We start from the raw sequence: 230,686 nt of genomic DNA, 5'->3' as shown, positions 1-230,686 counted from the left end.
CTTTGATCCTTGCTTCATTTACTTTATTGCGCAAACTATCAGAGACACGATTCAGGCTGTCTGCCATCTGCAACATACGCTGCAAGCTGGCAAGTGAATCCGTAATAACTGGCCGGGGAGATACGGCGCTAGTTTTCCATTTATGGTAAGCAAGGAAGTGGCCGCCTTTTGTCGGCATCTGGTAAGATTTTACTTCTGCAATCCGTTGCTCGGTACCTTTCTCCAGATCAAGGATTAACAGGGAATCCTTAGGCATATCATTCGGCCCTTTCTTAAGAATTCTTGCCTGCCGGGTGTCCTTAAAAAAAGGCTTGATACGCGCAACTAAAAAGCGATTATCAGGGCTAAACATCGCCTGGTAACAACGTGGAAATTGCCAGGATTTATCTCCACTGGTTGACTTGATAGACAAATGCCCATCGCCTTCCTGAACTACTACCGTATAAGCGAGCCATTTGCCATCACTGCTCAGGATCCGTTCCCCAATATTCTGCCATTGGTCATATACACTATGATCCAATAGCTTTTTTTGGGAACTGGCAGGCAGATAGCTAATCAGAAGGAACAGAGCCCAACAAAAATTCCGCATGTGTGTACTGTTTAGTAGCTAAAATTAAGCAATCCGGTTTATCGATGTGCTTTCCAGACGCGAAACAACTGCAGTAAAACGGCAGATACAATAATAAGCAGCCCAATATAGAAATGTAACCCAAGTGCTGCATTTTCCTGGAATAGAAAAAAAGCCAGCAATATGCCGTAAACCGGCTCCAGGTTATAGGTAAGATTTACAGTAAAAGCAGAAATATATTTAAGGGCGTAAGAGGATAAATAAAATGCCCATACCGTACAAATCAGTGATAACACGAGCAACCAACCCCAATCCGTCCAACTTGGGGTAAGCACCGTTGTTGGAAAAAAATAAAAATAAACAGGCATTAAACAACTTAATGTAAGAAACCCTCCTGTGAGCTCATAGGTTACCAAAGTTTCAACCGTAACCTTCTTAAGCAGGATTCTGTTCAACACAGGAAAGATGGCCCCCAGAAAGGCCGATATCACCCCGATAATAATACCGGTTTGGTAGCGGGCATCAAATTGAAAAATGATGAATATGCCAAGAATCACCAATAAGCCCAGTGCCAGCTCCTGCCAGACCGGTTTTTTCCTCAGCAATAAAGGTTCTAGCAGCGCGGTAAAAAATCCGATAGCGGAAAAACAGACCAGCGTAACCGATACATTGGAATATTTTATCGCTCCATAAAATGTTACCCAATGTATGGCGGCAATGAAACCAACTCCAAAGATGGCAGCCAGTTGCGATAATGGAATTTTTTTGATGGTCCTCTGGAATGCTGCAATGAACCAGAGTGCGAGTGCACTTAATAGCAGCCTGTAAAATACGATCAGTGCCTCATTCAGTGTAATCAATCTGCCCAGGACACCTGTAAAACCTGCCAGTACAACGGCGATATGCAACCGAATAAAAGCAGTTTTCATGCGGCAGCTTCTTCTTCATTATTTTTCATCCGGTTATGATAGTCTTTAAACAAACTCTCCCAGCGAAGTTTCAGCACCCCAAGTACACCTTCTTTTACTATTCCTTTGTGCATTTTTGAAACACCATACTGTCGGTCCTCAAAGATGATGGGTACTTCTTTTATCTTAAATCCCAGTTTCCAGGCGGCAAATTTCATTTCTATCTGAAATGCATAACCGAGAAAGCGAATCTCATCCAGATTGATTGCTTCCAGTACTTCCCGTTTGTAACAGACAAATCCTGCGGTTGTGTCTTTTACAGGCATCCAGGTTATAATGCGGGTATACCAGCTGCCCCCTTTTGATAAAAAGATCCGATCCCAGGGCCAGTTTACAGTACCACCGCCTTTTACCCACCTGGACCCTATCGCCAGGTCGGCCCCTCCTTCTGAACAGGCCAGGTAAAGCCGCTGCAGGTCTTTGGGATTGTGGGAGAAATCTGCATCCATTTCAAATATATACTTGTAACCTTTGGCCAGGGACCATTTAAAGCCATGGATATAGGCTGTTCCCAATCCAAGTTTACCGGTACGTTGTTCCAGGAATAACTGCCCTGGAAACTGCTGCTGTAAAGCCTGTACAATCTGTGCAGTACCATCCGGCGACCCATCATCTATTACCAATACGTGAAAATCCTGTTGCAGCCCGAATATAGCCTGCAGGATGGAAGAAATATTTTCCTTCTCGTTATACGTAGGTATGATGACTATCTTTTCCAAAAACGGAGGCGAAATTAATTGAATTAAGGCTTCTTCAGCAGGGTCCTGTTTAAAATTTCAGTCAATTTCTGTTTGGTATGAAGCGGGAAATCGCCCTTCATCATCCAGTCGTAATACTGTGGTTCAGATTTTAATACATCAGCAACAGGGCGGCCTTTATGTTTACCAAAATTGAATACTTCCACTCCATTTACCATAACGAAGCGACGGGCGAAATCAACAATTTGTTCTTCCCCGATGAATTTTATAATGGATTCCACTGAATCGCCCAATTGCGGATACCGGATCAGTTGCGCTTCCAGCACTTCCCAGGTTGCTGTTGCATCCACTTCTGCGCTGTGCGCACCATCCAATGTCTTATTACAATAGAATTTATATGCTGCACTCAGCGTACGCTGTTCCATCAGGTGAAAGATCTTCTGAACATCCAGTAATCTGCGGGAACCTACTTCAAACTCAAGACCTGCGCGTAAAAACTCTTCCACCAGCAGCGGAATATCAAAACGATTGGAATTGTATCCGGCCAGGTCACAGTTCTCCATGAATTGCTTCAATTCATTGGCAACCTGTCGAAAAGTCGGAGCATCTTTAACCATTTCATCTGTGATGCCATGTATGTCTGAAGCACCCACCGGTATCGGCATTTCCGGGTTAATTAATTTCCGTTTATTTGTTCTGCTGTTGTCCTTTCCGATTCTTACGATCGCTATCTCCACAATTCTGTCGGTCCCCAGGTTGGTGCCGGTTGTCTCAAGGTCAATAAATGCTATTGGTCGCTGTAATTGTAATGGCATGGCGCAAATGTACACTTATTGACAGTTTGCCCAATCAGCTCCTGTTAACCATACCATAAATTATTAATAATTTGTATGTATCTACCCTTTTTCACTGGCAGATTGGACTTAGGTATGTAATTTGCAAGGGTGTATCCATAAATCTGGAAATCATGAAAAAATTGTTGATAGTTATTGGATTGGCAAGTTTGCTTGCTGTGGGTTTCAGCTCTTGCACAACTTCAAAAGGTGGTTGTAAGATGTCTTCCGGAATGATAGGTTATTAAATAGCTATTATTATGAATTGGAATACGCTCTCCAGCCTGGAACAAATTGAAATGATCCGGAAGGCCTCTGTCAATAAACCACAGGTTATTTTTAAGCACAGCACACGCTGTTCGATTAGCGCCATGGCAAAAAACAGACTGGAAAAATCAACTCCACCGGAAGGCATTGATTTTCACTATCTGGATCTGATTCAATATCGCCCAATTTCCAACGCTGTAGCTAATACCTTTGGTGTTGAACATGAATCTCCACAGATTCTCCTGATTCGGAATGAATCTATTGTTTATACTGCGAGTCACATGGGGATTTCCATGACTGAACTGGAAGCCGCAGTTAATTCCGTGCATAATAATTGAGTCGGAGTGTCACCGGCAATCCCGCGTTTTCACTTAAGGTATAAAACCCTTTCAGATCAGTTTTGAACGCGATGGCTTCTCCCTGAGGCTCAAGTGCCGGTGGTATCGAAACCGCTTCCCGTTGTAACGCAGCTTCAACAGATTCACCATTGTTTCTTTTCCAGTAAAAGATTCCTGTATAGGTCCTCAGTAACAATTCCTTTCCGTCTCCACCAATAGCTGCGCCGGTTACTGTTTCCAGTTTGGTTGCTCCGGCGAGTACAGCAGAATTCAGTTCATTTGTTTTATAGGGGTAACGCAGTACAAAAATCGTTGCAGGCTTTTCTTTGGTTACCAGTATGATATCTTTTGAAGAAGAGTCAACCAAAATGGCTTCCGTATTGTGTGAAGCTCCATCACCATACACAAACCGGATTTTAACGAGATTCTGTACGGTTGTAACTCCTGCTCCGGGCTCTTCGATCCGGTAAATGGCATATTCCGAATACTGACTCGCATTGTCGCCGGTTTCAGCAATGTATAAATACTTTAGTGCCGGATCGGGTCCCGCACCAATTGCAAGATCTTCCCAATCACGGTTTTCGGAACCTGGCAGAGCAACTGCTTCCTGTAATTCACCGGAATGATTTACCCGGAGCAACTCATTCCCATTTTGGCTGTCCTGAATCATCCAGATAGAACCAGGCTGCGTATAACTGTCTGCTATACCGGAAACTTCCCCGGGAAAATTCCCCGGCAACAGCGCACCTACAGGTTCTTTGAACAAGGGTTGAATAGTACCCGACTCACCCGATTTGGTACAGGAAAGTAAAAACACAACCAGCACCAAGCCAGTGGTTTTAGGGAATAACTGCAGCATATTAGTAAAAATAATTACTTATATGCTGCAGTCAAATTATTGGAACAGTAATTTCTCAATAGTTTCCACCCCGGTTTCCGTATTTCTGACTTTCAGGAAGTAAACACCTGGCTTCATAGATACTTTACGCTCGAGGGTAACGGTTACAGGTCCGCCTACCGCTTTCTGGGTCTGGTACAATACCTGGCCGGCAACATTCATGAGATCCAACTGATACAGTCCCGGTTGATTTGCCTGGAACGCGATATTCACCACATCCTTCACCGGGTTTGGATAGATCCGGATGGGAAGTACCGCTGACGCTTCCGTTTTTAATTTCACCAGGTTGCTATAGCTTACTCTGCCACTCTTATCAATGGCTTTGATCCGGTATTGGTGTAGTGGCCCAGTCAGGCGGTCATCAGTATAACTAAACTGGGTTCCGGCACGATTGCCTGTTACGTTTACTTCACCTATCACCTGGAATTCGTTTGTTACTGGATGCAGGCGCTCTACCTGGTAACGAACAATATCACCGGTTTGTAAATGATTCCAGGTCAACTGGTGTGCTTTCCGGATGGTTTTACCATTCAGTTTAATCTTATCAGATAATACGCCTCCACAATTTCCGGTTACGTTGTAATAGCTGAGTCGGATCAAACATCCGTTGTTTACAGATACTTTTGATACATATTCACCTATTCCATCAGGCTCCAGGTAAGGAATCATATACTCCCGATCTGTACTTACCAGCACACTATCAGTGTCAGATAATTTCTGATACCATTCATAACTGGCATTGGGGAAAACCGGTACAGAAAGGGTAACATCCGTATAATAACAGTCTGATTGTGCAGTTACAACGATATTCTGCAATGGCAGTACGCTGACATCATTTAACGTTGCATTACCACAGTAGTCCACTACTCTCAAACGAACCAGGGAATAGCTGCTTCCATTATTGATATTGAAAACCGGACTTGCCTGAGGTGGTGCAACGATTGATGGTGCTGCCGGAACACTTCCGATTATTTCATACATGAACGGTGGAGCCCCCCCTGTTACATTTGCACCTACACTGAAGGAATTGTTATCACACTGGTAGGAAGCTGATTTATCCAACTGAGGATATTGATATGCACCCACTACTATGGTGTCGTATCCTTTGTTGTTACAACTTCCCGGTAGATTGTATTGAATTACATAGGTGGCCGGTTCCAGATCCATCCATTTATAAACAGCTACGGATCCAGTGTTATATGGCATGTTCACCACATTACCATCTTTTCGAATGATAACCGGACTAATAACCCCAAGATTGGAACTAACGGTTACGGTTAACTCAGAAGAACCATTCTGATTCACACCAGAAGGACATTTGGCTGTTACCTGCAGATCACTATTGAATGTGCTCATCACAGGTGTTACATTACTACTGGTAGCACTACCGCAATTATCGGTTAATTCCACCCGGTACTGCTGACCTCCGGGTAACATATCCAGTTCATTCGCCCACAAGGTGGTACTCCAGCTGGTTACGGTTGCAACAAGTGAATCCGCGGGTGTATAAACTTTGATAGTATAAGGGCCGAATCCATTGGATGCAGTAACCCTGATATTGGTTTTGTTAAACACACAGGATGGTTGCGCAAGTAAGGAGATGCCTGGAGAAGAACGACGCACTTCCAGACAACGGGTAATCGTTGTATCATAGCAGTTATCCCGGATTCCAATGCAATAGGAACCATACGGAAGATTGAAAAATCTGCCGGTAGTGTTAGATGCTACCACATTATTTGCAGAATCACGAAGCGTATAAGTTGGCGAGCTAAAGTTTGACACCCATTGAATTTCTGCATTAAAACCTGTACAGGTTCTATTAAAGGCCCGGGCGCTACCTGCATTCGGAATATTCTGCGTTACCGTCATGCAACGTGTAATCAATGTATCGTAACATGCCGGATCGTTTTGAACTTCCATACAGTAGGTACCATAAGGTACATTGCTGAATACACCATTAGTATTGGTTCCAATTACGGTTCCACTGCTGTTTTTCAAACGGAATAGTGGATTGGAAAGATTAGTCAGTCCATTCAGACTCATCGTAAATCCGGTACAACCCCTGCTTCCAACCTGAAGAGATCCTACAGATGGAATATTGGGGGCAACTGTTATACAACGTCGTATCGTTGTATCATAACAATTTACGTCATTACGGATATCCATACAGTAGGAACCATAGGGCAATCCGGGAAATACACCAGTAGTATTACAACCTATCAGGGTATTTGCAGCATCGTATAAACAGTACTGAGGATTGGTCAGGTTGGTTTGTCCGCCTATACTCAGATCAATTGTAGAACAATTTCTTACCACATCCAGTTGTGAGTTAACAGATGGTGGAATTGGCAACACAGTGAAACAACGTTCAATAGTGGTATCATAACAGGCAGCATCATTCGTAATGCGCATGCAATAATTTCCGTAAGGAATATTTCCAAAGCTTCCGGTAGTATTACATGCAATTTGTACACCTGCCTGGTCGAATAAACAAAACTGTGGATTGGTAAGATTGGTTTGTCCGCTTATACTTACATCCACATTATCACACTGCGGATCACTCACGGTTACACTGGCTGCAACGGAAGGAATCAGGGGTTCTACTGTGAAACACCTGGTGATGGTGGTATCATAACAACCATCCTTCACCTCAATACAATAGGATCCATTAGCAAGATTGGGGAAACTTCCCGTTGTATTACATGCCAATTGTACACCGGCACTGTTGAACAGGCAGAAATTGGGATTGGTAAAATTCACCAATCCGCTTACAGAAGCGGAAACCTGATCACAACTCACTCTGTTTAAACTGACATTCGGGTTCAGGCTCAGCACTGGTTGAGCCAGCAAAAAATTGCGGGTGATAGTTGTGTCAAAACAGTCATCACGTACTGTGATGGAATAGGTTCCTTCCTGAATACCTGGGAATATTCCTGTAGTATTACAGGCAATCTGAACATTAGAGCTGTTGAACAGACAATAGGTTGGATTGGTCAGGTTGGTTTGTCCGGTGATAGTTGCTGTGAAACTATTACAGGACTGGAAAGAAGTAGCCACAACATTGGCAACTGAAGGAATACTAGTATCAGACCAGTTCACACCTCTCACATTACCACAAGCGTCTTTTGCTACCAACCGAACAGATCGACGTGATTCAAGGTCGTATGTAAATTGATAACTGCTGTACCAGCTGGTATCACCAGAGCTATTCACCACTCCATACTGGAAGGTATCGAATACTGATGAACTGGTATTGGAATTACCTCTTGAATCACGCAGCCTCAGTTCAAAATTGGCATCCCGGCAATTCACTCTGGCCCCACTGTGATTTTCAATCCACCAATCGTATGCAAGTACATTGATACGGCGTGTCTGAATACCACCACAGGAGTCCTTCAATTCAATGGCATACTCTCCACCAGGCAAACCTGTAAAAACTCCCGTTGAATTGGAAGTACCCACACCAGCCGGTGAAGGAGCGACAATTGTAAACGTATAGGGAGCCCGTCCACCGGTTTGATTGTTAACCGTGATTGTTCCATTGCTGGCGTTCAAACAGGTTTCGTCTGTTTTAGACAGGTTGAAACGGGGATCCTCATAAGTTCCCGGAATTACAATATTCTGTAGTTCTGCTACACAATTGGTGGTTACATCCTGAACCAGTACGGTGTAGGTGCCTGCAGATAATCCGGAAATAGTAGTCGAAGACGTATAGGGCGTAGAAAGAGGCCCGGTTACGCGATAATTGTAATTACCCGACCCACCTGAAGCAGCAACCGTAATAGATCCGGTAGCTTTGCATCTTGATTCCTGCGGTACTGCTGAATTAATGGTCAGCGTACAGGCCTGAGACCAGCCGACCTGGTAAAATATAAGGTTGAGTAAGAGGGATAGAAATAAGTAGAGTTTTTTCATAGTCGGATTTGGATTCGAGGATATAACGAACGTTAAAATTCTAACTACCGTCGAAGAAATGAAAGCTTTTATCGAAAATTTCGACGAATGGATGCCCAAATTGAGTACTAGTACCTAGCCTTTGTAGAAATATTACGAGGTTCCTGAAAAGTATCCTGATTTTTTTTGTGCTGATACAACGAAAGGTTATGGAATGCTGTCAAAATGGGCACAACCTTTAGAGATGAAAGACATCCTGTTAAAATTCACATTCGTTTTTGCCCTGGTAATTTTTTCCGGCAGCCTCATGATATCCGGTGCCAATGCCGGCATTATCTGCAAACAAAAATCCCCTGTCTGCACAAAAACTGAACAAACAGGGGAAGAAGTTTTACCGGTTGAATTATCCGGAGGCCTTAGCCTGGCATTTTTATAAAGTAGCTTTAGATGTGCTCAGGTTTCCTGAACGAACCCTTTTTTCACTGCATACATTACAAGTCCGGCCATTGATTTAGCACCGGTTTTAGTCTTTAATTTATCACGGATTGCTTCCACGGTCCTGGGACTGATATCCACGATATCCGCAATTTCCTTGGTGGTCTTCTCTTCACACATCAGTTTCAAAATCCGGATTTCTTTTTCCGAAAGTTGGGCATCCATGAGATGTTCAGGCTCATTTTTACGGGTACGCAAACCAGTCAGCAACGCTTTGTTGGTGAGCTCGTTAAAAAAGAATTCCTGTTCATAACAGGTCTTTATTGCCTGGTAGATGGTTTCTGAATCAGAGTTTTTGGTAAGATAGGAGTTGGCACCAATTTCCATTAGTTTGGAGATCATGGAATGATCATTGTGCATTGAAAGGATGATCACTTTTACATGCGGATTAATCTTACGTATCTCAGGAAGGGTGCTAATTCCATCCATGATTGGCATCTGGATATCAAGCAGGATCACATCCGGCTCAATATGTTTCAGAAGGTTCAAAAGCTGCATCCCATTATCCGCCTCAGCTATCAGCTCTACATCTTTTTTCGCTGACAGGGCAGTTTTAACGCCAGCACGAAAGAGAGCATGATCATCGGCAATCGCCACCTTGATAGGATGGTTGGGGTCTGGTTTTTTCATACGGTGAATTTTACTATTGGTGAAACCCTGCTATACGGCAGATTTCGGTTTGCAAGATGTAAAAAATCCGGAATATCCACTATAGTAATTCTACGTAAATATATGAGTGTGGAATCTACCATGCTGGGGATTTTTCATAAAATTAGCCTTTTTCCCATCGTAACTATCCTTTCTTACAGTCGAAATTTTACGAAATAAGCAGTAATTACCGAATCCCCAAAATTCAGCAATTCCGCTCTTGTACCAGGCCTTCAGGCTTACTACATTTGTATCAGAAGTTGATTGACGGGAATCGCAACCTCCAACCATCCAATGTCCAGTAACAACCGTCCAGAACTCTTTCAATATCTTATGAAACCGACGAATCCAATGTCAATCAACTTTCTTTTCTAAGATCCATGAAAATCCACGGCAATTGATCTCTTCCGCCGTTTTCCGACCCCACCACCCCAATACCCTGTAAACTTTTGCCCTCAAGGGGGAAACCAGCTCTTTTAAAATTTTATGCCTGCTTTGAATGCAACCGGTGCGTAGTAGCGAAGGGGGAATTAAAACCATTTGGCCAAATAAACGGAGTGAATGTTTATGTAATCAGCAGCCAACCTTCTAGGTTTACTTATTCCATGGAGCATTTCAAGGCAGGCTTTTTTGTTTCCAGCCATAAAAAAAGGTGCAGTGTTGAACTGCACCTTTTGTATTTGGAATCTTGTCTGTTTTACTGAGCGCCTTCTCCTTCTCCGCCTTCCAGCTTCTTCTTGAGTTCAGCCAGCACACCCAGGTCACCAAGGGTAGCTTTCTCCACCTTGCTCTGGATGTTTTTAACAGCCTTCTTGGTTTTGTCGGCTTCAGCTTTAGCTTCCTTCTTGATTGCTTCTCTTTCTTCAGCTTTGGCAACTTCCCATGTACGGGCATGGCTAACCACGATCCGCTTTTCATTGCGATCGAATTCGATCACCATGAACTGGTTGGTTTCATCTGCATTTACAGAACTACCATCTTCTTTAGAGAGATGACGGTTCGGAGCGAATCCTTCCAGGCCATAAGGCAGCTGTACGATTGCTCCTTTGTCGTCCTTGCGGATAACAGTTCCTTCATGCACGGTACCGATTGCAAAGGTATCTTCCAATGCATTCCATGGATCTTCTTCCAGTTGCTTGTGTCCGAGTTGAAGTTTGCGGTTTTCTTTATCAATGCCCAGGATGATGATCTCGATCTTCTCACCCACTTTGGTATACTCAGAAGGGTGATTAAAACGCTTCAGCCAGCTGAGGTCACTGATATGGATCATACCACCGATTCCAGGCTCAAGTTCAACAAATACGCCGTATGGAGTAATGTTCTTCACCAGTCCACTGTGACGGCTGTCAACCGGGAACTTGTTTTCAATCTCATTCCAGGGATCAGGAGTCATTTGCTTGATAGAAAGGCTCATCTTGCGAGCGTCTTTATCAAGGGTAACGATTTTCGCTTCGTATTCATCACCCAGTTTGAAGAATTCCTTCGCGTTGATTGGAGTATTCGCCCAGGTAATTTCACTAACGTGTACCAGTCCTTCTACGCCCGGCATGATTTCCAGGAACGCACCATAATCTTCGATATTCACTACTTTACCTTTCACAACATTACCTTCTGCAATGTTCTCAGGCAGCACATCCCATGGATGCGGAGTAAGTTGCTTCAGACCAAGGCTGATACGTTTTTTGTCGTCGTCGAAATCCAGTACTACCACATTCAGTTTCTGGTCCAGTTTCAACACCTCTGAAGGGTGGTTGATACGTCCCCAGCTGATATCGGTAATATAGAGCAGACCATCGAGGCCACCCAGGTCCATGAACGCACCGAAATCGGTAATATTCTTGATGGTACCTTCCAGTACCTGACCTTTTTCGAGTTTGCCCATGATTTCTGCACGCTGTGCTTCGATATCGCTTTCGATCAATGCTTTGTGAGATACAACCGCGTTCTTGATGGCTTCGTTTACTTTCACCACTTTGAATTCCATGGTCTTACCAACAAACTGATCGTAATCCGTTACCGGCTTCACATCAATCTGAGAACCTGGCAGGAAGGTTTCCATACCAAATACATCCACGATAAGTCCACCTTTGGTTTTGCTGGTAACAGTTCCGGTAACAATTTCACCGGTCTTGTGAACCTCCACAATTTTTTCCCAGGCACGGGTAATACGTGCCTGTTTACGGCTGAGATGCAGGTGCCCCTGGCGGTCTTCTTTTTCCACCACCATTACTTCCACTTCATCACCGATTTTCAAGCCCTGCAGATCGCGGAATTCGTTCAGGGAAATCAGACCATCACTTTTAAAGCCGATATTCAGTACTACATCGGTTTTAGTTAAACCAACAACAGAACCTTTAATCAGTTCTCCATCTGTAATGGATACGAAAGTAGCTTCGTACACTTTGTCGTACTTCGCTTTTTCTTCTTCCTTATAGGAAGCTACATTGCGCTTGTCGATGCTCCAGTCGAAATCGTCGTGAGCAGTCGCTACCGGCGCCTCAGGTGCAGTTGTTGTCGCTGTAGTTGCTTCTGCCGGGGCAGCAGCAGACTCCTGAGCATCAGCGTTTAATTGTTTAGCAAAAATGTTATGAAACATAGAAATTTCCCGATGGTTTTATTCGGGCCTGCAAAGATAGGCAAAATCCGCTTCCAACGGCCTTTTGAGCCTATTTTTTAATGATGTTCCGGGCAGCCAGCCATCCACTGGTCCAGGCATGCTGAAAATTAAATCCTCCCGTTATTCCATCCACATCCAGCACTTCTCCAGCGAAATACAAACCGGGGCTTAATTTACTTTCCATTGTGGTGGGATTTATCTCTGCAAGACTTATACCTCCCGCTGTTACAAATTCGTCTTTAAAGGTGGTTTTACCTTTGACCTCCAATTCCATAGCTGCCAGCAACTTTACCAGTTTATTTTGCTCCTTTGAGGGTAATTCTCCCCATTTGGTCTCCAGGCCAATACCCGCTTCTGTAAGCAACCATTCCCAGAACCGCTGAGGCAACCCAAATGGATTCCGGTTCTGGGTTTTAAGTGCTCCCTTTTCATTCCGGAATTGGCGAATAAACTCAAGCAAAGATTGTTCGTGATAAGCCGGCACCCAATTGATGAGTAACCTGAATGTCCAATTGGATGCTGCCAGTTGCCTTGCTCCCCAGGCACTTAGTCGCAGGATAGCCGGGCCACTTAGTCCCCAATGTGTGATCAGCACCGGTCCCTTTTCCTGGAGTTTGGATCCCTGTATTTTCACCTGCACCGGATCCACTACCACTCCCATCAGGTCTCGGATCGGATGTCCGGGCAAATTGAACGTAAACAGAGATGGAACTGGTTCCTGAATACTATGCCCGGTCGCCTTCAGCCAGTCGAACTGCTGTGCTTTCGGATAACCTCCTGTTGCTATACAAACCTTATCTGCAATTAGCTCTCCGATATTTGTCTGAACAAGCCATTGAATACCTTTTCTTTCCAGTTTTTTTACTTCTTGGTTCATTCGAATCTCTACTCCTGTTTTGTCGGCTTCTTTCAAAAGACATTCAATGATGGTGGAGGAATCATTGGTTGTTGGAAACATCCTGCCATCGGCTTCCACCTTCAGCAGAACGCCCCTCTTTTCAAACCATTGAATGGTGTCAGATGGACTAAAATATCCAAAGCATTTTTTCACAAACTGTTCCCCCCGGGGATACCGCTTAGATAAAGCAGGCACTTCAAAACAGGCATGTGTCACATTACATCTTCCGCCCCCACTGATTCTGACTTTGGATAAAAGTTTTGATGATTTTTCCAGTATGATAACCCGCAAAGCGGGATCAAGTGCCGCAGCATTGACAGCACAAAAAAAACCAGCCGCTCCCCCTCCTATTACTACCAGGGTTCTTGTTTTCATTACGGCAAAAATAGGTATATACAGTGCTTCAATTGGGTAAAAAGACCGGACTATCCGGATGAAACGTATCATAGAAGAACAGCGCCCTTAATTGTGGCATTCGGATATCATCGATCGGTTCGGGCATCAGGTCCTGGACCAGGAACCGAAGCATTTCCTTCCAGGATAAATGTTCCGGGAATACTACGTCGATGGAATTCAGGTCTAGCACCTGTAACAGTTTTTCCACCTCCAGGGAACAATCCTGCTCAGTTTTAAGATGCTCCAATACTGGTAATAAAGGCTCACCAATGAAATTGTGTACGGTTGTCTTTTTTAGTGGATACTGGCTTTCAATAGTTAAAACCATTTGCAAAAAAGCATGCTCCATTTCCGGACTGGCATCGCTATCAATATGAACTACTGCCCCTGTTTCAGCCAGCAGGCGGATTTTCAGTAGCTCATTTTCGAGTTTTAGTTGTTGGTCCTTTTTCATTTTCCATGTTTTGATGATAAATTCTTACATCAGTGTAAACATGGGAAATAAAAAAAACCTGGTCAGGAGTGAAATCACCCAATCTGACCAGGTTAAAAAACGAGTAAACTATCAGTTTTTCGTAAACAGATTCGGGTTCGCCTTCTCTGCTGCTTCAATATCTTCAAAATTGGAAAGGATATCAGCTTTCCCTCTGCGCACACAAATGGTGTGTTCGAAATGTGCAGCCGGTAAGCCATCTTTTGTTTTAACTGTCCAGCCATCTTCCTCATACCACACTTCCTTCACGCCCATGTTAATCATGGGCTCAATGGCAATTACAAGGCCATCCTTGAGTTTGGCACCGCTACCTCTTTTCCCATAGTTGGGCACCTGGGGTTCTTCATGCAGGTGTCTGCCCAAACCATGACCAACCAATTCCCGAACTACCCCGTATTTGAATTTTTTCTCTGCATATTCCTGGATAGCAAACGAAATATCACCCACTCTGTTTCCCGCCACCGCTTTTTCAATTCCAAGATAAAGAGATGTTTTGGTTACTTCCAGTAACTGACTTACTTCATCTGTAATCGTTCCTAACGCAAACGTATAAGCGCTATCTCCATGAAATCCATTTTTATACGCGCCTACATCAACAGAAACGATATCTCCGTCGCGAAGTGGTCGATCGTTGGGAAATCCATGAACAACTGCGTCGTTCACGCTGATACAACAGGTAAAAGGAAATCCTTTGTAGTTTTTAAAAGAAGGTACTGCCCCATGATCCCGAATAAAGGTTTCTGCGAGCTCATCAATTTGAATAGTAGTCATACCAGGTTTAATTACACTGGCAACATGTGCAAGCGTTTTACTTACCAGCAAACTACTTTCACGGATCAGTTCAACCTCCGCACTGGTTTTATAATATATCATGTTTCAAAAAAAATTCCCGGCAAAGGTAGTCCATTGCCGGGAGTTATATTATTTAGCGTATTTCTTATTAAATGGTGGTGGTACTAACCGCCTGGCGACCCTGGATTCGACCACTTTTCATGAGTCCGTCATATTGACGCATGAGCAGTTGTGTCTCTATCTGTTGTAAAGTATCCAATACTACACCAACCATGATCAGCAATGAAGTACCTCCAAAGAAGGATGCAAATCCCTGCGTAATTCCAAGGCGCTGTGCGAAACCGGGAAGGATACCAACGAGTGCCAGCAAAACCGCACCTGGTAACGTAATCCTGTCCATTACAGCTCCGATGTAGTCAGCAGTTTCCTGGCCGGGTTTAACTCCGGGAATAAAACCGTTATTTCGCTTCAGATCCTCAGCAATCTGCTTGGGATTAAAGATCAAAGCCGTATAGAGGAATGTAAATCCAATTACAATTACTGCATAAATTACCATGTGCCATGCATCCCTTGGATCAGAGAAGATTCTTGCAATACCCTGACCAGATTCAAAGCTGGTGTAAGAGAAAAGCGTTGGCAGGAACATGATAGCCTGGGCGAAGATGATAGGCATAACACCAGCTCCGTTCACCTTCAGCGGGAGGAACTGACGGGCACCGCCGAACTGTTTATTACCAATGATCTGCTTAGCATATTGAACAGGGATCTTACGAACACCCTGTACCAATACAATCAAGCCCATAATAATAGCAATCAATACTGCAATTTCTATTACGAAAACCAACAAACCACCACTACCCCGGTTGCTCTTGGCAGCCCATTCCTGGATAGCAGACTGAGGCAGACGAGCCAGGATACCAACCATGATAATCAGGGAAGTACCATTACCCAAACCTTTGTCTGTTATTTTCTCACCAAGCCACATTACGAAGAGGGTACCTGCTGTTAGAACGACAGTAGTTGACAACCAGAAATAGGGAGCATAGGACGCCAGCATTGCTGCGCCGTTAACCTGATTCAGGTAAGCAACATAAGCGCCAGCCTGTACTGCTGTTACAGCAACAGTTAAGTAGCGTGTCCACTGGTTGATTTTTTTACGGCCGCTCTCTCCTTCTTTCTGTATCTTCTGCATCTTCGGAACCAGGATGGTCATAAGCTGCATGAAAATGGAAGCAGAGATGTAGGGCATGATACCCAATGCAAATATGGAAGCCTGGGAAAAGGCACCACCTGCAAAGGCATCAATCAATCCGAGTGCTCCTGATTTGGCAGTTTCGGTATCAATTTTATTAGGATCCAGACCGGGTAACACGATGTGTGCACCGATCCTGTAAATTAGAATAAGCAGCAGTGTGGTTATGATCTTACTTCTTAACTCTTCAATGCTCCAGATATTCTTCAGCGTCTGAATTAATTTCTTCACGGATTTCTGAAATTTAAGTGAGCCTCCAATAAAAAAAGGACGCATTTTTCCAATGCGTCCGGCAAGATAAAGAAAATTACTTTACAATTTCAATAGTTCCGCCTACCGCTTCAATTGCTGCTTTCGCTTTATCACTGGCAGCGTTTACTTTGAAATTCAGTTTGGTTTTCAACTCACCAGTACCCAGAATTTTTACTGAATCAGTATGAGCGATCAAACCATTAATATATAATGTTTCCAGGCTAAATTCAGTCAGGTTGTATTTTTCTGCAAGCTGATCAATCTGTCCGAGGTTGAACACCTTAAACTCTACACGGTGAATATTGGTGAATCCACGCTTGGGAACACGACGTTGAATTGGCATCTGACCACCTTCGTGAGCACGCTTGGATTTATAACCTGCGCGGCTCTGGCCACCCTTATTACCTTTTGTAGAAGTACCACCCTTACCGGATGCTTCACCTCTACCTAATCTTTTTTCTTTGTGCGTAGCACCTTCTGCTGGTTGTAAATTGTGCAGTTTCATGTTTTTTCTGATTTTAAACTTTCGGGGAATCACCCCTCGCATTAATGTGAAAAGTGAAAAGTGAAAGGTGAAAATGAAAAGCTATTTCACTTTTCACCTTTCACCTTTCACCATTATTACGCTTCTTCCACCTTCAACAGGTGTTCAACCTTACGTACCATTCCCAGGATCTGAGGGGTTGCTTCTACCTCGCGGGAGGAATTCATCTTTCTCAGACCGAGCGCCTTCAGGGTCAGTTTCTGACTTTCAGGACGATCGATGGCACTTTTAACTTGTGTGATCTTAATCTTTTTCATCTCTATTCTGATTGGGAGATTATCCATTAAATACTTTCTTAAGACTAACGGTACGGGTTTTAGCTACCTGTACGGGTTCTTTCAGTGTAGCCAGCGCCTTGAAAGTCGCTTTTACCACGTTGTGCGGATTTGCGGAACCCAGGCTTTTTGCTAATACGTCGGTGATACCAGCACTTTCCAATACCGCACGCATGCTACCTCCGGCAATTACACCAGTACCATGGGCAGCTGGCTTGATCAGTACTTTAGCAGCACCTTCTTTTGCGAGTTGGTCATGAGGAATAGTGCCATGCATTACAGGAACCTTGATCAGGTTCTTTTTGGCATCTTCAATACCCTTGGTAATTGCTTCCTGAACTTCTTTGGCTTTTCCGAGTCCGTGACCAACTACTCCATTTTCATTTCCTACCACAACCAGTGCAGAGAAACTGAAGGAGCGACCACCTTTGGTAGTTTTTACAACCCGGTTGATTGCAACAACTTTCTCCTTGAGCTCAAGGTCACCGGCTTTTACTTTATTTAAAATTACTTGTGCCATTTATTGCAGAAATTAAGTTGAATTTAGATTTTTTGGAACGATGCTTAGAATTGGAGTCCTCCTTCACGAGCACCATCCGCAACCGCTTTGATTCGGCCATGGTACAAACGACCACCACGGTCAAACACTACTGTTTCCAGTCCCAGTGCTTTTGCTTTGGTAGCAATTGCTGCTCCGAGAAGTTTACCCTTTTCAGTTTTTGTAACTTTCTGAGCCTGGATATCCTTATCACGGGTGCTTGCTGCGGCCAGTGTTACTCCATTTTCATCGTCAATCAATTGAGCATAGGTTTCTGCGTTACTGCGGAAAACAGACAGACGAGGCTTCTGAGCAGTACCAGACACTTTCTTGCGAATGCGATACTGGATCTTCTGTCTTCTGATTGATTTTGTTTCCATTTCTGTTTATTTAAAGCTCCGATGCTGCCGGAGCCGTTGAACAATTTAAATTTATTTACCGGCGGCTTTACCTGCTTTCTTACGTACCACTTCACCCACAAAGCGAACACCTTTTCCTTTGTACGGCTCAGGCTTACGAAGACTGCGGATTTTGGCAGCAACCTGACCAAGCAATTGCTTGTCAGAGCTTTCCAGAATTATCTTGGGGTTCTGTCCTTTTTCAGTTACAGTAGCAACTTTCAATTCTTTTGGAATTTCAAAAACGATGTTGTGAGAGTAACCGAGTGCCAGGTCCAGTGTATTACCTGTATTGGCAGCTTTGAAACCCACACCCACTAGTTCCATTTCTGCTTTAAATCCATCTGTTACACCTTTTACGAGGTTTGCCAGCAAAGCGCGGTACAAACCATGCAGTGCACGGTGACGGATCTGGTCAGTTGGGCGTTTGATCAACACTTCATTTCCCACAACTTCGACGTTGATATCGCGATCAATCGCCTGCTTGAGTTCACCCTTAGGACCTTTAACTGTAATCACATTGTCCTTTCCAACAGTGATGGTTACACCTGCAGGAACATTAACGGGTTTTTTACCTATACGAGACATGTTTAAAAAATTGAAAGTTTATGTATGAGTCTGCTGATCGGTCAGACGGGTATAGGACGCCTTAATGTATCAACAGCCAGTTATATGTGAATTGCGCAATGTTGCCATTGCGCAATAAGTATCTTAGTAAATGTAGCAAAGTACTTCGCCACCTACATTCTGCGATTTCGCTTCCTTATCTGTCATAACTCCCTTGGAAGTAGAAAGAATTGCAACACCGAGACCATTTTTAACTCGGGTGAAATCAGCAGGCTTGGCATACTGACGAAGACCAGGACGACTAACCCGCTCCAGGCTCTGAATTGCAGGCTGCTTGGTAGAGGGATCGTATTTTAAGGCAATCTTGATGATTCCCTGTTTGTTATCTTCTTCGAATTTGTACTTAAGGATATATCCCTTATCGTACAAAATTTCAGTTATACGCTTTTTCAGGTTAGAAGCAGGAATTTCCACGATACGATGACCAGCCATTTGTGCATTACGAATGCGGGTCAGGAAGTCTGCTATAGGATCAGTAACCATTGTCTAAAATAAGTTTGATTGATAATTGTTTTACAATGCGATATCCTAGCTGATATCAACAAATTTTCTCCTGCCGGAAATTTCCTTACCAGCTGGCTTTCTTTACTCCAGGAATCTTTCCAGCCAGGGCCATATCACGGAACATAACCCTTGACAATCCGAAATAACGCATGTAACCTTTCGGACGGCCAGTCAACTGGCAGCGATTCTTCAAACGAACGGGAGAAGCATTCTTCGGCAGGCTATCAAGTGCTTGGTAATCTCCGGCAGCTTTCAGAGCAGCACGCTTCTCAGCATACTTGGCTACCATCGCCTCTCTTTTCCTTTGTCTGGCTTCTACTGATTTTTTTGCCATATTATTAGTTAAAAAGTAAGTTAAGCGTTTTCTCCTCTTTTGATATTACGGAACGGCATTCCCAATTCTTTCAGCAATTCATATGCTTCTTCATTGGTTCCTGCTGTAGTAACAAAAGTGATATCCAGACCAGTGATCTTGTTCACTTTATCAATATCGATTTCCGGGAATATGATCTGCTCAGTAACACCCAGGGTATAATTACCACGGCCGTCAAAGCTCTTCTCGCTGATACCTTTGAAGTCACGTACGCGGGGCAGTGAAACAGAGATAAGACGATCCAGGAATTCATACATCTTCTCACCACGTAAAGTTACACGTGCACCAATTGGCATGTTCTTACGCAACTTGAAGTTGGAGATGTCTTTCTTTGACATGGTAGCTACTGCTTTCTGACCAGTAATGGTAGACAGCTCTTCTACTGCAATGTCAACCAGTTTCTTATCCGCCACAGCGCCATTCACGCCACGGTTCAGACAGATCTTGGTAAGTTTGGGGGCCTGCATGATAGTGCCATAGCCAAACTTTTTCATTAAGGCAGGTACAACTTCATTCTTGTACTTGTCTGCCAGTCGCGGAGTATATTTAACGGTACTCATTACTTAATTACCTCCCCTGATTTTTTAGAAACACGAACTAACTTTCCAGCTTCACGGGTACGCTTTACCTTGGTGGCAGCACCGGCTTTAGCATCCCACAACATAATGTTGGAGATATTGATGGCAGCTTCCTTCTTAACGATACCACCTTTGGTATTCTGTGCAGAAGGCTTCGTGTGTTTGGTGATGATATTCACCCCTTCAACGATCACGCGACCTTCGTCCACCATTACTTCCAAAACCTTACGTGGTTTCTTCAGATCTTTGTCGTCTCCGGCAATAACTACCACCGTGTCGCCTTTTTTAATGTTGTATTTAGCTTTGAATCTTGTGCTCATGTAGATTCTGTTTATCTATTTTTCACTTTTGTTTTCTGCCCGTGCTCCCTTAATCGGGGCGCAAAGGTACAATTATAATACTTCCGGAGCAAGAGAAATAATCTTCATATATCCCTTGTCGCGCAATTCTCTTGCTACAGGTCCGAAAATACGTGTACCACGAGGTTCATCGGAGTTGTTCAACAACACAACGGCGTTGTCATCAAACCGGATGTAGGAACCATCTTTACGGCGCAGTTTGTTCTTGGTACGAACGATTACCGCTTTGGTAACGGTACCTTTTTTGATACCACCTGCAGGAATGGCGTCCTTAACAGTTACGACAATTTTGTCGCCGATCTTGGCATAGTCCTGGCCGCTGTTACCCAACACGCGAATAACCAGCACTTCCTTGGCTCCACTGTTATCAGCTACATTCAGTCTGCTTTCTTGCTGAATCATCTTAAATTAATTTATTCAATTAGTAATGTAAAACAGAGGGATTACTTCACTTTCTCTACGATCTCCACCATTCTCCAGCGCTTTGTTTTGCTGAGCGGGCGGGTTTCCATGATTCGTACCAGATCACCAATGCTGCACTCGTTCTTTTCGTCGTGTGCATGGAACTTGGTAGTCTTCTTTACGAACTTACCGTAGATTGGGTGCTTCACCTTTCTTTCAACGGCAACGGTAACGGTTTTCTCCATTTTGTTGCTGGTTACATAACCAATCCTTGTTTTACGCAAATTTCTTTCAGCCATTGTTATCTTTTTTAGCTTATTCGCTTTTTGAATACACCTGGGCTACCTGATCAGGCAGTGGCCAGTTTTTTGGTTAATTCCGTTTTCAGACGGGCAATATCCCGGCGAAGAGAACGGATGCTCATCGGATTCTCCAGCGGAGTGATCGCATGAGCAAACTCGAGCTTCTTCAGACGCAGTTCATCTTCCTGAATGCGAGCCTTCAGATCAGCCAGGCTCATATCTTTCAGGGTGGCTACGAAATCGGTCTTCTTTGACATCGTATGGTCGATTTTGTTGTTATAGCTTAGGATTGCAGTTCACGACGAACTACAAACTTTGTTTTAATCGGTAATTTCTGAGCAGCCAGTTCCATTGCGGTCTTTGCTACCTCTTCAGAAACGCCATCGCACTCGAACAGAATACGACCGGGCTTTACTACAGCAGCCCAATGATCAGGGTTACCTTTACCTTTACCCATCCTTACTTCAGCGGGTTTCTTGGTAACGATTTTATCAGGGAAAATGCGGATCCAGACATTTCCTTCCCGCTTCATGGAACGGGTCATTGCCTGGCGGGCACTTTCAATCTGGCGATCCGTCATCCACACTGTTTCCAGCGCTTTCAGACCGAAGGAACCAAAGGACAGGCTGGTGCCGCGTTTTGCATTGCCTTTCACAGGCATCTTCTGCATCTTCCTGTGTTTTGTTCTTTTTGGCTGTAACATCTTATATTAATTTGTCAATGTTCTTTTTAAAATCAGATTCTGTAAAGTCATCTCACGTCTCACATCTCACGTCTCACTAAGGTATTACCCTCTCCTGCGACCACCGCCTCCACCGCCTCTGCGGTCACGGTCACGATCTCCACCACCACGACGGTCATCACCTCCACGGCTCTCCCGACGATCACCCATCGGACCTGCTTCTTTTCCACCGATGAAATTCGGGTTCAGATCACGCTTGGCTAATACTTCGCCTTTACAGATCCAAACTTTGATACCAATTTTACCGTATACAGTCAATGCAAAGACATTAGCGTAATCGATATCCATACGAAGTGTATGCAATGGAGTTCTACCCTGTTTGATCTCTTCAGAACGGGCAATTTCTGCTCCACCCAAACGACCGCTAACTTTCACCTTGATTCCCTCAGCACCCATACGCAACGCAGAGGCAATAGCCATTTTAATGGCACGCTTGTAGTTGATACGGTTTTCGATTTGCTTGGCGATGGTGTCGGCAACGATGTTGGCATCCAGTTCCGGGCGACGAATCTCCAGAATGTTAATCTGTACATCATCCTTCCCAGTCAGCTTCTTCAATTCTTCCTTGATGCGATCTACCTCGTTACCACCTTTTCCTATGATGATTCCAGGCTTGGACGTATGGATGGTGATAATCAGCTTACCCAGGGTACGCTCGATAACAATTTTAGAAATTCCTCCTTTGTTAATACGCGCCATGAGGTAGGTACGGATCTTATGATCCTCAATCAACTTGGTCGAGTAGTCTTTTTTACTGCCAAACCAGTTGCTTTCCCAACCGCGGATGATTCCCAACCTTGCACCAATAGGATTTGTTTTCTGACCCATTTGTTTGGTATATTAAGTTTATACGATTGAATTATTTAGTATCTACAACTACAGTTACGTGATTGCTACGCTTGCGAACACGGTAACCACGACCCTGGGGAGCCGGACGCATACGCTTCAGCGTTCTTGCGCCGTCTACAAAAATGGTCTTAACAACCAGTTGGGTCTCATCACCACCTTCATTTGCCTGCTTCCAGTTGCTGATGGCACTTACTACCAGTTTGCGCAAAGGAACAGCGGGATGCTTGGCATTGTGCTCCAGCACAGCCAGCGCCTTTTCTACTTCCATGCCACGCACCAGGTCAGCCAATAAACGCATCTTTCTGGGCGATGTGGGGTAATTTCTCAGTTTAGCTACTGCTTCCATTGTTTTATGATTCTTTAACCCACCCTGCCTGAAGCAGGGCGGATCATTTATTTAATTACATTTTCTTGCTAGAGTGTCCTTTGAAGTTGCGGGTAGGTGCAAATTCACCAAGTTTGTGACCTACCATGAACTCCGTTACATAAACCGGGATGAACTTGTTCCCGTTGTGCACTGCGAAGGTATGACCAACGAAATCAGGTGTAATCGTTGAACGACGACTCCAGGTTTTGATAACCCCTTTCTTGGATTTACCTTCGGTCATATTCAACACCTTCTGCTCCAGTTTTACGTCTACGTAAGGACCTTTTTTAATTGAACGAGCCATATCTAAATTTTAGAATGCTGATTGATGATTGTAGATTATTTATTGGCTAACTTCTTACCATTCTTACGCTGGATAATCAGTTTGTCAGAGCCTTTGTGCTTACGGGTCTTCAGACCTTTTGCGTACTTACCGGTTCTGCTTCTCGGATGTCCACCTGATGCACGACCTTCACCACCACCCATTGGGTGATCAACCGGGTTCATCGCAACACCACGGTTACGTGGCTTAATACCTTTCCAACGATTTCTACCAGCCTTACCCATGCTCTGCAGGTTATGATCGCTGTTTGATGCTACCCCTACGGTTGCATAACAGTTGATCAAAACTTTTCTCAACTCCCCGGAAGGCATTTTCAATACAGCGTATTTTTCTTCCTTGTTGCTCAGCTGTGCAGATGTACCGGCACTACGGGCAATCTTTCCACCCTGACCAGGCTGCATCTCAATGTTGTGTACTACAGTACCCAACGGCATGTTTTTCAGCATGAGTGAATTTCCGAGTTCAGGAGCAACTGCGTCACCACTGATTACTTCAGCACCCACCTGTAATCCCGTGGGAGCCAGAATGTAACGCTTCTCTCCATCTGCATAATTCAACAGAGCGATGAAGGCAGAACGGTTCGGATCGTATTCGATAGACGCAACCTTTGCAGGTATGTCTTTCTTATCGCGTTTGAAATCTACCAGACGGTACATTTTTGCATGACCACCACCAATGTAACGCATACTTCTGCGTCCCTGGGCGTTACGTCCACCGGTACCATTCTTTTTCTCCAACAAGCTCTTCTCCGGCTCGTTGGTTGTAATTTCAGCATACGCGTTTCCAATTCTCCAGCGCGTACCTGCTGTCATCGGTTTATACTTTCTTAATGCCATCTTCTTATTTTTTGCTGCGAACTTTTCAGCGTCGCACTACTTTAATTATTCTAATTTCTTTCCAGGTTTTCCGTCTGACGTCTCACGTCTGACGTTTCACCTTTTCTTACACCGCTCCGTACAGGTCAATCGTCTCCCCTTCAGCAACTGTTACCAGCGCCTTTTTGTAAGCCGGCTTACGGCCCTGGATAAAACCAGCTTTTGTAAAACGGGTTTTGTTTTTACCGGGAATTACAGCAGTATTTACATCTACTACGGTTACACCATAAAAGGTTTCAATCGCCTTTTTGATTTCCAGTTTATTTGCCTTTCTCGCTACTTTGAAAGCAAAGCGACGCAGGCTTTCCTGCTGGGCATTTGCCTTTTCAGTAAGGATGGGCTTTATCAGAACTTCAGAAAGTTTCATTTCTTTCTATTTAGAATGTTTGATTATGCGGTTTCTTCTACGTCTGCTTCAGTAAATACATTCGCAGCACTTTCACTCAATACCAGAACCTGTGCGTTCACGATATCATAGGTGTTCATATCACTCAGCAGGCTAGCATTCACAGATGGAATGTTACGCAGGCTCAGGTATACGTTCTCGCCATTTTCAGGCAGAATAAACAATGCCTTCTTATCAGCAATATTCAACGCTTTCAGAACACCTGTAAAGGTTTTGGTTTTAGGAGCTTCCATGGTGATATCTTCCAGGATTACAATTGCACTTTCTTTTGCTTTGTAAGCCAGCGCAGACATCTTGGCCAGATCCTTTACCTTACGGTTCAACTTGAAGCTGTAATCGCGGGGCTTGGGTCCAAAAATGGTACCACCACCTTTATAGAGGGGGTTACGCAGGTTACCCTTACGGGAACCACCTGTACCCTTCTGACGGTGCAGCTTGCGGCTTGCACCTTTCACTTCCATACGGGTTTTTACCTTATGTGTACCCTGACGCTGTGCAGCCAGGTATTGCTTTACAGAGAGGTAGATAACGTGATCATTGGGTTCAATCCCGAAGATCTCTTCCGGTAACTCAACGGTTCTTCCGGTTTTCTGTCCTTGTATATTTAAAACATCTACTTGCATCGTACTTCAGATTAAATGGTTTACTTCTGGATAAAAACAATGGAACCATTGTGGCCAGGAACTGAACCACTCACCAGGATATAATTCTTTTCAGGAAATACTTTCAGAACTTTCAGGCCTTTCATTTTCACACGGTCATTACCCATGCGACCAGCCATACGCATACCCTTCATTACGCGGGATGCATCAGAAGAGTTACCCAGAGAACCTGGAGCACGCTGACGATCGTGCTGACCGTGGGAGGCTTCACCTACCCCGCTGAATCCGTGGCGCTTTACAACACCCTGGAAACCTTTACCCTTGGTATTACCTACCACATCCACTTTATCTCCTTCTGCGAAGATTTCAGCTGTGATGGTTTCACCCAGCGCTTTTTCTATGGAATAATCACGAAATTCTTTTACGAAACGTTTGGCAGCGGTTTGTGCCTTGGAGAAGTGATTGGCTTCGGCTTTGGTAGTATTCTTTTCTTTCTTGTCGCCAAAAGCAAGCTGAACTGCATTGTACCCGTCAGACTCTTTCGTCTTAACCTGGGTAACGACACATGGACCAGCTTCGATAATAGTGCAGGCAGTTTGTTTGCCATCGGGACTGAAGATGCTGGTCATCCCAATTTTTTTTCCAATAATTCCTTTCATTTAAGTTACCATTTGTGCCGCATGGTTAAAAGGACAATCCACCCTAAACAACTGCTATACAGCTGATTTTCCAGACCTGCTGGAATGGTGGTGGATGGACTTCAATCCCCGTTTGCTACTGACCTTTTCTTTTTTTGGCCACCCCGTTAAGAGGCAGTCTTCAGAAGTACCAGTAGTAAACAAACCCTGAACGGCTTGTTCATATTTACTTTTACTAATTAATGAATGAGAAAGGAGTTCCCTTCGGATTTGCCTTTTCATCCAACCCCAGCGCTCTTTTCTCCGCCAAAAGCAGATTGAGAGATAGGGCAGTTATTTATAAGAACTAGTTGTTTACTTTTTTACTGTCTTTAAACAGCAGGCGGTTATGCCTTGATCTCAACCTCAACCCCTGAAGGCAGGTCAAGCTTACTCAGTGCGTCCACAGTACGGGAAGAAGAAGTGTAAATGTCCAGCAAACGCTTATGCGTACAAAGCTGAAACTGCTCACGGGCTTTCTTATTAACGTGGGGAGAACGCAGTACGGTAAAGATTTTCTTTTGCGTCGGCAAAGGAATAGGACCTGTAACTACTGCTCCGGTGCTACGTACTGTTTTAACGATCTTCTCGGCAGATTTATCTACCAGGTTGTGATCGTAAGACTGTAATTTGATTCTAATTCGCTGTGACATACCTATTATCCAAAAATTGAATTGGGAGTGCAAAGGTAACGGTCATTTCATAATCAACAAAAGATTTTTCCAACTATTTTAGGGATGAGTTGCAAAACAGTCCGAAAATGTTAAAATACCCAACTAACGACGAATACGCCCTAATTACCAAAACAAAAATAATTTTATTATATTATATAATTCTTTAAATTATCTGTTTTTAAGTTTCAAAAATGGCCTTTCTATGAATTTATAACTAAAATATCCCATTAGCAGAGTACCAATAATTGCTAGAATAAGAATTAAGTACATTGGTAGAGGCATTTTATATATAAATAACCAGAGCGGATAATGAAACACATACATACCATAAGAGTATTTCCCAAGCCAGCCTAGGCATTGTGACTTTAGTAAATGGCTAATAATGCTGGTTGTCTGAAGCGCAAAGGCAATCAGTGCCGCCCACCCTGCAGCTATTAGTGTAAATCCAATAAATGAAACCCAGTTGCTTGAATAATGACCATTCCAATTTCCTGTCAGAAAAAGGATGAGAAAATATAAATAAATTACTGTAGCTAAAATCCCCCAATACCTGCTATTCATTCCTAACCACTCATCCCTATAAAGAAAAAATAATATTGCACCAATTGTAAATGCATCCATTCGGCATAAGAAGAATACGTACCGGTAAACATCCTCAAAAGTGGGAATCCAGTCCTGAGCATAACTCCGGAAAAAAATAGAAAGCAATACAATTATGCCCAGAAAAATATACCGCTTCCAACTGGATAATCGACTTTGCATCCATATTACCAATGGCCAAATAAGATAAAATTTTGCTTCTACTCCTAAAGACCAGAGTGGCAAAAGAAACACCATAAGCGGGAAACCATCCAATGCATACCATATATCTGTCTGAAATGTCCAAAAATAGAATTGATTCTGGAGTAAAATGCGATAGGCTTCTGAATCAATCCCAATTCCAAGGCTGGGAACTAAAAAGAAAAATATTATCAAACTAACATAACAAGCTGGTACGATTCTCAAAAACCGGTTTTGAAAAAAACGCTTCAGATTTATTGAATTAATAGGATATGCTGTAAGAGATTTAGTGATTAAGAATCCGGATAGAACAAAAAACAAATCGACCCCCATCCAACCCCAGCTGTGGATAATTTCGAAATGGTAGCAAATAACAAGTAAAATTGCAAGCCCCCGGAAACCATCCAGGCATGTTATACTTCCATTCTCGGTAGATGTTTTATTGTTCATCTTGATCCTGGAGGGCAATGGGTATTTAAAAAGCTGGTATACAACTGGCTCAGATGCTCAAACGTTCCGGGGCCTTCCGAAATGCTATGCGTCCGGTTCGGATAACTCATGAACTGAAACGGACGATTGTATTTTACCAGCTCATTGATCAGCATTTCAGCATTGTTATAGTGAACATTATCATCCCCCGTACCATGAATATACAGCAAATTCCCCTGCAGGTTTTTTGCATACGTAAGAGGTGATCCCTTGATGAAATCGTCCCTGTTTTCCTGAGGTAATCCCATGTAGCGTTCCTGGTAGATATTGTCATAAGTCAGTTGATTGGCAACGGCAGCCACAGCAATTCCAGTCTTGTAAATTTGAGGATACTGGAACAGTAGATTCAGGGTTGCAGACCCACCCCCGCTCCATCCCCATACGGCCACACGTTCAGCATCCATATACTTCCATTTGAGAATTTCCTTTGCTGCCATAGCCTGGTCCCTGATATTTACCAAGCCTATCTTTCGATAAACTGATTTTCGCCAGGCTCTTCCCTTGGGAACAGGTGTGCCCCTGTTATCAAGGCTGATGTAGATGTAGCCATCTTGCAGCAGATTGCCCTTGTAAAGATGATTATACCCAGCACCAAATTCATCTTTTACTGTTTGCCCCCATGGCTCTGTATAAACATAAAAAATTACCGGGTATTTTTTAGTCGAATCAAATCCTGCAGGCTTTGCCATCCAACCATCCATCTCTACTCCGTCCATCGTTCGAACAGTAAAAAAATGAACAGGAACGGATGAGGGATCCGCAGTTTTCAATGCTTCCACAACTGCACTTTCTTTATTTAAAGCAGCATGTCCAGGTAACGCTACATATTCTTCAATGGGTGGAATATAATGATTGGAAAACTGGTGGTGCGCATACCTTGCACCAGGTGAAATATCGTAATAATGTGTTCCGGGTTGATTGGTTGGTGTTACCCGTTCTGCTTCTCCTTTTCCATCGAGGCGACTGCGGTATAAATAACGTTGGGTAGCATTATGAGGACTAGCGATATAGTAGAGATAATTTCCCTTCTCATCCACTGCCGCAATATCCATCACATCAAAATTGCCGCGGGTGATCAACTGGCTGGATTTTCCATCTCTGCTGATGGCATATATATGCCTCCATCCGTCTTTTTCTGATGCCCATAAAAACGCGGCCCCCTTCCTAATCCAGTCCCATCCACCATTGGTATAATCCTGGTCCCAGGATGGTAAAATATCAATCCATGCACTGTCTTTTTCAATATAGATTGGACGGGTTTCTCCGGTTATGGAATTGCCCAATAAAATAGTTGATACCTGCTGTTTTCTATCCAGGTGTTGCATGATCAGTTCATCCGAACTGGCAGCCCATTCCATTCTTGGCAGATAAGTTCCCCATATCGGATCATCCGGGATTTGCATCCAGCGGATTGAAGAATTGGCGATATCTACCACACCGATCCGGTACGTTGATGGCTTTTCTCCTGCAACCGGGTATTCGACCGGAATTACCTGGGGATAAATGGAATCCGTTGCATTTAGCATATAGTAATCCCGGGTAACTCCAGCATTGATTTGCCAGAAAGCAATTTTTCTGCTGTCGGGACTCCAGCGAAAGCCATCGCGACAAAAAAATTCTTCTTCGTATGCCCAGTCGAATGTACCGTTGATACGCTTACGTGATCCGTCATTGGTTAATTGAACAATAACGCCCGTCTCAAGATCTTCTACGAATAGATTATACTCAACAACATAGGCCAGTTTTTTACCATCCGGAGAGAGTTTGGCAAATTGTTGGGTAGAGGGAGCTAACCCAATTCCTGTTTTTTTTAATTGCCGGGTTTTACGGTTGTAGAGATAATAATCCCCCCTGGTCTCATATCGCCAAACCTTTTTTGCGTTCGTATAAATTAGAACCTGGTCCTGCGATTCCGATAGAGTCCAGGATTTTATTTTGATTGGCGAAGTTGCTCCGGTTGGGGTTAGTTCTCCCGCTGAAAGGAAGATAGAGTCCTTACCACCCGACAGAGAATAAAAGCGGATATCATTATCCTTTACAGAAAAATATCCCTTTCCATCGGGAGCCCATTGATGGGATTGCTGGGAAACAACCTGACCTGATATAAATAAAGCAATAATGGAAAAAACAATTCGCATGAACTTCAGTATTGGAACCTGAAGTTAGGGAATCAGTCCCGAATAGGTCTTACCTTCGGCGCTTACTTTATAAATCAATACCTCTGCATCACTGGTCTTATCAATAAAAAAAGACAATATTCCTCCCTCTTCTAAACGATCATGATAGAATTTTTTTATCCTGCTTCCTTTTTCTGAATATAATTCAATCAGTACGCGTGAACTTACCAACGCTTCCACTTTCAACCGGATCTCCCCTCCTTCAGTTATCAAATTAGCCCGCGTGGAATAAGACTCTTCTCTGACAGGAACTTCAAGAGCTGGGGTCTTTATTTTCCAACGTAGAATCCAGCTGTTGGAACAGGTAATAAACTGATCACTCCAGCCCAGCAGATACCTACCTGATTCAAAGGCTTCATTTATGATCCGGACTCCCTGCAGTATATCTTCTACCTGCGACTTAGACACAGATCGGTTGCCTGCCAAAACTTCCACTGCAATGTCCTGTAAACCACGTACCGTATTATCCATTCCAAGAATTGACTGCAGTGATGCAGGAAACTTCCAGGAATACACTACCTTCGAATCCATCCCATTCCCACAAGGCATTCCACCAGGGCTTAACTCATTTCCTGAAATTTCCATTTGTTGTGTAACCAGCCAGGAGCCAAATTCAATGCGAAACTCTTCCAGTAGCTCATTTTTCATAAGCATCCGGTTAAGTTGAAGAGCCAGCACCTGGCTTAGTAATTCCCGGTTTAAAGAGGCCTGTGATAGGTTCTCACTATATAGAATCTCCTGCCTGAAAAAAGTAGGATCATACACTTTTCCCATCAGCAGAGATTGCAGACTAATTAGTTGGTCTGGCTGGATAGCAAGCAACTGAACCCCTTTACCAGACCGAAGCTCAAGTCCTTTCCAATCCTTTAATTCTGCACTCAGAATTTCTGTTTGCCGGGCGTATTTTGCAGGAGATAGAGTTTTAAATAAAATGGTAGCACCCTGGCTTACCGCCTTATCATACCTACCGGTTTCCTTTTCATAGCTGGAAAAAGAAAGATGTTCTACTGGAATCCACGAAGCTTTTCTCCCATGGGAATTGTATACAGATAGTTCAACAGCGGTTTGAGCAACCAGGTTATTGCTCAGCAGAAAAAATAATGCTATTGCAAAACAGATTCGCCTGTTCAGGCGGGAAAATAGTTTAAAGGCCATGTCGGTACATTTAATGAAACGTAAATCAATACTCAACTGGCTTTACGAGGGATCTTGGGTACGGAGAGGGACCGGCTGGTCAGTTTTCGATTTAGAAGGCTTTGGAAGGAAGATTGGAATCAGGTGTAAAATTCAACTAAATTAACCCCATTGCAATGTGATTGAATTTAAATATTTCGAACATCCACAACGGTTAACAAAAAAGTGAAATAAAGGGGTCGCCCGAAAGCAACCCCTTTCGTTTGTAGTTAACCGTTATCTCAGTCGTTTAATAAGTTTGCCAGAGAATGTTTTTCCGTTTGTTGTAACCCTATAGATCACCGCTTCGGTTCCTCCCTGCCTTGGAATATAAACGAGGTTCCTTGTTTCACCCTTTTTCATATTTCCATTGTAAAGCAACTCAAGTCTTTGTCCGGCTGTATTGTAAACTTCTACCAAAACCGGTCCATCTGCGTTTGATTTAATCTGGAAATTAACTCTGTCAACAAACGGATTCGGGAATGCCTTCACTTCTGTGGCAGTGATTTCCGGAATTGCTTTTGCTACAGATTCATCCGTATTGATTCCGGAATTCTGGCCACCGCCATACCAATGATAGAAAGCGGCAGTCCATTTGTAATACCAGTAGTTTGCACAGTTTACATTCCGGTCTGACCAACCAATAAAATAGCGACCTTCGTGAAATGCTTCATTTATTGCCTCTACAGCTTCTTCAATATCTCTCAACGAAACTCCCTCCGGAATCGGACGTCCTGTGATGGTAAAGCCTGCAAGACAGAAGAGTCCCCAAACGGTTTTATCTTCTCCAAGAGCATTTACCACATTGGCTGGTATGCGCCAGGAATCAATTGCCTTTTTTGAATTGCCACTCCAGCCACAATCCATCATACGGGGTTTGTTACAGGCTGATCTCGGATCTTTTGCCTGTGTTACCAGCCAGCGACCAGCTTCCAGAGGAAAATCTTCCAGGACTCTGTCAGGAGTAAGGTTCATATTCAACGCAAGTGTGATCGTTTCAGCCAGCAGACTGTTATTGATTTTCCCTTTTTTAATGGGTGTATTCCAATCTACACTGTAAATTCCATCAACCAGGGTATTCGGACCTTTGCCAGGTAAAAGCTTTTGCAATTTGGCAGCTTCGCTTTGATATGCATAGAAATAGCGCTCTGTTTCAAGATAGCCAAAAAACAATGTCTGAAAGTACATATTTCCCATACTCATATCCATGATTTCCAGAGAACTCAGGTTCCGGCCATCAGGCGTGCAGGCTCTTTCCCTTGTGTCGCCATAAAAATCCTGCGTGAAACTGTAAAACAGTTCCGGTTTGCTGGGGTTAAATACATTCCACTTGAACTTGTTCTTTTTCCGATCTTTTTTGTACTTGTGCCATTTTTTGTGGAGTCGGTCATACCCCCATTCATATTCGGTATCCAAACAATTATCATTGTTGGGACCCTGATTATTGTTTTGGGCAATAACAGGTGCAAGCCCGATAAAGAGTGCCAGCAACAGCACAGTCATTTTTTTAAGTTGCTGAAGACGTGTAAAAGTAGTAAGCATATAAGCCAGGTTTAGGTTAAAAACTTGTATTCGACTGGCTTTGGAAGGATGATGGTACGGTAACGAGAATCTATTTTCTGGTGGGGTAATTTCGAAGGAGGGATTTTCTAAAGTTGAACTGAAGTCAGGTGTAAAAGTAGTCTGGAGATTCCCACATTGTCAAGAGGTATAGGGATAATTATTTATGCAACATTGATGCATTTAATAAAAAACATAAAAAAAACCGGCCTAAGCCGGTTTTTACTATTAAGCGTTTACTTTTCCTTTGATCTTGGCTATCACTTCTTCTGCGATGTTATTGGGAGCAGGAGCATAGTGAGAGAATTCCATGGTTGAGGAAGCACGGCCGGATGACAGAGAACGAAGCTGCGTTACATATCCGAACATTTCACTCAGGGGAACTTTTGCCTTGATAACCTGTGCGTTGTTACGGCTATCCATACCTTCCATCATACCACGACGGCGGTTCAAATCACCTGTAACATCACCCATGTATTGATCAGGAGTTACTACTTCGACTTTCATGATTGGCTCCAGCAATACTGGTTTCGCTTTGCGGGCTGCCTCACGGAAGCCTTGCTTGGCACAAAGTTCGAAAGACATTGCATCGGAATCCACGGCGTGGAAGCTACCGTCGAAAATGCGCACTTTCATGTTTACTACCGGGTAGTTCGCGAGTACACCATTTGTCATAGATGCTTCAAATCCCTTTTGGATGGGCTGAATGAATTCCTTTGGAATAGATCCTCCGAAGATATCGTTCACAAACTGGAAGCCTTTTCCAGGATTTGCTTCCAACCAGTCCTGATCTGCAGCACTGAGTTCGAAATAAATATCAGCGAATTTACCACGACCACCGGTTTGCTTTTTCAGTGTTTCACGGTGTTCAACTTTACCGGTAAAGGCTTCTTTATAAGCCACCTGGGGATTACCCTGGTTAACTTCTACTTTAAATTCACGACGCATACGATCAATGATGATCTCCAGGTGCAATTCACCCATTCCACGCAGAATGGTTTGACCAGTTTCTTCATCGGTATTTACACGAAGAGTAGGATCTTCTTCAACCAGCTTCGCGATCGCCATACCCATTTTATCAACGTCTGCCTGCGTTTTAGGCTCAACTGCTACTGCGATTACAGGCTCAGGGATGAACATGTTCTCCAGCGTGATCGGATGGTTTTCATCGCAAAGGGTATCACCGGTTTTGATTTCCTTAAAACCTACTGCTGCACCAATATCACCTGCTTCGATAAAATCGATGGGGTTCTGTTTGTTAGCAAACATTTTCATGATACGGCTAATCCTTTCTTTCTTACCACTGCGCACGTTCAAAACATAAGAACCCGCATCCAGGTGACCGGAATAGGCCCGGAAGAAGGCCAGACGACCAACGAATGGATCAGTCATGATCTTGAATGCCAAAGCTGCAAAAGGCTCTTTTGCATCCGGCTTACGGGAAATGGTTTCACCTGTCTCAGGATGAGTACCTTCAATAGCTTCAATATCAACCGGACTTGGCAGGTAACGACATACCGCATCAAGTGCAGTTTGTACTCCTTTGTTTTTGAAAGAAGAGCCACACATCATGGGAACGATGCTCAGATCGATGGTTGCCTTACGAATGGCTTCATGCATTTCGGCTTCAGTAATGGAATTGGGATCTTCAAAGAATTTTTCCATCAGGGTGTCATCGTATTCAGCTACTGCTTCAACGAGGTTACCTCTCCACTCATTAGCTTCGTCCACCATATCTGCAGGCACATCAATTTCGTCGAAGGTCATGCCTTCCGTTTCAGCGTGCCAGATAATACCTTTCATTTTGATCAGGTCAACCACACCTTTGAAATTATCTTCAGCACCAATTGGCAACTGAAGTGGAACAGCTTTCGCACCCAACATTTCTTTAACCTGCTTTACCACATTCAGGAAGTCAGCACCGGAACGGTCCATTTTGTTAACGAATCCGATACGGGGAACCTTATAACGGTTGGCCTGGCGCCAAACTGTTTCAGACTGAGGTTCAACACCATCAACTGCACTAAACAAGGCAATCAAACCATCCAGTACACGCATAGAACGCTCTACCTCTACAGTAAAGTCCACGTGACCCGGAGTATCAATGATGTTAAAAGAGTATTTTTTAGACTCAGGTGTAACCTGTCCCTTGTTAGTAGGAAAATTCCACTGGCAGCTTACAGCAGCGGAAGTAATGGTAATACCACGCTCCTTCTCCTGCTCCATCCAGTCGGTTGTTGCCGCACCATCGTGCACTTCACCGATTCTATGGATCATACCTGTGTAGCGCAGAATACGCTCTGTTGTAGTGGTCTTACCGGCATCGATATGGGCCGCAATACCAAAGTTTCTTTGAAATCTTAAGTCTGCCATTGTTGTATGTTAAAAATGTTAAGTCGAATGGTTGAAACACCCAAAAAACCTAATTTGGGACGCAAAGGTAAGTATTCTCCCGGAAATACGAAACCTTGTTTACTGCTACCAAAAAATTAAGTTTTGGGGCCGATTACGGTCCGATTCCCCAAAATTTCGCCTTATATAAAAAAATAGTTGCTCAAAAAGCACTGACATATTGGTAGATATGTACAAGGGATGTAAATTTAGAAATCAATCTTGTTAACCCATTATTTCACTAAAAATCACAGTTTAATATGCCCACTAAAAAGAAGGCCGCCAAAAAAGCACCGGCCAAAAAGGCAGTAAAAAAAGCGGTAGCTAAAAAAGCAGCCCCTAAGAAAGCAGCAAAAAAAGCAGCGCCTAAAAAAGCAGTTAAGAAGGCAGCGCCTAAAAAAGCAGCTAAAAAAGCGCTGAAAAAAGCAGTAGCTAAAAAAGCAGCCCCTAAGAAAGCAGCAAAAAAAGCAGCTAAGAAGGCAGCGCCTAAAAAAGCAGCTAAGAAAGCAGCTAAGAAGGCAGCGCCTAAAAAAGTAGCAAAAAAAGCGGCTAAGAAAGCGGCGCCTAAAAAAGCGGCAAAAAAGGCAGCGCCTAAAAAAGCTGGCCGTAAACCCGCAAGGAAAAAAGCTCCTGCTCCTGCACCAGCTGCCCCGGTAATGGAAGCTCCGGCACCAGAAGGTACAACCGCTCCGGTAGAAGGTAGCTCAGAAGCATAATCATTTGTATATCTACGAAAATACCCGTCGGCTAACCGACGGGTATTTTTTTTCACCTTTCACTTTTCACTTTTCACTTCCTTAAGTCGCCCAGGTTTTATCCCCTTTCTGATACGGCATACATCCTTCATATCTTCCGGGCACAGCTTCATAACGCAATGCCTGTGTAGCTCCGATTTCAGATGTGAAATAGCCCTGCAAGGTCAAATCTTTCATCATTTTAAAATAATGATTGGGCTCTTCGGGTTTTTTATTTTTCTGGTACTCACGTTGTTCTTTATCCAACTCAACCAACAATTCTTTTCGTTGAGCAGGCTCCAGTTCCATGAACCCTTTGCCGAACTTTTTATCACTGGCTTCTTTCAAACTGGAAATTCCATCTACAAACACTTTCTGAGCAGCTTCATCGTAACAGTCTGTTACCATGATCTTCATGAATGCACCAATTTGAGCTGCTTTCGCTCCTGGTGTATTTGTCGTGGGTATAATGGTTTCACCAATTTCATCCAGTAACGCAATCTCTTCTGGTGAAAAGTCAGTGCTATTTGCTTTTTTTTCTGTTTGCTTACAACCCGTCAAAAACAACTGTGATCCAACCATAGATCCTCCCAGAATGACGGCCATTGTCGAAACGGCTTGTCTACGTTTCATAAGTAGTTCGTTTTATCAATTAAAGATTTCCTTTTTTCAATTCAGATACAGCATGATCGGCAGCCCGTGCAGTCAGTGCCATATAGGTCAGCGATGGATTCACACAGGCACCGGATGTCATGCAGGCCCCGTCGGTCACAAATACATTCTGCGCATCCCATACCTGGTTCCAACCATTCAATACGGAGGTCTTTGGATCACGACCCATCCTTGCAGTCCCCATTTCATGAATACCTCGTCCCATTGTGCCATCTCCATCCCGCTTACTCACATTTTTAACTCCGGCTGCTTCCAGTATCTCCGCTGCATCGTTCATCATGTCCTCCCGCATCTTCAACTCATTTTCCTTCAGCTCACAATCAATAGCGAGAACATTCAGCCCCCATTTATCAGTCCGTGTTTTATCCAGGGTTACTTTGTTATCATGATAGGGCAGGATCTCTCCAAATCCACCCATACCCATTGTCCAGGTACCCGGCTCGGTTAGTGCCTCCTTCAATTCTGCACCAATATTCAATTCGGCGATATCTCTGCTCCAACCCTGGCGACTGGCTGCACCCTGGTATCCAAAACCACGCACATATCCCCTGCCTTCATCTCCATTGAGGTTGCGGAAACGAGGAATGTAGAAACCATTTGGACGGCGACCAAAATAATATTTGTCTTCGTATCCTTCAACAATACCACCGGCACCCACACCCAAGTGATGGTCCATCAGGTTATGTCCTAATTCTCCACTGCTGCTTCCTAATCCATCCGGCCAGATATCTGTTGCAGAATTCATCAGAATCCAGGTACTGTTTAAAGCTGAAGCATTCAGGAAAATGATCTTGGCATAGTATTCATAGGTCTTGTTGTTTTGAGCATCCAGGATCTCCACCCCTTTTGCTTTTTTAGTATCCTTATCATACAAGATTTTGGTAACAATTGACCAGGGACGAAGCGTTAAATTTCCAGTTGCTTTTGCAGCTGGCAATGTTGCCGACTGTGTACTGAAATAAGCACCAAACGGACAACCAAGCCAACACTTATTGCGATATTGGCAATTGGTCCGGTTGTTATGGGGAGCCGTAAGATTGGCACTTCGGCCAATGATCAGGCGACGTGCATCCTTATAGTGTTTACGAATCCGCTCAGCAGCATCTTTTTCCACACAGTTCAGCTCCATCGCGGGCAGGAATTCTCCATCTGGCAGATGAGGCAACCCTTCTTTCGAACCATTTACACCGGCAAACTTTTCAGCATAACTATACCAGGGAGCTATGTCTTTATAACGGATCGGCCAATCTACACCATGTCCGTCCTTAAGGTTTGCCTCAAAATCCATATCACTGAACCGATAACTCTGCCTCCCCCATGTAAGCGACCGGCCACCCACATGGTAACCACGGAACCAGTCGAATCGTTTCACCTCTGTATACGGGCAATCCTTTTCATTCACCCAGAAATCAAGGTTGGTCTCATTTAATGGATAATCCCTTTTCAATACCGGGTAATCCTTGATCATCTGTTGAGTTCTTCCCCCCCGATGTGGGAATTCCCAGGGATGCTTGTTCGCGTTTACATAGTCTTTTACATGCTCCACGTCACGTCCCCTTTCAAGCATGAGGGTTTTGAGCCCCTTTTCGGTTAGTTCCTTAGCAGCCCAGCCTCCACTGATGCCAGACCCTATGACAATTGCATCGTACGTATTCTCTGCCATAACAGTTGTTTAAAATGTAGCGTTTAGTTTTGGTTTTATATATCACATAAAGTAACTGCATTTCTCAGTGAAGCTATTTTATCAGTAGCCGTTGGAATAAATTCCTGCGCCACATAGCCTTTAAATCCTGTTGCATGAATCGCTCTCATAATTGCAGGATAATTCAATTCCTGGTTCTCGTCCAACTCATGTCTGCCTGGATTACCCGCTGTATGATAATGTCCATAATAAACATGGTTGTTCTGGATGGAGCGAATCACATCGCCTTCATCAATCTGCATATGATAGATATCATACAGCAACTTAAAATTTTCAGATCCCAGTCGTTTGCACAATTCAATTCCCCATACGGAACGATCACACATGTAGTCCTTATGATCAACCCTGCTGTTCAGCAATTCCATTGTCAGGACCACCCCATGCTTTTCAGCCAGTCCCAGTATTTTTTTCAAACCGATTACTGAATTCTGTAAGCCTGTTTCATCATCCATGCCATCCCTGTTGCCACTGAAACAAATCAGATTTTTGTAACCGGCTTTTGCCACCAGGGGTATCATCGCACTATAATTTTCAATCAGTTTCTGATGATACGTAGTGTTGTTGAACCCATGAACCAGGTTTATCTCGGCACCATTACACATGGAAGAATCCAGGTCATGTTTCTTCAACACATCCCATTCCTTCGGCCCTACCAGGTCAATCGCTTTGATTCCGATTTCCTTTGCCGCTACACATAGCTGATCCAGACTTAAATGACCATAGGTCCAGCGGCATACCGAATGATTGATATTTCCCTTCATTGTATTGGATGCCGCTGATTTTTCAGCGGCTAAACCTGCAGTCGGTGCCAGAGCAATTCCTGCTCCTGCTGCTAGCAGCTGTTTTACGGCCGTTCTTCTCGAATTTTGTTTTTTCATAACTGATCAGGCTCCTGCCAATTGAGGTTTCTTTTTATTACGCATGTAAAAAACCAATCCGGCAAATGCAACAGTAAGAATAACCGGAATAATTGCTGTCGCTTTTAATACATCCGGTCCTGCAGTCAATTGTGCTTCTGCATATTTGGTTGCTTCTGCAGTTCCGGCAGCTGCTGTACGATAGGCTTCCATCGACGCACCTTCAGGAAGTTTTTCAGCAATCAGTCGATCGTAAAATCCACCCATAAACAGGGTATAAATGGATACTGCAAACATACCGGCTCCTCCCATCAGGTTCAATCCAAGTGCTCCGGATTTTGGGATGTTTTCGGCAACAAATCCCAGCATGGTTGGCCAGAAATAGCACACCCCGATTCCGAAGATGAGTGCAGCAAAATAAAGCATGGATCCAGAAACCGTACTCATCATATAAATACCGATGGCAGCCAGTATGGCTGATATCAATAATACCCCCTGCGGAGAAAAGCGATGAACGATTGGCTCAGCTAATCCGCGACCTACTACCATTACCCCTGTTGTTATCGTCAGAATCAGGATCGCATTGTCTGTTACATTATTCAATAAAACACCTACCCACTGGCCTGTAAACAATTCAGTGATCGCAGTTCCAAACATGCAGATAAACATGAAAACAAACAAAGGTGTACCTACTGATTTATACATCTCTGCAGTTGAAACACCTGATGCAACCCGTTCTGTAACCGGAAAATCAAGTTTTGAAAAAAGATAGCCGTAAATCAGCGTCGGTATCAGCATGATCGCAACTTGAATCTGCCAGCCAATTCCCATTTTTTCAAACAGGAACACAATTAATGTGCCTATGAATATTCCACCCGGAAACCATAAATGAAAATGGTTGAGCTTGGTGGTTTTGTTATCGGGATACAAAGTTGCAACGAGCGGATTACAGGCCGCTTCAACGGTACCATTGGCAATACCAATTAGTAAGGTTGAAAGAAATAAGGTCCAAAATCCACCCGCAAAAATAGTAAGCACAATTCCTGCCAGATGAAAGAGAAAGGCAATCACCAACAACTTCTTCATTCCGATGGCATCCACCACCATACCACCTATTACAACGGCCAGCGGAAATCCCCAGAATGCCGTAGCCGCAATAGAGGCCAGTTCAGATGCACTGAGATTAAATTGGGTTCCCAGGGTTCCCAGGATACCAGCCCGGATTCCAAATGACAGAGAGGTTACTAAAAGGGAGAGACAACTTGCTACAAATAGTTTGTTTCGGTTAATGTTGGCTTGCATATCATTGAGGTTGTTAAAAATAAAGGCAGTCATAAATTTATGTTTTTCACAGATATTTCAATCAATGAAGAAGAATGTGGTAAAAAAAAAGAAGATAACAGTTGTTAGGTTAAACTAATTTGTTATATAGAAACTGTTTGTTGATAGTGTCCAAAACCATCCGTATTTTCAACTCTCTTTTTATCGATCATTCAAATTTCAAGCAACAAAATGGGTGAATTACAAATTAAAAAGCAGGCTGTTAACTACGATGTAATAATTGTTGGTTCAGGAGCTGGAGGAGGTATGGCTGCCTATACACTGGCTAACGCCGGATTAAAGGTTTGTTTACTGGAAGCGGGCCCCATGTACGACCCCGCAAAAAACGTTACACAGCTTAAAAATCCCTGGGAATCTCCCCGCAGAGGAGCTGCTACGCGTTTTCGCCCATTCGGTGATTTCGACGCCTGTTATTGGGGATGGGATATTGATGGAGAACCTTACACCAAAGCGGCTGGTACGCAGTGGGACTGGTTCCGCGCCCGCATGTTGGGTGGACGTACCAATCACTGGGGAAGAATATCTCTGCGCTTTGGCCCCAAAGATTTCAAACGCAAAAGTATCGACGGGCTGGGTGAAGACTGGCCAATCGGGTATGAAGATATTAAACCCTATTACGATAAAGTTGATCAGCTCATTGGTGTATTTGGTACCAATGAAGGTTTGGAAAACGATCCGGATGGATTTTTCCTTCCTCCTCCCAAACCCCGCCTCCATGAACTCTTTATCAAAAATGCAGCAACAAGAGCCGGTGTTCGTGTGATACCCTCCCGAATGTCCATGCTCACCAAGCCGATCAATGATAAAAGAGGGGCCTGTTTCTACTGCGGACAGTGTAGCCGCGGTTGCCAGGTGTATGCAGATTTCTCTTCTTCTTCCGTATTGGTAAAACCTGCTATGGCTACCGGCAACATTGATGTGATTCCAAATGCTATGGCCCGCGAAGTACTGACCGATAAAGAAGGATTGGCAACCGGAGTTTCCTATGTGAATAAAGATGACTTGATGGAATACCAGGTGAAGGGACGGATTGTGGTGCTGGCTGCCAGTGCCTGTGAAAGCGCCCGCCTCCTGCTGAATTCAAAATCTGCCCGACACCCGAACGGACTTGCCAATTCTTCGGATGTGGTTGGCCGTTACCTGCATGATTCCACCGGTGCAGATATGGGAGGGGTTTTGCCACAACTTTTCGATCGTAAACGCTACAATGAAGATGGCGTTGGGGGCATGCATGTGTACTCTCCCTGGTGGCTGGATAATAAAAAACTCGATTTCCCAAGAGGATATCATATTGAATACTGGGGCGGACAAGGTCAGCCAGCTTATGGATTCGGTATGGGTATCCAGAGTATGAACGGAAAATTCCTGGTGAATGGCAAACAGAAAGAAGCAGGTGGTTATGGCGCATCCCTCAAGGAAGATCAGCGTTTCTTCTATGGAGCTTCCATTGGAATGGCTGGTCGCGGGGAAGCTGTTGCCTTCCGCCACAACAACTGTGAAATAGACCCGAATGTGGTTGACAAATACGGCATTCCTGTTCTTAAATTCAATGTAAAATGGAGTGAACACGAAATCAACCAGGCCAAACACATGAAGGAAACCTTCAAAGAAATTATGCATGCTATGGGTGCTGTGATTACCTGGGGAGGTGACGATGGTCTGGAGAATAATTACGGCCTGCACGCACCTGGAAAAATCATTCACGAAGCAGGTACCGCCAGAATGGGAAATGATCCCAAACAATCTGCGCTCAACAAATGGAACCAGGCACATGATTGCAAAAACCTGTTTGTTGTGGATGGTGCGCCTTTTGTTTCCCAGGCTGATAAAAATATCACCTGGACCATCCTGGCACTTTCCATGCGGGCCAGTGAATATATTGTTGATCAGCTTAAAAAGAATAACCTTTAAATACTCCTTACTATGGATAGAAGAAAATCACTCAAAGCACTTGCGCTGGGAACTCTTTCCACCGGACTCCTGCTGGATGCCTGTAAGGAAACTGATAAAAAAGCAGAAGCTCCCAAAACCGATACAACCGGTACTGGTAAAATCGACCGGATGCCGGAAGAACTAGAACACTACAATAAAATCACGGCTGATAAGTTCTTTACCGAACATGAGATGGCAACCATCACCATACTGGCAGATATCATCATTCCGAAGGATGAGGTGAGTGGCAGTGCATCAGATGCCAAAGTGCCCGATTTCATTGAGTTTATAGTAAAGGATATGCCTGAACACCAGACACCCATGCGCGGTGGATTACGGTGGCTGGACCTGCAATGTTTGCGTCAGTTTGAAAAATCGTTTAAGGATTGCAGTGAGCAACAACGAATCGCCATGGTGGATCAGATTGCCTATCCCAATAAAGCAAAAGCTGAAATGAAACCTGGGGTAAATTTTTTCAACCTAATGCGCGACCTTACCTGTACCGGATTTTACACCTCGGAAATTGGGGTAAAGGATATTGGGTATGCAGGTAATAAACCAAACCAGTGGAATGGCGTACCCGAAGAGGTATTAAAGCAATACAACCTCGCTTACACAGAAAAAGAGAATGCCGAATGTGTGAGTTATAAATAAATACAATTCCACCAAATCACTCATAAATGACGATTGCAAGAAAACTCAGAATGGGCATGGTAGGCGGAAGCCTGGATGCATTTATTGGAGCGGTACACCGTATGGCTGCCTGGCTGGATGGAGAAATAGAACTGGTTTGTGGTGCTTTCAGCAGCAGTGCAGACAAATCAAAACAAACCGGCGCATCACTCAGGCTACCTCCAATTCGCACTTATGCTTCTTACGAGGAAATGATCCTCACAGAGAAAACACTGCCGGAAGACCAACGCATGGATTTCGTATCCATTGTTACTCCCAACCATATGCATTTTGGTCCGGCTAAACTGGCCATGGAAAACGGTTTTCATGTAGTTCTTGATAAGCCCGTAACATTTAGCCTGGCAGAAGCCCTGGAACTAAAACAGGTAATTGAAAAAACGGGCGCACTCTTCTGTCTCACCCATACTTACACCGGTTATCCGATGATCAAGGAAGCCAAACAATTGCTCGCCGCCGGAAAAATCGGTAAGATCCGTAAAGTATATGTGGAATACCCACAGGGATGGTTAACCGAATTTCGGGAAGGCAGTAATTACAAACAGGCTGCCTGGAGAACGGATCCCAAAAGAAGTGGTATTTCCGGTTGTATGGGAGATATCGGCACACATGCATTTAATATGGCTGAGTATGTTACCGGTTTAAAAGTAGAAGCGGTTTGCGCAGATTTACAGATCACCGTACCTGGTCGTTTGCTCGACGATGACGGATCTGTACTGCTTCGTTTTGAAAATGGAGTAAGTGGCAATCTCTTCGCTACCCAGGTAGCAGCTGGTGAAGAAAACAATCTGAAGATCCGGGTTTATGGTGAAAAAGGTGGAATTGAATGGCAACAGGAAGATGCCAATACCCTGATGGTAAAATGGCTGCATGAACCTGCCCAGGTGTACAGAGCCGGCACCCCTTATCTCAGCAGTTATGCACGGTTGGGTACGCGTACGCCTCCCGGCCATCCGGAAGGATACCTGGAAGCATTTGCCAATATCTATCGCAATTTTGCATTCACTCTTCAAGCCCGGATGAATGGTACGGAAGCAAAACCGGAATGGCTTGATTTCCCCGGTATCGAAGAAGGAATCCGGGGTATGCTGTTTGTTGAAAAAGTTGTGGAGAGCAATGCAAGCGAACAAAAATGGACAAAGCTCTAAGTAAATCGATCATTTACCATTGACTAAATACTTGAATACATGACAACATTAAAAGGTCCTGGTATTTTCTTAGCCCAGTTTCTTGGCGATCAGCCTCCCTTCAATACCCTGAAAGCCATCTGCCTTTGGGCGGAATCACTCGGATTTAAGGGTGTTCAGATTCCAACCTGGGATCCGCGATGCATTGATTTGCAAAAAGCAGCGGAAAGCAAAACTTATGCAGATGAGGTTCGGGGTACTGTGGAAGAATGTGGTTTATCCATTACTGAACTTTCCACGCACCTGCAGGGACAACTGGTGGCAGTTCACCCGGCTTACAATGAACTCTTTGACGGATTTGCTCCTGAATCGGTGAGAGGTAATGCAAACGCAAGAACCGAATGGGCAGTACAACAATTGAAATATGCTGCACAGGCATCCCGTAACCTGGGGTTGAACGCCCATGCCACCTTTAGTGGCTCCCTATTATGGCACACTGTTTATCCATGGCCTCAAAGACCAGCTGGACTCGTAGAAACAGGATTTCGTGAACTGGGCAGGCGCTGGAAGCCTATACTGGATGTATTTGAAGAAAACGGTGTGGATCTCTGTTATGAAATTCATCCAGGTGAGGATTTACATGATGGTATTTCATATGAAATGTTCCTCAAGGAGGTTGACAACCATGCCAGAGCCTGTCTCTTATATGATCCATCCCATTTTGTATTACAGTGCCTGGATTACCTGGACTATATAGATATTTATCACGAACGAATCCGAATGTTTCATGTAAAAGATGCTGAGTTCAATCCAACCGGCAGACAGGGAGTATATGGTGGCTATCAAAGCTGGATCAACCGTGCAGGACGTTTCCGTTCGCTGGGTGATGGCCAGGTTGATTTCGGAAGTGTATTCAGCAAATTGGCAGCCTATGATTACAAAGGATGGGCTGTGATGGAATGGGAGTGCTGTCTTAAACATCCTGAAGATGGTGCTAAAGAAGGTGCTATCTTTATACAGGATCATATCATTCGCGTTACTGAAAAAGCATTCGATGATTTTGCAGGAACGGGATCGGATGAAAACTTCAACAAAAAGATTTTAGGTATTCAATAAACAAAAAAACATGAAAAAGTATGTGATTCTGGCAGGCATCAGCGCCCTTGCCTTCGCTTGTGGAAACCAGGCAACTGAAGAGAAAAAAACAGAAGAAACCGCTGCCACTGAACAAACTGCTCCTGCTGCAGGACCTTCCGCAGAAGAAGAAAAGGGTATTGAACTGATCGCCGGAAGTGATTGCCTTACCTGTCATAAAGTAAATGAAAAAGCAATTGGACCTTCTTACCAGGATGTAGCCAATAAATATACTGCGGATGATGCTACAATTGCCGACCTGGCCGGTAAAATTATCAAAGGCGGTAGCGGTGTTTGGGGTGAAGTACCCATGACTCCACACCCTCAAATTTCTGAGGATGATGCAAAGACCATGGTGAAATATATCCTTTCATTGAAAACCAACTAATATGATTAAAAATCTTATGGTTGGACTTGCTCTGATTGGTATGGCCGGTTGTTCCAGCTCAAAAGAATTGGTGGCTGATAACACATTATCCAAAAAAGAAAAGAAAGAAGGATGGGTATTGTTGTTTGATGGAACCACTACCAAGGGCTGGCATACCTATGGAAAAAATGAAGTTGGTGCGGCCTGGAAAGTGGCAAACGGAACAATTTACCTGGATGCTAGCAATAAAGCCGGATGGCAGACATCAGATGGGGGTGATATTGTAACCAATGAGGCATTTGAAAATTATCATTTCAAAGTAGAATGGAAAATCGCCCCGAATGGCAACAGTGGTATCATATTTAATGTGAAAGATGACCGATCCAAATACAAACATGTTTGGTATACCGGTATGGAAATGCAGGTACTGGATAATAACGGTCACCCGGATGCGAAAATCCGCAAACACAGAGCCGGGGATTTGTACGATTTGATCGAATCCTCCCAGGAAACCGTTAAGCCGGTGGGTGAATGGAACCTGGCCGAAATCATTCAGAATAACGGGCAACTCGAACTGAAACTGAATGGTACTACCATTGTGAAAACAACACTTTGGGATGATGCCTGGAAAAAACTGGTTGCCAACAGCAAATTCAAGGATCTTGCTGATTTCGGTGTGTTCCGTTCCGGTCATATTTCCTTACAGGATCATGGCGATAATGTTTGGTACAAAAACATCAAGATTCGTAAACTCTGATATCAAAACTGCTCCTGAGGGGGCAGTTTTTTTTCCTGCAACAATCATTTCAACATGAAAGCAATACTTCTTTGGGCGATGAGCCCTTTACTGCTGCTGACAGCAATCATCGCGCAGTCTGATCAATCCGCCTCTCCTGCGCAAGCAGAAAACACCATCCTCGTTTTTTCTGCGACCCGTGGATTCCGTCATGCTTCTATTCCGGATGGAATAAAAGCGATCGGAGCAATTGCTTCAAAAAACCACTGGAAGATGGTGGCCACCGAAGATAGTTCTGTTTTCAATAACAGTAATCTGAAACAATTCAGTGCAGTTGTTTTATTAAATACAACAGGTAATGTATTCGGTCCCAATGAGGAAGCAGCGCTGCAACAGTATGTCAGGTCGGGTGGTGGAGTTATAGGAATTCATGCTGCGGCTGATTGCGAATATGAATGGCCCTGGTATAACCAACTGATTGGGGGCTATTTTGAATCACATCCTGCGATTCAGTCGGCAACGCTTGTGGTAAAGGAAAAACACCCGGCAACAGCTCATCTTGGATCCAGTTGGATTCACAAAGATGAATGGTATAATTACAAATCTGTATCTCCTGCAATTAAGGTATTACTTGAACTCGATGAAAAATCCTACGAAGGAGGGAAAATGGGATCCAGTCATCCCATCGCCTGGTACCAGGAATTCGATGGAGGCCGTCTGTTTTATACCGGCCTTGGCCACACCAGTGAAGCCTACCAGGATGAGAAATTTATCATGCACGTAACGGAGGGTATTCGTTGGGCGATGAAAAAGAAGTGAAAAGTGAAAGGTGAAAAGTGAAAATGGTGCGATCCGGTTTTTCACTTTTCACCTTTCACCTTTCACCTATATCAGGCTTGTCTTGATATACCCTATACTCCGCTTTACACTTTCCAAATGATCAGGAACATAATTGTTTTCCTGCTCTACGAAGAAATGTTTCATACCGGAGGTTTTGGCGGCTTTGAAGATTCGTTTCCAATCGATAGTACCGTTGCCTATCTCTGTATTCTGCGCCCGGTTTGCCTTGTCCATATCTTTCACATGCCACATAGGAACCCTTCCCTTCAGGTTGCTGAATAGCTGAACCGGATCCAGGCCGGCAAATACTACCCAATACAAATCGAGTTCCCATTTCACAAGGTCTGCATCTGTTGAGCTGGTCATCACATCGAAACCGGTTTGACCTCCATGATTTGCAAATTCAAAATCATGATTATGATAAGCCAGCTGAATTCCTGCTTTTTTACAGGCTTCTCCGGCCACATTTAATTTAGCTGCAATCTTTTTATAGTCATCCAGACTGGAACGTTTGTCGGGTGGTAACCAGGGAATAGTCAGATAACTGCTTTTCATAGTAATGGCTGCCTGGATATGTTCATCCAGCTCCGCTTTACCGGCATCCTCGTCTGAAAACAGGAATTTTACCGGCATATAATGACCGCTGGGTACCGAAAGTCCCAGGCTGTTCATATACGTTGAAAATTCAGCTACAGGAATGCCAAAAAACTTACCTCCTCCGAATCCATACAACTCCACTTCCTTATAACCGGCTGCTGCCACCTGCTGTAAAACCGCACGGGGATCCTTCGCTACAAGTTCTCTTAATGTATACAACTGGATCCCGACAGAACGGTTCTTTTTTTCCGCCATTAAAAAATCGGGCACAAGCATCACTGCCGGCGTGAGCAGGGAGGCTTGTTTTAAAAAAGTTCTCCTGGTAGACATAACCTGAAATTTTGGGTATTATTAGGGCAATGAATGTACGAAATAAGTGTTTCAGATACACCACAAAAAAAACCGGTCCGCTTGTGAGCGAACCGGCCTATGAAAAGGTAAGTTAGAATGTTAAACCCGGAAATGTGAGAATGCCTTGTTGGCTTCAGCCATACGGTGTGTATCTTCCTTTTTCTTGAAAGCACCACCTTCCCCTTTGCTGGCTGCAATGATTTCGTTAGCCAGTTTATCAGCCATGCTGCGACCATTACGTTCGCGGCTGAAACGGATCAACCATTTCATGCTGAGGGAGATTTTTCTGTCGGGACGAACTTCAGAAGGAATCTGGAAGGTTGCACCACCGATACGACGGCTGCGTACTTCAACAGCAGGAGTTACGTTGGCAATCGCTCTTTTCCAGATTTCATAACCATCTTCATTGGTGATTTTGCTCACTTTGTCAACGGCATCATAGAAAATTTCGAAGGCTACGCTCTTTTTCCCTTGCCACATGATATTGTTGACAAAACGGGTAACCAGTTTATCGTTATACCTGGCATCAGGGGCCAGAGGAAGTTTTTTGGCTTGTGCTTTACGCATCGGAGAACTATTTTAAATTATTTTTTACCAGTTTGTTTGTCTCTCTTGGTTCCGTACTTGGAACGGCTCTGCTTTCTGTCTTTCACACCGGCAGTATCCAGGCTACCACGAACGATGTGATAACGTACACCCGGCAAATCCTTCACACGACCACCACGGATCAAAACGATAGAGTGCTCCTGCAGGTTATGACCTTCACCCGGAATATAAGCGATCACTTCCACCTTGTTGGTCAAACGAACCTTCGCTACCTTACGGAGAGCGGAGTTTGGTTTTTTAGGTGTAGTGGTGTACACACGGGTACAAACACCTCTGCGTTGAGGACAGGCATCCAGTGCTCTGGACTTACTCTTTGCCTTGATGATTTCTCTACCTTTTCTTACTAATTGCTGAATTGTAGGCATTCTAACCTTATTTATTTGGGACGGCAAAGGTAGAATCCCTTACCGAAAAAACAAAATTAAATTCTAAACTTTCCACATCCACTGGTGCAGATCCTCGGCCTTTCCTTCCCGGATAGCATTCAGGCGTTCTTTTACGGCTTTTGCAATGGGGCTGTTATCCACATTAAATGTCATCTGAAATTCCTTGTACTTCAACTCTTTAACCATTGCGATTACAGCTGCAGTACCGGTTCCAAAAACTTCCTGTAACTGTCCCTTGCCAAAAGCAGCCAGGAGTTCATCGATATTGATCCTGCGCTCTTCAACGGGCAGTCCCATTTCCTTTAATACCACCATTACACTATCGCGGGTCACTCCATGTAAGATGGTCCCTTCCTCCAGGGAAGGTGTAACCGCTACTCCATTAATGATGAAGAACACATTCATCATTCCCACTTCCTGAAGCCATTTGTGTTCCACTGCATCGGTCCAGAGCACCTGGTCGTAGCCCTGCTTTTGAGCTTCGGTAACAGCCAGCATACTGCCTCCGTAATTTCCGGCATTCTTGGCAAAACCTACCCCACCCGGAGCCGCACGGGTATAGTGCTCCTCTACCAGTATTTTCATAGGTGCTGCGAAATAGGGTCCGGTGGGACTCAAAATGATCAGAAATTTATAGGTAGCGGAAGGACGAACCCCCAGCATGGTATCGGTTGCGAACATAAAAGGACGGATGTACAAAGAATGGTCTTTAATGGCAGGGATCCAGTTCTTGTCGAGCGCAATCAGCTTACGCATGCCTTCCATAAAGATTTCCTCCGGAACTTCCGGCATATTCATCCGGGCAGCAGATGTATTGAATCGTCTGAAATTGTCGAAAGGTCGAAAAATAAAAGCATTGCCCTCTGCATCGCGATAGGCTTTGATACCTTCAAAAATGGCCTGACCATAATGAAGGGCTGCAAGGGAGGGTTCAAGGCTAAGGGCCTGGTATGGCTTGATCTGCACAGACTTCCACTCACCATCTGCATATTCCGCCTCCAGCATATGATCTGTAAAATATCGCCCAAACGGGAGGTTTTCCAAAGGAGTATCACTCAGTCTGCTCCGGTCAACTTTCGTAACCGGTATATCGAATGCTGCAATCATATTTGGTACATTTGCTGCAAAGAAACAATGATTTTGCTGGGTAGCCAAACCATCCGGCCAAAATCACTAACAATTGTTAGTAAAAAATACCACAAGTTTTCATGTCGTTAAACTCGATTCGACTAACCCAGCACCAGGTAGCCGATCTGTATCCGGAAAGCCTGGTACTGACAACTGATATCGCTTCCACAAAAAGCATGGCTGAAGATATACCTGTAATAGAGGAAAAATCCGGCGGATGGGAAAAAGGGCCCATTCAGCCTGAATTGTCCATCCAGTTCCTGGGTAAGAACAACCGGAACCTGGTTATCCTGGTATTTTATCCTGATACTGTTCATATAGCAGAGGCTTCACTGGAATTCCTCAGCTCTGTATTAAAAGCCTGCCAGCTAACCCTTGCTGATGTTGCCATTGTAAATATGGCAAGGCAAAACCCTGGATTGGAGCAGTTGCAAAACGAACTGGCTCCCCTGCAAATGCTCTGCTTTGGGCTGCCTCATCCGGTTTCGGGCTTACCTGCAGGTTTGCCCGTATTGGCTCCACAGTCTATTCAGGATATAAAATTGATGATAGCCCCCTCCCTTGAGGAACTAAACCAGCAAACCGAGGCTGTGAAACCGCTGAAAAGGCTTTTGTGGGAAGGATTGAAAACGATGCTGGGTATATAGCCTAAAAAAAAATAATATGGAATTGATATTCGCTACCAATAACCTCCATAAAATTGCTGAAATCCAACCCTTGTTACCTGCTTCCATCCATCTGAAAACACTTATGCAGGCGGGAATTGAGCAGGAGATTCCGGAGCCGCATGATAGCCTGGAAGCTAATGCAAGTGAAAAAGCCAGGGTGATACATTCAATTACCGGTGCCAACTGTTTCAGTGAAGACACCGGATTGGAAGTAGTTGCGCTCAAAGGAGCCCCTGGCGTTAAAACAGCCCGGTATGCCGGGGAAAACGCGGGGCCAAAAGAAAATATTACCAAATTGCTGGATGCACTCCGGAATGAAAAAGATCGCCGGGCCCGGTTCAGAACGGTCATTTCCTTAATTTTAAATGGGAAGGAAATCCAGTTCGAAGGAATTTGTGAGGGCCGCATCAATGATCAGCCAAGTGGTAAACAGGGCTTCGGATATGATCCGGTATTTATTCCCAACGGATCGGACAGATGTTTCGCCGATATGACGCTGGAAGAGAAACAACAATTCAGTCACAGGCGAAAAGCCACCGACAAACTGGTGGATTTTTTATTAGTGGAGGCAACCAAACTATGAACGATAGCGACTTAATCAAAGGAAGTATTGAAGGTGATCCGAAGATGCAGGAGGCCCTTTACCAAAAGTATGCACCAAAAATGTATGCGGTTTGTCTCCGGTATGCGGGCAATAATGATGATGCTCAGGATCTCTTGCAGGAAGGATTTATAAAAGTTTTCCGGAACCTGGAAAAATACAGGCATGAAGGATCGTTTGAAGGTTGGATGCGGCGCATTTTTGTCAATACTTCCATTGAGCAATACCGTAGGAAAGTTCATCTGAACAGTATTTCAGAACAGGAGGAACGAGGCATTGAAGATGCGTCGGTTTCCGTATTGGATCAACTTGCTGAAAGGGATATTGTACAACTGGTACAGGAACTTTCCCCGGGATATCGGGCAGTCTTTAATCTGTATGTGATTGAAGGATACTCCCACAAGGAAATTGCGGAACTCTTATCCATAAGTGAAGGAACAAGTAAATCGCAACTGGCAAGGGCAAAATCAATTTTGCAAAAGAAAGTTGCTGAATTTTTAGGGGTACAACGTAAACAAGCCAACAGATGAGGGATCCACTCAGCCATAAATTAAATCAATGGGAAACCAGTCCGCCACCAGGCGCCTGGGAAAATATCTCCCGTGAAATGAGCGAATGGAATGCCGAAAAAAAGCTGGCCCTAAAACTCTACAACTGGGATCCCTCTCCTCCCGCAAGCAGTTGGTCAGCAATTTCAGAACAAATTGCTCCTGCTACATCCACTCCACCTCCATTCAGGAGAGGAGATGTGCCCGTACGCACACTTTCTCCCTACTTTATTCGATATGGTGCTGCTGCAGCAGTAATAGGTATTATTGCCTGGGTTCTCTGGGCATCGCCATTCAAAGATGCCAGTGAGATGGCGACTTCCACCATCCCGCTTACCACCGAACAGGCAGTAGCCACCCCTTCCGGAACAGTTCCTACCATTCCCTCAACGGAACCGGCTACTGAGGAGTTTGCATCAGTAACCAATCCCGAAAAGCAAACAAATTATTCGGGTGGTGTTAAAAACCATGATCCGAGAGAACCGGTATATGCCCTGGTAAGGAGAAACCGTATCGCAATTGAGACGATTGGCGGTAACTGGCAAAATGAATTGGTCAGTCAGTTTTTGAATCCGGCCATCAAACAATTACCCGTACAGCAAACAGATAGCCGGTACATTCGGATCGCTTCCAATAATGGCAATTCGGTTCGCCTGTCTGCCAAATATGCTCCTATTTATCACCAACTCACTTATTCCGAAAACGGGAATAGCCGATACTCCATTAATGCGATTGAACAGCAATTACTAAAATCACCCTATATCCCGGATCCGGGAAACCTCTTTGATATTCTTCAATTGAAAGAACTAATAGAGGAACAATAAATTTTCAATCTACATGGGCCGAATTAAACTAACCATGCCAACCGGTTTTTCATTTGAAACCAGGATCCCTGTTCGCATTACCGACCTGAATTATGGAGGTCATGTTGGGAATGATACCATTCTTAGTATCATACATGAAGCAAGGATGCAGTTTTTGAGACACGCCGGATATACTGAATTGAATTTTGGTGGAGCCAGTCTGATAATGAGCGATGTGGCAATCGAATTCAAAAAAGAACTGTTCTATGGAGAAGAGGTTATTGCCAAAGTAATGGCCACTGAATTTAGTCGGGTTGGATTTGATCTTTATTACCAATTACTGAAAACTGTTTCAGGAGAAACCAAAATAATTGCCAATGCCCGAACTGGTATGGTCTGTTTTGATTACATAAATAAAAAAATGACGGCGATTCCTACTGAAGTAAAAGAAAAAATCCAATCCCTCTAAATTAATCTGCATTCCAGATTTTCCATCCTTCTTCTGCCTGGATCAACAGCATATCATGACCGTTTTCTGTTATGGCTCCCTTTTCCTTTCCTTTTTTTAAGAAAAGGGTTTCTGCCGGATTGTACACGAGGTCATATAAATAATGACCGGAACCAAGCTGAGCGTAATCTAAGGGGGGGCAACTATCTACATTTGGATGCATACCGAGGGGGGTGGTATTGATCCATAAACGAGCATTGTACAGCAGTTCTTCATTAAGTTCAGCATAACTGAGAATGCCAGCCGCAGGATCAGCCGTTCTGCTGATTACGGTAAAGGGTATACGAAGTTTATCCAGAACATACTGTACCGCTTTGGAAGCACCTCCGGTACCCAGTACCAGGGCCCGATCATGCGCGGGCTGTAGTGATTTCAGCAGTGACTTTTCAAACCCCAGCACATCGGTATTAAATCCTTCCAGGCGTCCGTTTCGGATTCGTATGCAGTTGCAGGCACCGGTTTTCCGAACCACTTCCGAAACACTGTGCAGATAGGGAAGAATCGCTTCTTTATAGGGAATAGTAACATTAATCCCTTCGAGCAGAGGGTATTTCCGAATTAATTCAGGGAACTCCTCAATCGAAGGGATCGGGTAATTTTCATACTGCGCAGGAATGCCTTCCTGTTCAAACTTTTGGTTAAAGTAGGCTTTGGAAAACGAATGACTTAAGGGGTAGCCAATTAAACCAAAGTAGCGCATCAGGCCATTTCTTTATTCAGAAACAGATGGAAGGTATCGCCCCTGAGGCCCAAACGCATTGCTTCCAGTGAAATCATTTCTGAAGGTGCTATATTACCAAGGTTAACATTACAGCCAATCAGTTCTATGAAATACAACTGCTGGGCTTTTTGAGGGGCTTCCCAGATGATTTTTTCCTCCGGAATCTGGGTCAGAATTTCCTGTACCAGCCCTTCCCGCACTTCACCGCTTCCACGATAAATACCAACGTTTCCGGCTTCTCTTGCTTCCGCGATGACATATGTGGATCCTGCTTCCAGTTCGGCCCTCATCAGTTCAATCCATTTATAGGGAGGAATAATATGTGCAGCATCCTTACTTCCCACTTCACTCAGAACGGTTCCATGTTTAGTGAGTTTTTCAATGTAACCACATTTTTCTGCGTGCGGAATGGTAATAGAGCCATCACTAACTTCCATATAATCCACTTCAAAATCCTTGCAAACAGCAATAAAATCTTCAAACTGATTGCGGATCAGAAAGGCTTCAAAGAGCGTTCCGCCAAAATATACAGGGATACCAAAGGATTTATAAACGGCTATCTTTTCCCGCAGATTGGGGGTAACAAAAGATGTTCCGAATCCAAACTTCACGATATCTACATGCGGGTGTGCTACACTCAGAAAATTTTTAGCCTCTTCAATACTCAGACCCTTATCCATTACCATGGTAATTCCGGACTTACGGGGTTTGGCAACCCGTTCAGGAATTTGCGATAGGTTAAAATTCATTTACACTTTTTTTTGGATAGAAACCGCGCAAAAATAGGAAACAGCAGCCACATTACGCTTTTCCGGTTTTTCGGTGGCGTGCAATCAGGTCAACTACCAGTTGATTCTGGAGTATTGTTGGGTTAAGTGCTACAAATTCTTTTAGTTGCCGAGGCGCTTTCTGCAATCCTCTTTCGAGATAGAGCAACCCTTCTTTAGATTTACCAAGGGCGAATAGTATTGCACTTTTATAATATATAAAGACCGGTTTCCCCTCTGTATGCTGCAATGCCGCCAGGACCTGTTCCAGCGCTTCCTCATAAAATTTATTCAGGTAGAGACATCGAACCAGGGCTTCCCAGCCCTGTACACTTTTTGGCCGGGCCCTAACCACATTGGAAAAATAAAAAATGGCATCTTTTACTTCCCCCAACTGAACTTTACATTCCCCCATGGCCAGGTTGAACTCGGGAACAGATTTATGGACTTGCATGGCAGTTTCCAGTTGCTTAACTGCCTGAGCCCATTGTTCTTCATTTATATAGGTGCAGGCAATCTTATAGTACAATTTGCTGTCATCCGGATTCAGATGCACGGCTTTGCGGTAATAAATCCGGGCCTGCCCATAATTTCTGAGTTTGTCGTAACAATGCCCAATGGCTTCAAAGATCACATCTTCCGGCCTCGACAGTTCCAAAACTTTTTCCAATACTTCGATGGCGTCTTTGAATTTGCGCAGCCGGATATAGGCATCGCCCATATTCCGGTAGGCATAATCGAATTTTTCATCAATGGCGATGGCATACTTGTAAGCATCTATTGCTTTTTCATAGAGTTTCAGGCCCTGATAGGCAGCAGCCAGGTTAAACCAGGCGAGCTCATTGTAAGGATAGTCTTCCAGAATCTGCTGGTGCAATTTGATGCTTTCCTCATTACGCCCGGTAAAATCGGTCCAGAAGCAGATTTTATACAAAGCCTCCTCATTGGTTGGCTCCTGTTCAAGAATAAGTTTCAGGCAATCGAATATCTTTTCAAACTCTTCATAATCATCATATACATCCGCGAGTTCAAACAGCAGTTCAATTTTTTCCTCTCCTTCAAATTCTTCAAGAGCTGTTTCCAGGAGATGAATCGCTTTTTCCTGTTCATCTAAAGCCAGGTAGGCATCTGTACGAAGAATGTACAATTCGATATTGCGGCTGTCGAGTAATTCTGCCAGATCCAGCACCTCCAGGGCTTCCCGGTACTTCCGGGTAGCAATTAAAATGTCGGCTTTTCTGAAAAGTAGTGCTGCAGAGTAGGGAAATTGTTCAACTCCCAGATCACAGGCTTCCTGTGCCTGGGCCAAATCCTCCTTGTCATCAAAATAATTAATGATTTTCTCAAAGGATTCCTCATCGAGAAAGCTGCTGGAACGGCCGGATTTCCTGTCGTTGTACAACCTCAATAATTCCTCCATATCCTCTTTGTCCTGTCGAAAGGGGTATTCTTTCATGAATCGTGGTTACTACAATTTACCTTAAACAAAAAAAAGTTCCAAGTTTATGTAACAAAAATTATCAACATGCGTTACATATATATTAAAATTTGTGATCAACGGTTAGGAATTTTCCAAATCTTTTATCTATTTTTGTACAAATATGTTGTTAAACCTCCATACCAGACTTACTAAACACAGCCTTAAACTGTTGGTAGCGGCTCTTTTGCTGAGTGTTACAGGTTTGGCATTCGCTAGTATGGGAGGTGAGAAAAAAGCGAAAAAGGCTTCCAAAGCAACAGAAGATTTTGTTCCAATCAGGACAACTGCAGGCTTTACTCTGAAAGCTGGTCCCAGTTACAAAGGAAGTCTGGGTTTCAACAGTTCTAAAACAACTAATGGCACTTTATCCATCAATACACTGGTAACCTATCAGAAGGGTAATACAACTTATATTATGCCCTACAACAGCAGGATTTCCGTTGTCAAAACCACTCCCTGCAACAGCAGCACCCAGATGCTGAATCTGAAAGTACGCATCAACAAATAATTGATCTTTTTCAGCTTTCATTTTTTCCTGCCAATACAGCAGCTCATCTGATTTAGAGGATCCATTTTCACTTTTCACGTCTCACCTTTCACCTTTCACCTAGTTCCTCCTCCCCTTCTTACTTTCCTCATAAGTCATTTCTCTATATCCCGCTTTAGGAATATCAAATTTGGACACAGGTACCGGATTCAATGATACTTGTGAAACTACATACTTGATGATCAGTTTACCCTGTTGCAATTCATATTCCAGTGGAAGGCCACGAAGATTGGTAAACTGGGAGTTGTAATAATTGTTTTCCGGAACAAGTTCTTCCGTATAATAAACGGTAAAGGTAGAACCATCCTTCAGTGTGGCTACTGCTTTTTTACAGGTATACCCAGCCAATTGCTTGGTTTCTCCCGTGGTAGTGAATTCAATACCCTCATACCTGCGATTCTTATCTTTCCAGTCAGCCGCTGTCATGCGGATCAGTACTTTTTGTCCTCCTACTTCCTGTAAAACCACTGCAGAACCTGTCCGGCCATCATGAATGGTAGTAAAACTGGCCAATGCACTCTGCATTTCGGAACGACTCAGACCGCCCTTCAGATAAACCGTAGTTGTGGCACCATCGAAGGCGTCCGCCAGCTTGGGTTCAGCAGCACCGGTCGTAATTACCGCATCGTAAACGATGGTGAGGTCGGATACTCTTTTCTGGGCAAAAGTTCCTGTTACCAATAGAAAGCCCAGCAGGGTAAAAAAGGTTGTTTTCATGTTGATCATGCTGATAAGCAGACGGAAAATAACCATTTTTAGTTGGCTATTTGCCTTTTTTCTGCATTTCCTGCACCTTCTTTTGTGTTTCCTGCATTTGCTCCAGTCGCTCCTGCCATTTTGACTTCGACTTGGGTTTTGCCCGGTTAGCAGCTAACTGAGCCACGATTTTGTCGTGATCGATAATATAATTCTGAATTACCCATTGGAGTGCAAGTGTAATCAGGTTCGAGACCGTATAATACCAGGTAAGCGCAGATGGCAGTCTGTTAAAGAAAAACAGGAGCAGTACCGGGAATATATACGGCATGTATTTTAACATCGGATTGTTCTGATCCGGTGTCATATTCATGTTGTAAATGGAAATCAGAAAACTGGTTATTACAGCGGTCAGGGTAAACAGGCTCACGTGATCTCCGTACCAGGGAATATGAAAAGGCAGTTTAGCAATTACATCATACATGGACAGATCGGTTGCCCATAAAAATGATTCGCCCCTTAAAGCCAGGAAAGAGTTAAAGAAGCTATACAAGGCAAAGAAGATAGGAATCTGTAACAGTGCTGGTATACAACCACCGAGAGGATTCACACCCGCCTCACGGAAAAGTTTCATCTGCTCCATTCCAAAAGTCTGCTGATCATCTCCATACTTCGCTTTCAATGCATCAATCTCAGGACGGAGAGCTTTCATTTTGGCGCCACTCAGGTAACTGGAGTAAACCAGCGGTGAAGTAATCAACCGTATGAAAATCGTCAGCAATGCAATCACCAATCCGTAAGAGCTGAAAAACTTTTTAATAAAGTCGAACACCGGCATTACGATATACTGGTTAATTGGACGCACAAACGCATAAGGTCCCTGGCCCAGGTTCACAATTTTATCCATATCCTCAATACCAAGTGAACGAAGCAGCTTGTAATCATTGGGACCGAAATAAAACTGCATAGGAAGCGTAGCCTGTGTACCAGCTGGCAGCTTTTTTTCAAAACTGGCTTTAACGGCCACGATCATACGAGAACTATCATCTGAAGGCGTGGACCATTCAAATTTCGCCTTATCAAATTTTTCCTTATTGATAAGGGTCGAATTGAAAAAACGCTGTTTGATACTTGCCCACTGCACCGTATTATCAAAGCTCTCTGTATCATTGGAGAATAAATTAAAATAATCATATTCACCATTTTCTACAAGGATTAACTGTGATTGCTCCCGCTCATACCGGGCATCCTTTTCCTGTTGCATTGCTGCTACATTCCACTGAAGCTGGAGGTTCTGCTGTGGGATCATAGAAGTTGTACCCTGAAGGCGGAGGTTAAAGTCGATCAGGTAGGAATCCGGATGAATAATATATTCCTGCTGAATGGATTCACCGGTATTTCCAGTTGCCTCATAAACAATAATGTGGTTTCCATTGGCATCCTGCTGGGCTGATTTCAACTGGAAAAACAGATCTGCAGAAGCCGTGCTTTGATTAGGAGCTGTCAACACCGGAAAACTGAACTGGTCGCTACCATCTTCAATTACTGAAACAAGGCTACTGTCTGCACGGTTGTACTTTTTAAGTTCAACCTGCACCGGTTGCCCGCCTTTATTACTAAAACTTACTTTTAAAAGATCCGTTTCAACAGTATGAAGAGTACTGGTTCCTACCAGGTGGCGGGCCCATCCGGTGGCATTCGAATCAAGTGTTGCAGTAACCTGAGTGGCGCTATCCTTGATCATTGCCTGTGCGGCTTGTTGTTTGACCAATTCAATTTTTGCCAGTGAATCTGCCTGCCGAAGCCGCTGCGCCTCTAATTCCCTGCTATTCTTGGAAGAAATAAACAGGTAAACGAAAAGAAGTACGCCTAACAGCACAAAACCAATTATCGTATTACGATCCATGCTTTGCATCCAAACTATTTTTAAGACCTGCGAAGATAGGGAAAACGTGAGATGTCAGACGTGAAACGTGAGAGTCCGCGCCCAGTGTCTCTATTCTATACCTTGTAAAACCTTCACTCCATCCTTTTTTTCTGCAAACTCCTTGGCGGCTTTAACGAAATGAACGAATATAGGCTGCGGGTTTTCTACCGTGCTTTTCAATTCCGGGTGGTATTGAACACCAATAAAGAAGGGATGCGTTGGAATCTCTACGATTTCCACTAAACCTGTTTCTGGATTTTTACCACTTGCAACCAGGCCTGCAGCTTCAAAATCGGAGAGGAATTGGTTATTGAATTCCCACCGATGCCGGTGGCGTTCAGAAATCTCTGTAGTGCCGTAGATCCGATGCGCAAGTGTGCCTTCTTCAATCTTACAGGGATAAGCTCCCAATCGCATGGTACCTCCTTTGGCAGTTACTGTTTTTTGTGCATCCATCAGATCAATAACCGGACGTTGGGTATTCGGATCCATTTCTGTTGAATGTGCATCCGACCAGCCCAGCACATTCCGGGCATATTCAATTACACTCATCTGCATGCCCAGGCAAATACCAAAGAAAGGCAGCTGATTTTCACGTGCATATTTGACAGCAATGATCTTTCCCTCTATTCCACGATGTCCGAAACCGGGGGCTACCAGCAAGCCATCCAGGTGACTTAATTTCTCCACTACGTTTTCTTCAGTGATGAATTCACTGTGAACATTTACAATATTCACTTTGCATTCATTCATTGCTCCAGCATGAACAAAAGCTTCCAGGATGGATTTATAGGCATCCTGCAATTCAATGTATTTGCCGATGAGGCCAATAGTCACTTTACTCTTGGGATACTTTAGTTTGTCAAGGAACTCTTTCCATTTGCTTAACTCCGGCTCTGAATACTGTGTAATATTCATTTTCTTCAGGCAGATCAGGTCCAGCTTTTCCCGCATCATAGCCAACGGCACTTCATAAATGGTAGGCGCATCAGCGGCTTCAATTACTGCTTCTTTTTTCACATTACAGAAGAGTGCAATTTTACGACGGATTTCTGGTCCGAGTGGCTCCTCCGTTCTGCATACAATCACGTCGGGATGAACGCCTTCCTGGCTCAGCATACGAACACTGTGCTGGGTAGGCTTTGTCTTTAATTCTTTGGCCGCTTTCAGGTAGGGAATCAGGGTGAGGTGTACTACCACACAATCTTCTTCGGGCAATTCCCATTGTAACTGACGCACAGCTTCAATAAAAGGCAGACTCTCAATATCACCCACGGTTCCACCAATTTCGGTGATTACTATATCATATCCTCCCTGCCCCAGGAGCAACATGCGTCTTTTGATTTCATCGGTTATATGGGGAACAACCTGAACGGTTTTTCCTAAATAAGCACCTTCTCTTTCTTTGTTGATTACAGTCTGGTAAATCCGGCCGGTAGTTACATTATTTGCCTGGCTGGTGAAAATGCTCAGAAAGCGCTCGTAGTGGCCAAGATCCAAATCGGTTTCAGCACCGTCTTCCGTTACATAACATTCACCATGTTCGTAGGGGTTCAAGGTACCTGGATCCACGTTTATGTAGGGATCAAATTTCTGGATCGTCACTTTCAGCCCCCTTGCTTGTAACAACTTACCCAGGGATGCCGCAATAATTCCTTTACCCAGGGAAGAAGTTACTCCACCTGTGACAAAAATGTACTTGGCCATATCAATTCAGTTTCAATTTTTTATAACAGTGGCGGCGTTCAAAAAAAATAATTGCCCATGACCGATTGGCCAGTTGCAAATTAAAGTACCCATTAAATTATGTTATAGTGAACGCGGCTGATGTGACCTTGCGGAAAATTGCAATATGTTCATCCGGGAGGTCATGCAAAGATAGGATAAAAACACAATAGGCACCCGGAAACCCGGATGCCTATTTTTTCCTTTTGGTGATTATTGCTTATTACTTACTATTAACTTGAGAAATTTCCAAGGGCTGGATAGGTGTTGTCTTAATGAAAGCGGAGTGATTTCTCTTCATAAAAATCTCCTTAATTTTTTCCGCCTGGTCCTTATTCGCATGGATCACAACGATCGCCAATATCTCAACCAACAATATCCAGACACTTAAATTTCGCTTCATACTATTAGATTCTAGGTTATTCACAGGTTAGGAAGGGCGAAGGTATAAAAAAAACCTAATATCTAGGTGAATTCCCTTACCCTCGCTTGCATCTAAAACGAATAAGTTTTTCAAATATTATTTATCCGCCTGGATTTTCACATAACTCGCTGATATCCCTTTAATAAGGGAGGAACTAAACCCCTGGTGCTCCATTTCATTGAGGCCAGCTATCGTACAGCCTTTCGGAGTAGTTACCTTATCGATTTCATATTCGGGATGTGTGCCCTTCTGAAGCAGCAGTTCGGCTGCCCCTTTTACTGTTTGTGCAGCAATCAGGCTGGCGGTTTTCGCATCAAAACCAATCTCAATACCCCCCTGGATATTTGCCCGGATGTAGCGCATAGCGTAAGCCGTACCGCAAGCACCCAATACGGTGGCAGCATCCATCAGTTTTTCATCTATGATCACTACCCTGCCTACCTGGCTAAATAGTTCCAGTACCCAATTTACCTGGTCCTCGGTTGCTTTGGAATGGCTCAGGCAGGTCATACTTTCCCGGATAGCAACTGCTGTATTAGGCATGGCGCGAAAAATGGCCGGAATCTTATCCTCCAGTAATTCAGAGCGCATTTCCTGGGTGCTCACTCCCGTTACTACTGAAATTAATAGTTTTTCAGCTGTAAGGCTGGGAGCAATTTCCCGGATCACTTCCCTGATCTGAAAAGGTTTAACTGCCAGAAGAATTACATCAGCCCCTGCAGCAGCGGCCGCGTTATCATTGGTAATGGCCATGCCCTGCTGCTGGTAAGGCTGGAGCAGGGTGGTATTGCGACGGGTAATGGTGATCTGTCCGGGAGATAAAAATCCGCCTGCGGTCAACCCCTCCACAATGGAAAGGCCAAGATTTCCTCCGCCAATGATGGCTATGGTTTTGCTCATATATTCGTTTGCTTGCTTTAATAATAGTGGCCGTCGGCCAGGTAATTACGTACATATTCCCCTACTCCATCTTCAAGTGAGTAAAAGCTTTCTTTATACCCTGCAGCTTTTAACTTACTCATATTGGCCTCGGTAAAATACTGATACTTATCCCGGATATCTTCCGGCATGTCAATGAAGTGGATCTCCGGCACTTTTCCAAGCCCGGCAAATGTTGCTTTTACCAGGTCTTCAAAACTACGGGCCTTGCCAGTGCCCAGGTTGTACAAACCCGAAGCAGGTTGGTTTTCCATCAACCAATAACAAACTTTGATTACATCCTTCACATAAATAAAATCCCGCAGTTGCTGGCCATCTTTAAAGTCGGGCCGGTGGGACCTGAACAGCTTTACAAATCCCTGGTCGCGAATCTGGTTAAACGAATGCCAGATCACCGATGCCATTCTGCCCTTGTGGTATTCATTCGGACCATACACATTGAAGAATTTCAATCCGGCCCAGAATGGTGGATGCATGGATTCATGCAGTACCCATTTATCAAATTCATTCTTGGAAATGCCGTAGGGATTCAGGGGTTGCAGTTGAAAGGGCAATTCGTGCGAATCATCATATCCAAGTGCTCCGCTTCCATAGGTAGCAGCTGAAGATGCATACACTAGTGGTATGCTGTGAATCACACAGTAATTCCAGATCTTTTGGGAGTATTCCACATTTAATCGCTGGTGAATACTATAATCAAATTCGGTGGTATCTGTTCTTGCACCGAGGTGAAAGATGAATGCAATATTGGGACGATGATTTTGTAACCATTCAAAAAAAACATCCCGCTCTATTTTCTCCAAGTATTTTTTATCCTCCAGGTTCGGGTCCTTAGCAGTTTTTGAAAAATCATCTACCAGCACCAGGTTGGAATATCCTTTCAGATTCAAATATCCAACCATACAACTTCCAATGAAGCCGGCTGCCCCGGTTACTACAATAACTTCTTTATTGTCCATTGGATAAAGGTACTAAGTGAACGCTGAATTCAGACAGTTGCAAGTACCCGAATGCTTACCATACCAGGCTCCTCCTCGTCGATGCTGGTATTTGCATTGATAAAACTGGCACGATCCCGGATCCGGTCCAGTGTATTGGCAAACAACTGACGGTTTATAATTATTTTATAGTAGAGGTGTATGGACAAACAATAACCAGCTGCAGTCTGATCCAGTTCAATTGCAACTTTTTGAATTTCGACATTCAACATGAAAGAAGTGAGTGCTTCCTGGCTGATGCGTAGGAAATCAACCTCCATTCCACCGGTGGGATCTTCTTTCAGGTTGGCTGAAAAGGTGCAGGGAACGCCACTCAGCAGGGAGAATTCCCGGCATTGCCATTCCAGTGTGGCACTTAAGCCAACATGCCCCAGCATGTTAGAACCAATGCTAAAAGTAATCCTTCGAATGGTCGCAATTAATAATTCCGTAATTCCTGCTGCATGTTCCAGGCGGCTGCGACTTCCTTGTGTAAGATTATTTTCCCTGCGATTCACCCACTCAATGTCCATTTTAATTACAGAAGCAAGCTGTGCCATTTCTTCATGTAATTCCGAAGCAAGAAATTTCCGGTCCTCTTCCATACTGGAACGAAAATGGGAAGCCAGGCTCTTGAATTTTTCGTATTCCACCTCTATTTCCTTCTCTACCATCTTTCTTTTGGAAATATCCTTGGCAATGGCAAATACCAGTTCTTTTTCAGGATTGTAAATGGAAGACCACTCCAACCATACCACTCCCCCGTTTTTTGTGAGATACCTGTTTTCGAAATTGAGCAGGGCTTTGCCCTCAATAAGATTAGCCCGCATTTCTGCAGTAGCTTCCCGATCTTCCGGATGAATAAAACTGGCTATAGGTTTTGAGAGCAACTCCTCCTCACTGTAACCTAAAACAGCTACAACTGCCTTGTTAACTTTTTTTAAATAGCCATCTTTCCCTGCTATGCAAACAAGGTCGGGGGTTATATTAAAAAACTGAAACAGGTCACTGGAAACAGCCATTCGGATGCTAAGGATTAAAGTGCACTCAGTGCATGTTCAGATTCATGTCCGGCCAGAAATTTCTCAATGGCAGTATCGTATTGATTTTTCCATTCGCCAACAGATCCCCAGTTCTCACCATCAACCCGGATATCACCATTGGTAACGGTACCCAGTAACCGAAAAGAAGCGGTACCCAGTGCTGCTTCAAATGCTGCTTTTTGTTCGGGCTTAACAGAAACAACCACTCGGCTCTGTCCTTCACCAAACAGATCCGCGTCCTTACGTATAGCACTATCAGTTGTTATATCAAATCCAAGGTCGTTTACAAACCCACTTTCCAGCAGGGTGATAAACAATCCACCTTCACTGATATCATGGGCAGAACGGATTTGCTTTGCACGAATCAGCTGAAGGACTTTAGACTGTAACTGAAATTCTTCTTCAAGTTCAAAATAGGGAGCAGGAGAATATTCAACACCGCCAATTTTTTGCAGGTATTCGGAGCTGTTGATATCATTGGTTGCTTTACCAACCAGGTAAACCAGGTCACCCACTTCTTGGAAACCAAGTGTCATGCGATCCTGATACGAATCCAATAAGCCTACCATACCAATGGTTGGAGTAGGATAAACCGGACCGTCGGGGTTCTGGTTGTAGAAACTAACGTTACCACCGGTAACAGGAGTATTGAAACGACGACAGGCATCCCCCATTCCTTTAATTGCGTGCACGAATTGATAATAGACCTGCGGGTCATAGGGATTACCAAAGTTCAGGCAGTTGGTAACGCCCAGGGGCTCACCACCAGAGCAAACAATATTGCGGGCTGCTTCGGCTACCGCGATCATGGCTCCTTTATAAGGATCGGCAAAAACATACCGGCTATTACAATCTGTTGTTACAGCCAATGCCTTATTGGAAGGTTTAGCCAATACTACCGCAGCATCACTGGGGGCATTGGTAGAAGTATTACCGGTACCCACCATACTGTCGTACTGAACATAGATCCAACGTTTGGAGGCAATATTTGGCAGGTTTACCAATTGCTGGGCTACTTTTTTATAATCCGCCGGCTGAGGAATAGAAGCCGGATCAAACTGATTGATCTTTTCAAAATAGGAAGGCGTTTCATAGCTACGGTCGTACTGAGGAGCACCACCACCCAGTACTAACTCTTCAGCCGGGATGGAAGCTTCCAGTTCCCCATGCATATAAAAGTTCAGGATTCCGTCATCCGTAACTTCTCCTATAACAGAACAAGGCAGGTCCCATTTTTCGAAAATGGCTTCCACCACTGCTTCCTTGCCTTTTTCAACCACCATCAGCATACGTTCCTGGCTTTCGCTAAGCAGGAGTTCCCAGGTTTTCATATTAGCCTGGCGGGTAGGCACCTTATCCAGGTCGATGCGCATCCCAACCTTACCCTTTGCACTCATTTCAGCAGTGGAGCAGATAATTCCGGCGGCACCCATATCCTGCATACCCACTACAGCTCCTGTTTGAATAACTTCGAGGCAGGCTTCCAGCAATTTTTTTTCCTGGAAGGGATCGCCTACCTGAACCGCGGGCAGTTCCTCCGCACTTTCGGCAGTAATATCGGCCGAGGCAAAAGAAGCTCCTCCAATACCATCTTTTCCGGTAGCTGATCCTACAAACATAACTGGGTTGCCAATTCCGGCTGCAGTAGCACTAACTGTTTCTCCTGCCTTTACCACCCCCACGCTCATTGCATTAACAAGGGGGTTGGTATGATAACATTGTTCAAAATAGATTTCTCCTCCAACTGTCGGAACACCGAAACAGTTTCCATAGTGCCCGATACCGTGCACCACCCCACCCAGCAGGTGTTGGGTTTTGGCTTCCTGGAGTTTCCCGAAACGAAGGGAGTTCAGGGCAGCAATGGGACGTGCGCCCATGGTAAAAATATCCCGGTGAATACCACCTACCCCGGTTGCAGCCCCCTGGAAGGGTTCGATAGCCGAAGGGTGGTTATGACTTTCGATCTTGAATACTACCCCGTAACCGTCGCCCATATCCATCAATCCGGCATTTTCCTCTCCGGCTGCTACAAGCATTTTACCACCTTCGCGGGGCAGGGTCTTGAGCCATTTGATGGAGTTTTTATAGGAACAGTGTTCACTCCACATGCCGGAAAAAGCACACAATTCATTGAAATTTGGCGTGCGTCCCAGTTTTTGTTTGATCAGTTCGAACTCTTCTGCGGTAAGTCGCAGTTGCTGGGCGGTTGTTACAGTTACTTCCATGTTTTTTGGCGGATAGTGTAAGAAAGCGCAAAGGTAAGGTACCTGACCGAGCCAGTGAAATCAAGTACTAAAAAACTGTTGAATGCAAAATAAGCTTCCCCTACTTTTGAAATCAAAAGCTGTTTCTTTAACTAACAATGGAAACTCCTCCCGTCATTGGTTTTATTCATTCGGGCAAAGCATTTCTGCCTGAACTGGAATCTTATAAGCGTTTTTTTAACCGGATCGGGGTTAGATCTCTTGAGTTGCACCCTCGGGAAAGAGAAAAATACGTTTTAACTGTTGAATGGCATATGATGGGTACTCATTGGGTTAAATCTTCAAAGAAATCCATAATCATTCATGAATACGCCTCCCCCTCAACTCCTCCATTCGCAGGTTTTAAGAATCAAATCAAGCGATACTGGACCTGTCGACCGGATTACAGGTTGTTCCTAAACGAAGCAACCCGAAAAGAGATGGGGTTTTCTGATACAATACCATATGGCTATAGAGATATGTTCATACCCGTTATACCGGAAAGTTATCTTAAATCGAAGACAGTCCCGCTTTACGATTTTGTTTATGCGGGTTCACTATCTGCCGACAGAAAACCTGAAAGATTACTTGACCTCTTCAGCAAGGGCCGACTTCAGGACTATCGCCTGTTAATACTTTCAAGAAATTATACATGGCTCCAAAACAAGTATCGCGCTTCAACTAATATTACATTCATAGGCCCGGTTCCGCAAACAGAACTGGGACACTATTTTGCTAAGGCTCGTTTTGGAATTGACTATCGGCCTACAATAAAACCTTACGATATCCAGACATCAAGCAAATTGCTGGAATACATTGCTTATGAATTACCTGTAATATGTTCTTCTACCAAGTGGTTAAGATCTTTTCAAGAGCAGTTCGGGGGGCGTTTTTTTATGCTGGATGAAAACCTTGCAAACTTTACCATGGAAGCAGTAGAAGCATTTGAATTCAGAAAACCTGACCTCAGCAACTGGACATTTTCACATCAAATGAAACAATCTGGGATTTTACCATTTCTGTTTGAAAAAACCGGACTAAAGCAATTCAATTTAGATATTGGGGAAACAACCTGGTAAGGAATCAGGAAATCTGGGTAATGATCCGCCGGTATTCATGTATAACTTTATCCATTCCAAATCGACTAACCACTTTTTCCCGTCCTTTTTGTCCCATTTTTTTGAGATCCTGTTCATTTAGTAGCAGCATCTCTTCCATTTTTTTTGCCAGGTCAAAGGGATCCTGTATCTGGCACAGATAGCCGTTTACACCATCCTCCACCACATCCCGGCAACCTGTATTATTAGTTGTGATGATTGGGAGTTCCATACTGGCTGCTTCTAACAGGCTGCGTGGTACACCTTCATTATAGTAGGAAGGAAAGACAAATACATCTGCAAAGGCCAGGAAAGGACGAACATCTTCCTTAAAGCCAAGGAAGTTGATTAGTCCCTGCGACTGCCATTGCTGCACTTTCAAAGGTGCGATTGAATCGGGATGATTTTCTTCGAAGAACCCCAACACAACGGATTCAAATACATAATCTTTCAATTTTAATAATCTGCTGGCCTCCACAAAAAGTTCAACACCTTTACTTTTCAGCATCCGGCAGGACATCAGGAATTGAAAGGTTGGATTCTTTTGACGAACCGCTGGTGGATGAAAATAGGAAGTATTAATCCCTTCCCCGGGCAACACATTTATTTTATGAAGGGGTACGATGCGCTCCCGTACAAACAAAAGTGCATCTTCATTATTCAGGAAAAGCACTTCCTTAGCTCCACTCAGAGAAAAACGATAAAGTTGCTTGATTATGAAATAGAGCAGGTTCTTTCTGGAAAATGCAAAACCCAGTCCGGTAATAACTGCCACCGAAGGAATTCCATTTTTGTGTGCTGCAATCGTTCCATAAATATTTGGCTTAGCTACATAGTGAAATATCAGGTCGGGGTTGATTTTTTTATAAAGCCGCTTCAGGTTCATCAGAAATTTCAAATCCGTAAATGGATTAATTACTTTATTATCGAAATCAATCGAAACATGTGAACAGCCAAGTGCTACGATTTTTTCAACAATAGCATGGTCAGGTGTAATAATTAAAATCTCATGCCCGTCAGCGATCAGCATTTTAATGATATCAACTCTGAAATTATAGATGGACCAGGCGTTATTGGATACAAAAGCAATCTTCAAATTCTTTCTATCGCTCACTAAATCAAATATTAATCTTTCAAATGTATAGATTTGGAAACAATTCAGGGAAACGATAATGAATTATATTCTCTTCTTTATTGCCTTTGCGACATTCTATTTCTTGCTTTACCGTTTGATGAGGAAAACGAACCACGGATTGAATCCGGGGGAACTTGCGTTTGTTTTTACAGGCAAAGTGCTTGCAGCCTGCCTATACGGTTGGTTGCTATTACATTACTACGGCGGCGACGACACCTGGGTTATACATGAGGATACCCTGATGGAATGGCGTCAGATGAAAAGTAACCCATTGCGCTTCTTCGTATATGAAATTGATCTACGTCAATACATAACCGACATGGGATGGAAAGAAGGCCTTCCCTATTTCAGGATGAAATTGGAAAAAGCCATCATCAATAAACCATTGGGAGTCTTTAATTTTTTTTCACAGGGGAATTTTTACGTTAATATGGTAGCCTTTAGCTTTATGAGCTTTTGGGGATCCTTTTGGTTATACCAGGTGCTGGTTCACTTGTTGCCTGCCTACAAAAAATGGACTTTTGGGGTGTTATTCTTTTATCCACCCGCCTTATTCTGGCTAAGCGGGCTGCGAAGTGATGCGATGCTATTTTTCTTTTTCAGCCTTTTTGTTTCAAGGTTGTACAGGCAATGGTATATCCAGGCTACAGCGAAAAATATCTGGATTGTCGTACTAGCCTGGATTGGTATGATTGTTATTAAAGCAAGTTTTGCCCTTTTATTGCTGGTGCCCATATTCAGTTGGTGGCTCTGTGCAAGGAAAAAATGGAATTGGAGGAACGTCTTTTTTGGCACTACGGTGATTGCACTGGGGGCATTCTTTCTAAGTTCGGTTTTCCCGGCCCCTTTTAACCTGCCACAGGCAGTTACCAATGTTCAGCAAGAGTTTTTTGCGCTGGAGGGCAAAACCAGGGTTAATTTACCAGCACTTGATTCCAACCCTATAACCTACCTGAAAAATCTACCGGCAGCCGTTGATAATATATTATTACGTCCCTATCCCTGGGATGCGAAGGGAATTTTGCAATATGCAATGGCTGCTCAAAATATTTTTATAATATGTCTGATAGGCTTCGTATTTATCCGGAGATTTCCTGGCATGATAGATTTGGTTCCACATGCTTTACTCTGGATGCTGTTCTTCTTTAGTATAAGTTTCTATCTGTCAATCGGTTATACTGTTCCATTCCCAGGTGCAACCATCCGCTATCGGGTGATTCCGGAGACAATGCTGGTTTGGCTTTTATCCATTGGAGCTATGGGATCAACAATTACACATTATAATATTTTCAATGTTTATAAAAAGCAAAAAAACATTTGAAATTCATCGCTCAATTACTGAATTGTTATCATTTTTTTAAGCAACTTAGCGGAAATTTATTCTTAACCGGAAAAATTAACAGCTAAAAATTATTTCTCATGTCATTACGTGTTAGTGCTATCAACAACATCAGCCAGGGAAAGGATCTGAAGGGGCCTGCGTCTGCCAAAATCACTGCTTTGTTTGGTGAAAACGTATTCACCCTTCAGAAAGCCAGGGCATTCCTAAGCGATGAGGCTTATAAAAGCCTGTTGTCTTCTATCAAAGGATCCAAAAAAATTGACCGCACTGTAGCCAACCAGATTGCAGCAGGCATGCGTCAATGGGCCGAGACAAAAGGAGTTACGCACTACACACACTGGTTCCAGCCTTTGACAGGAACTACCGCAGAAAAGCATGATTCCTTCTTCACCTTAAAGGGTGATGGAACTGCCATTGAGGAGTTTGACGGAGCTGCCCTGATTCAGCAGGAGCCGGATGCTTCTTCTTTCCCAAGTGGTGGTATCCGTGCAACTTTTGAAGCACGTGGTTATACAGCCTGGGATCCCTCCTCTCCTGCTTTTATTATGGAGATTGGAAATGGAAAAACGCTTTGCATTCCAACCATTTTTGTTTCATATACAGGTGAAACGCTTGATTATAAAGCGCCTCTTCTGAAATCATTGGAATCACTGAACAAGAGCGCTGTTGAGGTAGCCAATTATTTTGATAAAAATGTGAGCCGTGTTTCTGCTACCCTGGGTTGGGAGCAGGAGTATTTTGTGATCGACGAAGGCATGTTCAATGCACGTCCCGACCTGGTATTGAGTGGTCGCACCGTATTTGGGCATGCACCAGCTAAAGGCCAGCAATTGGAGGATCATTATTTTGGTTCAATTCCAGAGCGGGTATATGCCTTCATGCGTGATTTCGAAAATGAATCGTACAAACTGGGTATTCCACTGAGAACGCGTCATAATGAAGTAGCACCTGCACAGTTCGAGTGTGCTCCGATATTTGAAGAAGTAAGCGTGGCAGTTGATCACAATACCTTATTAATGGATGTGATGAACCGGGTGGCTCGCAGACATGGATTGCGTGTATTACTGCATGAAAAGCCATTCGCGGGTATCAATGGTAGCGGTAAGCACAACAACTGGAGCATGTCAACAGATACAGGGGTAAACCTGCTGGCTCCGGGTAAAACACCGAAGACCAACCTGATGTTCCTTACTTTCTTTGTGAATACGATTAAAGCAGTACATGATTATTCAGACCTGCTGCGTGCAAGTATCGCATCTGCGAGTAACGATTACCGTTTGGGCGCGAATGAAGCACCTCCTGCGATCATTTCTGTATTCATTGGGCAGTACCTGACTAAAGTATTGGAAGAAATCAAAGAGCGTGTAGGTGATAAGTTTGACGAGCAGGATGAAGCTATCCTCAAGTTGGATCTGCACAGAAGCATTCCAGAGTTGTTGCTGGATAATACAGACCGGAACCGTACTTCTCCATTCGCTTTCACCGGTAACAAGTTTGAGTTCCGTGCAGTAGGATCTTCCGCCAACTGTGCCAACGCAATGACCACCCTTAATACCATCATGGCCGATACGCTGAAGAAATTCAAGCAGGATGTGGATGTATTGATTGAGAAAGGGGAGAAAAAAGAGATTGCGATCATGCATGTGATCCGTGAATATATTGTAGCGAGCGATAAAGTATTGTTTGAAGGAGATGGTTACAGTGAAGAGTGGGAAAAAGAAGCAGCTAAACGCGGATTACCAAATCTGAAAACTACTCCGCTGGCACTGGATGCCATGGTAACCGACAAAGCCAAGCACCTGTTTGAAAGCAATGAGGTATTATCTCATGTTGAGTTGGAAGCCCGTCATGAAATCGAGCTCGAAAAATATATCAAGAATGTACAGATCGAAGCCCGTATCATGGGAGAACTTTGCACCAGTCACGTTTTACCTGCGGCTGTTAAGTACCAGAATATCCTGATCAATAATATTAAAGGATTGAAGGAAATCGGGCTGAAGGAAAGCAGTTATGCGAACCAGTTGCAGATCCTAGAGAAGATCAGCGAGCATATCAATATCTTGTCTGACCTCGTAGAAAAAATGATTGAAGCACGGAAGGTTTGCAATGCCATGACCGACACCCGCACCAAGGCAATCGCATACGAAAGCCAGGTTAAAGCACCTTTCTTTGATGCGATCCGGTACCGCGTAGACAAACTGGAATTGCTGGTAGACGATGCCAACTGGCCGCTGCCCAAGTACAGAGAGATGCTGTTTATTCGTTAAGCGAATATTCTAAAGTATAGCAAAACCCGCCGATTGGCGGGTTTTGTGTTTAGGGGATGTGAGGGCTCAGAACATGAGCCGATTAATAGCAAATGAGCCGATTAATACCCCAAATGAGCCGATATTTTGTAACACCTAAAAATGCATGATATTGATTATCAAACTTTTACAAAATAGTTCAAACCATTTCCTACGCACATCCTACGTACATCCTACAGTTTTGAACTGCTAATGATCCGATAATCAACTACTTATGAATTAACAGAATTGAATCAATTGAATCATGGGACGAATATCTTCTAATACCCCTCCTTCGTCTTGCGCTTTTCAATTTGTCTTTCCAGTGCTTCTATGGCTTGCGATGTTGCTTTCTCAAAGGAAGAAGCCCGGGAACTTGCCAGCAAATCATTTCCGGGTATTACCAGGCGGATATCTGCTGTTTTATTATCATTCTTTTCAGACTTGTCAATACGCAGTGTGATTTCATAACTGATGATCGTATCCAGGTAACGACCTAGTCTTGCTACTTTCTCTTTTACAAATTCATTTAACTCTTCCTTTGCGGTGAAATCAAGCGTTTGAATATTGATATTCATGATGTTTTCATTTCTTACAAAGAAAGGGATTCCGGGGTATCTTCAACCTGACAGAAGTCAGTTTTGTGTTTGTTTTATATTAGCTGATAAAAGACGATTGTCGACTGGCTCTTCAAAAATATCAGATGGATATTTGATAAATACCGAACTGCCTCCGAATCATAAAATACCATTTAGTCTAATATACTGCAATAGCATAATCGTTTTTGCATCTTTAATTGCGCCGGTTTCGATCATTTGCAAAGTCTCAGTAAAAGGCAATTCCAATACTTCAATATTTTCTTCTTCGTGCTGCGCACCACCACCATCTGAAAGTTTCATTTCTTTGGTGTAGGTAGCTATGAAAAAATGCAGGATTTCAGTAACTGAACCGGGCGACATATACGCTTCAAATATCTTTTGAACGGCAGAAATTTTGTAGCCGGTTTCTTCTTCCGTTTCGCGTCGGATGCAATCTTCCGGATTGTCGTCATCCAATAAACCCGCACAAGCTTCAATCAACATACCGGATTCATTACCATTAACAAAGGAAGGCAGTCTGAATTGACGTGTTAATACTACTGTTTGCTGTTCCTTGTTATATAAAAGAATGGTTGCCCCATTTCCCCTATCGTACACTTCTCTGCTTTGGCTATGCCGGGAACCATCGGACTTGGTATAGTCGTAGGTGATCTTTTTAAGGATATACCAGTTGTCAGATAAAAGTTTGGTGTCGGTAATTTTTATATCTGATATCATACGTTGTAAAAAAAGAATAAGCTATACTATAAATATATCAAACAATATCGTTAAACCGGCAAGCAGAAGAACAGCAAATTTTTCCAACGGATTCGGTAATAATTCATCAGGGAAAAAGTGATCTACTAATGATTTCAGAAATACCTCATAACTCCCAAATATCAATTTGATTAGGAAAACAAGTACTATGAACTCGATAAGAATAAAGTAATAAATCGGTTTTATCTTATTACGCTTTTATTCATTCAGAGAATTAATACCCTGTGCTTTCAATTTAGCCAATCCCTCTTTCATGGCTTTTATTTGCTCTGGATCATGTCCCTGCCAAAGCGTTACTTCACCAACGACTCTAAAAGCATGCGTTGAACGATACGATTTAGTAGGATTACCGGGAAACTTTTTATCTGTTAAATCCGGATCATCTTCAATTGGACCGGTTGGCTCAACCAAATAGATTCTCTCATTACCTTCACCTGCTGCCAATTCAGCCGCCCAGATGGCGGCATCCAATGTAGCAGTAAGGAAAATATATTTCGCATTTTTATTGCTGCCATAATTGGAAGCAAACCCTGGTTCAATCAGATCGCCCAATTTTAAATCAGCTTTGGTTCCATGGAAGTAGGTCTGTTGAAAACCGGTCGGTGATGTACTCATAATGGCCTTTATTCAAAGAGGTTGGTAATATACTACAATTGCTCCCGAATCCAATGTTTTGGTCTTTATCAGTCGAAAGCTTTGCCGCCAATCCTGTTGTTCAAATAAGAATGCTCCTCTACCCGCAACCACCGGATGAATGCAAAGCTGAAATTCATCCACGAGATTAAACTTCATCAACTGAATTAGTAAACTCCGGCTTCCAATTAAAACGGTGCTCGCCTGCTGCATTTTGAGCCTTGAAACTACTTTTTCTGGTGTTTCATCTGCTATTGTTGCAGTATCCCAATTGGAAGAATTAAGGGTTCGCGAAAAAACAATTTTTTCTATTTTATCCATGCTGACAGCAAAAGCATCTGTTGCTTTGTTCCCGGTAGGATGCGCCACCACCGTTTTCCAATATTCCATGAGCTGATAGGTAATCCTGCCATATAAAATGACATCCGCCGGATCAATTAATTCAAAATAATGCTGATGCAACGCTTCACTTGCCTGAACTGCGGTGTGATCAAATACTCCATCAAGGGTCATGTTGATGGCAGCAATCACTTTATTCATACGATCTCACCTTTATAATTGGGATCAAAATCAACCATCCATTCAATACCATATTTATCTCTGAACATGCCGAAGTAGGAACCCCAGGGACTATCACCAATTGGAAATTCAATAGTACCACCAGCTGAAAGGCCATTAAACAATTTATCGGCTTCTTCCTTTGAGGTTGTGCTAATAGAAATCTTGGAGCGGTTTTCATTTTCATTTACCCGCCCCATACTTTCAGGAACATCATTACCCATTAAAATATTCTTTCCAATTGGCAATGCGATGTGCATTATTTTATCAGCTTCCTTTTCAGCAAATGAAGCACCCGGAACTGCCAGATCTTTATAACGCATGACTCTGAGAAACTCTCCACCAAAAACTGATTTGTAAAAGTTGAATGCTTCTTCAGCATTTCCATTAAAATTGATGTAAGGATTGATAAGTGCCATCGTTTTATTTTTAGTTAAACCTACACATATAACGATTGATTAACAAGGGGTCGATGCGTCAATTAGAGGGCTTGTTGCGCCATTGTCTTACCAAATGAAAAGCTCTTTCTATAAGTAATCCATATAGTACACAGTTTATAAACAAGCCAAGGAGAAACATAGGACCGTTCATAATGTCAAAAAATAAAGTATGGGTTGGAAACCGAAATACATAAAACAAGTCCGCCAAAAAAGAACCAACTTTTCCTTCACTTCCAGTACCTTCATCTCGTGCAGCTACAGCCCATAATGTCAAAAATGTTACAAAGGCTATTATTAATGAAGCAGTTGAAAATATTCTGAAATTAAATCCTGACATTACAATCTTATTGTCATCTAATTTAACCTCATTTCCTGATACTTACTCATCAATACCCCAAATTGATTCGCCTCCAGCTGATACAACATCTCCATACAACTAAGTTGCATATCTATTTTTTTTTGCTGCAGGAACTGAATCGCGGCCCAGGTATCATGCCAGGCGCCTACCTCATTCTGCAAATCATGCAAAAGATCAACTGGCAAATCCAGCTTGTTTTTTATCTTATTAGGTAACATCGAGTACACAAACAGCAGGTTTTTAATTTTCATTCGAAAAGAATGCATGCCGCTCCTGGTATGAGCATCAAAATTTCTATCGGCTTTTCTTTTTTTCTTTGCCAGGTACTTTTCAATTTTATTAAATGCAGGCAGGGGAAATGAAAAATCAGTTTCCTTTCTAAATTTCTTCACCCCTTTACTATAACCAGGAATACCCTTTACCAATTTCTCCTGTAACGAATACTGATCAAATTCCAATTCCTCTATCAGTGATTCCGGCTGGCAATGATGCTTCTTTAACAGCAGCACATTTAACTGCAGTTCCCGAATCTTACCGGCTTTATTGAATAGTTTTTGCAACCTCTTTGTATCATAATTGACATCGTAATTCACTTCCAGTATGTCCAGGATTGCTTTCACCTTTTTTATAGCTACGCGTAAGAGGTGAAGGTGCTCAGGATCTCCATCCGCCTTAAAATCTGCAAGCTGTTGCTCCACTGATTTCAAATGCGTTGAAATAAATGCAGCTGGTTTATCCTGCGTCTTTTTCACTTTTTTCGCTTTGGTTTTGCAAGGCTTTGTTGCAATTGTTCAATCAAATCACTGGCTGGTTTTTCTACCCTGGCCTTGGGTGCCGGTAATTTTTTACCGGTTGCTTTGGTTCTGATCAGTTTTTTCAACTTCGTAGTATAACTATCCTTAAAGTCGGCTATATTGAATTTGCCACTCATGCTTTTTATCAGGCTACCCGCCATCGTTAACTCATTCCGCTTGGGCGTAACCTTTTTAACTACAAAATCCGATGGATCACGGATCTCATTTAAGTACCGAAGGGTATGCAGAATGAGTAAGCCTTTTGCAGACCTCAATAACACCGGCTTCTCTTTATTTCGTAAAACAAAACTACCCACACCTGCTTTTCCAGCTTTCTGCAGGGCAGTTTCCAGCAAACTAAAAGCCCGCTCCCCTCCTTTTGCAGGCGCCAGGTAATAGGCATTATCAAAGAGAATCATATCCACTTCCGCCGGATTCACAAAGGCTTCCATGTTGATGGTTTTGGTTTTCTCAGGACTTGCGGCATCAAAATCCTCGTCTGTTAGCACCACGTATTTACCATCCAGGTCATAACCTTTTACAATGTTCTCCCACAACACTTCCTTGCCGGTTTTTTCATTTACGCGTTTGAATTTAATCGGACTGTGATCTTTTTTATCCAGCATATCAAAATCCAGTGCGCGTTCATTTACTGCAGAAAACAATTTCACCGGAATGTTTACCAGTCCGAATGCAATACTGCCTGTCCAGATTGATCTCATAACATTTCGCTTTTATGAATAAATTTATAGTTGTTGCAGCCGTTTCAATGCTGCCATCATATCAATTCCTTTTCCCAGTACAGGTTTGAAAAGATCACCCCGCTCGTTCAGTAAAGAAGGTACATTCCGCAGGTTGAAATCCTGCATCTTCAATCCCTGTTTTACTTCTTCCCAATGCAGCGGCATGGATACGGTTGCTCCTTGTTTAGGTCGAACTGAATAAGGGGCTGCCAGCGTAGCCTGCGAACGATTCTGTAAAAAATCAAGATAGAGCTTTCCCTGTCTGTTGCTAACTGTTCGCTCCAGGGAAGTATACCTGCTTGTTTCCTGCTGTACCATTGTAACCAATACCCTCGCAAACTCCCGCGATTGCTCATAGGTATATTTCTTACCTAAGGGAATATATACATGTATACCGGTTGATCCGGATGTTTTTGCATAAGCAGGTATATCAACACTTTCCAGCAAGTCATGAATCACATTGGCAACATCAATCACCTGGGAGAAATCCGTTTTGCTACCAGGATCTAAATCCAGCAAACACCAATCCGGATGGTCTGGCTTTTTAATCGTACTGCTCCAGGGATTGATTTCAATACAGCCAAAATTCACCAGGAACAAGAGACTTGCTTCATCCTTCACCACCAGGTAATTTTTGTCTTTCCGATCACCTTCTGTACGATAAGGAAAAGTGGCTGCCCAATCCGGCACTTTACCGGTTACATTTTTCTGGTAAAAACGTTTGCCCTTGTAACCATCGGGGAAACGGTATAAAGACTGCGGACGATCCTTTATATAAGGCAAAATATAGGATGCGATCTGATCATAATAATTGAGCAAATCGCGTTTGGTAAGCTTGTCTTCCGGCCAGAATAATTTATCGAGGTTGGTAAACTTTACTTCTTTATTATTGACTTTTTTAATCACTGTTTTGAGGCTGCGATCGGGCAGTAACAAATCCGGCTCTTTTTCCAGCACCACTTCTGGAGCGGCTTTATCATCACGTATACCCTTAAACGAAGGATGCCGGAATACACCCTGCTCCGTTAGTTCAGTATAACTGATCTCACATAATAGAACCGGTTTCAACCAGGTGATTGGATCCCGTAAATCAGGCTTCATAATTGATGCCTGCTTTACAACCAATGGCTTGAATTGTTTCATCAATTCCTGCTGTTGTTTATCTGTAAAACCGGTGCCAACTTTCCCAGCATACTGCAAGTGTCCATTTTTATATAAACCTAATAACAGTGCACTGAACAGTTTGGGTGATTCTCCCTTTTTCGTATACCCAACAATGATTGCTTCCTGCCGGTTTTGTGTTTTAATCTTTAACCAGTCGGCAGATCGTTTGCCCGACTGATAGGTACTACTCAAGCGTTTGCCGATGATACCTTCCAATCCCATTTCACGCGCACTGTCCAGCAAGTCGGTACCACGCCCTTTAATAGTGAATCCCATCCGGATGGTTGGATGATCGGAAGGAAGTATCTCCTTTAGTAACTGCATGCGTTCAGATAATGGCAATCCTCTCAAATCCTTTCCGTTGTACCAGAGCAGATCAAATACATAATAGATCAGTTCCCCATCCGCCTCTGTTTTCCAATGCTGCAATTGTTGAAAGCGCGCGATTCCTTTATCGTCTGTTACTACTAACTCTCCATCCAGTATTGCATTGCATTCCAATTCCAGTAAAGCTTCAGCAATGGGATGATATTTATTTGTGTAGGAACGACCATTTCTTGAAATCAAATCAACCTTGTGTTCATTCATATAAGCCAGTACCCGATACCCATCCCATTTGATCTCAAATTGCCAATCCTTGTCATTGAAAGGAGCAGTGTGAAAGGTTGCCAGCATAGGAGAAATAGGCCCTGGAAGTTTTGGAACAGTGGCTGCGTCATCTTTATGTTTAATCAGCAACCAGGAATTATCCTCCATGCCCTTTGTTTTCACCAGGGCAAATTCGCCTTTCAATTTTTTACCCTTGAGCTGAATTTTAAGTGACCCCTCTTTGAGTTGTTTCAACAGTAGTCTTTCCTGGGCAGCTTTCCCTTTAATCGTATCAATAGGTGTATAGGTACCACTATCCCAGATTTTTACTTTGCCTGCACCATAATTTCCCTTTGGAATGATGCCTTCAAAATCCTTATAATCAAAAGGATGATCTTCCGTCATGATGGCCAGCCTCTTATCAGCCGGATTCATAGAGGGACCCTTCGGCACTGCCCAGCTTTTGAGCACGCCCTCCATTTCCAGCCGAAAATCAAAATGGTGCCGGGACGCATGATGCTCCTGCACCACAAAAACTAATTGTTTGGGGTTGGTTTTACCCGATTGAGGTTCGGGACTTTTTCTAAAATCGCGCTTTTTTAGGTAGGTTGTTAATCCCATTGCGCAAGGTTTTAGCTATCGGTTGAGATCCTCCAGATGGTATCGCTGGTATCGTCCGTTAACAGCAGTGAGCCATCCTGCAGCAGAATAATCCCGGTAGGCCTGCCCCTTACTTCATCCTTTTCAGGATCAACAATAAAACCTGAGAGAAAGGACTCTGGCTGGCCGGAAGGCTTTCCATTTCTAAAAGGTACGAATACTACTGCATACCCGGAAAGTTCAGACCGGTTCCAGGAGCCGTGCTGCGCAATAAAAGCCCCGCCGCGGTATTTTTCCGGGAACTTATCCTGCGTATAAAATGCGAGGCCAAGAGAGGCTGTATGCGGACCAAGAGAAATATCCGGCACAATGGCTTTTTCTACCAGCGCGCTATCCATATCCTCTTTTTTGATTCGTGGTTCCGGATGCTGACCAAAATAACTATAGGGCCAGCCATAAAATCCGCCTTCCTTAACTGAAGTAAAATAATCGGGCACCAGGTTATCTCCCAGGCCATCGCGCTCATTAACGGTAACCCATAGGGTCTGCGACTGAGGCTCCCAATCCATACCCACTGGGTTGCGCAATCCGGATGCATAGACCTTAAGCCCAGTTCCATCGGGATTAATTTCCCATATACGGGCTTTGTCTTTTTCTTCTTCAAGGCCCTTTTCACCAACATTGGATCCTGAGCCTATGGCGATATAGATTTTGGTTCCTTCTTTATTGGTGATGATATTCCGGGTCCAGTGCCGGTTGTGTTTACCTGCGGGTAATTCAAGTATCTTTTTGCCGGGCTCGGTAATCATCAACTGTCCATCTGTGTAGGGATACATCCACAATCCATCTGTATTCGCAACATAGAAATTTCCCTTTAGCAGCAGCATACCAAAAGGCAAATGGAGGTTTTCCAAAAATATAGCACGCTGATCAGGAATACCATCCTGATTGGTATCCCGCAATAGGGTAATCCTGTCAGCACTTTTGCGCATATCATTGGATTTATTGGCACCAACAATAGCTGCACCAATTTTTTCCAGGAAACCATGGGGGGTATTGGATTCGGCCACCAATACATCTCCATTAGGAAGCTGATACAGCCAGCGCGGATTCTGAAAATCATCCTCATACCGGCTTACCTTAAAACCAGCTGGCGCGATGGGTGTTTTGTTATCCTGCCACCCGATTACATTACTGAAATTCATTGCCGATCGGGTGGCATAAGGAGGAGGAAGGGTATCCTGCGCAACTGCGGCTTGAAAGAGCAAGACGCTAAAAAGCAATACTAACTTAGGGGCATACACTGGCATACCCGGATTAATAAAAAATCATGCCCGATCAGAGCCCGATTTTCTTCAGGTGCCTTACCTGGTCAGAAGGCAATGTTTCAAAGTTAGCTGTTTGGGACAACTGCCCATTGTTGTTATAGCGAATGGAATGAGCAACTTGTAATCTTTCCTTGTTTAAACGTAAGGGGATAGATTTTTCGATCGTTAATGCTTGCTCCTCAACAGGAAAATCCAAAATTGGCCTGGTTATCACTGTATCCCATTTTTGCGTAAACGTACCAGTCTCCATATTGATTACACCGGCGGTGAGGGTCAGTGAAGTTTCCACCTGACGGAATGTGGGCGCTGAATAATCCCCGGCAGCATATACGGAAAATACCACCTGCCTGTTAACTGGTATTTCTACCGGTTCTACAAGATCTGAATCTTTCGAACATCCTATTGCTGACAGAGCCAGTACTAACACAAAAGCTATAATTTTAAGCATTATCCAGGTTTTGACGCAAGTTGATTAGCAACTACAAAAACTAAAACAGAAATTGGATTGCTGGTTGTTACTGCGGATATATGGTAGCCAAAAAAAATACAAATACATGATAAAAGGTTTAATAGCGCTAATCGCATTGCTGACGGGCATGGTGGTACATGCTCAGGATATCGAGGGGAAATGGGCTGGTACTTTAGAAGTGGGTGCTAGCAAATTAAGAGTGGTGTTTAATATCAGTAAATCGGCAACCGGCTATACAAGCACCATGGATAGTCCGGATCAGGGTGTCAATGGCATACCGGTTACAAAAACCATTTTTGAAAACTCCACACTTACACTTTCTATAACCAATGCCGGTATAGAATATAGCGGAGAATTGAAAGGCAAAGAAATAACAGGCGAGTTTAAGCAGGCCGTAAGAACTTTCCCTTTAACACTTAACCAGGACAGTGAAGAACCTAAACGAAATACACGCCCGCAGGAACCAATCCCTCCCTACCCCTATCATACCGAAGAGGTAGTATTTGAAAACAAAAAAGCAGGCATACGACTAACGGGAACACTTAGCCTTCCCAATAAAGAAGGAAATTTTCCGGCAGTAATACTGATCAGTGGAAGCGGTCCGCAAAACCGGGATGAAGAGATACTTGGACATAAGCCCTTCCTCGTATTGGCGGATTATCTTACTAAAAAAGGAATTGCTGTTTTGAGATACGACGATCGAGGTGTTGGAGCCTCCACAGGCGATTTTAAAACTGCTACCACCTTTGATTTTGCGGATGATGCAGCAGCTGCCCTTGCTTATCTGCAAACCAGGAAGGAAATCAATCAAAAAAAACTGGGACTACTGGGACATAGTGAAGGTGGAATTATTGCTCCCTTATTGGCATCGCGCTCCAAAGACGTGGACTTTGTGATTATGCTGGCCGGTACCGCCTTACGCGGAGATCGCCTCCTGTTGCTGCAACAGGAATTAATTGCTAAGGCAATGGGAGTTCCTGAAACAGAAATTGCAACATCAAAAGAAGTGAACAGCAGCCTGTTTGCCATCCTGTTAAACAATGAAAAAGAGGAATTGGCAAAAGAAAAAGCAAGAACGTATTTAAAGGATTTCATGAGCAAGAACGCTTCTTTACAAAAACCGGCAGGAATGAGTGATGAGGCTTTTATCAATACACAATTGGCACAGCTCTTTAATCCCTGGATGCTGAATTTTTTGAAATACGATCCTGCTCCAGCTTTAAAGAAGGTAAAATGTCCGGTACTGGCGCTCAATGGTGATAAAGATTTACAGGTACCTGCTGATGCCAATCTAGCTGTGATAGAGCAACAATTGAAGGCTGCAGGAAACAAAAAAGGAAGCATTAAAAAGTATCCGGGATTAAATCACCTGTTCCAGGAAGCAACAACCGGTTCCCCTTCAGAATATGGAAGCATTGAACAAACCATTGCACCGGTGGTTTTGCAGGATATAGCGGAATGGATACTTAGCCGATCGTTCTAATGATTCTGCAGGGATTACCGGCAGCGATGGTATCAGATGGAATATCTTTTGTTACCACGCTGCCTGCTCCAATAATGCTTCGGTCGCCAATACTAACACCCGGACAAATCACCACGCTCCCACCTATCCATACATCATCTCCAATGGTAATGGGTTTGCCATATTCCAGTCCTGAGCTTCTTTCTATGTGGTTCAGCGGATGCGTGGCAGCATAGAGTTGAACATTGGGTCCAAACATAGTTCTGTTTCCAATGCGTACAGGAGCCACATCCAGAACTACACAATTGAAGTTGAAAAAGACCCGTTCACCGATCTGGATATTGTAGCCATAATCGCAATAAAAGGGGGGCTGTAACCAGAGATTATTCAATGAATCAGGCAGCAGCTTTTGTAAAATGCGAGTTCTTTCATCCGGATCATCTTCACGACTTTCATTCAGCGCTTTCAGAAGCAGGCGTGTTTGAATACGATCTTCTACCAATTGTGGATCAAGCGGATCATAAAGCTCACCGGCGATCATTTTTTCTTTTTCGGATTTCATAGCAATTTATTGATCCAGCCATTCCCTAAAGGAGGCGGTAGTAGCCTGGCTGGTTTTATAATAATCGGGATATCCTTTTAGTTTAACTGCCAGAATGTTTTTGGAGAAGCGCTCCACTTTTTCAATAAAGTTTTTACTAATTAATTCACTCCGGTTTAAGCGAAAAAAATCAGCCGGATTCAATTGAGCTTCCGCCTCCCGCAGGGTTGGATAATTCAGGATATGTTTTTTACCATCCTTGTCGTGTGCCAGCACAAGGCCATCCATTGCCTCCAATAAAACGACCGTATCTACTTCCAGCAAATAGATGCGCTGACCATTTTGTACAGCGAAACGTTTTTTAAACTTCTTTTCCGATAGATTTTCTTCTATTAATTTGTAGAGATTCGTAAGTTGTACATCCTTCAACTTTTCTGATTTGCGGAGTAGTAAAAACTTATTCCAGGCTTTCAGAAATCTGTCTTTTGAAAAGGGTTTAAGGAGATAATCAATTCCATTGGTTTCAAATGCATTCATCCAGTACTGATCATAAGCTGTAGTAAAAATGATAGGGCACCCAACCGGTACCTGCTGATAGATATCAAAGGCAGCTCCATCATGCAGCTGGATATCCGAAATCAGCAAATCGACCGTGGTTGATTGAAGGAACTCAATTGCTTCAGCAATGCTGCCCATCTCCCCCACTACCTCTGTGGGTTCCTCCAATTCTGCAATGAAACGTTTCAATTTCTGGATAGCAGGGAGTTCATCCTCTATGATGGCAATTCTGATCATTGGGCGTTATAAATTTTGGGTACCCGTACAAGAAATTCTAATTCCGTCTCCTCAATTTCAATTACTTGTTTCGTTAGCAGTTGGTATTGTTCTTTCAAGTTGTTCAATGCTTTTCCGGATATATTATTTTCTATTCGTTTGGGTTTACGATTATTAGACACTATAATATCTTCACCTATACTAATATTGATACGAACCGGATCCGCTGAAGTACCCAGATTATGTTTTACAGCATTCTCTATTAGAAGTTGCAGGGTTAGCGGAATAATATAACCTTCCCGATCACGCCTATCAATTTTTAACTGGTAAGATTTTCCGTACTTATGTTCTATCAGGTTATAGTATTGCTCAGCAAATCGCAGCTCCTCTGCTATCGGGACGATCTTTTGATTATCTGCCTGCAGCACATAGCGGTAAATATCAGCAAATTCATTCAGAAATTCAGAGGCCCTTTCTTTGTCTTCGTAAATAAGCTGGTCCAGCACATTTAGATTATTGAATAAAAAATGTGGGTTTAACTGAGCCTTGAGCTGAGTCATCCTGCTATCGTACAAGGCCTTGTTGTAATCGGCCAGTTGTGCGGATTGCTTTTTGTTTTTTTTGTAATAGGTATAGGCCAGGAAAAAACTCCCATAAATAAAACCATCAAGCAGGTAGGTGAAGCTAGCCAGGATAAAGGTTTCCTGGTTAAAGTTTCTTTCAACATTGCCAAACAGGATAGCTATCAATAAACTGATAAGGTGCAGAATCGCGAGGTAAGTAATCAGGGATACTGCTGCCAATTTCACCCAATCAATCATCCTGACAACATCTGCTTTCAAATAGAGAATGGTAAAATACCGCATTACAGCAAAAAGGATCAGGGCATTGAAGAGGGTTGAAACAGCACCATCCGGGGTGAAAATATACCAACTCAACTCATTCCTGACGAGTATCCTTGTGTAAATTGATTGCGCATAAGCAAACAGCACAATAAACAGCAGGAAGAAGCGGTTGGTATAGATTCGTAGGAACATTATTTCTTTTCAGGGAATGAAGCAATAATATTCCCTTTTTCGTCAAAAAAGTCAAGTTTGGCGTTGTTTTGTTTGTCCACGTAGAACATTGCCCTTGGCATACCCTTGTTATCAAAGAGGAAGAGGCCATTGCTTTCGCTGCCTGATTTTCCCAGCATCATGCGGGGAACATCACCCACTAATCCGGCTTCCCTATATTGATTGTATTTTTCCTGGCTGGCTTTGGGATCTTTTTTGCGAAGCTCCTCCAGTTCCTTCATGATTTCAGCTGATTTGAGCTGGCTTTCCTTGGAGGGGCGGTCACTAAACCGTAAACTGCTACCCACATAACGGCGGTCGCCCTCTTTATAGTCTTCTGTTATAAGCTGGAACACCTGGTCTCCATCATATTGGTCGTAGGTCAGGGAAAGGCCGGCACTATGCCCATTGGCTGTTTTCTTGCCATCATAGATAAAGCCACCGCATTCAATGCCTTCTTCATTAAAAAACAACATACCAGAGCGTTTTTTACGGTCTTCATTGGTTGGACGACCATTAATTTTGGTAGTACCATTCGGAAAGCGATCGACATTGGTAATGATCATTTTTACTGTACCATCCTTTTCAACAATATTGATTCGTTCCACATCAATCTCACCGAATTTCTGGTTACCAAATTTTTTAAAGGCGGTAGTGCTAATGAAAAACAACCCTACTACGGTTGCCACTGCAAATGCGCGAAGAAAAATCAATTCCCGGTTCATAGTTAACTCTTTAGTTGTAAAAAATAAGGAGTTAAAACTAGGATGCTGTACATGGAGGGCCATGGCAAAAACAATGAACAAGGGAATAAACCCGATTAATCAGGGAATTTGAGGAATAAACGAGTCATGCAATGGTTATTAAAAACTCCTTTATTTGAGCCGGTTTGCTCTCGCTTTGAGTTTCCACGGCGCATCTATTTGCCAATTCCCCGCCATGATACAACCATAGGGCATGATTTCATCCAGAACCTCTCCGAGTCCAAACTCTTTCATCTGCTGTTTTACCATTTCTGCATTTTTATACGCACTGGGTAATTCGGAAATATCAATTTGATTAGAAAAAAAACGGACATCCAATCCCTTAGTCTCTTCGTAAAATATCTGTTCAATTGTTTTGTGTGAATTATTTCTAATATGCCGCCCGCGACTAATATTTCTACCCGCACCATGTGGTGCAAATCCCAAATTATTTTCAGTAGTGGTACCTTTTACGATTAGAACAGGCTCACTCATATTCAAAGGAATCAGCCGCAACCCATCTTTACTATCCGGTACAAATTTGTCGTCGAGTGGTGTTGCCCCTTTGGCATGATAAAACAAATCCTGTTCTTTAAAGACAAAATTATGTTCATTCCAAAACCTATCAAGTGGCTCAGTATGCAGCTTCTGTGATGTGGCATCGTGAATAGTTGCATGGTTCAATTTCGTCCATTCACGAACCAATTGCAGTGCTTCCCAATATAGTTTTCCTTCCTCGGTGTCGAAAGGAATCCATGCATTCTTTTCTGATGTTAAGGGAGAAATCTCACGTCTGAAATACGCTGCTATTTTCATTCCCTGGGTATAGAGATTGGCTCCAAAACCCCGACTACCATGATGGGTTACCATCATCGTTTCTCCGGTTTTTTTTGAAACCCCGACAAATAGAAAATGATTTCCATCTCCCTGAGTAGCCAGGTGGGATTTTGCAAAACTCAGACTGCGTTCTGAATTCAAATACCTGTTCAGTTTAATTTTTTCTTCCAGCTCCTTAGGTAAGGCAGAAAAAGAATCCCGACCGCCTCCGCCAAAATGTGTGACAGAATGTGCCATATCCAAAACTAGTTTTGGCGACAGCTGGCCATAATTTGTCATCATCACAGAACAACAAATATCAGCACTATGCATGGAAGGATGAATGGCATTACGGGCAATCACCACACCACCTACAGGTATTTGACCTGCTCCGGTTGGACATGCGTCAGGCATTACTGCACCACCAATCAAAGTAGGTGTGGTCATCATACTATGCATTGCATCCATTACCATTTCTACATTCTGTGTTTCCTCTTCATTTTCTGCCCTGATATTCTTGTAAAACGGAACAGGTGCTGAATGAGGTTCCATATGCTTAGGGCGCACAGATTCCACATATTGTTTCAAACTATCACCACAAAGCTGGTGTTGATTGGCATATGCGATAACCTCTTTAAACCATTTGCCCTGTTTAAAACCCAGGTCAATTAAATCTTTACCTGTTATCATTTTTTAGTATTTATCCTGAATACCTGCCTCTATACGTTTCCTTTTAATTTCTTCCTTATTTTCCCGAAGGTAGATAATCGATGCATCGAGTTCCTCTTCTTTTGATTTTTTACAACTATCAAGGTTTGCATCCGGAAGAAATTGTACGTTCTTGTAGACCCGATTGCAGGTGGCGATATCCTGTACTTCTGCCCGAACTTTTTGTACGATAGGAATCAATTTATCCACATCATTAAAAGCATAGCCATTCAGGTAAATACCAACGATTTGGTTGAAAGCGGAAAAAAGGTGCATGAGTTCAAATGCCTCACTGCCCATACCACCCATCTGTTCCTTATCCACCATTCCCATAAAAATTCTGGCCCGGTTTTGCGCGGTATAAAACCAGTAAACAGCTTGGTCTTTTTTTCCCAGATCATACAGGCGAATCGATAATACATACAGGGCTTCAATCGGCACTTCATCAATTTCAGCCTTAATGCGATCGGCCAGAGCAAGCAATCTGGCAGGATGCTCTTCCCGTAACTGCCCACTGAACTTACCAACCTGAATGGTCAACGGATCATAATTATAAACCGGAACCGCATAAAAAGGTATCCGGGAATTTTTTAATTGCAGGGAAAGATCCGCCACTGCACCTACTGCCTCTTTAAAACGACTTTCCCAGGATCCGGTCAGCTCAGTAAATGAAATACCGTAAGACTGCAATACTGTCCGGTGTGATTCATCCAGTTTATTACGCTGCTCTTCCCCTAACCGTGTACCATCCTGAACAAATGGCACATCCCTGGTACAATACAGATAGAGGTCTGCTTTATTTCGATGAAAAACCGAATCAGGAAGGTTCAGGGTGCTGCCAAAAAGAAAGCGGGCATAGGAGAGCGTGATATGAATATCCGTATCAATTATGAGTAACGGATGTGGACCTTTTGTGGCCTCTTCGATCCGCCTGGCATGTTCAATAGCAACGCTTTCCAATTGATCAAATTCTACTGAATCAGAATGAGCAATCAAATCGCGGCCGGCCTCCTGCACAACTGTACACTGGAAATAATCAGCCAATTGGTTGGCAAGGGTTGTTTTCCCCGTACTTTCAGTACCCAGAATTACGACCTTTAAAGCGAAATCAGGTTTGACACTGTCTGGCAGAAACTCCCAATATTTCGTCCGATCGGATCGGATAGCAGATGCTGAAACCGGATACAGATTCCTTGGGATATCAAAAGCAATATGTTGGATTCCCATAAACCCGGCCACATAGTCACCATATTCTTCTGAGGTAATAACCAGTTCATAATCAGGTAAAATCTCTTTAAACTTCTTTGACCAAATGAAAGAGACTTGCTCTGAAGCTACGGAAGTATTGGGGAGGTCTTCTTCCAGGTAATGAAGTACACGAATTTCCAGATCAGGCTCCATTGGGAAAGCATCCTGAATCCATTGGACTCTCTTTTCTGGAGGAGTTTCTTCATAATTACTGCAACAGATTAGTACGGTAAGAAAATCTGCTTTCGACAAGGCAAAGCGGATCAATGCTTCATGTCCTTTGTGAAACGGTAAAAACTTTCCAAAAACAAATGCTTTTTTCATTTATCAGATCTAACGGTGAAGCCTACTTAAAAATATACTGTATGGAGGCATAAAAATGGAAAGGAGCCTGGACAAAATATTTCGCGGTTCCGTCAAAATCAATATACCCCTGGTTGAAATACGAAGTATTTAGCAGATTATTCAGAAAAAGTGAAACCTGCAATTTTGAAAACTGATAGGATGCTCGGCTGTTCATAAGAAAATAGCTCCGCAGCTTTACAGAGTTGGCATAATCAATATATGCACCCTGCTGGTATCGGCCGGAAAGGGATAGCGTAAGCTTTTCTCTGTTGTAAAGGAATTCCTGATTAAGCAAAACAGGAGGTGTTAGAATAGGAGAAAACCGGATTGATTTTTCTTTTATCCTGCTATAGTTTACAGAAGCGTTATTGACTAATTGCAGGCACCTGGAAACCCGATAGCTGAAACTCCATTCCAATCCCGTCCTAAAGCTATTTTCTACATTATTGGTTAGGGCCAGGCCATTTGGACCGAATTTTCCATCCAGTACAATTTCATTTTTAAACCGCATGAAATAAAGATTTATATCCAGCTTCCAATTCTTTTTCGCGACTCTCATTCCAAGTTCCTGATCGAATACATATTCCGGATCAGTGTTAAACAAAAGAGCTTTTCCGGTACTATCGGCCAAAAGGTCATCATTTCCACCAAACATATCATTCCGGGTAGGCTCCCTTCCTGAATATCCCATACTATAATACCATGTAGTGCTTGAATTCCTGATCCAGCTCATTCCAAGTTTTGGGTTTAAAAACTGCCATTTCAATGCTTGCATAGGAACTGCACCGGTATAGTTAAACTGAACAAAGCGGTATTGCATATCCGTAAAAAACCGGAAGCTGGAATGTGTAAGTTCCCCCTTGAAAAATCCACTTAGTTCATTTTTATTACCGGTATTCTGGTATAGTTGTCCCAGTAGCTTTTCACTGCCGGTATGTTGTCTGCTATAGCTATTTCCATGAATACCAAGCGTAAGTTTAGCCCTGTTTTTTGAATAGGAGAAATTGCTGAAGAATCCTACCAGATTGGACTGAACCGCATATCGGTACAACTCCGGAGTGGAAGGAAGTCCCAAAAAATTATTCAGGTCAAAATCATAACTGCCGGTTAAAAAACTGTAATACAGACTGGAACGCAGGGCAGCATATTTATTGAATTGAACGCCATTCTGTACCTGTGTCAGGAGCTGGAAGAAGCGATCCTTTTCCTGCCGGGAATTGGCATTTGTTTTTCGATCGCGGCTAATCAATGAGTCTGAAACGCCGATCCAGGCTAATCCGTTTCGTTGATTCCCTGCAACCAGGTTGAGTTTCCATAAAGAGTTGTCTTTAAAAAGACCAGTGCTTAGAAAAACGGATTGTGAATTATTATCCGAATGGTATTTATATCCATCACTTTGAATATGAGAGGCCCTCAGGTAAACTGCCTTTTTGTTTTTCAGTCCGGATTTGTATTCACCAAATACACGCATACTGTTAAAGGACCCCCACCCTATTCCACCAACAAAACCGGAAGAGTCGGTAAGATCAGGTGAAAACAATTGAATGCTACCAGCATAACTGGCCATACCATTTTTAGAGGTACTCACCCCCCGCTGTACTTGAATCTGGCTAACCGAGTTGAATAAATCAGGTAAATTGGAAAAATAGGCGCCCTGGTCTTCGGGTTCATTCAGAGGCACTCCATCGAGAGTCATGTTGATCCTGGTTTGATCTATCCCCCGCATTCTGAAATAAGAATAGCCCTGCGAGCTGCCTGCATCAGAATAATTTGTAATGGAGGGCGTTTCCGCCAGCAGGAATGAAGGCTCCTGTCCGGTTAGTCTTACCTTTACCTCTTTTCCCCGGATATTTTGAAAGGTGACCGGCGTATGCTTATCTGCCTGGTAGGTAACAATTACCTCCTTTAAGTTTTGTAAACTATCAGAAGGGCTATTCTCTTGTGCATTCAGCAGTACACTATAGAAAAAAGAGCAAAGTAAGACAGCGGTTAGTTTCATGTAATATCAGTGCATTCAGCAAGTGTTGAATTTACATAATTAATGCACGACACCAAATCTATGGAAACAAAAAAAGTACCGGCTAAGCCAGTACTTTTACAACATTCAATTTTATGGTTTAAAGGGCAATGCTGATTTATGCACAATGATGCGCAGTTTGCCATCTTTCCCTTTTTTAAAGACCCAGGTTTTATCGACCATAACTTCTTTTCCATCTTTACCTGTCACCCAAACATTGCCCATTGTAATAGCAACGGAACCATAAATCTGAATGCCTTCGTTGTTTTCACCTGCATTATCATAACGGGCCTTCACCCAGGGGGCTAGTGCAAAACCTTTGTCATTTGGATAGTCGGGATCGCCTCCGACAAAGTAGGCCAATGCGCCCTTTTTGTTGTTTCGGAATGTTTGATCGCCATAAGCGAGTGTCGGCTTAAAAAACACCTTCCCATAATCATAGTTATAGGCTTCCGATAGTACCTGTTTCGCGAAGGCTTTATAATCACCTCCTTCTTCCTTTAGCTGGCCAATTTTAACCAGTGCATCGCACCATGCCTGCTGGGCTGCATTCACTTCTTCATAAGTAATGATATCCTGTGCACCTTCTTCTACATAAACCAAACCCAGTTCATCAATTACCCGCTGAACTTTTTCATTCGTTTTAGTTTGCGTCTGCTGGGGTTCAGTTTTCGCCTGCTGGGTTCCATCATTACAACCGTAACTCAGTACCGCAACTACAAATGTCAGGAGTGTTAGCTTCTTCATGAATATTTTTTTGGTGGTAAATAATTCATGCGAAACTACCTCAACAGAGTGCAGTCCTATTGCACTCTGATAAAGGAAATGTTAAAAGACCCATCTTCCTTATAACAGTAGGAATTTTTGATTTTACAAAAGTAAACCGGAGCCCCCATTTCTTTCATGACGGTAATAAATTCAATAGCGGTGCGTCTGGAAACACCCAATTTTTCACCCAGCTGTGAACTGGTACCCGTGGCTTTGGTTTTTATCAAGCGATCAATCGTCTGGAACCTTTTTATAAATGTTCTGGGCATAGCATTGATTTACAGCACAAGGTTTATTTCTTTTTGAGCATTGAGAAGGTAAATCCTCCAAGCAGTACAATGATAATCCCCATCACAATCCATAACCACCATTTGTTATCGAAAAACGACTCTCCTACTTTGGGTTCCTGTATCCCGCTGTTCAGTTCTTCTCCCATATCCACCAACTGAGCTTCTAACGGAACTTTGTCTGCAAAATGGTTCAAATCGTAAACGGGCCTGGAGGCATTCTTATTTCCATAATACAACGCATAGGTTCCTGGCATGGAGAAACGAGCCAGTAATTCATGTACATATCCTTGAAGCATAACCTCACCAACTGACAGGGCTTGATTATCCTGGTTGTCAATAATTATCCTGAGTTTCTGAACCAGCCTGCTCTCCCACTCCCACTGCTGTTTTTCAAAAGAGTTTAGTGTACCCGATAGCAAGGTTTGATAATTATACATCCAGCCTTGCTCTGTTTTAACACTATCGGTTAAATATTGAATGGTGATTGGGCGATAATAATCAACCGTATCATTGATTTTGATTTCAAGGGAGCTAACTGGTACAGGGTGTTCCAGCAGCAGCTCTACAATCGTTTGTTTAGTCTCTTTTTTCTCAATAGTTGTAAATTTCTTCACCGGGTAAGTCAGATGTTTCCCGGGTTTTAATTGTTCATTAATAATACTGGCAGTAAGTAATTCCGGCTGAACAGGACTGTTAATAGAAATCCTATAGTAACGAAACTTAGCATCTGAAAACTTCAGTGTTGTAAACTTAAAACTAGTTAACTCATTTTTAATCGAAAGAATTCGATAATCGTTTAAAACAGTAAACCAGTCCTGCTGATTCTGACTACCTTCCAGTTTAATCTTCCAGTCAAAATTCAGTTGTTTAAAATCAAGCTGAATCTGATTGACAGCTTCAGCAGTAGGAATTTCAAAACTGAAGTAATATCCGTTTGCATTGCTGGCACGATTGATCGTTTTGAATTCAACTGTTCGTTTACTGATTTTATTTGTTGCTATTCGTAACAAATAAGGCGCTTCTACAGTGTCCTGTGCTGGAGTCAGACCATAGATTCGGATATCAGAAAAGTCTTCATTCAGGTGACGATAGATATCATCGGGAAGTTGAATGGTATGCCATTGAGAGGAAATATCTTTTAACTCTCTTTTGTAACGATAGTCCTTTATTTGGGTAAAGGCGTGGAGGTTACAGAACAGCAACACAGTTCCCAGCAGCTTAATTCTCCAATTCATCCGTAATAATATGTTTGTACTTATTGTATAAAAATGATATTACCAGTAGCAATACTCCTAAGGACACAAATACAATCGTTTTAGCAATGGTATCCAGATGAGCGATATCGTAGGTAAAAAGTTTGATCAGTGTGATACCAAATAAGGCGATGGCACCAATTCGCAGCGGCTTGTTTTTCTTCCAAATACCCAGGGCAATCAGGAATAGGGAATACAATCCCCACAAAATACTTAAACCCAGTTTGTAGGACTGAGTTGACTGGGCAATGTCCATCCAGTGGATCAATTCACTACTGGCAATCCAAAGGATTGTAGTATGCAGCAGAAAATCAAATGCAGGTTTCATAGTAAGTTTCATGAAATCCTGTTTGATATATTTATAGCAGGTGAATAGAGCGATCGCAATAAAAACAAATGAGATATATCGAATGGTGATATTGAAACTTCCCCTTTTGTAATATTCTGATAAGGTTTGACTTAAGTACGATTCACGAAGCTCACTCAGATCGTACAATCCCTGGGTCAGATAAACACCAATAGTAAGCAGTATTATCACCAGGTTAACATACCCGAAATTCCGGTTTCTGAAATACCGGAAGTTGACAAAACCGAGTACGGAAACGAAAGCAAGTGAGTATATAATTATCCAAAGATTTCTGAACTTAACCAGGTCGTGGTTCCAATAACTGTTTGGATAGGTTCCATCACCTGTTTTAATTTCAAGTGCAGAATCAAAAAAACGATCATTCCAATAGTTGGTTATTTCAACCCGAATACCCAGGTACATAATAAGCACCAGCATAAAAGGTAGAAAATAAGAAATAATGGATGCGATTTCTTTTTTTGATTCAAAAGCAGGTTTGAATTCTTTTTTGTGATGGATAAAATTGATAAATCCAAATGCACCCAGAAATAGTAAATAGGTCAGAAACTGGATGTTGAAAATGGGTCGCGACTGGTTAGTGTTTACCATCCAGTCCTGAAGAATACTGAAAAATGCCAGCAACATCAGTGCATAGGAAATTTTTTCATATACGGGTGCCTGTTTGGTTCGGCCAATCCAGAACAATAAGGCAGCTTCTCCAGCCCAAATCAGGGTAACCCAATTGCCATCCAGTTGTACGGGAATGGCGATGGTGATAAAAACCAACACGAGTCCGGATACCAGGTAAAATATGGTCCGGTCTGCCAGTTGTTTTCGGTAAATGACAGCGCTAACTACAAAATGAATGATTGCGTTACCTAGCGTGAAAAGCCCTAACAGGTGTTTACCGGTCGGGTGATCGGCCAGTATGGCATAACCAAGTCCATAAAACAGGAAAGAGTTCAATACCAGCATCAGCACATCGCTAACCACAAACTGCTGGTTTTGCAGGAGTTTATAAGCCAGGAAAGTCAGATAAAAAAGTATAAAATTGATCGTTAAAAAAAGAAGTGATAAAGTAAAATGTTGTTCCTGCACATAAAAAAATGAAAACCAACTTGCATAGATTATCCAGGTAAATCCAAAAGCAGCATAATAAAGAGGTTTCCAGTATTTTTTTACTGCAATGGAGAGAATTCCCAGGTTAATAATAGCCATATAGGAAAAAAGAATCCCCACTTTGCCAGAACCATCGCTGAGTAAAAAGGGTACTGCGTAAGCGCCGACTAGTCCGACAAGTGCAATCACCTGCCGGTTGTAATGGAGAGCAGCCACAACCGTAAAGACAGTAAAGAGTAACATCAGGAGAAAGGCAAACCATTGGGGAAATAATGCATACAAACTATATGCTGTGTAGGTAATGAAATACATCACCGCCATTGCTCCGCTTAATAAAACAGCACTGAAACTTTCGTATTTCGCTTTCAGTTTTATTGAAAAACCAAGAAGGCCCAACCCCACCAGGTAACCAAGAATAATACGGGTAAGCGGGCTAATGAGTTCTTTATCGATAGCATATTTGGCGCCTATTGCAACACCTATTACAGTGATCACAATACCAATTTTATTGATCAGGTTTTCACCTATAAATTTCTCCCAGTCCGATTTTTCTTTTGGCTTGATGATCGTTGGTGCGGGGGGCCGGTAAGGTTCGATTACCTGTTGCACCGGTTTCACCGGATTGGCAGGTTCGCTGGATTCTTTAATTTCCCGAAGCACTGATTTTTCCGCGCCAATAAATGGCTTTTCCTCCTTTAGTTGTTGTATCTGATATCGAAGATTGTAAATCTCCTTTGCAAATTCTTCATGCCTTTTTAAAAGCAGTTCTAATTTACCAAGGAGTTGATTTATTTGCTCGCTGTTATCGCTCATATTATAATTGGCTGGAATTAATATTAATTCCAGCCAATATATGTATTATTCGGTTGAAGTACAAAGAAGACCGAATAAGGAGCCAGGAAAAACCAACTTCACTAGCGATTTGAATTAATGTAGGCTACCAGGTAAGTATTGAAATTATCCAGCGCGTCAAGTACTGCCTTTTTATAAAGGGCAGGATCAGCTTTTACCGTGTAGGTGAACTCACCTGTAGCGCGACCATTACCTACCAGTCCACCACTGAAAATGGCTGCCATATCACCCGCCACATTAGACTTGAAGCGTTTCATCGTTTCCGGCATGCCTTTACTAGCCTGTGTTTCCAGTGCATAACCCAGATCCGAATGGAGTGCCTTATCATTTGGCATGATGGCATTGGTATACCCCCAATTGCGGCCTGTAAACAAGGCATAACTTCCATCGCCGCGCATCTTGGCCCCCTGGGATACACCTTCAATCCGGATCCGAGGAATCAGGGTGGATTTTGATTTGGTCGTGGTAATCCCCTGGATATCGCGGGCTGACTGACTAATCTTCAATACAAATTCAGCGAAGTCGATGGTGATGAAAACCTGCCCAACCGGCTTCTTCAAATCATTACCTAAAGAAGAATGGGGCCCCATCATACCCACGGGATATTCAATATAGGGGGCTTCATTGGCCGTAAGGATGCGACTCACACCCCAGTTTTTCTTAAAGACTTCCCGGTTGCGGTCTGAATTTTTCTCTACTAATTTTTTGTAGGAATCGGATTCACGATACTCCTCAGATAATCCAATACCATTTTCTTTCAGCTTTGCAGCCAGTCGCACGTAATATTCATTCGCAATCTCCTGCATCAATTGTTCATCGATGCCCTCCAGGAAGGCCCAGGAAATAATATTGCCGGCCCCCCGCTTCTCAATGTATTCACGTGAGGCAAGTTTGAATTGCAGATTCACACTAGTTAAACAGGCTTCGGTTTCACCTTTGAAAGGGGATCGGTGATTGCCTTTGGGAGCAAAAAACTTACTGGCTTCCTTTTCTGTAACCTGGCTAAATGCGGATTCGGTTACTAATAAACTGGCTGGTAATAACAGGAATAGGATTTTTTTCATGGAGAAATACATTTTTCAGTAAAAATCCAGACAATCCGGTCCATCCGCAATACGCAATTCTTCGTATTACTGCGTATACACTTCTCCGTTTGTGTGAATTGTTTAAATTCACCTAAGAACCCAAACACCGTATGTACATAGTTTTTAAACCAGCAGCACTGCTATTGGCCTTTGTGCTGAATGCATTGCTGCTGACAGCTCAAAACAATTCTGAAACTGATTCCCTGAAAGTTGTTTTCAACAAAACATCCAATGCAGCTGAACAGGCTAAGCTGCTCAGTGATCTCTGCTGGGCCTATCTACCTGTTTCCATAGATTCGGCTATTCATTACGGTCAGCAGGCTGTAGTAGTGGCATCCAGGATCTCCAATCCAGGCCTCGAAGCGCAGGCCCGAAATGACTATGGCACAGCCCTGCTGCTCAAAGGAAATCTGGATGCCGCTATTGCAGAACTGTCCACAGGCATGACTATCCGAAAATCATTAAAAGATTCCAGCGGCACGGCATCCATTCAGCTCAAATTAGGTAATTGCTATTATAAGGCCGGCAAGTTAGACAGTGCCATGTTGCATTTCACATCCGCCCTGGCTTATTTTGAAAAAGAGAACAAGGTATTTGAATCTGCCCAGGTGCAGGGCAATATCGGAGCTTTGTATTTCACGATGGGAAACTATTCGAAAGCCATCGACTATCAAACCAAAAGTGCCGGATTGCTGGAATCCCTTAACCGTACTTACGAACTATCAAATACGCTGGTTAATATCGGTAATACCTACCTGAAAACAAAGGACACTTCAAACGGATTGATTTATTACCGCAAAGCACAGGATATTGCCGGCAGCTCTAAGAACATCTATGCACAGTCAGCAGCCCTGAATAACCTGAGTAATATATCTATTGGGAAAAAAGATTTTGATGAAGCTATTCGCCTGGCGGAACAGAGTATCGAACTGCGTAAATCCATGGGACTCGATGGAGAACTGGCCAGCGCAAGAGCGACGCTCGCAATTGCTTATAATGCTACTGGATCATTCAAACCTGCCCTGGAACAATTGAAACTCGCCCTGCCCGTTGCAGCAGCAGGCGGATTATCAGAACAGCTCATCAGCATTTACTTGCAAACGGCTATTGCCTATGGAGGGCTTCAGCAGGCAGACAGTATGCAATATTATCTGGGACTACATGAAGCAGAAAAAAATCGTTTTACAGAAAATGAGATGCTCAAAGCTTCCGCCGAATTGGAAACCAGGTATCAGTCGGCACAAAAAGACGCAGCCCTGGAAAAAAGCAAAGCCAGTTTACGATTCCGAAACCTGGCATTAGGTGGAGTGAGTGTACTACTCTTATTGGCAATTATAATTGCTCTGCTCTACTTTAAGCAACAAAAACTGAAGGCAGGTGCGCAGGAGATGGCGCGACTTAATGATCAGCGCATGCAGATTTCCAGAGAGCTGCATGATAATATTGGTTCTTATCTCACTTTCATCAAGGCCTCAGTTGAGCAGGCGAATGAAGGATCTACTCCATCCGTTCCCTTGCAGGATATTCGACAGCTTACAGATGAAACAATTGCCGAATTGCGAAAAACCGTATGGTTGATGAACAATCCGGATGTAAGCCTGTCTGCCTTTAATTCCAAACTCATTGATTATTATAAAAAAATCACACAGGTAAAAGTGCTGCCTGTTACCGGTAATCCTGACCTGGTGTTGGGCAATCAAATCGCAACGCATTTATTTCGTATGATCCAGGAAGGAGTAACCAATGCACTCAAACATGCCAGCGCCAGCCTGGTGACTGTTCAGTTAGTAGCGGAAAATGGTTTATTGAAAGCCAGCATCAGTGATTCAGGAACAGGAATGGATACCAGCAATGATAGCATGGGAGCAGGCCTTCGGAACCTGCGGGAACGCGTGAAGGAGCTCAATGGAACCCTGGAGATTCATAGTGAAAAAGGAAACGGGACCAGGCTGACAATTGAGCTCCCTTTGATACGCAGTTTTGCGTAGGACGATTGCTTTTTTGAATCTATAGATTTGTACTATGTCTATTAAAATTGCGATAGCAGAAGACAATGCCCGGACAAGAATTGCCATTGTTCAAAAACTGGCACAGGATCCATCAGTCCAGGTTTGTATTGAAGCGGGCAACGGGGCCGAGCTACTGGAAAAAATGGAAAGTCAGACCATTGACCTGGTATTAATGGATATTGAAATGCCGGAGCTTAATGGTATTGAGACTACTGCGCATATAGCAGAACGTTATCCCTATTGTAAAGTCATCATGCTTACTACATTTGATGACGATGAAAAAATCTTTCAATCAATTTTAGCCGGCGCCAGTGGATACCTTTTAAAAGATGAAACCGGCACAGAACTGATCTCCTACATTCAGCAAACCATCGCCGGAGGGGCTGCCATGTCGGCCAGTATTGCACTGAAAGCACTGAACTATATTCGTGCTGCAGAAGCTTCTAAACCAAAGCAAGCTGGTCAGCAACCTGACTGCCACCTAACTCCAAGAGAAATCGAATTACTTGAATTATTAAAAGATGGATTGGGTTACAAGCAGATCGGGGCCAGTTTGGAGATCAGCGAAGGAACAGTTCGTAAGCACCTGGAAAACATTTACCGAAAGTTGCAGGTGAACAATAAAGTAAGTGCCATCAATGCCGCTATGCGCAACAACTGGATTTCTTAAAGCGATCGCTGTACAACTGCCAGTTGCCGGTTACTAAGCAGCAGGCAGTAGAGCTTACCATTCACTTCTTCCACATCGAGCAGGCGGGAACAGGGATCCAGTTCAGCGGGCAGAGAATAGGTATATTCTTTAAAATTGGTCCCATCAAATACACCCAGTATTTTACAATCCGCATCCCCTTTACCAATCAGCATGTATAGCTTACCGTTAGCAGATTTAATGTTGGAAACCTGGAAATGCAATCCATCTGAAAGCTCTTTTATGGTTTGATCTGTATCCAGATTGCGCAATTGATTGGCGCGGATCCCATACAATGCATTACCCATACCTGCATAAAACAGATAGGTACTGTTAAAACTGCCGTCAAGGGTTTCCTGAAACACATGCTCTTTGCCAGTTTGCAAAGACTGACCATTGTAGAAATAATTCCGAACAATATCCAGGCGGTCAAACGCTCCGTTGATCTGGCGATAGGAAGTGAAATTGATACCAGCTGCAGATGGAATCACGACCTGATTAAGCCCGGAGTTACCAATTTCCTGTTTCTGATCAAAACGTTCCAGCGTGAGGTTCCATAGAAAACTGGTTCCATTACTTTGTTGCGCTACAAGTTGCAGTGTGCCCTGGTTTTTATACCAGCGCAGATTCTGCAAAGGCGCTTGAACCAATCCGTTATGATCGGTGAAATCTAGTCGGGCTATGTTTTCAAACGCTGAATTGATCCACTTGTAGAGAAAATAGGAATACCGGAAAGTGGAAACCTGTCCCGCCTGGTAAGGTTCCCGAAATTCCATGATTCCATAAAACATATTATTAAAAGAGGTAAGCAGTACAAATTCCTGGTTGGGTTGTTCATATTTGCGCCAGCCATCCTGCAAAGGGAAGAGAAAGATACTGTTGCGGTTACCGAATTCCGAGCTGGTAGCACTTATGAAGGGTTGGTTATTGTGTATGACCAGGTCGGCCTGTTCATACAAGCGTGAGTCCCCAGGCAGTTGTTCGATTAGTTCAAAAGCAGCATTGATTGTGGATTCATCTTCTTTGCTTTTGCTACAGGAAACAAATAAGCCGGTGCAAATGACCAACCAAATTGGAATGCATTTCATATACTGGATTTTAAAAGTGGAATAAAAATCTCGCTAATTCCAGACTGCTGCAATACGCAAAAATTCGTAGGAGTTTTTGAATTGGAGACGCTGCAAGCTTATCAAGTTCCTCATTCTTAACTTTCCCTTTTCCCGTTTTTTGCTGTATTTGCGCTCAACTTTAAAAACCTATGAATAAAATAGCTATACTACTAGTTGGACTACTAGCAACTTCAATTTCCATATCCGCGCAGAAGTCTCTTCAGTTCTCTCAATTGCAGAAAAAGGGAAAACTGGTTGTGGTCAACCGGACCATCACAGTTGAAAGTGATGAACGGTCTGATTATATCAAAGTATCGGAGTCGGAAGGGGAAGGAATTATCTGGTTACCGGTTGGGAACATTTCAACCGGTATCTTTACACTGGAATTAAGAGGCAAAGATGAGTTTCAGAAAAGTTTTGTTGGAATTGTTTTCAACGGACAAAATGATTCTACCTATGAAGCAGTTTATTGCCGGCCTTTTAATTTCCTTGCAACAGATTCCGTTCGAAGAATTCATGCCATCCAGTATATTGCCCATCCGGAATATACCTGGAAGAGATTGAGAGACGAACGGAATGCCGAGTTTGAAAATGCTATACAATTTCCTCCGGAGCCCAATAATTGGTTTAGTATGACCATCCACGTTACTGATACCGAAGTTATTGCAATGATTAATGGAAATGCAAGTCCGGCTTTGAAAGTAAACCGCTTACGCACAGCCAAATCTGGTAAAATCGGAATCTTCCTGGGTGCCGGCAGTGGAGGAGATTTCAGAAAACTTGTTTATACCGGTAAATAGGTTAAATTTAGTTGAATACGAGAACCTTAAAACTATTCAACATGGGAATACCAGAATTTCCAAACGGTTTTGATTCCTGGCAAAAAACACATTTTGAGGTAGTAGAAGTATTGTGTTATATCCGTAGCCTGGAAGAAGGAAAACAACCCAAGAGTTTTTCTGAAATGGTCGACCAGTCTGCCACTGATGAAATGTACCAGTTGGCACTCAATCTCACCAACAAATTCGAAGAAGAAACAAAAGGTAGAAAAAGGGAACGCTTTTTATTTGATGAAATCGAAGATTTTGTGTGGAATGAAGTGCGTAATATGCAGCACAAATAAAATCATGGCGTACAAATTGGTACTGCTGTCAATATTTGCAGGACTCAAGGTTGCTGGTCAGCAACCAGGCATCACCGTTATGAGTTATAATATTCATCATGGTGCAGATAAAGAAGAGCGAAATACCCTGGACTCTATTGGTACATTTATTCTGAGCACAAAGGCTCAGCTGGTTGGTTTACAGGAAGTGGACAGTGTGTGCACCCGATCCGGGCAAATCGACCAGATGCAACGACTGGCTGAGATTACCGGGATGCATTTTGCTTTTGTGCGGCATTTTGCTTATCAGGGAGGGGCATATGGACAAGGAATCCTTTCGCGTTATCCAATAAAAAAAGTGGAGAATATCAGGCTTAGTTTATTAAAACCGGATAGCCTGAGGCAATCGCTGGCTTTAATTGTAGTTGAAGTAGCTATTCCGGGTGTAGGCAGGGCGCTTTTTGCCAATGCACATTTTTCATTGGATGCACCTACCCGCTTGAAGCAGGCTGAGGAAGTGTTGCAGTACCTGAAAAAAAGGAAACTGCCAGCCGTTTTTGTGGGAGATCTGAACGCAACCCCTGAACAACCCGAAATTCAATTGCTCTTATCACAATTGACTGCTGCCTCTGGCCTGGATCAACCGAGTTTTCCAACAGAAGCGCCTGTTAAAACGATTGATTATATTTTCTTCAATTCGAGGTTGAAAGGGAAGCCTGTTCAATCGGAAGTTCCTGCGGTGCTGCACTCAGATCATTTACCTGTATTGACGACCATTCAATTCTGAACACCCACAAATATGTTCACTTCTGCATTGGTCATATCAGCTGCTTTCTCATCGTAGACTTCAAAATCCGCGATATAGGTTCTATTTAATGGGCGCTGCCAGATATCCATCCAGGCTTCAAATACAATTCCATTCATTAAATTCCCGGTAACTGATACCTGTTCGTAAATACCTTTTGGAATCTCTATACCGGTCATGCCATGTGGAATAGTATCCAGTTCAGTTACCTGGCATCCTAACAGTGTTGTATAGGGTTTAGTGTGATCGCCCTCGTAATATGTATATACGCAGTAAATTGTATCGTTAATCCGGTTCGGGATTTTTAATAGTATTGCTTCCGACAAAAAACGATTCCAAAGTTCCGGTATATCCGTTCCGGATGCACCTGCAGCATTTGAGGTTCTAACAGTAATACCAATAACTTTCATAGAGGATATGTTGATCTGGCTCATTGTTGAAGTAAATTTTCACAAAACAGGTTGCAAAATTACTTTGCCTAGTGCCACCTGAGATTTAGCTTTCTTTTTTCTTCTGCCTCTCCATAACAGAAATCCAGTTACAGGGAGTGATGCTGCAATCAGACTGCCAAAGAAAGCGAGGAATTTACCAGGTAAACCTAAGATCGCTCCAACATGGATATCATAATTCATACGTACCAGTTTATCAGCCAAACCAGCTTCATCAAAGCCCCCGGCATAAGAACCCGTAGCAGGTAATTCTTCACCACTGTATCGGTCGTAGTGATAATAATCTATTTTGTAGTAAGTGCCAGGCCGGTGATTGACACCCATTTCCAACGGATCAGTTTCTGTAACCGGATAAAACACCGTGATACTTTCTTTTTCACTCATATTGGCTAAATGCGCCGCCCATAACTCGTCAGCCACCTGGTCTGTATTCCCCGGAATTTTTGGATTGGAAACCGGATGCTCATGGGGTGGTCTTTTTTTACCACCAGAGGTCGTATAGTAAGTTGCATCTGCAAACCAATCAAAGGCCCAAACAAGTCCGGTTATTGCGAGGAAAATCCCAATCCAGCTCATGTAAAAACCCAATACATTGTGCAGATCGTAATTCACTCTTCTCCATTTCGCATTCCACTTGATGGAAAAGCGTTGTTTGATAGCAGCCTTGTTTTTTGGCCACCATAATACGATGCCGCTGATCAACATGATTAAAAACACCAATGTCGCTGAACCGACAATAGGCCTGCCGATTGCTGGGGGTAACCACAGATAAAAATGTCCTTTCAATACAATGCGAAAGAAATCTTTTGTCATGTCTTTCACCTTCAGCACTTCCCCGGTATACGGATTCATTGCAACTATGGTATAGGCCACGGTATCATAATAAGCAGCAAAAGCTGCTTTACCCGGACTCCCATATTCCAATCCCACAACAGGACGTCCATCCAGGTGCTTTAGTGCAATAGCTTTTAATTGTGAAGGAGGCAAGTAAGGTTTATCCTGTTTTTCAACAAACTGATAAGACTCCGTAAGGTTTCTGATTTCCTTTTCAAAAGCAAGCAAACAGCCTGTGATACCAAGAAAAACAACCAAAACACCGGATATCAATCCCAGCCAAAGATGCAGTTTACCTATAATTTTTTTGAAGGTCATGACAACTGGATTTCGCATTAAAATTTATACCCAACCGAGAATCGCACATTGGTTCCCGGCTCTGCCTGCCAATAGAAGAAATTGGCATACGGAGCACCGGAATACAGGTATTTGTTCAAAATATTATTTACGACCAGATTAAATCCAATATTCTTGCGCTGGTAAGAAAGGCTTCCATCCATTCTGAAATAATCCGGCAAACTGTTTTCCGTACCATCAAACACAAACCAGGGGGATCTTTTTGCCTGGTATTGATACCCCAGCGACACACCAAATCCGGCTAATTTTCCACGATCCAGGCGGTAGTTCAGCCAGGCGTTTTGAATATGGCGACTTGAACCAGCTACCTGCGTGCCGATGGCTGCTTTATTTGGATGATCTACCACTTTTGCTTCCGTGAAAGCATAGTTGATAATCACATCCAGTCCCTTCAGTAGTTGACCTTTGATATCCACCTCCACCCCTTTTGTTTCCTGCCTCGTTTCTGTATTGAAAAATCCTCCTGCAGGATTAGGTTTGTTTGGATCGGCCGCCAGTACATTATCGCGTTTGATTTGATACACTGTAACTGCAGAGTTCCATTTCCCATTCATCCAGTCTCTCTTAATACCGAGTTCCATATTGGTTCCAGTCACCGGATCAAAAACACGACCGGTTTCATCTACTCCATAGTTTTCCATGAAGGATTGGTCAACTAGTGCATAAGCAGCTGTATTGGCATCGATAGAATAACTCAACCCTACTCTCGGTGTAAACTTGCTGCGTTTAAAATCACCGGAATAAACATCTCCGGTTTTTAATTGTGTGATTCTACCGGCCAGGGTCAACCGCAGTTTATCTTCGAGGAAACCCATTTCATCCTGAACATAAAATCCGGTATACCCATTATAATAACGAACTCCTCTTTCACGGATATCTTTACTGCGATCTACCTGCAGAATGGCGCCCTGTCCGTATACTGGTTTATACACGTTAAACGTAGGAAGTCCCAGCATCGCATATTGATTCCAGTCGTGGAAATACTCTTTATTACTCATATCCAGTCCTACCAGGAACTTATGACTGATTGCACCGGTCTGCTCTTCCCCATTCAGGAATAACTGCCCCATTTTGCTGGTACCCAAAACATCCCAGCTACTCATAGAACGTTGCAATAAGCTATCGTTATTGGGGTCAAATCCAGCCGCCCATAGAGAAGCGCCTTCCTGGTTATAATTGAAATATGCAGCCTGTGCGGTTAATTTCCAGTTCTCATTCAATTTGTGATCAAAGATGGCAAGCAGACTTCTATCCAGCATTCTGGTTGCAGGCATCCTGGATTCCGCCAAGGTCATGGTTCTGGGCTGATCTGCATAACCTCTTTTGGAAAAGAGGTAATTGGAACCAATCAGATTTACTTCCGAGAACTGGTGAGTATATTCCAATGTTACAGAAGTGCGATCATCAATCAGATACTTCAGCACTGGAACGATGCTATAGCGATTATTAAAATCGAACTGGCGATGAGAGCCTTTGAGTTGTCCCATAACATTAATACGATATAACAGTTTGCCATTCTCCGTCAATTTTCCATCTATATCAGCAGTTGCACGATACAGGTCAAAACTTCCCAGGCTCATGGTTACTTCACCTTTGTTACGACCGCTTGGTTTTTTGGTAACTACATTATAGAAACCTGCAGGATCTCCGTTTGATAACATGAAACCAGCCGGACCTTTTACAAATTCAATACGTTCCACCATGCTGATATCTTCAGTTAAGGGCCCCCAGGTAGTGGATACATTCATTCCATTTCTGAAAGCTCCAACATTACTACCGCGCATGGTTATACGCGCATAGTTGTCCCAGTGCTCCACTCTTGAGGCCCCACTCACATTACGTGTAACGCCTTCGAGCATATCAAAGATCTGCTGGTCGTTGATGAGTTTGGAAGTAACTACCTGGATATTCTGCGGCGTTTCCAGCAGACTGCTGCCCAGCCTCAGGGAATTGGAAACCCGGTTGGTTTTAAAACTGTTTTTATTCCCAATAACCACCACTTCATTCAATTCGCGGTTGGAAAGATTGAGTTGGATGTCTTCTGTTTTGGTTTCCCCGGCAGCTAGCTCAATTGTGCGGGTAATATCTTCATAGCTAACAAGGCTTACCAGAAGGGTATATTCTCCAGCCTCGAGACCTGAAAAGTTATAATTTCCTCCGTTGTCCGCAAGCACTGTACGGTTGATGGGTTGTAAAACCACCGTCACACCTTCGCCGGGCTTTTTATCTGCTGTGGTGATTTTCCCTTTTAAAATTGCCGTGCCGTTTTGGGCGATTGAACCCAAAACACTGAAAGTCAATACTATTACCAATACTATTTGCCTCATCTTCGTCCTTATATTTTATAAGGCGCAAATTTATCCTGCAGAATACGCGCTTGTTTACGCGATGAGGAAATGCATTTACGAGATCGGGAAAAGTTGCAGGAAGCCAGGAAATCAGGCAGGCAGGCGTTCCTTTACCCAGTTGAGTGCGATGGCTAATTGCTCCGGCATGGTTAGTTTGGAATTATCCAGCACCAGGGCATCTTCAGCCTGGCGAAGCGGACTGACTTCGCGATTGCTATCAATATAATCACGCATCTCCAGGTTGTTTTTTACTTCCTCTATGGTAACATTCGGATTCTTCTCATACAACTCTTTAAACCGGCGTTCTACCCGAACCGCATTGTCGGCCGTCATGAAGATTTTTAATTCGGCATTTGGAAATACCACCGTTCCAATATCCCTGCCATCCATTACAATGCCTTTCTTCTTACCCATTGACTGCTGCTGTTTCACAGCAAACTCACGTACCTCGCGGATAGCAGCAATCTCACTAACTTTTTCAGCTACTACAAGATCCCGGATTACATATTCCACATTTTCATCATTCAGAAAAATCTCTGATTGCTGACTATGGTCATTGTACCGAAAATCGAGCTGGATGTTAGTTAGTGCTTCCTTTACTTCTTCTGTGTTTGGCCAGTCGATATGGTTACGTAAAAAATATAAGGTGATAGCACGGTACATGGCACCGCTATCAATATAAACATAGTTTAGTTCTTTCGCCAGTTGTTTGGCAACGGTACTCTTGCCACAACTGCTCCATCCGTCAATGGTGATGATGATTTTCTTTTTGACAGCCATGGAGCGAAGATAAGGTGAAAGGTGAAAGGTGAGAAGTGAGAGGGTGAAAAGTGAAAGGTGAAAGATCAGGGTTTCCTTTTTTTATCGAGGGCCATTTCGACGAAGGGGTAGATGACGAGGATGCCGGCGAGGATAAAGACCCAATAAAAATGGCTGGGGGATTGACCGGTTTTAGCGGACTGAATGAGCAACGTTTCAATTACCAAAAATAATATAGCCGTAAGGAATGCAATCACTTTTAATAAGCGCGCTTCGGTCATGGGTTGCAATGGAACAGAATATACCGTTGTAGATAGGTTATTAAACTTAGATTTCAAAGGTCCCACCATTAACAGAATCAACAAGGAAAAAGTAGCAACTGCAGGCAATAGGAATAAAGTTGCACGGGAACTGTATCCATCAACTTCTCCCCTGGCATTGAAATGAGAAGGAATGGTAGCCGGCAGAGAAGGATACGTAACAATGGCAAGTATCCAGTTGGCCAGCAGCAGCAGGAGACAACCCACAGTTAATACTTTGAAATAAAATGGCTTTTCTTCTTTTTTCAGGTGCTTGGTCATGTTCCTTAAAATACAAAAAAAGGCTACCATTTCGGGTAGCCTTGTATTAGAATTTACTTAGAATCTTAGGATGCTGATTTCTCTTTTTTAGGAGCAGATTCGCTCAGGGTAAAGAAGATTTTATTATTCTCCTTATCCAGGTCAGCGATCAACACATCACCCTGTTTGATAGTCATATTGAGTATCTCCTCTGCCAATGGATCTTCCAGGTATTTCTGTAATGCCCGGTGGAGAGGTCTCGCACCAAACTGAATATCATATCCTTTTATAGCGATGAAGTTTTTTGCTTCTTCTGTCAACTCGAGTGTGAAGCCGAGGTTGTTCAGTCGCTTGAGCACACCTTTCAACAGGATATCAATGATTTGGAAAATATGTTCTTTTTCAAGTGAATTAAAAATGATCACATCATCAATACGGTTTAAAAACTCAGGTGAAAAGGTCCGCTTCAGCGCTTTCTCAATCACTGCCTTGTTGTTTTCCTCCGAACTGGCAGATCGGGCGGCTGTTGCAAACCCAACTCCATCACCAAAATCTTTCAACTGGCGAACACCAATATTGGAGGTCATAATGATCATACAGTTTTTGAAATCTACCTTTCGGCCGAGTCCGTCTGTCAGCTGGCCATCATCCAGCACCTGCAGCAGGATATTGTAAATATCCGGGTGTGCTTTTTCAATTTCATCCAGCAGGATTACGGAATACGGCTTACGACGTACTTTTTCTGTTAGCTGTCCGCCTTCTTCATAACCTACATAACCCGGAGGTGCTCCAATCAGACGGCTAATGGTGAATTTTTCCATGTATTCACTCATATCAATACGGATCAGCGCATCTTCACTGTCAAACATGTAGCGGGCAAGAGAACGTGCGAGTTCTGTTTTACCAACACCGGTTGGTCCCAGGAAGATAAAAGTACCCACTGGTTTCTTGGGATCTTTCAATCCTACCCGGTTCCGCTGGATGGCTTTCACTACTTTCTGAATGGCTTCATCCTGACCGATAACCATACCCCGCATATCATCCGACATTTTCTTCAGCTTCTCACTTTCTGCCTGCACCATACGCTTCACGGGAATGCCGGTCATCATGCTCACCACTTCAGCAATATCTTCTTCGCTAATGGGATAACGTTTGTGTTTGCTTTCTTCTTCCCACTGCGCCTTGGCTCTTTCGAGTTCTTCCTGCAAGCGTTTTTCGGTATCCCGAAGGGAAGCAGCTTCTTCAAACTTCTGGCTTTTTACGACCCGGTTCTTTTCATTCTTCACATCTTCAATCTTCCGTTCCAGTTCCAGGATCTCTTCCGGCACATTGATATTTTTCAAGTGTACTCTTGCTCCTACTTCATCCAATACGTCGATGGCTTTGTCTGGCAGCAGGCGATCTGTCATATACCGATCACTCAGCTTCACACAGGCATCAATCGCATCATCCGAATAATTCACATTGTGATATTCTTCGTATTTGGATTTGATATTGTTAAGGATCATGATGGTTTCATCCACACTTGGAGGATCAACCATTACTTTCTGGAATCGACGATCAAGTGCACCATCTTTTTCGATATACATTCTGTATTCATCCAGCGTAGATGCACCAATGCACTGCAATTCACCACGTGCGAGGGCTGGCTTGAAGATGTTGGAAGCATCCAGTGAGCCACTTGCTCCACCCGCACCAACGATGGTATGAATCTCATCGATAAAGAGAATCACATCGCGGTTTTTCTCCAGCTCATTCATGATGGCTTTCATGCGCTCTTCAAACTGTCCGCGGTACTTGGTACCTGCAACCAGTGCAGCAAGATCGAGCGAAATCACGCGTTTATCAAACAGCACACGAGATACTTTTCGCTGTACAATGCGCAATGCAAGTCCTTCCACGATAGCGGTTTTACCAACACCTGGTTCACCGATGAGGATGGGGTTGTTCTTTTTACGGCGACTCAGAATCTGAGATACTCTTTCGATTTCTTCTTCGCGACCAACGATAGGATCTAAAGAACCGGATTCAGCCAGTCGGGTGATATCGCGACCGAAATTATCCAATACCGGCGTTTTGCTTTTGGTGGCGCCTGCCTGTTTGGATTTTTGCTGGCTGTATTTTTTCTCTTCATCAAAATCATCTTCATTCTCATCCGGATATTCACTTCTCACATCGTTGCTCTTAACAACGCCGAGTTCATTTCGGAATAAATCGTAGTCCACGTCAAACTGATTTAAGATTTGGGTAGCGATATTTTCTTTGTTCTTGAGAATAGAAAGCATGAGGTGTTCTGTTTCAACAGTCGGGCTCTTCAATGCTTTTGCTTCCAAAACAGTAACCCGAATCACTTTCTCTGCCTGCTTGGTGAGAGGCAAACTATTGATATTGGCTATATTCTTTCCTGTTTTATCCTTCACTGCCAGTTCCACTTCCTTTCGCAGTTCATACAGATCCACATTAAAACTCTTCAGAATACGGACAGCGGTGTTGTCACCTTCTCTTATCAGCCCAAGCAGCAAGTGCTCCGTACCGATAAAATCATTACCCAACCTCAACGCCTCCTCCCTGCTGAACGAGATGATCTCCTTTACCTGGGCTGAAAAATTGTTGTCCATTTTATAAGTAGTTGTGTGTTATACAATAATAACGAATATTTTTGAGTTTAGGTTTGCTTCACCGCTATCGAAATAACGTTAAAATCAACACTAAATTTCAGACTATATGCAGGTCAAAATTGATACCAAGGAGAAATTTCATGCCATTACCGTCCTGGAACCAAAATTGACTGCTAATATGACAGCAGAACTGGAGGTAAGTTTGGTTGGATACCTGCAAAATGACGTTAAAAACCTGGTATTGAATCTTAATCCTGTTGAGGCGATAGAACTTCCTATTGCTGAAATTCTGGTCAAGATACAACAAGCCTATTATGAAAACAATGCTTCTTTTGTGATCTGCGAATTACAACCACAGGTGGAAAACTATCTTGATGAGCAGCAATTGCTGGAGATTTTGAGTCCTACTCCTACGGAATCGGAAGCCTGGGATATTGTGCAGATGGAAGAAATTGAACGGGAATTACTGGATGACGGAGAACCTTTATTCAACAACGATTAACCTATGATGGCTGTTACCATTTTGGGCAATAACTCTGCCCTTCCTGCATTTGACCGGCATCCCACAGCGCAGATTGTGACTCTGGATGAACACCTGTTCCTGGTTGATTGTGGGGAAGGGACCCAGATGCAAATGGCCAAATACAAAATCCGCCGCAGCAAGATTCAGCACATTTTCATTTCACACCTGCATGGGGATCATTATTTCGGGCTGATTGGCCTTCTCACCAGCATGGGGTTATTGGGTAGAGAACTGGATTTGCATTTATATGCGCCGGCTGATTTATTGACGATAATCAACCTTCAATTGAAAGTAGCCGATACCTTGTTACCCTATCCGCTGCATTTTCATCCATTGGAATCAGGGGTGTTAGTGGAGAATGATAAATTTCGGGTGACAGCCTTTTCAACCAGCCATCGCATTCCCTGTTGGGGATTTCGGTTCGACCAGGTGAAAGCGCCGCGAAAGGTAAATCCCGAGAAAGCAATCCAGCATGAAGTGCCAGCCATCTTTTATGACCGCCTGAAATGGGGGGAGGATTATCGCACCAAAACAGGAGCAATTGTATTAAATGAATGGGTTACGGACCCTGCTCCTGCTCCTCGTTCCTATGCGTATTCAGCAGATACCTGCTACAATGAAAGTTTGATTGATGCAGTAAAAGGGGTAGATCTGCTTTACCATGAAACAACTTACCTGAAAGACCTGGCCGAGAGAGCTGCAAAGCGATTTCATTGCACCACGCATGAAGCTGCTACTATCGCCAGCAAAGCCAGGGTCGGTCGCCTGTTAATAGGACATTTCAGTTCCAAATACGAAAAGCTCCAGCAATTCGAAGACGAAGCCAGGGAGGTGTTTGAGAATACGCAGCTGGCATTGGAAGGAACGACTTACAGAATTATGAAGTATGAATTGTGAATTAGGAATTGGGGTATGTAGGTCAAGCATTAATGGAGAACATTAGATCACTAGTATTCGCTACTTACAGAAAGACAATTCATAATTCATAATTCTCACTTCCTAATTCATTTTCTTAGGTTAAACCTAAGAAAATGAGGCAGTTCGCTTCTCCAGGCAGCTTCATTATGTTCGCCGATGGGAGAAACGCGCTTAGTGATTTGAGAAGAAGGAACAGCTTTCTGCAGAATGCTGATCATCGCTTCCATATCAGATACCATGGTTTTGGATTCTTTTGCCCCGGCATAGAAATAATAGAATTGATGTTTGTGCCTGCGGGGATGAATGCTTTCTGCAGTGAGTTGTTGCAGATTGGGAGCAATCCAGAAGGAAGGTGACAATACCCCGATTTTTCCAAAGCTTTTGGGATACCAGATGCCTGCATAATAGGATATCAATCCACCCATTGAAGATCCAGCGATGCCGGTATACTTTGCCTGTTTTTTGGTTCGATACCGACGATCAATATAAGGTTTGAGTTCTTTCACCAGGAATTCCAGGTAGGCCCTTCCCTCCCCTTTTCCAAAACGCTCATGATTTTCGGGATTGTATTCATTCATGCGTTTCATCCCGCCATTATCAATGCCAACTACAATCATCGGGAACTTCATCCGGTCCAGTTCTTCATCTACCCCCCACTCACCAGCAAAGGATGTAGCTGCATCAAATAGATTTTGGGCATCGTGCATGTACAGCACCGGGTAATATTTGCCGGAGCTCGCATAGTCGGAGGGCAAATAGATCCAGATCCGGCGTTCCCGACCAAGGGACTTGATCGGGAAGCTCGAATCCATTATCTGAACCTGCGAACTAGCAGTAGAAAACTGGGCATCCGCAACTGAAAAGTACAGGAGTAGCACTAGTGCCAGTCCGGCTCTAAGCATCAGGACAATTGTTTTAAATAAGCTGCCACTTTTTGCTGCAAATCAGCGCTGAGTGGAACAAGTGGCAACCGCAGGGTATTAGTGATCAATCCCTGCTCCGCCAAAAAGGCTTTCACGCCAGCAGGATTGTTTTCCGCAAACAGCAGGTAGTAGGCTTCCAGCAACTGGTCGTTGATGCTTTTTGCTTTGCTAAAATCAAAGGCCAATCCTGCATTCACCATCTCAGTAAACTTTTTTGGAAGAGTGTTTGCGATCACACTGATCACACCATCCATTCCAAGGGAAAGTTGAGGCATTACGAGATCGTCATCTCCACTGCAAACCAGGAAATGATCCGGACGATTTTTCAAGATATGCATGCACTGTGGCAGGTTGTTCGCGGCTTCTTTGATACCTGCAATATTGGGAACTTCATGCGCCAGGCGAAGCGTGGTGGAGGCTTCCATATTGCGACCCGTTCTTCCAGGAACATTGTACAGGATCACCGGCTTGGGAGATGCTGCCGCCAGCACTTTATAGTGTTGGAAAATTCCTTCCTGGGAAGGTTTGTTGTAATAAGGGCAGGCACTCAGAACGGCAGCTGCTTTTTCAAGCGGTAAGCTGGCGAGGTCTTTCACGAGTTCCTGTGTGTTGTTACCACCTACTCCTACTACTATAGGAGCGCGACCGGCAACTTTCTCATACGTGAAGAGGATGATTTCCTTTTTTTCTTCCTTGCTGAGCGTGGGCGTTTCCCCGGTAGTGCCCAGGGTTACAATATAATTCACACCATTACCTAACTGATAATTGATCAGGTTTTCAAGTGCTGTATAGTCGACTTCACCGGTAGCTGTAAAAGGAGTTACGATAGCTACACCGGTACCACGGAGAGATTGTCTAAGATTCATTTTTAAAAAGTAAAAAGTTGATTGATGAGGAATAATTAAACCGGCAATTCATCCCAGAAGCCCATTTTACTGTACTTCTCGATGCGCAAACGCACCCGCTCTTCTGCGGGCACCTGTTTAATATCCTTCAAGGTTTCAATCAGCACTTTTTTAAGATTGGCCGCGGCCTCATTATAATCCCAGTGAGCACCGCCTATAGGTTCTGGTACGATGCCATCTACCAGGCCAAAGCTGACCATATGATCTGGAGTAAGTTTCAGTTCCTCTGCTGCTTTTTCCTTTTGCGCCCAGCTTCTCCAAAGAATGGAGGAACAGTTTTCCGGAGAGATAACAGTGTACCAGGAGTTCTGCAACATGAACACTCGATCACCTACTCCTATTCCGAGGGCTCCACCTGATGCACCTTCACCAATAACTACGCAGATCACAGGAACTTTGAGACGCATCATTTCATAGATATTACGTGCGATGGCTTCTCCCTGTCCGCGTTCTTCAGCTTCCAGTCCGGGATACGCACCTGGGGTATCTATGAGTGTAACAATTGGTTTATTGAATTTTTCGGCGAGGCGCATGAGTCTAAGTGCTTTGCGATAGCCCTCAGGGTTGGCCATACCGAAATTCCGGAGCTGGCGCATTTTGGTATTGATCCCTTTTTGTTGACCTATAAACATTACGGTTTCACCATCCAGTTGGGCAAATCCGCCAACCATGGCTTTGTCATCCTTTACATTTCGATCACCATGAAGCTCCACGAAATTGGTGGTCATCTTCTGGATATACTTCAGGGTATACGGACGGTCAGGGTGCCTGCTGAGCTGAACCTTTTGCCAGCTGGTCAGGTTTTCAGTGATCTGCCGGCGGGTTTCCAGCACCTGATCTTCCAGTTTCTTTATGTAATCGGAATTATCAATTTTCGTTTTTTCGGATGAAATCTTTTGCTTCTCGATTTCATCAAAAAGGTCTTTAATAGGTTTTTCAAAATCTAAAAACTGTCGGTTTTTATTCTCTGGCATACTATCAGTTGTGGTGTAAAATTAAGGGTTGAAAAATTTTTAGGAAAAGTTTTGTTTTGAATTGGGAAATCCCTTTATCTTTGCCATCCCAATTTGAAACAACGGGATCTAAATCGCAGAGTTTCAGGTTGTTGGAAGGATCGGTAGTTCAGTTGGTTAGAATGCCGCCCTGTCACGGCGGAGGTCGCGGGTTCGAGTCCCGTCCGGTCCGCAAAAAGCACCTCAAATGAGGTGCTTTTTCGTTTTGAGTTGATGGGTCGGCTGATAGTGGTAAGTTTGACTCATGGATCAAATGCCAATACCGGACAAGGACGAAAGCTTCCTGGAAGAAATAAAATCGGGCATCCGGAAATTGTTAAATAAGGCCGTAACCTGGATGAAGCCTGATAAAGAACAACCCATCCTGGTTCAGATACTGGTATTTATAATCAAGCTGCCTGTTCTGCTGCTTATGTTATTGCTTTCACCGGTGGTTCTGGTAATCTTATTCTTTGTTTTTATAGCTGCTTTTTGAAATGCAAAAAGAGTCTGTTCTATTCGGCAGCTGTCTGTTCATTTTTATCCTGCACCAGATATTGGAAAATTGTTTCCATGTACCGGTTAAAATGGTGGATAATTATGCAGATCCCCTGGTATGTATGCCCATCATCCTGCAACTGGTTGTATGGGAGCGCAGGTTGCTACTTAAGGATGCTTACTACCGTTTACCACTACTTCATATTATCGGATATTTTATACTGACTTCCTTGATAGCGGAATTACTTTTTCCGAAACTAAGCAACCGTTTCACAGCTGATAGCCTGGATGTTGTTTGTTATGCTATCGGCAGTTTTGTGTTTATTGCAATAAATTCCTATAAAAGGAGCCATTAAAAACTCCACTTCGCCCGTAGAAAACCAATATGCGAGAGGGCCTCAAAGCCACTGGAGGATGCAAAAAAAGATTGCCAGACAAAATCCAGATCGAGGTTGGTTTGCACATTGTACCGAAGCGTGGGAAACAGAATCAGCAGATTGGTACCGGGCGCATACACCACACTCATACTTCCACTTAAAATTGGCGTAATTTCTTTCGAGGTATTGACCAGGAAATTCCATTTGGTGGGCATCAGGTTGCGGGGAGATACCTGAAATACCAATGTGTTCAGGCTATCAAGGGGGCTATCCCAGCCTTTATCGTTGAATAAAAAAGTGGTTGATACATACCAGCCATTTTTAAACATATAATCTCCTTCCAGCACTACCAGTAAATTGGAAAGTCCGTCTTTCTTACTGCCATGAAACTGTGCCTCTCCTTTAAAACCGGCTTCTTTGATATTACCCGCCCATCCAAGTCCGGCTGTAAAATTTCCCTGGTAAAATCCGGAATTGGCCTGCAAATCGTATTGCCGGTAGTTGGTAAAATAATTGGCGGCTATTATGGGTTTATTTCGGGTACCCGCTACCGCGAGTTCAAGGTGGGACAACTCATTGAGGAGGTATTGTGTTTTAATAGCATCGCTACCCGGACGTTCTTCGTAATCAAAATCAAGGAAGTTGTAACTGTTAAAAATATCATTGGGCGACCAGGTATTGGTTATGCCCCAATTGATGCGTTGCCTGCCAGCCCTTACATTCCATTTTGGCTTTTTAAATTCGATCCAACATCGCTCCAGGTTGGAATGTAGGATAGCAGACCGGGTATCGAGCCAGTTTACAGAAAGATTTACTGCCTCACTCTGGTTGCGTAGCTGCTCTTTAAAGCCTGGTTGTTCCCGAACATCCCCACCCCAGTACAAGCGGTTTCTGATTTCGAGTCGCCCTGCCCATTGTTCTGCTTTATTCCATTTCAGGTTGATTCGGTTGTGAACAAGATTGGTAGCAACAGGTTTGGAAAAATCTTTATTCAAGCGGATCCATTGCAAATCTTTGAGATATCCATTAAACGCCCAGACTGATTTATGAGAGGCAGTATCCTGTGCCAACAGCATAGACGGCAATACTAAACATGTTATGAGCAATTGATGTTTCATATCCTATCCATGAGGAAACTCAGTTGAAACAGCAGCGGTATCGGAGGCAATCCTTCCATCTACGAGCGTGATCACCCTTCGGGCTCTGTCAATAACCCGCTGGTCGTGTGTAGAAAAAAGAAAAGTCATATACTCTTCGCGATTTAGTTTTTCCATCAGGTCAAGCAGTTTGGAAGCAGCAACAGAATCCAGGTTGGCGGTGGGTTCATCCGCCAAAATGAAACGAGGCCTGGTAGCAAGTGCTCTTGCAACTGCAACCCGTTGTTGCTGGCCGCCTGATAGCTGCGCAGGTCTGACATCCATTTTATCTTCCAGGCCAATTTCTTTAAACAACTGCTGCAATCGGGCTTCGCGTTCTTTCTTTTTGACTCCCTGTAACAACATGATAAACTCCGCATTTTCTTTGGCCTTCAAAACCGGAATAAGATTGAAGGACTGAAAAACAAAACCGATATTATGCAACCTGAAATTAATCAGCTCTGATTGGGAAAGCTTTGTAATATCCACCTCGTTGATGTAAATATTTCCTTCCGTAGGTTTATCCAGGCCGCCAATCATATTCAGGACAGTTGTTTTACCAGATCCAGACGGACCAACAAGCGCGGTAAATTCACCTTCTTCCAAATGGAGATGTACATTGTTGACAGCGTATACCGGAATCGTGTCGGGGTTATACACTTTGCTGATAGTATGCGCATCAATAACGGTTTTAGGCATAGTGGTTCATTTATCGTTTTAATGCTTCCACCGGGTTCAGCCGAAGCGCTTTTATTACAGGTAACAGGCAGGAGAAAACAGCCGTACCAATAACCATCATCAGAATCGGGAAGAGTTTTTCACCAGGGAAAGAAGGATAAATCATGGTGCCGAATCCAAAGCTGGCCAGCATCTCTTCCCCCATACCAGAAAGATCGAGGCCATGTTTTTGGAAATAAAGAATAACCAGCCAGGACAGCATCAAACCAATCGGCGTACCTGCAATAGTGAGGAAAATTGTTTCGGTAAAAACAAGTAAGAAAATCTTGCTTTTGGAAGTACCCAGTGCTACCATCATTCCGATTTCCCTGGTACGTTCCAGCACTGACATCAGCATAGTATTCAGGATACCAAAAGCAAGTGCAATCAATATGATCAACATAATGATATAGGAATATTGATCAACCGTATTAACCATGAGATCGGTTTCCGGCGACAATTCTTTCCAGGATTCAACCAGCAGAGAGGGATTCAGTTGCTGCAATTGCGCACCTGCCTTGGTGAGCATCTCATCGTTTTTTAACAGGATAGAAATCTGATGGAAGGAATCACCGGTAAGCAATAATTCATTCAGGGCTTGCATGGTTAGATATACATTGAATTCATCCAGCGGGGCATTGCCAGACTGATAAATCCCGGCCACCCGGAAGGCCGCAGATACCAGGTTGTCTGTTGTGTCAGAAAATGTCAAAACCAGTTTTGAACCTGGTTTCAATTTCATTTTATCGGCCAGTTTTTTACCAATGAGGATTTCATTTTTCTTTTCAGGATGAAACCCCTCTCCCGTTTGAATCTTTTGCTTTAACTGCGAAGTGGCATATTCCAGTTCAGGCACTACCCCATTGATCTGAACACCCGCGCTGCTGGTGGTAGTCACCAACATACCCTGCACAATGGATCTGGGGGCAGCTATTTTTACTTCGGGAAGGGACCGAACCCTGGTTAGCAGAAGATTGCCATCAGGAAGCACATAAGAAGGGTGGTAATCATTTTTAAATTCCGGATGTTGAATCTGTAGATGGCCCACTTCTGAATCAATTACGGTTCTGATCCTGCTTTTCATCATGCCTTTATACAAGGCAAGAACTCCCATACCGGCAAAAATACCGATGGCAACGGAAAGCATGATTACAATGCTCCTTGCTTTGTTACGCCAGCTATTTCTCCATGCCAGTAAGAAGATCATAGGTAGTTATTTTTTCATGGCAGTTACCGGGTTAAGCCGGATGACTTTATAAACAGGATAAAGTGATAACACAAGTCCGATGATCAAAACAGCCAGTGCCTGGCTCAGAAAAATGGAGGAACTGGTAGAAGTTGGAAAGATGGCTTCGAAACCAAATCGCTCATAAGCTTTAGCTGTTTCACCACCTATTTTGATGGGGTATTTTTTCAGGTAATACACCAGCGGGATGCTGGCAATTAAACCTGCTATACATCCAATTAAAACAGTCAAAACAGACTCCGTTAAAAAGAGTTGAACCAATTTTGATTTTTTCATACCGATGGCAACCAGCATGCCCATTTCAAACTTTCTTTCCAGCATCATCATGAGCAGTGTACTGAAAATGCCAAAAAAGATGAGCAAATACAATACGCCCTGTACCACTTTCATGTTGTTGGAATCGGTCTGGATATGTTGTTTGATATCGGGCAGTAATTCTTCCCAGGTCATCACTTCATATTGATCACCGATTTGTTTGCTAACCTGCATTGCTGTTTGGTTGAGCTCTTTATCTGTATGAAGTGAAACTACATAAGAGGTAATGAGCTGTTGGGCACTAAAAAAATCCTGTGCAACTGGCAGGGGCATGTAGAGTAATTTGTCGTTCAGTTGGGGAGATCCAAACCTGAGTAAACCTTTAACCGGGTATTTTCCTGCTGCAGTTGCTCCATGGTATCCCTGACCAATTAAAACAACGGTATCCTGCAGCGAAATTTTAAGTCGTTTTGCCAATCCCTCCGAAAGCATAACACCGGTATCCCTGTTGTTAAGGAATACGCCAGTAACAAGGCGGGCTCTTAAACCAGTAATCTCATTTTCAAATGCCGGGTCAACTCCAATAATGAGACAACCTTTAGTAAGAGCCTCTGAAGAGGCAAGTGCGAAGCCTTCCAGTCGGGGGGCGATTACCCGGATATTAGTTGCTGATTGTATGGCATCTTTTACCCTGCTATCCTCTTCAAAACTATTATCGAGTAGTTGTTCCTGTTGGTATCCCATTTTATGTACCTGGATATAACCTGTGTAAAAACTCACTACGTTTTTAACCAGGTTTTCAAATACTCCTTGTTTCAAACTTTCTGCGATAGTGGAAAGTAGAACAGCAAAAAAAACAGCAGCCACCGAGATCAGGGTTCTGCTTCGGTTGCGCCACAAATTTTTCCATGCCAGTTTGATAATCCACATCGTTTACTGTGTAAGCTTTTTCATTTTTTCAGTTGTAAAAAAAGCGTCGTCTATCTTGCGGTCATACTGGATTACTTTATAGATCATTATTGTTTTTTGACCGGGTTTATCCATTGGCAGCATTTCAAACCGGGTTGGAATGAGCCGACCATCCATTAGTTTGATGTCGGATGCATTCATGGCATTAACCAGGCTTCCGTCTTCGTCATAAAAACGGGTATGCAATTCCAGGTAATCGGTTTTATCAATACAAACCAATAATTTACCCCAAACAACAGCAGCTTCCGGTTTCGGTATCATTTGAATGAGGTAACAACTGTGTTTATCAATGACCGTATCTCCCACTATACTGTGGTTGTAATCCTCCACTATGGAAGATTCCTTAACCAGGTCGTCGTTGGTAAAATCGGTACCCATCCACGACTGGCTCATCATGGAAGGGGGCAGTTTGATGATTTTTTCAAGGGCAGGCAGCCAGTTCCAGACTTCTTTTTTTCTTTTTAGGAAAACAATGCCTTTGTCTTTAACAGGTGACAGAACCAGGATCATAGCTAAATCCCTGCCCTTCACCCAGGTTGAAACGGTCATTTCGCGCGACCAGCTGGGCCGGATGGTTTGAATGGTGATCTGAGCCTGGGAAGTAGTACCCCGCATCTTAGCATCTGCTGCCTGAACTATCTCCTTAGCAGTTTGACCGTAAAAACTAAGATGGCTCAAACAGCCTAGTAGCAACAAAAATAACTTCATAACCAATCCATCTTTCTGGAAAACTACTTTCTATATTACTATTTGGCTATGATGCCGGTCAGCCTGGCCTATGATTATTGGGTGTTTTTTTAATAAGCTCCAGTATTTGTTGCAGTGCTTTTTTCGATTCGGGGAAATTCAGAAACATCCAGGCATGTGGCATTTCTTCGTATTCAAAGAAGTTGTATTCAATTCCCAGGGAATCTAATTGAGTCTTCAGTTTTCTGGCATCTGCCAGGAGAATATCATTGGTGCCTATAAATACTGAAATGGTTGCCAATCCCTCAAAAGATCCATAAACCGGACTAAGCAGGTAATGATCCGGAGGTGTATCTCCGGCATATTGCTTTCCGACGGTCCTAAGCCCTTCAATACCTAAAAAAGGTTCAACACCCTTATATTCATTGAGTTGCGGATTGCTTAGCGTTATATCTAACCAGGGTGAAAGCAAAATGATCTGATCAGGTTGGGGAATGCGGTCTATTTGAAGTTTTTGTGCAATTGCCAGCGCAAACCCGCCACCTGCAGAATCACCCATTAATATCAAGTCATTTGGGGTATGCGTATGGAGCAGTTTATTGTAAATCCATTCTGCCATTGCAAAGGATTCCTTGTAGGTATATGCCGGAGCCAATGGATAATCGGGAGCTGTGATGGTACAGCCTGTTTTTTCTACCAGCCGTGCCAGAAATTTCCAATGAAAAGAAAGGAAACCGCTGATATAGGCACCACCATGAAAATAAAGAATATGTCTGCCAGAGGCTTTTGCGTACTTTGGACTTAATTCAAATACATTTCGATTGTTAACCTGGTATTGCCGGATACTGCAAATTTCCAGCAATGACTCCGGCGGGTGAGACCGGTTGAATAACTGAAACCTGCCAGAAGCGAATCGTTGACTGAGAAACTTTTTCCTGCCAACCATTCTTAGCATAAAATTGAATAATTTACTTTCGGTACTTGCCACCTGATTTGTTTGATTGTTATCCTAATTGCTCCGTAAGGTACCTACTATAATCAGGTATCTGTCCCGATGAACTGTTAATCAACTGCCCTCACAAATAATAAGAAATGCAGGACTTTACCGATTTTTGGTTAAGGCTTGACAATGCAGCCAAAATATATCCGGCAGTAAAAAGCCAGGAATTAACCGCTGTTTTCAGGATATCTGTTGATCTGAAGGAGAGGGTGAAAGCAAAACAATTCATTGAAGCCATTCAAAGCCTGGAGAATCGGTTTCCGTATTATAAAGTTACCCTTAAAGCGGGATTTTTCTGGTATTACCTGGAACCTGCTGATCTTCCTTTTACAGTAATTCCTGATAGTGATACACCCTGTCGCGCATTTGAAAAACAGGAGCTCTTATTCAGAATATTGGTAAAGGCTAATCGGATTAGCGTAGAATTCTCGCATATTCTTACGGATGGAACTGGCGCATTGGAGTTTCTAAAAACCTTGTTATTTCTCTACCTCGAAAAGACGGGGGTTCAGCTTCCGCAGGAATTGCCCTTTCACCAACCGAAGGATCTTCCGAAGGAAGAGGAGTATGAAGATGCCTATAATCGTTATTTCAAAAAAATTGATAGTATAAATCAAAGGCAGCCAAATGCATTTCATCTTCCCTTCAGGTTAAATGATCGGCCCCGACTTAAAATATTGACAGCAGAGCTATCTGTAAAAAGTATTGCTGCAAATGCAAAAAAGTATGAAGTAAGTATAACAGACTACCTGGTAGCCGTTTATCTACATTCTATGCAAGAACTATTTGAAGAACAATCTGCGTTAAAAAAACATCGCTCAAATAAGATAATTCGTATTGAAGTTCCGGTAAATCTGCGCAGGATTTTCCCATCCCGTACCATGAGAAACTTTTCACTCTATGTGATGCCAGGCATAGATCTGCACCTTGGGCATTATAGTTTTGAAGAAATAGTGAAAATTGTTTTTCACCAGGTTCGATTAGAAACGGATAGGAAACTAATCAGTAAAATGATATCGAGAAATGTAAGCGGAGAAAAAAATCCCATTGTAAGAACCCTTCCCTTATTTATTAAATCACTTTTTCTATCCATTTTGTATTCCCGGGGAACGAAGCAATATAGTGGTGTGGTTACCAATATGGGGAATATTGATTTAGGCACAGAAATAAATTCCCTGATACAACAATTTATATTTATTCCACCACCTCCAAATGATATCCTAAAAGTGAATTGTGCTGCAGCAGGTTTTAATGGTAAATTGCATTTGACATTTTGCAACATAACGGTATCAAAAGAACTGGAGCGAAAATTTCTTTCATTTTTAACCAATCAGGGAATAGCGGTAAAACTAACCAGGTATACCTAAACTAAAATGACATGAACATTTGCCGTAACTGCGGGGTTGAATTGGAAGAGACGATGACTGTTTGTCCATTATGCAGACAAGCAGTAGATAATTCAGGTATTGTGTCGGTTCCAGATACAGTTGGGAAACAGTTTATTGTTTATGGAAAAAAAATGAGTCCCCCGGAAAAGAAGTTTACCTGGGAGATCATCTCACTTATACTGCTTTCTTCCATTGTAGCAGCTATTGTAATTGATTGTATTCTTAATAGCAATATTACGTGGTCGGAATATCCGGCAGCAATCTGCCTTACCGTATTTTCTTACATTTCGATGTTTACCTTCTGGCAGCAGCGAACAACACTTCAACTTGCAGGTGGTCTTACGCTATCAATCATTTTACTTTTTCTGTTTGATTTAATAACAGATGGTATTAACTGGTCGATTAAAGTTGGAATACCGCTGATTTTTGCAGCCACTTTTCTAGCTGCTATTTTAATTAAAATCATCCGCCATTCTAAATATAAAGGTATCAATCTGATAGCGTATGTATTTCTTGGAGCAGCCATTCTTTGTATTTTAATTGATGGGATATTATATTATTACCTGAGAGGAATCTTTCATATTGATTGGAGTTTACTTGTAGCAGCCTGTACGATTCCTGTTGTTATTGTGTTATTTTTTGTGCATTTCAGAATGAAAAAAGGAAGGAGTCTAAAAAAAACTTTTCATATCTGATATTCACTGAATTAACTCTCCTCAATAAAAATTGTTACGGTACATTCTATAAGAACGTCTTTTCTTTCGCATGATCCAAAGATCAATTATTCCAAAACTTCTTTTACCCTCTTTACCATGTGAAGGGATTTCATCAGAAGATAAATCAAATAAAGGCTCATTTATCATATTGTGCTCATAAACAATTGTTCCTGCACTTAGGAAAGGGGGTTGCATATTATTTATTTTTAGGATCACTTCGCTTCACCCTGGCTGCTTCCAGAGCTGCTTTATTTTTACTGATCAGTTCACCTTTCAATCTGATTTCCTGATCCAATTCTCTAAGTCTGTTTTCGACAGATAACTTTTGTTTTTGAAGGTCTTTTTGCTCCTCCATTAATTTCTCAAGTTCTTTTTCCTCCTTTCCTAAATCTTTGATCTGAGCGGAAATATCAACATCATCAGAGAAGGAATTGGTATACATAACCAATGATTCAAGATACGCTTTGACATTTTGATTGATCAGAGTATCATCTGTACTATTAGCAAAATTATTGTACCCTGTTGATACAGCCATATAAACTACACTGCTATTATTTTGCCCCTTTTCAATTTTAGTATAGATATCAATTTTTTCCGGACTGATTTCAGAAAGCACTACTTCCTTATACCGAACTACTCCCCTTCTCATTTTCTTCTTTAATCCAGACCTTTCGAGTCTCAATTGCAGGGCATCGCTGGCCATTTCCTCTGTCTGGTTTAACGTAATCATTACTGCATGCTGATTCACCTTATCAATCATGAAAGATGCATCAGTGGCTTGTCCATTCATCACTGCTGCTGAAGTTAGAGCAAGAATGGAAAGTACTAGTTGTTTTATATTTTTCATTTCACAAAGCTGACACAAATAAACGGACAAACTGTTACACAACTTCAGAAATATGTTATATAATTCACACTTTACAGAAGGAGTCAAATGAATCTGGGTATAAAAGGTTATATTTAGATAGACCATGTTTATATTAATCTTCTCTTCCAATGAAACTCTATATTAAAAATATGGTTTGCACCAGGTGTAAAATGGTCGTAAAACAGGAGCTAATCAAATTAGGTATTCATTTTAGTATGGTGGAACTAGGCGAGGTTGAAATCATTGAAAATATTTCCTGTGAACAGCAAAATCAATTAAGGGTAGCACTATTGAAAGCTGGGCTGGAATTGATGGATGACAGCAAAAGTGTTTTAATTGAGCAGATAAAGAATGTTATTATAGATCTGGTTCACAACTCTGAAGAACCTTTGGCAATAAAGTTTTCTGAATATCTGCATCAAAAGTTAAATCATGATTATACCTATCTGGCGAATCTATTTTCAGAAGTGCAGGGTACAACTATAGAGCAGTTTCTGATCACGCATAAAATTGAACGGGTAAAAGAATTACTTGTTTATGATCAGATTAATTTAACAGAAATAGCCTATCAGATGCATTACAGCAGTGTAGCCCATCTTTCCACGCAGTTCAAAAAGGTAACAGGATTAACGCCATCTCACTTTAAGCAACTTAAAAATAAGAAGCGAGTGATGCTGGATGCAGTTTGAAGAAAGCAAACCTACTGATTATTTTTACTCCTCAACCGGAATAGCTGTATTCAATAATCCTGACAGGGATTTGGAAGTGCGATTTTCGGAGCTGTTCAGGTAAACAACTTTGCCATTTTTCAACAACCAGTTATCGCAGACAAGCATGGAATCTTTTTTACCGTCTTTGGTTTGCCATTTATTCCAAACCCAGGCAATCACCCAGTCCTGGTTGCGGTCTTTATTGTGCAGTGAAATCAAAGAAAAAGGAGTATTGGTGGTAGATGAATACGTGTTGCGCCATTTGTGCAATTCTGCTTCTACTGTTTCCTTATTGGTGCTCACCCGTACGCCATTGGGCCAATCAAAAACAGTACTGTCAGCCAGGTAGGAGGCCATGTCAGTAGGGATATCGGAATCCCAGGCCTGGTACAAATTGGCAATGGTACCAGCCAGCTGAGGATCACCGGCCTCCCAGTTTTTGAGCACTACTGTGGCGGGTAATTCAGACATTATAACCAGCTCAGCAGAATCAGCTGCCGGAGTTACCTGCTCAACAGGAGCATTACTTGAACAAGCGATAAGTATTACGCAAAAGCAGATTAACAGTAGTTTTTGAATCATAGCATTCAGGTTGATAACATTAAAACAAACCTGAATATAATTAAAAATGGCCATCACAGGGATGGCCATTTTAAACGGGTAACCGGTTTGATTATAATTTATCAATCCATTCCTTTACCTCTTCTTTGGTTTTACCAGAGGCTTTTTGAATGCGACCGAGCAACTCATCTTCTTTACCTTCTACGTAGGTGAGGTCGTTGTCAGTCATGTCTCCATACTGCTGTTTGATCTTACCTTTAATAATATTCCAGTTGCCTGCTATTTTTTCTTTCCACGCTTCCATAATGATGAAGTTTAATTGTTAACAAATCGCTTTTTCAAGCATTTGTATTACATCGTAAAAGAACCATGCCGGCCTGAATATGCGGTGGGGTGTAGAAACAATACCCCAAATCATACCGACCTATCCCATTAGTTCCCTGTTTTTAAAGAAAGAATATAGGTAGCCATCAGTTTGGCATCATCTTCTGTCAGCGTCGGATGTGGTGTCATAACCGGATGGCCCCAGGCACCTGAACCACCCTGGATGATTTTCAGGGCCAGGAGGCTGATATACCCCTTGCTCGCGGGATATCGTGCAGCGATAGACTCGAAAGCAGGGCCTTTGGATCTTTTATCCTTTTGGTGACAGGTGTAACAATCGGAATAAGCAATCAGCACCTCTCCTTTTTGTATTGCTTCGGGGGATAGCGGCTCATCCACGCCTTCAATCTTTTTGATATAATCTTTTTTAACGGGCTCCTGTTCCGGAGAAGGATCAACACAGGAGAGCAAGCCTAAACCAAAGGCATAAACGAAGATCAGGCAGGCGAGTAGCTTAATTGGTTGCACGCTGTTGAAATATTGCTCAATTGCAGCAAAGCTATGGAATCTGCTGTCATCCGCTTATACAATCGAAGTAAGTTCAGAGTAAGTGAAATCCGTCCAATGTGAAACCAGATGGTTTATACCACATCGCTGTGCAAGCAGGGTAAGTATTTGGGACGGAGTAGAGCTACTTTTTATAAGTGTATGCAAACTTTCGGCGCCTTCCGATTTGGAGAGTTTATAGCCAGCCTTATCTGTAAGCAAGGGATGATGAAAGTGAACAGCAGTTGCATAAGTGTTGTTGTCCAATGAATGACTCAATGCTACCTGTGCTATACTGCTTTCCAGCAGATCAACACCCCGCACTACCAGGTTTACGCCAAACCGCGTATCATCTACTACTGAACACAACTGATAGGCAGGTGTTCCATCTCTTTTGCGCACGATAAAATCTTTCATGGAAACGGGGAAATCATAGGCGATTGTTTCTCCGGTGAACAGTTGCAGGAATTGCGACTGCTCCGGGGTTCGATAACGCCAATTCAATCCCGGATCATCCAGCCGTAATTTTGTACTGCAATCTCTGGCACAGCCTGAAAGTAGGCCGGCTTTTTGCAAATCCGTTCGGGTACAGGCACAGGGGTATAACAATCCCTTTTGCCTCAATTCATCCAATGCTTTTGTATAATTATCCAATCGGTGTTGCTGCGACCAGTACTTCAAAAAATCAACTTCATCTTTTGGTCCCTCCTGGTAAGGCAACTCAAAAAAACGCAATGTTTTAAAAATATTTTGAAGGTATTCTTGCCGAAACCGATCCCGATCCATATCATCTATTCGCAGGAGTATCGAAGCGCTGGTATTTCGGGCGATAGTTGCCGTTAGTATAAAGGAATACAGGTTGCCCAGGTGCAGGTAGCCACTGGGTGTTGGTGCGTAGCGGGTTTTATGAACTTTTTCAGCTGGCAAGGATGTCTTCAATACGTTGCAATTCATCTGCAGTAAATTGCAGGTGTTTCAGACAGCCTACTGCATCTTCCACCTGTTCAGGTTGACTGGCGCCCACAATCACAGAAGTAATTCTTGGATCCTTGAGTACCCAGGCATAAGCCATCTGGGCCAGGCTCTGACCGCGCTCTTTCGCCAGTTCATCCAGTTGTTTCACTTTCGCAATGTTTTCCGGAGTGATCTGCTCTGCTTCAATGGCTCCATTGCCCAGTGGTCTGGCAGCCCTTGATCCCTCCGGTATGCCTTTCAGGTATTTGTTGGTTAAGAGCCCCTGCGCCAATGAAGAAAAAGTAATGCATCCCATACCTGTATACTCAACTGCATCCAGTAATCCATTTTCCACCCACCGATCCAGCATGGAATATTTGGGCTGATGAATCAGACAGGGCGTTCCCAACTCCTTCAACAACTTTGCAGCCTTTCGGGTTTCTTCCGCACTGTAACTTGATATCCCTACATACAAAGCTTTCCCCTGTCGCACCAGCAGGTCCAATGCCGCCATGGTTTCTTCCATCGGCGTATCAGGATCCGGCCGGTGATGATAAAAGATATCGACATAGTCTAATCCCATGCGTTTCAAACTCTGATCCAGGCTGGCAACCAGGTATTTTTTTGATCCCAGATCGCCATAGGGGCCCGGCCACATGGGCCAGCCTGCTTTGGTGGAGATGATCAGTTCATCGCGATAGCGTCCCAACTCTTCTTTAAGGATCTTGCCAAAATTGGTTTCAGCAGCTCCAGGAGGCGGACCATAATTATTCGCCAGATCAAAATGAGTTATGCCCAGATCAAATGCCTTGAATACAATGGATTTTGATTTGGCATAAGGATCCAACTCACCGAAATTATGCCAGAGCCCAAAAGAGAGAGCAGGCAGTTTTAACCCACTTTTACCAGCGCGACGGTACTGCATTCCGTTATAACGATCAGGATTAGCCGAATACATAGTTGTTTATTTCTTGTTGATGAGTTTCATCTGAACAGGATCCCAGTGCAGGATCCGCTGCTGAAAATAACTGTCATTGCAGGCAATACAGGGAGCAGCTGCACGGAATCCAAAGCTAATATCCTCAATCACCGGTTTACCCGTACGCATGGCTTCAAAAAAATTCATGAAATGATCAAGGTGCTCATCATACCCGGGTGGATTGACAAATCGGATCGGCTCCTTTTGAGGGCGCTGGTGATCAGCCTGTGAATACCGACTATTGTACTGTTTGCGCAATTCCTCCTGCATGGCTGCAGGATAGGTTTCCAACGCATCCCAGCCACCAATGCCCGGCGCTTTCGGCATGATGCTGTGCGTGAGTTCCAGATCGCGGCCACCAATTTTCATTACACCTTCATCCCCTATCAACCGAATCGAACTGGTATCTCCTCCTCCACTGATAAAATTGACCCTTAGCGTTAGTTGAAATGCAGGGTGCTGGGCAGTAGCAGGATAATCCATAATGGCAGTCATGATATCCGGTACATCGCGCCCATCCTTCCAATGAGCGAGCTGACCAGTTGCATAAATTTTAGTGGGACCAAGAGAACCTGTTATTAAATGCACCCCTGATAACAGATGCACAAAAAGGTCACCTGCTACTCCTGTTCCAAAAGCCCGGTAATTTCGCCACCAGAAAAACTGCTTCGCATCAAAGGGAGGTTTTTTCGATGCACGGATAAATCCATCCCAGTCCACAGTTGCCGGAGATGCATCCAGGGGCATGGTATATTGCCAGGCACCCATAGCGCTTTGCCGATCATAAGTAGCTTCTACGAGATTCAGTTTGCCAATCGCGCCAGCGTTATATAATTCCTTTGCCTTTGCATAGTGCAGGCTACTAACACGTTGGCTACCCACCTGCATGATGGCACCTGACTGTTGCTGTACTGAAATAAGAGGTAGTCCTTCCGAAATTTTATGAACCACGGGCTTCTCCCCATAAACTGCTTTCTTTTTTTGCAGGGCATATGTAGCAATAGGTGCATGCCAGTGATCACTGGTTGCTACAATAACCGCATCGATATCAGGTCTGTCAACAAGCGCCTTATAATCCATCGTTGTGAAAAGGTCAGCACCATAAATTTCCTTCGCGCGAATTAGTCGGCCCTGGTAAAGATCGCATACGCCAGCAAGTTCAACACCCGGCACTTTTAATGCTGTTCTCAGGTTGCGGTGTCCCATAATTCCCATCCCTATAACGCCAACCCGTATGCGATCATTGGCATTGATTCGCTTAGTCGTTGGAGTGAGTATAACTTCCTTTTCGCTGCCAGCTGCCTCACTCAAGGATGGCAGGGTTATCGCCAATGCAGCAGAGCCGAGTCCTTTTATAAAATGACGGCGACCGGCTGCTTTTCGGTTAGACATGTTTGTTGATTTATACAGATAATCGTCTCCTCACCCGGCTCAGGGTTTCCAGGGTAACACCCAGAAAAGACGCAATGTATTTAATGGGTACCCGGTTGATCAGGTGCGGGTAATGCTCTACAAAATACTGGTATTTATGATCAGTACCCGGGATGCGTGCAACAAAAGCCCTGCCTTCCGCATCCTGGTAATAGCGTTGCAGCAACTTTCTTCCAACAATATTGAACTCAAGGTAATTCCGGTACAGGGTTTCGAGGTCGGCATGACTGATCACCAACAATTCCGAATTTTCAATTGCCTGGATATTTTCTCTGGAAGGTGCCTGGTCATTCAAACCGGAGATGGAGGTCACAATTTCATTGTCTATCGAGATCCAGGTAGTAATATCCTTGTCTTCCTCTTTTATGAATCCCCTGATTGCTCCTTTGGAGATAAAATACAGGTGGTGACAAATTTCACCACTCCGCAGGAGCATTTTGCCTTTCCGAACCGTTTTGGTTGTAGCCTTTTGAGTAAGAAAGTCAATAATCTCCGGGGTAAGCGGATGCAAACTGCCCAACAATTGAAATAAGCGGGAACTGTCCGGAGTGCTTTGAATAACCATGGTTTACAAATATCGTATGAGGCCTTTACTCAGGGCTTTGATTTATATCAAACGAAATTTTTAAGAAAAAAGGTTGACAATTATCAAACAAATCTGCCTTTAAAGTATAAAATAGTGGCCTATCTGACACTAATTTTACAGGTTTTCACTTATGAAAAAGCCAAAAACCTGTATTTTTTACAAACTATTTCCAAAATTTTACCCATTCACCACAGGTTAGAAAACACAACATTTGATAGAAGTTTGAGTTTCTAATAGTGTGACCATCAATGCATATGAGTAGTAGTAAGCATCATTTGACCGAATTTCTGAATGCACTTTACCCGCTGAGCATGAAAACCGAAGAGCTGATCAGCCAGCACTCCTTTTCCATCACGTTAAAGAAAGGGGCGTTTTTGTTTAAACCAGGAATGGATCACCGCACGCTTTATTTCCTGGTCAAGGGCGTTGTGAGAGGATATCGGAAATACAAGAGCGAAGAAATCACCACCTGGTTAAATGAAGAGGGAGAAATGATCACAAGCATCAGTAATATCGGGCTTGAACAGGAATGTGAGGAGTATATTCAGGCCCTAACCGAATGTGAGTTTGTTGCCCTTAGTGCTGAGGCAGTTGAATTCCTGTTTGCAAACTGTCCGGAGATTCCTTTCATCACAAAGTTATTATTGGAAGACAATTACCGGGGAGCTGAAGAAAGAGCATTCATCAGCAGAATTCCTTCCGCGGAAGACAAGTTCTTTCGTTTCGTTGAAAAACATCCCGGACTCATTAACCGTATTCCGCTAAAGTATTCCGCCTCCTACCTGGGAATGCGGCTAGAAACACTTTGCCGGATCAGAAGTAAGCGAATTTTAACCACCTAACTCCAACCGACCCCAGTTATGATCACGGTTCTTGCTCATACCAACCAAACCATTCCACCCGGACACAGTTCGCAGTCTATGCCAGTGGAAATGGTCAGCGACGAAGATTTGCATTTACCCGTTGAATTGGCTGCCCATATCAGCGATTGCCAGGTTGCCGCGATTAGCTTTTTAGGTGTTACAAAATACTTTGTGAGAAAAGGCCTGGCTGAATGGTTAGGATTTCCAGATGTTCAAGAACATCAGTATAAAGTTCCGGCACAATGTGATTCTATTCTGATAGTCGCTGATATGGATCAGCTAACTACCACATACGCACCTTACCAGATTCAATTGCCCACACAAATCCAGTTTTTAGCATCTATACCAATCAGACTGGATGCAGGTTTCAAATCTGGCTGTCTCACCGTAATGGGGGTTGAAAAAAGAGATGGACTGAGTGAAACCCAGATTATTGCAATGGAAAAAATTGCACAGCAAATTGGACGGCTGGTTGTTTCCAAATTGCAGAACAAGCAACTCCTCGAACATAAAAACGACCTCTTACTGGCGGCCTCTAAAAAAACGGAGTTGAAAACAGAAGAATTCAGGCAGGAACTGAAATATATAGCTTACAAGATGCACGAGGATTTTGCCCAGACCCTTGCAGCCACCAAACTTTATCTGGAATTTGCGGAAGACGATCAGCATACCAATAAGCACTTTTTGCAGATTTCAAAAGACACCATTGAGCAGGTGATCCAAAAAATGCGCACCCTTTGCCGTACGATTGCTCCTCATCCCATAGAAAGTGTATAAAAAAAGAGACGTATCACTACATCTCTTGTCGCCACTGCGGTAGATAATTCGGTTGTCAGAGGCCAGATTAATTGCTTTCAGAGGCATGGACTGAAAAAACGGGCCTTACACTGTTCTTCAGGAATTGGATTTTATGTTGGATTCGTCCATAGTAAACAAACTTGAGGCCAATTTCCCCTTGCAGCACCCCAGATTATTCACGTGTTATTCACTACATATTGAAATATTTTCAATTCTTCGTAATTCTCCTATAGCGTTTTTACGGCTTAAACTCTGCCCGAAAAAGCTAAAATTCGCTAACTTGAATATGGTTCGGGAATTTTTGCACGTTAGGTAAGGCAACTCTTTTCTGGCACTGATCGTCTATTCGATGACTTTGCCATCTGATCTGGTTAAAAAAAGGACTATTAGTATGCAGTATAAATCAGCAGGCTTATTATTCACTATCCTAGTGATTGCCACATTATCCATAAGTGCCTACCCTGGCAATAAAACAATCCCATCCGGTTACAAAAACAGCTATTCAGACAGCAGCATCGCTGAAGCTCCGGCTATTGGTGTATGGATTTCAGTATACCACGGATTAGGGCTGGATTCCCTGGGGCTCTCTGCAGATGCATTTGAGCAGGCCATTCGCGGCTGGGAGAAACTGAAAAAAAAGGGAGAACTATCCAATTCATCCATTCTCAGTATTGCGGATTTCAGTCAGCCCAGCACTTCTAAAAGATTATATATCATTGATTTAGAAAAAAATCAGTTGCTCTTTCATACCTATGTTGCGCATGGCCGGAATTCCGGAAAGGACCAGGCCGTTGCCTATTCCAACCGGGCCAAATCTCATATGAGCAGTCCAGGTTTCTATCGCACAGAATCGACTTACTATGGCAGTAATGGGTATTCTTTAAAATTATCCGGACTTGAAAAAGGCATTAATGATAACGCACTTCGCCGGGCGATTGTGGTACATGGAGCAAATTATGTTTCCGAATCACTTATTGAAAGCCAGGGCTACCTGGGCAGAAGTTATGGTTGTCCGGCTATTCCAACTTACCTGGCACGCCCCATTATCAATACCATAAAAGATGGTTCCTGCCTCTTTATTCATGCGCCGATTCAACAATATGCTCAAAACAGCCGACTAGTTAACTAGTAAGTTATCGCAACCGGTTTTTTAGCAGTATCCAGGAGTTTTTCAAACCAGAAGCCTGGCCTGACCCGGACTCATTTAGTCCAAAAGATGCCTGACCAAGTACGATATCCAGGTCGCCATCCCCATCCATATCAGCCCGGTCCATGGTTAGCCAGTTTCCATTTTTTGCTTCCGGAAAACTGGAGGGCTCAAAAACACCCTGGCCCAAGCCCTTCCAGAAAACAAAAGCTTCATCCGGACTATTCACCCTATCCGGGAAAAAAGAGATAGCTGCAATATCCAGTTGACCATCCTGGTTAAAATCAGCAGCCATAGCCTTACCTACCCCGTTCATTGGAAGAAAGAGCACCTGTTCAAACTTATTGTTCCCCAGGTTCTGAAAGATCCGGATACCATGGTAGGGTTTCATAACCGGTGGATAATCGCCATTGTCCCCATTTGTTACCAGCAGATCTGGCAATCCATCCTGGTTATAATCCAGCATTTCCAAATAATTGCTTCCATGTACTGCCGGAAATCTCAGCAAGACTTTTTCTTTGAATTGACCAGTCCCGGTGTTTTCATATAAAAACACACCCTCATCCCCCTGAGCCATTAAAACCACTATATCAGGATGGCCATCCTTATTCCAGTCGGTTTTGATAATTCGTATTGCACCTGGTTGTGCCCGAAGTATGTGTTTCAGAAAAGTATTTTGCGGTGTTTGCTCATGCCAGGATAATTGCCCCGATTGATTTCCAAACTCTGCAACAACAATATCTTTCCTGCCATCCTGATTCAGATCTTCCAGTACAAAATGAACCGGTCGCTGTAGGCTGTCCAACATTGTTTGTCCGGTTCCTGTTAAGGCATCAAATTTCACCAATGTACCCAGCCGGCTGTCCGATGGTTGCAACACCCCCATCGTCAAAACATAGAGGGAGGAATCAGCAATAATATGCGAGATTCCAACACCGGTTGAAAGAGTAGCTGGCTTTGATGTTCCGGTGGGATCTGTTACAAACAGGGCAGGCTTCATGCCATCACCAACCAGTAACTGACCTGTTGTTTCCTGGTATCCAATATAAGTTGTAAGGGGCTGCTCTGTTAATTGTGAACCACGCAGTACTTCAAATCCATCCAAACCTGTTTTGATTGATTTTCGGTTACTGGTATCAGCTAGTTGATCGGGCGCTTCCGTAATAAAGTAATGCCGGATTTTATCCCATTCTTCCGCAGAAACTATTGGCTTAGCTGTTTTAGTGATATACCGGTTCATTCCCATAGAATGATAGCCCAGATACAAACCCATTTTCGGTAGCACATAATTTGCCCAGGTAGCTTTATCCAGGTCGTTGGCCTGAGGTACAAGGTGACAGGATTGGCAATATTGCTGAGCCAATTCAAATCCCTGTGCTGAATTTGTGTCTGTAAACTTTCTTTTTTCTGGCCCGAGGCAATTTGAAAAAAATAGCCACAAAAAACAAACTAAAAAAACAACCGGCCTCATTCTGCTGCATTGATTTTCTTCATGAGCTCAGCCCCCAACCAGCTTCCCAGTTTTGTTCCTTCTTCTACCGCCGGCCGGAAATGAATGCCTCCATATACCCTACTGATAGAAGCTTCGGCGGCTGCTTCCTGGAACGATTTGAAATCACGCTCCAGTCCTATGTATTCTTTATCACTATCGTCATGAAAAGCAAAATTTTCTCCCAGTTCAATCGTCAGCACCGTAGCTGCTGCAGCAGTTATTACACTATGCCCACTTGGGTATTCCGGAAAAGGAGGAGTTTGTAAATAAGGTAACCAGTTTTTATCAAGTTGTTCATTGATCACAGTAATGGGTCGAACGAGTTCATACTTGTATTTGGCATCCCAGCAAAGGATGAAGCCATCCATCAGGCTCATGGCGGTAAGTGCCAGCACCCTGGCTGTTTTTACAGGATCTGTTCCTGCTTTTTTACAGGCAATAGAAGCAATTCCCATCCAGTGGCCACCAGGCGTAATCTTCTTATTTGCAAACATCAGGTGTCCCTCATGTTCAGTTACAAACGGATTATCATCCCAGTAGGTGGCGATTAGTTTTTGTTCTTCGGTGAGATTTTTTCCAATGGTATAAACTTCCATTACCTGCTGATAAAAAGGATCAGATTCCTTCATGGAATAAGCAGGTGCAGGAGGTAACGGATAGGCAGCAACACTATCGTTGTAAAAGGGAAGCATATCACCCCAACAGGGTTCCACCGCGTCACTGTAATCCGGAGCAGTTGGTTTCCATTTGCCGGGTAAGCGACTTCCAATATAACGTGGTTTACCGCGGGTTTGCGGATAGTTATCAATTGCTGCTCTTTCCATTATTTTTTTTGCGATGGCTTCACCAAATGCGATAGACCTTTCGTACACTTTCGGTTCGAGTCCGGCTTTGAAAGTTGCAAGCACGCCTTTTTCATATTGTAACAGGGTATCAACTGAAAATGTGAGATTGTTTGCCACACTCAGAAAAGCCCTTGTTGCGGAGAGTACGAAATTATATTCTTTCCCTTTTTCCGGCTCAGGCATAGCTTTGAAGCCAGGCAGCTTAGCTGTAAGAGATGCTTGATCCGATTGCAGGTGCCGGATCGCTTCATAGGAAGCCAGTGAAGTATAACTATAAATTCTTGCCGCAACAGGAGGAGAAAAAACATCATAAATAATCAGGTCAGTAAGTTTTTTCTGATTGGCGTGCAAGATTTCTACCGCAGGCAGGATTACTGCTTTGGATTTTTTATCCGTGCAGGCAACCCATGTACTGATCACTATCAGGAAGGCGAGATATAGGAGTACTTTAGTGTGCTTCATTGTTGTCTTCACTTCGATCCGGTTTTTGATCCAGAAAAATATTCAATTTGCTTTACCTGTTGGTTGGTTAAGAGCAGGAAAGGCGATTGGGAAAGAAATCCGGATCCCCAATAGCGCTCCTGTTTTCTTTGCTTACCATTAGTAAGAGAGATAATAGCATATGTATCGTCACTTGCTGGCTGCACTTGCGCGAGTGCCCCTTTCCAGTTAAACCATTGCAGTGCTCCCCTGTTTTGAGAAACTGCCAGCCGAATGCTTTGATCTGGCCCTACCATACATACCACTGATTTTCCATTTCCCGGCACATAAAATCCGGAGGAGGCAATTGACAAGGATGAAAAGTTTCCACTGCCATCACCCAGCAATACCAATCCATTCAGGGCATCATACCTGCCAACTGATACTTCAGTACCATAGTCGTTGGTGGCACTTATCAAATCCAGGTTTCCATCTCCATTAAGGTCCTCGACAAACATGCCATTTAACATAGAAACCTGTGCCAGCATCGGTAATTCCTTCATGGAAAATTTACCATTTCCTTTGTTTTCAATATATACTGAAGCCAATTGATTCACTTCTCCCTTCCAGGCTGTTTGAATCAACGAGTCGTTCAGTATCTCACGGATACCTGCAGTCGAAAACAATTTATAATTCTGGAATTTTCTGCGCAGACTAATCATCTGTTTGATAAGATCATCCCTGGTTTGGGCAGGAAACTCCTTGCGTTGCCCTTCTGCATTCGGAAGGTAAAGGGTTGGAATTGCATCCAGTGATTTGTTATTATCAAAATCACCTGCGTAAATGTGTACCGGTTCTTTATCCGATGCCCGATAAAATGAATTTAAGCCCAGGTTGGAAACCACATAGTCAATATCCCCATCATTGTCATAATCTCCGGGCGCAATGCTGTTCCACCAGCCGGATTTTTTTTCAAGTCCCGTTTCGTTTATACGTTTCAGTTTGCCTTTTTCATTTTTAAAAATAGTAACCGGCATCCACTCTCCTGCCAACAAGAGATCGGGCCAGTTATCATTATCGATATCTGTCCAGATGGCATCACAAACCATCCCTAATTCCTGCAGATCAGGCGCCAGTTCTTTGGTTGCATCCCTAAACTGAACCTTCCCATTTCCGGATTCATTCAACAACAAGGTACTGGATACCGGTAATGGATAGTTCCAGGGTTTTACTCTTCCTGCCAGCAGTAAATCCAGATCACCATCTCCATCCATATCAGTAGCCCTGACACAGGACTTACTTATCGTGTTTACAGGAATAGCCATGCTGTCTTCTGTAAAATTTCCTTTGCTATCATTCAGATAGAAATGATCACGATAGTTGTTTGACCCGGCTTCCAATTCATAACCACCGCTGGTGATATACAAATCCAGGTCGCCATCCTTTTCTGCATCGAATAAAAGGATACCCATATCTTCCCAGGGTTTGTTCTGTGCATCAGCAGCCGGAATCAGTTCTGTTCTTTGAAATGAACCATCTTTTTGCTGAAGCAGTATGGATGCACTATAACCAAAGGATCCGCCAATAACAAGATCTGTAAGACCATTGCCATCGAGATCTTCTGCCGCCATAGCCGGACCGAATTCAGATAACTTATGCGGCAGCAATTTCTGTACATTGAAATCACTGTAATCGTATTCCTGATGCAGGTAGGAGGGCTGTATGGATTCAGTTATATTCGTGAACAAATGAGTTAAAGGTTCCTGTTTTTCCAACACAGTAGTCACCGCATCTTTGTAATGTAGAACGAGTCGTTGATTAGCGGGAAGATTTTCCAATTGCTGAACTTTCCCATCCGGCCAGGTAACCAGTAATTTATCAATTTGCTTATGTTTTCCCAATCCAAAATGGATGATGTCCTGCATGGTGGATAGATAACCCCGGTATGGACTGAACTCTGTTACCTGCAAGCTGTCTCCCTGGCGGATTTCTATTCTTGTACCGAAACCGTCCAGATTGTTTGCAGGTCCTTCCAACTGCACCTGCAGGTATTGGTTATCAGATAATTTCTCAATTGCCTTGTTTTTATAAACCATCGCCACCTGGTTGGTATTATTGATCACCAGGTCCATATCTCCATCGTTATCCAGATCGCCGTAGGCGGTACCACTGGAAAAACTGGGACTATCGAAATTCCAGTCGCTAGTTTGATCTGTGAACCTGGTACCATCCGAATTTTTGAAAATAAAATTGGAGAGCTTTACTTCCGGAATCTGATCGAGGATCATTTCCTTAGGAGCAATTTTATTTGCGGATGCGCGATAGGTCATAAAATCCCGATCTGTAATATCCTTCGGATAACCATTCGTGATCATCAGGTCGCGCCAGCCATCATTATCAAAATCAACGAACAGCGGAGCCCAGCTCCAGTCTGTTTCAGCCACACCGGCAAAGAAAGCAATATCTCCAAAAACAGGGTGTGAGGTTCCGGCAGAATCTTTCCAGGCCGGACCCAGGTTCAATTGCAACGTATTACGTACATATTGGTACTGATACCCGAACTCTTCATTGTTCAGATAGTTCTGGTAACTGTTGGCAGCCATCATCATTTTTTTTCGATCATTGGATGCAGGCAACATATCCACTGCGATCAGATCTGGCAAGCCATCGTTATTGATGTCCGCTACATCATTACCCATAGCGGAGTAAGATGTGTGTTTGAAATATTGTTCTACCCGATTCGTAAAACTGCCATCCCTATTATTAATCCACAAAATATCATTTGTAAGAAAATCATTAGTCACATAAATATCTTTCCAGCCATCTCCATTTATATCGGCGATGGCTACCCCAAGTCCGTACCCCTCCTGTAATATGCCAGCTTCTTTAGATACATTGGTAAAAACAGGATGTCCTTTGCTGCTGTCAAAATCATTTCGATACAGCCGGTCTGTATTTTCGGCTGTGCCATCCAGTTGTTTTTGTTTGTATTGATTGGGATATCGATCGGCACCTACTTTATTGGTAAGAACATAACAATCCAGGTCGCCGTCATTGTCATAATCAAAGAATACCGCATGTGTGGTATGTCCGGTATCTGCCAGGTTGTAAGCAAGGGCCTGGTCTTCGAATAAAGGTTTTCCATCTTTACCAGCACCTTTATTTATAAAGAGCATGTTGGCTCTTTTCAACGGATCTTTTGAGATGGATGCACCTACATAAATATCTTTAAGTCCGTCGTTGTTGATATCCACCACTGCCACACCAGTTGACCATTTGTCATTACCACTGATTCCGGCAGTTGCACTGATGTCTTCAAAGTTGAGATCTCCTTTGTTGAGATACAAATGATTGCCGACCCTGTTTCCGGTGAAGAAAATATCAGGCAGTCCGTCCTGGTTAAAATCTTCGATTGCCACCCCTCCCCCGTTGTATGTGTATTCCAGGTCGAGAATATTGATGGAATCATTTTCTGCTATGGTATTGGCAAACTGAATACCGGATTTTTCAGCGGGTATCAGTTCAAAGCCCATTCTGGAAGCGTTTTTACAGGAACTAAGCAGGGCCAGCGAAATTAAAAAACAGATGCAGTAGCGAAACATGTGCAATTCATTTCAGGGAGATAGTGAAAAGGGTAGAGAAACTCTACCCTTTTCATTATAAATCTACAAAATGTTACCGGTTTGATTAGTTATAACCAGGATTTTGTTGAAGTGTGGATGAACCTCCGGAAGTATGAAGATCAATCTGATCCTGAGGAATCGGGAAGTATTCATTCTTACCTTTTGTGAAGGTAGCTGAACCATATCCAGCACTCAGTTTGGGTTTTTCATAATTCAGGAAGGCATTTAATTCTACATCTGCAACACCCCATCGTACGAGGTCAAAGAAACGATGACCTTCCATACCGAGTTCCAGTTTTCTTTCAAAACGAACCGCCTGTCTTGCAACATTGGCATCGGTCCAGGCTGTGTTATAAAGACCAATTACATAATTGGCGGCATTATTACCATCCTCGTCAACTACGAAGGTTTCTGGTTTTGCTGCACGGGCACGTACCTGGTTAACATAACCTCTGGCAGTTTCCAGTGATCCGCCACCATCAATTTCTGCCTCCGCAGCCATTAACAATACATCCGCAAAACGAATGATCTTATAGTTGGTAGAAGTCAGACCACTGGTCCAGTTGGTACCATCGGTAAGTCTGCCTTGCTGGCTGCGATAATAAGACATTTTCTTGGGGGCATAAGGACCACCATTACCCTGATCACGGATCCAGGCTTTACCCGGATGAGGACCCCAATCAAGGAAAGGCAGACCTCTGCGGCCTACTGTCCAGTCGAGACGTGGATCCAAATTACCAGCATCAGGTGTGAAAGCAGCTGAAGATTCCAATCCCATGTCATTTTTAACCTGGTTGGCGCCAACATTATAAGATCCATCCAGTAAAGGAAGACCATTCGCATTGGTGCGGAAGGAATTCACAAACTCAAAAGAAGGCTGGAAAAATCCGCAACAACCACCAGGACCACCATTATAGGGGAAGTTCAGGATATGGTCGTAGTTGGCATTAAATCCGCCGGAACCATCATTGATAGATGCTTCATAAGCGAAAACTGATTCTGCGCGAACGGCAGCATCATTTTCCCGGTCAGGATTGAAGTTGTCATGGAAAGAAGGAGCCAGATCATAAGGGATATCATTGGATGTTCTACCATTATTAATGATATCAGTAAAAATCGGACGAGCTTCCGCATATTTTCCCTGGAACAATAACGCTTTAGCATACATAGCATCTGCTCCCCACTTATTGATCCGACCAACAGCATTCGGAACTGCTGCCAGGTTGGTTCTTGCAAAACTCAGATCTTCCATAATTTTTGGCCATGTATCTTCTGTATTGCCAACTTTTGCGCTGGATACATTGATGGTTTCATCCACAAATGGAATGTTATTCCACATCTTTTTTGCCTCAAAATGATAGTAACCTCTCAGGAAGCGGGCTTCGGCAATCATCTGTTGTTTGGCAGCAGGAGAAATATCCGATTCTGAAAGGTTATTCAAAATACGGATGGTTGCATTGGTTCTGGCGATGCCTTCATACAATGCCTGCCATTTGATGTTGAAATAACTGTTAGTTGGCAATGGTGCGTATTGCTGGATCGGCACAATATTCGCCTGATCACCCGCATCAGAACCTTTGTTGGCTTCACCACCAACTATACTTCCATATACCCAGTTGGATCCACCACCTTCCCAGCCAATACCTTTCAGTGCAGCATAGGATCCGACTAAAAATTGTTGAGCCCCTTTCAGGCTTTGGGCCTGTTGTTCTGTCAACAATCCCGTTGTTTCCTGATCCAGGAATTTTTTATCACAGGCAACCAACAGCACCGCAGCACTGAGCAGGAAACCCGAAATGTATACGATTCTCTTCTTTAACATGTTAAAACAATTTAAGCATTCACAAATTCAAGAATTAAAAGCCAAGACTTAATCCAAACAGGAACTGCCGGTTGGTAGGATAGTTACCTACGTCCACACCAAAGTTGGTATCCACACCACTTACAGCCGGATCATTACCGGTGTACTTAGTAATGGTAAACAGATTGGTTCCCTGTAGGAAGAAACGCAGCTTATCAATTCCGTATTTCTTTAATGATGCAGAAGGTACAACATAACCCAGTTTCAAACTTCTTAAGCGGAAGTAACTACCCTTCTCAACGTAGTAAGAGTTCAACACACCGTTGGTTGAGAAGTTGGAAACGTTTTCAAAAATGGGAACTTTGGTGTCTTTATTGTCTGGAGTCCAGGCATCCAGCACGCGGTCAGATTTTCCGATTCCCGCGAAAGAAGGATAGAAATCAGTAAACCAGCGGGTAAAGTTCAATACTTCACCACCATAGACACCATAGAACAGGGCTTCCACATCAAAATCGCCGAAGATCAGGCGGGCGTTGAAACCATAAGAGAAGTCTGGGTTAGGGTTGCCCAGGAAGGTACGATCCTGGTCATTAATACGTCCGTCACCATTCACATCTTCATATTTGAAACGGCCGGGAGCTGCGCCATCCTGATCGGGAGATTTGTCCACATCTGCGGCATCTGCAAAGAGTCCGATTACATTGTAACCAAAGAAGGAAGAAACCGGCTGGCCTACAGCATTACGTACAATACCTCCACCAATACGACCGCTGAAGGATTCATCAAAGAAGGATCTGGCATCAGATACTTTGGTGATCTCATTGGTGTACTTGGTAAAGATGAAGTCCATTTCATAACGGAACTTGCTGCTTATCCTGTCTTTATAGGTAACCATCAGGTCAATACCGCTGTTCTTCATAGAACCGATATTGATGAAAGGAGGGGTAGCATTACCTACAGTTGCAGGCAGACGGTCCCGATACAAAAGGTCTTTGGTTCTACGGGTATACCAGTCAAATATTACATCTATTTTGTTGTTGAAGAAGGTACCATCAAAACCTACGTTAATGGTGGTATTTTCTTCCCACTTAGCTGCAGGGTTTCCGATACCGGTTAAGGCCAGACCAGGACTTGTGCTGGTGTTAGCGCCTGCAAGGTCATATCCGAAAAGTGCCTGCGCTCCTGCAGTATTGAACAGGTTGTTCGGACTGATTCTTGAGTTACCCATTTTACCCCAGCCACCACGGATCTTCAGTTCATTGATCCACTTGGTATCACGCATGAAGTTTTCCTGTGTAATTCTCCAACCGGCTGAGAAGGCTGGGAATACACCGTAGCGATTGTCTTCTCCAAATACAGATGCACCATCTCTGCGCAGTGTACCGGTAAAGAGGTAGCGATCGTCATAAGAATAATCCACTTTACCAAATTGAGAGAACAGTTTGATAAACGGACTACCATTACTGTTTACCTGGCGACCGTTAGGGTCGGTGTTGGTGATAGTAACATAGTTTGGATCGATTGAGAATGGATTTAATCCTTGTCCGCTCAGACCACGGAAATAACCATAACTGATTGCTTCAATACCTCCAATGAAGTTCACATTGTGTTTACCAATTTCCTGACCATAGCGGATGGTGTTGGTAAAGGTCCAGTCGCCACCATTACCTGCGCCTTCCCCGAATGTATAGTTACCTACGTTTTCAGAGTTCTCATAAGTTCTATAGTTGAGGAAACGGTTCTGGAAGTAGAAGAAACTTCCACCAAAGCTTGTACGGAATGTAAAATGTTTAGCGAAGTCAACTTCTCCGAAAATATTACCAAACGCACCACCGCTGAATCCTTTATTATCTCTAGAACGGATACGACGGGCCACCGGGTTGGTTGAGTTGTTGAATCCACGTGCAGTAGTTCCAGCAAACCCACCTCCTTCATCATATAAAGGAATGAGAGGGTTAATGGTAAGCGCGAACATGATGTCATTCTCCCCCTGCGGACCACCAATATTGGGGTTTTCGCGATAGGTAAACTGGAAGTTCTGTCCGAGCCGAATATGAGAACCGATTTTGTACTCACTGTTCAAACGAAGTGTATACCTCTTCAGGAAGGTATTTAACACTGTACCTTTTTCATCATAGATACTGAAACCGGCATAATAACGGGCATTTTCATTTCCACCACTCAATCCAAGTGTATGGTTCTGAATCCTGCCGGTTTCTGTTAATGCACCATACCAGTCTGTACCTGCTTTGTTGGCACGGATTACCTGGTAAATAGCACCCGCATCAAAGTTGGTGTTGAAACGGGCAGGATCCAGTCTTGGATCACTTGGCGATAAATTACTTAATCCAAACTCATCACCAACTTTCAGATAATCAGGCAACACCGGATTAGCACCACTACCATATTGGGGGTGGGTCAGGGGCTGGCCTGCATTGCGCAACGCAACCCAGGTCATATCTGCCTGTTGCTGGGGAGTAAGGAGTTGTAAACCTTTTCCAGGAACAGTAGCTCCGTAAGACATGTCATACGTAACGCGAATGCCCTGGCTGGATTTTCCTTTTTTGGTAGTAACCAGGATCACACCTGCAGAAGCACGGGCACCGTAAATAGATGCAGAAGCCGCATCTTTTAGTACAGTAGTGGACTCAATATCATTACCATTCAGGAAGTCAATATTATAGGTAGGAACTCCATCCACCACATACAGCGGATCGTTTCCACCAGGAGTAAAGGAACCAAATCCACGAATCCTTACCTGGCTTACTGTACCCGGCTGTCCGGAGGTAATTACAGTCAAACCAGGTACGCGACCCTGAAATTGCTGCTCTACGTTACCTGTCTGAACCGCTGCCAGCTGCTCCCCTTTTACAGTGGAAACAGCACCAACGATGTTCTTTCGCTGCTGGCTGCTATAACCAGTAACTACCACTTCACTCAAACCAGAAATATCTTCGTCGAGTGTAATATTCAGGTTCGTATCGTCTCCAACAACTACTTCTTTAGTAGTGAACCCTACGTTCGAAATAACCAGTGTATTCCGTCCGGCAGGTAAGGTAATACGGAAATTTCCCTGTTCATCAGTAGCTGTACCTACAGTGGTGCCTTTTACCGTAATGGTGGCACCGGGCAATGGCTGGTTGGTTTTAGAAACCAGTTTGCCCGAAATGGCCTTCTGTGCCTGTGCACTGAGAGAAGCCATGAGCAATAAAAACGTTAGAAATTTGCCCAATAAGGGCAGGGTGATTTTTTTTGGCATGAGCAATCAGTTAATTTGGTTTTACTAATAAGTCTTAGAGTAAGACACCATGAATTTAACATTTTGATAAGAAGCGCCAAAAAAAATGTTAATAAAGTATCAATTTTGGTTAATTTGTATAAACAGGGGAATTCAAGATTCAGAATTCATTGTTTTATAAAGACTTAGAATAGGTTAACAGGCTTGATTATATTTGCTGTTTAATTATTGCTTATGTTGAAGATTGGTGTTTTTGGTACCGGGCATCTTGGAAAATTTCACCTTAACAACTGGAAAGAAATTGCCGGCGTTGACCTGGTCGGCTTTTTTGACCCCAATGACCAAACGGCAGAAGAAGTCAGTAAACAATATGGAATTCCACGCTTTGCGGATCCTGTAGCCCTGCTCCAGGCCATTGACGCCGCAGATATCGTGGCCCCAACCAATTTTCATTTTGAACTCTGCCAGCTGGCTATACGCAATGGGAAACATGTTTTCGTGGAAAAGCCACTTGCCCATACCATGGATGAAGCCAGGGAACTGGTTAAGCTGGTGAAAGAGTCCAATGTTAAAATGCAAGTGGGACATGTAGAGCGATTCAACCCCGCCTACCTGGCAACCAAAAACTTAAAGCTGAACCCGATGTTCATTGAGGTACATCGCCTGGCCCAGTTTAATCCAAGAGGTACCGAAGTGAGCGTAATCCTCGACCTCATGATTCATGATATTGACATCATCCTGCACATGGTTAAAAGTGAAGTAAAGAATATTTCTTCCAGTGGAGTGGCTGTTATGACTGATACCCCGGATATCGCCAACGTACGAATAGAGTTTAACAATGGATGTGTTGCCAATCTCACTTCCAGTCGTATTTCCATGAAAAAAATGCGTAAGATGCGATTGTTCCAGAAGGACGCTTATGTTGGCATCGACTTCCTGAACAAGAAAACAGAAGTAATCCGCCTGAAGGCAGACGCGGATGAAAATGTGTTTGAATTTGATATTGATACGCCAAAAGGGAAAAAGACCATCGCTGTAGCCAATCCATCAGTACCGGAGGTAAACGCTATCAAAAAAGAACTGGAAGAATTCAGGGATGCTATCCTCCACAACACACCTACAGTTGTTTCAGAAGTGGATGGCTTCAGGGCAATGGAAGTTGCGCACCAGATTTTAACCAAGATTCGCCATAACACTATCAATAGTTGAGTCGGAAATCTTCCCAACCTGTTATTTCACCAGCCTGGTATGCATTGAGCGATTACCTGGCAGCCCTGCTTGTCTGGTTTATTTTTTATCTCTATCGCAATCAGCTCCTGGGTTTTCCAAATATTCAGGATGGAAGATTGTTTTTGAATCCGGGCTTTCTTCAGGGTTGGTTGATCCTGCCTTTTTGCTGGGTACTCTTTTATGCAATTATTGGATCCTATCAGTCGCTGTATAAAAAATCCAGACTGGGGGAGTTCACCACTACTGTTGTGGCCAGCCTGATCGGATGCATTGCCATCTTTTTTGTGATCCTCCTAAATGATGAGGATAAAAGTCTTGCTTACTACTATAAAACCTTTGCATTTTTCGTACTCAGCCAGATTGGTGTTAGTTTCCTTGGAAGATGGATGCTTTTAGAACGGGTAAAAAAACAATTGAGAAAGGGTACTATCAAATTTCCATCCCTTCTTGTTGCTGATTCCGGTCTTGCTGCTACTGTCTACAAAGCCAATGCAAGGCAGCTGAGAAAAGAGGGATACCATTTCCAGGGTTATATTGCTCCTGCTCCCAACAGTCTGAGCAAATCACTTGCTTACCTGGGCACCGCCGATCAGTTGGAGATTATCATTGATCAATGCCAGATACAACTTGTGGTGCTGGCACTTGAATCCAATATAGAGGCAGACACAGCAAACTATTTGAAACGATTGAGCGATTTAGATGTAGAAATCAAAATGGTCCCCTCCACCATTTCCATTTTGTCTGGTGCAGTTCGCACCGAAAATGTTTTCAGTCCCTTTTTAAACGATATCCACACCGGATTGATTCCAGCCTGGCAACAGAATATCAAACGCATAACAGATGTTTTCGTTTCATTGACAGGCATGCTGCTTTTATCGCCTGTTTTCCTGTATGTCGCCATCCGGGTTAAACTTTCTTCACCCGGACCCATTCTTTACCGACAGGAACGGATCGGTTATAAAGGCAAACCTTTCACCATGCTTAAGTTCAGATCCATGTTTGAGGATGCTGAGCAAAACGGTCCGGCTCTTTCTTCTACCACCGACCCCCGCATTACTCCCTGGGGCCGCCACATGCGCAAATGGAGGCTGGATGAGTTTCCTCAACTCTGGAACATCCTTCGTGGTGATATGAGCCTGGTTGGGCCAAGAGCTGAAAGACAGTTCTATATTGATCAGATCATGCAACGCAATCCTTATTTCAAATATTTGCTGCATGTAAAACCCGGACTCACTTCCTGGGGCATGGTACAATTTGGTTATGCAGAAAATGTAGATGAAATGCTGGAACGAATGAAATACGACCTGCTCTATATTGAAAATATTTCTCTGGCACTTGATCTCAAAATCATGCTGTACACCATCCGGATCATTTTTGCAGGAAAAGGAAAATAACTACTCATGTACCAGCTGAAAAAAATATTCCTTTTACCTTTTTTAATGGCTTGCCAGTTGCCTGGTTTTTCACAGGATTACTGGCAACAACGCGTGGATCATACCATTGAAGCTGAGTTAAACCCTAGCACCCACACCATATCTGCCCGGCAGGTGATTCATTATTTCAATAACAGTCCGGATACACTGCACTATATCTACCTGCATATCTGGCCCAATGCCTATAAAAACGATCATACAGCATTCAGTGAACAACTCCTTCAAAATAACCGCCTTGATTTTTATTTCAGCAAGGAAGAAGACCGCGGTTATATCAACCGCCTGCAGTTTGCTGTGAATAACGAGTTGCTGGAATGGCAGGAAGATTCCCTCCACCAGGATTTTGGTAAACTCCTGTTGTTGAATCCCCTGGCTCCTGGTGAAGTGGTGAAAATTGTAAATAGCTTCCAGGTCAAACTTCCGCTGCTGTTTTCAAGATCGGGACATAAGAATGGTTTTTATGCCATTACCCAATGGTATCCCAAACCAGCTGTGTACGATGCCCAGGGATGGCATCCCATGCCCTATCTGGATCAGGGTGAATACTACAATGAATTCGGTAACTACCGGGTTCGCCTAACCGTTCCGCAGGGCTATAAAATAGCAGCTACTGGTGAGCGTGAGTCAGGTTTAACTTCCAGTAATGAAGTAGTTGAATTCAGCCAGGTGAACTGTACTGATTTTGCCTGGTTTGTTTCGAAAGACTTTTTACTGCAACAGGACACGGTACAACTCGCATCTGGAAAAATTATTAAACTGCAATCTGCGGTATTGAAACAAAATGAATCCTATTGGGAGAATAGTCTGACTTATCTGAAGCGGGCTATTAGTACCCGGTCCGCCTGGCTGGGTGATTATCCCTATTCGACCATGACCATTGTAGATGGATACCAGGGTGCCGGAGCAGGAGGTATGGAATATCCAACGATCACAGTATTGAACCAGCTCCGCGATCAACAGGAACTGGATATTACCATCGCACATGAAACCGGTCATAACTGGTTCGCATTGTCCATTGCAAATAATGAAAGAAATAGTCCCTGGCTGGATGAAGGACTTAACAGCTTTTATGATAACCGATACAAAAAGCAATTCTATCCTGGTGACGCTCCTGACGGTTTCCCGGCAAACAGATTCCCGGATAATATTTCATTGCCACTGATACAGGGGTTGGAAAGCATTCATGCAGATCAATCACCTGCGCTGCCATCAGAAGAATTGACTTCCATTAATTATGGATTGATGGTGTATGAGAAAACAGCCCTTCAACTGGAACAATTGGAAAAAAAGCTGGGCGCTGAACGATTTGATGAGATGATGCGTACTTACGTAAAGAAGCACCTGTACAGGCACGCAGACAGCAGCGATTTTGCAACCAGTTTCGCAGGTTCAACTCCTATTCCAACCAATGATCCGTTATTGAATGTATCCGGACGAAAAATCAAACCTGTTTTTTTATTCAGCAGCCGGCAAACGGATAAATTTCAATACCTGGGAATTGGTCCGGCTATTGGATATAATCACTATGATGGTTTACAGGTGGGTGCTTTTTTTCATAACTATCAGCTTCCGCTCAGCCGGTTTCGATTCTTTCTTGCACCTACTTATGGAACCAGTAGTAAGGAACTGGGAGGTATCGGGCATATCAGCAAGCATTGGTTCAGTAAGGGTGAAAAAAATACTGCTTTAGCAATACAGGAGTGGGTGTTGGGTGCCTCGATGATGAAGGTTACCATGGATGCATTTCAGGCCGGTACTACCGATCTTCAATTCAGCGTTCTGAAACTGGCTCCCTATCTGCGAATCAATTTTGCCCAACCTTCGGCAGTTTCTAAAAAAGAAAGCTTCCTTCAGTTTACCTCTTATTTTTTCCGGGAGGAGTTTCTGAAAACCCGACAGGTTATTGATGGTACGGATACTTCCTTCATAGATGAAATCAATCCGGTAAACAGGAACCTGCAACAACTGCGTATCTTCCATGCCAATCATCGGATATTGTATCCATACAGCCTGGATGGGCGCATTGAGGTGGGGAATACATTTTCGCGACTTTCATTCACAGCTCAATATTTCCTGAATTATCCCAAACCGGAAGGTGGTGGCCTGCAGGTCAGGTTCTTTGCCGGCAAGTTTATTCCTCATGGAGCAAACACTGTGGAGAAGCAATTGACCAACAGCCGGTATTACCTGAACATGACTGGTGCCAATGGTTTTGAAGATTATACCTACAGCAACTATTTTGCCGGCAGAAATGAATTCACCGGATGGAAAAGCCAGCAGATCATGATGCGGGATGGCGGGTTCAAAGTACGAACCGATTTGTTAAGCAGTAAAGTAGGAAGGTCTGACAATTGGTTAACTGCGCTGAATCTTACTGCAGATATTCCGGCCAACTTAAATCCCTTAAGTAAACTGCCGGTAAAAATTCCAATGAAATTATTCATGGATATCGGCACCTATGCTGGTGCCTGGGAAGAGGATCAGGAAGATGGGCGATTTTTAATGGATGCAGGGTTGCAGTTTTCCTTATTCCGAAACCTGGTTAACCTGTACATTCCCATTGTGAATTCCAAAGTATTCCGCAACTACCATCAATCTACATTGGGAGAAAAAAGATTCTGGAAAACAATTTCATTCAGCATAGATATTCAAAACCTGTCGGCAAAGAAATGGCTGATGACACAATAACCATACAATACGTTGATGCTGCTGAATTTTCTTATGAAAAATGGCAGCGTTTAACCGGGACAACCAGCCTCTATGCGGATCCTGCCTTTCTTAGTGCCATGGCAGACAACTGGGGTGCCTTTATTTATAAAGCTTACGAAGCGGTATTGCCAGTTTTTCCGCGTACCAAATGGGGAATAGCATATCTGTATCAACCAGCATTTATTCAAAAAACAGCAATCCATTCGTTGGCGCCAGTTGACAGCACCCTCATCCATCTTTTCCTTTCTGCCTGCAGGCAGCGATTCCGGTTTGCGGAGTTTAATCTTGCCAACAATCCAGCTGACAACAATTACTACACGAAAGAAAGAAATAATTACCTGGTGAACCTGCAACCGGCTTATGCGGGTATCGAATCGCAGTACAAAACCGATCTTCAGAAAAACAGGAGAATTGCATCGCAGTATGCATTTGAATACCGGCCTGCTGATCATCCGAATAGTGTGCTTTCCTTGTATCAACAGACTTATGGAAAATCGTTGAGCTATTCCAACCAGGATTACCGTCGTCTCTTACAATATTGTACTTCAGAAATAGGACAACGGCAACTGGTGATACGGGAAGTGCGGTTAGCGAATGAAGTTCAGGCAGCCTGTCTTTGTTTGAAAGACAGTGAGCGGCTTTATTTACTCGCCAATATAACGGTACCCCATGCCCGAAAAAAAGCAGCCAATCATTATTTACTGGATCAGTTAATCCGGGAATTTGCAGGGCAGCTGAGTTGGCTGGATATGGAAGGATCCGATCTCCCTGGTATTGCACACTTTTATCAAAACTTTGGAGCAGTCAATGAGCCCTATTATTTTATTGCCTGGAATGATTTGCCATTTCCATTGCGATGGCTTAAGCCCCGTTATTAAAGGCCCATCTCTCTTTCTTCCAATACTTTTTCAGCTATTAACAGGTCCAGCGGCCGGGTAATTTTGATATTGGTTATCTCACCTTCGATCAGGTTGATTTTAACACCCAGTTTTTCTACTACACTGGCTTCATCTGTAAAGGACTCATGAAAATCCTGTTCAAAAGCAGATTTAATAATGTCTGAATAAAATGTCTGGGGAGTTTGTATCAGACGGATTCTATCCCGATCAATGGAAACCGCACCATTAACTGTTTCCATCCGGATGGAATCAACTGCTGTGGTTGCTGGAATTGCGTTACCCTTATCCACTGCACCACTATAACAACGACGGATCAGATCAGGGGTCAGCAGACAACGCACACCATCATGCACAAAAACAATGGAATGTCGCTGAATATGCTGCAGCCCATTTCTTACAGAATGGAATCTGGTTTCGCCACCGGTTGTCATCCAGATTCTATCGGGGTCATAAGTCGAGCGCAAAATAGTTTTACCTGTTTCCATATGGTGTTCCGGCAATACGAGTATGATCTGCATATCTGGAAAAGAATCCAGGAAAGCCGTAAGTGTATACCAGAGTACTGGTTGATACCGCAGCATCAAAAATTGCTTAGGAACTGCTGTTCCCATCCGAAGTCCGGACCCGCCCGCAACAACCACTGCATATTTTTCCATATGATCAAATTACGAAAGACGTAATTTGCAAATATGAGCAAATTTGTGCAGTATCTGAACGGACTTTTACTTCTCCTGCTGGCAGGCTGCAGCTCATCCATCCCAAAGGAGGATAAGGTATTGGCGATAAAAGAAATGGGGGCTTTGGCTACCACTGAATATACGGTTACCAAAATTGTAAAGGCCAGCGATAACCAGACCTGGTATAAAATCGGGGATCGGAAAATTCTGCTAAGTGTGGAAGCCAGTCTCAAAGCAGGAATAGATCTGACCCAGTTAAGTAAGGATGATATAACAAGTACTGGAAAATCCATCCGGATTAAATTGCCACCTCCCAAGCTACTATCTGTTCAACTACCTCCGGAAAAAATACGACTGGAATATGAAGAAGTGGGGCTGCTTCGTTCTGAATTCAGCCAGGAGGAAAAAACAGCCTTATTAGCACAGGCGGAGAAGCAGATTGAAGCTGCTATACCCGAAACCGGCATACTTGAAACAGCGCGTACCCATACCCGTGACTGGATCACACGGTTTTGCCAGCAACTGGGATATGAAGAAATCAATATTGAATTTACGGATCAACCCACCAGCATACTACGATGAGAGGAATAGTGAAAATAGTGGCAGCTTTAGTAATTGTTGTACTGCTGTACAGCTTGTTGGTGAAATTAAACTGGCTACCATCTGTCAGCAGCTGGTTTAAGGCGAGTACTGTTCTGATTGAAGAAACACCCCTGCTCATCACGGAAATCAAACAAATCGCGACTCTTCTTACTATTGAATCATCCGATGAAGTAGTAGTGAGCCAGGTTCGTCCGGTTCCTTCAGGCTCTCCGAAAAAAATACTGGATTATATAAGTCCGGTTCCCCTGGTACAGGCAGAGCGACTGGTATTGGTAGTGAAAGGGAAAGTGATAGCCGGTACAGATTTGAGCAGGCTGGAATCGAATGCAGTTTTTATCAGTGATGATTCAGTATCGGTAACGATCCCTGCTGCCCGCATTCAGGATATCATTGTGAATCCTTCCGGCACGGATATTTTTATTGAAGATGGGAATTGGTCGCAGGCCGAAACCAATAAACTGGTATCACAGGCCAGTGAAAAGTTACGACAACGGGCAACCGAAAAAGGTATACTCGAGAAAGCGGATGAACAGGCATTAAAAGTACTGCGGAATTTCCTGGAACTGCAGGGATTTCAAAAAATACGGGTAGCTACTAACTAAGTAACTGCTTGCATTCCTGAAGAAAACGTTTTTTATCAATCGCTGCAGTACCCACTTCCTCGCAAACCAATCCACCCGCAATATTGGCCATTGCTGCAAAGAGGCGAATATCTTTGGTCACTGCATAAACAATTGATGCAACCGCAATAACCGTATCGCCAGCGCCGGAGACATCTGCAATGTTGCGCATATGGGAAGGTAGCTGAAAAGCTTTTTCTTCCTGTTGGACAAAAACGCCTTTCTCTGAAAGGGTGATAAAAGAAACAGCGTGACCGAGTTCCTGCGATAATCTGCTGTGTACTTCACAAAGGGAAGCCTGATCCACTTTTTCCAGGGAGAGATTCAATCCTTCTCTTACTTCTTTCAGATTCGGTTTGAATATATCCACACCTTTATAGGCGAAGAAGTTTTTCTTTTTCGGATCTACGGTAGTGAGCACTCCTTGCTGTTTGCAAAGGGATATAATCTTTGTTATCAGGGATTCTGTGAGTACCCCTTTGTTATAGTCTTCAAAAATCAGCACCTGGGGTTGTTCCTTCTGAATATATTCTGAAATCCTGTCGAAAATTGCTTCCTCTTCTGTAGCACTCAGGTCTTTTATGGTTTCCGAATCCAGTCGCATCATTTGCTGGTTTCGGCTAATCACGCGGATTTTGTTGGTTGTTTTTCTTTCGTGACTGAAAAGAATATAAGAAGTATCAATATTGCTGTCGGTCAGTAATTGATCCAGTTGTTTACCGTCCTGGTCCTCTCCCATCACGGAGAAAATATGCACCTGTGCTCCGAGGGCTACCAGGTTGAGTGCTACGTTACCGGCACCACCGATTCTTAATTCACTGCTATCCAAAGCCACTACAGGAACTGGTGCTTCCGGAGAAATGCGATCCACATGGCCCCACCAATAAGTGTCCAGCATAACATCTCCCACCACCGCAACTTTCACCTTGCTAAAGTCATCAAACAGCTGATCAAAATTCATGGATTAGTTTTTTTGCGTCTCACTTCTCACGTCTCACATCTCACGTCTCACTTTTCCTAGCCACCGCCAGGTAATAAATCGGAATACCAACCAGTACAATCAGTAATCCGAAGGATGCAAATTTAGGTTTTGTGTACAAGAGGGCAAAACACATGGCAGTTGCCAGCAGGATATACAAAGCTGGAAGGATGGGATAACCGAACGCTTTGTAAGGTCTTGGTGCATCCGGATTACTGCGGCGCAGTTTAAAGATGCCGAGGATGGTCAGAACATAAAAGATCAGCACCACAAATACTACATAGTCGAGCAGATCCCCATACTTTCCACTAAGGCAAAGCAGGCTGGCCCAGGCACATTGGATCCAGAGGGCTTTGGCAGGCACTCCATTTTTATTCAGGCGACCAACAGAGGAAAAGAACAAACCATCTTTTGCCATTGTGTAATATACCCTGGCACCTGATAAGATCAGGCCGTTATTGCAACCAAAAGTTGAAACCATGATCATAAGTGCGATAACAATTGTACCAACACTTCCAAATATATTCTGCGATGCTGCAACTGCCACACGATCATCCTGTGCAAACGCAATTTCATTGAGGGGCAGCACTGCTGTGTACATCAGATTGGCAGAAACATAAATGATGGTCACAATCAAGGTTCCCAGAAATAAACTAAGACCGATATTTTTCTCCGGCCGCTTAATCTCTCCTGCAATAAAAGTTACATTATTCCAGGCATCACTGCTGAACACTGAACCTACCATCGCGGCGGATAAGGCCCCAATAATTGCAGGCCAGTTTTCATAAAAAGTTTTTTTGACTGTTTCTCCTACATACACAACTTCATCACCGGCTTCCGTTTTAGCCAGCTTGCCAAAACTCCAGGCATCAGCCCAGTTGGCATCCCAGATACCGGCTTTTGCACCGATCAGGAAACCAAATACGATCAATCCGAATAAAGCCAGCAGTTTGGCCAGCGTAAAGGTGGTCTGGATCAGTTTGCCTTCCTTGACACCCCTTGTATTTATGAAAGAGAGAATTACCACTACCAGGATAGCTACCAGTTGTGCAGAGGATATTTGAATATAACCTGCATCAATCAGGATATTTTTTTCGCTGAGCGAGGGAAAGATATAGGCTGCAAATTTGGAAAATGCTACCCCTACTGCAGCAATGGTACCGGTTTGAATAACCGCAAAAAAACTCCAGCCATATAGGAACCCAATAAGCGGGTTATAGGCCTCTTTGAGGTAAACATATTGTCCGCCTGCTTTGGGATACATAGCACTTAATTCGCCATAACTCAGGGCAGCGGTTAATGTCATAAAGCCGGTCAGTAACCAGACAAAAATCAACCAGCCGGCACTGCCAACATTGCGTGCAATATCTGATGAAACAATAAAGATGCCTGAGCCGATCATGGATCCTGCTACAATCATCGTGGCATCCAATAATCCGAGTGTGGGTTTAAACGAAGCGCCTTCCTGGGCCATAAGCAGTTAGTTAAGCATGGAAGATAGGAATAAAGGTGGAATGGAAGAATGGAAGATGGAGGAAAGGAAGAGGAAACAAAGGAGACAAGGAAGACGGGAGACCAGTGAGGCCGGGAACAAAAAACCCGCAGACGAATCCGCGGGTCCAGTATTTTTTCACTTTTCACCTTTCACCTTTCACCTTTTTCACTTCTCACGTCTCACGTCTCACTTCTTCTCCTCCGTCTTCTTATACTCTGCATTCAACCCCTGGATGATCTGCTCGGTTATGTTGTAAACGGTATCACGGTAGAACATCAATTCAGGCTCGTAAGAAATGATATAAGCATATCCTTTATCCTTATTGAACTCACGCAGGTAATCTTCAATTTTAGTCTTAATGTTTTTCTTGTAATCCATTTTCAGGTTCTCTAACTGCTGCTCCAGGGTAAGGCGACGTTGCTGGTAATTCTGTTGCATCTGGCCATATTCACGCTGCACTGCTTCTGCCTGCGACTGGCTCATGCTGGCACCTTGTTGCTGCCATTCATTGATCTTTTTCTGATAAGAACGCTCCAGACCGGAAAGCTCTTTATTCATATTTTCTTCCTTGGCTTTTAACTGGGCCAGGGCATCTTTAAAATACTCGTATTTGTTCTGTAAGGAATCGATATCGAAGTAAGCGATTTTAAATTCAGCAGCAGCTCCGGCAGCGGCCTCCGTACTTGTGCCAGAATTACTGGTACCGGATTTTTTACTTGTATGCTGAACCAATAAATAACCACTAATCAGGGTAGCAACAGCACTTAAAACCAGAGAAAGATACTTCATGAAATAGTATTTGATAACGGCAAATTAAGGGATTTGGCAGAACCTTTTACTGACCTTTTAATTTCAGCCTAATTTTAACGCTTTGTGTGAACATCACAAAAAAATCTTCTGTCTGTAAAAGAAAAAGTGCCTGATACAAGGCTGTATCAGGCACTTAAAATTAGTATGAGGATTATTCTTCGTCGTCGAAATTCATGGCTTCGCGGGTAGTCTGGAGCAATTCATATTCCTCCTTGCTTCCTACGATCATGTTTTCAAAATCACGCAATCCGGTACCGGCAGGAATCTGGTGACCAGTGATCACATTTTCCTTCAATCCCATCATGTCATCAGTTTTACCATTTATCGCTGCAGTACTCAGCACTTTTGTAGTTTCCTGGAAGGAAGCTGCAGAAATCCAGCTTTGTACACCCAGAGACGCTTTGGTAATACCCAGTAACAACGGATGAGATGTTGCAGATTGTGCATCGCGATATTCCACCAGCTTCTTGTCAGAACGACGCAGGATGGAATTCTCTTCACGCAGCTCACGCAGGTTCACAATCTGTCCGGCACGCATTCTGCTGCTTTCTCCCGGATCAGTTACTACCTTTTTATCATAGATCCAGTCATTCTCCTCGATGAAGTCGAACTTATCAACTGTATCGTCTTCCAGGAACTTGGTATCTCCCGGATCAACAATGGATACTTTCTTCATCATCTGGCGAACGATCACTTCAATGTGTTTATCATTGATACGCACACCCTGTAAGCGATATACTTCCTGGATCTCATTCACTACGTACTCCTGTACTGCAAATGGTCCTTTAATGGAGAGGATATCACTTGGAGCGATCTGACCATCAGACAGTGCCACACCCGCTTTTACGAAGTCGCCATCCTGAGCCAGGATCTGGCGAGTCAGCGGTACCAGGTACTTCTTGGTTACACCATCTCTGGCTTCTACAATGATCTCACGGTTACCACGCTTGATAGCACCAAATGCTACAACACCGTCGATTTCAGAAACGATCGCAGGGTTACCCGGGTTACGTGCTTCAAACAATTCTGTTACACGTGGCAGACCACCTGTGATATCGCGCAGTTTTCCAAGAACACGCGGGATCTTCACCAATACCTGTCCGGCTTTCACTTCATCGCCTTCATCCATGATGATATGAGAACCAACCGGGAGGTTATAAGATTTGATTTCTTTTCCTTCGAGGAGGATAGAAGGAATCTTGGTTTTATCCTTGGTTTCGATTACCACTTTCTCACGGTGACCGGTTTGTTCATCCGACTCTTCGCGATAGGTGATACCTTCAATTACGTGCTCGAATTTCACAACACCAGGAATTTCCGCAATCACAACGTTGTTATAGGGGTCCCAGGTGCAGATCACATCTCCTTTCTTCACTTTCTGACCATTCTTCACCTGGAGCGTTGCACCATAAGGAATGTTCACCACATTCAGCAGGCGATCATTCTCCACATCCATGTTACGGATTTCACCGGTACGACCTATTACGATCTCTACCTTCTCTCCTTCCTGGTTCTCTGTTGTTACAGTACGCAGACCGTCGAACAGCATGGTGCCATCAAATTTGGCAAGCAGGCTGGATTCAACAGAAGCAGATCCTGCAACACCACCCACGTGGAAGGTACGCAGGGTAAGCTGTGTACCAGGTTCACCGATAGACTGGGCAGCGATGATACCTACTGCATCACCTTTCTGCGCCGTGTAACCGGTTGCCAGGTTCTTACCATAACATTTCACACACACACCACGCTTGCTTTCACAAGTGAGTACGGAGCGGATTTCAACTGTTTCGATTCCTGAATCATCAATGCGCTGGGCAGTGAAGGCAGAGATCTCTTCACCTGCAGATACCAGCAGTTCTTCAGAGATCGGATCGAAAATATCATGCAGACTGTAACGTCCTTCAATTCTGTCTTTCAGTGGTTCGATAATGTCTTCATTATCTTTCAACGCAGTTGTTGCAATACCACGCAGGGTACCACAATCTTCTTCAGTGATCACCACATCCTGGGCAACATCCACCAGACGACGGGTGAGGTAACCGGCATCCGCTGTTTTAAGAGCCGTATCCGCCAGACCTTTACGCGCACCGTGGGTAGATATGAAGTAATCCAATACGTTCAATCCTCCTTTAAAGTTGGAGAGAATCGGGTTTTCGATGATCTCTGAACCTGTAGATCCACTCTTACGCGGCTTGGCCATCAGACCCCTGATACCTGCCAGCTGCTTAACCTGCTGCTTGGAACCACGGGCACCGGAATCCAGCATCATGTAAACAGAGTTAAAGCCCTGTTTGTCATTCTGCATTTCGCGGATAAGGGTCTCCGTGATACGGGTATCCACCCTTGACCAGATGTCTACGATCTGGTTATAACGTTCGTTATTGGTGATCAGACCCATGTTATAGTTATCCCATACTTCATCCACTTCAGCTTTGGCATTCTCCAGCAACTGACCTTTCACATCCGGAATGATCAGATCCTGCGGGTTGAACGACAAGCCACCACGGAAGGCCATACGGAATCCTAGTTGCTTGATTTCATCCAGGAACTTCGCAGTCTTAGGAACGTTGGTAATATTGATGATATCACCAATGATATCTCTCAGCGACTTCTTGGTCAACAGGGCATTCACATAGCCTACTTCAGCAGGTACGAACTGGTTGAACAGTATGCGACCTACAGTAGTTTCGATCAGTTTCTTCTCCAGTTTACCTTTAGCATCCCGCACATTCACTTTCACTTTGATCGGCGCATGCAGATCAATGCGATCTTCATTATAAGCGATAATCACTTCTTCAGGAGAATAGAAGCTCATGCCCTCACCACGAACCTTCTCCGTTTCGGTAGACTTCTTTCCTTTGGTAATGTAATACAGTCCGAGTACCATGTCCTGCGAAGGCAGGGTAATTGGTGTACCATTCTGCGGGTTCAGAATGTTGTGAGCAGAGAGCATCAGCAACTGTGCTTCCAGGATCGCTGCGTTACTCAATGGCACGTGTACCGCCATCTGGTCACCATCAAAGTCGGCGTTGAAGGCAGTAGTTACCAATGGGTGCAACTGGATTGCTTTACCTTCAATCAGTTTAGGCTGGAAGGCCTGGATAGAAAGACGGTGCAGCGTTGGGGCACGGTTCAACATTACCGGGTGCCCCTTCAGAATATTTTCAAGAATGTCCCAAATCACCGGCTCTTTTTTGTCAACCAGTTTACGGGCACTCTTTACAGTTTTTACAATACCGCGCTCTATGAGTTTGCGGATGATAAATGGCTTGAACAATTCAGCCGCCATATCTTTCGGCAGACCACATTCGTGCATTTTCAATTCTGGTCCTACTACAATTACAGAACGACCGGAATAGTCAACACGTTTACCGAGGAGGTTCTGACGGAAACGTCCCTGCTTACCTTTCAGTACATCAGAAAGAGATTTCAGTGCACGTCCGCCTTCTGCTTTCACCGCATTGGATTTACGGCTGTTATCAAACAGGGAGTCAATTGCTTCCTGCAGCATCCTTTTTTCGTTACGAAGGATTACTTCAGGTGCTTTGATTTCCAGCAAACGCTTCAGACGGTTGTTCCGGATAATTACCCGGCGATACAGATCGTTCAGGTCAGAAGACGCGAAACGACCGCCATCCAGGGGAACCAAGGGACGCAGTTCTGGTGGAATGACAGGAATATATTGCATAACCATCCACTCAGGGCGGTTGGTGATTCTGCTATTCGCATCACGGAAGGCTTCAACAACACTCAGACGCTTCAGGGCATCTGCCTTACGCTGCTGAGAAGTTTCCGTAGCTGCTGCATTCCGCAGGTCATAACTCAACTGATCCAGATCGATACGGGCCAGCAAATCATGAACCGCTTCAGCACCCATTTTGGCGATGAACTTGTTGGGATCTTCATCCGGCAGGTACTGGTTGTCTTTTGGAAGGGTTTCCAGCAGATCCAGGTATTCTTCTTCAGTGAGGAGATCTCCTACGTTTTGTCCTTTATCCGCACGGATACCCGGCTGGATAACCACAAATCTTTCGTAATAAATAATGCTTTCCAGTTTCTTGGAGCTCATACCAAGGAGGTAACCGATTTTGTTCGGCAGACTCTTGAAATACCAGATATGCACTACTGGAACTACCAGCTTGATATGTCCCATGCGCTCGCGACGAACCTTCTTCTCCGTAACCTCCACACCGCAACGGTCGCAGACAATACCCTTATAACGGATCCGCTTATACTTTCCGCAGGCACATTCGTAATCCTTAACCGGACCAAAGATGCGCTCGCAGAACAGACCGTCTCTTTCAGGCTTGTACGTACGATAGTTGATGGTTTCAGGCTTCAACACTTCACCGTAACTTTTTTCCAGAATGGAATCGGGTGAAGCCAGTCCAATGGTGATTTTGGAGAAACTGGACCTGGGACGATTTTCTTTTTTGATAGCCATATATATACTACAGATTGTGTTTTATGGATACTACCCGGTTGGTACTGACGGTATTACATACAAGATTCCGTTCGTTCAGAGCCCTTTTCCGGCCAAACGAAACAGAATGATTTTCAACACGTTATATGAAATGCACCGATTTTTCCCAACTTAAATAGTGGGCAAAGGTAAGGAATGTATCCAATAAAGACAATTTATAAAATTAATCGATGAATGGACCGGGGCCAGGATACCAAGCCGGATTTTTGAACGTTCAAATGGCATAATATCCAAACCTATGTCTGAAGCCCTGAAAATTGCCAGTTCCCATCCCGCCTCAATGATTTACCCTGCTCCTGTTTCCTCTCCTGCCCAGCCGGTTGATTTAAAAGTGTTGGTCCAGGAACTGTTTGAGCAGGACAAGCTGGCTGGGTCCTTAGACAAGGATATTAAGAATGTAAAAGCCCGCTATCATCAACTGATATTGCGAAAATCCGACAAAACCTATACCGATTCCGAAATCCTGGCCATCAAGCAGGTACATGATGAGTTAACAGCCCTGCAGGATCGGAAAGCTGCCTTTCAGGTGCGCAAATCGGAAATCAAATCTTTCCTGAAGGAATTGATAGCTCCTCTTGGCGGTGGCCGCTGGATCCATGAAACCGATGATTTCATGAACCCGCACTGGGAGTTCTGGCTGGAGGATGAGGAACTGAAGTACGCGCGATTGAAAACTGAGGTCTAGTTTTGAGCCGATTATTTGAAGTTTGAGCCGATTTTTTTACTATTTGAGCCGATCGTTTACTACTTGTTATAGTAGTTTTTGTTATAATTTATATTAATATTACCACAATACCCTCAAATAATATTTAAATTATACTGTTCATTAACTCATCCTACAGCGTTCCTTCGAGCTTCCTACGAGCATCCTACACTAATGAACCTATTATCAACCGCTTAGGAACCCATTAATCGGCTCAATCGGCTCACGTAAAACTGGAACTTTTTAGTAAGAATTGATTACTGCGACCAGTTTCTCTCAAAAAAAGGAAGCACTTCTGTAAAGAATCGTCCCTGGAATCCGCCAATCTTATTGCCATGATCTCCGATGTATTCCTCGGCCTCATGTTCAATACCATAGGCTTCCAGCTTCTTACTGAAAGCCAGTGCAGTAACCGGAATATGAGAAAAATCTTCATTACGGCCCCAATCCAGTTTGATGGCTTTCAGCTTTTTTAGTTGAACAAGATGATTGTCAATCATGAAATAGGGAAAATTATCCTCCCATTTTTGAATCCGATCCGGATGATAGACCGCACTGTCGCCAATATAGGTTACCGGCAATGCAACCGGAAATGCTTTTCTAGACGGATCAGGTGTGTAAGCGATTCCCATTGCTGCATATACGCCCGAATAAAAAGACTGCCAATTGTCTTCTTTATAAATACTATCCACCGCATTTTTCAAGTTTGGATCTGCCTGCAATTTGTATAACCGTTTAAAGGTTGGATTATTCAAATTGAAGTCGCCATGCCAGTTTAATACTGCAGGACTTAGTGCATATACCATTGAAAACACATCCGGATTTTGCATAGCTAATTTCAGGCTGCCATTACCGCCCATTGAATGCCCTGTTAAAACCCTGTTGGAAGCGGATGCCAGTGTACGGTATTGCTGATCCACCCAGTTTACCAGATCCTTTGTAATAAAATCGGCCCAATTTCCCATTGACGAGTTCGTATAAAAACTACCTCTGTATTTGGTATCACTGTTTGGAAATACTACTATAACCGGACGAATATGGCCTGCGGCAATCGCACTGTCCATCAGGGTCTGGATTTGAAACCAGTCGGTCATGTCTTTATCAGTAGTTGAAAATCCGTGTAAAAAATAAATCACCGGATAACGTTGGCTGGTTTTATCGTATCCTGGTGGTAAATACACCGAAACCATCCGGTTGGAAGATTCACCAGCAGGGTTGTTCACTAAGGATCCTGATTTGAACTCCTTCCTTTCCAATTTGCCCTGCCCCTGTCCATGTAAAGAAAAGATGAATAAACTGAATAGCAGAAGTGCTGCTGACCTTTTCATTTCAGATTGATTTAATTATTGAAGGTAGAATTACTTATCCTAGCTTTGCCAAAATAAGGTACGGTGTTTAACCTGTACAATGCCATAGTAAACCATCCCCAGCAATACCGGCAATTAAAATGCGGTGAAAACTTAATTACACTCTACAACTGTCCGCTTGAAAACAAAGTGGAAGATACCTGGAGTCATCACAACTACATTGTTTATGTAATTGAAGGTCGGAAAATATGGCATACGGCACATGGTTCGTATGATCTTCAAAAAGGAAGTTGTGTATTTGTTCGAAAAGGAGGTTGTCTTGTAGAACAGTTTTTTGATACCCCTTTTTGTCTCATGGTATTTTTTATTCCAGATGATTTTATACGCGATGTCCTCAAAACAAAAACCTACCCTTTAAGCAAACCGGCAATCAAATTTGAACCTATCATTTCCATAACCAATAATCCGGGTGTTCATTCTTTTTTTCATTCCATGATTCCCTATTTTGAAAGTGAACGGCAGCCCGATCCTTCCCTGCTGGAATTGAAATTCAGAGAACTGATTCTAACCATAGCAGATAATCCCAACAACTACGAACTGTTATCCTATTTCTGTTCCTTACTCAAAGAACCCGTTGCTGTTTCCTTGCAACGAGTGATGGAGGATAATTACTGCTACAATTTAAAACTGGAAGAATTTGCGAAGCTTTCCAACAGAAGCCTTTCCGCCTTTAAACGTGATTTTCAAAAACAGTTTGGAACTACACCGGGTAAATGGCTGATGGATAAAAGACTGCATCATTCCATGCACCTGCTCACACATACAGACAAAACCATTGGTGAAGTGGCATTTGAAAGTGGATTTGAAAATCCTACCCATTTTAGTCGTGCATTTAAACTGCAATTCGGCATTACTCCCACCTCCAGGAAGAAGCAGGTTTCCAACTGAACTTTTTAGACAGCAATCTGGACTTTAAAGCAATCCTCTCCATGATCAGAGCAGTTAGCTTTGTTTCTGTCATTTATCATTAATCATTAAACCTTTTCATCATGAGCACAAAAACAGTGCAGGGAAAATTGTGGAGTATCTCACCCCAAAATTGGTCCACCCATTTCGAACTTTATTTTTTACCGCTTTACAAAAAAGCTTTACAGGAGTTGGAGATCAGTCCGGATACCATGTTGCTGGATGCCGGTTGTGGATCCGGTATGTTCAGTAGTATGGCAATTGATGCCGGCGCCCAGGTAATCGGCATAGATGCTGCTCCGGGCTTACTGGAACTTGCCAGGCAACGGAATCCTCAAAACAATTTCATGGAAGAGGACCTGGAAGCAATGCCCTTTGCCAGTAACAGCTTTCATGTGGTAACCGGATTTAATTCCTTCCAGTATGCAGGAAATTTCCGGCAGGCACTTTCGGAAGCTCACAGAGTGCTGAAACCAGGAGGAACACTGGTGCTGGCAATATGGGATAAACCAGCAAACAGTGACGGCACGGACGTATTAAAAGCGATCAGCACCCTGCTTCCTCCTCCCCTTCCTGGAACACCCGGTCCCTTTTCCTTATCAGAAGATGGTAAGATGGAAGAGTATCTGAAGGAAACCGGATTTAATCTGATCAACAGCATTCAAATCAGTTGTCCCTTTATTTATCAAAGTCTGGGCAATGGCATCAGAAGCTTTATGGGTACTGGTCCGGCTGCAGCAGTCTTGAACTATGCAGACAAAAAACAAGTGGAAGAAACGATAGCTGCTGCTTTACAGCCGTATCGCATTGTGGATGATATCTACTTCCAGCAAAACAGTTTTTTGCTCTTCATTGCAAAAAAATAATCACAGATTCATTCAAACAAATATCAATCTTATCATGAAAAATATATTCACAGGTTTACTCCTATTAATCAGTCTATTGACAGCCTGTCAAAAAACAAAACATCCGCAGTATCCTCAGCCGGATCCTTTAAAATTTCATAATTCCGAGTTGTTGGAAGACTGGATTTCACTTCAGCTTTTACTCGTTAAAAGAAATACGGGTGTAACTCATATTGCTTACTCGAGGCATTTTGCTTATACCGGTATTGCATTATACGAATCATTTGCAGCAGGAGATTCACCATTCAAAAGTTTGGCAGGCAAGCTAAACGGCCAATTTGATTTGCCATCCCATCCAGCAGGAAAGCCGCTATTCAGACCAGTTGCTGCCAATGCAGCTATTGCGGAAACCCTGCGTTTTTTTTATGCAGATAAAGCACCGTTGGTTTTCAGCATTGATTCACTTGAACAACTCTATTTCAATAAATACAAAAACCAGGTGAAGCAATTGAACCTGCTCAATCAGTCCCAGGCTTATGGAAAACAAGTAGCCCTTGCTGTTACAGCGTGGAGTAAATCCGATGGTGCCGACCATATCAATCTTCTCTATGAAACGAAGGGAGAAGGCTATTGGGAGCCAACCCCCGCGGCCTATGCGGCGGCGAATGTGCCAGGCTGGGTAAATGTGCGAGCATTCATTCCTGGAAGTACCAGTACGATGCCACCTGCCCCGGTTCCATTTTCCAAAGAAACCGGAACAGCATTTTATACTATGGTAAGGGAAGTGTACGATGTGTCGCAATCATTAACAGATGAGCAAAAAGCCATTGCCAATTTCTGGGATGATGCTCCAAATGGAAAATATGTGAGCGTGTTTGGGCATTGGTTCAGTATTTTCAGACAACTACTCAGAAGTGAAAGGCCACCCCTGGGAAAAGCAGTTGAAGCTTATTTACGTTTGGGTATCACAATGCATGATGCAGGTATTGCAACCTGGAAAGCAAAGTATACTTTTCACCTGATACGCCCCATCACTTATATCCGGAAACATATGGGTATTGAGAATTGGAATTCCTTTATTGGTACTCCACCTCATCCGGAATATGTTGCGGCCCACGCAACCCTTTCCGGTTCGGCCGCATATGCCCTGGAAAAATCCTTCGGCGACCAGTATTCGTTTACAGATCATACCTATGATCATCTCAGCATGGCACCCAGAAAATTCAATAGCATTTCGGATGCTGCAAAAGAGGCCGGCTTATCCCGTTTGTTCGGGGGAATACATTACCGGCGCTCTATTGAGCAAGGTTTAGAGCTGGGAAGAAATACGGCGGCAATTGTAGACAACCATTTGAAAAAGCAAAACTATTTCCCGGAATAAGCAACAACCACATTCCAGGTAAAGAGGTCTTCAATCATGAAGGCCTCTTTAATTTTATACAATCATTCAAAGTATTTCATAACTTTTAATAGCAATTCCTAAATCAATTCCTGTTACTCAATAAACCGGCATTATGATTACCTACCACACTATTCATATATACCGTATCCTGAAAACAACTGTCCGGGAGTTTTTTGAAGAAAATAAAACCACCCGATATGCCAACAGAAAGTACTGGATCAAAATTGCTCTAATGGGAACGTTGATGATTGGCGGCTATACGGCCCTGTTAGTTTGGGGATCCCTGTCAATCGGACTGGCTTTCCTGTTTTATTTCCTTTTCATTTTGGGTACGACGCTGCTGGTAGTTAACCTCGGACATGACGCTTCCCACAAGGCGATCTCCCCCAATGCAACAATCAATAAACTGCTCAGCTATTCCTGGAATTTGCTGGGCATCAGTAAAACTATCTGGGAAATCAAACATCACCACTCCCATCATATATATACCAATATTCCTCACCAGGATGCTGATATTGCAGAAAGTCCCTTGTTAAGATTACATGCCGATTATCCGCAACGAAAGCATTACCGGTTTCAGCATTTGTATGCACCCATCCTGTATGGATTGTTTGGTATTTACATCGTGTATATAAAAGATTTCGTACTGTATGTACAATTGCGAAAGCAGGTTGGTATCAGTGCAAAAACATCCCACATTTATCTGCCGCGACTTATCTACATTAAACTGCAATTTCTGATTATCAGTTATCTGATTCCTTTGGTTATTCTTCCTTACAAATGGTGGATCGTATTGTTACTTTGTGTCACGTGCATGGCCATTTGCGGAGCCCTGATGCTGCTTGTATTGATTGTTCCTCATATCAATGAAACAGCATCTGTTGCAGGAACTCCTACTCCTTTAAAAAATCAGGACGATTGGGCATTGTGGCAAATCTATTCTACAGTTGATGCATCCACCAACAGCGCAGTATTAAACTACCTCAGTGGTGGATTGAACACGCACCTGGTGCATCACTTGTTTCCCAATATTTGCCATATACACTACCGGGAATTAACGAAACGCTTAAAAGATACACTCCGGTTAGAGGGAGTTCCTTACCAGGAAACTGATTTTGCTACGGCATTGAAAGATCATTTCGGTCTGCTGAAAAAACTTGGACAGCAATAGCCTCATTTCTTACGCTTACTTGCCAGGTATTTTCTTCTGATTACTTCCTGCACCGGTACCCCTTCAATTTTACTTTCCAGCCAGGAGATCACATCCAGGTAGGAGAAGGTTCTTGTTTCGCGGGGATCATTTTCGTAAGGCTTGATACGATCCAGCAAGTGTTGAAATGCAGGCCGTTCATCGCCCGCGGCAAACTGGAAAGATTTCCGGATGAAGCTAAACATCTCTTCTTCCACAATACTCAGGCTGCCCATCTTTGCCATGAAACGATACACAGATTTCACAAGGTATTCCAGCAAGTCGAAATTACCCAGTTCATAATGTGCGATCAAATGCAGGAGACGCGCATAACATTGTAAATCGGTGCGCAGGTCCAGTTTCCAGTTGATGATTTTCTGCAGGTAATCAATAGCTTTTTCATTATCGCCACTACCAAAATACAGACAGGCAATTTTATAGTAAAAAACAAGGATTCGGTGCCGGTCCAGCTGCAACTGGTATTCCTGCAGTTTTTCTTCCAGGTTTGGCACTATAGATAACCCTTCAGTAAACCTGCCCGTCATGAAGTACTGGTTGATCTTGCCCTGTTGCAGGTACACGAATGCCTGAATCCGGTTATTATCATTATGCTGTACCCATTCACTCTGTTCCAGTTCCTCAAATAACTTCAGTGTTTTGGTAAACCCTTCTTCATTTTTTAAATCAAAATGGGCACTCAGCAGGTTGTGCAATCCTTTGATGTATTGCAGGGTTTCCACCTTGATCATATCCGGATGCCGCTGGAACAATTCTACCCACTTGGAAGTATACCGGTAATACTGTAAGAAATCCTGCCGGATGAAAGCATACCAGCAATAACTCTGGTTCACATAGAGCTCTTCATAAAATCCCTTGAACTGACGAACCCTCTCGGGCATATGCTGCTCAAAGAAGGCATTCAGTTCTTCCGTGTCCTGCTGGTTCCGGGCATGCCCATGCCGGATATACCAGTCGTACAACAGCAGGGAGAGATTCGAACTGTCGTTGATGGCCTTGATCCGGCTTACCACTTCCTCCGATTCCTTAACCAGGCTTTGTGCCCGGTACTCACTGCTTCGGGTAATATGAAGGGCCTCGATCTTTTTCTCGAAAAACAGGGCCTGAACCAGGAAACTTACCTGGTGATGTTGCCGGGCCAGGTCCTTCATTTTATCCAGGATCTTCAGGCTCTGGTGATACAATCCCTTATTGTAGAGCACCCGGGCATAACCCATCTGCTCATGTAATTGAATATCAATGTTTTGATCGTCTTTTATCAGCCTTAAACTGGATAAAACCGACTTGTATAAATGGGCTTTCAGGTTGCTTAACTGCTGTTTTTTGATACCTGGCGTTTTTTTCAGCAGTTGCGCTTCATCGTATTCTGACAGCTTGTCCAGTGCATCGAATAATTCAATGATTTTCAGGTTGTCTGAGGAGGTATTCCGGGTCACATAGAGCTTAAAATTCCGTTTTTCAGACTTTTCCAACGTTTTGATCAGTTGAAACAGCGGATCTATGGATCTGTTGGGCATCGTAATTAATCTAAATTAAAATCCTTATCTGGCGTGGGTTTCAGCCGTTTTATGGGGCATTAAGCGCTGTAATATACGAGGCATTTTGATTTCTTTTCGCATGCCCCTATCGGTACTTTCGGGAAGCAGGTGGCCGTAATGCTGTTTTATAGCAAGCAAAACCCGCTTACGGTGCCTGCCTTTTTACCTAAAACACACGCGATTTATGGATCAAAAAATCTTCATTTTCGACACCACCCTTCGAGATGGCGAACAAGTTCCCGGATGCAAACTCAATAAAGCTGAAAAAATTGAGCTGGCCCTCCAACTTGAAGCAATGGGCGTGGACATACTTGAAGCAGGTTTCCCTATCTCCTCTCCCGGAGATTTTGAGGCGGTTCATGAAATCGCCCGCCTGCTGAAGAAGACAGTGGTATGCGGTTTGAGTCGCGCTGTGCAGAAAGATATTGAAGTAGCTGCTGAAGCCTTGAAACCAGCCGCCCGCAAAAGAATTCATACCGGGATCGGCACATCTGATTTCCATATCAAATCCAAATTCAATAGCAACCGGGAAGATATCCTGCAGCGTGCCATCCAGTGTGTAAAATGGGCCCGCAACTTTACAGATGATGTTGAGTTTTATGCAGAAGATGCAGGCAGAACAGATAATGAATACCTGGCTCGCGTAGTAGAAGCTGTTATTGCTGCAGGAGCTACTACCGTCAACATTCCTGATACAACGGGTTATTGCCTCCCTCACCAATACGGAGAGAAGATCGCTTACCTGATTAATAATGTTCCCAATGTGGACAAAGCAGTGTTGAGCTGCCATTGTCATAATGACCTGGGCCTAGCCACTGCCAATTCCATTGCAGGTATAATTGCCGGAGCTCGTCAGATCGAATGTACAATTAATGGTCTTGGTGAAAGAGCAGGTAATACCTCTCTGGAAGAAGTGGTGATGATCATCAAACAACACAGCAGTCTGGGATTCTATACCGATATCAATGCTACCCAACTCAACCCGATGAGCCGCAAAGTAGCAGATACCATGCGCATGCCGGTTCAGCCTAATAAAGCCATTGTTGGAGCAAATGCGTTCTCACACTCTTCCGGTATCCACCAGGACGGGTTCCTGAAAGACACCACTACCTATGAAATTATTGCACCGGAAGAAGTAGGCGCAGATAGTTCCAAGATTGTATTGACTGCCCGCAGCGGTCGCAGTGCCCTGGCCTATCGCTTTCAGAAACTCGGTCACCAGTTCAACCGCAACGATATTGATGAACTCTATGCCCGTTTCCTTGAAATCGCCGATACGAAAAAAGAAGTAAGCGATGAGGACCTGAATACGTTGGCAAAAGCTCATACACTGGCAGTTTCATAAGCAGCAACAATAAATGGAGAAGAGAATAGCCGTTATAACAGGAGATGGAATCGGTCCGGAAGTAACCCGGCAGGCCATTCATGTATTGAATGCCGTAGCATCCCAGTTCCATCATCATTTTCATTATGAATATGGATTGATGGGGGCAGATGCAATCGATAAAACCGGCAATCCTCTCCCAGATGCCACCATCGAATTATGCCTGAATAGTGATGCTATTTTATTTGGAGCCATTGGCCACCCCAAATATGATAATGATCCTGATGCCAAAGTACGTCCGGAACAGGGCTTACTGAAGCTGCGCAAATCCTTACAACTTTTCGCTAATATGCGTCCGGTTACCACCTATGCTGCACTCCAGCATCTGACACCTGTCAAAGCAAAGATTCTGGAGGGAGTAGATTTTATTATCTATCGTGAATTAACCGGCGGTATCTATTTTGGAAACAAGACATTGTCAGCCGATGGCAATATGGCCTCTGATGATTGCGCCTATACGAAGAATGAAATCGAACGGATCGCCCATCTCGCATTTCAGGCAGCCCGCCAGCGTAAAAAGAAATTAACCCTGGTAGATAAGGCCAATGTCCTGGAAACCTCAAGACTCTGGAGAAAGCTGGTGCGTGAAATGCAAGCGCAGTACCCGGATGTATCCGTCGATTTTCTTTTTGTTGACAATGCTGCCATGCAGCTTATTCTGAACCCGGCGCAATTTGATGTGATCCTGACAGAGAACATGTTTGGTGATATCCTGAGTGATGAAGCCAGTGTATTAACCGGCTCATTGGGACTATTGCCTTCTGCTTCCATTGGAAATGGAGGAGCTTTGTTTGAACCCATTCATGGTTCTTATCCGGCAGCAGCAGGAAAAGACATTGCCAATCCATTGGGTTCCATCTTATCCGCAGCCATGATGCTGGAACATTTTGGATTGAAGGAAGAAGCAACAAAAGTGAGGTTAGCCGTACAGTGGACACTAGACAATGGTTTTGTAACCAAGGACATTGACCCGATGAATTTTTATTTCACTTCCACGATTGGTGAACTGGTAGCGGATTTGGTTCAGGACAAGATCCCAACTGAGCTGCATCCTGAGAACATTGAATTGCGGAAGTCAACGATTATTTAAAAAAATAATCAACAGTTCTTTTTTTAGTTTGGATGTAGTTAGTACATTCGTTTATCATTGAACCGATGAACAACGTTACTATCACATCTATTATTCGCCTTTTCACTGCAGTCATTATTGTGGTGGTGGTGATTATTCCTGTCATATCAGGAGGTGGTAACAGTATGTAATCTGGTTTCATAAAAGAATTGCAAACGATCCGCCTCCAAAAGGCGGGTCGTTTTTTTTTGCCCTGAAACAACCAACATATTTAAAAACAGATTTGCACATGTCGCACGTGTTAAACAAGTTCTCCAGAACAATTACACAGGACCCAACACAACCTGCTGCACAGGCAATGTTGTACGGAATCGGACTAACAGATGAAGATCTCGCGAAAGCACAGGTGGGTGTTGCCAGTATGGGTTACGATGGCAATACCTGTAACATGCACCTGAATGATCTGTCGAAAATTATCAAGGAAAGTATTTGGCAGGAAAACCTGGTCGGACTCATTTTCAATACGATTGGCGTAAGTGATGGCATGAGCAATGGAACAGATGGCATGCGCTATTCATTGGTTAGCCGGGATATCATTGCAGACTCCATTGAAGCGGTATGTGGTGCACAGTATTATGATGGCCTGATTACCGTTCCGGGTTGTGATAAAAACATGCCGGGTTCCATCATTGCGATGGGACGTTTAAATCGCCCGTCTATTATGGTGTATGGTGGTACCATCGCACCTGGACATTATAAAGGACAGGATCTGAATATTGTATCTGCATTTGAGGCACTGGGACAAAAAATCGCAGGGCAGTTATCGGAAGCGGATTTCAAAGGAATTGTGCAGCATGCTTGTCCGGGTGCCGGTGCCTGCGGAGGCATGTATACAGCCAACACCATGGCATCTGCGATTGAGGCACTCGGTATGAGTCTGCCCTACTCTTCTTCTAACCCTGCATTAAGCCAGGAAAAACAGGATGAGTGCAAGGCTGCGGGAAAAGCTATCCGCTTATTGTTGGAAAAAGATATTAAACCCAGTGATATCATGACGCGCAAAGCATTTGAAAATGCAATTACGGTGATCATGGTATTGGGTGGATCAACCAATGCGGTGCTGCATTTGATTGCAATGGCTAAAAGTGTGGATGTACCGCTTACACAAGATGATATCCAGGCCATCAGTGACAAAACACCGGTACTGGCAGATTTCAAACCAAGTGGAAAATACCTGATGCAGGATCTGCACCAATATGGCGGTGTACCTGCAGTAATGAAATATTTATTGAGCAAAGGTTTATTACATGGTGATTGTTTGACAGTAACTGGTAAAACAATTGCAGAAAACCTGGCGGAAGTTCCGGATCTGGATTTTGAAACACAGAAGATCATCTATCCGTTGGAAGCGCCATTGAAATCAACCGGACATCTTCAGATCCTTTATGGCAATCTCGCTGAAGGAGGAAGTGTAGCCAAGATCAGTGGTAAGGAAGGAGAAAAATTTGTTGGACCGGCAAGAGTATTTGATGGTGAATTTGAATTAATCAATGGCATTAGCAGTGGTCGCGTGAAAGCAGGAGATGTTGTGGTGATCAGAAATGTAGGGCCTAAAGGTGCACCTGGTATGCCGGAAATGTTGAAACCCACATCTGCCATTATTGGTGCGGGTTTAGGCAAATCAGTTGCACTGATTACAGATGGTCGTTTCAGTGGTGGAACACATGGATTCGTCGTCGGTCACATCACGCCTGAAGCTTATGATGGCGGATTAATCGGACTGGTTCAGGATGATGATATCATTGAACTGGATGCAACGAATAATACCATCAATCTGAAAGTAGACAAGGGCGTGATTGATCAGCGAAAAGCGAACTGGAAAAAACCCTCATTAAAAGTAACTAAAGGAATTCTTTACAAATATGCAAAGCACGTTAAGTCAGCCGCAGAAGGCTGCGTTACCGACGAAGACTGAGACCATCAGTGGATCGAAAGCAGTACTGGAAGCATTGATTGCGGAAGGAGTGAAAACCATTTTTGGTTATCCCGGTGGTGCCATCATGCCCATTTACGATGCGCTATATGATTATAGTGAACAACTAGAACATATCCTGGTTCGTCACGAGCAGGGAGGTATACATGCTGCCCAGGGATATGCACGTACATCCGGTGATGTAGGTGTGGTATTTGCAACCAGCGGTCCGGGTGCAACGAATCTCGTAACCGGATTGGCAGATGCTATGATTGATTCTACACCTGTGGTAGCAATAACCGGACAGGTATTTGCACACTTGCTGGGAACGGATGCTTTCCAGGAAACAGATGTAATCAATATTACTACACCGGTAACCAAATGGAATTACCAGGTAACGGATGCTGCGGAGATACCTGCAGTAATGGCCAAAGCATTTTACATCGCGAGAACAGGTCGTCCTGGTCCGGTTTTGATTGATATCACCAAGAATGCACAATTACAGCTCTTCGAATATGAAGGCTACAAAAAATGTGATCATATCCGTAGCTATCGTCCGAAACCCAATGTGCGGAAAGAATATGTTGAGCAGGCTGCAGCTTTGATCAATGAAGCAAAGCAGCCCTTTGTGATCTTTGGACAGGGAGTGATACTTGGTAAAGCGGAGAAAGAATTTATTTCTTTTATTGAAAAAGCGGGAATACCATCTGCCTGGACCATCATGGGTATGAGTGCTATTCCAACAGATCATCCGCTGGGAGTTGGCATGCTGGGAATGCATGGAAATTATGGTCCGAATGTACTGACCAATGAGTGCGATGTATTGATAGCCGTGGGTATGCGCTTTGATGATCGGGTAACGGGCCGATTGGATAAATATGCCAAGCAGGCAAAAGTGATTCACCTGGATATTGATCCGGCGGAGATAGATAAAAACGTGAAGACAACTGTTCCGGTGTGGGGAGATTGCAAAGAGACACTACCCATGCTTACGGAGTTGATTGAACCCAAAGTATATCCTCAATGGTTACAGCGTTTCCGTGACTATGCGCAACAGGAGCAGGAACAGTGTATCGAGCCTGAATTGCATCCAACCGGAGAGGTATTAACAATGGGTGAGGTGATCAATACCCTGAATGAATTAACGGGTGGTGATGCTATCATTGTAACAGATGTTGGTCAGCACCAGATGGTAGCCTGCAGATATGCCAACTATAATCAAACCAAGAGCAATGTAACCTCGGGTGGATTGGGAACGATGGGCTTTGCATTGCCCGCTGCCATTGGAGCAAAATATGGTGATCCTAAACGAACCGTAGTGGCAGTGATCGGTGATGGCGGTTTCCAGATGACGCTGCAGGAATTGGGAACCATCATGCAGTTTGATGTGGATGTAAAAATCCTGATCCTGAACAATGAGTTCCTGGGAATGGTGCGCCAGTGGCAACAGCTTTTCCATGATCGCCGGTATTCCTTTGTGAATATTACGAGTCCGGATTTTGTACAGGTAGCCAAAGGATATCACATTGATGGAAATAGTGTTCGTGAAAGAAAAGACCTCCGCGAAGCATTGTCAACCATGCTGAATCATAAAGGAGCATACCTGCTGGAAGTAATGGTAGGTAAGGAAAATAATGTGTTCCCGATGGTACCGCAGGGATGTAGTGTGGCGGAGATAAGGTTGAAGTGAGCATGGAAGAATGGAGGAAAGGAAGATGGGAAAAGGAAGAGAGATAAATGGATTATTAAAACATTTAAACATGAACAAGCAGGAATATACTATAACGGTTTATACGGAGAATCAGATCGGGTTGCTGAACCGGATCGCGATAATGTTCTCCAGGAGAAAAATCAATGTAGAGAGCCTGAATACTTCGCCATCTGAAGTGGAGGGAATTCATCGCTTTACGATTGTCATTCATGAAACGGAAGATGTGGTGAAAAAACTGGTGCGCCAGATTGAAAAGCAGGTGGAAGTATTGAAGGCTTACTACAATACGAATGAAGAACTGATCTGGCAGGAACTGGCACTGTATAAAGTGTCAACAGATGAGATTGCTGAAAAGGTAAAAGTGGAAAGACTCCTAAGAGAATATGGCGCACGTGCAGTAGTAATCCGGAAAGACTATACTGTATTTGAAACTACTGGTCACCGTGAAGAAACGGACAAACTTATCAACGTGCTGGAACCATATGGCTTAATAGAGTTTGTGAGAAGTGCGCGTGTAGCGATTATAAAAGCAAGCAGTGGGTTCCATGAAAAGCTGAGAGAATTTGAAGCCCAGGAACCAAGTGAGGAAGTGGTGGAGAATGAGTATCTGGATAAGCAGGATGAGGTGTTTACAATGTGAGACGTCAGACGTGAAACGTGAGAAAAACAACTAACATATAACAAGCAACCGTAAAATTTCTTAATCAATTTAAATCATGGCAAAATTAAATTTCGGAGGTGTTGAGGAGAATGTAGTAACGAGGGAAGAGTTTCCCCTGTCAAAAGCACAGGAAGTATTGAAAAATGAAACCGTAGCAGTAATTGGATACGGTGTACAGGGTCCTGGTCAGGCATTGAACCAGCGCGACAATGGCATCAATGTGATTGTTGGTCAGCGTAAGAACTCCAAGACCTGGGATAAGGCAATCGCCGATGGATTTGTTCCTGGTGAAACCTTATTTGAAATTGAAGAAGCGCTGGAGCGTGGCACCATCATCTGTTACCTGCTGAGTGATGCAGCACAGATTGCTTTGTGGCCGACGGTAAAAAAACACCTGACTCCAGGCAAAGCCCTTTACTTCTCTCACGGCTTCGGAATTACATTTAATGAGCAGACCGGAATTATTCCTCCTGCTGATGTAGACGTTTTCCTGGTGGCTCCGAAAGGAAGTGGCACATCACTGCGTCGTATGTTCCTGCAGGGTCGTGGTTTGAACAGCTCTTATGCTATCTACCAGGATGCAACCGGTAAAGCAAAAGACCGTGTAATAGCACTGGGTATTGCTGTAGGAAGCGGTTACCTGTTTGAAACAGATTTCAAAAAAGAAGTGTACTCTGATCTGACTGGTGAAAGAGGAACCCTAATGGGAGCCATCCAGGGAATCTTTGCAGCACAGTACCAGGTATTACGTGATAAAGGTCATACTCCTTCTGAAGCATTCAATGAAACAGTAGAAGAGTTGACACAATCACTGATGCCGCTGGTTGCAGAAAATGGAATGGACTGGATGTATGCCAACTGTTCTACTACTGCACAACGTGGTGCACTCGATTGGTGGAAAAAATTCAGAGATGCAACAGCACCTGTATTCAAAGAACTGTACGAGAGCGTGGCTACCGGAAAAGAATCACAGCGTTCTATTGATTCCAACAGTCAGCCCGACTATCGCGAGAAACTGGAAGAAGAACTGAAAGAACTTCGCGAAAGTGAAATGTGGCAGGCTGGTAAGACTGTAAGGAGTCTGCGTCCTGAAAACCAAGCGAAGTAACATACGTGGGACATCAGACGTGAGACGTGAGACAATTTTCTCACTTCTCACTTCTCACGTCTCACATCTCACATCTCACCTTAAAACTCAAAGTCATTCAAGTTAACTCCATACTCGACTTTCACAAAGCAGCGCATCGCCTGAAGAAGGTGATAAAAAAAACACCGCTGACCTATAACGCCAATTTATCGAGGCGGTATAACTGTCATGTCTACCTGAAAAGGGAGGACCTGCAGGTAGTGAGAAGTTATAAGTTGAGAGGAGCTTTCAACATGATGAGCAGCCTGCCGCAGGAACAACTTCGCAAAGGAGTGGTTTGTGCCAGTGCCGGCAACCATGCCCAGGGATTTGCATTCAGTTGCAAACAGCTAAAAGTAAAGGGTGTGGTTTTCATGCCCATCATAACCCCCAATCAGAAAGTCAGCCAGACAAAAATGTTTGGGGAAGACTGGATCGAAGTACGCTTGACCGGAGATACCTTCGACGACTGTGCAGCAGCGGCCAAAGCCTATACCGAGGCCAATGAAATGGTATTTATTCCACCCTTTGATGATGAGCGCATCATAGAGGGACAGGGAACAGTAGGCGTTGAAATCCTCGAAGAGCTAAACGATCCTGATTATGTTTTTATCCCCGTTGGTGGTGGCGGTCTTTCTGCCGGAGTAGGCAAGTATCTCCAAATTTATGCCCCCGCTACCCAAATTATCGGGGTAGAGCCGGAAGGAGCTCCCTCCATGTACCAGGCACTTAAAGCAGGCGAACCTGTAACTCTGGACAATATTGAACGATTTGTAGATGGTGCAGCGGTTAAACGGGTAGGTGAAAAGACCTTCCCTATCTGCCGGGAAGTATTATCAGATATGCTGCTGGTGCCGGAAGGAAGGGTTTGCGCGGAAATCCTGAAACTTTATAACGAGGATGCCATCGTGGTAGAACCTGCCGGGGCCCTTTCCATTGCTGCGCTGGACCAATATACCGACCAGATACAGGGAAAAAAAGTAGTGTGCATTGTATCCGGCAGCAACAACGATATTGACAGAATGCAGGAAATTAAGGAGAGAGCCCTTCAATACGAGGGACTCAAACATTATTTCCTCATCCGTTTTGCACAGCGCCCCGGCGCATTGAAAGAATTTGTAAATTTTATCCTGGGACCATCAGACGATATCACCCGGTTCGAATACATCCAGAAACACAACAAGGAAACCGGACCCGCATTGGTAGGAATAGAACTCAAAAGCCCGACAGATTACCATATCCTGCTGAAAAATATGCAGCAGTACCATATCAATTACACAGAATTGAATAAAGACGATAATCTTTTTGGATACCTCGTCTGAATATTCATAATTTGTTGTATATTCATAGCCTTGCTTGCTGCATATAATTAATTCTGTCTAACAGAAGGTATTTTTTATTGAAAATTTTCTAAACTGCATTATCAACGATGGCAAGCAACCAGGGTTTATACCATCCCTCTTTTGAGCGCGACGCATGTGGGATCGGTTTTGTGGCAAACATCAAGAGCAACAAATCTCATCAAATCATTTCGGATGCATTGACCGTATTGGAAAATATGGAGCATCGGGGAGCCTGCGGCTGTGAAGCCAATACCGGCGATGGTGCTGGTATCATGATCCAGGTACCACATGAATTCTATTTTGATGAGTGTGTGAAACTGGGATTTCATCTCCCCTCCTTCGGCCGCTATGGTGTAGGTGTTTTATTCTTCCCAAGAGAAATCCGACTGCGTGAAGAATGCAGAGATATCTTCAACCGGGCAGCTGAGAAACTCGGACTAGAAGTTATTGGATATCGCAAGGTGCCTGTGAATACGGAAGGAATTGGTGCTACTGCCCTGAGTGTGGAGCCTGAAATGGAGCATGTATTCATTGCCTGTCCGGATCATATCAACAACCCTGATGAGTTCGAACGCAAACTCTTTATCCTGCGTAATTATGCCAGTCATACCATCAACAATACGGTAAAGAAAGATGCTATCGGATTTTACATTGCATCGCTTTCCTATAAAACGGTAGTTTATAAAGGACAGCTTACCAGTAACCAGGTACGTGGTTATTTCCCCGACCTGAATGACAAAAGACTGGTGAGTGCTTTCGGGCTGGTACACTCCCGTTTTGCCACCAACACCTTCCCCTCCTGGAAGCTGGCACAGCCTTTCCGCTTTATCGCGCACAATGGTGAAATCAATACGGTACAGGGCAACCTGAACTGGCTTCGCACCAATGAAAAAGGATTTACCTCTCCCTATTTTACCAAGGAGGAAATGGATCTGCTGCTCCCCATCGTAACAGATGGACAATCAGATTCTGCCTGCCTGGATAACATGATTGAATTGTTGACTTTATCGGGACGTTCTTTACCACATGTAATGATGATGCTGATTCCTGAAGCATGGGATGGTAATGAGAGTATGGATCCAGTTAAAAAAGCATTTTATGAATTCCATGCCTCCTTTATGGAACCCTGGGATGGTCCCGCTTCTATCTCTTTCACTGATGGAAAAATTATTGGTGCTACGCTCGACCGGAATGGTCTTCGCCCCTCCCGCTACTGTGTTACCAATGATGATCGCGTGATCATGGCATCTGAAACAGGAGCATTGCCAGTTGATCCTTCCATCGTAATAGAAAAGGGTCGCCTGCAGCCAGGAAAGATGTTCGTGGTAGATATGGAACAGGGCCGAATCATCAGTGATACCGAATTAAAAGAACAAATCTGCTCTCAGAAACCTTATGGAGAGTGGTTGAATAAATATAAAATTCGCCTGGAAGAATTACCGGAGCCAAGAGTATTGTTCACCCACCTGGAACATGACCAGGTATTCAAATACCAGAAAGCTTTTGGTTATTCCACGGAAGATCTTGAAACCATCATTGCGCCGATGTCAATAGATGGCAAAGAGCCGGTAGGTTCAATGGGCACAGATACTCCACTTGCAATTTTAAGTGATCAGCCACAACACCTTAGCAGTTATTTCAAACAATTGTTTGCACAGGTAACCAATCCGCCAATTGATCCAATTCGTGAGCGGCTGGTTATGTCACTTGCCACTTTTGTTGGCAACAATGGAAACCTGCTCACAGAAGAACCACTGGCAGCGCACAGTGTTGCATTGAAACATCCGGTTCTCAACAATCATGAACTGGAGAAAATCAGAAGTATTGATACGGGAATTTTCCAGGCCAAAACATTGCAGTGTTATTTCCGCGCCGATGGCAAACCCGGATCACTTCAGAAGGCATTGGATCGTATCTGCCGCTATGCAGTAGATGCTGCACAGGATGGGTTTGAAGTATTGATACTTTCTGACCGTGCGATTGATTCGGATCACGCACCCATTCCTTCTTTGCTTGCCACTGCAGCTATTCATCATCATCTTATAAGAAAAGGGCTACGCGGACAAGTAGGGTTGGTAGTAGAAGCAGGCGATGTATGGGAAGTACATCACTTCGCCTGTCTGATTGGATTTGGTGCTACTGCAATTAACCCCTACCTGGCATTATCAACCATTCGTGATCTGCGACTGAATGGCAAACTTGAAACGAGTTTGGATCCGGATCAGCTCAAGAAAAATTATATCAAAGCAGTTAATGAAGGACTGCTAAAAGTATTCTCTAAGATGGGAATCTCTACCCTGCAATCTTACCAGGGTGCACAGATTTTTGAGATCATTGGTTTGAATAAAACAGTAGTTGATAAATACTTCACGGGTGCTACCTCCCGCATTGAAGGAATGGGGCTGGATGAGATCGCAAGAGAAGCATTGGCCAAACATTTCCTTGCATTCAGTAAAAAAGAAATTCCGGTGGATCGCCTGCCGGTTGGAGGTGTTTATCAATGGAAGCGTAAAGGCGAATTCCATTTATTCAATCCGCAAACCATTCACTTGTTGCAGTATTCTACCAAGATGAATGATTATGCGACTTACAAAAAATATGCGAAGCTGGTAAATGATCAAAGCGTTAAAGCCGCCACACTCAGAAGCCAGTTGCAGTTTAAAACCAATCGTCCGTCTATTTCAATTGATGAAGTAGAACCTGCTGAAAGCATCATGAAACGATTTGCTACTGGGGCAATGAGTTTCGGATCGATATCACACGAAGCACATTCCACCCTGGCGATTGCGATGAACCGTATTGGCGCAAAATCCAATACCGGTGAAGGTGGTGAAGATGTATTGCGTTATGAGCCCATGGCAAATGGAGACTCCATGCGCAGTGCGATCAAACAGGTAGCATCGGGTCGCTTTGGTGTGACCAGTTATTATCTGACCATGGCGGATGAGTTACAAATTAAAATGGCACAGGGTGCCAAGCCGGGAGAAGGTGGTCAGTTACCCGGACATAAAGTAGATGAATGGATCGGTAAGGTTCGGCATTCTACTCCGGGTGTAGGATTGATTTCCCCACCACCGCATCACGATATTTACAGTATTGAAGATCTGGCGCAGTTGATATATGATTTGAAAAATTCCAACCGTACTGCGCGCATCAGTGTAAAGCTGGTAAGTAAAGCAGGAGTAGGAACCATTGCTGCCGGAGTAGCGAAAGCAAAAGCAGATGTAATTCTGATTGCTGGTCATGATGGCGGAACCGGTGCCTCTCCTATCAGTTCCATCAAACACGCAGGATTACCCTGGGAACTGGGATTGGCTGAATCGCACCAGACCCTGCTGAAAAATAAACTCAGGAGTCGGGTGGTGTTGCAGGCAGACGGACAGATGCGTACAGGTCGCGACATCGCGATAGCAACCTTATTAGGTGCAGAAGAATGGGGCATTGCAACTGCAGCACTGGTTGTGGAAGGTTGTATCATGATGCGTAAGTGTCATTTGAATACTTGTCCGGTTGGTGTGGCCACACAAGACCCGGAGCTTAGAAAACGCTTTACCGGAAACGCGGATCATGTGGTGAATTTCTTCCGCTTTATCACGGAAGATCTGAGAGAGATCATGGCAGAGTTGGGATTCAGAACCATCAATGAAATGGTGGGACAAGTAGATTTCCTGGAAGCAAAAACGGATGTAACACATTGGAAATACAAAGGACTTGATCTTTCTCCTGTATTGTATAAGGAACCAGCTTCACGTTACACAGGTTTGTACAAAATGGAAGAGCAGGATCACGGATTGAGTAATGTGCTCGACTGGAAATTACTGGAAGCTGCTAAACCAGCATTGGAAAATCAGCAGAAAGTATTTGCCGCATTTGATGTGAAGAATACGGATCGTACCATTGGCACCATTCTTTCCAATGAGATTTCGAAGAAGTACAAGGAAGAAGGATTGCCGGATGATACCATTCATTTCAAGTTTACAGGCACAGCCGGCCAAAGTTTTGGTGCTTTCAATACAAAAGGAGTAACACTTGAACTGGAAGGAGATGCCAATGATTATTTTGGAAAGGGATTAAGCGGTGCGAAACTGGTGGTTTATCCATCTCTGCATGCAAGTTTTGTTCCGGAGGAAAACATCATCATTGGTAACGTAGCGTTCTATGGAGCAACATCTGGTATTTCATTCATTCGCGGTAAAGCTGGTGAGCGATTTGCAGTAAGAAATTCAGGCGCAACAGCAGTAGTGGAAGGTGTTGGTGACCATGGTTGTGAATACATGACCGGAGGTACAGTTGTGATATTGGGAGACACTGGAAGAAACTTTGCAGCAGGTATGAGTGGAGGAATTGCTTTCATCTACGATGTAAAAGGAAATTTCCCGGATCTCTGTAATAAGGAAATGGTGGACCTTGATCCGGTTGAGGAGGAAGATATCGCACAACTAAAAGATTTATTGCAACAGCATTATACCTATACCGGAAGTACAGTAGCGCAATTCATCTTAACTGATTTTGAGAATCAGCTGAAGAATTTTGTGAAAGTATTCCCGAGTGATTATAAGAAGGTGTTGCAGAAGCGCAGGAGCATAGAGGTGAAAAGTGAGAAGTGAGGAATGGAAGAGGAGACAAAGGAGAATGGAGACAAGGGAGAAGGGAAGAAAGGAGGAAAGGAGGAAAAACATTAATAACAAAATTTAACTGAGAAAGAAATATGGGTAAGCCAACCGGATTTATGGAATTCACACGGGAGTTGCCAGGCAAGCGACCTGTAGAAGAACGTGTGAAAGATTACAACGAATTCATCAACCGGTATTCGGATGAGCAGCTTAATAAACAGTCTGCAAGATGTATGAACTGTGGCATTCCTTTCTGTCATAATGGATGTCCTTTAGGAAATGTAATACCCGAATTCAATGATGCCGTGTATCGCAAGAATTGGGAAGAAGCTTATGACATTCTGAAGTCCACCAATAATTTCCCGGAGTTTACGGGAAGAATTTGTCCGGCTCCTTGTGAAACCGCCTGCGTACTGGGAATTAACCAGCCGGCCATCACGATTGAAGAAATCGAAAAGCATATTATTGAAATCGCATTTGAAAAGGGACTGGTAAAACCTCAGAAGCCGACACTGCGGACCGGTAAAAAAGTTGCAGTGATTGGATCTGGTCCGGCCGGACTGGCAGCTGCGGCTCAATTGAATTATGCTGGTCACCAGGTAACTGTATACGAGCGGGATGAAAAGCCAGGAGGCCTCTTACGGTATGGCATACCCGATTTTAAACTGGAGAAATGGGTTGTGGAACGTCGGGTGGCATTACTGGAGGAAGAAGGAGTGGTTTTTAAATGTCATTCCAATGTTGGCGTGAATGTTCGCGTGAATGATTTGTTGAGAGAGTACCATGCAATTGTACTGGCAGGAGGATCAACTGTGCCTCGTGATTTGGCGATTCCTGGCAGGGATTTAAAAGGCGTTCATTTTGCGATGGACTTTCTGAAGCAGCAGAATAAACGTAATTATCAGTCGGACCCACTTGCATTCAAAGAAATTGAGAGTAACGTCGTTGGAGAAAATATCCTGACCACCGGAAAAAATGTAGTTGTAATTGGTGGTGGAGATACAGGTAGTGACTGTGTAGGTACATCCAATCGCCAGGGTGCTGTTTCAGTAACACAATTTGAACTGTTACCAAAACCTCCAGCTCAAAGAACGGATTTTATGCCCTGGCCAAGTTATCCGATGGTGTTGAAAACCTCTACCTCCCATGAAGAGGGTTGTGAGCGCCACTGGGCGATTGCCACCAAAGCCTTTATTGGTGATGAACAGGGAAACCTGAAAGCCTTGCAGATAGTTGACCTGGAATGGAGCTCAGGAGCCGATGGTCGCCCCTCACAGTTTAAGGAAGTAGCAGGAAGTGTTCGGGAAATACCTTGTGAAAGAGCATTCCTCGCAATGGGATTCCTGCACCCGCAGCACAAAGGATTACTGGAAGAGTTGGGTGTTGACCTGGATGAAAGAGGCAATGTTAGGGCTGGGGAAAAATCCTTCCAAACCAATATTCCCAAAGTTTTCACGGCGGGTGATATGCGCAGGGGACAAAGCCTGGTGGTTTGGGCGATCAGTGAAGGAAGGGAATGTGCCCGCAAAGTGGATGAATACCTGATGGGGCAATCTGTACTGGAAACAAAGGATGCAATGTTATCCATGGCACTCTAACATATTATTTTTTTATACATATTTAATAAAAAGCGGCTTTAGGCCGCTTTTTTTATTTTCTTCCCTGAATAAATCAAAATTTAACCCAAAAGATAAAATTCTATCAACCCGGATCCAGAAGATTTTAAGGAAAACTTTTTACACCGTATAAATAATTGATATTCAACAGAATTATTCCTAACGAAGGCTGTTCTTTCATTCTTTATGCTGAAGCTTATTATACAAGGAACAGATATAACATTATATTTTTCTATATGTGTATATATTAGAGCATTTCTAATAAATTTTATCAGTACTTTAGAAAAATAATTTATAGTTACTATTTTTTTAATGCAATTAAAACCAACTGAAATGAGTAAACTGACGATCAAACAGGTAGCCCCCTTTCTGATTTTGGCTGCTGTTTCTGTAGCGGCGCTCTTTGCCCCAACCGTTGCAGATTTTGCTGACCCCGATAAGGTTTATAATGGGGCCGATATTGCCTGGATCCTGGTAGCCTCAGCCCTGGTATTTCTTATGACACCCGGACTTGCCTTTTTTTATGGAGGAATGGTGCACAGGAAGAATGTAATCTCCACCATGATTAAAAGTGTGGTAGCAGCCGGTGTGGTGAGTGTTTTGTGGGTGTTTTTTGGATACAGCCTTTGTTTTGGAGAATCAATCGGAGGTTTTATTGGTAATCCATTCACCCATCTGTTCTGGAAAGGCGTTAATAGTGGTGAACCGGTTGGTGGTATCCCAAAATCCCTCTTTGCGGTATTCCAACTGATGTTTGCTATCATCACGCCGGGACTCGTAGTAGGCGCAGTAGCTGAAAGAATCCGCTTCACTTCCTATATTTTATTCATTGTATTATTTGCCGTTTTAGTATACGCGCCCCTGGCTCACATGAGCTGGCATGCAGATGGGTTCCTCCTGAAAATGGGAGCACTTGACTTTGCAGGTGGTACCGTTGTACATATTTCTGCAGGTTGCGCAGCATTGGCAGGCGCACTGGTATTAAAGCGTCGCCAGGTACATATGGAACATAAAGAAATTCCCCCGGCAAACATCCCTTATGTATTAATCGGAACCGGTTTGCTGTGGTTCGGCTGGTTTGGTTTCAATGCAGGTTCTGCACTGGGCGCCAATGCGCTGGCAGTTTCTGCTTTCATTACAACAAATGTTGCAGCAGGCGCAGCCGGTTGTAGCTGGATGTTCTTTGATGTAATGCGCGGCAAAAAACCATCTGTTATCGGTTTCTGTATTGGTGCAGTGGTTGGTCTGGTTGCTATTACGCCCGCTGCCGGATTTGTAGCTATTCCACAAAGCATTTTCATTGGTGTGGTAGCAGCCCTCATTTCAAATCTGGCTGTTTATTACAAGCAAAAATCATCCCTGGATGATACACTGGATGTATTCCCTTGTCACGGTATTGGCGGTATGGTAGGTATGCTGATGACAGGTATTTTCGCTACCACAGCAGTTAATGGCGCAGGCCAGGATGGTCTATTCTACGGAAATGCAACCTTCTTCCTGACTCAGTTGAAAGCCATGCTGATCGCAGTTGGGTACAGCTTTGTAGTTTCTTATGCGATATTCAAATTCATCAATTTCCTGTTGCCATTGCGGGTTAGTTCAGAAGAAGAAGAACTCGGACTGGATGAAACCCAGCACAATGAAAAATACCTCCAGGGAACTTTGCTGGTACACAATAATGGCAAATTGAAAGAAGAAGAACTCTCTGAAATTTAATAAACAACCAAAACTAACTGCACTCTCCACTTTTGGGCCAGGCAGTAAACGAGAAAAAGGTACAGCATATTGACAAACTTCTGATACAAGTTTATCGCCGTACCCTTTCCCTTAACACTTAAAATGTTACACAATGTTACAAAAATTATTGGCAACAGGCATTGCGCTATCCTGTATAACAATTAGCCATGCCCAGACTGCTGAATCAACCCCAACAACCAGCACCGCGGAAGCGGCTGCCACTCCACCCGAAGAAAAAAAACCATTGATCAGCTTTTCCGGTTCCGCGGATGTTTACTACCGCTACGACTTTGGAAAACAGGCTGGAAACAATCGGACCAGTTTTACCAACACACATAACAGTTTCGCACTTGGAATGGCCAGCCTGAAAGCTGAACACCAGGGCGACAAAATTGGTGTTGTGCTGGATCTTGGCTTTGGTCCGCGTGCCAAGGAATTCACCTATGCAGACGAAGGTATTACCCAGGCCATAAAACAGCTCTATGTTAGCTATGCTCCCACTGACTGGTTAAAGTTTACTGCAGGTACCTGGGCAACCCATGTCGGATATGAACTCGTTGACCCACAATTGAACCGGAACTACAGCATGTCTTATATGTTTTCCAACGGACCTTTCTCTCATACCGGTTTGAAAGCAGAAGTATCAAAAGGTAAAAGCGGATTCATGCTTGGTATCTCCAATGCAACAGATTATCGCATTCCTCCAACTGACCAAATCAACCGGAAATTCATCCTTGCCCAGTATAGTTTCGCTGCAAGTGATAACCTGAAATTTTACTTAAACTATGTAGGTGGTAAAAACCCGGACACCTCAAAAACCAGCCAATTCGACCTTGTGATGACAGCCAGTATTTCGGACGCCTTCAGCATCGGTTACAATGGTACGGTTAATACTACCAAAACCTGGGATGGCGCTAAAAATGAATCCGGCAAATCCTGGTGGGGATCCGCCCTCTATTTAAACCTCGACCCTAAACCCTGGTTTGGCCTGACGTTGAGAGGTGAATATTTCAGTGATAAAAATCAGTTCAAGATTCCAACTGCAGGTCCGGATGGTGCAAGTTTATTTGCCACTACCCTATCAGCCAATTTCAAAGTAGGCGGACTGACATTCATTCCAGAATTCCGGGTTGAAAACGCTTCAGAAGAAATTTATGCAGACGCGAATGGTACCGGTAAAAAATCAGCAGGCAGTTTTCTGCTGGCCGCTATCTATAGTTTCTAACAACTGTTTCACATATGGCAAGCAATCGTTGATCGTCCCCCGTTTCTACGGGGGACTCTTTTTTTGCATCTAGTTGAGAAACATTTCATCTACCAATAAAAGATACCGGTTCTTTCCTTTTTGATAAGGCCGGGCAATAATCTTAAGGTAAGAAACCTGCTTCATTGGCAGTTCTTTTTGTATCAATTTCAAAGACGGCTTTTCTCCTTTGCGTGGTAAAGGAGCTGTAAGTTTCCCCAACAGTTGTGGAGATTCGGAACCCGCAGCGCCCCATACTTCTACAACTACCGGAGGGAAAATTCCGGTTGCTTCTTCCACCATATAATGTAATCCAACCGAAGTCAATGGTATGCTTTTATCAAACCTGGCTTCCAGCACCATATCATTGTTTCGTACACCCGCCCAGTAATTTGCCCAGGCAGGATTATTTGCACCAATCGCTCCCAGTTTACGGTTAAAAAAAGTTGCTGCACCCTCTGCCTGGTGAACATCATTCAGTTTAGTAAGTAAACGAACACTATCCGGTATAAATGAATTCTTCAAAAAATCAAAGGTTACCACCTCACTGGAATACCATCCGGGCTTGAATGCTTTTGCTTTTATCGTTGTATGTTGTTCGAGCATTGTATTTCCATCAAATACAGGAGAGTGGATACTGTCGGGCTCTGAGCCATCCTGGGTATAACGAATTGTTACTCCTTTTACCGGATGATACAACTCTAACGGTAATGCATTAGGGAAAACCATCTCCTGATTCCTGACCTGGGGCGGATTTAACTTTAACGTATCCGCACCTGTATCAATAAACCCTTCTACTATGTTGATTGTTGGAAAGTTTTTCTTCAGACTGATCACCTCTTCCGGATTTACTGCTGTATTCCAGATAGCAATAGATTGCAATGCTTTGAATCCAGGAAGATAATTGGTAAGCGCTGTATGGCTGATCTTTGTTCCGGATATTGCTAATGAACGCAACTGTGGCAATGCAACCAGTGTTGCCAATCCCGCATCTGTTATATCTGTAAAATTCAAATCCAGCTTGCGAAGATTTTGAAACTGTTGTAAGGAAGACAGATCGGCATCTTTTACCGGAAGTTTATTGAGACTGATGGAAATTACCTGCTTGCGAATAGTGGATAATTCCTCCAGGTGTTTTACTGTATACTTGTTCCGATTGTACAAGGCAACTTCCAAAGCAGGAGATTCCCGATCAACTGGTTTTATTGAGCGGTCAAAATTATTAAGTTGCCTGATGGTGTTCTCATCCGCAGCTGCAAAATCAAATTCTTCTGCTAATTGACCGGATGGCTGTAAAATTGACTGAGCCAATATGCGTAATGAATCAGTCTCCGGAAGTTCCATCAGTCTGCTATGAAAACTGGCATCGCCATCAATCCACCTGCTTAACAACTCAACTTCTACTGCTGTCAATTGCGGCTTGCCCTGAGGTGGCATGTGTTTTTTTTCTTCCAGTGGAAGATGAACCCGCTCCAATAATAAACTAAGTGCTGAATTGCCAGGAATAAAAAGCCGGCCCGACTTTCCACCTTTCAGCATAGCCAGGGTATCAGTGAGATTCAACGCACCCTTCATCTTTTGCAGACTATGGCAACTTGCACATTTTTGTTGCAGAATAGGCTGAATGACATGCGCATAAACAATAGCCTCTTCTAATTTAACGGGAGCCGCTTTCTTTTGTGCAAGTATCGGTTCCAGAATAAAATTTTCACCATGCGAGAGGTTAGCACCATAATGCCCGGTTATCCAAAGAGCCGGCACTATAATTATAGAACCAAGCCATTTTGTAACAAGTGGTTTTTGCTGCCTTGTACTCAACCAGTACAAAGCGGCACCACTGTAAAACAATATAGCACCACTCCATTTATGCCAGTTGATGGCTTCTCCTTCATACCCTTCTTCTTTTGATAAAAACAATCCCATGATCACGGTTATACCGGAAAGCAGGCTGCCCCATAATAAGAACCACTGGGCCATATCAAGACTACGGGACATCCAAAATAGCAGCAATGCAACCACCAGTAGCACGATTGGAAAATGTAAAAGCATGGGATGCATCCTGCCAAGCGGCTGCAACCAATATGGAATCACCAGGTATTGTTCAAACAACAACAGAAAGCTGACAAGAAGTAGAATCGCCAGCAAACATTGTTCGGTTACCAGCCTGATTTTTGAGTACCACTGCATAAGGAGGATTAACTGATGATGTTTCGAACTACTTCTCCGGAAATATCGGTTAAGCGGTACCGGCGACCAAGATGTTTAAAGATGAGTTTTTTATGATCGAGGCCCATCTGGTTCAGCACGGTTGCCTGAAAATCATGGACGTGAACCGGATCTTTAATGATGTTGTAACCAAGTTCATCTGTTTCACCATAAACAATACCTGGTTTAATACCACCCCCTGCCATCCAGACAGTGAAGCAACGAGGATGGTGATCACGGCCATAATTATCCTTTGTCAGTTCTCCCTGGGTATAACTGGTTCGACCAAATTCGCCACCCCAAATCACCAGGGTCTCATCCAGCAATCCCCTTTGTTTTAAATCCATCACCAGCGCAGCAGATGCCTGATCTACATCTTTGGCCTGTTGTGCAATTTCGTAGGGAAGATTGCCATGCTGATCCCATCCCTGGTGATACAGCTGAACAAAGCGAACTCCATTCTCTGAAAGTTTGCGCGCCAGAAGGCAATTCGCAGCAAAGGTTCCGGGTACCAGGCAATCAGGGCCATAAAGCTTAACAATACTCTCCGGCTCTTTTGAGATATCCATCACTTCAGGAATAGCCGTTTGCATCCGGTAAGCCATTTCATATTGCTGAATGCGACTGGCGATTTCAGGATCACCAAATTCCAGGTAGGATTTTTCATTCAATGCTGCTATCTGATCCAGCATGATACGCCTGGATTCCCTGCTCATACCATCCTGGTCGCGCAGATACAATACCGGATCCTCCCCTTTGCTGAATTGCACTCCCTGGTGCACAGAATCGAGAAATCCATTGGACCACAATTTGGAATACACACCCTGACCATTGCCCACGCCACGGGATAGCAATACAGTAAAAGCAGGCAGGTTGTTGTTTTCATTCCCCAATCCATAACTTAACCAGGCCCCCATACTAGGACGATTCCCCTGCTGCGCACCAGTTTGCAAAAAGGTTAGCGCAGGATCGTGATTGATGGCTTCGGTATACATCGATTTGATGATACACAACTCGGCTGCAATCTTTGCAGTATAGGGCATCAGGTCACTAATCCAGGCACCTGATTGACCATATTGTTTAAAGTCTACAAAGGAACCAACCAACGGAAAAGATGACTGGTTGGCTGTCATACCGGTCAGGCGCTGTTTACCCCTTACAGAAGGAGGAATCTCCTGTCCATGCATTTCACGCAGCTTAGGCTTGTAGTCGAACAGTTCCTGCTGCGAGGGTGCTCCATTCTGAAACAAATAGATAATCCGTTTTGCTTTTGGAGCAAAATGCGGAACCCCTGGTGCCCATCCTTCCTCCATACCAGTTCCTGAGAACAAATCAGGCATGAGCAGCGAGCCCAGTGCCATACTACCAACACCAATACTCATGGCAGATAAAAACCGCCGCCTGTTCCAACTGAACCCATGTTCTATGATTTCTTTATCCATTTCGCAATTTTGATTCTCTTCAAATCAGGATTTTGTTATGGTTTCTTCCAGGTTATAGATAGCTGTTATAACCCGCATCAGGGAAGCGATCTCGAGCATATCGGCTTGCTGCGGAAGGGGACTTTCTCCCACCCGGATCATTTTCTGAGCAGTTGATTTGTCCATTGTTGTTCGCTCCTGCTGATAATAATTCGAGAGCACCTCAATTTCTTTTGCATCCGGATTCCGGCATACAATTCTTCTGAAAGCCTGCCTGATTTTTTCCTCGGGTGCTCCGGATCCCTGTTGCAGTTTAGTTGCAAGCACCCTGGCAGCCTCCAATACGGTTGGGTCATTCAACATGACCAATGCCTGCAGCGGAGTGTTGGTGCGAAGCCTTTTTACCTCGCAGATATCCCGGTTGCTCGCATCAAAAATAGACAAGGCAGGAGGAGGTACTGTACGTTTGATCAGTGTATACATCCCTCTCCTGTAGAGTGCCGCACCATGATCCTGTGTGTAAATGGAAAGCAAACCACGACCGGATGTAGCCCCTTCCCACAATCCTGCAGGCTGATAAGGTTTCACACTTGGTCCGCCTATTTCAGGATTCAGCAACCCACTGCTCGACAATACCAGGTCGCGGATGAATTCAGCATGTATTCTGTACCTGGGCCCACGGGAGAGATAGATATTCTCCGGGTCTGTAGCCAGCTTCTCTTTAGACACTGTTGCAGATTGACAATACGTGGCAGATGTTACCATCAGCTTCACCAGTCTTTTAATATCCCAGTTATGTTCCCTGAAATCCACCGCCAGCCAATCCAGCAATGCAGGATGAGAAGGCAACTCTCCCTGCATTCCAAAATCACCGGAGGTTTTGACAATTCCTCTTCCAAAAAACTCCTGCCACAAGAGGTTAACATAGACTCTTGCCGTAAGCGGATGCTTTGGATCAAATAGCCACTTAGCTAGGCCCAGTCTGTTTTTGGGGTAGCTGTTATCAAATGGAAGAATGGATACCGGAGTTGCAGGCGCTACTTTTTCACCAGGAGCATCATACTCTCCGCGATGCAATACAAAAGTTGGGCGTATGGTATCCAGTTCGCCCATCACAGAAACGATCATTTTACCCGTATCTGTTTTGTTGATGAACCGGAGCATGTTGGCAACATCCGCATTGGTGATTTGCATCATGGGTTTCTTGGCATAGGTTTCTGGTCCACCTATCACCGACTCAATTCCTTCTTCCCGGATATTGTTGAAAAAGGAATAGAGCTGAAAGTATTCCTTTTGGGAAAAGGGGTCGTATTTATGATCATGGCAGCGGGCACATTCCATAGTTACACCAAGAATGCCTTTACCAATTAAATCAGTACGATCGCTAACATACATCACCCTGTATTCTTCCGGGATTACACCCCCTTCTTCGGTAATCTTATGATTGCGATTGAATGCAGTAGCAAGCAGTTGTTCCATGCTGGCATCGGGCAGCAGATCTCCGGCCAGTTGCCAGGTGACAAATTCATTATAGGGTTTGTTTTCATTGAACGCATGGATCACCCAATCGCGCCAGGGCCATTGGGTTCGATACCCATCATCCTGGTATCCATGTGAATCAGCATACCGTGCAAGGTCGAGCCAGTGCAGGGCCATTTTTTCACCATAAGCAGGAAGCGCCAGTAACTGATCTACCATCCGCTCATAGGCATCCGGTCTGCTGTCTGCGAGAAATGCATCCATCTGTTCAATGCTGGGTGGAAGACCGGTGAGATCCAGGCAAAGCCTTTTAAGCAGTCTTTCTTTGTCGGCCGGATCGTTTGGGGTAAGTCCCTTTGCCTCCATTGCGGCCAGAGTGAAAAAATCAATTTCATTAATCGGCCAGGCGGACTTTTTAATGGCAGGCGGGGCCTGCTTGCGCGGAGCAACAAAGGCCCAGTGATCTTCATAGCGGGCGCCTTGCTGAATCCATTTTTTTATGATAGCAATTTCCTGGCTGGTCAAACTCAGGTTGGAATACAAGGGAGGCATTAACAGGGAAGTATCCTGCGTGGATATTCTCAAAAAAGCATCGGATTCCTCCGGTTTTCCTGGCACCCAGGCATGTGCAGTTGGATTGTCCTGGAGTGCCTTAAACGCACTGTCAGCAATATCCAGTCGTAATCCGGCTTCTCTTTTATTGGCATCCGGGCCGTGACAACTAAAGCATTTATCAGACAGTATAGGTCTCACATCGAAATTATAGCTAACGGAATCCGGAACTACGGAAGCGGTTTGCATGCCAGTGTTATCACAGGAATACAGCAACCCTCCAACCAGCAAAAACAACAGGACCGGAATGAAAACATTTCTTCTCAGGAGCATTTGGCAGCAACGGTTTTATCAGATTATCGTGTGAGAAATTACTGCTTTCCTGCGGGCAAGCCATCCCGTTCTGTCCTGATTGTATGGAAGGGGAGAAAAGGATTAACTATTCTAGCATCTCTCTGCAAATAGTGTAACGAACAAATGGAGCACAAGACCCCAGTTTTGGGGTGGTTGGCTCCATTTTAAACTTTTTTCCCCTCTCCCTTCTCCTTTGTCGCCTTCGTTTCACGTCTCAGGTCTGACATCTCACTTTTTTGCCTTTCGGGCACTTTTCTCCATCCATTCGGCTGCTTTCATCTAACCAGTCAGTCAATTACGACCGCTCCCGCACTATTGTTTCACTGTTTTTGATACGTCCGTGAACCGTCGGTGAATTGTTCCGCAATCGTTCAAACATACTTCCCAGGAATCTATGTCAGTCCATTCCCTGCTCCATTCTCCATTCCTCCATCTTCCCTTCTCCCTTGTCTCCTCTTCCCTTCCTCCCCTTCCATGTTTTCACTTTTCACCTTTCACATTTTTCACTTCTCACCTTTCACCTTTCACCTTCTCACGCCGAATTTCTTCCCGCATTAATAATTCCAAAGGAACAACGCATCACCAGCTTTTCATAGGTTGTTTTCATGCCTGCAGCAGGATCATGCGGACTGCCGGCTTCCAACTCACGCACACGAGTAATCGCATATTGCTGGATGGTAGTAAGTGGTAAAACAATTCGTTCCCGCATGGAAACCGATAATTGTTCCACCGGATAATCAGCCATCAGTTCCGTATTGCCTGATAGAAGCAGCACATATTTTCGGGTGAGTTCGTATTCGCTGTAGATCATATGCCAGATCTCTCCGAACACTTTATGATCAGCAAGGTGACTGGTTAGCGGGAAATAACATTTCAACATAGCCATCTCACAGTTATCAATAAGCGTTTTGAAGAACAGGGAGTGCTGGTACATCTCTTTCACCTTCTTCCATTCGCCGCGTTCTTCAGCCAGCTTCAGGGCAGTACCGACTCCGTAATATCCTGTTACATTTTGTTTCAGCTGACTCCAGGCACCTACAAAAGGAATGGCACGCAGATCACTTAAATTCAGCCGGGTTGCAGAACCCCGTTTGGCAGGCCTGGATCCTATATTGGTAGCAGCATAAAAGCGCAAGGCACTCGCATGTGAAAGATATTCCAGGAATGTCGGATGATTCTTCAAAGCCGAATATGCATTAAATCCATCATTGGCAAGCTGCAATAACAATGTTTCCTGTCCCTGGTCCAGGGTTGCCCGGGTGGAATGTTTGGCGGCAGCCGATAGTCCGGCATTCAGTAATTGCTCCATATTAAACTGGGCCGCATCAATGGTACCGAAATTGGAACTGATGGTTTGTCCCTGTATAGTCAACTGAATTTCCTTACTGGAAACATCCTTGCCCATCGAAGCATAGAACTTATGCGTTTTGCCACCACCCCGCGCAGGCGGACCACCTCTGCCATCAAAGAACAACACATCCAATCCGTATTGTGCAGATAAAGCAGTCAGTTCTTTTTTCGCCTGTAGTATGCTGAAGTTGGCCATCAGGTATCCGCCATCTTTGGTGCCATCCGAAAAACCAAGCATGATGGTTTGTTTATCTCCCCTCCTTTTCAGGTGTTCGCGATAAACCGGAAGCTGGTATAAAGTATCCATGATGGCTCCTGCCTGCCTCAAATCTTCAATGGTTTCAAAGAGCGGAACAATATCCACTGTCAATTCTTCTTTTTTCCAACCACCAAGTAAAAACAATCCGAATACTTCCATCACATTGGCAGCGCTGGTACAATGACTGATGATATAACGATGGCAACCTATTTCACCATTCTCCTGCTGAATGCGGGCTATCGCTTTTACAGAAGCAAGCGTATCGGCATGTACAGCTTCCTTAAAGGTTGGATCAGTTGCCAATGCGGGCAGTTTGCTGAGTTGATCCAGGCGTTGCTCAGGACTGAGACTACTATACAAGCCAGAGAAGATGTTGCCGGATTGGGAAATCACTTCAAAAAAGGATTCATGTACAGAGCTATCCTGACGAACATCTAGTGATGCATAGAATAAACCAAAGGCCCGGATCTTCTGAATGAGGTTATCAATCCGGTCGGCGAACAAACCATTGTGTTGTAACACGATGGTATCCCTCACTTGTTGTAATTGACGGATCATCGAATCTGCACTCAGACTACGCGTAGGTTGTTCACCAAAAACCTCGTTGTATAATTGCTTTTCCAGATCCGCGATCAACTGATCGGTTTCTTTAAAGGTGAGTCTTCGTTTCAGTCGCCTTACATCCAGGTAATATTGTTTGATGATACTCGAACGAAGGGCGGCAGCTACCTGGATGGTAGTATCTGCCGTAACAAATGGGTTCCCATCACGATCTCCACCTGGCCAGAAACCCATTTGAAGCAAGGGCTGCTTATTATTCACCTTGCCAGCCAATTCACTATCGGCATAAGAAAGAATTTTTCCGACAGCCGGATAAAACACATTATCCAGGTACCAGACCAGGCTCATCGCCTCATCAAACGGAGTGGGTTTCTGCTTTTTAAAGAAGGGGGTTTTCCCCAATTGCTGCAGGTAACTATTTACGAGAGAGGTATTATTTTCCTGTAAGGCTTTCGAGAGATCATGGATAATTCCAAGAACAGAACCCGGATAAAACTGTGTTGGATGGGCGGTTAATACCATGCGCACACAGAACGGATTTTTTTCCAGCTGACTGGTATCCAGATCCGGCTGTTGTAAAAAAGAAGCGAGTTGTTTCAGTGTACCCGGACCGGAAAAATCATTGATCTTACTGAATGCGGCATCTTCCAGCGCATCAAAAAGCACCACCTGTCTTTCCACATACTGCACAAAGCGAAACAGTAAATCCGCTTTTTCCTGTTCGGTTCTGAAACTGGTGTGACTGGCAAAAAAATCATCCAGAATCTGCAACGGCGTTTTCTTCTTTTTGTACCCTTCTTCGCAAACATTCAGCAACACCGAAAGCAGGATGCCGGTCTTTTCAATCCGGTGAAACGGCAATGAAGTAAAGAGACTGTTGTACAATTGAAACTTCAGCGCAACTTCACTTTTAAATTGTTGAAGGGCTGCCGGGTCAATTTTGGCCATATGGGGTAATTTAGTCGTTGTTAAGGGCAGCAATCGGGCCATGAATATACCAAAACAGTTGCACTTTGACCGCTGGTAAAACAGATCAAAAAAAAATTAAAACTAACGCTTGTTATAAAAAAGGGCTGTGGTAATTTCATGCCCGATTCATGGCATTCGTTTCTACATACACAACTACTACCACTACTATTACAACCCGCTAAGGGTTGTACATTACCATATTATGCCATGGGCCTTCGGGCTGTTTTCACCAGGAATTATTCGTTCAATTATTCAGATTCTTTATCATCATTATCCATTTTATGCAGGTATTAAAATTCGGCGGCACTTCTGTTGGCAGTCCGGAAGCAATTCAGAATGTTATCTCCATCGTCTCAGAAAAAATCAAAAAGAATAAAGTAATCACGGTTGTATCTGCTTTTGGTGGAACCACAGACCTGCTCCTGCAATGCGGGCAACTGGCAGCAAGCGGGGATGAGGCTTACAAGGAACTGATCCAGAAAATCACCTCCCGGCATCTGGATGCGGTGAAACAACTCATACCGGTTCAGCAACAAAGCAGTTACCTGAGTGCTGTAAAAAAGAGCTGCAATGAAGTAGAAGATCTTTGTAATGGAATTTTTCTATTGGAAGAAACCACTGCCCGCACCAAAGACAAACTGGTCAGTTATGGTGAACTCATCTCTTCCCAAATTATCACGGCAGCATTCCAGGCAGCAGGAATAGCAACCACCTGGTGGGATAGCCGAAAACTGATTCGTACCAATGCACAATATGGAAATGCGATTGTTGATTTCAAAACAACAGAAGCACAATTGAAAACTGCAGCAGAAGCAGTAAGCGGCAATCATATCGTGATGCCAGGATTTATCGCCTCCAGTGCAGAAGGGGTAACCACTACCCTGGGCAGAGGAGGATCGGATTATACAGCTGCTATTGCAGCAGCCTGCCTGGATGCGGAATCACTTGAAATCTGGACAGATGTAAGTGGCATGATGACAGCTGATCCGCGCTGGGTACCCAATGCGCGGGTGATACCAACCATCTCTTACCAGGAAGCCATGGAATTATCTCATTTCGGCGCGAAGGTGATTTATCCGCCTACTATCCAGCCGGTAATGAACAAACAGATCCCGATCTGGATTAAAAATACGTTTGCAGCAGCTGATACAGGAACCCTGATACAACAGGAAGGCTACCGCAATGGCTCACCTGTAAGAGGCATATCAAGCATCAGCAAATTAGCCTTATTAAGCCTGGAAGGAAGCGGCATGGTGGGTGTACCTGGCTTTTCCCGCAGGTTGTTTGAAGCTTTGTCGGCACATCAAATCAATGTGATTCTGATAACGCAAGGCTCCTCTGAACATTCCATTTGCGTGGGAGTAGATGAAGCCGCTGCAGAACTGGCAAAAGAAGCTGTGGATGCGGCCTTTGCGCCGGAAATCAGTTTGCAGAAAGTGGATCCGCTTGAAATTGAAAAAGGATTATCCATCGTTGCACTGGTGGGTGAACAAATGAAGAGTCATCCTGGTATCAGTGGCAAACTATTTGGCGCACTAGGTCGCAATGGAGTGAATGTTAGAGCCATTGCACAGGGTTCTTCCGAACGCAATATATCGGCGGTGATTGCAACATCCGATGTGAAGAAAGCCATCAACCTCTTACATGAAGAATTCTTTGAAACCAGTCTAAAGCAGGTGAATCTCTTCATCAGTGGGGTTGGAAATGTGGGCAGTCGATTGCTGCAACAATTACAACAGCAACAACAATATCTGCTGCATCATAACCGGCTGCAATTAAGAGTAGTTGGGTTGGCCAATAGTAAAAAAATCGCGTTTAGCGAAGAGGCGATTGACTTATCCAACTGGAAAGAATTTTTGGATAATGGCAAAGAAGCAAGTATCCATGAATTTGTAGATGGTATATTGGAACGTAACCTGAGAAATACTGTATTTGTAGATATCACTGCCAGCCAGGAAGTGGCGGGCGTTTATTCCAGGCTGTTAGAAAAGAGCTGTGCGGTAGTAGCCTGCAACAAAATAGCCTGCTCCTCTCCGTATGTATATTACCGTGAGTTGAAGGAAAAAGCAAGAGTAAACAATACCGGATTTCTTTTTGAAACCAATGTGGGCGCAGGTTTACCGGTAATTGGTACACTGAACGACCTGGTGAGAAGCGGTGATAAAATCAAACGGATTGAGGCAGTGCTGAGTGGTACGTTGAATTATGTTTTCAATCATTATGACGGATCGAGACCTTTTGCAGAAGTAGTTCGTCAGGCACAACATGAAGGTTATACTGAACCTGATCCGCGTCTTGACTTAAGTGGAACCGATGTGATGCGTAAGATCATGATCCTTGCAAGAGAAGCAGGTGAACAACTGGAAATGGATGCGATTACCAATCATCGTTTCCTGCCGGCTTCATGTATGGAAGGTTCTGTTGAAGATTTTTATGCCAGTATGTTAAAGGAAGAAGATCATTTCCGTGACATTTATGAGGAAGCGAATCGAAATGGCAACAAACTCAAGTTTGTAGCTGCCTTTCACAATGGCAAAGCGGAAGTGGGTTTGCAGCAGATAAGTCCGGGTCATGATTTATACCACCTCTATGGCAAGGATAACATCGTATTATTCTATACCGAAAGATACCCGGAGCAACCGATGGTGATTAAAGGCGCGGGAGCAGGTGCAGATGTAACTGCCTCCGGTGTATTTGCTGATATTTTAAGAGCTACCCTAACCTGAGAAATCAATTCTGATGCAAACTAACCTCAACATACAACCGCTTTTTGATACGGAAATTGAAGTGCTTTGTCCGGCTACTGTAGCTAACCTGGTATGTGGATTTGATATCCTTGGTATGGCCTTACAAGATCCTTCGGACCGCATCAGGATGAAGCTCAGCAAGGAACCGGGTATCCGGATTCAGCACACCGATGAATACAAGTTGCCAACTGAACCGGCACAGAATGTAGCCGGTGCTGCGTTGCTTGATTTGTTACAGGCCCTTCCGGAACCTGTTGGAATTGAGATCAGGATCACCAAAGAAATTAAACCCGGCAGTGGGCTGGGTTCCAGTGCTGCCAGTGCTGCCGGAGCAGTGGTAGGCGCGAACTATCTGCTGGGTAAACCATTCTCAGATGAAGACCTGGTACGTTTTGCCATGGCGGGTGAAAAGGTAGCCAGTGGTGTGAAACATGCCGACAATATCACGCCCTGTATCCTGGGAGGGGTGACCCTGATTCGTTCCATTTTCCCATTAGATATTATTCGTCTATCAGCTCCGCCCCTGCAGGTTACTGTGGTGCATCCCCAGATAGAAGTGCGTACCTCCGATGCCAGGCAAATTCTTAGAAAAGAGGTCTTACTGAAAGATGCTATCCGGCAGTGGGGCAACATAGCAGGACTGGTAGCAGGCTTTTTAAAAGAAGATTATGAGTTGATTGGAAGATCGCTGGAAGATGTGATCATTGAACCGGTTCGCAGCATCCTGATACCTGGCTTTGACGAGGTAAAACAACGCTCTAAGGCTGCCGGTGCATTGGGAGGCGGAATTAGTGGTTCGGGTCCTTCTATTTTCATGCTAAGCAAAGAAGAAGCTACTGCCCGCAGTATTGCAGAGATCATGAAGCAGATATATACTCAGTTAGGAATTGAATCCAAAGTATATGTTACCTCAATTAATTCAATGGGCTGTGAGGTACGTAAGAGGGAGTAATGGAAGAAAGGAGGAATGGAAGAGGGGACCTGAGACAATTCATAATTCATAATTCTAAATTCATAATTCTTGCAATACTATAGTTTACAGCATAAAGCGCCGAAGGTTGATTTCAGGTCGGCTACTATACAGGGACAGGCACCGGATGGGGGCTTGTATTTTCCGGAAAGCATTCCGCAATTGCCGGCAACCATCCTGAACAACTTAGCCGGATTATCGAGAGAAGCGCTTGCCTATGAAGTGATTCGTCCTTTTGTTGGTGATACGATTCCGCAGGATGAATTACGCAGGATAGTAGCTGAAACCATTGATTTTCCTATACCGCTCAAACAGGTGTATGATGGGGTGTATTCCCTGGAATTATTTCACGGTCCCACACTAGCTTTTAAAGATATCGGAGCCAGATTTATGAGTCGCTGCCTGGGCTATTTTGCCCGCGATGAAAAACAGCCGATTACTGTATTGGTAGCTACTTCCGGTGATACCGGGGGAGCTGTTGCAAGTGGTTTTCATAAGGTGGAAGGAGTACGTGTGGTGATCCTCTATCCTTCCGGGAAAGTAAGTTCGGTTCAGGAAAAACAGTTAACCACTTTTGGTGATAATATTCATGCGCTTGAGGTAGACGGCAATTTTGATGATTGCCAGCAACTGGTTAAAAGAGCATTTAAAGATACCGAACTGACCAGCCAACTCTTTCTTACCTCGGCCAATTCCATCAATGTTGCCCGCTGGTTGCCCCAGCAGTTTTACTATTTCTTTGCGCTGCAACAATGGAAAGAAAAGCAGCCACCGGTATTTAGCGTACCAAGTGGCAATTTTGGAAATATCTGTGCCGGGATGATGGCCTGGAAAGCTGGGTTGCCGGTAGCTCATTTTATAGCAGCCTGCAATGCCAATGATGTAGTACCAAGGTTCCTGGAAACAGGAGACTATGAACCCCGAAAAGCAATCCCGACTATTTCAAATGCCATGGATGTGGGAGATCCCAGCAATTTTGTACGCATCCTGGAACTGTTTGGAAAAGAACGGGAACAACTAAAGACCATGCTGTCAAGTTATCGCACCAGCGATCAACGCACCAGGGAGCTCATCCGGTCTATGTACCAACAGCATGCTTACCTGCCCGACCCGCATGGAGCAGTAGGGTTTGATGCCCTGGCCGACTGGATCCAGCAACATCCCGGTCAAAAAGGGATCGTACTGGAAACTGCCCACCCGATTAAATTCCTGGATGTGGTAGAGCCCGTAATTGGCCAACCTGTACCGGTACCAGCAAGCATTGAAGAAACGTTAACGAAAACTAAAAATGCTACACAGATTGAGGCGGACTATAGCAAATTGAAGGACTATTTAGTAAATTCTAATCCTTTCTAATCCGGTTTTAAACTTTCTAAGTGCAGAACCGTTTAGTTTCGCTAAAGGGACAAATCCCCGTTTTAAAACACATTTATGCTCAGTGTATTGCTGGTTGAGGACGAGATTTCAGTAGGCAACCTGATTAATAAGGGATTGTCTGAAAGAGGATATAAAATCAGTATTGCCCCGGATGGTGACATTGGCTATGAAATGGCCACCAAAAATGAATTTGATATTATGATCCTGGACATCATGTTGCCAGGTATGAACGGACTGGAATTATGCAAGCGGCTAAGAAACAATAAAATTGATACACCCATTCTGATGTTAACTGCATTAAGCAGTACCGAGAATATTGTAACCGGGCTCGATAGTGGAGCTGATGATTATATAACCAAGCCATTCAAGTTTGCAGAACTGGAAGCCCGCATCCGTTCCCTTGCAAGGCGCAAAAACCCCATGCAAACAGAGGAAACCAATGTATTGCGGGTAGCGGATCTGGAAATGAACCCGGATAGTAAAACCGTAACACGAAATGGAAAAAGAATCAGTCTTACTTCCACTGAATTCAGACTGCTGGAATTCCTGATGAAAAACAAAGGTAAGGTGCTATCCAGGATGACCATTCTTGAAAATGTGTGGGGAATCGATTTTAACATCAGCACGAATGTGGTAGATGTTTATATCAACTATGTACGTAAGAAAATTGAGAGTTCATTCGACCGGAAGCTGTTACACACAGTAGTAGGAATGGGATATGTAATAAAGGATTCCTGATATGAAAGTCCAGACCAAAACCGGAATTCTTTTCACTGTCATAACAGCTACCATCATCCTGATCATCAGCTGGACATCCTATTTCATTACGCAGAGTTTTGTTAGCCGGGATTTTTTCAAGCGGCTTGAAATCAGGGTGATCGTTGCCACGAAAGTATTATTTGAACAGGATCATATTGCCACTTCCACCTATGAAGACCTTCGAAAAAAATACCTGGAAACGCTGACACAGGAAAAAGAGTATGTTTTCAAAGTGGATACCCTGGATCGGCTGAAAGAGAGAAAAAGTTTTATTCCCTACTCCTATCTGCAAAATATAGTTGCACTCAAAGGCACACCTGTTTATTTCAACAAAGGGAATATTGACTTTGCAGGGTTGTATTACCCCGATGAAACTGGCGAATATATTGTTATAAAATCTGCCGTAAATGAGTATGGTATAACCACGTTACAGAACCTGCGCAATATTAAAATTGCCACTTTCATCCTGGCAGTAATTATCGTTTATACAACCAGTATTTTCTTCTCCCGCAAGACCTTTCAACCAGTGCGGGATATCATCGAGAAAACAAAAAACATCAGTGCGTATAATCTTGGATTGCGATTGGAAGATAAAGGAGGAGGAGATGAAATCGCGGAGCTCTCAAAAACATTCAATAACATGCTGGACCGGCTCCAGACATCCTTTGAAACGCAGAACAATTTCATCAGCAATGCCTCGCATGAATTACGTACTCCACTAACCAATATTATTGGGGAAGCCGATTGGGCATTAACCCGTCCGAGAACAGTGGAAGAGTATCAGCAGTCGATCAGTTCCATTCAACAACATGCGGATCAGCTAAACAAAATAACTTCTGAACTGCTGACCATGTCGCAGATCAGTTTCAATGGGCAGCAACAGGAATGGGAAGAAATCGGGGTATATGAACTGGTTGAAGAATCTGCATTTTCTGTAAAAAACCTGATCAAAGGAACCCAGCTCAACCTTTCCATTGACGAAGAAATCCTCTCCAATGAAAAGCTGACAATTAATGGAATTAGAACCTTATTAAAACTGGCACTTGGTAATATCATCGCCAATGGCGCCAAATATTCCAGCCAGAAAACAGTGAATATCCAGGTAAAAAAACTGGGAACAACAATTTCTATCACCATTACAGACAAAGGAATTGGAATCCCTGCAAACGAGGTCTCACGCGTATTTGAGCCTTTTTTCCGGGGAAGTAATACTCGCTCTTTCGAGGGCTATGGAGTTGGGCTACCACTGGCCCAAAATATCATCCGGATCCACAATGGAAACATTGAAGTAAACTCTGTTGAGTCGAAAGGAACAAGTGTAATAATAACACTGCCAATATACAGTGGAGCTTAAACAATTTTAAACGCTATCTAATATTCTTATAATTTTCTTATGATCATCTAAAGAAAGTTTTATGTGAGGCTTACCCGTTTCTAAGAGGCAATCAAGAGCTTTACATAAAATGATGATAATGAAAAACATTTTATTCCCAACTGATTTTACCACGCAATCTCTCAGTGTTTTGGAGCTGTATATAAAAAACAATTCCACCTATAAAAACACCATCGTATTGTTCGCTGCATTTGAAATGCCCGACTCAGAACAGGACGTGATTGGGTCAGACAATAAACCTCACCTCCAGGTTATGAATGAAGAATTCAGGAAAGGATGCAAACGCCTGAAGGAAAAATATGCTGAAAAAATCGGCAACATGTACTACAAATACATGTATGGAAATACACAGAAATTATTCAAAAACCACCTGGAATTCAATGATATTGATGAGATATTCTTTCCGGAAGCATATACATTGATTCAACCTCATCAACGTTTCATTAATCCCGGTTCTTTTATCAATGCCGCACCGGTGAAAGTGATCAGAGAAGTTCCTGTTGCTCCCGCCCAAAAATCCAAACAGGTTGTTACACAGAAGAGAGAACTAACTGCGGCTTATTAACTTGTCTCAACCCGATCACATGCTATTAAAAAACCACATCCCGTTTGCCTATATTTTCGGGAAAATAAAAACCGAGTTACTGCTCATCACGCTGTATGCTATTGTGATCGCGGTTTTATATGAAAACTATCATATTACCCGGATTTCCATACCTATTGCAGTACCCACGATTCTTGGAACGATTATTTCACTTTTACTTGGTTTCAGAAGCAACCAGGCATATGACAGGTGGTGGGAAGCCCGTCATATCTGGGGAGCTATTGTGAATGATTCCAGAACCCTTGCTAGGCAGGTGATCAGTTTTACCAGCAACTTGTATGAAGATGAGAATATTATCCGCTTCAGGCAACGACTCATTAACCGCCAGATAGCCTGGAATTATGCCCTCGGACAATCTCTCAGAAAAAAGTCAGCCTTAAAAGGACTGGAAAAAAGACTTTCCAAAAAGGACTTTGAATATGTGGAAGCTTTTGACAATGTTCCAACCGCATTGTTGGACCTACATGCAAGAGATATTAAACTTGCCCTCGACAAGGGCTGGATCAATACCTATCAGCATGTAGAGCTGGATCGTACCTTGAGTCGTTTGTGCGACAGCATGGGAAAATGTGAGCGAATAAAAAACACGGTATTCCCTGTTACCTATAGTTTGTATATCCACTTTGCTTTATTGCTATTTATCGCTCTCCTGCCCTTTGGTGTAATTCAGTATTTCGGGATGTTTGAAGTGCCCCTGGTGGTTGCTATTTCCGCATCTTTTTTACTGATTGAAAAGATGGCGATTCATTTGCAGGATCCATTTGAAAACAAGCCTACAGATACTCCAATGACCAGCATAGCTTCAGGAATTGAGAAAAACCTGAAGCAGATGCTGGCCGAGGAAACACCGGAACAGGAACTGGTACCTGAAAAGGCTTATTATATGATGTGATTATTTGAGGTATTTATTATACCAGGCAATATGACGTTTCAGCCGGTCGACCTGGTAACTGGGAACTGAAATACCATGGTATTGCTTTGGATAAATGACCAGTTCTGTTGGTATACCCACCGACTTAAATGCCTGGTACATTTGTTCAGCTCCGGCTACCGGAACATTAAAATCGCTCTCGCTTGCCATAAACAGCGTGGGCGTTTTTATTTTGTCTACTTTGAAAAACGGATAGGAAAGCGCCAGCCATTTGTCGCGGTTTTTCCAGGGCACCCCTAATTCATATTCATATTGTGCGATATATTGATCACTGCCATAAAGACTTAACTGAAGTGAACTACCAGCACCACTCACAGCTGCTTTAAATCGGGTATCGGTTGCAATGGTATAGTTGGTAGTGATACCACCATAACTCCAGCCTCCCAGGCCCATACGAGCGGGATCTGCAACACCTGCAGCAACCAGGTGATTGGCTACTCCAACCACGTCCATAACTTCTTTATTACCCCAATCGCCATAGATAGACCGGATATAAGCAACTCCCCTTCCACTGCTGCCCCTGTAATTCACGGCAGCTACTGCATACCCTGCAGCCGCATATACCATTCGTGTCATATCAAAATCAAACTCATCCTGCGCAACCGGTCCACCGTGAATGAAAATAACCAAGGGCAGTTTTTGGCCAGCCTGGTAGGTATGTGGCTTATAAAGAATTCCGGATACTTTGGTGCCATCTTTACTGGTTGATTGAAAGCCTTCCACCAGGGGCAATTGAAGCGGAGCAAGGAAACTATCCTGGTGATGTGTCATCTGACGCAATTGCCCGGATTCAAATGCAAACAGTTCTGCTGGCAGCGTAGGTGTACTTCTTAATCCGACCCATGATTTCTTTGCCGTATTAAGCTCCATTCCATAAAAACTATGATCTCCGCTGGTAATAGTTTCATGAGCCCCTGTTCCGGCATTTACCCGGATCACCTGTACCCTGCGATCGTCTTCCATTAATGCGAGCAAACCCTGCCCATCTGCTTCCCAACGAATATTCTGAACCGGACGATCCAGTTGAGAACTAAGCAAACGGGACTTTTTATCGGCTATTGAAATAACCCCCAATATGGAGTGCCCGTACATGGTAAAATCATCCTGGCTAGAGCTTTGCAGATAGGCAAGCTGTTTGCCATCGGGACTAAAAACGGGTCTGCTATCACTTCCTTTCCAACTGGTAACTGGCTGGGGAACTGCTCCTTTTTTAAGTTCCATCAGGAAGATATCTGAATTATCATTTTTATCGGGAACCGCAGTTCGGTTACTCACAAAAGCCAATAGATTGCCATCCGGTGAAATGGCAGGCTGTGTTTCTGAATATACCCCGGAAGTTAGTGTGTCCAGTTTGCCGGAGGGAATATCAAACAAATAGAGATGCGTTCCTGTGCTGTCCAGGTATCCTTCCCGGTCTTGCTTGAATTGATACCGATTGATTACATAAGGCTTCCTGATCTTGCTGGCAGCCGTATCTGAATAGTCAGGATCAGAAATACTAAGTACCAGTTTTTTTCCATCAGGTGCCCACAGGTATTCATTGATGGAACCTTTAATATTGGTTATTCTTTTCGGCTCTCCTCCTTTGGTTGGAAGCGCATAAACCTGGCTGTTTTTATCACCAGTTCGGGTTGATAAAAACGAAATAAACTTTCCATCCGGGCTCCATTTAGGAGCAGATTCACCGGCTGCATCATACGTTAATTGCCAGTTTTCTTTGCCATCCCAGCTCATCATCCACAAATCAGAGCTGGACTTGTCTTTAGCACTATCAATTGAACGAACCTGGTAAACGACCCAGTTCCCGTCAGGTGATACCTGGGGAGAAGAAACCGTTTTCATTCGGTAAATATCTTCTGGCTGAAGCGCTCTTTTTGATTGCGCTTCTACATTTGTGAGGGAGCCTATCCCAATAAGCAGAGTTATAACCTGTTTCATATGTAATTTGGAAAACAGGAATTTACGAATTGCCTATGGAATAATGGTAACAAATAAATAAACAAAAAATAAAAGCACCAGTATAATGCCCTGCAGGATGTTGGTTTTTCCGGTTCTTAAAGACATCATCACTACCAGCAGTGAAATCAATAAGAGTACTGAAGACTTGGAATCAATTCCCAATAACAGATCAAATCCCATCAGAATACTTACTCCGGCTACAACGGGTATGGTTAAGCCAATACTTGCCAGTGCAGATCCAAGTGCCAGGTTTAAACTGTTTTGCAGCCGGTTATTTTTTGCGGCCCGATAAGCCGCCAATCCTTCCGGCAACAAGACCACCATCGCAATGATAATACCCACGAGGGTTTTGGGTGCACCAATGCTCTCAATTCCTAATTCTATCACCGGTGAAAGCGACTTACCTAATAATACAACAGCAACCAATGCCAGTACCAGCAATACCAGGGACATCACAAAGACTTTGGTAGTTGGAGGAGCAGCATGTACTTCACTATTCTCCTCTCCTACTTCGGGTAAGAAATAATCGCGATGCCGGATGGTCTGAATAAATACAAAACTGAGATAGATGACCAGCGTTACAATGCCAACGAATAACAATTGTGAATTGGAATAAGAAGGCCCAACCTGGGTGGTCGTAAAATTAGGCAGTACCATGGTTAAAAACGCGATAGCCAGCAGCGCCACCAGTGCTGCACTGATCCCATCCAGACCAAATGTCTGTTCCCGGTGACGTAACCCTCCAACCAACAAACAAATGCCTGTAATAGCGTTTAAAATGATCATTATAGCTGCAAATATGGTATCCCGTGCGAGGGTTTCAGTTCCGGGTCCCCCTGCTAACATAAGGGAAACAATCAATGCCACTTCAATGGTAGTAACTGCTATTGCCAGCACAAGAGTACCATAAGGTTCTCCAACTTTATGTGCTACCACTTCTGCATGATGCACAGCTACCAGCACGGCGCTGATCAGACCACCAATCAGAACTACATTGTACCAGCCCGGACTATCGGTTGGTTTCAAAAAATAAAGTAACAAGGATAAAAAAGGTACTATCTCTGTCCATCTTCTGACAACTTTAGTTATTACGCTCATACCTGTGTACTTTGTTGTAAGATAAAAAAAAGAGGGTACCGACTGGCACCCTCTTACTACTTATAAAAAGATTTGATTAATCAAATTTCAAATCAAGTCCCAGACCTCTTAATTCATGAATCAATACATTGAATGATTCCGGTACACCTGCTCTTGGAATGTTGTCACCTTTAACGATGGCCTCATAGGTCTTAGCGCGACCAATGATATCATCTGACTTAATGGTTAACAATTCCTGCAGGATGTTAGATGCGCCATAGGCTTCCAGTGCCCATACTTCCATCTCACCGAAACGCTGACCACCGAACTGGGCTTTACCACCCAGAGGCTGCTGTGTAATGAGAGAGTATGGTCCGATAGAACGGGCGTGCATCTTATCATCCACCATGTGGTGAAGTTTGATCATGTAGATTATACCTACGGTTGCTTTCTGGTGGAAGCGATCACCGGTTTCACCATCATACAGGTAGGTGTGACCCATCATCGGAATGTTTGCATCCTGGCAGTACTGCTCGATTTCATCAGTGCTTGCACCATCGAAGATCGGAGTAGCGAAACGAACATTCAACTGCTCACCGCACCAGCCAAGTACCGTTTCATAAATCTGTCCAAGGTTCATACGGGAAGGTACACCCAGCGGGTTCAGTACAATATCCACCGGCTCGCCATTTTCGAGGAATGGCATATCTTCTGCACGTACGATTTTAGCAACGATACCTTTGTTACCGTGGCGACCGGCCATTTTATCACCCACTTTCAGCTTACGCTTAACAGCGAGGTACACTTTCGCGAGTTTCAATACACCTGCAGGTAATTCATCACCGATGCTGATGTTGAACTTCTCACGCTTATAACGACCCAGCTCTTCGTTGTACTTGATGCTGTAGTTGTGCAACAGAATGTTGATCTGGCTATCGATTTTTTCATCGCCAGTCCAGCCAAGCGGATTGATGTTCAGGAAGTCAAGTCCCGCCAGGTTCTTGGCAGTAAACTTCGCACCCTTACCAATCTGTACTTCACCGAAGTTGTTGCTAACACCTGCAGAAGGCTTTTCTTTCAACAGGGTCTGCAATTTGCTCAGCAATACTTCCTGGAGATCTGCTGTATTCTTCTCGTGAACTTTTTCTACTTTTTCCAAAGCAGCCTTCTCACGAACTTTTGCATTCTTATCTTTCTTCGCGCGCTGGAACAGTTTCTTGTCGATTACCACACCTTCCACACCATTTGGTGCTTTCAGGGAAGCATCTTTCGCGTCACCAGCTTTATCACCGAAGATCGCACGGAGCAGTTTTTCTTCCGGTGTAGGATCAGATTCTCCTTTCGGAGTGATCTTACCGATCAGGATATCACCTTCCTTCACCTGGGCACCGACACGAATGATACCATTCTCATCGAGGTCTTTGGTTGCTTCTTCAGAAACGTTTGGAATATCCGGAGTCAGTTCTTCTTCACCGAGTTTGGTATCACGCACTTCCAGTTCATATTCAGAAATGTGAATGGAAGTAAACAGGTCTTCACGAACTACTTTTTCATTGATTACAATCGCATCCTCAAAGTTGTATCCTTTCCATGGCATGAAAGCCACTTTCAGGTTACGTCCCAGTGCGATTTCACCACCCTGTACAGCGTATCCTTCTGTAAGGAAATCACCTTCTTTTACCTGCTGTCCTTTTTTCACAGCCGGCTTCAGTGTGATCGAAGTTTCCTGGTTAGTCTTCTGGTATTTGGTTAAGCGGTATACAATCAGGTCTTCCTCAAAGCTAACGAGACGCTGCTCATCATTGCGATCGTAACGAATATGAATTTCATTACCGTCAACATACTCAACCACACCATTACCTTCAGCAAGAATCTGAACACGTGCATCACGGGCAGCTTTTGCTTCCAGACCGGTACCTACGATAGGAACCTGAGGTTTGATCAGCGGTACAGCCTGACGTTGCATGTTTGATCCCATCAGGGCACGGTTGGCATCATCATGCTCAAGGAAAGGAATCAGAGAGGCGGACAGACCCACAATCTGGTTGGGGGCTACGTCCATGAACTCTACATCCGTTTTATCAAGGATGGGGAAATCACCGGTTTCGCGACTGGTAATTTTCTCATCAACAAATTCACCATTTTCAGCCAGAGGTGTATTCGCCTGGGCGATCTTGGCAGTATCTTCTTCTTCAGCACTCAGGAAGGTCAGTTCCTTCATGTTCACTTTACCATTCTCTACTTTGCGGTAAGGCGTTTCAATAAAGCCCATCTCGTTGATCTTCGCGTGAACGCAAAGAGTAGAGATCAGACCAATGTTTGGTCCTTCCGGAGTTTCAATAGTACAAAGACGACCATAGTGAGAATAGTGTACGTCACGAACCTCAAAGCCCGCACGCTCCCGGCTTAAACCACCTGGTCCGAGTGCAGAGATACGACGCTTGTGCGTGATCTCAGACAGCGGGTTGGTCTGGTCAAGGAACTGAGACAGCTGGCTGGTTCCGAAGAAGGAGTTGATAACTGAAGAAAGGGTACGCGCATTGATCAGATCAACAGGCGTAAATACTTCATTATCGCGAACATTCATACGCTCCCGGATGGTACGGGCCATACGAGCCAGACCTACACCGAACTGCGCATACAATTGTTCACCCACAGTACGAACACGACGGTTACTCAGGTGATCGATATCATCGATTTCTGCTTTACCGTTAGTGAGGCGTACCAGGTATTTGATGATCTCAATGATATCTTCCTTGGTCAATACTTTATGATCAAGTGGATAATTGAGATTCAGTTTGCGGTTGATTTTATAACGACCTACTTCTCCCAGGTCATAACGCTTGTCTGAGAAGAAGAGTTTGTCGATGATACCGCGTGCAGTTTCATCATCCGGAGCGTCCGCACCACGCAACTGGCGGTAGATATGCTGAACCGCTTCCAGTTCACTGTTGGAAGTGTCCTTATTAAGGGTGTTGTAGATGATGGCATAATCACCACCAACATCTTCCCTCTGCAGGAATACACTCTTCACATCCATGTCAACAATCACGTCGATTGCTTCTTCATCCAGGATGGTATCACGCTCCATTACAACTTCATTTCTTTCGATGGAAACTACCTCACCGGTATCTTCATCAACGAAATCTTCAACCCAGGTACGCAGTACGCGGGCAGCGAGTTTTTTACCCAGGTATTTTTCCAGGGCTTTCTTCTCTCCTTTCACTTCATCGGCCATACCGAAGAGTTCCAGGATATCTTTATCTGTTTCGAAGCCGATAGAACGCAGAAGAGTAGTTACAGGGAACTTCTTCTTACGATCGATATAGGCATACATCACATTGTTGATGTCGGTAGCAAATTCCATCCAGGCTCCTTTGAAAGGAATAACCCGTGCAGAATAGATCTTGGTACCATTCGGGTGAATGGACTGCCCGAAGAATACACCTGGGGAACGATGCAGCTGGGATACAACTACACGCTCAGCACCATTGATCACAAAGGTACCGCGGGGGGTCATGTAAGGAATGTTTCCGAGGAATACATCCTGTACGATGGTCTGGAAGTCCACGTGCTCTTCGTCATTACAACTTAGACGCAACTTGGCTTTCAGGGGAACAGCGTAGGTAAGTCCGCGTTCCATACACTCTTCAATAGTGTAACGGGGAGGATCAATGAAATAATCCAGAAACTCCAGCACGAAAATATTCCTGGTGTCGGTGATCGGGAAGTTCTCCTTGAACACCTTAAACAGGCCTTCGTTGTTACGTTTGTCGGGAGTGGTTTCTAATTGAAAGAAGTCTTTAAACGATTGAATCTGCACTTCCAGCAGGTCAGGAGCTTCAGCGAGGTGTTTGATCTTACCAAAGTTGATCCTGGTGTTCTGTTTAGTTGAAGACATATGTATTTTAAACCGGTTTTAAAGTCTTATGCACTGATAATTAGGAATTTACAACTTAATGGCCATATTGTAGAATTCCCAGATAGCTATCCGAATATAGTAAAACGGACGGCAAAGGTAGCTTATTTAATTCAAAAGCCAAAAGGTCCGAGTTTTTTTACCACCTGTTGCCCCACCTTTCTTCCCTGCTCCAGGCCATTTTCAATAGCTGGCCGGTAATGGATGCCTCCATACAACCGGGAAATGGCTGCTTCTTCACTTGCTTTGTGAAAGGAGGGAAAGGTTCTGTCAGGCAATCCATAAGGTCGTTCGGTATCATCCACAAATGAAAAATTATCACCATATAATTTTGTCAGAACCGTGGCTGCAGCTCCTGATACTACACTATGCCCGCTAGGGTATTCGGGGAAGGGAGGAGTCTGAAGCATAGGACGCCAGCTTTCATCAATATGACTATTAATATAGGTTTCGGGGCGGATTAGCTGGCTATTGTATTTTTCTTCCCAGCAACTGATAAAGGCATCAAAGATGGCGATGGCGGTAAGTGCGTAGGCTTGGGAAGCTTCATTGATAGATTCGGATTTCATCCGGCTGACCAGGCCGGCAATTTGCATCCAGTGGCCACCCGGACTAATCTTCTTGGTAGCAAAATTCAGGTGCCCCTGCATGGTAATGTGGAAGGGGTTGCAGTCCCAGAAGGCAGCAATCGCTTTTTGTTCATCGGTTAAAGAAGTGCAGACGGTGTAAACCTCCAGGGCTTCTTTGTGAAAGGGGGTTCCGGGCTCAACAGAGAATTCAGTGGCTGCTTTTGGACGAAAAACAGCTGCGCTGTCGAGGGTCAGGCAACGGATCTGCTTCCAGTGGGGTTCAATGGCTGCGATATAACCGGGTGGTGTGGGGAGCCAGGAACCGGGCGTTTTCTTCAACTGGTAACGGCGGATGGCCCGGGTTTCTTTATACCTGTCTTTTGATGCCCAGACCAGGATACTGTCAGCTACCTGTTTGCCGGCCTGAAGAGAGGCATTCAGGAGCTTATCTGCTTTCCGTACTTTAAGCTGAGCCTGTATCAACACCTGCATGGAATCTGAAAAACGTTCTTCCGAAAACAGAAACTGCCGGCCGGTAATCCGAAAGGCTTCCAGGCTGGCAATAATAGGATCTATGGTTCCTTTGATTTTTGAGATGGCAGGAAAAGCCGGTAGCCTACCAAAAAAGGAAGCCCCTTTGTTGGTGCCTGTTGCAACCAGTGTTTCATAGACAGCAAGATGCGGATAGAGATAGATCCGGCTTGCAACAGGAGGAGAAAAAATATCGTGAACAATTACTTCTGTAAGATAATCCTGTGCTTTATGCAAAGCTGCTGCATCACCGGTTTTGTTGCTTTGCGTAAAGCTGGCAAATCCGGTGAAGAGGATGAATAACAGTAAAACTAAAGGCTTCCTCATGGTGCATTGATTTTTACAAGCTGAACGGAACCATTATTGGAAGCAGTCACCAGGATTGGATTTGCGGCTCCTGCATTCAATACTTTCATTTGCCTCAGTTCTCCTTTTAGAAACACCCCTGTTTCCATTGGTGAAATGGCTTTAAAACTTCTGTTACCAGCATTTTCCAGCAGCTGACCAAAACTGGCATCTGACTGACCAAATTGTACGCGGTAGCCTTCAAAATTTCCTCCGAGGTAGATATCCGGGCGACCATCTTTATTCCAGTCGAGTACGATGGCTGCCTGAAGGGATGAAATCTGTGCCAGTTCCGGAAGGGCTGTGAACTGCCAGGGTTGCGATCCTTCATTCCATAGAATGCCGGATGAAAAATTGTTGACTTCCAGGCGATGCAATTTTTTCTTTTGGGAAGCAGGTACGATACCATCCAGTTTTACATCAGCATAGTCTTTGTAGTACACGAATTTTTTGCGCATAGGCACTACCTGTTCCAGTAATTCATCTCTTGATGCGATGGGATAAGACTGCCCATTTATGTAATGAGTGAGAATGGGATCAAGGGTACCATTCTGATCCAGGTCGGTAGTGAACAACTCGACCGGTTCGGTTTTACTGGCACGGATTTGCAGATTGGTTCCGGCATTGCCCAGGATAAAGTCCATATCTCCGTCGCCATCCAGATCTGCAGGAGTAATCGAACGCCACCAGCCGGAAAGATGATCCGGCAGTTGAATTTTAGCCGGGGTCAGTTTCCCATTTTGATTGGCGATTAACTGAACCTGCATCCAGTCGCCAGCCAGGAGCAATTCAGGATATCCATCACTGTTAGTATCTGTCCATTGGGCGGCAGTTACAGCACCGGGTTGCAAAAGAAAAGCAAATTCAGGTGTGATATCTGTGAATTTCACTGCACCATTCTTAGTGTCATTTCTGAGCAGGTAGGATCGATCTGCCATAGGGAAAAATCCCGGCTGGTACATCCCTCCTACCCAGATATCAGGGTCGCCATCTTTGTCAAAATCCGCAATGGCCAGCGCTTGTTTGGGGCTTAGCATAGTTGGTAAAGCTGTAGCCGGTTTGGTGAATCCTCCTTTACCATCGTTGATGTATAACCGATCCTGGTATTCCGGAGACTCCGGGGCGTATTCATTACCACCACTCACTACATAGAGATCAAGGTCGCCATCGCCATCTGCATCCAGGAAGGCAGCCTGTACATCTTCTGATTCCTTATCAGCGATCCAGGGACCAGGGACCAATTCAAATATGTAATTAGCCTTCTGAACAAATAGGGCAGCAACCTGACCTATGGGTGTTCCAATGAAAATATCATCCAGCCCGTCTCCGTTGACATCTCCGGAAGCCAGTGCTGGCCCCATACGCGATAACATATAAGGCAGAAGGGTTTCATCTTTAAAGTCGATGAAATCATTTTCCTGGTGTTGGAATTTAATACGCGATAGTTCTGTGATATCCTGTAACCATGTTTTTTTAGGAAGCGGTATAGTTGCTGCGGAGTTATTCTTAGAGCTGGGCTGGTTAAACTGAAGCAGTTGATTTACTTGCAGATTGGTGTGAATGCTAACTGAACGATCGGGCCAACGAATGGTAAGAGTATCTATTTTGGTAGTGGCCGGCATACCAAAATGGATACGGTAAGATTGTGAAGACTGATAACCGCGAACCGGGAAAAGTTCCTGGATCTGTTTACTGCCATCCGAAGTTATCAATTCCAGTTTAGTTCCAATAGCATAGGGATTAGATGCATTGCCTTTTAACTCAATAGCCAGGTAATTACCAGATGGTTGCAAATTTCTTGTAGTATTTTCAAAGAGTTGAACAGGATCGTTATTGTTAACCACCACCAGATCCAGATCGCCATCATTATCCAGATCCGCATAAACGGCAGCGTTAGAAATTCTTTCTGAGTCCATGCCCCAGGTTTGCGATGTATTCGTAAAACTGATACCGCCATTGTTTCGGAACAGGTAGTTCTTCAGTTTGTTGGAAGGCATTTTTTTAACGAGTGAGTGTGTTTGAAATACCTGGTGACCTTCTTTAGCTGCTTCTATCCTTGCTTCAGCCACTGTATATTTCATAAAATCCATATCCGTATAATCACGCAGGTAGCCATTGGTGACAAAAGCATCTTTCCATCCATCGAGGTCAAAATCTGCGAGCAAACCTGACCAGCTCCAATCGGTATTGGAGAGTCCGGCTAGCTGGCCTATTTCTGAAAACCGAAGTTGGCCATCCTGATCTACACCCCGATTTAGTTGCAGCATGTTACGCATCTGTTGTTTGAAATAACCGCTGTCGCGCAACAGGTTATACTGATCGTATTCATCCGGTCCTTTCAGCATTTTCTGCCGGTGGTTATCTTCTGGCAGCATATCGAGGGTAAAAATATCTGCCCAGCCATCATTGTTTATATCTGCAATATCTGCGCCCATGGAATACTTGGAAATATGCCCCATGGATTTCTCCACCTGCTCGGAGAAAGTTCCGTTGCGGTTGTTGATATAGAGGCAATCCTTTTCAGTGTAATCACTGGTAGTATAAAGATCCGGCCAGCCATCGTTATTCAGGTCACTGACGGTAACACTCAGGCCAAAATTCAGCGCGTGATTAATGATACCTGCTTTTAGGGTAACATCTTCAAACTTATTATTACCAGTATTGCGGAATAAGCGGTTTCCAAAAGCCATGTTGGGGGTGGCCCTTGTTTTACGTGTATTCAGAAAGGGGTTGTAGGTATGATTGGAGTGATTGAGCAGGAACATATCCAGATCGCCATCAAGGTCGTAGTCAAAGAATACAGCATGTGTAGATTGGGTTCCTGCTGCATCCAGTCCATATTCCACTGCTCTTTCCTTAAAAACAGGTTTACCCTGCTGAACTCCTTCATTGATAAAAAGTTCGTTGCGCAGTTGAAGGGAGTCGCTGTACTTTCCCGAATGGCAGACATAAATATCCAACTTGCCATCACCATTAACATCTGCGATAGTTACTCCGGTTGACCAGGTGCTGTTTCCAGAAACGCCTGCGGATAATGTAATATCTTCAAACTGAAGCCCACCTTTATTAAGAAATAGTTTGTTAGGAACCTGGTTACCGGAGAAGAACAGGTCTTCGAGTCCGTCGTTGTTGAAATCTCCCACTCCCACCCCGGAACCATTGTACAGGTATTCATAACGGAATACATGCAGGCTGTCTGTTTCGGTGACCTGGTTGGTAAACTGCAATCCGGATTGTTTCGGATCCTTCTCTTTGAAGAGAGAGCCGTGCTGCTGCGCAACGGATCGGTTGAAAAGCAGCATACTAACGAAAAGTAACAAACGAAAATAGCAGTTCACGATTCAGCAGTTAATCAAGTTTTAGTTTTTCATCACCGGGTTTATAGGGGGCGAAGATCATCATCAGGGTCATCATTTCGTCGGTGGTTTTCATATCGCCCATAGAGAAAATATTCTTCGGGGGGCTATTCGGATTGAAAGGGTTATCAGCTGTATTGTCATATTCGCATTCAAGTCGAACGATTGAACCCTTTGGAATTTTTACCGGTGATTTAAACTGGTAGATTTCCTGCCAGCGAAAATCCCAGTCCGGAATATGAACAAGGCGAATGGTATCTCCTCCTGGCGCGATGGCATAGGCTTTAAAGGATTTACCAATCAGGTGCATATGGGGCCAAACGTGAAGGATAGACTGATCTTCGCTGGGGTTGGTAACTTCCAGTGTAAATTTTTGTTTCTCGTTGGCTTTAATGTAAAAGATGGGTTCAATCTGACGTTCGCCAATACCACCTGAGCCAAAGCTCACTACTTTTACCGGGCGTTTAACGGGAGTCTTTTTGAAGAAGAGGTTAACGCCTCCTTTGAAAACTTCATCCACTCCAATGGGACTGAAGTGTACTGTCATTAAAATAACACCGCGTTTTGGGAGAACCCAACCGAAATCACCAGGATAAGCTTCATACCTTGCACCAGGAATCCAACCGCCGTAGTAAGTAATTGATTTACGATAAGGCTGATATTGATCAAATTTTCTACGATCATCAAACGTCAGATTGATCATTTTATCAGTACGCTGAATATCTATTCTTTCATCTGGAACAGCATGAATTGCATAATTGACATGATGCACCAGTTTCTTGTTATTCGCTACAAATTCAATGGCTTCAATATTAAAAGAATCTGACAATTCAAATGGAAGCTTGAAAATTACAAATTGCTCAATATTCCCACCAATAACCGTAAAGTTTTCTTCCATTTTTAATGTGAGGTCGGGCTTGCGATGGTAAACTGTTCCCAGTATTAAAGCCTCTTTGGATTTTTCAGCTGCTTTAGAAGGGTTTCCCTGAGGTGCTCCATTATCAATCCATGAAATGATTTTGTTCTTATCTGTCTCAGATAAGGAACGGTCGTTGGCAAAATGAACATATTCGTTATCTGCTTTCCAGGGTGGCATGTAACCACTCTGAACAACTTCTTTTATAAATTTGGCACGTTTTGCCACATCCTGATAAGAGGTTAAGGTAAAAGGACCGGCTTCACCAGGTTTGTGGCAGGGTGTGCAGTTTTGCGTAATGATAGGTTCAATATCTGTGGTATAGGTATATTGTTGAGCAATCAGATAATTACCAGTGGTCGAAAGCAGCAATAAAGTAAAAAGTATACGGAATCTCATAATGTACGACAGCATTTAAAAATCGTTAATCAGGCATCCAACGGGTTCTTTCATAACAATTTGAACCGGTAGGCCACTTCTCACTTGCAAAAGGGCATTTCTCAGGTATTCATTGGATGCTTTACTTTTCTTTTTTCCTAGCTCTACCGCCCAGTCATCAATTGCACCCCTGTAGACAAGCTTTCCTCCCTTATCCAGTAAAACAACTTCTGGCGTTGTAGTTGCATGAACCGTTTTTACGGTAGTCATTGACTTATCCGAATAGAGGGGAAACAAAATTTTATATTTGTTTGCAAAATGCCGTATTTCTTTTTTGGTTACAGTTGAACCTGGAACAATTCCATACACCTGAATAACATCTTCAAATTCATTGGAGAGTTGCTGTAGTACTACCGAATAATTCTGACTCAGGGGGCATTCAGGAGAGAGAAACACTAGGAGTTGGTAGGTAGCATCATCGGTTCCCTTTAACTTCTTTTTTATGTTGATGGGAGTTTGTTTATCAAAAAAAGAATGCAGCATGGTATTGTCAAATGGATCTTTAACCATTTGTGCTGCCAGCTTTTCAGAGCAACACCCAATCAGGAAAATAATGAGTAACCTCCACATGGCGTCAAATTACAAACTTTATATCATACAGGTCATAAATGGATAAAACCCCGGCAAAAACTGCCGGGGTTTTATTATGGGAAGAATACTTATTGTTTATCCCACCAGATGCGTCCAAAGATATCACCAGGTCCCGCTCCAAATTCAGGATCAGATGCCATTTGGTCAATGGCTGCTTTTGCATTTGCAAAGTTTCTGTCTGAAGTTAATGGCAGGTTGATCAGTGGTCTTCTCGGCATATTTTGAGCAACACCATTAGCAAGAATTTGCTCAAATGCCAGAACAGTATTCGTATTTGGCATACCAGTTCTCTTGTACAAAGCCCATCCTTCATTTGCCTGTTTGAAGAAATGGATATACGATTGGGAAGCGATCTGATCCAATGCTTTAGAAGCATCAAATTTTACAAGCGGGTGCTCATAAGCTGCATCTACTTCTTCGTCGGTGAGTGGTGTATAATCGAAAACCTGTGCGCGATTACCCATCACATCATAGTATCTCATAGATGCTTTAACAGCTGCTTCATATAATTGAGCTGCATTTTCACCAGTAATTCCTTTTGCGGCTAGTTCAGCTCTAAAGAATAATTGCTCTGAATATGTCAACATTGGGAATGTAATCAAACCAGTACCTGGTGAAGGGTTGGCTACCACAGGGTTGGCTATACCCGGGCAGAATAACCTGTATTGAATCCGAGATAATGTATCCAAAGGCTGATTGGTACCATTGATGTTTCTGAATATCCGGTTGTTATTATAGTACTTAGCATTCGCCGGATCAACTGCAGCATCTGGAGAAGCGAAGCCACCAATATACCTTTTTGAACTGGCTACAGCAGTGGCAGGTAAAATACCCTGATCTTTTGCCAAATCTACATTCTCCTGTGAGAATGCGTTCTTCTGAAAGAAGATACGAATTCTAGGATCATTGGTTGTATACATAAAATCTACCAATGATTTGCTTCCTTTAAAAAGAGCACCACTGGGATCCCAGTTGCCACCTGCACCTGCATGGGAAGAAGATGAAACAAACTCCAGGTTATCTGAATTACTGGTTAGTAAATCTCCAGCCAGTACTTCATTTACGATTTCCTGTTGTTTTGCAGCATTTCTTTTTCCCCAGCGCATTGCCAAACGAAGACGCAAAGCATTAGCAGCTTTAGCCCATTTAGCTGGATCACCATTGTAGTAAAGATCTGCACTACCAAAACTGATCTGTTCAGAGCCTCCTGCTTTTAAAGTTGCGATAGCAGCTTTTAAGTCAGCATCAAATATATTGAACAGTTCTTCCTGGGTATCATACTTTGGAGTTACTGTTCCACCATAACGAGCTCTGAATGCTTCAGTATATGGAATGCTACCATTTGTTTCAGTTGTGTACAGTGCATAGTATGTCATCAGGATTTTAGTAATCGCAACCTGATGCTGCCTGTTAGCCTGCTCTGATTCAGGTAATTTTTTGATTATCTCCAATACATCAGTCAGTACATTTCCTACTCTTGAATAAAAATAACCTCTGCGCTGGTTGAAATTACCTATATCCGTCATAAACGTAACAGAATTCCCGTTCTGAGGAGTAAAGTACTGCATCCATGGCATCATTATTCTGTAGTAGTCATAGTAATACTCAAAGTCAGCATCAAATAGTGCAATAGCACCATTTGTGAATTGTTCCTCCGGACTTATATTATAAATAACCTCGGGATTCGTGTTGTAGTCAATATATGTCTGCTTATTACATGCTCCTATTCCAATCAGTGAAACAGCTGCGACATACAAAAACTTTCTAGTATGTTTCATTATTGATTTTTTTGAAGGTAAACGAATTAGAAACCGGCATCTACTTTAAATCCTACACTACGGATATAGGGTACACCACCGTATTCAGCAAATGCACCTGCACGGTTACTGATAAGACCACCTTCAGGATGTATACCATCTTTGGTGGTTGTATGTAAATAACCAAGGTTTCTTCCGATCAGGCTAACACGTAATGAATTTAACTTCAGTGAGGATGCTAATTTAGCAGGCATGGTATATCCAACAGATACTTCACGAACTGCTACCCAATCATTCTGAAAGGTTGAATATTCCCGAATACCTGTCGACCACTGCGTTAATCTTGCATAGTACAGACGAGCGCTAACAGGTTCTACGATATTCTGATCAACTGCCTCCTGGTAAGTCATACCACTAACATCATAAGTCTGACCATTTGGTGCACGAATAGAGATACCATTCGCAAATACACCTTCAGGAATAATACCATCATTAAATGTACCAGTTACGTTTCCATTAGCATCGTAAGTATTTCTTTGAAGTCCGCCGAAATCCTCTGAACGCCCAAACAAGGTGCTTTTCAAAGAACCGTTTGTTGAACCGTACTGATGTGTAGCGGAAGCCATCAGACCACCGAATTTGCTATCAATCTGGAAAGACAGGAAGATATTTTTGAATCTGAAATTCTGTGAAGTATTCATCAGGAAGTTTTCCATCATACTTCCCAGTTCTTTAGTAGGTTGACCCAATTCAGAACTTCTATAATAGCTACCATTTGCCTTTAACACTTTCAGGCCATTTCTGGGATCAGAAATATTGTTGCCAGAACCGTCTTTAGCCTGATAAGATGCATAACCATAGTTGGTAATGATTGTACCGTATTCTTTACCCGGACGAGCAACAGAAGCCATATCAGCACCAAAAGCAAGTTCAAGATCAAAAGAAGTAACCCCAGGAGCCAATTCTATGATCTTGTTTCTGTTACGGGTAAAGTTCACCGTCATATCCCAGTTGAAATTTTTGGTTTTCACCGGATTGGCAGTTAACAAAATTTCAATACCCTGGTTTTGGATATTACCAGCATTAACCAATTGAGAACCAACACCACTTTCTGATGGGAGTGCCAATGGCAATAACTGGTTGTACGAATTCTTTTTGTACCATGCAACATCCAGGCCCAATCTGTTATTCAAGAAGCGCAGGTCCGCACCGATTTCGAATTCTTTGGTCAGCTCATTCTTGATATTGAGGTTACCAAGAGTACCTCCTGCAAAGCCATATCGTGGGATGAGACCATTAGGTCCATTGTAATTTCCAAGAAACTGATAATATCCTGTACTGGTAACCCATGGGTTTACTCCCGCACCTGTATGTGCATAAGCAAGACGAAGCTTACCAAACGAAAGAAAATCAAGTGCAGATGAATTCTTAAAGGTTTCAGTAAAAATCCACGCCAGACCTGCTCCAGGATAGAAATAATTGGAAATTCCATGACCATCGTTTGGATACAGAAGAGATGAAGTCCAGTCATTACGTGCACTGAAATTCAAAGTCAGCATATTTCTCCAGGTAACATCACCAAATAAATACGCCGCATCAATTCTCTTGGCATATCCGCTCTCATTAGAGATACCGCCTCTGGTTGTTGCCGGATTAACAGAGTTACCAATAAAGAATCCACCTGGTGTTTTCAAACCACCATTAGTTGACGATTCTGAGTAACGAACCGGCTCATAAGCCTGACTTTCACCACCGAGTGATGCACTTATAGTAAAATCATCATTCAGGTCCTTTGAAGCAGTAAGTAAAGCTTGCAAACGGGTATTTCTTCTGGTAGAATTATACATTCTGTATGTTCCGCCCGCAAAACCTACACCGGAACCCCAGTTTTTAGTTTCACGATCTATATCAGCATTGTTAATATTTCCTCTTAAAAGAAGTGTAAGCCATGGAGTGATATTGGCGGTCAGATCCAGGTTTGCCAACAAGGTGTTTTCAAACTGAATTGTATTGTTATAATGCAAGCCAAAGAATAATCCGGATAAGCCATATGGATCATTCCTGTTTACACCACCTTCAGGATCCAGATAATTATTCATCCAGTATTTGGTATCATAGTTCCTTGGGTTGAAATATGCCAACGCAAACAAGGGGCTATTATTACCTCCCTGAGCAACAGGGTTCTTAGCCTGCGACATAGAATAGTTTACGCTTCCGTCGATAGTTAGGAAGTTAGAAAGCTTTTGTGTAATGCGAAGCGCAAACGCATCTCTTTTCAAATTTGTATTAGGAGTAACATATGTATTGTACAAATTGGAATAAGAAGCTCTAAAAGTAGTTTTATCCGTTCCACCTTGTACCGCAACGTTTGTGTTAATGAACTTTCCGGTTTGGAACGCATCCAGAATATTATTAGGCTTTGCAGACCAGGTTATCATCCGATCGTCAATATCCCTTACCTGCTGGCCATTAAAGCGAGGACCATAGCTCCAGAAATAATTGGATCCATCCACTTCTGGAACACCATCTGTTCCAAGTGCAAATGTGGGGTTTATACCTGCTCCGAATTCATTCTGCATTTCAGTTGCCTTAAATGCTTTATCAAAAAGCTGACTGTGAGAAACTGTAACTCCCAGCCCTTTTTGCTGACGACCTTTTTTGGTAGTAATGATCAAAACACCATTTTGCGCCTGGGAACCGTATAATGCACTTGCAGCAGAACCTTTCAAAACTGAAATACTTTCGTAATCATCCGGGTTCAGGTTTTTCATCTGGTTACCAAAATCCTGTGCACTACCCCAGCTATCACCACCGGTTGTTCCTGGCTCCAGAATCACACCGTCAATTACTACCAGTGGTTGTGTATTACCTCTTAGGGAAGTATTACCTCTGATACGAATACGGGAAGAAGACATTGGTCCACCATTTCCCTGGTTGATGAATACCCCAGCAACTTTACCCTGCAGCGCATTCACAACGTTGGGAGAACTGGCACGAACGATTTCGTCTCCTTTTATCTCGGTAACAGCATAAGCCAGTTTCCGGGTTTCCTTTTTTACACCGAAACCTGTTACGATAACTTCATCCATGCTTTTGTCGTCCTTCTGAAGAACAACTCGCAATTCAGTTACGCCGGCAGTTGGAACTTCTTTTGAAAGAAAACCAACAGCACTGAATACCAGTGGTGCATCACTGGTTAAACTAATAGTAAAAGTTCCCTGCACATCAGTAGCACCACCTGCGCGGGATCCTTTAACGACAAAAGTAGCCCCTGAAATGGGAGCCCCTTGTTCATCAAGAACGGTACCTGTCACCGTCCTTTTTTGCTGAGCGATGGCATAAGCCGAGAATACACTCAGAAACAATAGCAAAAGCATTCGAACCGTTGTTCTTTTCATTGCAGTTGAGTTTATGTTTAATTATAAATTCCGGTTGTAATAGGGTTTAGCAGTCCAACAGTTCTGTTCTTTTTCTTAGTCTCCCGGTCAAAATGTTCCATTACCAGGGCTGCCGCGCCATAGAGTTCATCTTTATTTCCCACAGTGGATACTTCTACAGATGTGTGTTCAGCAAGGCGGGGAATAGAGTTTTCATTGATCGCCTGCTGGATAGGAGCAAACCATAACTTTCCTGCAGCTGCCCCCCTGCCACTTAGAATAATCAGTTCCGGGTTGAGGATATGTATCAGGATAGCTATTCCTCTTCCTATGTTATAACCTATCTCGTATAATAATTCAATACAAAATTTATCGCCCTTCAATGCCATTTGGATGATAGCCGTACAGGCTTCTTCCGGCTGATCGAGAGATATACGTGGCAAATTGGTGATCTTGCCTTCCTGGATACCTCTTACAGCTTTTTCAACTAATACCAACAAAGAGGCTTCGGTTTCCAGGCAGCCCGTTTTTCCGCAACTGCAGAGTTTATTGCTGCTGAAAATGGGAATATGGCTGAACTCTCCCGCAAAACCATTGTGACCGCGAAATAATTCTCCATTTAGCACCATTCCCAAACCAACCCCCCAGCTGATGTTTACCACCATCACATTTTTCTTGTTGCGCGCTGCTCCAAACCGGTATTCAGCCAAGGCTACTAGGCTGGAATCATTATCCAGGTAAACAGGTAACTGCAACTGGTCTTCTAATTTCTGGCGTATGCTTCCTGTTTCGCTACGGAAAAATGAATAGTTGATTCCTTTTTCCAGGTCAATAAATCCAGGCATTCCAATACCAACTCCAAGAATCCGGTCCCGATCAATGCCGGATAATTGAATATGTTGATCCACTAGGCTGATCAGCTTTGTTAATGCCTCCGGCTCGGTTTCCAGGTTAAGGGCATGGCGCTCAACCGGAGTAACAAATGAATGCTCCATATTCAGGATACCGATTCGGGTAAATAACTGATCCATGGCAATCGATACGATGTATCCATACTGCTTATTCAGTGAATACATCATGGGCCTTCTGCCCCCGGTTGAAGGCGCATAGCCCAATTCTATCACATCTCCTGCCAGCTTCAGTTCATTCAATAACTTATTGGTTACCGGTAAGCTCCTTTGAATGCGCTCCGACAAATCGGTACCCGAAAGGGTCTTTCCGAAATAAAGTTGTTTAATGATCCTCTTTTTGATCGAATTCATGTTGGGTTAATCGAAAAAAATCAGAGCCTTGACCAATTTTTTAACAAAATAGGAATACTTCTTTAAAAATTAACAAAAGAATACAGATAATTTAATAATTCTTGTCTAGTTCACGTAGACCGTTAAAAAATGAGAAGGAAGAGATAATAATTTCGCAATCAGCGACGGCGGCGGGATTCCGTAATACCGGCAATCAGAAAGAAGAGGAGTGCAAAAACAAGGAGTATTATCAGTTGTTTCCAGACAGTCAGGATGGACCCGGAACGTAGAAACAACTCATTGATGGCATCCAATGCCCAATGCAAGGGAGATAGTTTAGCCAATTGCTGTAAACCTGCCGGTAAAATTTCAACTGGCACCCAGATTCCACCAATAGCAGAAAGAATTACAATGGAGATGGCGCCAAATGGAAGTGCCTGATTAGGGGTCTGAAAGACAGATCCGATCAACACCCCGTAGGCTGTTGCAGTGGCCGCTACCACCAACACTGTCAGGAACAGAGATCCAATAGCATTGCCAATTTGTAAAGAATCCAGCCCCAATAAAGGCATTAATAACGCACCTGCTGCCAGCATGATAAAAAACTGCAGCATACCCAATACAATATAGAAGCCCAGTTTCCCAAGCAGAATAGTAAAATAGGATCCGGGAATCATCTTGATACGCATTAGGCTTCCATCTTCCCGTTCCCGTATGAAATTGCCTGCAATTGGGATAATGATAAAAAACAAGCCGAACAAAGCCCAGGCTGGAACATTGTGCTGAACAGAATTGGTAGTTAATTGGGTAGTCTTATTTTGGCCGCTGGATATTTCCCGAAGTTGAACGGCCTGTAATTTTTCCTGTAACCGGAGGCCGGGACCCGAACTATCTGCGGCCTGCTCATCCAGGCGGTTTTCTAATCTTGCCAGTATAATCTCCGCCTGAATTCTGGTAACCTGCTTTTCCAACGCATTCAGGAGGGAGAGTTTCATCGCCTGTTTGATCACCGGATCAAAATAGATTTCCAGGGCCACCTTACGGCTTTCTCTTTGAGGTAGTTTTCCGGGGGCTCCCAGTTTGGCTCCCAGCTCGTTGGCCACCTGGTTGGCACTGTTCGCAACTTCTGCAGATACTCCCTGTGGTACAATTACCGCCAGTTTATAGCTGCCCTTATGCACCAGTTCCTGGGCCTTGTCAGCAGTTAGTAATTGATCATTCAATGTTCTAATTAAGACAAACTGAGGGATAGCCTCTAGCTCCGCGCCCAATTGCCTGGCCATTTTCCCACCATCCTCATCCACCCAAAGAATTTCAAAGCGGATATCCTGGTATTCCCGAAAGGGAGCATCCTGGATCAGGGCCATCAATACTGTAAGCGCCAGTGGCATCAGAAATAACAGGGCCATGCCTGCCAAGTCTTTGGCAAACAATCTGCTCTCATTTATGAAAGTGGCCAGGATCTTTCTCATATCAGTCGCGAAGGCTGCTGCCCGTTAATTGTAAAAATACCTGCTCCAGGCTTTGCGCCTGCTGTTTCTGCATCAATACCAGCGGCTTGCCCTGTACAACCAGCCGCCCATGATCAATTATGGCGATTTCATCACATAGCTGCTGAGCCTCCTCCAGCAGGTGTGAGGTATATATAATACCATGTCCCAGTTTATTGTAGGAAGCCAGGAATTGGAGAATCATATTGCGCGACTGCACATCAACTCCTGCAGTAGGTTCATCCAGGATCAGCAATTCCGGCTCATGCAATAAAGATGCAATGATATTAGCCCTTCTTTTCATGCCGCCGGAATAATAACGGATCGCCTTATGCGCACTTTTTTCCAACCCGAACAACTGGAGGTACTGATTGATTCGTTCTTTAAGTATGGTACTGCCCAACCCGTATAACCTGCCAATATATTGTAGGTTTTCCATCGCGGTTAATGTGGGATAAAGTGCAATGGATTGTGGCACCACTCCTATTCTTCTTTTGATCGCTTCTCTTTCCTTTTCCACATCCATTCCAAGCAGAAAAGCCTTTCCGGCGTCTGCCTTAACCAATCCGCATAAGATGGAAATGGTGGTCGTTTTGCCGGCACCGTTAGGTCCCAGTAATCCTGCTATACTTTTGTCGGAAAATTGTAATGACAATCCCTGCAGAGAAGGTTCTGCTGCATTTTTATAGGTCTTCTCCAACTGCTGAATCTGAAGCATGCTGATCAGACCAGTGTTTTTAGGTGAGTAAAAAAATCTTTCTCCCGATTCCCTAACTGGATCAGCATATCGCCCAGTTCATCATAGGATGTAAGATTGCCTGATCGGTCTTTCATCACCCTTGCAGCTGCAAAGGCAAAATTTCTCCAGGCATCTCCAATACGGGTCATCTCATTGGATGCTTCCAGCAATGCGGGATTATTCAGGTGCTGGGCAGCTTCCTGTAAAAAAGCCGCATACAAAAACCGGAAGCCACCTCCTCCGGTGCCAATCTCTTCCTGCATCCGGATTATGTTTCCCACAAATAAGGCTGCCCTTCTGGGTTCCAGTTTCTGAGGGTATTTTTTGATTTTACGTCCCAGGAACCGGATGCCATGAACTCCAAAAAAAGGTGGCGGAGAACTTAACATAAACCAGCAGGTTTTTTTAATACCGCGCCGGATGGCATTAGGGAGATCAAAATCAGGTTTGGTCAGTACCGGATAATACATCCGTCCATTGGGAGCCGGGAATCCTTTTGCAAATCTTGCTTTTTCAAGATCTGTTCCAGACAACCGGGTTACGGTTTCCATCACAGGATCACTGATCAGGTAGTCGTTTCCTTCTTTTCCGTAAGCAATCAGGTTATGCCCATTGAAATGAAACCGATAGGCAGGAGGAAAATAACTCAGGTAAAAAACACTGGTTTGCATACCAACCGGCCGGCCAGCTTTCAATGCAGCATCAAGCGCCCGCATACCCTTCTCTTTACCCGAAAAGGATTCCACTTTCATCTTTACACCAAGTTCTTTACAAACCCGTTTAAAAATATAGCCTGGCCAGATTCTGAAAGTAGTTCCCGGTACACCACTGACTTTTACAAAAGGAAGATGACCGAAAAAATAACCGGCGCCAATCCCGAAGATCAGGGGCTCGGATAATTTTATTCCATAATGCTGCAGGAGTCCAAGGGTTACACCGCTCTCACAATGCGCAGACTGCTTATGTTGAAAGTTTTCGATTTTCATGTGTTGAGGGGCAACATATTCACCCTTTGAAATGAGTTAGTTCTTCAACAGGGATATTGAAGATGTCTGCATATTTTTTTAGTTTGGAAGCATTGAGTTTTTTAAACCCTGAGGGAGTCAGGTGTTTTTTGACAAAAAACTTCCAGCTCCCCACATAACTGGCTAGCGTAGGCAAATCCATCAGGTTTTTTTCCATGAAATAGGCAATCGGACTTACTTCTCCCCGGATTACTTTTTCCCGGGTTTGAGCAATTCGTTCGTCAATATCATCCCAAGCCTGGCTCATTGCAAGATTCTCGGCTTCCCAACCTTCATATTGGGTAGTTTCATACTTGCCCTGCTGATCGGTTACGTACAACACTTTTACCAGGGAATTATCTTCCCCATGTATGATTTTTTTATCGTGTGGTACTTCTTCCTTCTTCATATCAAACTACAGTAAAATGCGCATAGATATAGGTAAAGCGGGCACTCTCCGGAATCATCACCAGGATTTTCTGCCCTTTTTTCAACTGCCCGGTATTGAATAATTCTTCCAGCATCAGGTAAGGCGACACACTTCCCACATTACCCACCCGGGTAAGATTGGTAAACCATTTCTCCTGGGGGAATAGCAGTCCGATTTTTTCCTGCTCTTCTGCAATACGCTCCCTGAAATATTCAGAGGAAAGATGCGGCAGGTACCAATCGATTCCTTCAATGGTGAGGTTATGTTTTTCAAATACTTCTTTCATAAACTGACCACCCATGGGTACAATTTTGACTCCCAGTAAGCGGGTATCCTGCTTGAAGGAAAAAATACTTTGATTGCCCCACTCTTCTGGTCTGAATTCAGGCCAACCGGTGAGGTTTCCATTTGGACTTCGAACCGCGCCAGAATACATACAGGTCGGCAATTCGTTGGCATAGGATTTTATATCGATGAAATCTACCCGGAGGGAGATTCCATTGTCATTTGGTTTATTTTCCAATAGAGCAGCAGCCGCACCATCACTTAACATCCAGCGCATGAAGTCCTTTTCAAAGGCAATCATCGGGTTGGCTTCCAGTTCTTTCAGGCGATCTGTTTCCATATCAAATTTTTCACCTCTCAGCCAGGTGGAAACTTTTTCGGAAGCACCGGAAACGGCACGTTTGATATCGCCGTTTTTCACAGATAAGTAAGCATATTTCATGGCCTGAAATCCAGATGCACAGGAACTGCTGACAGATACGATTTCTGCAGGAGGACATCCCAGTTCACCATGAATCATGGCAGTATGACTAGGCAATAACTGCTCCGGAGACATGGTTCCGAAAGTCAGTAATTCAATATCGTTTTTAGTGAATTGCTCATCCAGTAACCCTTCTACTGCCTTTGCCGCCAATTGCGCATTGCTATGTGTGCTTTTGCCCTCTTTATCGATGGCATAATAGCGTGATTTGATCTTATTATTGCTAAGAATCTTTGTTTTCGCTCTGGAGGGTTTATCATCCACCAGTCCCAGGTACAGTTCAATATCATCGTTGCTTACAGGGTCGTTCGGTAAAAATTTCGCCAGCCTTGTAACAAACACATCTCCCATAAAA

199 protein-coding genes and 1 tRNA gene (1 of these 200 running past the window's edge) are annotated in these 230,686 nt (G+C 43.7%); 65 read left to right on the top strand and 135 right to left on the bottom strand.

Annotation, left to right across the window (positions count from 1 at the left end):
- The 4 genes in view from MD536_RS01585 to MD536_RS01570 are tightly spaced (at most 38 nt apart) and all read right to left on the bottom strand, a layout consistent with a single transcriptional unit that may run on beyond the window.
- Positions 1-589: the start of an alpha/beta hydrolase family protein gene (locus MD536_RS01585; protein ID WP_239595044.1), read on the bottom strand. 2,351 nt of this gene lie to the left of the window's left edge; the window shows 589 of its 2,940 coding nt (coding positions 1-589); its start codon is at positions 587-589; its stop codon lies beyond the left edge, outside the window.
- A 38-nt stretch (positions 590-627) separates the two neighbouring features.
- Entirely contained in the window at positions 628-1,497 is an 870-nt protein-coding gene (locus MD536_RS01580) for a DMT family transporter (protein WP_239595042.1), read from the bottom strand.
- Positions 1,494-2,255: a polyprenol monophosphomannose synthase gene (locus MD536_RS01575; protein WP_239595040.1), complete on the bottom strand. Its 762-nt coding sequence runs from the start codon at positions 2,253-2,255 to the stop codon at positions 1,494-1,496. The genes MD536_RS01580 and MD536_RS01575 overlap by 4 nt, the downstream gene beginning before the upstream one ends.
- A 23-nt stretch (positions 2,256-2,278) precedes the next feature.
- The gene (locus MD536_RS01570) at positions 2,279-3,049 is read right to left on the bottom strand and encodes a 3'-5' exonuclease (RefSeq protein ID WP_239595038.1); all 771 of its coding nucleotides are present in this window, start codon (positions 3,047-3,049) and stop codon (positions 2,279-2,281) included.
- Between the two features lie 278 nt (positions 3,050-3,327).
- On the opposite strand from MD536_RS01570, the gene ytxJ reads away from it, so the two are divergent.
- The gene (gene ytxJ / locus MD536_RS01565; RefSeq protein WP_239595037.1) at positions 3,328-3,672 is read left to right on the top strand and encodes a bacillithiol system redox-active protein YtxJ; all 345 of its coding nucleotides are present in this window, start codon (positions 3,328-3,330) and stop codon (positions 3,670-3,672) included.
- Here the strand turns inward: ytxJ and MD536_RS01560 are convergent.
- Together MD536_RS01560 and MD536_RS01555 are read right to left on the bottom strand one after the other, a co-directional pair.
- Positions 3,650-4,531 carry a hypothetical protein gene (locus tag MD536_RS01560; protein ID WP_239595035.1) on the bottom strand — a complete coding sequence of 294 codons (882 nt, stop codon included), beginning with the start codon at positions 4,529-4,531 and terminating at the stop codon, positions 3,650-3,652. The genes ytxJ and MD536_RS01560 overlap by 23 nt on opposite strands.
- A 36-nt stretch (positions 4,532-4,567) precedes the next feature.
- On the bottom strand, positions 4,568-8,485 hold the full coding sequence (locus MD536_RS01555; RefSeq protein ID WP_239595033.1) for a T9SS type A sorting domain-containing protein: 3,918 nt from the start codon (positions 8,483-8,485) through the stop codon (positions 4,568-4,570).
- A 223-nt stretch (positions 8,486-8,708) separates the two neighbouring features.
- Here MD536_RS01555 and MD536_RS01550 point away from each other — a divergent pair, with 223 nt between their 5' ends.
- Positions 8,709-8,900 carry a hypothetical protein gene (locus tag MD536_RS01550; RefSeq protein ID WP_239595030.1) on the top strand — a complete coding sequence of 64 codons (192 nt, stop codon included), beginning with the start codon at positions 8,709-8,711 and terminating at the stop codon, positions 8,898-8,900.
- Positions 8,901-8,917: 17 nt separating this feature from the next.
- On the opposite strand, the gene MD536_RS01545 is transcribed toward MD536_RS01550, so the two are convergent.
- From MD536_RS01545 to fusA, 32 genes are all read right to left on the bottom strand, one after another.
- Positions 8,918-9,589: a response regulator transcription factor gene (locus tag MD536_RS01545; RefSeq protein ID WP_234865684.1), complete on the bottom strand. Its 672-nt coding sequence runs from the start codon at positions 9,587-9,589 to the stop codon at positions 8,918-8,920.
- A gap of 715 nt (positions 9,590-10,304) precedes the next feature.
- Positions 10,305-12,203: a 30S ribosomal protein S1 gene (gene rpsA, locus MD536_RS01540; protein ID WP_234865683.1), complete on the bottom strand. Its 1,899-nt coding sequence runs from the start codon at positions 12,201-12,203 to the stop codon at positions 10,305-10,307.
- 70 nt (positions 12,204-12,273) lie between these two features.
- Complete coding sequence (locus MD536_RS01535) at positions 12,274-13,497, bottom strand: BaiN/RdsA family NAD(P)/FAD-dependent oxidoreductase (RefSeq protein WP_239595029.1); 1,224 nt, start codon at positions 13,495-13,497, stop codon at positions 12,274-12,276.
- Positions 13,498-13,525: 28 nt separating this feature from the next.
- Complete coding sequence (locus MD536_RS01530) at positions 13,526-13,972, bottom strand: hypothetical protein (protein WP_239595027.1); 447 nt, start codon at positions 13,970-13,972, stop codon at positions 13,526-13,528.
- 111 nt (positions 13,973-14,083) lie between these two features.
- Entirely contained in the window at positions 14,084-14,884 is an 801-nt protein-coding gene (gene map / locus MD536_RS01525; RefSeq protein ID WP_239595025.1) for a type I methionyl aminopeptidase, read from the bottom strand.
- A gap of 67 nt (positions 14,885-14,951) precedes the next feature.
- Complete coding sequence (secY, locus tag MD536_RS01520) at positions 14,952-16,286, bottom strand: preprotein translocase subunit SecY (RefSeq protein ID WP_234865679.1); 1,335 nt, start codon at positions 16,284-16,286, stop codon at positions 14,952-14,954.
- Positions 16,287-16,362: 76 nt separating this feature from the next.
- Positions 16,363-16,812 carry a 50S ribosomal protein L15 gene (rplO, locus tag MD536_RS01515; RefSeq protein WP_239595024.1) on the bottom strand — a complete coding sequence of 150 codons (450 nt, stop codon included), beginning with the start codon at positions 16,810-16,812 and terminating at the stop codon, positions 16,363-16,365.
- Between the two features lie 116 nt (positions 16,813-16,928).
- Complete coding sequence (rpmD, locus tag MD536_RS01510) at positions 16,929-17,108, bottom strand: 50S ribosomal protein L30 (RefSeq protein WP_234865677.1); 180 nt, start codon at positions 17,106-17,108, stop codon at positions 16,929-16,931.
- 19 nt (positions 17,109-17,127) lie between these two features.
- The gene (gene rpsE, locus MD536_RS01505; protein WP_234865676.1) at positions 17,128-17,646 is read right to left on the bottom strand and encodes a 30S ribosomal protein S5; all 519 of its coding nucleotides are present in this window, start codon (positions 17,644-17,646) and stop codon (positions 17,128-17,130) included.
- 44 nt (positions 17,647-17,690) lie between these two features.
- Positions 17,691-18,044, bottom strand: coding sequence for a 50S ribosomal protein L18 (gene rplR, locus MD536_RS01500; RefSeq protein ID WP_239595023.1), 354 nt, complete (start codon positions 18,042-18,044; stop codon positions 17,691-17,693).
- Positions 18,045-18,095: 51 nt separating this feature from the next.
- A complete protein-coding gene (gene rplF, locus MD536_RS01495; RefSeq protein WP_239595022.1) occupies positions 18,096-18,650 on the bottom strand; it encodes a 50S ribosomal protein L6 in 555 nt (184 codons plus the stop codon).
- A 123-nt stretch (positions 18,651-18,773) separates the two neighbouring features.
- Complete coding sequence (rpsH, locus tag MD536_RS01490) at positions 18,774-19,172, bottom strand: 30S ribosomal protein S8 (protein ID WP_239595021.1); 399 nt, start codon at positions 19,170-19,172, stop codon at positions 18,774-18,776.
- Positions 19,173-19,257: 85 nt separating this feature from the next.
- Positions 19,258-19,527: a 30S ribosomal protein S14 gene (rpsN, locus tag MD536_RS01485; protein WP_234865672.1), complete on the bottom strand. Its 270-nt coding sequence runs from the start codon at positions 19,525-19,527 to the stop codon at positions 19,258-19,260.
- Positions 19,528-19,547: 20 nt separating this feature from the next.
- Positions 19,548-20,126, bottom strand: a complete 579-nt coding sequence (gene rplE, locus MD536_RS01480; protein WP_239595020.1) for a 50S ribosomal protein L5 — start codon at positions 20,124-20,126, stop codon at positions 19,548-19,550.
- The gene (gene rplX / locus MD536_RS01475) at positions 20,126-20,464 is read right to left on the bottom strand and encodes a 50S ribosomal protein L24 (protein ID WP_234865670.1); all 339 of its coding nucleotides are present in this window, start codon (positions 20,462-20,464) and stop codon (positions 20,126-20,128) included. Before rplX ends, rplE begins: the two co-directional genes overlap by 1 nt.
- 72 nt (positions 20,465-20,536) lie before the next feature.
- Complete coding sequence (gene rplN, locus MD536_RS01470) at positions 20,537-20,905, bottom strand: 50S ribosomal protein L14 (RefSeq protein WP_039142952.1); 369 nt, start codon at positions 20,903-20,905, stop codon at positions 20,537-20,539.
- A 41-nt stretch (positions 20,906-20,946) separates the two neighbouring features.
- A complete protein-coding gene (gene rpsQ / locus MD536_RS01465; protein ID WP_150846737.1) occupies positions 20,947-21,204 on the bottom strand; it encodes a 30S ribosomal protein S17 in 258 nt (85 codons plus the stop codon).
- A 50-nt stretch (positions 21,205-21,254) separates the two neighbouring features.
- Positions 21,255-21,464: a 50S ribosomal protein L29 gene (rpmC, locus tag MD536_RS01460; protein WP_234865668.1), complete on the bottom strand. Its 210-nt coding sequence runs from the start codon at positions 21,462-21,464 to the stop codon at positions 21,255-21,257.
- A 26-nt stretch (positions 21,465-21,490) separates the two neighbouring features.
- Positions 21,491-21,910: a 50S ribosomal protein L16 gene (gene rplP, locus MD536_RS01455; RefSeq protein WP_234865666.1), complete on the bottom strand. Its 420-nt coding sequence runs from the start codon at positions 21,908-21,910 to the stop codon at positions 21,491-21,493.
- An 84-nt stretch (positions 21,911-21,994) separates the two neighbouring features.
- On the bottom strand, positions 21,995-22,777 hold the full coding sequence (rpsC, locus tag MD536_RS01450; RefSeq protein ID WP_239595019.1) for a 30S ribosomal protein S3: 783 nt from the start codon (positions 22,775-22,777) through the stop codon (positions 21,995-21,997).
- A 31-nt stretch (positions 22,778-22,808) separates the two neighbouring features.
- Positions 22,809-23,144, bottom strand: a complete 336-nt coding sequence (gene rplV / locus MD536_RS01445; RefSeq protein ID WP_187255360.1) for a 50S ribosomal protein L22 — start codon at positions 23,142-23,144, stop codon at positions 22,809-22,811.
- Between the two features lie 55 nt (positions 23,145-23,199).
- Positions 23,200-23,469 (bottom strand): 30S ribosomal protein S19, encoded by a 270-nt coding sequence (gene rpsS, locus MD536_RS01440; protein WP_234865662.1) that lies wholly within the window; start codon positions 23,467-23,469, stop codon positions 23,200-23,202.
- A 35-nt stretch (positions 23,470-23,504) separates the two neighbouring features.
- Entirely contained in the window at positions 23,505-24,344 is an 840-nt protein-coding gene (gene rplB, locus MD536_RS01435) for a 50S ribosomal protein L2 (protein WP_239595017.1), read from the bottom strand.
- 106 nt (positions 24,345-24,450) lie between these two features.
- On the bottom strand, positions 24,451-24,750 hold the full coding sequence (gene rplW / locus MD536_RS01430; protein WP_150846730.1) for a 50S ribosomal protein L23: 300 nt from the start codon (positions 24,748-24,750) through the stop codon (positions 24,451-24,453).
- A gap of 23 nt (positions 24,751-24,773) precedes the next feature.
- Positions 24,774-25,412, bottom strand: a complete 639-nt coding sequence (gene rplD, locus MD536_RS01425; protein WP_239595015.1) for a 50S ribosomal protein L4 — start codon at positions 25,410-25,412, stop codon at positions 24,774-24,776.
- 20 nt (positions 25,413-25,432) lie between these two features.
- Positions 25,433-26,050, bottom strand: a complete 618-nt coding sequence (gene rplC / locus MD536_RS01420) for a 50S ribosomal protein L3 (RefSeq protein WP_239595013.1) — start codon at positions 26,048-26,050, stop codon at positions 25,433-25,435.
- A gap of 365 nt (positions 26,051-26,415) precedes the next feature.
- Complete coding sequence (gene rpsJ / locus MD536_RS01415) at positions 26,416-26,721, bottom strand: 30S ribosomal protein S10 (RefSeq protein WP_039142986.1); 306 nt, start codon at positions 26,719-26,721, stop codon at positions 26,416-26,418.
- A gap of 189 nt (positions 26,722-26,910) precedes the next feature.
- Positions 26,911-27,972, bottom strand: a complete 1,062-nt coding sequence (locus MD536_RS01410; RefSeq protein ID WP_239595012.1) for an acyltransferase family protein — start codon at positions 27,970-27,972, stop codon at positions 26,911-26,913.
- Positions 27,969-30,149 (bottom strand): S9 family peptidase, encoded by a 2,181-nt coding sequence (locus tag MD536_RS01405; protein ID WP_239595010.1) that lies wholly within the window; start codon positions 30,147-30,149, stop codon positions 27,969-27,971. The genes MD536_RS01410 and MD536_RS01405 overlap by 4 nt, the downstream gene beginning before the upstream one ends.
- 24 nt (positions 30,150-30,173) lie before the next feature.
- On the bottom strand, positions 30,174-31,343 hold the full coding sequence (locus tag MD536_RS01400) for a hypothetical protein (protein WP_239595008.1): 1,170 nt from the start codon (positions 31,341-31,343) through the stop codon (positions 30,174-30,176).
- Positions 31,344-31,598: 255 nt separating this feature from the next.
- Entirely contained in the window at positions 31,599-32,903 is a 1,305-nt protein-coding gene (locus MD536_RS01395) for a T9SS type A sorting domain-containing protein (protein WP_239595006.1), read from the bottom strand.
- A gap of 246 nt (positions 32,904-33,149) precedes the next feature.
- The gene (gene fusA / locus MD536_RS01390) at positions 33,150-35,294 is read right to left on the bottom strand and encodes an elongation factor G (protein WP_239595004.1); all 2,145 of its coding nucleotides are present in this window, start codon (positions 35,292-35,294) and stop codon (positions 33,150-33,152) included.
- A 278-nt stretch (positions 35,295-35,572) separates the two neighbouring features.
- Here fusA and MD536_RS01385 point away from each other — a divergent pair, with 278 nt between their 5' ends.
- Positions 35,573-36,028, top strand: coding sequence for a hypothetical protein (locus MD536_RS01385; protein WP_239595002.1), 456 nt, complete (start codon positions 35,573-35,575; stop codon positions 36,026-36,028).
- Positions 36,029-36,109: 81 nt separating this feature from the next.
- Here the strand turns inward: MD536_RS01385 and MD536_RS01380 are convergent, their stop codons facing one another.
- From MD536_RS01380 to MD536_RS01365, 4 genes are read right to left on the bottom strand one after another with little or no spacing between them, the layout of a single operon-like run.
- A complete protein-coding gene (locus MD536_RS01380) occupies positions 36,110-36,679 on the bottom strand; it encodes a gluconate 2-dehydrogenase subunit 3 family protein (RefSeq protein ID WP_239595001.1) in 570 nt (189 codons plus the stop codon).
- Between the two features lie 19 nt (positions 36,680-36,698).
- Positions 36,699-38,381, bottom strand: a complete 1,683-nt coding sequence (locus MD536_RS01375; RefSeq protein ID WP_239594999.1) for a GMC oxidoreductase — start codon at positions 38,379-38,381, stop codon at positions 36,699-36,701.
- 35 nt (positions 38,382-38,416) lie between these two features.
- Positions 38,417-39,298, bottom strand: a complete 882-nt coding sequence (locus tag MD536_RS01370; RefSeq protein ID WP_239594997.1) for a hydroxypyruvate isomerase family protein — start codon at positions 39,296-39,298, stop codon at positions 38,417-38,419.
- Between the two features lie 6 nt (positions 39,299-39,304).
- Positions 39,305-40,612, bottom strand: a complete 1,308-nt coding sequence (locus tag MD536_RS01365) for an MFS transporter (protein ID WP_239594995.1) — start codon at positions 40,610-40,612, stop codon at positions 39,305-39,307.
- Between the two features lie 177 nt (positions 40,613-40,789).
- On the opposite strand from MD536_RS01365, the gene MD536_RS01360 reads away from it, so the two are divergent.
- The 7 genes from MD536_RS01360 to MD536_RS01330 are packed head-to-tail and all read left to right on the top strand — an operon-like array spanning position 40,790 to position 47,423.
- Positions 40,790-42,529: a GMC family oxidoreductase gene (locus tag MD536_RS01360; protein ID WP_239594993.1), complete on the top strand. Its 1,740-nt coding sequence runs from the start codon at positions 40,790-40,792 to the stop codon at positions 42,527-42,529.
- A 12-nt stretch (positions 42,530-42,541) separates the two neighbouring features.
- Positions 42,542-43,204, top strand: a complete 663-nt coding sequence (locus MD536_RS01355) for a gluconate 2-dehydrogenase subunit 3 family protein (protein ID WP_239594991.1) — start codon at positions 42,542-42,544, stop codon at positions 43,202-43,204.
- Between the two features lie 26 nt (positions 43,205-43,230).
- Positions 43,231-44,388 (top strand): Gfo/Idh/MocA family protein, encoded by a 1,158-nt coding sequence (locus MD536_RS01350; RefSeq protein WP_239594988.1) that lies wholly within the window; start codon positions 43,231-43,233, stop codon positions 44,386-44,388.
- Positions 44,389-44,427: 39 nt separating this feature from the next.
- Entirely contained in the window at positions 44,428-45,483 is a 1,056-nt protein-coding gene (locus tag MD536_RS01345) for a sugar phosphate isomerase/epimerase family protein (protein WP_239594985.1), read from the top strand.
- A gap of 10 nt (positions 45,484-45,493) precedes the next feature.
- Complete coding sequence (locus tag MD536_RS01340; RefSeq protein WP_239594983.1) at positions 45,494-45,889, top strand: c-type cytochrome; 396 nt, start codon at positions 45,494-45,496, stop codon at positions 45,887-45,889.
- Position 45,890: 1 nt separating this feature from the next.
- Positions 45,891-46,625 (top strand): 3-keto-disaccharide hydrolase, encoded by a 735-nt coding sequence (locus MD536_RS01335; protein ID WP_239594981.1) that lies wholly within the window; start codon positions 45,891-45,893, stop codon positions 46,623-46,625.
- Between the two features lie 54 nt (positions 46,626-46,679).
- Positions 46,680-47,423, top strand: coding sequence for a ThuA domain-containing protein (locus MD536_RS01330; RefSeq protein WP_239594979.1), 744 nt, complete (start codon positions 46,680-46,682; stop codon positions 47,421-47,423).
- 66 nt (positions 47,424-47,489) lie between these two features.
- On the opposite strand, the gene MD536_RS01325 is transcribed toward MD536_RS01330, so the two are convergent.
- The 4 genes from MD536_RS01325 to MD536_RS01310 all read right to left on the bottom strand — a co-directional run bounded on the left by MD536_RS01325 (position 47,490) and on the right by MD536_RS01310 (position 50,491).
- Entirely contained in the window at positions 47,490-48,371 is an 882-nt protein-coding gene (locus MD536_RS01325; RefSeq protein ID WP_239594977.1) for a sugar phosphate isomerase/epimerase family protein, read from the bottom strand.
- A gap of 120 nt (positions 48,372-48,491) precedes the next feature.
- A complete protein-coding gene (gene rpsG / locus MD536_RS01320) occupies positions 48,492-48,959 on the bottom strand; it encodes a 30S ribosomal protein S7 (protein WP_239594975.1) in 468 nt (155 codons plus the stop codon).
- Positions 48,960-48,976: 17 nt separating this feature from the next.
- Positions 48,977-49,363 carry a 30S ribosomal protein S12 gene (gene rpsL / locus MD536_RS01315; RefSeq protein WP_150846709.1) on the bottom strand — a complete coding sequence of 129 codons (387 nt, stop codon included), beginning with the start codon at positions 49,361-49,363 and terminating at the stop codon, positions 48,977-48,979.
- Positions 49,364-49,426: 63 nt separating this feature from the next.
- The gene (locus MD536_RS01310) at positions 49,427-50,491 is read right to left on the bottom strand and encodes a branched-chain amino acid aminotransferase (protein WP_239594974.1); all 1,065 of its coding nucleotides are present in this window, start codon (positions 50,489-50,491) and stop codon (positions 49,427-49,429) included.
- Positions 50,492-50,592: 101 nt separating this feature from the next.
- Here MD536_RS01310 and MD536_RS01305 point away from each other — a divergent pair, with 101 nt between their 5' ends.
- From MD536_RS01305 to MD536_RS01285, 5 genes are read left to right on the top strand one after another with little or no spacing between them, the layout of a single operon-like run.
- Positions 50,593-51,159 (top strand): hypothetical protein, encoded by a 567-nt coding sequence (locus tag MD536_RS01305; protein WP_239594972.1) that lies wholly within the window; start codon positions 50,593-50,595, stop codon positions 51,157-51,159.
- 16 nt (positions 51,160-51,175) lie between these two features.
- Positions 51,176-51,763 carry an RdgB/HAM1 family non-canonical purine NTP pyrophosphatase gene (gene rdgB, locus MD536_RS01300; protein ID WP_239594971.1) on the top strand — a complete coding sequence of 196 codons (588 nt, stop codon included), beginning with the start codon at positions 51,176-51,178 and terminating at the stop codon, positions 51,761-51,763.
- Entirely contained in the window at positions 51,760-52,311 is a 552-nt protein-coding gene (locus tag MD536_RS01295; protein WP_234865600.1) for an RNA polymerase sigma factor, read from the top strand. Before rdgB ends, MD536_RS01295 begins: the two co-directional genes overlap by 4 nt.
- Entirely contained in the window at positions 52,308-53,153 is an 846-nt protein-coding gene (locus MD536_RS01290) for a hypothetical protein (protein WP_239594968.1), read from the top strand. Before MD536_RS01295 ends, MD536_RS01290 begins: the two co-directional genes overlap by 4 nt.
- 13 nt (positions 53,154-53,166) lie before the next feature.
- A complete protein-coding gene (locus tag MD536_RS01285) occupies positions 53,167-53,601 on the top strand; it encodes an acyl-CoA thioesterase (protein WP_239594966.1) in 435 nt (144 codons plus the stop codon).
- 1 nt (position 53,602) lies between these two features.
- Here MD536_RS01285 and MD536_RS01280 read toward each other — a convergent pair whose 3' ends face one another.
- The 3 genes from MD536_RS01280 to MD536_RS01270 are packed head-to-tail and all read right to left on the bottom strand — an operon-like array spanning position 53,603 to position 56,584.
- Positions 53,603-54,340 carry a shikimate dehydrogenase family protein gene (locus MD536_RS01280; RefSeq protein WP_239594964.1) on the bottom strand — a complete coding sequence of 246 codons (738 nt, stop codon included), beginning with the start codon at positions 54,338-54,340 and terminating at the stop codon, positions 53,603-53,605.
- Positions 54,340-55,110: a phosphosulfolactate synthase gene (locus MD536_RS01275; protein WP_234865589.1), complete on the bottom strand. Its 771-nt coding sequence runs from the start codon at positions 55,108-55,110 to the stop codon at positions 54,340-54,342. The genes MD536_RS01280 and MD536_RS01275 overlap by 1 nt, the downstream gene beginning before the upstream one ends.
- Positions 55,111-55,162: 52 nt before the next feature.
- Complete coding sequence (locus MD536_RS01270) at positions 55,163-56,584, bottom strand: tetratricopeptide repeat protein (protein WP_239594962.1); 1,422 nt, start codon at positions 56,582-56,584, stop codon at positions 55,163-55,165.
- 145 nt (positions 56,585-56,729) lie between these two features.
- Between MD536_RS01270 and MD536_RS01265 the strand changes: the two genes are divergently transcribed.
- Entirely contained in the window at positions 56,730-57,116 is a 387-nt protein-coding gene (locus tag MD536_RS01265; RefSeq protein ID WP_239594960.1) for a hypothetical protein, read from the top strand.
- A gap of 99 nt (positions 57,117-57,215) precedes the next feature.
- On the opposite strand, the gene MD536_RS01260 is transcribed toward MD536_RS01265, so the two are convergent.
- The 7 genes from MD536_RS01260 to purL all read right to left on the bottom strand — a co-directional run bounded on the left by MD536_RS01260 (position 57,216) and on the right by purL (position 67,111).
- Positions 57,216-57,872: a hypothetical protein gene (locus MD536_RS01260; RefSeq protein ID WP_239594958.1), complete on the bottom strand. Its 657-nt coding sequence runs from the start codon at positions 57,870-57,872 to the stop codon at positions 57,216-57,218.
- 46 nt (positions 57,873-57,918) lie between these two features.
- Positions 57,919-59,766, bottom strand: coding sequence for a membrane protein insertase YidC (gene yidC / locus MD536_RS01255; RefSeq protein WP_239594957.1), 1,848 nt, complete (start codon positions 59,764-59,766; stop codon positions 57,919-57,921).
- A gap of 81 nt (positions 59,767-59,847) precedes the next feature.
- Entirely contained in the window at positions 59,848-61,485 is a 1,638-nt protein-coding gene (gene pyrG, locus MD536_RS01250) for a CTP synthase (protein WP_239594955.1), read from the bottom strand.
- Positions 61,486-62,023: 538 nt separating this feature from the next.
- Positions 62,024-62,827, bottom strand: coding sequence for a pyrroline-5-carboxylate reductase (gene proC, locus MD536_RS01245; RefSeq protein ID WP_239594953.1), 804 nt, complete (start codon positions 62,825-62,827; stop codon positions 62,024-62,026).
- A gap of 17 nt (positions 62,828-62,844) precedes the next feature.
- Positions 62,845-63,825, bottom strand: coding sequence for an ADP-glyceromanno-heptose 6-epimerase (gene rfaD / locus MD536_RS01240; RefSeq protein WP_239594951.1), 981 nt, complete (start codon positions 63,823-63,825; stop codon positions 62,845-62,847).
- A 29-nt stretch (positions 63,826-63,854) separates the two neighbouring features.
- A complete protein-coding gene (locus MD536_RS01235; RefSeq protein WP_239594949.1) occupies positions 63,855-64,865 on the bottom strand; it encodes a sensor histidine kinase in 1,011 nt (336 codons plus the stop codon).
- Positions 64,866-64,879: 14 nt separating this feature from the next.
- Positions 64,880-67,111, bottom strand: a complete 2,232-nt coding sequence (gene purL / locus MD536_RS01230; protein ID WP_239594947.1) for a phosphoribosylformylglycinamidine synthase subunit PurL — start codon at positions 67,109-67,111, stop codon at positions 64,880-64,882.
- A 137-nt stretch (positions 67,112-67,248) separates the two neighbouring features.
- Here purL and MD536_RS01225 point away from each other — a divergent pair, with 137 nt between their 5' ends.
- Positions 67,249-68,208: a glycosyltransferase family protein gene (locus MD536_RS01225; protein WP_239594944.1), complete on the top strand. Its 960-nt coding sequence runs from the start codon at positions 67,249-67,251 to the stop codon at positions 68,206-68,208.
- Positions 68,209-68,212: 4 nt separating this feature from the next.
- Here the strand turns inward: MD536_RS01225 and MD536_RS01220 are convergent, their stop codons facing one another.
- A complete protein-coding gene (locus MD536_RS01220; protein ID WP_239594942.1) occupies positions 68,213-69,340 on the bottom strand; it encodes a glycosyltransferase family 4 protein in 1,128 nt (375 codons plus the stop codon).
- 118 nt (positions 69,341-69,458) lie between these two features.
- On the opposite strand from MD536_RS01220, the gene MD536_RS01215 reads away from it, so the two are divergent.
- Both MD536_RS01215 and MD536_RS01210 read left to right on the top strand, forming a co-directional pair.
- Positions 69,459-70,682, top strand: coding sequence for a hypothetical protein (locus tag MD536_RS01215; RefSeq protein WP_239594940.1), 1,224 nt, complete (start codon positions 69,459-69,461; stop codon positions 70,680-70,682).
- A gap of 98 nt (positions 70,683-70,780) precedes the next feature.
- Positions 70,781-72,970 (top strand): glutamine synthetase III family protein, encoded by a 2,190-nt coding sequence (locus MD536_RS01210; RefSeq protein WP_239594938.1) that lies wholly within the window; start codon positions 70,781-70,783, stop codon positions 72,968-72,970.
- Between the two features lie 299 nt (positions 72,971-73,269).
- Here the strand turns inward: MD536_RS01210 and hpf are convergent, their stop codons facing one another.
- The 10 genes from hpf to MD536_RS01160 form a co-directional block, all read right to left on the bottom strand.
- Positions 73,270-73,566 carry a ribosome hibernation-promoting factor, HPF/YfiA family gene (gene hpf, locus MD536_RS01205; RefSeq protein WP_239594936.1) on the bottom strand — a complete coding sequence of 99 codons (297 nt, stop codon included), beginning with the start codon at positions 73,564-73,566 and terminating at the stop codon, positions 73,270-73,272.
- Between the two features lie 159 nt (positions 73,567-73,725).
- Entirely contained in the window at positions 73,726-74,304 is a 579-nt protein-coding gene (gene nudK, locus MD536_RS01200) for a GDP-mannose pyrophosphatase NudK (RefSeq protein ID WP_239594934.1), read from the bottom strand.
- 237 nt (positions 74,305-74,541) lie between these two features.
- Entirely contained in the window at positions 74,542-74,958 is a 417-nt protein-coding gene (gene arr, locus MD536_RS01195) for an NAD(+)--rifampin ADP-ribosyltransferase (protein WP_239594932.1), read from the bottom strand.
- A 12-nt stretch (positions 74,959-74,970) separates the two neighbouring features.
- Complete coding sequence (locus MD536_RS01190; protein ID WP_239594930.1) at positions 74,971-75,516, bottom strand: dihydrofolate reductase family protein; 546 nt, start codon at positions 75,514-75,516, stop codon at positions 74,971-74,973.
- Positions 75,513-75,953, bottom strand: coding sequence for a VOC family protein (locus MD536_RS01185; protein WP_239594929.1), 441 nt, complete (start codon positions 75,951-75,953; stop codon positions 75,513-75,515). The genes MD536_RS01190 and MD536_RS01185 overlap by 4 nt, the downstream gene beginning before the upstream one ends.
- A 375-nt stretch (positions 75,954-76,328) precedes the next feature.
- Positions 76,329-77,084 (bottom strand): CHAD domain-containing protein, encoded by a 756-nt coding sequence (locus MD536_RS01180; protein WP_239594927.1) that lies wholly within the window; start codon positions 77,082-77,084, stop codon positions 76,329-76,331.
- Entirely contained in the window at positions 77,081-77,848 is a 768-nt protein-coding gene (ku, locus tag MD536_RS01175) for a non-homologous end joining protein Ku (protein WP_239594925.1), read from the bottom strand. The genes MD536_RS01180 and ku overlap by 4 nt, the downstream gene beginning before the upstream one ends.
- 24 nt (positions 77,849-77,872) lie before the next feature.
- Complete coding sequence (ligD, locus tag MD536_RS01170) at positions 77,873-80,242, bottom strand: DNA ligase D (RefSeq protein WP_239594923.1); 2,370 nt, start codon at positions 80,240-80,242, stop codon at positions 77,873-77,875.
- Between the two features lie 11 nt (positions 80,243-80,253).
- Positions 80,254-81,531, bottom strand: coding sequence for a PQQ-dependent sugar dehydrogenase (locus MD536_RS01165; protein WP_239594921.1), 1,278 nt, complete (start codon positions 81,529-81,531; stop codon positions 80,254-80,256).
- A 28-nt stretch (positions 81,532-81,559) separates the two neighbouring features.
- Positions 81,560-81,997 (bottom strand): hypothetical protein, encoded by a 438-nt coding sequence (locus tag MD536_RS01160; protein WP_239594919.1) that lies wholly within the window; start codon positions 81,995-81,997, stop codon positions 81,560-81,562.
- 106 nt (positions 81,998-82,103) lie between these two features.
- Here MD536_RS01160 and MD536_RS01155 point away from each other — a divergent pair, with 106 nt between their 5' ends.
- Positions 82,104-83,501 (top strand): alpha/beta hydrolase family protein, encoded by a 1,398-nt coding sequence (locus tag MD536_RS01155; RefSeq protein ID WP_239594917.1) that lies wholly within the window; start codon positions 82,104-82,106, stop codon positions 83,499-83,501.
- On the opposite strand, the gene MD536_RS01150 is transcribed toward MD536_RS01155, so the two are convergent.
- From MD536_RS01150 to MD536_RS01095, 12 genes are all read right to left on the bottom strand, one after another.
- Positions 83,485-84,042 carry a sugar O-acetyltransferase gene (locus MD536_RS01150; RefSeq protein ID WP_239594916.1) on the bottom strand — a complete coding sequence of 186 codons (558 nt, stop codon included), beginning with the start codon at positions 84,040-84,042 and terminating at the stop codon, positions 83,485-83,487. The two genes, MD536_RS01155 and MD536_RS01150, sit on opposite strands and share 17 nt — an antisense overlap.
- A 6-nt stretch (positions 84,043-84,048) precedes the next feature.
- The gene (locus tag MD536_RS01145) at positions 84,049-84,816 is read right to left on the bottom strand and encodes a LytR/AlgR family response regulator transcription factor (protein WP_239594914.1); all 768 of its coding nucleotides are present in this window, start codon (positions 84,814-84,816) and stop codon (positions 84,049-84,051) included.
- The gene (locus MD536_RS01140; RefSeq protein ID WP_239594912.1) at positions 84,813-85,832 is read right to left on the bottom strand and encodes a sensor histidine kinase; all 1,020 of its coding nucleotides are present in this window, start codon (positions 85,830-85,832) and stop codon (positions 84,813-84,815) included. Before MD536_RS01140 ends, MD536_RS01145 begins: the two co-directional genes overlap by 4 nt.
- Entirely contained in the window at positions 85,832-86,575 is a 744-nt protein-coding gene (locus tag MD536_RS01135) for a hypothetical protein (RefSeq protein WP_239594910.1), read from the bottom strand. Before MD536_RS01135 ends, MD536_RS01140 begins: the two co-directional genes overlap by 1 nt.
- A gap of 150 nt (positions 86,576-86,725) precedes the next feature.
- Positions 86,726-88,099 carry an RtcB family protein gene (locus MD536_RS01130; protein ID WP_239594908.1) on the bottom strand — a complete coding sequence of 458 codons (1,374 nt, stop codon included), beginning with the start codon at positions 88,097-88,099 and terminating at the stop codon, positions 86,726-86,728.
- A gap of 3 nt (positions 88,100-88,102) precedes the next feature.
- The gene (locus MD536_RS01125) at positions 88,103-89,689 is read right to left on the bottom strand and encodes an AAA family ATPase (RefSeq protein WP_239594906.1); all 1,587 of its coding nucleotides are present in this window, start codon (positions 89,687-89,689) and stop codon (positions 88,103-88,105) included.
- A 22-nt stretch (positions 89,690-89,711) separates the two neighbouring features.
- The gene (locus MD536_RS01120) at positions 89,712-91,709 is read right to left on the bottom strand and encodes a TonB-dependent receptor (RefSeq protein WP_239594903.1); all 1,998 of its coding nucleotides are present in this window, start codon (positions 91,707-91,709) and stop codon (positions 89,712-89,714) included.
- A gap of 111 nt (positions 91,710-91,820) precedes the next feature.
- The gene (locus tag MD536_RS01115) at positions 91,821-92,474 is read right to left on the bottom strand and encodes a metal-independent carbonic anhydrase family protein (protein WP_239594901.1); all 654 of its coding nucleotides are present in this window, start codon (positions 92,472-92,474) and stop codon (positions 91,821-91,823) included.
- 56 nt (positions 92,475-92,530) lie between these two features.
- Positions 92,531-92,764, bottom strand: coding sequence for an HTH domain-containing protein (locus tag MD536_RS01110; RefSeq protein WP_239594899.1), 234 nt, complete (start codon positions 92,762-92,764; stop codon positions 92,531-92,533).
- Between the two features lie 23 nt (positions 92,765-92,787).
- Entirely contained in the window at positions 92,788-94,020 is a 1,233-nt protein-coding gene (locus MD536_RS01105) for a DUF3999 family protein (protein WP_239594897.1), read from the bottom strand.
- On the bottom strand, positions 94,004-96,316 hold the full coding sequence (locus MD536_RS01100) for a DUF2339 domain-containing protein (RefSeq protein ID WP_239594895.1): 2,313 nt from the start codon (positions 96,314-96,316) through the stop codon (positions 94,004-94,006). The genes MD536_RS01105 and MD536_RS01100 overlap by 17 nt, the downstream gene beginning before the upstream one ends.
- A 101-nt stretch (positions 96,317-96,417) precedes the next feature.
- On the bottom strand, positions 96,418-97,419 hold the full coding sequence (locus tag MD536_RS01095; protein WP_239594892.1) for a hypothetical protein: 1,002 nt from the start codon (positions 97,417-97,419) through the stop codon (positions 96,418-96,420).
- A 131-nt stretch (positions 97,420-97,550) separates the two neighbouring features.
- On the opposite strand from MD536_RS01095, the gene MD536_RS01090 reads away from it, so the two are divergent.
- On the top strand, positions 97,551-99,428 hold the full coding sequence (locus MD536_RS01090; RefSeq protein WP_239594891.1) for a tetratricopeptide repeat-containing sensor histidine kinase: 1,878 nt from the start codon (positions 97,551-97,553) through the stop codon (positions 99,426-99,428).
- A gap of 34 nt (positions 99,429-99,462) precedes the next feature.
- Complete coding sequence (locus MD536_RS01085) at positions 99,463-100,119, top strand: response regulator (RefSeq protein WP_239594889.1); 657 nt, start codon at positions 99,463-99,465, stop codon at positions 100,117-100,119.
- Here the strand turns inward: MD536_RS01085 and MD536_RS01080 are convergent.
- Positions 100,116-101,225, bottom strand: coding sequence for a hypothetical protein (locus tag MD536_RS01080; protein WP_239594887.1), 1,110 nt, complete (start codon positions 101,223-101,225; stop codon positions 100,116-100,118). The genes MD536_RS01085 and MD536_RS01080 overlap by 4 nt on opposite strands.
- A 170-nt stretch (positions 101,226-101,395) precedes the next feature.
- Between MD536_RS01080 and MD536_RS01075 the strand changes: the two genes are divergently transcribed.
- Genes MD536_RS01075 through MD536_RS01065 form a run of 3 tightly spaced genes read left to right on the top strand, consistent with a single transcriptional unit; the run spans position 101,396 to position 103,135 of the window.
- Entirely contained in the window at positions 101,396-102,046 is a 651-nt protein-coding gene (locus MD536_RS01075) for a hypothetical protein (RefSeq protein ID WP_239594884.1), read from the top strand.
- A 41-nt stretch (positions 102,047-102,087) separates the two neighbouring features.
- Entirely contained in the window at positions 102,088-102,369 is a 282-nt protein-coding gene (locus MD536_RS01070) for a hypothetical protein (RefSeq protein WP_239594882.1), read from the top strand.
- A 4-nt stretch (positions 102,370-102,373) separates the two neighbouring features.
- On the top strand, positions 102,374-103,135 hold the full coding sequence (locus MD536_RS01065; protein ID WP_239594881.1) for an endonuclease/exonuclease/phosphatase family protein: 762 nt from the start codon (positions 102,374-102,376) through the stop codon (positions 103,133-103,135).
- Here the strand turns inward: MD536_RS01065 and MD536_RS01060 are convergent.
- The 6 genes from MD536_RS01060 to MD536_RS01035 all read right to left on the bottom strand — a co-directional run bounded on the left by MD536_RS01060 (position 103,126) and on the right by MD536_RS01035 (position 111,078).
- Positions 103,126-103,587 carry a GyrI-like domain-containing protein gene (locus MD536_RS01060; protein ID WP_239594879.1) on the bottom strand — a complete coding sequence of 154 codons (462 nt, stop codon included), beginning with the start codon at positions 103,585-103,587 and terminating at the stop codon, positions 103,126-103,128. The genes MD536_RS01065 and MD536_RS01060 overlap by 10 nt on opposite strands.
- 15 nt (positions 103,588-103,602) lie before the next feature.
- A complete protein-coding gene (locus MD536_RS01055) occupies positions 103,603-104,754 on the bottom strand; it encodes a PepSY-associated TM helix domain-containing protein (RefSeq protein WP_239594877.1) in 1,152 nt (383 codons plus the stop codon).
- A gap of 17 nt (positions 104,755-104,771) precedes the next feature.
- On the bottom strand, positions 104,772-107,120 hold the full coding sequence (locus MD536_RS01050; RefSeq protein WP_239594875.1) for a TonB-dependent receptor: 2,349 nt from the start codon (positions 107,118-107,120) through the stop codon (positions 104,772-104,774).
- Between the two features lie 111 nt (positions 107,121-107,231).
- A complete protein-coding gene (gene cmk / locus MD536_RS01045) occupies positions 107,232-107,921 on the bottom strand; it encodes a (d)CMP kinase (protein WP_239594873.1) in 690 nt (229 codons plus the stop codon).
- Between the two features lie 65 nt (positions 107,922-107,986).
- Positions 107,987-108,481: a DUF1648 domain-containing protein gene (locus tag MD536_RS01040; RefSeq protein WP_239594871.1), complete on the bottom strand. Its 495-nt coding sequence runs from the start codon at positions 108,479-108,481 to the stop codon at positions 107,987-107,989.
- A 65-nt stretch (positions 108,482-108,546) separates the two neighbouring features.
- On the bottom strand, positions 108,547-111,078 hold the full coding sequence (locus MD536_RS01035; protein WP_239594869.1) for an ATP-dependent Clp protease ATP-binding subunit: 2,532 nt from the start codon (positions 111,076-111,078) through the stop codon (positions 108,547-108,549).
- 106 nt (positions 111,079-111,184) lie between these two features.
- On the opposite strand from MD536_RS01035, the gene MD536_RS01030 reads away from it, so the two are divergent.
- Together MD536_RS01030 and MD536_RS01025 are read left to right on the top strand one after the other, a co-directional pair.
- Positions 111,185-111,580 (top strand): STAS domain-containing protein, encoded by a 396-nt coding sequence (locus MD536_RS01030; protein WP_239594867.1) that lies wholly within the window; start codon positions 111,185-111,187, stop codon positions 111,578-111,580.
- A gap of 6 nt (positions 111,581-111,586) precedes the next feature.
- A complete protein-coding gene (locus MD536_RS01025; protein WP_239594865.1) occupies positions 111,587-112,498 on the top strand; it encodes a ribonuclease Z in 912 nt (303 codons plus the stop codon).
- Between the two features lie 107 nt (positions 112,499-112,605).
- Here the strand turns inward: MD536_RS01025 and MD536_RS01020 are convergent, their stop codons facing one another.
- From MD536_RS01020 to MD536_RS01010, 3 genes are read right to left on the bottom strand one after another with little or no spacing between them, the layout of a single operon-like run.
- On the bottom strand, positions 112,606-113,421 hold the full coding sequence (locus MD536_RS01020) for an alpha/beta hydrolase (protein ID WP_239594862.1): 816 nt from the start codon (positions 113,419-113,421) through the stop codon (positions 112,606-112,608).
- A complete protein-coding gene (gene dapA / locus MD536_RS01015) occupies positions 113,421-114,308 on the bottom strand; it encodes a 4-hydroxy-tetrahydrodipicolinate synthase (protein WP_239594860.1) in 888 nt (295 codons plus the stop codon). Before dapA ends, MD536_RS01020 begins: the two co-directional genes overlap by 1 nt.
- 35 nt (positions 114,309-114,343) lie before the next feature.
- The gene (locus MD536_RS01010; protein ID WP_239594858.1) at positions 114,344-115,321 is read right to left on the bottom strand and encodes an acetyl-CoA carboxylase carboxyltransferase subunit alpha; all 978 of its coding nucleotides are present in this window, start codon (positions 115,319-115,321) and stop codon (positions 114,344-114,346) included.
- A gap of 137 nt (positions 115,322-115,458) precedes the next feature.
- Between MD536_RS01010 and MD536_RS01005 the strand changes: the two genes are divergently transcribed.
- From MD536_RS01005 to MD536_RS00995, 3 genes are all read left to right on the top strand, one after another.
- A tRNA-Asp gene (locus MD536_RS01005) sits at positions 115,459-115,532 on the top strand.
- Positions 115,533-115,604: 72 nt separating this feature from the next.
- Positions 115,605-115,835: a hypothetical protein gene (locus tag MD536_RS01000; RefSeq protein ID WP_239594857.1), complete on the top strand. Its 231-nt coding sequence runs from the start codon at positions 115,605-115,607 to the stop codon at positions 115,833-115,835.
- 1 nt (position 115,836) lies between these two features.
- Positions 115,837-116,193, top strand: a complete 357-nt coding sequence (locus MD536_RS00995) for a hypothetical protein (RefSeq protein WP_239594855.1) — start codon at positions 115,837-115,839, stop codon at positions 116,191-116,193.
- Here MD536_RS00995 and MD536_RS00990 read toward each other — a convergent pair.
- From MD536_RS00990 to MD536_RS00965, 6 genes are read right to left on the bottom strand one after another with little or no spacing between them, the layout of a single operon-like run.
- Positions 116,190-117,290: a hypothetical protein gene (locus MD536_RS00990; RefSeq protein WP_239594853.1), complete on the bottom strand. Its 1,101-nt coding sequence runs from the start codon at positions 117,288-117,290 to the stop codon at positions 116,190-116,192. The two genes, MD536_RS00995 and MD536_RS00990, sit on opposite strands and share 4 nt — an antisense overlap.
- A 45-nt stretch (positions 117,291-117,335) precedes the next feature.
- Positions 117,336-118,049 carry an ABC transporter ATP-binding protein gene (locus MD536_RS00985; protein WP_239594852.1) on the bottom strand — a complete coding sequence of 238 codons (714 nt, stop codon included), beginning with the start codon at positions 118,047-118,049 and terminating at the stop codon, positions 117,336-117,338.
- Between the two features lie 10 nt (positions 118,050-118,059).
- Positions 118,060-119,274 (bottom strand): ABC transporter permease, encoded by a 1,215-nt coding sequence (locus MD536_RS00980; RefSeq protein WP_239594850.1) that lies wholly within the window; start codon positions 119,272-119,274, stop codon positions 118,060-118,062.
- A 6-nt stretch (positions 119,275-119,280) separates the two neighbouring features.
- Entirely contained in the window at positions 119,281-120,498 is a 1,218-nt protein-coding gene (locus MD536_RS00975) for an ABC transporter permease (RefSeq protein WP_239594848.1), read from the bottom strand.
- Positions 120,499-120,501: 3 nt separating this feature from the next.
- Positions 120,502-121,245 carry an outer membrane lipoprotein-sorting protein gene (locus MD536_RS00970; RefSeq protein WP_239594846.1) on the bottom strand — a complete coding sequence of 248 codons (744 nt, stop codon included), beginning with the start codon at positions 121,243-121,245 and terminating at the stop codon, positions 120,502-120,504.
- Between the two features lie 58 nt (positions 121,246-121,303).
- Complete coding sequence (locus MD536_RS00965; protein ID WP_239594844.1) at positions 121,304-122,179, bottom strand: alpha/beta hydrolase; 876 nt, start codon at positions 122,177-122,179, stop codon at positions 121,304-121,306.
- 137 nt (positions 122,180-122,316) lie between these two features.
- Between MD536_RS00965 and MD536_RS00960 the strand changes: the two genes are divergently transcribed.
- On the top strand, positions 122,317-123,591 hold the full coding sequence (locus MD536_RS00960) for a hypothetical protein (protein WP_239594842.1): 1,275 nt from the start codon (positions 122,317-122,319) through the stop codon (positions 123,589-123,591).
- An 11-nt stretch (positions 123,592-123,602) separates the two neighbouring features.
- The gene (locus MD536_RS00955) at positions 123,603-124,307 is read left to right on the top strand and encodes a DUF6320 domain-containing protein (RefSeq protein WP_239594840.1); all 705 of its coding nucleotides are present in this window, start codon (positions 123,603-123,605) and stop codon (positions 124,305-124,307) included.
- Positions 124,308-124,328: 21 nt separating this feature from the next.
- On the opposite strand, the gene MD536_RS00950 is transcribed toward MD536_RS00955, so the two are convergent.
- Both MD536_RS00950 and MD536_RS00945 read right to left on the bottom strand, forming a co-directional pair.
- Positions 124,329-124,523 (bottom strand): hypothetical protein, encoded by a 195-nt coding sequence (locus MD536_RS00950; RefSeq protein ID WP_239594838.1) that lies wholly within the window; start codon positions 124,521-124,523, stop codon positions 124,329-124,331.
- A gap of 1 nt (position 124,524) precedes the next feature.
- Positions 124,525-125,175 (bottom strand): hypothetical protein, encoded by a 651-nt coding sequence (locus tag MD536_RS00945; RefSeq protein ID WP_239594836.1) that lies wholly within the window; start codon positions 125,173-125,175, stop codon positions 124,525-124,527.
- 149 nt (positions 125,176-125,324) lie between these two features.
- Here MD536_RS00945 and MD536_RS00940 point away from each other — a divergent pair, with 149 nt between their 5' ends.
- Positions 125,325-125,885, top strand: a complete 561-nt coding sequence (locus tag MD536_RS00940) for a helix-turn-helix domain-containing protein (protein WP_234865434.1) — start codon at positions 125,325-125,327, stop codon at positions 125,883-125,885.
- Positions 125,886-125,909: 24 nt separating this feature from the next.
- On the opposite strand, the gene MD536_RS00935 is transcribed toward MD536_RS00940, so the two are convergent.
- The 7 genes from MD536_RS00935 to MD536_RS00905 all read right to left on the bottom strand — a co-directional run bounded on the left by MD536_RS00935 (position 125,910) and on the right by MD536_RS00905 (position 131,266).
- The gene (locus MD536_RS00935) at positions 125,910-126,557 is read right to left on the bottom strand and encodes a nuclear transport factor 2 family protein (RefSeq protein ID WP_239594835.1); all 648 of its coding nucleotides are present in this window, start codon (positions 126,555-126,557) and stop codon (positions 125,910-125,912) included.
- 22 nt (positions 126,558-126,579) lie between these two features.
- On the bottom strand, positions 126,580-126,771 hold the full coding sequence (locus MD536_RS00930) for a CsbD family protein (protein WP_234865427.1): 192 nt from the start codon (positions 126,769-126,771) through the stop codon (positions 126,580-126,582).
- 128 nt (positions 126,772-126,899) lie between these two features.
- Positions 126,900-127,319 carry a c-type cytochrome gene (locus tag MD536_RS00925; protein ID WP_239594833.1) on the bottom strand — a complete coding sequence of 140 codons (420 nt, stop codon included), beginning with the start codon at positions 127,317-127,319 and terminating at the stop codon, positions 126,900-126,902.
- A gap of 54 nt (positions 127,320-127,373) precedes the next feature.
- Positions 127,374-128,291, bottom strand: coding sequence for a glutamate--tRNA ligase family protein (locus MD536_RS00920; RefSeq protein WP_239594831.1), 918 nt, complete (start codon positions 128,289-128,291; stop codon positions 127,374-127,376).
- On the bottom strand, positions 128,254-129,249 hold the full coding sequence (gene mgrA, locus MD536_RS00915; RefSeq protein WP_239594828.1) for an L-glyceraldehyde 3-phosphate reductase: 996 nt from the start codon (positions 129,247-129,249) through the stop codon (positions 128,254-128,256). The genes MD536_RS00920 and mgrA overlap by 38 nt, the downstream gene beginning before the upstream one ends.
- 6 nt (positions 129,250-129,255) lie before the next feature.
- The gene (locus MD536_RS00910; protein ID WP_239594826.1) at positions 129,256-130,662 is read right to left on the bottom strand and encodes a Gfo/Idh/MocA family protein; all 1,407 of its coding nucleotides are present in this window, start codon (positions 130,660-130,662) and stop codon (positions 129,256-129,258) included.
- Between the two features lie 10 nt (positions 130,663-130,672).
- Positions 130,673-131,266 carry a Crp/Fnr family transcriptional regulator gene (locus MD536_RS00905; RefSeq protein WP_239594824.1) on the bottom strand — a complete coding sequence of 198 codons (594 nt, stop codon included), beginning with the start codon at positions 131,264-131,266 and terminating at the stop codon, positions 130,673-130,675.
- A 275-nt stretch (positions 131,267-131,541) separates the two neighbouring features.
- On the opposite strand from MD536_RS00905, the gene MD536_RS00900 reads away from it, so the two are divergent.
- The 3 genes from MD536_RS00900 (at position 131,542) to MD536_RS00890 (ending at position 134,077) form a co-directional block, all read left to right on the top strand.
- On the top strand, positions 131,542-132,129 hold the full coding sequence (locus MD536_RS00900; RefSeq protein ID WP_239594822.1) for a Crp/Fnr family transcriptional regulator: 588 nt from the start codon (positions 131,542-131,544) through the stop codon (positions 132,127-132,129).
- Positions 132,130-132,147: 18 nt separating this feature from the next.
- Positions 132,148-132,927, top strand: a complete 780-nt coding sequence (locus MD536_RS00895) for a hypothetical protein (protein ID WP_239594820.1) — start codon at positions 132,148-132,150, stop codon at positions 132,925-132,927.
- Positions 132,928-133,339: 412 nt separating this feature from the next.
- Positions 133,340-134,077: a murein L,D-transpeptidase catalytic domain family protein gene (locus MD536_RS00890; RefSeq protein WP_239594819.1), complete on the top strand. Its 738-nt coding sequence runs from the start codon at positions 133,340-133,342 to the stop codon at positions 134,075-134,077.
- Positions 134,078-134,081: 4 nt separating this feature from the next.
- Here MD536_RS00890 and MD536_RS00885 read toward each other — a convergent pair whose 3' ends face one another.
- From MD536_RS00885 to MD536_RS00865, 5 genes are all read right to left on the bottom strand, one after another.
- Positions 134,082-135,368, bottom strand: a complete 1,287-nt coding sequence (locus MD536_RS00885) for an FG-GAP repeat domain-containing protein (RefSeq protein ID WP_239594817.1) — start codon at positions 135,366-135,368, stop codon at positions 134,082-134,084.
- Positions 135,369-135,562: 194 nt separating this feature from the next.
- Positions 135,563-136,894, bottom strand: a complete 1,332-nt coding sequence (locus MD536_RS00880) for a vanadium-dependent haloperoxidase (protein WP_239594815.1) — start codon at positions 136,892-136,894, stop codon at positions 135,563-135,565.
- An 8-nt stretch (positions 136,895-136,902) separates the two neighbouring features.
- Positions 136,903-140,454 (bottom strand): VCBS repeat-containing protein, encoded by a 3,552-nt coding sequence (locus tag MD536_RS00875; protein ID WP_239594813.1) that lies wholly within the window; start codon positions 140,452-140,454, stop codon positions 136,903-136,905.
- Positions 140,455-140,539: 85 nt separating this feature from the next.
- Complete coding sequence (locus MD536_RS00870) at positions 140,540-142,297, bottom strand: RagB/SusD family nutrient uptake outer membrane protein (RefSeq protein WP_239594811.1); 1,758 nt, start codon at positions 142,295-142,297, stop codon at positions 140,540-140,542.
- A gap of 34 nt (positions 142,298-142,331) precedes the next feature.
- Positions 142,332-145,535 carry a SusC/RagA family TonB-linked outer membrane protein gene (locus tag MD536_RS00865; RefSeq protein WP_239594809.1) on the bottom strand — a complete coding sequence of 1,068 codons (3,204 nt, stop codon included), beginning with the start codon at positions 145,533-145,535 and terminating at the stop codon, positions 142,332-142,334.
- A gap of 213 nt (positions 145,536-145,748) precedes the next feature.
- Here MD536_RS00865 and MD536_RS00860 point away from each other — a divergent pair, with 213 nt between their 5' ends.
- Genes MD536_RS00860 through MD536_RS00845 form a run of 4 tightly spaced genes read left to right on the top strand, consistent with a single transcriptional unit; the run spans position 145,749 to position 151,764 of the window.
- A complete protein-coding gene (locus MD536_RS00860) occupies positions 145,749-146,723 on the top strand; it encodes a Gfo/Idh/MocA family protein (RefSeq protein ID WP_239594807.1) in 975 nt (324 codons plus the stop codon).
- On the top strand, positions 146,720-148,138 hold the full coding sequence (locus MD536_RS00855; protein WP_239594803.1) for a sugar transferase: 1,419 nt from the start codon (positions 146,720-146,722) through the stop codon (positions 148,136-148,138). Before MD536_RS00860 ends, MD536_RS00855 begins: the two co-directional genes overlap by 4 nt.
- Before the next feature lie 6 nt (positions 148,139-148,144).
- Positions 148,145-150,865 carry a M1 family metallopeptidase gene (locus MD536_RS00850; RefSeq protein WP_239594802.1) on the top strand — a complete coding sequence of 907 codons (2,721 nt, stop codon included), beginning with the start codon at positions 148,145-148,147 and terminating at the stop codon, positions 150,863-150,865.
- Positions 150,847-151,764: a GNAT family N-acetyltransferase gene (locus MD536_RS00845; RefSeq protein ID WP_239594800.1), complete on the top strand. Its 918-nt coding sequence runs from the start codon at positions 150,847-150,849 to the stop codon at positions 151,762-151,764. The genes MD536_RS00850 and MD536_RS00845 overlap by 19 nt, the downstream gene beginning before the upstream one ends.
- Here MD536_RS00845 and MD536_RS00840 read toward each other — a convergent pair.
- Positions 151,761-152,441, bottom strand: a complete 681-nt coding sequence (locus tag MD536_RS00840) for a 2-C-methyl-D-erythritol 4-phosphate cytidylyltransferase (protein ID WP_239594798.1) — start codon at positions 152,439-152,441, stop codon at positions 151,761-151,763. The genes MD536_RS00845 and MD536_RS00840 overlap by 4 nt on opposite strands.
- Before the next feature lie 33 nt (positions 152,442-152,474).
- Here MD536_RS00840 and MD536_RS00835 point away from each other — a divergent pair, with 33 nt between their 5' ends.
- Both MD536_RS00835 and MD536_RS00830 read left to right on the top strand, forming a co-directional pair.
- Complete coding sequence (locus tag MD536_RS00835) at positions 152,475-153,044, top strand: DUF4230 domain-containing protein (protein WP_239594796.1); 570 nt, start codon at positions 152,475-152,477, stop codon at positions 153,042-153,044.
- Positions 153,041-153,667, top strand: coding sequence for a DUF4230 domain-containing protein (locus MD536_RS00830; protein WP_239594795.1), 627 nt, complete (start codon positions 153,041-153,043; stop codon positions 153,665-153,667). The genes MD536_RS00835 and MD536_RS00830 overlap by 4 nt, the downstream gene beginning before the upstream one ends.
- On the opposite strand, the gene MD536_RS00825 is transcribed toward MD536_RS00830, so the two are convergent.
- The 4 genes from MD536_RS00825 to rpoC all read right to left on the bottom strand — a co-directional run bounded on the left by MD536_RS00825 (position 153,660) and on the right by rpoC (position 161,413).
- Entirely contained in the window at positions 153,660-154,646 is a 987-nt protein-coding gene (locus tag MD536_RS00825) for a bifunctional heptose 7-phosphate kinase/heptose 1-phosphate adenyltransferase (protein WP_239594794.1), read from the bottom strand. The genes MD536_RS00830 and MD536_RS00825 overlap by 8 nt on opposite strands.
- A gap of 40 nt (positions 154,647-154,686) precedes the next feature.
- Positions 154,687-156,138: an APC family permease gene (locus MD536_RS00820; RefSeq protein ID WP_239594793.1), complete on the bottom strand. Its 1,452-nt coding sequence runs from the start codon at positions 156,136-156,138 to the stop codon at positions 154,687-154,689.
- A 207-nt stretch (positions 156,139-156,345) separates the two neighbouring features.
- Positions 156,346-156,948, bottom strand: a complete 603-nt coding sequence (locus tag MD536_RS00815; protein ID WP_239594792.1) for an OmpH/Skp family outer membrane protein — start codon at positions 156,946-156,948, stop codon at positions 156,346-156,348.
- A 172-nt stretch (positions 156,949-157,120) separates the two neighbouring features.
- Positions 157,121-161,413: a DNA-directed RNA polymerase subunit beta' gene (gene rpoC, locus MD536_RS00810; protein ID WP_239594791.1), complete on the bottom strand. Its 4,293-nt coding sequence runs from the start codon at positions 161,411-161,413 to the stop codon at positions 157,121-157,123.
- A 277-nt stretch (positions 161,414-161,690) separates the two neighbouring features.
- Between rpoC and MD536_RS00805 the strand changes: the two genes are divergently transcribed.
- Positions 161,691-162,137: a hypothetical protein gene (locus MD536_RS00805; protein WP_239594790.1), complete on the top strand. Its 447-nt coding sequence runs from the start codon at positions 161,691-161,693 to the stop codon at positions 162,135-162,137.
- A 275-nt stretch (positions 162,138-162,412) separates the two neighbouring features.
- On the opposite strand, the gene MD536_RS00800 is transcribed toward MD536_RS00805, so the two are convergent.
- Positions 162,413-163,483, bottom strand: a complete 1,071-nt coding sequence (locus MD536_RS00800; RefSeq protein ID WP_239594788.1) for an alpha/beta hydrolase — start codon at positions 163,481-163,483, stop codon at positions 162,413-162,415.
- Between the two features lie 63 nt (positions 163,484-163,546).
- Between MD536_RS00800 and MD536_RS00795 the strand changes: the two genes are divergently transcribed.
- From MD536_RS00795 to MD536_RS00780, 4 genes are all read left to right on the top strand, one after another.
- On the top strand, positions 163,547-164,410 hold the full coding sequence (locus MD536_RS00795; protein WP_239594787.1) for a helix-turn-helix domain-containing protein: 864 nt from the start codon (positions 163,547-163,549) through the stop codon (positions 164,408-164,410).
- A 101-nt stretch (positions 164,411-164,511) separates the two neighbouring features.
- Positions 164,512-165,294 carry a class I SAM-dependent methyltransferase gene (locus MD536_RS00790; protein ID WP_239594785.1) on the top strand — a complete coding sequence of 261 codons (783 nt, stop codon included), beginning with the start codon at positions 164,512-164,514 and terminating at the stop codon, positions 165,292-165,294.
- A gap of 34 nt (positions 165,295-165,328) precedes the next feature.
- A complete protein-coding gene (locus MD536_RS00785; RefSeq protein WP_239594783.1) occupies positions 165,329-166,654 on the top strand; it encodes a vanadium-dependent haloperoxidase in 1,326 nt (441 codons plus the stop codon).
- Between the two features lie 133 nt (positions 166,655-166,787).
- Positions 166,788-167,846 (top strand): fatty acid desaturase family protein, encoded by a 1,059-nt coding sequence (locus tag MD536_RS00780; protein ID WP_239594781.1) that lies wholly within the window; start codon positions 166,788-166,790, stop codon positions 167,844-167,846.
- A gap of 2 nt (positions 167,847-167,848) precedes the next feature.
- Here the strand turns inward: MD536_RS00780 and MD536_RS00775 are convergent, their stop codons facing one another.
- Entirely contained in the window at positions 167,849-169,399 is a 1,551-nt protein-coding gene (locus MD536_RS00775; protein ID WP_239594780.1) for a hypothetical protein, read from the bottom strand.
- Between the two features lie 205 nt (positions 169,400-169,604).
- Between MD536_RS00775 and MD536_RS00770 the strand changes: the two genes are divergently transcribed.
- From MD536_RS00770 to MD536_RS00720, 11 genes are all read left to right on the top strand, one after another.
- Positions 169,605-170,765: a 2-isopropylmalate synthase gene (locus MD536_RS00770; protein WP_239594778.1), complete on the top strand. Its 1,161-nt coding sequence runs from the start codon at positions 169,605-169,607 to the stop codon at positions 170,763-170,765.
- A gap of 13 nt (positions 170,766-170,778) precedes the next feature.
- Positions 170,779-171,894, top strand: a complete 1,116-nt coding sequence (gene leuB, locus MD536_RS00765; RefSeq protein ID WP_239594776.1) for a 3-isopropylmalate dehydrogenase — start codon at positions 170,779-170,781, stop codon at positions 171,892-171,894.
- A gap of 268 nt (positions 171,895-172,162) precedes the next feature.
- On the top strand, positions 172,163-173,848 hold the full coding sequence (gene ilvD / locus MD536_RS00760) for a dihydroxy-acid dehydratase (RefSeq protein WP_239594774.1): 1,686 nt from the start codon (positions 172,163-172,165) through the stop codon (positions 173,846-173,848).
- Positions 173,796-175,535, top strand: coding sequence for a biosynthetic-type acetolactate synthase large subunit (gene ilvB, locus MD536_RS00755; RefSeq protein ID WP_239594772.1), 1,740 nt, complete (start codon positions 173,796-173,798; stop codon positions 175,533-175,535). The genes ilvD and ilvB overlap by 53 nt, the downstream gene beginning before the upstream one ends.
- A gap of 70 nt (positions 175,536-175,605) precedes the next feature.
- Complete coding sequence (gene ilvN / locus MD536_RS00750; RefSeq protein ID WP_239594770.1) at positions 175,606-176,196, top strand: acetolactate synthase small subunit; 591 nt, start codon at positions 175,606-175,608, stop codon at positions 176,194-176,196.
- Between the two features lie 76 nt (positions 176,197-176,272).
- Positions 176,273-177,325 carry a ketol-acid reductoisomerase gene (gene ilvC / locus MD536_RS00745; protein WP_234865360.1) on the top strand — a complete coding sequence of 351 codons (1,053 nt, stop codon included), beginning with the start codon at positions 176,273-176,275 and terminating at the stop codon, positions 177,323-177,325.
- A gap of 26 nt (positions 177,326-177,351) precedes the next feature.
- On the top strand, positions 177,352-178,665 hold the full coding sequence (ilvA, locus tag MD536_RS00740; protein ID WP_317208101.1) for a threonine ammonia-lyase IlvA: 1,314 nt from the start codon (positions 177,352-177,354) through the stop codon (positions 178,663-178,665).
- A gap of 107 nt (positions 178,666-178,772) precedes the next feature.
- On the top strand, positions 178,773-183,293 hold the full coding sequence (gene gltB / locus MD536_RS00735) for a glutamate synthase large subunit (protein ID WP_239594768.1): 4,521 nt from the start codon (positions 178,773-178,775) through the stop codon (positions 183,291-183,293).
- Between the two features lie 101 nt (positions 183,294-183,394).
- Positions 183,395-184,897, top strand: coding sequence for a glutamate synthase subunit beta (locus tag MD536_RS00730; RefSeq protein WP_239594767.1), 1,503 nt, complete (start codon positions 183,395-183,397; stop codon positions 184,895-184,897).
- 351 nt (positions 184,898-185,248) lie between these two features.
- On the top strand, positions 185,249-186,631 hold the full coding sequence (locus MD536_RS00725) for an ammonium transporter (protein ID WP_239594766.1): 1,383 nt from the start codon (positions 185,249-185,251) through the stop codon (positions 186,629-186,631).
- A 133-nt stretch (positions 186,632-186,764) separates the two neighbouring features.
- Positions 186,765-187,877 carry a porin gene (locus tag MD536_RS00720; RefSeq protein ID WP_239594765.1) on the top strand — a complete coding sequence of 371 codons (1,113 nt, stop codon included), beginning with the start codon at positions 186,765-186,767 and terminating at the stop codon, positions 187,875-187,877.
- Between the two features lie 69 nt (positions 187,878-187,946).
- On the opposite strand, the gene MD536_RS00715 is transcribed toward MD536_RS00720, so the two are convergent.
- The 4 genes from MD536_RS00715 to MD536_RS00700 all read right to left on the bottom strand — a co-directional run bounded on the left by MD536_RS00715 (position 187,947) and on the right by MD536_RS00700 (position 197,024).
- Positions 187,947-190,082 (bottom strand): FN3 associated domain-containing protein, encoded by a 2,136-nt coding sequence (locus tag MD536_RS00715; protein ID WP_239594764.1) that lies wholly within the window; start codon positions 190,080-190,082, stop codon positions 187,947-187,949.
- Positions 190,083-190,090: 8 nt separating this feature from the next.
- On the bottom strand, positions 190,091-191,542 hold the full coding sequence (locus tag MD536_RS00710; protein ID WP_239594763.1) for a DUF1501 domain-containing protein: 1,452 nt from the start codon (positions 191,540-191,542) through the stop codon (positions 190,091-190,093).
- A 24-nt stretch (positions 191,543-191,566) separates the two neighbouring features.
- Entirely contained in the window at positions 191,567-193,885 is a 2,319-nt protein-coding gene (locus MD536_RS00705) for a PSD1 and planctomycete cytochrome C domain-containing protein (protein WP_239594762.1), read from the bottom strand.
- 553 nt (positions 193,886-194,438) lie between these two features.
- A complete protein-coding gene (locus MD536_RS00700) occupies positions 194,439-197,024 on the bottom strand; it encodes a phosphoenolpyruvate carboxylase (RefSeq protein ID WP_239594761.1) in 2,586 nt (861 codons plus the stop codon).
- A gap of 302 nt (positions 197,025-197,326) precedes the next feature.
- On the opposite strand from MD536_RS00700, the gene thrA reads away from it, so the two are divergent.
- The 7 genes from thrA to MD536_RS00665 all read left to right on the top strand — a co-directional run bounded on the left by thrA (position 197,327) and on the right by MD536_RS00665 (position 205,787).
- Positions 197,327-199,771 carry a bifunctional aspartate kinase/homoserine dehydrogenase I gene (thrA, locus tag MD536_RS00695; protein WP_239594760.1) on the top strand — a complete coding sequence of 815 codons (2,445 nt, stop codon included), beginning with the start codon at positions 197,327-197,329 and terminating at the stop codon, positions 199,769-199,771.
- 13 nt (positions 199,772-199,784) lie between these two features.
- Positions 199,785-200,744: a homoserine kinase gene (locus MD536_RS00690; protein WP_239594759.1), complete on the top strand. Its 960-nt coding sequence runs from the start codon at positions 199,785-199,787 to the stop codon at positions 200,742-200,744.
- 69 nt (positions 200,745-200,813) lie between these two features.
- The gene (gene thrC, locus MD536_RS00685; RefSeq protein ID WP_239594758.1) at positions 200,814-202,118 is read left to right on the top strand and encodes a threonine synthase; all 1,305 of its coding nucleotides are present in this window, start codon (positions 200,814-200,816) and stop codon (positions 202,116-202,118) included.
- A gap of 75 nt (positions 202,119-202,193) precedes the next feature.
- Positions 202,194-202,877, top strand: a complete 684-nt coding sequence (locus MD536_RS00680; RefSeq protein WP_239594757.1) for a response regulator transcription factor — start codon at positions 202,194-202,196, stop codon at positions 202,875-202,877.
- 1 nt (position 202,878) lies between these two features.
- Positions 202,879-204,252, top strand: coding sequence for a HAMP domain-containing sensor histidine kinase (locus tag MD536_RS00675; protein ID WP_239594756.1), 1,374 nt, complete (start codon positions 202,879-202,881; stop codon positions 204,250-204,252).
- Between the two features lie 118 nt (positions 204,253-204,370).
- The gene (locus MD536_RS00670; protein ID WP_239594755.1) at positions 204,371-204,856 is read left to right on the top strand and encodes an adenine nucleotide alpha hydrolase family protein; all 486 of its coding nucleotides are present in this window, start codon (positions 204,371-204,373) and stop codon (positions 204,854-204,856) included.
- Between the two features lie 19 nt (positions 204,857-204,875).
- A complete protein-coding gene (locus MD536_RS00665) occupies positions 204,876-205,787 on the top strand; it encodes a bestrophin family protein (protein WP_239594754.1) in 912 nt (303 codons plus the stop codon).
- On the opposite strand, the gene MD536_RS00660 is transcribed toward MD536_RS00665, so the two are convergent.
- The 15 genes from MD536_RS00660 to darB form a co-directional block, all read right to left on the bottom strand.
- A complete protein-coding gene (locus MD536_RS00660; protein ID WP_239594753.1) occupies positions 205,788-207,764 on the bottom strand; it encodes a S9 family peptidase in 1,977 nt (658 codons plus the stop codon).
- Positions 207,765-207,797: 33 nt separating this feature from the next.
- A complete protein-coding gene (locus tag MD536_RS00655; RefSeq protein ID WP_239594752.1) occupies positions 207,798-208,883 on the bottom strand; it encodes a calcium:cation antiporter in 1,086 nt (361 codons plus the stop codon).
- 76 nt (positions 208,884-208,959) lie between these two features.
- Positions 208,960-212,763 (bottom strand): DNA-directed RNA polymerase subunit beta, encoded by a 3,804-nt coding sequence (gene rpoB, locus MD536_RS00650; RefSeq protein WP_239594751.1) that lies wholly within the window; start codon positions 212,761-212,763, stop codon positions 208,960-208,962.
- Between the two features lie 131 nt (positions 212,764-212,894).
- Entirely contained in the window at positions 212,895-214,208 is a 1,314-nt protein-coding gene (locus MD536_RS00645; protein ID WP_239594750.1) for a vanadium-dependent haloperoxidase, read from the bottom strand.
- Complete coding sequence (locus MD536_RS00640; protein ID WP_239594749.1) at positions 214,205-217,564, bottom strand: FG-GAP-like repeat-containing protein; 3,360 nt, start codon at positions 217,562-217,564, stop codon at positions 214,205-214,207. Before MD536_RS00640 ends, MD536_RS00645 begins: the two co-directional genes overlap by 4 nt.
- Before the next feature lie 10 nt (positions 217,565-217,574).
- On the bottom strand, positions 217,575-218,897 hold the full coding sequence (locus MD536_RS00635) for a c-type cytochrome (protein ID WP_239594748.1): 1,323 nt from the start codon (positions 218,895-218,897) through the stop codon (positions 217,575-217,577).
- Between the two features lie 15 nt (positions 218,898-218,912).
- A complete protein-coding gene (locus MD536_RS00630; protein ID WP_239594747.1) occupies positions 218,913-219,506 on the bottom strand; it encodes a redoxin domain-containing protein in 594 nt (197 codons plus the stop codon).
- A gap of 89 nt (positions 219,507-219,595) precedes the next feature.
- Positions 219,596-221,305 (bottom strand): SusD/RagB family nutrient-binding outer membrane lipoprotein, encoded by a 1,710-nt coding sequence (locus MD536_RS00625; RefSeq protein ID WP_239594746.1) that lies wholly within the window; start codon positions 221,303-221,305, stop codon positions 219,596-219,598.
- Between the two features lie 26 nt (positions 221,306-221,331).
- Positions 221,332-224,682: a SusC/RagA family TonB-linked outer membrane protein gene (locus MD536_RS00620; protein WP_239594745.1), complete on the bottom strand. Its 3,351-nt coding sequence runs from the start codon at positions 224,680-224,682 to the stop codon at positions 221,332-221,334.
- 17 nt (positions 224,683-224,699) lie between these two features.
- A complete protein-coding gene (locus tag MD536_RS00615) occupies positions 224,700-225,923 on the bottom strand; it encodes an ROK family protein (protein ID WP_239594744.1) in 1,224 nt (407 codons plus the stop codon).
- A gap of 158 nt (positions 225,924-226,081) precedes the next feature.
- Positions 226,082-227,374: an ABC transporter permease gene (locus MD536_RS00610; RefSeq protein WP_239594743.1), complete on the bottom strand. Its 1,293-nt coding sequence runs from the start codon at positions 227,372-227,374 to the stop codon at positions 226,082-226,084.
- Between the two features lies 1 nt (position 227,375).
- On the bottom strand, positions 227,376-228,110 hold the full coding sequence (locus MD536_RS00605) for an ABC transporter ATP-binding protein (protein ID WP_239594742.1): 735 nt from the start codon (positions 228,108-228,110) through the stop codon (positions 227,376-227,378).
- Positions 228,111-228,115: 5 nt separating this feature from the next.
- Positions 228,116-229,117: a BtrH-related acyltransferase DarH gene (darH, locus tag MD536_RS00600; RefSeq protein ID WP_239594741.1), complete on the bottom strand. Its 1,002-nt coding sequence runs from the start codon at positions 229,115-229,117 to the stop codon at positions 228,116-228,118.
- A gap of 19 nt (positions 229,118-229,136) precedes the next feature.
- Positions 229,137-229,544, bottom strand: a complete 408-nt coding sequence (DarG, locus tag MD536_RS00595) for a flexirubin biosynthesis protein DarG (RefSeq protein ID WP_239594740.1) — start codon at positions 229,542-229,544, stop codon at positions 229,137-229,139.
- A gap of 1 nt (position 229,545) precedes the next feature.
- Entirely contained in the window at positions 229,546-230,682 is a 1,137-nt protein-coding gene (gene darB / locus MD536_RS00590) for a dialkylresorcinol biosynthesis protein DarB (RefSeq protein WP_239594739.1), read from the bottom strand.
- Between the last annotated feature and the right edge of the window lie 4 nt (positions 230,683-230,686).

This window comes from Flavihumibacter cheonanensis, assembly GCF_022352215.1.
In the GTDB taxonomy this organism is placed as follows: domain Bacteria; phylum Bacteroidota; class Bacteroidia; order Chitinophagales; family Chitinophagaceae; genus Flavihumibacter; species Flavihumibacter cheonanensis.
Note: the sequence above shows the minus strand (reverse complement) of the source record. Positions and strands in the feature narration are given on the sequence as shown.

Coding starts and splice junctions, on each gene's coding strand:
- MD536_RS01580 (WP_239595042.1), bottom strand. CDS start 1,497: ATGAAAACTGCTTTTATTCGGTTGCATATCGCCGTTGTACTGGCAGGT.
- MD536_RS01570 (WP_239595038.1), bottom strand. CDS start 3,049: ATGCCATTACAATTACAGCGACCAATAGCATTTATTGACCTTGAGACA.
- ytxJ (WP_239595037.1), top strand. CDS start 3,328: ATGAATTGGAATACGCTCTCCAGCCTGGAACAAATTGAAATGATCCGG.
- MD536_RS01560 (WP_239595035.1), bottom strand. CDS start 4,531: ATGCTGCAGTTATTCCCTAAAACCACTGGCTTGGTGCTGGTTGTGTTT.
- MD536_RS01555 (WP_239595033.1), bottom strand. CDS start 8,485: ATGAAAAAACTCTACTTATTTCTATCCCTCTTACTCAACCTTATATTT.
- MD536_RS01550 (WP_239595030.1), top strand. CDS start 8,709: ATGAAAGACATCCTGTTAAAATTCACATTCGTTTTTGCCCTGGTAATT.
- MD536_RS01545 (WP_234865684.1), bottom strand. CDS start 9,589: ATGAAAAAACCAGACCCCAACCATCCTATCAAGGTGGCGATTGCCGAT.
- rpsA (WP_234865683.1), bottom strand. CDS start 12,203: ATGTTTCATAACATTTTTGCTAAACAATTAAACGCTGATGCTCAGGAG.
- MD536_RS01535 (WP_239595029.1), bottom strand. CDS start 13,497: ATGAAAACAAGAACCCTGGTAGTAATAGGAGGGGGAGCGGCTGGTTTT.
- MD536_RS01530 (WP_239595027.1), bottom strand. CDS start 13,972: ATGAAAAAGGACCAACAACTAAAACTCGAAAATGAGCTACTGAAAATC.
- map (WP_239595025.1), bottom strand. CDS start 14,884: ATGATATATTATAAAACCAGTGCGGAGGTTGAACTGATCCGTGAAAGT.
- rplO (WP_239595024.1), bottom strand. CDS start 16,812: ATGAAACTGCACAATTTACAACCAGCAGAAGGTGCTACGCACAAAGAA.
- rpmD (WP_234865677.1), bottom strand. CDS start 17,108: ATGAAAAAGATTAAGATCACACAAGTTAAAAGTGCCATCGATCGTCCT.
- rpsE (WP_234865676.1), bottom strand. CDS start 17,646: ATGGCACAAGTAATTTTAAATAAAGTAAAAGCCGGTGACCTTGAGCTC.
- rplR (WP_239595023.1), bottom strand. CDS start 18,044: ATGGAAACAAAATCAATCAGAAGACAGAAGATCCAGTATCGCATTCGC.
- rplF (WP_239595022.1), bottom strand. CDS start 18,650: ATGTCTCGTATAGGTAAAAAACCCGTTAATGTTCCTGCAGGTGTAACC.
- rpsH (WP_239595021.1), bottom strand. CDS start 19,172: ATGGTTACTGATCCTATAGCAGACTTCCTGACCCGCATTCGTAATGCA.
- rpsN (WP_234865672.1), bottom strand. CDS start 19,527: ATGGCAAAAAAATCAGTAGAAGCCAGACAAAGGAAAAGAGAGGCGATG.
- rplE (WP_239595020.1), bottom strand. CDS start 20,126: ATGAGTACCGTTAAATATACTCCGCGACTGGCAGACAAGTACAAGAAT.
- rplX (WP_234865670.1), bottom strand. CDS start 20,464: ATGAGCACAAGATTCAAAGCTAAATACAACATTAAAAAAGGCGACACG.
- rplN (WP_039142952.1), bottom strand. CDS start 20,905: ATGATTCAGCAAGAAAGCAGACTGAATGTAGCTGATAACAGTGGAGCC.
- rpsQ (WP_150846737.1), bottom strand. CDS start 21,204: ATGGCTGAAAGAAATTTGCGTAAAACAAGGATTGGTTATGTAACCAGC.
- rpmC (WP_234865668.1), bottom strand. CDS start 21,464: ATGTCAAAGAAGACCGATTTCGTAGCCACCCTGAAAGATATGAGCCTG.
- rplP (WP_234865666.1), bottom strand. CDS start 21,910: ATGTTACAGCCAAAAAGAACAAAACACAGGAAGATGCAGAAGATGCCT.
- rpsC (WP_239595019.1), bottom strand. CDS start 22,777: ATGGGTCAGAAAACAAATCCTATTGGTGCAAGGTTGGGAATCATCCGC.
- rplV (WP_187255360.1), bottom strand. CDS start 23,144: ATGGAAGCAGTAGCTAAACTGAGAAATTACCCCACATCGCCCAGAAAG.
- rpsS (WP_234865662.1), bottom strand. CDS start 23,469: ATGGCTCGTTCAATTAAAAAAGGTCCTTACGTAGACGTAAAACTGGAG.
- rplB (WP_239595017.1), bottom strand. CDS start 24,344: ATGGCATTAAGAAAGTATAAACCGATGACAGCAGGTACGCGCTGGAGA.
- rplW (WP_150846730.1), bottom strand. CDS start 24,750: ATGAAACTTTCTGAAGTTCTGATAAAGCCCATCCTTACTGAAAAGGCA.
- rplD (WP_239595015.1), bottom strand. CDS start 25,412: ATGCAAGTAGATGTTTTAAATATACAAGGACAGAAAACCGGAAGAACC.
- rplC (WP_239595013.1), bottom strand. CDS start 26,050: ATGAAAGGAATTATTGGAAAAAAAATTGGGATGACCAGCATCTTCAGT.
- rpsJ (WP_039142986.1), bottom strand. CDS start 26,721: ATGTCACAGCGAATTAGAATCAAATTACAGTCTTACGATCACAACCTG.
- MD536_RS01410 (WP_239595012.1), bottom strand. CDS start 27,972: ATGAACAATAAAACATCTACCGAGAATGGAAGTATAACATGCCTGGAT.
- MD536_RS01405 (WP_239595010.1), bottom strand. CDS start 30,149: ATGCGAATTGTTTTTTCCATTATTGCTTTATTTATATCAGGTCAGGTT.
- MD536_RS01400 (WP_239595008.1), bottom strand. CDS start 31,343: ATGGCCTTTAAACTATTTTCCCGCCTGAACAGGCGAATCTGTTTTGCA.
- MD536_RS01395 (WP_239595006.1), bottom strand. CDS start 32,903: ATGCTTACTACTTTTACACGTCTTCAGCAACTTAAAAAAATGACTGTG.
- fusA (WP_239595004.1), bottom strand. CDS start 35,294: ATGGCAGACTTAAGATTTCAAAGAAACTTTGGTATTGCGGCCCATATC.
- MD536_RS01385 (WP_239595002.1), top strand. CDS start 35,573: ATGCCCACTAAAAAGAAGGCCGCCAAAAAAGCACCGGCCAAAAAGGCA.
- MD536_RS01380 (WP_239595001.1), bottom strand. CDS start 36,679: ATGAAACGTAGACAAGCCGTTTCGACAATGGCCGTCATTCTGGGAGGA.
- MD536_RS01375 (WP_239594999.1), bottom strand. CDS start 38,381: ATGGCAGAGAATACGTACGATGCAATTGTCATAGGGTCTGGCATCAGT.
- MD536_RS01370 (WP_239594997.1), bottom strand. CDS start 39,298: ATGAAAAAACAAAATTCGAGAAGAACGGCCGTAAAACAGCTGCTAGCA.
- MD536_RS01365 (WP_239594995.1), bottom strand. CDS start 40,612: ATGACTGCCTTTATTTTTAACAACCTCAATGATATGCAAGCCAACATT.
- MD536_RS01360 (WP_239594993.1), top strand. CDS start 40,790: ATGGGTGAATTACAAATTAAAAAGCAGGCTGTTAACTACGATGTAATA.
- MD536_RS01355 (WP_239594991.1), top strand. CDS start 42,542: ATGGATAGAAGAAAATCACTCAAAGCACTTGCGCTGGGAACTCTTTCC.
- MD536_RS01350 (WP_239594988.1), top strand. CDS start 43,231: ATGACGATTGCAAGAAAACTCAGAATGGGCATGGTAGGCGGAAGCCTG.
- MD536_RS01345 (WP_239594985.1), top strand. CDS start 44,428: ATGACAACATTAAAAGGTCCTGGTATTTTCTTAGCCCAGTTTCTTGGC.
- MD536_RS01340 (WP_239594983.1), top strand. CDS start 45,494: ATGAAAAAGTATGTGATTCTGGCAGGCATCAGCGCCCTTGCCTTCGCT.
- MD536_RS01335 (WP_239594981.1), top strand. CDS start 45,891: ATGATTAAAAATCTTATGGTTGGACTTGCTCTGATTGGTATGGCCGGT.
- MD536_RS01330 (WP_239594979.1), top strand. CDS start 46,680: ATGAAAGCAATACTTCTTTGGGCGATGAGCCCTTTACTGCTGCTGACA.
- MD536_RS01325 (WP_239594977.1), bottom strand. CDS start 48,371: ATGTCTACCAGGAGAACTTTTTTAAAACAAGCCTCCCTGCTCACGCCG.
- rpsG (WP_239594975.1), bottom strand. CDS start 48,959: ATGCGTAAAGCACAAGCCAAAAAACTTCCTCTGGCCCCTGATGCCAGG.
- rpsL (WP_150846709.1), bottom strand. CDS start 49,363: ATGCCTACAATTCAGCAATTAGTAAGAAAAGGTAGAGAAATCATCAAG.
- MD536_RS01310 (WP_239594974.1), bottom strand. CDS start 50,491: ATGATTGCAGCATTCGATATACCGGTTACGAAAGTTGACCGGAGCAGA.
- MD536_RS01305 (WP_239594972.1), top strand. CDS start 50,593: ATGTCGTTAAACTCGATTCGACTAACCCAGCACCAGGTAGCCGATCTG.
- rdgB (WP_239594971.1), top strand. CDS start 51,176: ATGGAATTGATATTCGCTACCAATAACCTCCATAAAATTGCTGAAATC.
- MD536_RS01295 (WP_234865600.1), top strand. CDS start 51,760: ATGAACGATAGCGACTTAATCAAAGGAAGTATTGAAGGTGATCCGAAG.
- MD536_RS01290 (WP_239594968.1), top strand. CDS start 52,308: ATGAGGGATCCACTCAGCCATAAATTAAATCAATGGGAAACCAGTCCG.
- MD536_RS01285 (WP_239594966.1), top strand. CDS start 53,167: ATGGGCCGAATTAAACTAACCATGCCAACCGGTTTTTCATTTGAAACC.
- MD536_RS01280 (WP_239594964.1), bottom strand. CDS start 54,340: ATGCGCTACTTTGGTTTAATTGGCTACCCCTTAAGTCATTCGTTTTCC.
- MD536_RS01275 (WP_234865589.1), bottom strand. CDS start 55,110: ATGAATTTTAACCTATCGCAAATTCCTGAACGGGTTGCCAAACCCCGT.
- MD536_RS01270 (WP_239594962.1), bottom strand. CDS start 56,584: ATGAAAGAATACCCCTTTCGACAGGACAAAGAGGATATGGAGGAATTA.
- MD536_RS01265 (WP_239594960.1), top strand. CDS start 56,730: ATGTTGTTAAACCTCCATACCAGACTTACTAAACACAGCCTTAAACTG.
- MD536_RS01260 (WP_239594958.1), bottom strand. CDS start 57,872: ATGAAAACAACCTTTTTTACCCTGCTGGGCTTTCTATTGGTAACAGGA.
- yidC (WP_239594957.1), bottom strand. CDS start 59,766: ATGCAAAGCATGGATCGTAATACGATAATTGGTTTTGTGCTGTTAGGC.
- pyrG (WP_239594955.1), bottom strand. CDS start 61,485: ATGGCCAAGTACATTTTTGTCACAGGTGGAGTAACTTCTTCCCTGGGT.
- proC (WP_239594953.1), bottom strand. CDS start 62,827: ATGAGCAAAACCATAGCCATCATTGGCGGAGGAAATCTTGGCCTTTCC.
- rfaD (WP_239594951.1), bottom strand. CDS start 63,825: ATGGACAATAAAGAAGTTATTGTAGTAACCGGGGCAGCCGGCTTCATT.
- MD536_RS01235 (WP_239594949.1), bottom strand. CDS start 64,865: ATGGCTGTTTCCAGTGACCTGTTTCAGTTTTTTAATATAACCCCCGAC.
- purL (WP_239594947.1), bottom strand. CDS start 67,111: ATGGAAGTAACTGTAACAACCGCCCAGCAACTGCGACTTACCGCAGAA.
- MD536_RS01225 (WP_239594944.1), top strand. CDS start 67,249: ATGGAAACTCCTCCCGTCATTGGTTTTATTCATTCGGGCAAAGCATTT.
- MD536_RS01215 (WP_239594940.1), top strand. CDS start 69,459: ATGAGGAAAACGAACCACGGATTGAATCCGGGGGAACTTGCGTTTGTT.
- MD536_RS01210 (WP_239594938.1), top strand. CDS start 70,781: ATGTCATTACGTGTTAGTGCTATCAACAACATCAGCCAGGGAAAGGAT.
- hpf (WP_239594936.1), bottom strand. CDS start 73,566: ATGAATATCAATATTCAAACGCTTGATTTCACCGCAAAGGAAGAGTTA.
- nudK (WP_239594934.1), bottom strand. CDS start 74,304: ATGATATCAGATATAAAAATTACCGACACCAAACTTTTATCTGACAAC.
- arr (WP_239594932.1), bottom strand. CDS start 74,958: ATGAGTACATCACCGACCGGTTTTCAACAGACCTACTTCCATGGAACC.
- MD536_RS01190 (WP_239594930.1), bottom strand. CDS start 75,516: ATGAATAAAGTGATTGCTGCCATCAACATGACCCTTGATGGAGTATTT.
- MD536_RS01185 (WP_239594929.1), bottom strand. CDS start 75,953: ATGGCACTTATCAATCCTTACATCAATTTTAATGGAAATGCTGAAGAA.
- ku (WP_239594925.1), bottom strand. CDS start 77,848: ATGAGATCAATCTGGACAGGCAGTATTGCATTCGGACTGGTAAACATT.
- ligD (WP_239594923.1), bottom strand. CDS start 80,242: ATGGGATTAACAACCTACCTAAAAAAGCGCGATTTTAGAAAAAGTCCC.
- MD536_RS01165 (WP_239594921.1), bottom strand. CDS start 81,531: ATGCCAGTGTATGCCCCTAAGTTAGTATTGCTTTTTAGCGTCTTGCTC.
- MD536_RS01160 (WP_239594919.1), bottom strand. CDS start 81,997: ATGCTTAAAATTATAGCTTTTGTGTTAGTACTGGCTCTGTCAGCAATA.
- MD536_RS01155 (WP_239594917.1), top strand. CDS start 82,104: ATGATAAAAGGTTTAATAGCGCTAATCGCATTGCTGACGGGCATGGTG.
- MD536_RS01150 (WP_239594916.1), bottom strand. CDS start 84,042: ATGAAATCCGAAAAAGAAAAAATGATCGCCGGTGAGCTTTATGATCCG.
- MD536_RS01145 (WP_239594914.1), bottom strand. CDS start 84,816: ATGATCAGAATTGCCATCATAGAGGATGAACTCCCTGCTATCCAGAAA.
- MD536_RS01140 (WP_239594912.1), bottom strand. CDS start 85,832: ATGTTCCTACGAATCTATACCAACCGCTTCTTCCTGCTGTTTATTGTG.
- MD536_RS01135 (WP_239594910.1), bottom strand. CDS start 86,575: ATGAACCGGGAATTGATTTTTCTTCGCGCATTTGCAGTGGCAACCGTA.
- MD536_RS01130 (WP_239594908.1), bottom strand. CDS start 88,099: ATGATAACAGGTAAAGATTTAATTGACCTGGGTTTTAAACAGGGCAAA.
- MD536_RS01125 (WP_239594906.1), bottom strand. CDS start 89,689: ATGAAAAAAGCATTTGTTTTTGGAAAGTTTTTACCGTTTCACAAAGGA.
- MD536_RS01120 (WP_239594903.1), bottom strand. CDS start 91,709: ATGAAACTAACCGCTGTCTTACTTTGCTCTTTTTTCTATAGTGTACTG.
- MD536_RS01115 (WP_239594901.1), bottom strand. CDS start 92,474: ATGAAGAAGCTAACACTCCTGACATTTGTAGTTGCGGTACTGAGTTAC.
- MD536_RS01110 (WP_239594899.1), bottom strand. CDS start 92,764: ATGCCCAGAACATTTATAAAAAGGTTCCAGACGATTGATCGCTTGATA.
- MD536_RS01105 (WP_239594897.1), bottom strand. CDS start 94,020: ATGAATTGGAGAATTAAGCTGCTGGGAACTGTGTTGCTGTTCTGTAAC.
- MD536_RS01100 (WP_239594895.1), bottom strand. CDS start 96,316: ATGAGCGATAACAGCGAGCAAATAAATCAACTCCTTGGTAAATTAGAA.
- MD536_RS01095 (WP_239594892.1), bottom strand. CDS start 97,419: ATGAAAAAAATCCTATTCCTGTTATTACCAGCCAGTTTATTAGTAACC.
- MD536_RS01090 (WP_239594891.1), top strand. CDS start 97,551: ATGTACATAGTTTTTAAACCAGCAGCACTGCTATTGGCCTTTGTGCTG.
- MD536_RS01085 (WP_239594889.1), top strand. CDS start 99,463: ATGTCTATTAAAATTGCGATAGCAGAAGACAATGCCCGGACAAGAATT.
- MD536_RS01080 (WP_239594887.1), bottom strand. CDS start 101,225: ATGAAATGCATTCCAATTTGGTTGGTCATTTGCACCGGCTTATTTGTT.
- MD536_RS01075 (WP_239594884.1), top strand. CDS start 101,396: ATGAATAAAATAGCTATACTACTAGTTGGACTACTAGCAACTTCAATT.
- MD536_RS01070 (WP_239594882.1), top strand. CDS start 102,088: ATGGGAATACCAGAATTTCCAAACGGTTTTGATTCCTGGCAAAAAACA.
- MD536_RS01065 (WP_239594881.1), top strand. CDS start 102,374: ATGGCGTACAAATTGGTACTGCTGTCAATATTTGCAGGACTCAAGGTT.
- MD536_RS01060 (WP_239594879.1), bottom strand. CDS start 103,587: ATGAGCCAGATCAACATATCCTCTATGAAAGTTATTGGTATTACTGTT.
- MD536_RS01055 (WP_239594877.1), bottom strand. CDS start 104,754: ATGACCTTCAAAAAAATTATAGGTAAACTGCATCTTTGGCTGGGATTG.
- MD536_RS01050 (WP_239594875.1), bottom strand. CDS start 107,120: ATGAGGCAAATAGTATTGGTAATAGTATTGACTTTCAGTGTTTTGGGT.
- cmk (WP_239594873.1), bottom strand. CDS start 107,921: ATGGCTGTCAAAAAGAAAATCATCATCACCATTGACGGATGGAGCAGT.
- MD536_RS01040 (WP_239594871.1), bottom strand. CDS start 108,481: ATGACCAAGCACCTGAAAAAAGAAGAAAAGCCATTTTATTTCAAAGTA.
- MD536_RS01035 (WP_239594869.1), bottom strand. CDS start 111,078: ATGGACAACAATTTTTCAGCCCAGGTAAAGGAGATCATCTCGTTCAGC.
- MD536_RS01030 (WP_239594867.1), top strand. CDS start 111,185: ATGCAGGTCAAAATTGATACCAAGGAGAAATTTCATGCCATTACCGTC.
- MD536_RS01025 (WP_239594865.1), top strand. CDS start 111,587: ATGGCTGTTACCATTTTGGGCAATAACTCTGCCCTTCCTGCATTTGAC.
- MD536_RS01020 (WP_239594862.1), bottom strand. CDS start 113,421: ATGCTTAGAGCCGGACTGGCACTAGTGCTACTCCTGTACTTTTCAGTT.
- dapA (WP_239594860.1), bottom strand. CDS start 114,308: ATGAATCTTAGACAATCTCTCCGTGGTACCGGTGTAGCTATCGTAACT.
- MD536_RS01010 (WP_239594858.1), bottom strand. CDS start 115,321: ATGCCAGAGAATAAAAACCGACAGTTTTTAGATTTTGAAAAACCTATT.
- MD536_RS01000 (WP_239594857.1), top strand. CDS start 115,605: ATGGATCAAATGCCAATACCGGACAAGGACGAAAGCTTCCTGGAAGAA.
- MD536_RS00995 (WP_239594855.1), top strand. CDS start 115,837: ATGCAAAAAGAGTCTGTTCTATTCGGCAGCTGTCTGTTCATTTTTATC.
- MD536_RS00990 (WP_239594853.1), bottom strand. CDS start 117,290: ATGCTGTTGGCACAGGATACTGCCTCTCATAAATCAGTCTGGGCGTTT.
- MD536_RS00985 (WP_239594852.1), bottom strand. CDS start 118,049: ATGCCTAAAACCGTTATTGATGCGCATACTATCAGCAAAGTGTATAAC.
- MD536_RS00980 (WP_239594850.1), bottom strand. CDS start 119,274: ATGATCTTCTTACTGGCATGGAGAAATAGCTGGCGTAACAAAGCAAGG.
- MD536_RS00975 (WP_239594848.1), bottom strand. CDS start 120,498: ATGTGGATTATCAAACTGGCATGGAAAAATTTGTGGCGCAACCGAAGC.
- MD536_RS00970 (WP_239594846.1), bottom strand. CDS start 121,245: ATGAAGTTATTTTTGTTGCTACTAGGCTGTTTGAGCCATCTTAGTTTT.
- MD536_RS00965 (WP_239594844.1), bottom strand. CDS start 122,179: ATGCTAAGAATGGTTGGCAGGAAAAAGTTTCTCAGTCAACGATTCGCT.
- MD536_RS00960 (WP_239594842.1), top strand. CDS start 122,317: ATGCAGGACTTTACCGATTTTTGGTTAAGGCTTGACAATGCAGCCAAA.
- MD536_RS00955 (WP_239594840.1), top strand. CDS start 123,603: ATGAACATTTGCCGTAACTGCGGGGTTGAATTGGAAGAGACGATGACT.
- MD536_RS00950 (WP_239594838.1), bottom strand. CDS start 124,523: ATGCAACCCCCTTTCCTAAGTGCAGGAACAATTGTTTATGAGCACAAT.
- MD536_RS00945 (WP_239594836.1), bottom strand. CDS start 125,175: ATGAAAAATATAAAACAACTAGTACTTTCCATTCTTGCTCTAACTTCA.
- MD536_RS00940 (WP_234865434.1), top strand. CDS start 125,325: ATGAAACTCTATATTAAAAATATGGTTTGCACCAGGTGTAAAATGGTC.
- MD536_RS00935 (WP_239594835.1), bottom strand. CDS start 126,557: ATGGCCATCCCTGTGATGGCCATTTTTAATTATATTCAGGTTTGTTTT.
- MD536_RS00930 (WP_234865427.1), bottom strand. CDS start 126,771: ATGGAAGCGTGGAAAGAAAAAATAGCAGGCAACTGGAATATTATTAAA.
- MD536_RS00920 (WP_239594831.1), bottom strand. CDS start 128,291: ATGAATTGCAACGTATTGAAGACATCCTTGCCAGCTGAAAAAGTTCAT.
- mgrA (WP_239594828.1), bottom strand. CDS start 129,249: ATGTATTCGGCTAATCCTGATCGTTATAACGGAATGCAGTACCGTCGC.
- MD536_RS00910 (WP_239594826.1), bottom strand. CDS start 130,662: ATGTCTAACCGAAAAGCAGCCGGTCGCCGTCATTTTATAAAAGGACTC.
- MD536_RS00905 (WP_239594824.1), bottom strand. CDS start 131,266: ATGGTTATTCAAAGCACTCCGGACAGTTCCCGCTTATTTCAATTGTTG.
- MD536_RS00900 (WP_239594822.1), top strand. CDS start 131,542: ATGAGTAGTAGTAAGCATCATTTGACCGAATTTCTGAATGCACTTTAC.
- MD536_RS00895 (WP_239594820.1), top strand. CDS start 132,148: ATGATCACGGTTCTTGCTCATACCAACCAAACCATTCCACCCGGACAC.
- MD536_RS00890 (WP_239594819.1), top strand. CDS start 133,340: ATGCAGTATAAATCAGCAGGCTTATTATTCACTATCCTAGTGATTGCC.
- MD536_RS00885 (WP_239594817.1), bottom strand. CDS start 135,368: ATGGGTTTGTATCTGGGCTATCATTCTATGGGAATGAACCGGTATATC.
- MD536_RS00880 (WP_239594815.1), bottom strand. CDS start 136,894: ATGAAGCACACTAAAGTACTCCTATATCTCGCCTTCCTGATAGTGATC.
- MD536_RS00875 (WP_239594813.1), bottom strand. CDS start 140,454: ATGTTTCGCTACTGCATCTGTTTTTTAATTTCGCTGGCCCTGCTTAGT.
- MD536_RS00870 (WP_239594811.1), bottom strand. CDS start 142,297: ATGTTAAAGAAGAGAATCGTATACATTTCGGGTTTCCTGCTCAGTGCT.
- MD536_RS00865 (WP_239594809.1), bottom strand. CDS start 145,535: ATGCCAAAAAAAATCACCCTGCCCTTATTGGGCAAATTTCTAACGTTT.
- MD536_RS00860 (WP_239594807.1), top strand. CDS start 145,749: ATGTTGAAGATTGGTGTTTTTGGTACCGGGCATCTTGGAAAATTTCAC.
- MD536_RS00850 (WP_239594802.1), top strand. CDS start 148,145: ATGTACCAGCTGAAAAAAATATTCCTTTTACCTTTTTTAATGGCTTGC.
- MD536_RS00845 (WP_239594800.1), top strand. CDS start 150,847: ATGGCTGATGACACAATAACCATACAATACGTTGATGCTGCTGAATTT.
- MD536_RS00840 (WP_239594798.1), bottom strand. CDS start 152,441: ATGGAAAAATATGCAGTGGTTGTTGCGGGCGGGTCCGGACTTCGGATG.
- MD536_RS00835 (WP_239594796.1), top strand. CDS start 152,475: ATGAGCAAATTTGTGCAGTATCTGAACGGACTTTTACTTCTCCTGCTG.
- MD536_RS00830 (WP_239594795.1), top strand. CDS start 153,041: ATGAGAGGAATAGTGAAAATAGTGGCAGCTTTAGTAATTGTTGTACTG.
- MD536_RS00825 (WP_239594794.1), bottom strand. CDS start 154,646: ATGAATTTTGATCAGCTGTTTGATGACTTTAGCAAGGTGAAAGTTGCG.
- MD536_RS00820 (WP_239594793.1), bottom strand. CDS start 156,138: ATGGCCCAGGAAGGCGCTTCGTTTAAACCCACACTCGGATTATTGGAT.
- MD536_RS00815 (WP_239594792.1), bottom strand. CDS start 156,948: ATGAAGTATCTTTCTCTGGTTTTAAGTGCTGTTGCTACCCTGATTAGT.
- rpoC (WP_239594791.1), bottom strand. CDS start 161,413: ATGGCTATCAAAAAAGAAAATCGTCCCAGGTCCAGTTTCTCCAAAATC.
- MD536_RS00805 (WP_239594790.1), top strand. CDS start 161,691: ATGTCTGAAGCCCTGAAAATTGCCAGTTCCCATCCCGCCTCAATGATT.
- MD536_RS00800 (WP_239594788.1), bottom strand. CDS start 163,483: ATGAAAAGGTCAGCAGCACTTCTGCTATTCAGTTTATTCATCTTTTCT.
- MD536_RS00790 (WP_239594785.1), top strand. CDS start 164,512: ATGAGCACAAAAACAGTGCAGGGAAAATTGTGGAGTATCTCACCCCAA.
- MD536_RS00785 (WP_239594783.1), top strand. CDS start 165,329: ATGAAAAATATATTCACAGGTTTACTCCTATTAATCAGTCTATTGACA.
- MD536_RS00780 (WP_239594781.1), top strand. CDS start 166,788: ATGATTACCTACCACACTATTCATATATACCGTATCCTGAAAACAACT.
- MD536_RS00775 (WP_239594780.1), bottom strand. CDS start 169,399: ATGCCCAACAGATCCATAGATCCGCTGTTTCAACTGATCAAAACGTTG.
- MD536_RS00770 (WP_239594778.1), top strand. CDS start 169,605: ATGGATCAAAAAATCTTCATTTTCGACACCACCCTTCGAGATGGCGAA.
- leuB (WP_239594776.1), top strand. CDS start 170,779: ATGGAGAAGAGAATAGCCGTTATAACAGGAGATGGAATCGGTCCGGAA.
- ilvD (WP_239594774.1), top strand. CDS start 172,163: ATGTCGCACGTGTTAAACAAGTTCTCCAGAACAATTACACAGGACCCA.
- ilvB (WP_239594772.1), top strand. CDS start 173,796: ATGCAAAGCACGTTAAGTCAGCCGCAGAAGGCTGCGTTACCGACGAAG.
- ilvN (WP_239594770.1), top strand. CDS start 175,606: ATGAACAAGCAGGAATATACTATAACGGTTTATACGGAGAATCAGATC.
- ilvC (WP_234865360.1), top strand. CDS start 176,273: ATGGCAAAATTAAATTTCGGAGGTGTTGAGGAGAATGTAGTAACGAGG.
- gltB (WP_239594768.1), top strand. CDS start 178,773: ATGGCAAGCAACCAGGGTTTATACCATCCCTCTTTTGAGCGCGACGCA.
- MD536_RS00730 (WP_239594767.1), top strand. CDS start 183,395: ATGGGTAAGCCAACCGGATTTATGGAATTCACACGGGAGTTGCCAGGC.
- MD536_RS00725 (WP_239594766.1), top strand. CDS start 185,249: ATGAGTAAACTGACGATCAAACAGGTAGCCCCCTTTCTGATTTTGGCT.
- MD536_RS00720 (WP_239594765.1), top strand. CDS start 186,765: ATGTTACAAAAATTATTGGCAACAGGCATTGCGCTATCCTGTATAACA.
- MD536_RS00715 (WP_239594764.1), bottom strand. CDS start 190,082: ATGCAGTGGTACTCAAAAATCAGGCTGGTAACCGAACAATGTTTGCTG.
- MD536_RS00710 (WP_239594763.1), bottom strand. CDS start 191,542: ATGGATAAAGAAATCATAGAACATGGGTTCAGTTGGAACAGGCGGCGG.
- MD536_RS00705 (WP_239594762.1), bottom strand. CDS start 193,885: ATGCTCCTGAGAAGAAATGTTTTCATTCCGGTCCTGTTGTTTTTGCTG.
- MD536_RS00700 (WP_239594761.1), bottom strand. CDS start 197,024: ATGGCCAAAATTGACCCGGCAGCCCTTCAACAATTTAAAAGTGAAGTT.
- thrA (WP_239594760.1), top strand. CDS start 197,327: ATGCAGGTATTAAAATTCGGCGGCACTTCTGTTGGCAGTCCGGAAGCA.
- MD536_RS00690 (WP_239594759.1), top strand. CDS start 199,785: ATGCAAACTAACCTCAACATACAACCGCTTTTTGATACGGAAATTGAA.
- MD536_RS00680 (WP_239594757.1), top strand. CDS start 202,194: ATGCTCAGTGTATTGCTGGTTGAGGACGAGATTTCAGTAGGCAACCTG.
- MD536_RS00675 (WP_239594756.1), top strand. CDS start 202,879: ATGAAAGTCCAGACCAAAACCGGAATTCTTTTCACTGTCATAACAGCT.
- MD536_RS00670 (WP_239594755.1), top strand. CDS start 204,371: ATGAAAAACATTTTATTCCCAACTGATTTTACCACGCAATCTCTCAGT.
- MD536_RS00665 (WP_239594754.1), top strand. CDS start 204,876: ATGCTATTAAAAAACCACATCCCGTTTGCCTATATTTTCGGGAAAATA.
- MD536_RS00660 (WP_239594753.1), bottom strand. CDS start 207,764: ATGAAACAGGTTATAACTCTGCTTATTGGGATAGGCTCCCTCACAAAT.
- MD536_RS00655 (WP_239594752.1), bottom strand. CDS start 208,883: ATGAGCGTAATAACTAAAGTTGTCAGAAGATGGACAGAGATAGTACCT.
- rpoB (WP_239594751.1), bottom strand. CDS start 212,763: ATGTCTTCAACTAAACAGAACACCAGGATCAACTTTGGTAAGATCAAA.
- MD536_RS00645 (WP_239594750.1), bottom strand. CDS start 214,208: ATGAGGAAGCCTTTAGTTTTACTGTTATTCATCCTCTTCACCGGATTT.
- MD536_RS00635 (WP_239594748.1), bottom strand. CDS start 218,897: ATGAGATTCCGTATACTTTTTACTTTATTGCTGCTTTCGACCACTGGT.
- MD536_RS00630 (WP_239594747.1), bottom strand. CDS start 219,506: ATGTGGAGGTTACTCATTATTTTCCTGATTGGGTGTTGCTCTGAAAAG.
- MD536_RS00625 (WP_239594746.1), bottom strand. CDS start 221,305: ATGAAACATACTAGAAAGTTTTTGTATGTCGCAGCTGTTTCACTGATT.
- MD536_RS00620 (WP_239594745.1), bottom strand. CDS start 224,682: ATGAAAAGAACAACGGTTCGAATGCTTTTGCTATTGTTTCTGAGTGTA.
- MD536_RS00615 (WP_239594744.1), bottom strand. CDS start 225,923: ATGAATTCGATCAAAAAGAGGATCATTAAACAACTTTATTTCGGAAAG.
- MD536_RS00610 (WP_239594743.1), bottom strand. CDS start 227,374: ATGAGAAAGATCCTGGCCACTTTCATAAATGAGAGCAGATTGTTTGCC.
- MD536_RS00605 (WP_239594742.1), bottom strand. CDS start 228,110: ATGCTTCAGATTCAGCAGTTGGAGAAGACCTATAAAAATGCAGCAGAA.
- darH (WP_239594741.1), bottom strand. CDS start 229,117: ATGAAAATCGAAAACTTTCAACATAAGCAGTCTGCGCATTGTGAGAGC.
- DarG (WP_239594740.1), bottom strand. CDS start 229,544: ATGAAGAAGGAAGAAGTACCACACGATAAAAAAATCATACATGGGGAA.
- darB (WP_239594739.1), bottom strand. CDS start 230,682: ATGGGAGATGTGTTTGTTACAAGGCTGGCGAAATTTTTACCGAACGAC.